The sequence below is a fragment of the Pseudomonas sp. COR18 genome (assembly GCF_048568395.1).
GTDB classification, from domain to species: domain Bacteria; phylum Pseudomonadota; class Gammaproteobacteria; order Pseudomonadales; family Pseudomonadaceae; genus Aquipseudomonas; species Aquipseudomonas fuscovaginae_B.
On the sequence record NZ_CP183808.1, the window covers coordinates 3,064,561 to 3,289,122 of the forward strand.

General features: G+C 63.3%; 203 protein-coding genes, 1 tRNA gene, 6 pseudogenes and 1 riboswitch (2 of these 211 cut by a window edge). Of the genes and pseudogenes, 91 read left to right on the top strand and 119 right to left on the bottom strand.

Features of this window, described 5'->3' with window-relative positions:
• From ACM62G_RS14100 to ahcY, 4 genes are all read right to left on the bottom strand, one after another.
• A protein-coding gene (locus ACM62G_RS14100; RefSeq protein WP_419737349.1) for a DEAD/DEAH box helicase crosses the window boundary here: on the bottom strand, positions 1-427 show its 5' portion. 1,427 nt of this gene lie to the left of the window's left edge; the window shows 427 of its 1,854 coding nt (coding positions 1-427); it begins with the start codon at positions 425-427; the stop codon falls past the left edge of the window.
• A 306-nt stretch (positions 428-733) separates the two neighbouring features.
• Complete coding sequence (locus ACM62G_RS14105; protein WP_419737350.1) at positions 734-1,492, bottom strand: substrate-binding periplasmic protein; 759 nt, start codon at positions 1,490-1,492, stop codon at positions 734-736.
• Positions 1,493-1,624: 132 nt separating this feature from the next.
• Positions 1,625-2,470 (bottom strand): methylenetetrahydrofolate reductase [NAD(P)H], encoded by an 846-nt coding sequence (metF, locus tag ACM62G_RS14110; RefSeq protein WP_054059719.1) that lies wholly within the window; start codon positions 2,468-2,470, stop codon positions 1,625-1,627.
• Positions 2,471-2,625: 155 nt separating this feature from the next.
• Positions 2,626-4,035 carry an adenosylhomocysteinase gene (gene ahcY, locus ACM62G_RS14115; RefSeq protein ID WP_054063520.1) on the bottom strand — a complete coding sequence of 470 codons (1,410 nt, stop codon included), beginning with the start codon at positions 4,033-4,035 and terminating at the stop codon, positions 2,626-2,628.
• Positions 4,036-4,056: 21 nt separating this feature from the next.
• A riboswitch (S-adenosyl-L-homocysteine riboswitch) is annotated at positions 4,057-4,163 on the bottom strand.
• A gap of 196 nt (positions 4,164-4,359) precedes the next feature.
• On the opposite strand from ahcY, the gene ACM62G_RS14120 reads away from it, so the two are divergent.
• The 3 genes from ACM62G_RS14120 (at position 4,360) to ACM62G_RS14130 (ending at position 6,283) form a co-directional block, all read left to right on the top strand.
• On the top strand, positions 4,360-4,767 hold the full coding sequence (locus tag ACM62G_RS14120) for an acyl-CoA thioesterase (RefSeq protein ID WP_054059721.1): 408 nt from the start codon (positions 4,360-4,362) through the stop codon (positions 4,765-4,767).
• Positions 4,768-4,840: 73 nt separating this feature from the next.
• Complete coding sequence (locus ACM62G_RS14125) at positions 4,841-5,695, top strand: formate/nitrite transporter family protein (protein ID WP_054059722.1); 855 nt, start codon at positions 4,841-4,843, stop codon at positions 5,693-5,695.
• A 201-nt stretch (positions 5,696-5,896) separates the two neighbouring features.
• Positions 5,897-6,283, top strand: coding sequence for an MAPEG family protein (locus tag ACM62G_RS14130; RefSeq protein WP_054059723.1), 387 nt, complete (start codon positions 5,897-5,899; stop codon positions 6,281-6,283).
• Positions 6,284-6,416: 133 nt separating this feature from the next.
• On the opposite strand, the gene ACM62G_RS14135 is transcribed toward ACM62G_RS14130, so the two are convergent.
• On the bottom strand, positions 6,417-7,565 hold the full coding sequence (locus ACM62G_RS14135) for a murein transglycosylase A (RefSeq protein ID WP_419737351.1): 1,149 nt from the start codon (positions 7,563-7,565) through the stop codon (positions 6,417-6,419).
• 146 nt (positions 7,566-7,711) lie between these two features.
• Here ACM62G_RS14135 and ACM62G_RS14140 point away from each other — a divergent pair, with 146 nt between their 5' ends.
• Positions 7,712-8,161 (top strand): c-type cytochrome, encoded by a 450-nt coding sequence (locus tag ACM62G_RS14140; RefSeq protein WP_054059919.1) that lies wholly within the window; start codon positions 7,712-7,714, stop codon positions 8,159-8,161.
• A gap of 20 nt (positions 8,162-8,181) precedes the next feature.
• On the opposite strand, the gene ACM62G_RS14145 is transcribed toward ACM62G_RS14140, so the two are convergent.
• The 5 genes from ACM62G_RS14145 to ACM62G_RS14165 all read right to left on the bottom strand — a co-directional run bounded on the left by ACM62G_RS14145 (position 8,182) and on the right by ACM62G_RS14165 (position 13,216).
• Positions 8,182-8,577, bottom strand: coding sequence for a DUF1090 domain-containing protein (locus tag ACM62G_RS14145; RefSeq protein ID WP_054059920.1), 396 nt, complete (start codon positions 8,575-8,577; stop codon positions 8,182-8,184).
• A 97-nt stretch (positions 8,578-8,674) separates the two neighbouring features.
• Positions 8,675-10,348 carry an NAD-dependent DNA ligase LigB gene (gene ligB / locus ACM62G_RS14150; RefSeq protein ID WP_419737352.1) on the bottom strand — a complete coding sequence of 558 codons (1,674 nt, stop codon included), beginning with the start codon at positions 10,346-10,348 and terminating at the stop codon, positions 8,675-8,677.
• Between the two features lie 88 nt (positions 10,349-10,436).
• Positions 10,437-10,820: a DUF1090 family protein gene (locus ACM62G_RS14155; protein WP_273825256.1), complete on the bottom strand. Its 384-nt coding sequence runs from the start codon at positions 10,818-10,820 to the stop codon at positions 10,437-10,439.
• A 190-nt stretch (positions 10,821-11,010) separates the two neighbouring features.
• Positions 11,011-12,201: a methionine adenosyltransferase gene (metK, locus tag ACM62G_RS14160; protein ID WP_273825258.1), complete on the bottom strand. Its 1,191-nt coding sequence runs from the start codon at positions 12,199-12,201 to the stop codon at positions 11,011-11,013.
• A gap of 19 nt (positions 12,202-12,220) precedes the next feature.
• Positions 12,221-13,216: an ArsR/SmtB family transcription factor gene (locus ACM62G_RS14165; protein ID WP_054063516.1), complete on the bottom strand. Its 996-nt coding sequence runs from the start codon at positions 13,214-13,216 to the stop codon at positions 12,221-12,223.
• A 261-nt stretch (positions 13,217-13,477) separates the two neighbouring features.
• On the opposite strand from ACM62G_RS14165, the gene tkt reads away from it, so the two are divergent.
• The 7 genes from tkt (at position 13,478) to ACM62G_RS14200 (ending at position 20,175) form a co-directional block, all read left to right on the top strand.
• Positions 13,478-15,475, top strand: a complete 1,998-nt coding sequence (gene tkt, locus ACM62G_RS14170; RefSeq protein WP_054059925.1) for a transketolase — start codon at positions 13,478-13,480, stop codon at positions 15,473-15,475.
• 232 nt (positions 15,476-15,707) lie between these two features.
• Positions 15,708-16,757 (top strand): erythrose-4-phosphate dehydrogenase, encoded by a 1,050-nt coding sequence (epd, locus tag ACM62G_RS14175; RefSeq protein ID WP_054059926.1) that lies wholly within the window; start codon positions 15,708-15,710, stop codon positions 16,755-16,757.
• A gap of 17 nt (positions 16,758-16,774) precedes the next feature.
• Positions 16,775-17,938 (top strand): phosphoglycerate kinase, encoded by a 1,164-nt coding sequence (locus ACM62G_RS14180; RefSeq protein WP_054059927.1) that lies wholly within the window; start codon positions 16,775-16,777, stop codon positions 17,936-17,938.
• A 14-nt stretch (positions 17,939-17,952) separates the two neighbouring features.
• Positions 17,953-18,195, top strand: coding sequence for a hypothetical protein (locus tag ACM62G_RS14185; RefSeq protein WP_301601771.1), 243 nt, complete (start codon positions 17,953-17,955; stop codon positions 18,193-18,195).
• A 58-nt stretch (positions 18,196-18,253) separates the two neighbouring features.
• Positions 18,254-18,589: an MliC family protein gene (locus ACM62G_RS14190; RefSeq protein WP_054059929.1), complete on the top strand. Its 336-nt coding sequence runs from the start codon at positions 18,254-18,256 to the stop codon at positions 18,587-18,589.
• 89 nt (positions 18,590-18,678) lie between these two features.
• Positions 18,679-19,743 (top strand): class II fructose-bisphosphate aldolase, encoded by a 1,065-nt coding sequence (gene fba / locus ACM62G_RS14195; RefSeq protein WP_017902971.1) that lies wholly within the window; start codon positions 18,679-18,681, stop codon positions 19,741-19,743.
• Between the two features lie 180 nt (positions 19,744-19,923).
• Complete coding sequence (locus ACM62G_RS14200; protein WP_273825263.1) at positions 19,924-20,175, top strand: hypothetical protein; 252 nt, start codon at positions 19,924-19,926, stop codon at positions 20,173-20,175.
• 41 nt (positions 20,176-20,216) lie between these two features.
• On the opposite strand, the gene ACM62G_RS14205 is transcribed toward ACM62G_RS14200, so the two are convergent.
• Positions 20,217-20,888 (bottom strand): polysaccharide lyase family 7 protein, encoded by a 672-nt coding sequence (locus ACM62G_RS14205; RefSeq protein WP_054059940.1) that lies wholly within the window; start codon positions 20,886-20,888, stop codon positions 20,217-20,219.
• A gap of 402 nt (positions 20,889-21,290) precedes the next feature.
• Between ACM62G_RS14205 and ACM62G_RS14210 the strand changes: the two genes are divergently transcribed.
• Genes ACM62G_RS14210 through ACM62G_RS14220 form a run of 3 tightly spaced genes read left to right on the top strand, consistent with a single transcriptional unit; the run spans position 21,291 to position 24,290 of the window.
• Positions 21,291-23,414 (top strand): putative bifunctional diguanylate cyclase/phosphodiesterase, encoded by a 2,124-nt coding sequence (locus ACM62G_RS14210; protein WP_419737353.1) that lies wholly within the window; start codon positions 21,291-21,293, stop codon positions 23,412-23,414.
• A 45-nt stretch (positions 23,415-23,459) separates the two neighbouring features.
• Positions 23,460-23,972, top strand: a complete 513-nt coding sequence (locus ACM62G_RS14215; RefSeq protein WP_419737354.1) for a M48 family metallopeptidase — start codon at positions 23,460-23,462, stop codon at positions 23,970-23,972.
• 21 nt (positions 23,973-23,993) lie between these two features.
• Complete coding sequence (locus tag ACM62G_RS14220; RefSeq protein ID WP_273825269.1) at positions 23,994-24,290, top strand: winged helix-turn-helix domain-containing protein; 297 nt, start codon at positions 23,994-23,996, stop codon at positions 24,288-24,290.
• 6 nt (positions 24,291-24,296) lie between these two features.
• Here the strand turns inward: ACM62G_RS14220 and ACM62G_RS14225 are convergent, their stop codons facing one another.
• Complete coding sequence (locus tag ACM62G_RS14225) at positions 24,297-24,749, bottom strand: GNAT family N-acetyltransferase (RefSeq protein WP_054059933.1); 453 nt, start codon at positions 24,747-24,749, stop codon at positions 24,297-24,299.
• Between the two features lie 250 nt (positions 24,750-24,999).
• On the opposite strand from ACM62G_RS14225, the gene ACM62G_RS14230 reads away from it, so the two are divergent.
• A complete protein-coding gene (locus ACM62G_RS14230) occupies positions 25,000-25,737 on the top strand; it encodes a substrate-binding periplasmic protein (protein WP_273825271.1) in 738 nt (245 codons plus the stop codon).
• A gap of 50 nt (positions 25,738-25,787) precedes the next feature.
• On the opposite strand, the gene yccS is transcribed toward ACM62G_RS14230, so the two are convergent.
• The 10 genes from yccS to betI all read right to left on the bottom strand — a co-directional run bounded on the left by yccS (position 25,788) and on the right by betI (position 40,761).
• A complete protein-coding gene (gene yccS / locus ACM62G_RS14235) occupies positions 25,788-27,980 on the bottom strand; it encodes a YccS family putative transporter (RefSeq protein ID WP_054059935.1) in 2,193 nt (730 codons plus the stop codon).
• A 152-nt stretch (positions 27,981-28,132) separates the two neighbouring features.
• Positions 28,133-29,311 carry an NAD(P)/FAD-dependent oxidoreductase gene (locus ACM62G_RS14240; protein WP_419737355.1) on the bottom strand — a complete coding sequence of 393 codons (1,179 nt, stop codon included), beginning with the start codon at positions 29,309-29,311 and terminating at the stop codon, positions 28,133-28,135.
• Positions 29,312-29,440: 129 nt separating this feature from the next.
• Positions 29,441-30,778: an ATP-dependent RNA helicase DbpA gene (gene dbpA / locus ACM62G_RS14245; protein WP_239688056.1), complete on the bottom strand. Its 1,338-nt coding sequence runs from the start codon at positions 30,776-30,778 to the stop codon at positions 29,441-29,443.
• Positions 30,779-31,054: 276 nt separating this feature from the next.
• Positions 31,055-32,485 (bottom strand): multidrug transporter subunit MdtD, encoded by a 1,431-nt coding sequence (mdtD, locus tag ACM62G_RS14250; RefSeq protein WP_419737356.1) that lies wholly within the window; start codon positions 32,483-32,485, stop codon positions 31,055-31,057.
• 34 nt (positions 32,486-32,519) lie between these two features.
• A complete protein-coding gene (locus ACM62G_RS14255) occupies positions 32,520-33,398 on the bottom strand; it encodes an alpha/beta fold hydrolase (protein WP_419737357.1) in 879 nt (292 codons plus the stop codon).
• A 295-nt stretch (positions 33,399-33,693) separates the two neighbouring features.
• Positions 33,694-35,016 (bottom strand): TldD/PmbA family protein, encoded by a 1,323-nt coding sequence (locus ACM62G_RS14260; protein ID WP_419737522.1) that lies wholly within the window; start codon positions 35,014-35,016, stop codon positions 33,694-33,696.
• Positions 35,017-35,018: 2 nt separating this feature from the next.
• On the bottom strand, positions 35,019-36,461 hold the full coding sequence (locus tag ACM62G_RS14265; RefSeq protein WP_419737358.1) for a TldD/PmbA family protein: 1,443 nt from the start codon (positions 36,459-36,461) through the stop codon (positions 35,019-35,021).
• Positions 36,462-36,706: 245 nt separating this feature from the next.
• On the bottom strand, positions 36,707-38,410 hold the full coding sequence (gene betA / locus ACM62G_RS14270) for a choline dehydrogenase (RefSeq protein ID WP_419737359.1): 1,704 nt from the start codon (positions 38,408-38,410) through the stop codon (positions 36,707-36,709).
• A 180-nt stretch (positions 38,411-38,590) separates the two neighbouring features.
• Complete coding sequence (gene betB, locus ACM62G_RS14275) at positions 38,591-40,060, bottom strand: betaine-aldehyde dehydrogenase (protein WP_054060907.1); 1,470 nt, start codon at positions 40,058-40,060, stop codon at positions 38,591-38,593.
• A gap of 107 nt (positions 40,061-40,167) precedes the next feature.
• Positions 40,168-40,761: a transcriptional regulator BetI gene (betI, locus tag ACM62G_RS14280; RefSeq protein ID WP_054060906.1), complete on the bottom strand. Its 594-nt coding sequence runs from the start codon at positions 40,759-40,761 to the stop codon at positions 40,168-40,170.
• Positions 40,762-41,238: 477 nt separating this feature from the next.
• Here betI and ACM62G_RS14285 point away from each other — a divergent pair, with 477 nt between their 5' ends.
• Positions 41,239-43,191 (top strand): BCCT family transporter, encoded by a 1,953-nt coding sequence (locus tag ACM62G_RS14285; protein WP_239688118.1) that lies wholly within the window; start codon positions 41,239-41,241, stop codon positions 43,189-43,191.
• A gap of 367 nt (positions 43,192-43,558) precedes the next feature.
• On the opposite strand, the gene choV is transcribed toward ACM62G_RS14285, so the two are convergent.
• The 3 genes from choV to ACM62G_RS14300 form a co-directional block, all read right to left on the bottom strand.
• The gene (gene choV, locus ACM62G_RS14290) at positions 43,559-44,737 is read right to left on the bottom strand and encodes a choline ABC transporter ATP-binding protein (protein ID WP_054060904.1); all 1,179 of its coding nucleotides are present in this window, start codon (positions 44,735-44,737) and stop codon (positions 43,559-43,561) included.
• Positions 44,734-45,579 (bottom strand): choline ABC transporter permease subunit, encoded by an 846-nt coding sequence (gene choW / locus ACM62G_RS14295; protein WP_054060909.1) that lies wholly within the window; start codon positions 45,577-45,579, stop codon positions 44,734-44,736. The genes choV and choW overlap by 4 nt, the downstream gene beginning before the upstream one ends.
• 69 nt (positions 45,580-45,648) lie before the next feature.
• Positions 45,649-46,596, bottom strand: coding sequence for a choline ABC transporter substrate-binding protein (locus tag ACM62G_RS14300; RefSeq protein ID WP_054060903.1), 948 nt, complete (start codon positions 46,594-46,596; stop codon positions 45,649-45,651).
• Positions 46,597-47,037: 441 nt separating this feature from the next.
• Here ACM62G_RS14300 and ACM62G_RS14305 point away from each other — a divergent pair, with 441 nt between their 5' ends.
• Entirely contained in the window at positions 47,038-48,414 is a 1,377-nt protein-coding gene (locus ACM62G_RS14305) for an L-serine ammonia-lyase (protein WP_054063508.1), read from the top strand.
• Positions 48,415-48,966: 552 nt separating this feature from the next.
• Positions 48,967-50,070, top strand: a complete 1,104-nt coding sequence (locus tag ACM62G_RS14310) for a GlxA family transcriptional regulator (RefSeq protein WP_017902435.1) — start codon at positions 48,967-48,969, stop codon at positions 50,068-50,070.
• A gap of 216 nt (positions 50,071-50,286) precedes the next feature.
• On the opposite strand, the gene ACM62G_RS14315 is transcribed toward ACM62G_RS14310, so the two are convergent.
• The 6 genes from ACM62G_RS14315 to ACM62G_RS14340 all read right to left on the bottom strand — a co-directional run bounded on the left by ACM62G_RS14315 (position 50,287) and on the right by ACM62G_RS14340 (position 55,675).
• Complete coding sequence (locus tag ACM62G_RS14315; RefSeq protein WP_054060901.1) at positions 50,287-50,550, bottom strand: hypothetical protein; 264 nt, start codon at positions 50,548-50,550, stop codon at positions 50,287-50,289.
• Positions 50,551-50,931: 381 nt separating this feature from the next.
• Positions 50,932-52,095, bottom strand: a complete 1,164-nt coding sequence (locus tag ACM62G_RS14320; protein WP_054063507.1) for a gamma-butyrobetaine dioxygenase — start codon at positions 52,093-52,095, stop codon at positions 50,932-50,934.
• Positions 52,096-52,119: 24 nt separating this feature from the next.
• Complete coding sequence (locus tag ACM62G_RS14325; protein WP_273825286.1) at positions 52,120-52,596, bottom strand: thioesterase family protein; 477 nt, start codon at positions 52,594-52,596, stop codon at positions 52,120-52,122.
• A 96-nt stretch (positions 52,597-52,692) separates the two neighbouring features.
• Positions 52,693-53,658 carry an L-carnitine dehydrogenase gene (locus ACM62G_RS14330; RefSeq protein ID WP_419737360.1) on the bottom strand — a complete coding sequence of 322 codons (966 nt, stop codon included), beginning with the start codon at positions 53,656-53,658 and terminating at the stop codon, positions 52,693-52,695.
• Between the two features lie 112 nt (positions 53,659-53,770).
• Positions 53,771-54,658: a 3-keto-5-aminohexanoate cleavage protein gene (locus ACM62G_RS14335; RefSeq protein ID WP_054058516.1), complete on the bottom strand. Its 888-nt coding sequence runs from the start codon at positions 54,656-54,658 to the stop codon at positions 53,771-53,773.
• A 72-nt stretch (positions 54,659-54,730) separates the two neighbouring features.
• Positions 54,731-55,675, bottom strand: a complete 945-nt coding sequence (locus ACM62G_RS14340) for a choline ABC transporter substrate-binding protein (RefSeq protein WP_054058515.1) — start codon at positions 55,673-55,675, stop codon at positions 54,731-54,733.
• A 194-nt stretch (positions 55,676-55,869) separates the two neighbouring features.
• Here ACM62G_RS14340 and ACM62G_RS14345 point away from each other — a divergent pair, with 194 nt between their 5' ends.
• Positions 55,870-56,814: a GlxA family transcriptional regulator gene (locus tag ACM62G_RS14345; RefSeq protein WP_054058514.1), complete on the top strand. Its 945-nt coding sequence runs from the start codon at positions 55,870-55,872 to the stop codon at positions 56,812-56,814.
• A gap of 39 nt (positions 56,815-56,853) precedes the next feature.
• Here the strand turns inward: ACM62G_RS14345 and ACM62G_RS14350 are convergent, their stop codons facing one another.
• The 3 genes from ACM62G_RS14350 to ACM62G_RS14360 all read right to left on the bottom strand — a co-directional run bounded on the left by ACM62G_RS14350 (position 56,854) and on the right by ACM62G_RS14360 (position 58,647).
• Positions 56,854-57,270, bottom strand: coding sequence for a DUF3010 family protein (locus tag ACM62G_RS14350; protein WP_054058513.1), 417 nt, complete (start codon positions 57,268-57,270; stop codon positions 56,854-56,856).
• Between the two features lie 41 nt (positions 57,271-57,311).
• Positions 57,312-58,088 (bottom strand): DUF4239 domain-containing protein, encoded by a 777-nt coding sequence (locus tag ACM62G_RS14355; RefSeq protein ID WP_419737361.1) that lies wholly within the window; start codon positions 58,086-58,088, stop codon positions 57,312-57,314.
• Between the two features lie 157 nt (positions 58,089-58,245).
• Complete coding sequence (locus ACM62G_RS14360) at positions 58,246-58,647, bottom strand: lysozyme inhibitor LprI family protein (RefSeq protein ID WP_054058071.1); 402 nt, start codon at positions 58,645-58,647, stop codon at positions 58,246-58,248.
• Positions 58,648-58,892: 245 nt separating this feature from the next.
• Here ACM62G_RS14360 and ACM62G_RS14365 point away from each other — a divergent pair, with 245 nt between their 5' ends.
• The 6 genes from ACM62G_RS14365 (at position 58,893) to ACM62G_RS14390 (ending at position 66,775) form a co-directional block, all read left to right on the top strand.
• Positions 58,893-59,870, top strand: a complete 978-nt coding sequence (locus ACM62G_RS14365; RefSeq protein ID WP_017903678.1) for a dipeptidase — start codon at positions 58,893-58,895, stop codon at positions 59,868-59,870.
• Between the two features lie 97 nt (positions 59,871-59,967).
• Positions 59,968-60,498 (top strand): DUF5943 domain-containing protein, encoded by a 531-nt coding sequence (locus tag ACM62G_RS14370; protein ID WP_003228980.1) that lies wholly within the window; start codon positions 59,968-59,970, stop codon positions 60,496-60,498.
• 15 nt (positions 60,499-60,513) lie between these two features.
• Positions 60,514-62,574, top strand: coding sequence for a dimethylglycine demethylation protein DgcA (gene dgcA / locus ACM62G_RS14375; RefSeq protein ID WP_054058072.1), 2,061 nt, complete (start codon positions 60,514-60,516; stop codon positions 62,572-62,574).
• A 251-nt stretch (positions 62,575-62,825) separates the two neighbouring features.
• Entirely contained in the window at positions 62,826-64,769 is a 1,944-nt protein-coding gene (dgcB, locus tag ACM62G_RS14380) for a dimethylglycine demethylation protein DgcB (RefSeq protein ID WP_419737362.1), read from the top strand.
• Positions 64,769-65,989, top strand: a complete 1,221-nt coding sequence (locus tag ACM62G_RS14385; protein WP_273825822.1) for an electron transfer flavoprotein subunit alpha/FixB family protein — start codon at positions 64,769-64,771, stop codon at positions 65,987-65,989. The genes dgcB and ACM62G_RS14385 overlap by 1 nt, the downstream gene beginning before the upstream one ends.
• 15 nt (positions 65,990-66,004) lie before the next feature.
• A complete protein-coding gene (locus ACM62G_RS14390) occupies positions 66,005-66,775 on the top strand; it encodes an electron transfer flavoprotein subunit beta (protein ID WP_416770794.1) in 771 nt (256 codons plus the stop codon).
• Between the two features lie 76 nt (positions 66,776-66,851).
• Here ACM62G_RS14390 and ACM62G_RS14395 read toward each other — a convergent pair whose 3' ends face one another.
• Positions 66,852-67,334, bottom strand: coding sequence for a lytic transglycosylase domain-containing protein (locus ACM62G_RS14395; protein WP_054058090.1), 483 nt, complete (start codon positions 67,332-67,334; stop codon positions 66,852-66,854).
• A 1,066-nt stretch (positions 67,335-68,400) separates the two neighbouring features.
• Between ACM62G_RS14395 and ACM62G_RS14400 the strand changes: the two genes are divergently transcribed.
• The 4 genes from ACM62G_RS14400 (at position 68,401) to ACM62G_RS14415 (ending at position 75,386) form a co-directional block, all read left to right on the top strand.
• Positions 68,401-68,523, top strand: coding sequence for a hypothetical protein (locus tag ACM62G_RS14400; protein WP_419737363.1), 123 nt, complete (start codon positions 68,401-68,403; stop codon positions 68,521-68,523).
• A 131-nt stretch (positions 68,524-68,654) separates the two neighbouring features.
• Entirely contained in the window at positions 68,655-72,107 is a 3,453-nt protein-coding gene (locus ACM62G_RS14405; protein ID WP_419737364.1) for an alpha/beta fold hydrolase, read from the top strand.
• Positions 72,108-72,259: 152 nt separating this feature from the next.
• A complete protein-coding gene (locus ACM62G_RS14410; protein ID WP_054058077.1) occupies positions 72,260-74,131 on the top strand; it encodes a hypothetical protein in 1,872 nt (623 codons plus the stop codon).
• A 10-nt stretch (positions 74,132-74,141) separates the two neighbouring features.
• Positions 74,142-75,386 (top strand): metallophosphoesterase family protein, encoded by a 1,245-nt coding sequence (locus tag ACM62G_RS14415; protein WP_054058078.1) that lies wholly within the window; start codon positions 74,142-74,144, stop codon positions 75,384-75,386.
• A 290-nt stretch (positions 75,387-75,676) separates the two neighbouring features.
• Here the strand turns inward: ACM62G_RS14415 and gbcA are convergent, their stop codons facing one another.
• Positions 75,677-76,972, bottom strand: coding sequence for a glycine-betaine demethylase subunit GbcA (gene gbcA, locus ACM62G_RS14420; RefSeq protein WP_054064613.1), 1,296 nt, complete (start codon positions 76,970-76,972; stop codon positions 75,677-75,679).
• A 310-nt stretch (positions 76,973-77,282) separates the two neighbouring features.
• On the opposite strand from gbcA, the gene gbcB reads away from it, so the two are divergent.
• Entirely contained in the window at positions 77,283-78,383 is a 1,101-nt protein-coding gene (gene gbcB / locus ACM62G_RS14425) for a glycine-betaine demethylase subunit GbcB (protein WP_054058080.1), read from the top strand.
• A gap of 123 nt (positions 78,384-78,506) precedes the next feature.
• Here gbcB and ACM62G_RS14430 read toward each other — a convergent pair whose 3' ends face one another.
• Together ACM62G_RS14430 and ACM62G_RS14435 are read right to left on the bottom strand one after the other, a co-directional pair.
• Positions 78,507-79,379 (bottom strand): methyl-accepting chemotaxis protein, encoded by an 873-nt coding sequence (locus ACM62G_RS14430; protein ID WP_419737523.1) that lies wholly within the window; start codon positions 79,377-79,379, stop codon positions 78,507-78,509.
• 30 nt (positions 79,380-79,409) lie between these two features.
• Positions 79,410-80,132 (bottom strand): annotated as a pseudogene (locus ACM62G_RS14435) (MCP four helix bundle domain-containing protein); the annotation flags it as partial.
• Positions 80,133-80,413: 281 nt separating this feature from the next.
• Between ACM62G_RS14435 and ACM62G_RS14440 the strand changes: the two are divergent.
• Positions 80,414-80,644, top strand: a complete 231-nt coding sequence (locus ACM62G_RS14440) for a hypothetical protein (RefSeq protein WP_054058082.1) — start codon at positions 80,414-80,416, stop codon at positions 80,642-80,644.
• Positions 80,641-80,943: a cell division protein ZapA gene (locus ACM62G_RS14445; protein WP_054058083.1), complete on the top strand. Its 303-nt coding sequence runs from the start codon at positions 80,641-80,643 to the stop codon at positions 80,941-80,943. Before ACM62G_RS14440 ends, ACM62G_RS14445 begins: the two co-directional genes overlap by 4 nt.
• Before the next feature lie 103 nt (positions 80,944-81,046).
• Here the strand turns inward: ACM62G_RS14445 and ACM62G_RS14450 are convergent, their stop codons facing one another.
• Positions 81,047-82,087 (bottom strand): low specificity L-threonine aldolase, encoded by a 1,041-nt coding sequence (locus ACM62G_RS14450; protein ID WP_273825827.1) that lies wholly within the window; start codon positions 82,085-82,087, stop codon positions 81,047-81,049.
• A 446-nt stretch (positions 82,088-82,533) separates the two neighbouring features.
• Between ACM62G_RS14450 and ACM62G_RS14455 the strand changes: the two genes are divergently transcribed.
• From ACM62G_RS14455 to fdhA, 7 genes are all read left to right on the top strand, one after another.
• Positions 82,534-83,787 (top strand): serine hydroxymethyltransferase, encoded by a 1,254-nt coding sequence (locus ACM62G_RS14455; protein ID WP_419737365.1) that lies wholly within the window; start codon positions 82,534-82,536, stop codon positions 83,785-83,787.
• 23 nt (positions 83,788-83,810) lie between these two features.
• Positions 83,811-85,061: a sarcosine oxidase subunit beta gene (locus ACM62G_RS14460; RefSeq protein WP_054058086.1), complete on the top strand. Its 1,251-nt coding sequence runs from the start codon at positions 83,811-83,813 to the stop codon at positions 85,059-85,061.
• A gap of 14 nt (positions 85,062-85,075) precedes the next feature.
• Complete coding sequence (locus ACM62G_RS14465; protein ID WP_054058087.1) at positions 85,076-85,408, top strand: sarcosine oxidase subunit delta; 333 nt, start codon at positions 85,076-85,078, stop codon at positions 85,406-85,408.
• A complete protein-coding gene (locus ACM62G_RS14470; protein ID WP_054064616.1) occupies positions 85,405-88,422 on the top strand; it encodes a sarcosine oxidase subunit alpha in 3,018 nt (1,005 codons plus the stop codon). Before ACM62G_RS14465 ends, ACM62G_RS14470 begins: the two co-directional genes overlap by 4 nt.
• A gap of 63 nt (positions 88,423-88,485) precedes the next feature.
• Positions 88,486-89,118, top strand: coding sequence for a sarcosine oxidase subunit gamma (locus tag ACM62G_RS14475; protein ID WP_054064617.1), 633 nt, complete (start codon positions 88,486-88,488; stop codon positions 89,116-89,118).
• Between the two features lie 246 nt (positions 89,119-89,364).
• The gene (gene purU / locus ACM62G_RS14480) at positions 89,365-90,222 is read left to right on the top strand and encodes a formyltetrahydrofolate deformylase (RefSeq protein ID WP_017903087.1); all 858 of its coding nucleotides are present in this window, start codon (positions 89,365-89,367) and stop codon (positions 90,220-90,222) included.
• Between the two features lie 158 nt (positions 90,223-90,380).
• Entirely contained in the window at positions 90,381-91,580 is a 1,200-nt protein-coding gene (fdhA, locus tag ACM62G_RS14485) for a formaldehyde dehydrogenase, glutathione-independent (protein WP_054064618.1), read from the top strand.
• A 57-nt stretch (positions 91,581-91,637) separates the two neighbouring features.
• Here the strand turns inward: fdhA and ACM62G_RS14490 are convergent, their stop codons facing one another.
• Complete coding sequence (locus ACM62G_RS14490) at positions 91,638-92,057, bottom strand: hypothetical protein (protein ID WP_419737366.1); 420 nt, start codon at positions 92,055-92,057, stop codon at positions 91,638-91,640.
• Positions 92,058-92,382: 325 nt separating this feature from the next.
• Positions 92,383-92,961 carry a hypothetical protein gene (locus ACM62G_RS14495; protein ID WP_419737367.1) on the bottom strand — a complete coding sequence of 193 codons (579 nt, stop codon included), beginning with the start codon at positions 92,959-92,961 and terminating at the stop codon, positions 92,383-92,385.
• 212 nt (positions 92,962-93,173) lie between these two features.
• Between ACM62G_RS14495 and ACM62G_RS14500 the strand changes: the two genes are divergently transcribed.
• From ACM62G_RS14500 to ACM62G_RS14530, 7 genes are all read left to right on the top strand, one after another.
• Positions 93,174-93,419 (top strand): hypothetical protein, encoded by a 246-nt coding sequence (locus ACM62G_RS14500; RefSeq protein ID WP_054064621.1) that lies wholly within the window; start codon positions 93,174-93,176, stop codon positions 93,417-93,419.
• Between the two features lie 171 nt (positions 93,420-93,590).
• Entirely contained in the window at positions 93,591-93,935 is a 345-nt protein-coding gene (locus tag ACM62G_RS14505) for a type II toxin-antitoxin system Phd/YefM family antitoxin (protein WP_273825831.1), read from the top strand.
• Positions 93,935-94,594 (top strand): AAA family ATPase, encoded by a 660-nt coding sequence (locus tag ACM62G_RS14510; RefSeq protein WP_419737368.1) that lies wholly within the window; start codon positions 93,935-93,937, stop codon positions 94,592-94,594. Before ACM62G_RS14505 ends, ACM62G_RS14510 begins: the two co-directional genes overlap by 1 nt.
• A gap of 108 nt (positions 94,595-94,702) precedes the next feature.
• A complete protein-coding gene (locus ACM62G_RS14515) occupies positions 94,703-95,245 on the top strand; it encodes a DUF2780 domain-containing protein (protein ID WP_054058614.1) in 543 nt (180 codons plus the stop codon).
• A 140-nt stretch (positions 95,246-95,385) separates the two neighbouring features.
• Positions 95,386-95,811, top strand: coding sequence for a DUF350 domain-containing protein (locus tag ACM62G_RS14520; protein ID WP_419737524.1), 426 nt, complete (start codon positions 95,386-95,388; stop codon positions 95,809-95,811).
• 11 nt (positions 95,812-95,822) lie between these two features.
• Positions 95,823-96,575: a DUF1190 domain-containing protein gene (locus tag ACM62G_RS14525; protein WP_054064624.1), complete on the top strand. Its 753-nt coding sequence runs from the start codon at positions 95,823-95,825 to the stop codon at positions 96,573-96,575.
• Positions 96,575-97,732, top strand: a complete 1,158-nt coding sequence (locus tag ACM62G_RS14530; RefSeq protein ID WP_419737369.1) for a glutathionylspermidine synthase family protein — start codon at positions 96,575-96,577, stop codon at positions 97,730-97,732. The genes ACM62G_RS14525 and ACM62G_RS14530 overlap by 1 nt, the downstream gene beginning before the upstream one ends.
• Positions 97,733-97,735: 3 nt before the next feature.
• Here ACM62G_RS14530 and ACM62G_RS14535 read toward each other — a convergent pair whose 3' ends face one another.
• The gene (locus tag ACM62G_RS14535; RefSeq protein ID WP_054064626.1) at positions 97,736-98,623 is read right to left on the bottom strand and encodes an acyltransferase; all 888 of its coding nucleotides are present in this window, start codon (positions 98,621-98,623) and stop codon (positions 97,736-97,738) included.
• 195 nt (positions 98,624-98,818) lie between these two features.
• On the opposite strand from ACM62G_RS14535, the gene ACM62G_RS14540 reads away from it, so the two are divergent.
• Positions 98,819-99,319: an ATP-dependent zinc protease gene (locus ACM62G_RS14540; RefSeq protein ID WP_054064627.1), complete on the top strand. Its 501-nt coding sequence runs from the start codon at positions 98,819-98,821 to the stop codon at positions 99,317-99,319.
• Between the two features lie 187 nt (positions 99,320-99,506).
• On the opposite strand, the gene ACM62G_RS14545 is transcribed toward ACM62G_RS14540, so the two are convergent.
• Positions 99,507-100,565 carry an RHS repeat-associated core domain-containing protein gene (locus tag ACM62G_RS14545; RefSeq protein WP_419737370.1) on the bottom strand — a complete coding sequence of 353 codons (1,059 nt, stop codon included), beginning with the start codon at positions 100,563-100,565 and terminating at the stop codon, positions 99,507-99,509.
• 55 nt (positions 100,566-100,620) lie between these two features.
• Positions 100,621-101,715, bottom strand: a complete 1,095-nt coding sequence (locus ACM62G_RS14550) for an RHS repeat-associated core domain-containing protein (protein WP_273825836.1) — start codon at positions 101,713-101,715, stop codon at positions 100,621-100,623.
• Between the two features lie 176 nt (positions 101,716-101,891).
• Between ACM62G_RS14550 and creB the strand changes: the two genes are divergently transcribed.
• The 4 genes from creB to ACM62G_RS14570 all read left to right on the top strand — a co-directional run bounded on the left by creB (position 101,892) and on the right by ACM62G_RS14570 (position 105,581).
• A complete protein-coding gene (gene creB, locus ACM62G_RS14555; protein ID WP_419737371.1) occupies positions 101,892-102,572 on the top strand; it encodes a two-component system response regulator CreB in 681 nt (226 codons plus the stop codon).
• Entirely contained in the window at positions 102,572-103,990 is a 1,419-nt protein-coding gene (gene creC / locus ACM62G_RS14560) for a two-component system sensor histidine kinase CreC (RefSeq protein WP_273825838.1), read from the top strand. The genes creB and creC overlap by 1 nt, the downstream gene beginning before the upstream one ends.
• Before the next feature lie 87 nt (positions 103,991-104,077).
• A complete protein-coding gene (gene creD / locus ACM62G_RS14565) occupies positions 104,078-105,451 on the top strand; it encodes a cell envelope integrity protein CreD (RefSeq protein WP_419737372.1) in 1,374 nt (457 codons plus the stop codon).
• On the top strand, positions 105,444-105,581 hold the full coding sequence (locus ACM62G_RS14570) for a hypothetical protein (RefSeq protein ID WP_273825839.1): 138 nt from the start codon (positions 105,444-105,446) through the stop codon (positions 105,579-105,581). The genes creD and ACM62G_RS14570 overlap by 8 nt, the downstream gene beginning before the upstream one ends.
• A 14-nt stretch (positions 105,582-105,595) precedes the next feature.
• On the opposite strand, the gene ACM62G_RS14575 is transcribed toward ACM62G_RS14570, so the two are convergent.
• The 8 genes from ACM62G_RS14575 to ACM62G_RS14610 form a co-directional block, all read right to left on the bottom strand.
• Positions 105,596-106,888 (bottom strand): MFS transporter, encoded by a 1,293-nt coding sequence (locus ACM62G_RS14575; RefSeq protein ID WP_273825840.1) that lies wholly within the window; start codon positions 106,886-106,888, stop codon positions 105,596-105,598.
• A 332-nt stretch (positions 106,889-107,220) separates the two neighbouring features.
• Positions 107,221-107,400 (bottom strand): hypothetical protein, encoded by a 180-nt coding sequence (locus ACM62G_RS14580; protein WP_054064632.1) that lies wholly within the window; start codon positions 107,398-107,400, stop codon positions 107,221-107,223.
• Positions 107,397-108,521: a PepSY-associated TM helix domain-containing protein gene (locus ACM62G_RS14585; RefSeq protein ID WP_419737373.1), complete on the bottom strand. Its 1,125-nt coding sequence runs from the start codon at positions 108,519-108,521 to the stop codon at positions 107,397-107,399. Before ACM62G_RS14585 ends, ACM62G_RS14580 begins: the two co-directional genes overlap by 4 nt.
• Before the next feature lie 61 nt (positions 108,522-108,582).
• Positions 108,583-111,012, bottom strand: a complete 2,430-nt coding sequence (locus ACM62G_RS14590) for a TonB-dependent siderophore receptor (protein WP_419737374.1) — start codon at positions 111,010-111,012, stop codon at positions 108,583-108,585.
• A gap of 201 nt (positions 111,013-111,213) precedes the next feature.
• Complete coding sequence (locus ACM62G_RS14595; protein WP_273825843.1) at positions 111,214-112,194, bottom strand: FecR domain-containing protein; 981 nt, start codon at positions 112,192-112,194, stop codon at positions 111,214-111,216.
• Entirely contained in the window at positions 112,191-112,709 is a 519-nt protein-coding gene (locus ACM62G_RS14600) for an RNA polymerase sigma factor (protein WP_419737375.1), read from the bottom strand. Before ACM62G_RS14600 ends, ACM62G_RS14595 begins: the two co-directional genes overlap by 4 nt.
• A 209-nt stretch (positions 112,710-112,918) precedes the next feature.
• Positions 112,919-113,626 (bottom strand): PolC-type DNA polymerase III, encoded by a 708-nt coding sequence (locus ACM62G_RS14605; RefSeq protein ID WP_419737376.1) that lies wholly within the window; start codon positions 113,624-113,626, stop codon positions 112,919-112,921.
• Positions 113,623-115,557, bottom strand: coding sequence for a putative nucleotidyltransferase substrate binding domain-containing protein (locus ACM62G_RS14610; protein ID WP_419737377.1), 1,935 nt, complete (start codon positions 115,555-115,557; stop codon positions 113,623-113,625). The genes ACM62G_RS14605 and ACM62G_RS14610 overlap by 4 nt, the downstream gene beginning before the upstream one ends.
• A 317-nt stretch (positions 115,558-115,874) precedes the next feature.
• Between ACM62G_RS14610 and ACM62G_RS14615 the strand changes: the two genes are divergently transcribed.
• On the top strand, positions 115,875-116,318 hold the full coding sequence (locus ACM62G_RS14615) for a response regulator (protein WP_419737378.1): 444 nt from the start codon (positions 115,875-115,877) through the stop codon (positions 116,316-116,318).
• A gap of 113 nt (positions 116,319-116,431) precedes the next feature.
• Here the strand turns inward: ACM62G_RS14615 and ACM62G_RS14620 are convergent.
• Positions 116,432-118,608 (bottom strand): annotated as a pseudogene (locus tag ACM62G_RS14620) (malate synthase G).
• Positions 118,609-119,061: 453 nt separating this feature from the next.
• Between ACM62G_RS14620 and ACM62G_RS14625 the strand changes: the two are divergent.
• Entirely contained in the window at positions 119,062-119,580 is a 519-nt protein-coding gene (locus tag ACM62G_RS14625; protein ID WP_054058343.1) for a glycine cleavage system protein R, read from the top strand.
• Positions 119,581-119,796: 216 nt separating this feature from the next.
• On the opposite strand, the gene rarD is transcribed toward ACM62G_RS14625, so the two are convergent.
• From rarD to ACM62G_RS14650, 5 genes are all read right to left on the bottom strand, one after another.
• Entirely contained in the window at positions 119,797-120,684 is an 888-nt protein-coding gene (gene rarD / locus ACM62G_RS14630) for an EamA family transporter RarD (protein WP_419737379.1), read from the bottom strand.
• A 202-nt stretch (positions 120,685-120,886) separates the two neighbouring features.
• Positions 120,887-121,861 carry a serine/threonine protein kinase gene (locus ACM62G_RS14635; RefSeq protein WP_419737380.1) on the bottom strand — a complete coding sequence of 325 codons (975 nt, stop codon included), beginning with the start codon at positions 121,859-121,861 and terminating at the stop codon, positions 120,887-120,889.
• 170 nt (positions 121,862-122,031) lie between these two features.
• Complete coding sequence (locus ACM62G_RS14640; RefSeq protein WP_419737381.1) at positions 122,032-123,933, bottom strand: PhoX family protein; 1,902 nt, start codon at positions 123,931-123,933, stop codon at positions 122,032-122,034.
• A 147-nt stretch (positions 123,934-124,080) separates the two neighbouring features.
• On the bottom strand, positions 124,081-124,845 hold the full coding sequence (locus tag ACM62G_RS14645; protein ID WP_419737382.1) for a TOBE domain-containing protein: 765 nt from the start codon (positions 124,843-124,845) through the stop codon (positions 124,081-124,083).
• 62 nt (positions 124,846-124,907) lie between these two features.
• Positions 124,908-125,648 (bottom strand): double zinc ribbon domain-containing protein, encoded by a 741-nt coding sequence (locus tag ACM62G_RS14650; RefSeq protein WP_419737383.1) that lies wholly within the window; start codon positions 125,646-125,648, stop codon positions 124,908-124,910.
• An 88-nt stretch (positions 125,649-125,736) separates the two neighbouring features.
• Between ACM62G_RS14650 and bioB the strand changes: the two genes are divergently transcribed.
• From bioB to ACM62G_RS14700, 10 genes and pseudogenes are all read left to right on the top strand, one after another.
• Entirely contained in the window at positions 125,737-126,792 is a 1,056-nt protein-coding gene (gene bioB / locus ACM62G_RS14655) for a biotin synthase BioB (RefSeq protein ID WP_054059332.1), read from the top strand.
• A 183-nt stretch (positions 126,793-126,975) separates the two neighbouring features.
• The gene (gene bioF / locus ACM62G_RS14660; RefSeq protein WP_419737384.1) at positions 126,976-128,166 is read left to right on the top strand and encodes an 8-amino-7-oxononanoate synthase; all 1,191 of its coding nucleotides are present in this window, start codon (positions 126,976-126,978) and stop codon (positions 128,164-128,166) included.
• Positions 128,159-128,890 (top strand): alpha/beta fold hydrolase, encoded by a 732-nt coding sequence (locus ACM62G_RS14665; protein ID WP_273825985.1) that lies wholly within the window; start codon positions 128,159-128,161, stop codon positions 128,888-128,890. The genes bioF and ACM62G_RS14665 overlap by 8 nt, the downstream gene beginning before the upstream one ends.
• A complete protein-coding gene (bioC, locus tag ACM62G_RS14670; protein WP_273825984.1) occupies positions 128,883-129,695 on the top strand; it encodes a malonyl-ACP O-methyltransferase BioC in 813 nt (270 codons plus the stop codon). The genes ACM62G_RS14665 and bioC overlap by 8 nt, the downstream gene beginning before the upstream one ends.
• Positions 129,692-130,371, top strand: a pseudogene (bioD, locus tag ACM62G_RS14675) (dethiobiotin synthase). Before bioC ends, bioD begins: the two are co-directional and overlap by 4 nt.
• Before the next feature lie 127 nt (positions 130,372-130,498).
• Entirely contained in the window at positions 130,499-130,792 is a 294-nt protein-coding gene (locus ACM62G_RS14680) for a hypothetical protein (protein WP_054057051.1), read from the top strand.
• A 334-nt stretch (positions 130,793-131,126) separates the two neighbouring features.
• Positions 131,127-132,932 (top strand): phenylacyl-CoA dehydrogenase, encoded by a 1,806-nt coding sequence (locus ACM62G_RS14685; RefSeq protein ID WP_419737385.1) that lies wholly within the window; start codon positions 131,127-131,129, stop codon positions 132,930-132,932.
• A gap of 245 nt (positions 132,933-133,177) precedes the next feature.
• Positions 133,178-134,473 carry a GGDEF domain-containing protein gene (locus ACM62G_RS14690; protein WP_054057049.1) on the top strand — a complete coding sequence of 432 codons (1,296 nt, stop codon included), beginning with the start codon at positions 133,178-133,180 and terminating at the stop codon, positions 134,471-134,473.
• A gap of 90 nt (positions 134,474-134,563) precedes the next feature.
• A complete protein-coding gene (locus tag ACM62G_RS14695) occupies positions 134,564-136,360 on the top strand; it encodes an acyl-CoA dehydrogenase C-terminal domain-containing protein (RefSeq protein ID WP_419737386.1) in 1,797 nt (598 codons plus the stop codon).
• A gap of 230 nt (positions 136,361-136,590) precedes the next feature.
• Positions 136,591-138,369, top strand: coding sequence for an acyl-CoA dehydrogenase C-terminal domain-containing protein (locus ACM62G_RS14700; RefSeq protein WP_419737387.1), 1,779 nt, complete (start codon positions 136,591-136,593; stop codon positions 138,367-138,369).
• A gap of 227 nt (positions 138,370-138,596) precedes the next feature.
• Here the strand turns inward: ACM62G_RS14700 and ACM62G_RS14705 are convergent, their stop codons facing one another.
• Positions 138,597-139,526 (bottom strand): LysR substrate-binding domain-containing protein, encoded by a 930-nt coding sequence (locus ACM62G_RS14705; RefSeq protein WP_054057046.1) that lies wholly within the window; start codon positions 139,524-139,526, stop codon positions 138,597-138,599.
• Positions 139,527-139,628: 102 nt separating this feature from the next.
• On the opposite strand from ACM62G_RS14705, the gene ACM62G_RS14710 reads away from it, so the two are divergent.
• The 4 genes and pseudogenes from ACM62G_RS14710 (at position 139,629) to ACM62G_RS14725 (ending at position 142,495) form a co-directional block, all read left to right on the top strand.
• Entirely contained in the window at positions 139,629-140,327 is a 699-nt protein-coding gene (locus ACM62G_RS14710) for an MOSC domain-containing protein (protein ID WP_419737388.1), read from the top strand.
• The gene (locus tag ACM62G_RS14715; RefSeq protein ID WP_419737389.1) at positions 140,324-141,607 is read left to right on the top strand and encodes an aspartate aminotransferase family protein; all 1,284 of its coding nucleotides are present in this window, start codon (positions 140,324-140,326) and stop codon (positions 141,605-141,607) included. The genes ACM62G_RS14710 and ACM62G_RS14715 overlap by 4 nt, the downstream gene beginning before the upstream one ends.
• 219 nt (positions 141,608-141,826) lie before the next feature.
• Positions 141,827-142,191, top strand: a pseudogene (locus ACM62G_RS14720) (type II toxin-antitoxin system RelE/ParE family toxin).
• Positions 142,175-142,495, top strand: a complete 321-nt coding sequence (locus ACM62G_RS14725; RefSeq protein WP_054057042.1) for a helix-turn-helix domain-containing protein — start codon at positions 142,175-142,177, stop codon at positions 142,493-142,495. The pseudogene ACM62G_RS14720 and the gene ACM62G_RS14725 overlap by 17 nt, the downstream one beginning before the upstream one ends.
• 29 nt (positions 142,496-142,524) lie before the next feature.
• Here ACM62G_RS14725 and pqqE read toward each other — a convergent pair whose 3' ends face one another.
• From pqqE to ACM62G_RS14775, 10 genes are all read right to left on the bottom strand, one after another.
• Entirely contained in the window at positions 142,525-143,670 is a 1,146-nt protein-coding gene (gene pqqE / locus ACM62G_RS14730; protein ID WP_419737390.1) for a pyrroloquinoline quinone biosynthesis protein PqqE, read from the bottom strand.
• Positions 143,663-143,938: a pyrroloquinoline quinone biosynthesis peptide chaperone PqqD gene (gene pqqD, locus ACM62G_RS14735; protein ID WP_054064648.1), complete on the bottom strand. Its 276-nt coding sequence runs from the start codon at positions 143,936-143,938 to the stop codon at positions 143,663-143,665. Before pqqD ends, pqqE begins: the two co-directional genes overlap by 8 nt.
• Positions 143,935-144,687: a pyrroloquinoline-quinone synthase PqqC gene (pqqC, locus tag ACM62G_RS14740; RefSeq protein ID WP_419737391.1), complete on the bottom strand. Its 753-nt coding sequence runs from the start codon at positions 144,685-144,687 to the stop codon at positions 143,935-143,937. The genes pqqD and pqqC overlap by 4 nt, the downstream gene beginning before the upstream one ends.
• 12 nt (positions 144,688-144,699) lie before the next feature.
• Entirely contained in the window at positions 144,700-145,611 is a 912-nt protein-coding gene (gene pqqB / locus ACM62G_RS14745; protein ID WP_419737392.1) for a pyrroloquinoline quinone biosynthesis protein PqqB, read from the bottom strand.
• 75 nt (positions 145,612-145,686) lie between these two features.
• On the bottom strand, positions 145,687-145,761 hold the full coding sequence (gene pqqA, locus ACM62G_RS14750) for a pyrroloquinoline quinone precursor peptide PqqA (RefSeq protein WP_054057055.1): 75 nt from the start codon (positions 145,759-145,761) through the stop codon (positions 145,687-145,689).
• A 131-nt stretch (positions 145,762-145,892) separates the two neighbouring features.
• Positions 145,893-148,379: a pyrroloquinoline quinone biosynthesis protein PqqF gene (gene pqqF, locus ACM62G_RS14755; RefSeq protein ID WP_419737393.1), complete on the bottom strand. Its 2,487-nt coding sequence runs from the start codon at positions 148,377-148,379 to the stop codon at positions 145,893-145,895.
• Positions 148,380-148,427: 48 nt separating this feature from the next.
• Positions 148,428-149,222 (bottom strand): carbon-nitrogen hydrolase family protein, encoded by a 795-nt coding sequence (locus ACM62G_RS14760; RefSeq protein ID WP_419737394.1) that lies wholly within the window; start codon positions 149,220-149,222, stop codon positions 148,428-148,430.
• A 14-nt stretch (positions 149,223-149,236) separates the two neighbouring features.
• Positions 149,237-150,919 (bottom strand): flavin monoamine oxidase family protein, encoded by a 1,683-nt coding sequence (locus tag ACM62G_RS14765; protein WP_054057035.1) that lies wholly within the window; start codon positions 150,917-150,919, stop codon positions 149,237-149,239.
• Between the two features lie 284 nt (positions 150,920-151,203).
• On the bottom strand, positions 151,204-151,662 hold the full coding sequence (locus tag ACM62G_RS14770) for an Lrp/AsnC family transcriptional regulator (protein ID WP_017906284.1): 459 nt from the start codon (positions 151,660-151,662) through the stop codon (positions 151,204-151,206).
• 31 nt (positions 151,663-151,693) lie between these two features.
• Complete coding sequence (locus ACM62G_RS14775; protein WP_419737395.1) at positions 151,694-152,845, bottom strand: Fic family protein; 1,152 nt, start codon at positions 152,843-152,845, stop codon at positions 151,694-151,696.
• 653 nt (positions 152,846-153,498) lie between these two features.
• Between ACM62G_RS14775 and ACM62G_RS14780 the strand changes: the two genes are divergently transcribed.
• The 3 genes from ACM62G_RS14780 (at position 153,499) to ACM62G_RS14790 (ending at position 156,339) form a co-directional block, all read left to right on the top strand.
• Positions 153,499-153,723, top strand: a complete 225-nt coding sequence (locus tag ACM62G_RS14780; protein ID WP_419737396.1) for a hypothetical protein — start codon at positions 153,499-153,501, stop codon at positions 153,721-153,723.
• A gap of 244 nt (positions 153,724-153,967) precedes the next feature.
• Entirely contained in the window at positions 153,968-155,308 is a 1,341-nt protein-coding gene (locus tag ACM62G_RS14785) for a Fic family protein (protein ID WP_419737397.1), read from the top strand.
• A 323-nt stretch (positions 155,309-155,631) separates the two neighbouring features.
• Positions 155,632-156,339, top strand: a complete 708-nt coding sequence (locus ACM62G_RS14790) for a hypothetical protein (RefSeq protein WP_419737398.1) — start codon at positions 155,632-155,634, stop codon at positions 156,337-156,339.
• 39 nt (positions 156,340-156,378) lie between these two features.
• Here ACM62G_RS14790 and ACM62G_RS14795 read toward each other — a convergent pair whose 3' ends face one another.
• The 24 genes from ACM62G_RS14795 to ACM62G_RS14910 form a co-directional block, all read right to left on the bottom strand.
• Positions 156,379-157,350 carry a hypothetical protein gene (locus ACM62G_RS14795; protein WP_419737399.1) on the bottom strand — a complete coding sequence of 324 codons (972 nt, stop codon included), beginning with the start codon at positions 157,348-157,350 and terminating at the stop codon, positions 156,379-156,381.
• On the bottom strand, positions 157,323-158,027 hold the full coding sequence (locus ACM62G_RS14800; protein ID WP_419737400.1) for a hypothetical protein: 705 nt from the start codon (positions 158,025-158,027) through the stop codon (positions 157,323-157,325). The genes ACM62G_RS14795 and ACM62G_RS14800 overlap by 28 nt, the downstream gene beginning before the upstream one ends.
• Positions 158,024-158,557, bottom strand: a complete 534-nt coding sequence (locus ACM62G_RS14805) for a DNA-binding protein (protein WP_419737401.1) — start codon at positions 158,555-158,557, stop codon at positions 158,024-158,026. Before ACM62G_RS14805 ends, ACM62G_RS14800 begins: the two co-directional genes overlap by 4 nt.
• On the bottom strand, positions 158,554-159,477 hold the full coding sequence (locus tag ACM62G_RS14810) for a hypothetical protein (protein WP_419737402.1): 924 nt from the start codon (positions 159,475-159,477) through the stop codon (positions 158,554-158,556). The genes ACM62G_RS14805 and ACM62G_RS14810 overlap by 4 nt, the downstream gene beginning before the upstream one ends.
• Positions 159,474-160,181: a hypothetical protein gene (locus ACM62G_RS14815; RefSeq protein ID WP_419737403.1), complete on the bottom strand. Its 708-nt coding sequence runs from the start codon at positions 160,179-160,181 to the stop codon at positions 159,474-159,476. Before ACM62G_RS14815 ends, ACM62G_RS14810 begins: the two co-directional genes overlap by 4 nt.
• 8 nt (positions 160,182-160,189) lie before the next feature.
• Positions 160,190-162,133 (bottom strand): phage tail protein, encoded by a 1,944-nt coding sequence (locus ACM62G_RS14820; RefSeq protein ID WP_419737404.1) that lies wholly within the window; start codon positions 162,131-162,133, stop codon positions 160,190-160,192.
• Between the two features lie 9 nt (positions 162,134-162,142).
• The gene (locus tag ACM62G_RS14825) at positions 162,143-162,667 is read right to left on the bottom strand and encodes a phage tail protein (RefSeq protein WP_419737405.1); all 525 of its coding nucleotides are present in this window, start codon (positions 162,665-162,667) and stop codon (positions 162,143-162,145) included.
• On the bottom strand, positions 162,664-163,839 hold the full coding sequence (locus ACM62G_RS14830) for a baseplate J/gp47 family protein (RefSeq protein ID WP_419737406.1): 1,176 nt from the start codon (positions 163,837-163,839) through the stop codon (positions 162,664-162,666). Before ACM62G_RS14830 ends, ACM62G_RS14825 begins: the two co-directional genes overlap by 4 nt.
• The gene (locus ACM62G_RS14835; RefSeq protein WP_419737407.1) at positions 163,836-164,153 is read right to left on the bottom strand and encodes a DUF2590 family protein; all 318 of its coding nucleotides are present in this window, start codon (positions 164,151-164,153) and stop codon (positions 163,836-163,838) included. Before ACM62G_RS14835 ends, ACM62G_RS14830 begins: the two co-directional genes overlap by 4 nt.
• Positions 164,153-166,222, bottom strand: coding sequence for a phage tail tape measure protein (locus tag ACM62G_RS14840; protein ID WP_419737408.1), 2,070 nt, complete (start codon positions 166,220-166,222; stop codon positions 164,153-164,155). Before ACM62G_RS14840 ends, ACM62G_RS14835 begins: the two co-directional genes overlap by 1 nt.
• A 1-nt stretch (position 166,223) precedes the next feature.
• A complete protein-coding gene (locus ACM62G_RS14845) occupies positions 166,224-166,370 on the bottom strand; it encodes a DUF6890 family protein (RefSeq protein WP_419737525.1) in 147 nt (48 codons plus the stop codon).
• A 20-nt stretch (positions 166,371-166,390) separates the two neighbouring features.
• Positions 166,391-166,678, bottom strand: coding sequence for a putative phage tail assembly chaperone (locus ACM62G_RS14850; RefSeq protein WP_419737409.1), 288 nt, complete (start codon positions 166,676-166,678; stop codon positions 166,391-166,393).
• Positions 166,675-167,172, bottom strand: coding sequence for a lysis system i-spanin subunit Rz (locus ACM62G_RS14855; RefSeq protein ID WP_419737410.1), 498 nt, complete (start codon positions 167,170-167,172; stop codon positions 166,675-166,677). The genes ACM62G_RS14850 and ACM62G_RS14855 overlap by 4 nt, the downstream gene beginning before the upstream one ends.
• On the bottom strand, positions 167,169-167,693 hold the full coding sequence (locus ACM62G_RS14860; RefSeq protein WP_419737411.1) for a lysozyme: 525 nt from the start codon (positions 167,691-167,693) through the stop codon (positions 167,169-167,171). Before ACM62G_RS14860 ends, ACM62G_RS14855 begins: the two co-directional genes overlap by 4 nt.
• Positions 167,690-167,986: a hypothetical protein gene (locus tag ACM62G_RS14865; protein ID WP_026007425.1), complete on the bottom strand. Its 297-nt coding sequence runs from the start codon at positions 167,984-167,986 to the stop codon at positions 167,690-167,692. Before ACM62G_RS14865 ends, ACM62G_RS14860 begins: the two co-directional genes overlap by 4 nt.
• The gene (locus ACM62G_RS14870) at positions 167,983-168,189 is read right to left on the bottom strand and encodes a TraR/DksA family transcriptional regulator (RefSeq protein WP_419737412.1); all 207 of its coding nucleotides are present in this window, start codon (positions 168,187-168,189) and stop codon (positions 167,983-167,985) included. Before ACM62G_RS14870 ends, ACM62G_RS14865 begins: the two co-directional genes overlap by 4 nt.
• Entirely contained in the window at positions 168,189-168,638 is a 450-nt protein-coding gene (locus tag ACM62G_RS14875; protein ID WP_019360745.1) for a phage protein, read from the bottom strand. The genes ACM62G_RS14870 and ACM62G_RS14875 overlap by 1 nt, the downstream gene beginning before the upstream one ends.
• 3 nt (positions 168,639-168,641) lie before the next feature.
• On the bottom strand, positions 168,642-169,757 hold the full coding sequence (locus ACM62G_RS14880; protein ID WP_419737413.1) for a DUF2586 domain-containing protein: 1,116 nt from the start codon (positions 169,755-169,757) through the stop codon (positions 168,642-168,644).
• A gap of 16 nt (positions 169,758-169,773) precedes the next feature.
• Positions 169,774-170,451 (bottom strand): phage virion morphogenesis protein, encoded by a 678-nt coding sequence (locus ACM62G_RS14885; protein ID WP_419737414.1) that lies wholly within the window; start codon positions 170,449-170,451, stop codon positions 169,774-169,776.
• Positions 170,444-170,893: a phage tail protein gene (locus ACM62G_RS14890; RefSeq protein WP_419737415.1), complete on the bottom strand. Its 450-nt coding sequence runs from the start codon at positions 170,891-170,893 to the stop codon at positions 170,444-170,446. Before ACM62G_RS14890 ends, ACM62G_RS14885 begins: the two co-directional genes overlap by 8 nt.
• Complete coding sequence (locus ACM62G_RS14895; RefSeq protein ID WP_419737416.1) at positions 170,890-171,351, bottom strand: head completion/stabilization protein; 462 nt, start codon at positions 171,349-171,351, stop codon at positions 170,890-170,892. Before ACM62G_RS14895 ends, ACM62G_RS14890 begins: the two co-directional genes overlap by 4 nt.
• A 98-nt stretch (positions 171,352-171,449) precedes the next feature.
• Entirely contained in the window at positions 171,450-172,169 is a 720-nt protein-coding gene (gene gpM / locus ACM62G_RS14900; RefSeq protein ID WP_419737417.1) for a phage terminase small subunit, read from the bottom strand.
• Positions 172,166-173,188 carry a phage major capsid protein, P2 family gene (locus ACM62G_RS14905; RefSeq protein WP_419737418.1) on the bottom strand — a complete coding sequence of 341 codons (1,023 nt, stop codon included), beginning with the start codon at positions 173,186-173,188 and terminating at the stop codon, positions 172,166-172,168. Before ACM62G_RS14905 ends, gpM begins: the two co-directional genes overlap by 4 nt.
• Complete coding sequence (locus ACM62G_RS14910) at positions 173,188-174,147, bottom strand: GPO family capsid scaffolding protein (RefSeq protein WP_419737419.1); 960 nt, start codon at positions 174,145-174,147, stop codon at positions 173,188-173,190. Before ACM62G_RS14910 ends, ACM62G_RS14905 begins: the two co-directional genes overlap by 1 nt.
• Positions 174,148-174,307: 160 nt before the next feature.
• Between ACM62G_RS14910 and ACM62G_RS14915 the strand changes: the two genes are divergently transcribed.
• The 3 genes from ACM62G_RS14915 (at position 174,308) to ACM62G_RS14925 (ending at position 177,460) form a co-directional block, all read left to right on the top strand.
• A complete protein-coding gene (locus tag ACM62G_RS14915) occupies positions 174,308-176,356 on the top strand; it encodes a terminase large subunit domain-containing protein (RefSeq protein ID WP_419737420.1) in 2,049 nt (682 codons plus the stop codon).
• On the top strand, positions 176,283-177,119 hold the full coding sequence (locus ACM62G_RS14920; RefSeq protein ID WP_419737526.1) for a phage portal protein: 837 nt from the start codon (positions 176,283-176,285) through the stop codon (positions 177,117-177,119). Before ACM62G_RS14915 ends, ACM62G_RS14920 begins: the two co-directional genes overlap by 74 nt.
• Positions 177,120-177,205: 86 nt before the next feature.
• Positions 177,206-177,460 (top strand): ogr/Delta-like zinc finger family protein, encoded by a 255-nt coding sequence (locus ACM62G_RS14925; protein ID WP_419737421.1) that lies wholly within the window; start codon positions 177,206-177,208, stop codon positions 177,458-177,460.
• Here the strand turns inward: ACM62G_RS14925 and ACM62G_RS14930 are convergent.
• The 8 genes from ACM62G_RS14930 to ACM62G_RS14965 all read right to left on the bottom strand — a co-directional run bounded on the left by ACM62G_RS14930 (position 177,430) and on the right by ACM62G_RS14965 (position 182,667).
• The gene (locus ACM62G_RS14930; RefSeq protein WP_419737597.1) at positions 177,430-177,642 is read right to left on the bottom strand and encodes a hypothetical protein; all 213 of its coding nucleotides are present in this window, start codon (positions 177,640-177,642) and stop codon (positions 177,430-177,432) included. The two genes, ACM62G_RS14925 and ACM62G_RS14930, sit on opposite strands and share 31 nt — an antisense overlap.
• A gap of 219 nt (positions 177,643-177,861) precedes the next feature.
• A complete protein-coding gene (locus ACM62G_RS14935; protein WP_419737422.1) occupies positions 177,862-178,113 on the bottom strand; it encodes a hypothetical protein in 252 nt (83 codons plus the stop codon).
• Positions 178,113-178,388, bottom strand: coding sequence for an Arc family DNA-binding protein (locus ACM62G_RS14940; protein WP_419737527.1), 276 nt, complete (start codon positions 178,386-178,388; stop codon positions 178,113-178,115). Before ACM62G_RS14940 ends, ACM62G_RS14935 begins: the two co-directional genes overlap by 1 nt.
• Positions 178,376-178,615, bottom strand: coding sequence for a hypothetical protein (locus tag ACM62G_RS14945; protein WP_419737423.1), 240 nt, complete (start codon positions 178,613-178,615; stop codon positions 178,376-178,378). The genes ACM62G_RS14940 and ACM62G_RS14945 overlap by 13 nt, the downstream gene beginning before the upstream one ends.
• Before the next feature lie 61 nt (positions 178,616-178,676).
• Complete coding sequence (locus ACM62G_RS14950; protein WP_419737424.1) at positions 178,677-178,922, bottom strand: hypothetical protein; 246 nt, start codon at positions 178,920-178,922, stop codon at positions 178,677-178,679.
• Positions 178,919-179,278 carry a DUF7673 family protein gene (locus ACM62G_RS14955; RefSeq protein WP_419737425.1) on the bottom strand — a complete coding sequence of 120 codons (360 nt, stop codon included), beginning with the start codon at positions 179,276-179,278 and terminating at the stop codon, positions 178,919-178,921. The genes ACM62G_RS14950 and ACM62G_RS14955 overlap by 4 nt, the downstream gene beginning before the upstream one ends.
• A gap of 470 nt (positions 179,279-179,748) precedes the next feature.
• A complete protein-coding gene (locus ACM62G_RS14960; protein ID WP_419737426.1) occupies positions 179,749-182,439 on the bottom strand; it encodes a toprim domain-containing protein in 2,691 nt (896 codons plus the stop codon).
• A 9-nt stretch (positions 182,440-182,448) separates the two neighbouring features.
• Positions 182,449-182,667, bottom strand: a complete 219-nt coding sequence (locus ACM62G_RS14965) for a hypothetical protein (RefSeq protein ID WP_419737427.1) — start codon at positions 182,665-182,667, stop codon at positions 182,449-182,451.
• Between the two features lie 93 nt (positions 182,668-182,760).
• On the opposite strand from ACM62G_RS14965, the gene ACM62G_RS14970 reads away from it, so the two are divergent.
• Together ACM62G_RS14970 and ACM62G_RS14975 are read left to right on the top strand one after the other, a co-directional pair.
• Complete coding sequence (locus tag ACM62G_RS14970) at positions 182,761-182,997, top strand: helix-turn-helix domain-containing protein (RefSeq protein WP_419737428.1); 237 nt, start codon at positions 182,761-182,763, stop codon at positions 182,995-182,997.
• A gap of 129 nt (positions 182,998-183,126) precedes the next feature.
• Positions 183,127-184,176 (top strand): phage integrase, encoded by a 1,050-nt coding sequence (locus ACM62G_RS14975; RefSeq protein ID WP_419737528.1) that lies wholly within the window; start codon positions 183,127-183,129, stop codon positions 184,174-184,176.
• On the opposite strand, the gene ACM62G_RS14980 is transcribed toward ACM62G_RS14975, so the two are convergent.
• From ACM62G_RS14980 to rpsU, 5 genes are all read right to left on the bottom strand, one after another.
• A tRNA-Ile gene (locus tag ACM62G_RS14980) sits at positions 184,133-184,209 on the bottom strand. The genes ACM62G_RS14975 and ACM62G_RS14980 overlap by 44 nt on opposite strands.
• A gap of 15 nt (positions 184,210-184,224) precedes the next feature.
• Complete coding sequence (locus ACM62G_RS14985; protein WP_419737429.1) at positions 184,225-187,968, bottom strand: bifunctional diguanylate cyclase/phosphodiesterase; 3,744 nt, start codon at positions 187,966-187,968, stop codon at positions 184,225-184,227.
• 114 nt (positions 187,969-188,082) lie between these two features.
• Entirely contained in the window at positions 188,083-189,933 is a 1,851-nt protein-coding gene (gene rpoD, locus ACM62G_RS14990) for an RNA polymerase sigma factor RpoD (RefSeq protein ID WP_054057032.1), read from the bottom strand.
• Between the two features lie 67 nt (positions 189,934-190,000).
• Entirely contained in the window at positions 190,001-191,989 is a 1,989-nt protein-coding gene (gene dnaG / locus ACM62G_RS14995; protein ID WP_273825972.1) for a DNA primase, read from the bottom strand.
• A gap of 433 nt (positions 191,990-192,422) precedes the next feature.
• Positions 192,423-192,638, bottom strand: a complete 216-nt coding sequence (gene rpsU, locus ACM62G_RS15000; protein WP_002551877.1) for a 30S ribosomal protein S21 — start codon at positions 192,636-192,638, stop codon at positions 192,423-192,425.
• A 195-nt stretch (positions 192,639-192,833) separates the two neighbouring features.
• Here rpsU and tsaD point away from each other — a divergent pair, with 195 nt between their 5' ends.
• On the top strand, positions 192,834-193,859 hold the full coding sequence (gene tsaD / locus ACM62G_RS15005; protein ID WP_054057029.1) for a tRNA (adenosine(37)-N6)-threonylcarbamoyltransferase complex transferase subunit TsaD: 1,026 nt from the start codon (positions 192,834-192,836) through the stop codon (positions 193,857-193,859).
• A gap of 31 nt (positions 193,860-193,890) precedes the next feature.
• On the opposite strand, the gene plsY is transcribed toward tsaD, so the two are convergent.
• Positions 193,891-194,460, bottom strand: a complete 570-nt coding sequence (plsY, locus tag ACM62G_RS15010; protein ID WP_054057028.1) for a glycerol-3-phosphate 1-O-acyltransferase PlsY — start codon at positions 194,458-194,460, stop codon at positions 193,891-193,893.
• Positions 194,461-194,534: 74 nt separating this feature from the next.
• Between plsY and folB the strand changes: the two genes are divergently transcribed.
• Positions 194,535-194,888 (top strand): dihydroneopterin aldolase, encoded by a 354-nt coding sequence (folB, locus tag ACM62G_RS15015; protein WP_054057027.1) that lies wholly within the window; start codon positions 194,535-194,537, stop codon positions 194,886-194,888.
• The gene (gene folK / locus ACM62G_RS15020; RefSeq protein ID WP_054057026.1) at positions 194,879-195,409 is read left to right on the top strand and encodes a 2-amino-4-hydroxy-6-hydroxymethyldihydropteridine diphosphokinase; all 531 of its coding nucleotides are present in this window, start codon (positions 194,879-194,881) and stop codon (positions 195,407-195,409) included. Before folB ends, folK begins: the two co-directional genes overlap by 10 nt.
• A gap of 103 nt (positions 195,410-195,512) precedes the next feature.
• Here the strand turns inward: folK and ACM62G_RS15025 are convergent, their stop codons facing one another.
• The 11 genes and pseudogenes from ACM62G_RS15025 to ACM62G_RS15075 all read right to left on the bottom strand — a co-directional run.
• The gene (locus ACM62G_RS15025) at positions 195,513-196,748 is read right to left on the bottom strand and encodes a multifunctional CCA addition/repair protein (protein ID WP_273825971.1); all 1,236 of its coding nucleotides are present in this window, start codon (positions 196,746-196,748) and stop codon (positions 195,513-195,515) included.
• Between the two features lie 62 nt (positions 196,749-196,810).
• Positions 196,811-198,381 (bottom strand): annotated as a pseudogene (locus tag ACM62G_RS15030) (SpoVR family protein).
• Positions 198,378-199,649 (bottom strand): YeaH/YhbH family protein, encoded by a 1,272-nt coding sequence (locus ACM62G_RS15035; protein WP_017902887.1) that lies wholly within the window; start codon positions 199,647-199,649, stop codon positions 198,378-198,380. Before ACM62G_RS15035 ends, ACM62G_RS15030 begins: the two are co-directional and overlap by 4 nt.
• A gap of 139 nt (positions 199,650-199,788) precedes the next feature.
• The gene (locus tag ACM62G_RS15040; RefSeq protein WP_054057023.1) at positions 199,789-201,711 is read right to left on the bottom strand and encodes a PrkA family serine protein kinase; all 1,923 of its coding nucleotides are present in this window, start codon (positions 201,709-201,711) and stop codon (positions 199,789-199,791) included.
• A gap of 301 nt (positions 201,712-202,012) precedes the next feature.
• On the bottom strand, positions 202,013-202,342 hold the full coding sequence (gene glpE, locus ACM62G_RS15045; protein WP_054057022.1) for a thiosulfate sulfurtransferase GlpE: 330 nt from the start codon (positions 202,340-202,342) through the stop codon (positions 202,013-202,015).
• 35 nt (positions 202,343-202,377) lie between these two features.
• Positions 202,378-203,253, bottom strand: a complete 876-nt coding sequence (locus ACM62G_RS15050) for a symmetrical bis(5'-nucleosyl)-tetraphosphatase (RefSeq protein WP_054057021.1) — start codon at positions 203,251-203,253, stop codon at positions 202,378-202,380.
• The gene (gene apaG, locus ACM62G_RS15055; RefSeq protein ID WP_054057020.1) at positions 203,253-203,633 is read right to left on the bottom strand and encodes a Co2+/Mg2+ efflux protein ApaG; all 381 of its coding nucleotides are present in this window, start codon (positions 203,631-203,633) and stop codon (positions 203,253-203,255) included. The genes ACM62G_RS15050 and apaG overlap by 1 nt, the downstream gene beginning before the upstream one ends.
• 121 nt (positions 203,634-203,754) lie before the next feature.
• Complete coding sequence (gene rsmA / locus ACM62G_RS15060; protein WP_054057019.1) at positions 203,755-204,573, bottom strand: 16S rRNA (adenine(1518)-N(6)/adenine(1519)-N(6))-dimethyltransferase RsmA; 819 nt, start codon at positions 204,571-204,573, stop codon at positions 203,755-203,757.
• Positions 204,570-205,559, bottom strand: coding sequence for a 4-hydroxythreonine-4-phosphate dehydrogenase PdxA (pdxA, locus tag ACM62G_RS15065; RefSeq protein WP_273825968.1), 990 nt, complete (start codon positions 205,557-205,559; stop codon positions 204,570-204,572). The genes rsmA and pdxA overlap by 4 nt, the downstream gene beginning before the upstream one ends.
• Entirely contained in the window at positions 205,556-206,878 is a 1,323-nt protein-coding gene (locus ACM62G_RS15070; protein ID WP_081009941.1) for a peptidylprolyl isomerase, read from the bottom strand. The genes pdxA and ACM62G_RS15070 overlap by 4 nt, the downstream gene beginning before the upstream one ends.
• Positions 206,853-209,408 (bottom strand): annotated as a pseudogene (locus tag ACM62G_RS15075) (LPS-assembly protein LptD); the annotation flags it as partial. The gene ACM62G_RS15070 and the pseudogene ACM62G_RS15075, both read right to left, overlap by 26 nt.
• A gap of 398 nt (positions 209,409-209,806) precedes the next feature.
• Between ACM62G_RS15075 and ACM62G_RS15080 the strand changes: the two are divergent.
• Genes ACM62G_RS15080 through ACM62G_RS15090 form a run of 3 tightly spaced genes read left to right on the top strand, consistent with a single transcriptional unit; the run spans position 209,807 to position 212,272 of the window.
• A complete protein-coding gene (locus tag ACM62G_RS15080; protein WP_419737430.1) occupies positions 209,807-210,832 on the top strand; it encodes an aminoglycoside phosphotransferase family protein in 1,026 nt (341 codons plus the stop codon).
• Entirely contained in the window at positions 210,829-211,503 is a 675-nt protein-coding gene (gene murU, locus ACM62G_RS15085) for an N-acetylmuramate alpha-1-phosphate uridylyltransferase MurU (protein ID WP_054057014.1), read from the top strand. The genes ACM62G_RS15080 and murU overlap by 4 nt, the downstream gene beginning before the upstream one ends.
• Before the next feature lies 1 nt (position 211,504).
• Positions 211,505-212,272 carry a TerB family tellurite resistance protein gene (locus ACM62G_RS15090; protein WP_054064663.1) on the top strand — a complete coding sequence of 256 codons (768 nt, stop codon included), beginning with the start codon at positions 211,505-211,507 and terminating at the stop codon, positions 212,270-212,272.
• Between the two features lie 12 nt (positions 212,273-212,284).
• Here the strand turns inward: ACM62G_RS15090 and ACM62G_RS15095 are convergent, their stop codons facing one another.
• Positions 212,285-213,277, bottom strand: a complete 993-nt coding sequence (locus tag ACM62G_RS15095; RefSeq protein WP_419737431.1) for an alpha/beta hydrolase family protein — start codon at positions 213,275-213,277, stop codon at positions 212,285-212,287.
• Between the two features lie 64 nt (positions 213,278-213,341).
• Here ACM62G_RS15095 and ACM62G_RS15100 point away from each other — a divergent pair, with 64 nt between their 5' ends.
• From ACM62G_RS15100 to ACM62G_RS15145, 10 genes are all read left to right on the top strand, one after another.
• Complete coding sequence (locus tag ACM62G_RS15100; protein WP_273825964.1) at positions 213,342-215,765, top strand: PAS domain-containing sensor histidine kinase; 2,424 nt, start codon at positions 213,342-213,344, stop codon at positions 215,763-215,765.
• Between the two features lie 17 nt (positions 215,766-215,782).
• Complete coding sequence (locus ACM62G_RS15105) at positions 215,783-216,412, top strand: response regulator transcription factor (protein ID WP_054057011.1); 630 nt, start codon at positions 215,783-215,785, stop codon at positions 216,410-216,412.
• A gap of 248 nt (positions 216,413-216,660) precedes the next feature.
• Positions 216,661-217,785 carry an ABC transporter ATP-binding protein gene (locus ACM62G_RS15110; RefSeq protein WP_054057010.1) on the top strand — a complete coding sequence of 375 codons (1,125 nt, stop codon included), beginning with the start codon at positions 216,661-216,663 and terminating at the stop codon, positions 217,783-217,785.
• Positions 217,786-217,856: 71 nt separating this feature from the next.
• On the top strand, positions 217,857-218,900 hold the full coding sequence (locus ACM62G_RS15115; protein ID WP_017902871.1) for an ABC transporter substrate-binding protein: 1,044 nt from the start codon (positions 217,857-217,859) through the stop codon (positions 218,898-218,900).
• A gap of 211 nt (positions 218,901-219,111) precedes the next feature.
• Complete coding sequence (locus tag ACM62G_RS15120) at positions 219,112-220,359, top strand: ABC transporter permease (protein WP_054057008.1); 1,248 nt, start codon at positions 219,112-219,114, stop codon at positions 220,357-220,359.
• A 13-nt stretch (positions 220,360-220,372) separates the two neighbouring features.
• The gene (locus tag ACM62G_RS15125; RefSeq protein WP_054057007.1) at positions 220,373-221,197 is read left to right on the top strand and encodes an ABC transporter permease; all 825 of its coding nucleotides are present in this window, start codon (positions 220,373-220,375) and stop codon (positions 221,195-221,197) included.
• A 169-nt stretch (positions 221,198-221,366) separates the two neighbouring features.
• Positions 221,367-222,041, top strand: a complete 675-nt coding sequence (gene rpe, locus ACM62G_RS15130) for a ribulose-phosphate 3-epimerase (protein ID WP_273825962.1) — start codon at positions 221,367-221,369, stop codon at positions 222,039-222,041.
• Positions 222,038-222,856 carry a phosphoglycolate phosphatase gene (locus ACM62G_RS15135; protein WP_054057005.1) on the top strand — a complete coding sequence of 273 codons (819 nt, stop codon included), beginning with the start codon at positions 222,038-222,040 and terminating at the stop codon, positions 222,854-222,856. Before rpe ends, ACM62G_RS15135 begins: the two co-directional genes overlap by 4 nt.
• A 71-nt stretch (positions 222,857-222,927) precedes the next feature.
• Positions 222,928-224,415 carry an anthranilate synthase component I gene (gene trpE, locus ACM62G_RS15140; protein ID WP_054057004.1) on the top strand — a complete coding sequence of 496 codons (1,488 nt, stop codon included), beginning with the start codon at positions 222,928-222,930 and terminating at the stop codon, positions 224,413-224,415.
• Positions 224,416-224,428: 13 nt separating this feature from the next.
• Positions 224,429-224,562 carry the 5' portion of an aminodeoxychorismate/anthranilate synthase component II gene (locus ACM62G_RS15145; RefSeq protein ID WP_054057003.1) on the top strand. Its footprint extends 460 nt past the window's final position, so the window shows 134 of its 594 coding nt (coding positions 1-134); the start codon lies at positions 224,429-224,431; its stop codon lies off the right edge, out of view.

The window sequence follows — 224,562 nt, forward strand, 5'->3', positions numbered from 1 at the left end:
GGTCCAGCAGGCGCCCCGGGCAAGCGACGAGCACGTCGACGCCACGGGCCATGGCCTGGATCTGCGGGTTCATGCCGACACCGCCGAAAATGCAGGCGCTGACGAATTTCAGGTCGCGGGCATAGAGCTTGAAGCTGTCGTGCACCTGGGCGGCCAGTTCGCGGGTCGGGGTCAGGACCAGTACGCGCGGTTGGCGCGGGCCGTGACGCTGGGATTTGTCCGGGTGACCGTTGGGGAACAACCGCTCCAGAATCGGGAGGGCGAAACCGCCGGTTTTACCAGTACCTGTCTGTGCCGCGACCATCAGGTCGCGACCTTGCAACACGGCGGGAATGGCCCGCTGTTGCACCGGAGTAGGCTCGGTATAGCCGGCGGCCTCGATGGCGCCGACCAAAGCCTCGGAGAGACCGAGGGAAGCAAAGGACATGAGTAATCCTGTTCAGTTAGGGCAAAGCCCGATGGGAATCTTGCCTGGCGCGAATGGCATCTGGGAGCTGAACAAAAGCGGCCGGCAGCGTGTGCGGCGTTTTCCTGTCCGGTCCTGGAGGACGCAATCCCGTCCGGTAATGCTGGATCTTGAGGCTCTACGCACGGCGCGCGCTGGCTCTTTGGCGGCGCAGGTCACTGTGTCTGAATACCTGATGCAAGGTCGAGCGTCCGGGCGTAAGCCTGGCGGGAACGCCGGAGTATAACAGAGCAATCGGCCTGTGCCGCGTTCCTGCTGCTCAACGGTTCACTGCTTTTTCCCGGCGCCGGGCGCGCCGGCATAGCGGGCGTTGAGTTCGGCATAGGCCGGTTCGCGCTTGAACCGCTTGAGTTCGGCGTTGAAGCGCTGCATCAGCAGGTCCATGCCGGCGTTGCGACGCAGGGCCAGGTATTGCCGATTGCGGCTGATCACGCTCGGGTACTGGGCGATCTGCTCCTGCAGGTTCAATTCGTCGAGCACATGCTGACCGACGCGGCGGTCGGTGATCACCAGGTCGATGCGCCCCAGGGCCAGCTTGCCGAAGTTGGACTCATGGCTGGGGGCCGGTTCGTGTCGGAACAGGCGCGATTCGTTGAATTGCGGACTGTACTGATAGCCCGGCGAGACGCCTACGGTCAGCCCGCGCAGATCATCCAGGCTGCTGAACGGATGGGGATGGGCCTTGGCGTAGAAGAGCACGAACTCCACTTCGGAAAGTGCCTCGTCGGGATACAGCAGTTTGTCGTCGCGCTGGCTGCTGTGAAAGATATCCAGGGCGCCGTCGGCCTGGCCCTGTTCGAGCATCGCCAGGCAGCGTTTCCAGGGCAGGAACTGCCACTCCACCTCGATCCCCAGGCGCTGGAAGACAATCGCCGTGGTCTCGTAGTCCAGGCCCTTGGCCTGGCCATTCTCCTCGTAGACATAGGGGGCCCAGGGTTCGGTGACAATGCGCAGTCGCTCGCCCCGGGCCGTCAGGCTCAGGCAAGTCAGGACAATGGCTGTCAGCAGTTGGGCAATGACGGGCATTGCCAGAGAGTACGATGGGCGCGCAGTAAATAGCCAGAGCCGCGTGAGGGCTCTGTCCCGGGCTATTCCCGTTGCAATAAAAAAGGCCCTGGCTTGCGCGAGGACCTTTTGTTCACGGCCTTTGCTGTCGGATCAGCGCGGCAGCTTGAGATTGTTCCATACCGCCAGGCTCGGTTCGGCCAGGTTCAGGGTATAGAAATGCAGACCCGGCGCGCCGCCTTGCAGCAGGCGTTCGCACATCTGGGTGACCACCTGCTCGCCGAAGGCCTGGATGCTCTGGCTGTCATCGCCGTAGGCTTCCAGCTGCTTGCGGACCCAGCGTGGGATTTCCGCACCGCAGGCGTCGGAGAAGCGTGCCAGCTTGCTGTAGTTGGTGATCGGCATGATGCCCGGCACGATCGGGATGTTCACCCCCAGTGCCCGTACGCGGTCGACGAAGTAGAAGTAGCTGTCGGCGTTGAAGAAGTACTGGGTGATCGCACTGTCGGCACCGGCGTTGGCCTTGCGCACGAAATGCTGGATGTCGTCTTCGAAATTGCGCGCCTGCGGGTGCATTTCCGGGTAGGCGGCGACTTCGATGTGGAAATGGCTGCCGGTCTCTTCACGGATGAAGCTGACCAGGTCGTTGGCGTGGCGCAGTTCGCCGCTGGCCATGCCCATGCCGGAGGGCAGGTCGCCGCGCAGGGCGACGATGCGCTTGATGCCGGCGTCCTTGTACTGGGTCAGCAGGCCGCGCAGGTCGTTCTTGCTGTCGCCCACGCAGGACAGGTGCGGAGCGGAAGGAATCTTTACTTCGCTCTCGAGCTGCAGCACGGTGTTGAGTGTGCGGTCGCGGGTCGAGCCGCCGGCACCGTAGGTGCAGGAGAAGAAGTCGGGATTGTGGCTGGCCAGCTGGCGGGCAGTGGCGAGCAGCTTTTCATGCCCAGCATCGGTCTTGGTCGGGAAGAACTCGAAGCTGTAGCGACGATCTTGGGACATGGTAATACCTGTGGAAGCTCAGAATACCAGTGTGGGAGCTGCCTGCCCGCAATGCAGTGGCCTCGATTCTGCAACAGTACCGAGGCGCTGCCATCGCCGGCAAGCCAGCTCCCACAACAGCCTGCTCTCGCCGGGAGAGCAGGCAACCAGGCCGATCAGTAGCGGTAGGCGTGCGGCTTGAACGGACCTTCGACGCTCACGCCGATGTAGTCGGCCTGGGTCTTGGTCAGTTGGGTGACCACGCCGCCGAAGCCGCGGACCATTTCCAGGGCCACTTCCTCGTCGAGTTTCTTCGGCAGTACTTCAACGGTCAGGCGCTCGGCTTTCTGGGCAGGCGACAGGTCGGCGTACTTCTGGCCGAACAGGAAGATCTGCGCCAGTACCTGGTTGGCGAACGAACCGTCCATGATGCGGCTTGGGTGACCGGTGGCATTGCCCAGGTTCACCAGGCGGCCTTCGGCCAGCAGGATCAGGTAGTCGTCGTTCTGCGGGTCGAAATCGCCGTGGCCGGTGCGGTGGATCTTGTGCACCTGCGGCTTCACCTCTTCCCATGCCCAGTTCTTGCGCATGAAGGCGGTGTCGATTTCGTTGTCGAAGTGACCGATGTTGCAGACCACGGCGCGCTTCTTCAGGGCCTTGAGCATGTTCGCATCGCAGACGTTGACGTTACCGGTGGTGGTGACGATCAGGTCGATCTTGCCCAGCAGGGCCTTGTCGATGCTGGCTTCGGTGCCATTGTTGATCCCGTCGATGAACGGCGAAACCACTTCGAAACCGTCCATGCAGGCCTGCATGGCGCAGATCGGGTCGACTTCGGTGACCTTGACGATCATGCCTTCCTGACGCAGGGATTGGGCCGAGCCCTTGCCCACGTCGCCGTAGCCGATCACCAGGGCCTGCTTGCCGGACAGCAGGTGGTCGGTACCGCGCTTGATGGCATCGTTCAGGCTGTGACGGCAGCCGTACTTGTTGTCGTTCTTGCTCTTGGTGACCGAGTCGTTGACGTTGATCGCCGGGATCTTCAGCTCGCCCTTGGCCAGCATGTCCAGCAGGCGGTGGACGCCGGTGGTGGTTTCCTCGGTGACGCCGTGGACCTTGTCCAGGACCTGCGGGTACTTCTTGTGCAGCAGTTCGGTCAGGTCGCCGCCGTCGTCGAGGACCATGTTGGTGTCCCAAGGCGCGCCATCCTTGAGAATGGTCTGCTCCAGGCACCACTCGTATTCCTGCTCGGTTTCACCTTTCCAGGCGAAGACCGGGATGCCGGCAGCGGCGATGGCGGCAGCGGCCTGGTCCTGGGTCGAGAAGATGTTGCAGGACGACCAGCGAACCTCGGCACCCAGGGCAACCAGGGTTTCGATCAGCACGGCGGTCTGGATGGTCATGTGGATGCAGCCCAGGATCTTGGCACCCTTGAGCGGTTGCTCGGCCAGATACTTGCGGCGCAGACCCATCAGGGCAGGCATTTCCGATTCGGCGATGATGATTTCGCGACGGCCCCAGGCAGCCAGGGACAGGTCGGCGACTTTGTAATCGGTAAAATCTGCAGGCGTGTTGACAGCGCTCATAGAGAGCCTCCATTCGTAGTGTGCGAATGGGCGCCGTTGTGCGTTTAGTATCCGGGCGCATCATCACGACCGGAGAACGCCCCATCCGAGCCTGACAGGTCGAGCCTGCTGCAGCGCCCCTCGGACAGGTGGCGGGTAAACGGTATCAGGGGAAGATGACCGTTTTGATCGGCGCTGAGTATAGCGGCCTGTCGAGGACTTCCCAAGGGTTTCTGTCGGTTCGATGAAGAATGCTCATGGCGACCATAGTCGAGTGTTCATAGAGCTTGACCGTACGGTCTGCCATGATAGCTGGCATCAATGGCAAGACGGTCAGGTACGCGCATGAATTTCCACACCCGCAAATGGGTCAAACCCGAAGACCTCAACCCCAACGGCACCCTGTTCGGCGGTAGCCTGTTGCGCTGGATCGACGAAGAGGCGGCGATCTATGCCATCGTCCAGCTGGGCAACCAGCGGGTGGTGACCAAGTACATCTCCGAGATCAACTTCGTCAGTGCCTCGCGCCAGGGGGACATCATCGAACTGGGTATCACGGCCACCGAGTTCGGGCGTACTTCGATCACCCTGACCTGTGAAGTGCGCAACAAGATCACCCGCAAGAGCATCCTGACCGTAGAGAAGATGGTCTTCGTCAACCTGGGCGAAGACGGCCTGCCGGCGCCTCATGGTCGGACCGAGATCAAGTACGTGAAGGACCAGTTCAAGGAGGACGGGATCAGTCCGATCTGATCGCGCCAGTCACTGAACAGCCGCGAACCTGTGGTGTCCCACTTTTCAGGCACACCTTGGGTTCAGGCACTCGATGGATACGCAAAAAGACGGCAAGACCCCGGACCTGTCGCCCGAAGAGCGGCAGGACGTCACACGCAACCAGCCGCCAAGGGCGGCGGTGCTGCATGAAATCATCCGCCTGCAGGGCGACCAGGAACTGGAGCGCAGTGTTGCCGCGCTCGGCTGGTCGGCGCTGGCGGCCGGCCTGACCATGGGCCTGTCGCTGATGGCGATGGGACTGCTCAACTCCCGGTTGCCGGAGGGCGAGGCGTTCAAGGTGATCGCCAGCTTCGGCTACTGCGCGGGCTTTCTCGCGGTGATCCTCGCGCGCCAGCAACTGTTCACCGAAAACACCCTGACGGCGGTGCTGCCGCTGATGAGCCAGCCGACCCTGGGCAACCTCGGTCGCCTGCTGCGCTTATGGGGCGTGGTGCTGGTGGGCAATCTTTGCGGCACGCTGCTGGTGGCCTACGTGATGCTGCATCTGCCGATCTTCGACAACAAGACCGACCTGGCCTTTCTCGAAATCGGTCGCAAGGTCATGGAGCACGAGCCACAACAGATGTTTGCCAAGGGCATCGTGTCCGGCTGGATGATCGCCACCATGGTCTGGATGATCCCGTCCATGGAGAGCGCGAAGATGTGGATCATCATCCTGATCACCTACCTCATGGCGCTGGGCGATTTCACGCATATTGTGGCCGGTTCGGCCGAGGTCTCTTACCTGGTATTCGCCGGGGAACTGTCATGGCGTGAGTTCTGGCTGCACTTCGCCGGCCCTACGCTGGCCGGCAACATCATTGGCGGCAGTTGCATCTTCGCCCTGATCAGTCATGCGCAGATCCGCAGTGAAAGCGGGGCGCCGAGGGATTCGCATGATGCTTGAAAGGTGACCGAGCGGTTCTGGTGAGTACCCAACGCATTCGTATGGCGGCAGGCTTGTCAAAGTGTGAACGTATTTGCCCCGCGGGCCATCAGATGCGCTAGTGTTGTGTGCGCCTTTGCCGACTAGACCGGCTTGCGCGAAACCGGCGTGCCTGCATGCTGGTCGACATGTTCATCCAACTCCAAGAACAAGGACTTTGTCATGACTCCAGCACTCTGGTGTGTATTGATCGCGATCTTCCTGCCCTACTTGTGCACCGGTATCGCCAAGTTCAGTGGTGGCCAGTTCGGGCCGCGGCAGAACCATGACCCGCGGGCGTTCCTGGAAACCCTCGAAGGTTTCGCCAGGCGCGCGCATGCGGCGCAGTTGAACAGTTTCGAGGTGACCCCGGCCTTTGCCGCGGCAGTGATCATCGCGCATCTGGTCGGTCATGCCTCGCTGGTGACGATCAACGTGCTGGCGGTGCTGTTCATCACTAGCCGTCTGCTGTACATCATCTGCTACCTGGCTGACTGGGCAGTACTGCGCTCGGTGGTATGGGCAGTGGGGATGGCCTTGATCGCGAGTTTCTTCTTCGTGTCCATCTGAGGCCTGGCGAAGGCTTCTTCGCGGGCAAGCCCGGCTCCTGCAGTGCGGTGTCGGAAACAGGTTTTCCGACTACGACACCAGCCTGTAGGAGCCGGGCTTGCCCGCGAATAGGCCCCTACGGCCTGCACCGCAATCAGCTACCGATATCCGGCACCTGGGGCAACGCCATGCCCTTGGGCCACAGCATCCAGATATTGCCCTTCTGCTTCATGTCTCCCGCCAGTTGCCCGGCGGCGTCGCCGGTGCCCCAGAACAGGTCGGCGCGGACCTCGCCGGCGATCGCTCCACCGGTGTCCTGCGCAGCCACCGGCCGTACCAGCGGCGTGCCGTCCGGGCGGGTGGTCGACAGCCACAGCAGGCTGCCCAGCGGAATGACCTTGCGATCCACTGCGACGCTGTAGCCGGCGGTCAGCGGTACGTTCAGCGAGCCACGCGGGCCTTCGTTGCTGTCCGGGTTGCGGGCAAAGAACACATAGCTCGGGTTGCTGGCCAGCAGCTCCGGGATGCGCGTCGGATGGGCCTTGGCCCAGGCGCTGATGGTGCCCATGGTCACGTCTTCCTTTTTCAGCTCGCCCTGTTCCACCAGCCAGCGGCCGATGGCCCGGTACGGATGGCCGTTCTGGTCGGCGTAGCCGATCCGCAGTTGCCGGCCGTCATCCAGGCGAATTCGGCCCGAGCCCTGGATCTGCAGAAACTGCAGGTCCATCGGGTCGGTCAGCCAGGCCAGCACCGGAGCCTTGACGCCCTGGGTGGCGATCAGTGCGGCGTCGTCATAGGGTTTGACCACCCGGCCTTCCAGTCGTCCACGCAGGCGCTTGCCCTTGAGTTCCGGATAGAGGCTGTCCAACTGGACGATGATCAGGTCGTCCGGTACTCCATAGACCGGCACCGTGGCCTTGTCCGTGCGGGTCAGGCTGCCGGGGTAGACGGGTTCGTAGTAACCGGTGATCAGCCCGTCGGCACTGTTTTGCGCCGAGCGCAGTCCGTAGACCTCGAGGTTCTGCTGAAGAAAGCTGCGAATGGCCACGGGGTTGGCGGGCACATCGCTCGCGGCGGCACAGGTGGCCGCCCAGGTGGCGTCGTTCTTCAGCCGGGTGCAGGCGCTGCGCCACGAGGCGAAGCCGGCCTGCAGGTCGGCGTCGGAAACGTTCGGCAGGGCTTTCCAGTCGGCCTTGACGTAAGTGGTGACCGGCACGGGTGGCTGGTTGTCCTTGCCATTGCAGCCGGCGAGCAGGGCCAGGGCGAACAGGCTCCAGCCCAGGCGTTTGTAAGTGGTGTTCATGAAGCGGTGTATTCCTTGAGTGATCACCTGTTCAGTCGTTGTTCAGGTAATCCATTCATTGAGTGAGGGTATTGGCGGCCTGGCCTATTGGTGTTTGATCTTCAGGCGAGGATACTGGCCGCCGTCTCCCGTGACCTGATGCCATCATGACTATCAAGAAATTTTTCGTTGTATTGCTGGCCGGCCTGAGCCTCGCCGCCTGTGGCGGTATCGACCCGAACTCGCCGCTGGGCCAGCGCAAGGCCATTTTCAAGCAGATGCTCAAGACCAGCGAAGACCTGGGCGGCATGCTCCGAGGTCGGATCCCTTTCGACGGCCCGGCGTTTGCCGAGGGAGCGATCAAGCTGGATAGCCTGTCCCATGAGCCGTGGAAACATTTCCCGCAGGTCAAGGAAACGGAGCATACCAGCGCCAAGGCCGATGTCTGGCAAAAGCAGGCGCGTTTTCAGGAACTGGCCCGCTCGCTGGAGAGCGCCACCGGCGAGCTGGTGGTGGCGAGCAAGGTCCAGCCCTACCAGGCCAGCCTGCTCAGGCCGGCGGTGGAAAGGGTCGAGGATGCCTGCGATGCCTGCCACAAGGAGTTTCGCGATCACTGAGTGAACGGGGGCGTGCCGGGCTACTTGTCCAGCTCGTCCAGGGCGTCCTGCAGCTCCTTGCGGGACTCGGCGAGTTTGTCCTTGCGCTTGTTGATCTTCTCCGGGTCACCCTTTTTCATCGCCTTGTCGAGGTCGGCCTGACGGCGGCTGACCTCGTGCCGGGCATCGAGCACCTTGTTCTCCCGCTCCTTTTTCAGCGAGGTGTCGGTGCAGTGGGTGGTGACTTCGTCCAGGGCCTTCTCCAGGCCGGCCTGTTGTTCGCTGTTGCCCTGGGCCCTGGCGGCCTCGAGCTGGTTGCTGATGGCCTGGCGCTTGGCCGCGCAACCGGTCAGTTCGGGTTGTTCCTCGGCGGCCAGGAGCGGGGCGGCCATGACCGTGCACAGGGTGAAAAGCACCAGTGAAGAGGGAAGTTTCATGAAAGGCTCCGTGCTGAAAAATACTGAAAAGTGACAATGAACAAATAAAAGCCGACTCGGTTGTATGAGTGTTCCGATTCGGTTTGCAGCTTTTTCCTCAGAACCCATCGACCCCGGCGACACGTAATGATTCAGCCAGGGCCATTACCTGTGGGTCCCGAAAGAAGGCACCCAGGCGCGCGGCCCGTTCGGGGCCGATCCCGGGTTCGGCCTGCCAGGCCCCGACGGTTCGGCTGGCCAGTGCCTGCCAGTTGCCGTCCAGCCTGATACCGGCACCGGCGGGTACGCCCAGGGCCCTCAGCCAGCGCTCGAACGGCCGTTGTCGGGCCAACCGGGCGTTATCGAGCAACTGCCGGCTGCCGACCGGGCCCAGGCCGGCAATGTTAGCAAGCTCGTGGGCATCGAGTGTCAGCCAATCGAGCAGTTGTGCAAGGCGGCCCGCGCGAACCAGCTTTTCCCAGGTTCCGGGGCCCAGTCCTGGCAGCTCCAGCCCCTGCTTGCCGCTCAGCCAGGCCAGTCGGGCGAGAAACTGGCTTTCGCAACCCGGGCCGTAGCGCCAGCAACTCGACTCATGGAAATCGTCCGGGTTGGGGACGTCGAGCGGTTCGCGTTCGACACTGCGCCAGACCACCGCGTCCAGGCGCGGAATGGTCAGGCCGGCGAGGCTGATGGCCACCTGATCGCCGGGACGAATGTCCAGCTCCCGCCAGCGTTGCAGCGAGCCGGTACTGACCCGCCTGATCTGACGGTCATCCAGGCGTACCGGGATCAGCTCGAGCATCGGCGTGATCCGGCCGGTGCGACCGATCTTGAAGCTGACCTGGCGTACATGGGCCAGGGCTTGGCTGTAGGGGTATTTCCAGGCGACGCTCCAGTAGGGTGCCCGGGCCTGCCAGAGGTGCGCGGCGGGCCGCTGACCCTGACGCAGAACCACGCCATCGCTGACGAAGGGCAACGGCTCTCGGAACCAGCGCTCGCGCCAGTGCCGGGCTTCGGCAAATCCCCTGATCGGCCGGCTGTAGGTCGCGCTGTCGGGGAAGCCCTGGGCGCTCAGGCCTTGCAGGCGCTCAGGCTGGGTCGCCGGGCCATCGGGCCAGTCCCAGACGAACAGGCCAATGCCTTCGCCCTCGTCGGGTTGCAAGCGGTGCCGGGCCATCAGGCCGGCGACCTTGCTGCGGGCGTTCAGCCCGCCGTGTTCGGCCTGCACATGGCCGCTCTGGCGCCAGTACAGCTCGCCTTGCAGCACCAGGTCGAGGGGTTGCGGCAATTGGCCAGGAATGGCCGCGATCCGGCGGGCCTGGTCGGTCCAGTTCTGGCCCTTGAGGCCGTCGCCACGGCTGATCACCTGCTGCAAGCGACCTTGCCGGTAGCTGAGGGTCACGGCCACGCCATCGACCTTGGGCTGGATCCACAGGTCCTGGCGGGTGCTGATCCAGTCCCGGGCCGCCTGTTCGTCCGGCAGCTTGTCCAGCCCGGTATGGGCAATCGGATGGGGAGTCGGCCCGCGCGCCTTGAGCAGCGGGTTGTCCGGCGGGTTCCCGCCGGCTGCAAAGCAGTCGCGCCAGCCCTGCAGGGTCTGGCGGGACTGGTCGTAGAGCTCGTCGGCGACCGGCGAAATGCCCTGGCGGTGGTAACGCTCGTCCCACTGGGCGATTTGTTGCTCCAGGGCCTCGATTTCGCGCAGGGCGCGCTCCTGCGGCCACTGCGGGCACGGCGCGGCCTGGGCTGCGAAACAGCAGATGAAAAAGGCGATACCCAGGACGAAGCCCATGCCGCAGCCTCCTTGCTCGACCGAAAGGCAAAGCCTAGGGCATTAAAAAGCCCCGCGGGGGCGGGGCTTTCTTACCGCATATGTCGGCTTACTTGAACAGGCCGCCCAGTGCCTTGATGCCGGCATCGATCGCCTGCGCCTTGGGATCCTGGGGCGCCGCGGTGTTGTTGATGGGCTGCTGGGAGCTGGCCACGCCGCTGCAACTGGCGGTGATATGGTCCACGGCCATTTGCAGGCCGTTGGCCTTGACGGTGTCACCCTTGACCTTGGCGGCATAGATCTGTTTCTGCAGATCCTGCACCTGTTTGGGGTTGCAGCTGCCGGCGTCGGCGGTACTGCCGGTCGTCTGTGTCGTCGAGCCACCGCCCAGCTGTGTCGCCAGGTTGGTGAGTGCGCTCAGGTCGGCGGCCTGGGCTGGAAGGGTGAACAGGCCGAGCAGGATCGCGGCGGGGGCGAAAGCGGAAGTACGCATGGCAAACCTCAATGTTCGATTGCCGACGCATCAGGAAGGTTCTCGAACAGGCGCCGTGCAATATCCAGGGGAGAAACAGGGTCCGAGATGGCGAAATATAGGGAAACAGGTTTGTACAGGGAATGACCGGCTGTCATGAAAAAGCCCTTCATGGCGAACCATGAAGGGCTTTTGTGACGCAACCGACAAATTACAGGCCGGCAGCGGCTCGCAGGGCGTCGATGCGGTCGGTCTTTTCCCAGGTGAAGGTGGTGAAGGTGTCGTCGCCGACGGTCTTCAGCTCCGGGGTACGACCGAAATGGCCATAGGCCGCGGTGTCCTGGTACATCGGGTGCAGCAGGTCGAGCATGGTGGTGATGGCGTACGGGCGCAGGTCGAAGATCTCGCGAACCAGCTTGATGATCTTGTCGTCGCTGATCTTGCCGGTGCCGAAGGTGTTCAGCGAGATCGAGGTCGGCTGGGCTACGCCGATGGCGTAGGAAACCTGGATTTCGCAGCGGTCGGCCAGGCCGGCGGCGACGATGTTCTTGGCCACGTAGCGACCGGCGTAGGCGGCGGAACGGTCAACCTTGGACGGGTCCTTGCCGGAGAAGGCGCCGCCGCCGTGACGGGCCATGCCGCCGTAGCTGTCGACGATGATCTTGCGGCCGGTCAGGCCGCAGTCGCCCACCGGGCCGCCGATAATGAAGTTGCCGGTCGGGTTGATGTGGAACTGGGTGTCCTTGGTCAGCAGGTTAGCCGGGATGACGTGCTTGACGATCAGTTCCATCACGCCTTCGCGCAGGTCGCTGTAGGACACGTCAGGGTTGTGCTGGGTCGACAGGACGATGGCGTCGATACCGACCACCTTGCCGCCTTCGTAGCGGCAGGTCACCTGCGATTTGGCGTCCGGGCGCAGCCATGGCAGCAGGCCGGACTTGCGGGCTTCGGCCTGGCGCTGGACCAGTTGGTGCGAGTAGGCGATCGGGGCGGGCATCAGCTCCGGGGTTTCGTTGCTGGCGTAGCCGAACATCAGGCCCTGGTCGCCGGCGCCCTGGTCTTCCGGCTTGCTGCGGTCAACGCCCTGGGCGATGTCCACCGACTGCTTGCCGATGATGTTCATCACACCGCAGGTGGCGCCATCGAAACCGACGTCGGAACTGTTGTAGCCGATGTCGAGGATCACGTTGCGGACGATGTCTTCCAGATCGACCCAGGCCGAAGTGGTGACTTCGCCAGCGATGATCGCCACGCCGGTTTTCACCAGGGTTTCGCACGCGACGCGGGCAAATTTGTCCTGGGCAATGATGGCGTCCAGCACCGCATCGGAAATCTGGTCGGCAATTTTGTCCGGATGCCCTTCAGACACGGACTCGGAGGTGAAAACGGAATATTCGCTCATATCGATGGTTTTCCTGAGTTTACCGATGTTGAGTGGCGCCAGTCGGTCCCTGAAAGTGGCGAACCTGAATCTGGAAACCATTACGTAAGCCTACATAGAGGCTGTCCCCGGGGACGAGCCCCGCAGCGATGGCCCAACGGGCCAGGTCTTCCTGTTCGAACCCCAGCCAGAGATCACCGCAGGCCTCCCTGGCCCAGCTCTGGTTGTGGCTGCATAACTCGGTTATCAGCAGACTGCCGCCGGGTCGCAGTAACCCGGTCATCTGCTTCAAGGCTTCGGCCGGCGCGGCGAAATGGTGCAGGACCATGTTCAGGACCACACAGTCGGCCTGGATGCTGTTGTTCTGCAATGCATCGGCCAGTTGCAGGCTGACATTAGTCAACGCCTCGCGGTCGCACAGTTGGCGGGCCAATTCGAGCATGGCCGGGCTGTTGTCCAGCGCCGTGACCTGCTGGAAACGCCGCGCCAGCTCGGGCAGGAAGCCACCGTCGCCGGGGCCGATTTCCAGGGCCGTGGCGGTCGGCGCGAAGTTGAGCTTGTCGAGCAGCGCCAGGACGCTTTCGCGGTATTGCGCCAGGCCGGCGATCAGGTCCTGCTGGGCGCGGAACTTTTCCGCGACCTTGGCGAAGAAATCCTGGCTGGCGGCGGCCCGTTGCCTGTGTACCTGGGTAATACGGGCCTGCACCTCGACCGGCAGTTGCAGGGCGTCGACCTCGTCGAGCAGGGCGGCGTGCAGCCGGCCGCCCGGCAATTCGGTGTGGGGCAGGGCGCGACGATAGAAGATCGCGTTGCCTTCCCGGCGGGTCGCTACCAGGTTGGCCTGGGCCAGTACCTTGAGGTGGTGGCTCATGCCCGACTGACCGATGGCGAAGATCTGCGCCAGCTCCAGCACGCCGAACGAGTCGTTGGCCAGCGCCCGCAATACGTTCAGCCGCAACGGATCGCCGCCGGCCTTGCACAGGGCGGACAGCTCGTCGCAGCGATCGTGAAGCAGGGCGGGCGCAGGTAGATTCATAAGGCCAGCAGTCTAGTCAGCGTCGCGATGCCCTGCAAGGGCAATATCAAAAACTTTTGATATTGCAGGATAAATGGCACTTTCCCCTTTTCCCGTGGCTCTACAGACCAAGAGCGGAAAGGATTCATCAGCACGATGCGCAACTATCGGCGGGAAAAACGCGGTGGAACGACTATCTGTCATTGCCCCGAGGGCTCTCCCTGAGGGAAAATGCACCCCTTTTTTCCGTTTCGTTTCAACTCAAAACCCAGGAGATCAGCGATGCCCAGCCGTCGTGAGCGTGCCAACGCCATTCGTGCCCTCAGCATGGATGCCGTGCAAAAAGCCAACAGCGGCCATCCCGGTGCCCCCATGGGTATGGCGGATATTGCCGAAGTACTGTGGCGTGACTACCTGAAACACAACCCGAGCAACCCGTCCTTCGCCGACCGCGACCGTTTCGTCCTGTCCAACGGCCATGGCTCGATGCTGATCTACTCGTTGCTGCACCTGACCGGCTACGACCTGTCGATCGACGACCTGAAGAATTTCCGTCAACTGCACAGCCGTACCCCGGGTCACCCCGAATTCGGTTACACCCCGGGCGTGGAAACCACCACCGGTCCACTCGGCCAGGGCCTGGCGAACGCCGTCGGTTTCGCCCTGGCGGAAAAGGTCCTGGGGGCGCAGTTCAACCGTCCCGGCCACAACATCGTCGACCACCACACCTATGTGTTCCTGGGTGACGGCTGCATGATGGAAGGCATTTCCCATGAAGTCGCGTCCCTGGCCGGCACCCTGGGCCTGGGCAAGCTGATTGCCTTCTACGACGACAACGGCATCTCCATCGATGGCGAAGTCGAAGGCTGGTTCACCGACGACACGCCGAAGCGTTTCGAATCCTACAACTGGCAGGTGATCCGCAATGTCGACGGTCACGATCCGGAAGAGATCAAGACCGCCATCGAGACCGCCCGCAAGAGCGAGCAGCCGACCCTGATCTGCTGCAAGACCACCATCGGTTTCGGTTCGCCGAACAAGCAGGGCAAGGAAGATTGCCACGGTGCCCCGCTGGGTGACGCGGAAATCGCCCTGACCCGCGCCGCGCTGAAGTGGAACCACGGTCCGTTCGAAATCCCGGCCGACATCTACGCCGAATGGGACGCCAAGGAAGCCGGCCGTGCCGTCGAGGCCGAGTGGGACCAGCGTTTCGCCGCCTACTCCGCGGCCTTCCCGACCGAAGCCAACGAGCTGGTGCGTCGCCTGAGCGGCGAACTGCCGGCCGACTTCTCGGAAAAGGCCTCGGCCTACATCGCCGAAGTCGCGGCCAAGGGTGAAACCATCGCCAGCCGCAAGGCCAGCCAGAACGCCCTGAACGCCTTCGGTCCGCTGCTGCCCGAGTTCCTCGGCGGCTCGGCTGACCTGGCCGGCTCCAACCTGACCCTGTGGAAAGGTTGCAAGGGCGTCAGCGCCGAGGATGCCAGCGGCAACTACATGTACTACGGCGTGCGCGAGTTCGGCATGACCGCGATCATGAACGGCGTGGCACTGCACGGCGGCCTGGTGCCTTACGGCGCGACCTTCCTGATGTTCATGGAATACGCCCGCAACGCGGTGCGCATGTCGGCCCTGATGAAGCAGCGCGTGATCCATGTCTACACCCACGACTCCATCGGTCTGGGCGAAGACGGCCCGACCCACCAGCCGATCGAGCAACTGGCGAGCCTGCGCACCACGCCGAACCTCGATACCTGGCGTCCAGCCGACGCGGTGGAATCCGCCGTGGCCTGGAAGCATGCGATCGAGCGCAAGGCCGGTCCTTCGGCGCTGATCTTCTCCCGGCAGAACCTGCAGCACCAGGTGCGTGATGCCGCGCAGATCGACAACATCAGCCGCGGTGGCTACGTGCTCAAGGATTGCGCGGGCGAGCCCGAGCTGATCCTGATCGCCACCGGTTCCGAAGTCGGCCTGGCGGTACAGGCCTTCGACAAGCTGACCGAGCAGGGCCGCAAGGTCCGCGTGGTGTCCATGCCTTGCACCAGCCTGTTCGATGCCCAGGATGCCAGCTACAAGCAGGCGGTCCTGCCGCTGGAAGTCGGTGCACGGATCGCCATCGAGGCGGCGCACGCCGACTACTGGTACAAGTACGTGGGCCTGGAAGGCCGCGTCATCGGCATGACCACCTACGGTGAGTCGGCGCCGGCGGCAGCCCTGTTCGAAGAGTTCGGCTTCACCCTGGAGAATATCCTGGGTCAGGCCGAGGAACTGCTGGAAGACTGAGTCCGGTGACAGGCCGGTTGTCCGGGCCGGCCTCTTCGCGGGCAAGCCCTGCTCCTACAAGGTGTGTGTCGTACGCAACATTTGTGCACGGCACCCTCCTGTAGGAGCAGGGCTTGCCCGCGAAGACGGTAGCCCGTACACCGCCTGCTTCCCTGGCTCACAGACAGTCCCGTTTTCACAGAACCCATGCCCCGGCATGGGTTCTTGATGTTCAAGCTCCGGCGAGATCCCCATGCCTCAACCGCGTCCCTACAGAGTTGCCCTCAACGGCTACGGCCGTATCGGTCGTTGTGTCCTGCGTGCGCTGTTCGAGCGGGGAGACCGGGCCGGGCTGGAAATCGTTGCCCTCAACGATCTGGCCGACATGGCCAGCCTTGAATACCTGACTCGCTTCGACTCCACCCACGGCCGCTTTCCTGGCGAAGTACGGGTCGAGGACGATTGCCTGCACATCAATGGCCGCTGCGTGAAGGTCCTGCGCAGCGCCAACCCCGAAGACATCGACTGGGCCGGCCTGGGCGTCGACCTGGTGCTCGAATGCTCCGGCGCCTACCACACCCGCGAAGACGGCCAGCGCTTCCTGGCGGCCGGTGCGCCACGGGTGCTGTTCTCCCAGCCGATGGCCAGCGAGGCGGCGGTCGACGCAACCATCGTTTATGGGGTCAACCAGGATTGCCTGACCGGCGACGAACTGCTGGTGTCCAACGCTTCCTGCACCACCAACTGCAGCGTGCCGCTGTTGCGCCTGCTGGATCAGGCGATCGGTCTGGAGCATGTGTCGATCACCACCATTCACTCGGCGATGAACGACCAGCCGGTGATCGACGCCTACCACGCCGAGGACCTGCGCCGCACGCGCTCGGCCTTCCAGTCGATCATCCCGGTGTCCACCGGCCTGGCCCGCGGTATCGAACGGCTGCTGCCGGAACTTGCCGGCCGAATCCAGGCCAAAGCGGTACGGGTGCCGACGGTGAACGTGTCCTGCCTCGACATCACGATGCAGACCGTCAGCGACACCGATGCCGTGGAGGTCAACCGGATCCTGCGCGAAGCCGCTACCAGCGGCCCGCTCAAGGGTTTGCTGGCGTATACCGAGTTGCCCCACGCCAGCTGTGATTTCAACCATGACCCCCATTCGGCGATTGTCGATGCGAGTCAGACCCGCGTTTCCGGCCCGAGGCTGGTCAACGTGCTGGCCTGGTTCGACAACGAATGGGGTTTTGCCAACCGAATGATCGACGTTGCAGGGCACTACCTGAACGTTGTCCACCCAAAACCGTAAACCAGAGATTGCGACCCATGACCGTGTTGAAGATGACCGACCTCGATCTGCAAGGTAAGCGCGTACTGATCCGCGAAGACCTCAACGTCCCCGTCAAGGACGGTGTTGTCACCAGCGATGCGCGTATCCTGGCTTCGCTGCCGACCATCAAGCTGGCCCTGGAAAAAGGCGCGGCAGTCATGATCTGCTCGCACCTGGGCCGTCCGACCGAGGGCGAGTTCTCGGCCGAGAACAGCCTCGCGCCCGTGGCCGACTACCTGAGCCGCGCCCTGGGTCGCGAAGTGCCGCTGGTGGCCGACTACCTGGATGGCGTCGAGGTCAAGGCCGGCGACATCGTGCTGTTCGAGAACGTGCGTTTCAACAAGGGTGAGAAGAAAAACGCCGACGAGCTGGCCCGCAAATACGCCGCCCTGTGCGACGTGTTCGTGATGGACGCCTTCGGTACCGCCCACCGCGCCGAGGGTTCGACCCATGGCGTGGCCAAGTTCGCCAAGGTCGCTGCCGCCGGTCCTCTGCTGGCCGCCGAACTGGAAGCGCTGGGCAAGGCCCTGGGCGCTCCGGCCAAGCCGATGGCGGCGATCGTCGCCGGCTCCAAGGTGTCGACCAAGCTCGACGTGCTCAACAGCCTGAGCCAGATCTGCGACCAGCTGATCGTCGGCGGCGGCATCGCCAACACCTTCCTGGCCGCTGCTGGCCACCCGGTGGGCAAGTCGTTGTACGAGCCTGACCTGCTGGACACCGCCCGTGCCATCGCCGCCAAGGTCAGCGTACCGCTGCCCGTGGACGTGGTGGTGGCCAAGGAGTTCGCCGAAAGTGCTGCCGCCACCGTCAAGCTGATCGCCGACGTGGCCGCCGACGACATGATCCTCGACATCGGCCCGCAGACCGCCGCCCGGTTCGCCGAGCTGCTGAAGTCGTCGCAGACCATCCTCTGGAACGGCCCGGTCGGCGTGTTCGAGTTCGATCAGTTCGGCAATGGCACCAAGGTGCTGGCCCAGGCTATCGCCGAAAGCGCCGCATTCTCCATCGCCGGTGGTGGTGACACCCTGGCCGCCATCGACAAGTACGGCGTGGCTGCGGATATCTCCTACATTTCTACCGGTGGTGGTGCTTTCCTCGAGTTCGTCGAAGGCAAGGTACTGCCAGCCGTGGAAGTGCTGGAAAGCCGCGCCAAGGCCTGAGCCGGCACCGACCGTTGAAAGAGCGTGTTCATAGGGCCAAGCCGCTTGCGCTGTGGCTCGCCGTCGCCACGCTGGCCGGATGTGCCGGCCAGGCCGCCGTCGATCCGTCGCGGCCAGCGCCCGATCCGGCCGGCAAGGGCTGCTACCAGGCCGACTGGCAGGCGGAAACCGCGCCGTTGTTGAACAAGCGCCTGGGCCCGGATGGCCTGGAGAAATACGACACCCCGTCGCCGGCTCGGGAACAGGGTTGCCCCTGACGGGTCTGATTTATCACATGCAGTACTGGCGGCCTGGGTCGCCAGTCGAGGAACCGGCATGAAAGGCTTTATCGCCCTCGCTTCACTGGCACTGCTCGGCGGTTGCGCCGCCTTCAACCTGCCGTCGTCGAAACCGGCGGACAACTGGACCCGCTGGGTTTGCGACAGTCAGGCCGAAGTGCTCTGGCGTTACGCCGACAGCAGCCAGCAGGCGGTCGATGTACGCCTCGGTGGCGGCGACCAGGTCTATCGCCTCAAGCCGGAAGTCGGCGCCGTCGACAGCGGCGTGCTGTACAGCGACAACATGTTGGCGTTTCACAAAAAAGGTGAGGAAGGCCTGGTCTACTGGGTTGCCACCAACGATTTGATCGGTCGGGCCTGCAAGGCGCCCTGACCGGTAGTAGCTTGATCTAACTTGAATAGCAGCCGCCGCTACGGCAGGCTTGCACGATTAACGACCCTCGTCCGGGAGAGAGATACACAATGGCACTTATCAGCATGCGCCAGATGCTGGACCACGCAGCCGAATACGGCTACGGCGTTCCGGCTTTCAACGTCAACAACCTTGAGCAGATGCGCGCCATCATGGAAGCCGCTGACAAGACTGACTCCCCGGTGATCGTCCAGGCTTCGGCCGGTGCCCGCAAATACGCCGGCGCGCCGTTCCTGCGCCACCTGATCCTGGCTGCCATCGAAGAGTTCCCGCATATCCCGGTGTGCATGCACCAGGACCACGGCACCAGCCCTGACGTCTGCCAACGCTCGATCCAACTGGGCTTCAGCTCGGTGATGATGGACGGCTCCCTCGGCGAAGACGGCAAGACCCCGACCGACTACGAGTACAACGTCCGCGTGACCCAGCAGACCGTGGCCATGGCCCACGCCTGCGGCGTTTCCGTGGAAGGCGAGCTGGGCTGCCTGGGTTCGCTGGAAACCGGCATGGCCGGTGAAGAAGACGGTATCGGCGCCGAAGGCGTGCTGGATCACAGCCAGATGCTGACCGATCCGGAAGAAGCCGCCGACTTCGTCAAGAAGACCCAGGTCGACGCCCTGGCCATCGCCATCGGCACCAGTCACGGCGCCTACAAGTTCACCAAGCCGCCTACCGGCGACGTGCTGGCGATCGACCGCATCAAGGAAATCCACAAGCGCATCCCCAACACCCACCTGGTGATGCACGGTTCCTCCTCGGTGCCGCAGGAGTGGCTGGCGATCATCAACCAGTACGGTGGCGACATCAAGGAAACCTACGGCGTACCGGTCGAGGAAATCGTCGAGGGCATCAAGCACGGCGTACGCAAGGTCAACATCGACACCGACCTGCGCCTGGCGTCCACCGGTGCGATGCGTCGCCTGATGGCCACCAACCCGAGCGAGTTCGACCCACGCAAGTTCCTCGGTGCCACCGTGGTTGCGATGCGTGACGTGTGCATCGCCCGTTATGAAGCCTTCGGCACCGCCGGCAATGCCTCGAAGATCAAGCCGATCTCCCTGGAAGGCATGTTCCAGCGCTACCTGAAGGGTGAGCTGAACGCCAAGGTCAACTAAGACCCTGTGCGCTGAAGAAACCCGTCGCAAGGCGGGTTTTTTCATGGTCGTCGATCGCTAGACGCGAATGCGCTTGAGGCTATGAGGAAACGATATAGCGGACTGTCAATTATGACAGTGGTGTGCCAGGGCGCCGATACGCCACGCTGATGGTTCATTCAGCCAGTGAGGCCAATGACCATGAGCGAAGAGGAAGAAAGCGATCCAAACCGTCTGAAGTATTTCAAGACCCGTCAGAAGATCACCGTGACCCGGCGTATCCCGGGCGTGCCACCGGCCTGTGAGCGCGGCGAACTGTGCAGTATCGACTGGAGTGCGCGGCTACTCGTCTACTGTGCCGAAAGCGGTCTGTACCGAACCGTGAAGTTCGATGAGATCGAGCAGATCGATCCCATCGCCAGCTACCGCAAGTCGTCCCTGTTTCACCCCTGATCGAGCGGTATCTCTCCAGCCCCGCCCTGTATTCGGGGCCGTCAGCCTTGCTCGTGATCGATATCGAGCTTGTAGAAGGTCACCATCCCGCCCTCGCTGGTATACCCGGTGTTGTCCTGCACATAGACCCCTGCCTTGAAGTACAGCGGCTTGTCGCGCCAACTGCTGCTGACCTGGGTGTACCACGCCGCGTCGGCGGCGCGCACGCTCAGGTAGCCGCCCCGGCTGAGGTGGATCACGTAGGTGAAGCTCTTGTCCAGCGGCACGTCGTCGGCGATCTGGATGACCCGGCTCTCCTTGTCGTCCGGGTGGTTGCGGACCTTCACCACGATGATCCCGGTCTTGCGGCTGTCCTTGTACTGGTACTCGACCTTGAGCATCGGCTGGGTGCTGTTGAAGGCATGGATCTGGCCGATGACGATCTTGCCCGAGGACGGTACCTGGTTCACCGCCAGGGTTGCACGCAGGTAATTGTTGGCCTCGCTGTACAGCCAGTTGCGCAGGCGACCGTCGGGGTAGGTTTCGCGCAGTTCACTGCGCGGGTAGATGGCATTCTCGGTCTTGGAGCCGGTCACCGGTGACCAGAAGAACAGGGTGCCGGTATCGGAATGAAAATACTGGTCCTTGAAGCCTTGTACCAGTTTGGGGGTATCGATGGTTGCCGGCGGGGTGCCGACAGGGACGCTGAGGTTCCAGGTCGTCAGGTCGATCATGATCATCTGTTCCGTGAAAAACATGGGACTCGCGCAGCCGCAGGCCTGCCCGGAAATTTCGGACAAACCGCTTTGGCCCGCGCTTTTGCGCGCTCTTTATAAGGCTTGAAAGATAGTTTGTTAACGCCGAAGCGGCGAACGGTTGACGTCAAATCGCCGACGAAATGCGCGAGCCCCGATTGGCGGCGGCTTGGCCGAACGACCGCTAGTCGGATTGGCAGGGTGCTACCACGAAAGATGGCCTATTGCTTCTATCAACCGTTAGTCGGGAGAGACGGGCCCGGGTTAAATGATGGCGTAGTGATTACTACGCTTTGCGCAAACTCGGACTAGAGTTGTTTCTGTAATTACGTCCGGTTCCGTCTGACATGGGTGGAGTCCCCTGAACTATAGAGATGCAGCATGGATTGCGCTCAACTTAAGGCTGGTGATAGCAGTTCTGTCCTTTTGGTGGTCGACGACTATCCTGAAAACCTGATCAGCATGCGAGCCCTGCTGGAACGGCAGGACTGGCAGGTGGTCACGGCGGCGTCCGGTATCGAAGCGCTGACACTACTGCTCGAACACGAAATCGACCTGGTACTGCTGGATGTGCAGATGCCCGGCATGGACGGCTTCGAAGTCGCCCGACTGATGCGTGGCAGCCAGCGTACCCGGCTGACCCCGATCATTTTCCTGACGGCCAACGAACAGTCCCAGGATGCCGTGATCAAGGGCTATGCCAGCGGCGCGGTGGACTATCTGTTCAAACCGTTCAACCCGGACATCCTCAAGCCCAAGATCCAGGCGTTGCTCGAGCAGCAACGCAATCGGCGCACCTTGCAGCGCCTGACCCGCGATCTGGAGGCGGCCCGGGCCTTCAATGCCTCGGTGCTGGACAACGCTGCGGAGGGCATCCTGGTGGTCAACGACGACGGCAGCATCCGCTTCGCCAACCCGGCGATTTCGCGCCTGCTGGCGGCGCCGCTGGAAATGCTGATCGGCATGCCGTTCCTGCACTTCATGCACACGCCGCACTTTGCCCAATGGCTGACGTCGCCTTTCTACGAAGGTTACTGCAAGGGCGAGACCTATCGCCTGCATGATGCGCTGCTGTGCACCAGCACCGGCGATTCGCTGCCGGTGGCGATGTCCTTTGCGCCATTGCCCAGCGACCAGAAGGCCATGGTGGTGACCGTGCTCGACATGTCGGTGGTGCGCCACCTGCATCAGCAGCTGGAGTTCCAGGCGGTGACCGACCCGCTGACCGGCCTGCTCAACCGTCGGGGCTTCTACCAGACCGCGGAAAACACCCTGCTGCGCAGCGATCCCGGTCACAAGTCGATGGTGCTGATGTACCTGGACCTCGACGGCTTCAAGCGGGTCAACGACTCCCTTGGGCACGATGCCGGCGACCGGGTGCTGCGCTGGGTCTCCGAGCAGTTGAAGGCCTGCCTGAAACCCTTCGATATCCTGGCGCGCATGGGCGGCGACGAGTTCACCGCCCTGCTGGAACTGGAGCGCCCGGAGCAGGCGGCGAAAGTCGCGGAGAAGCTGATCGAGCGCGTGTCGATCCGCCAGCAGATCGATGGCATGGACATGACCCTGGGGGTCAGCATCGGTATCGCCATCTACCCCGATTGCGGTGCCGACCTGGAAGGCCTGTTGCGGGCGGCGGACATTGCCATGTACGAGGCCAAGCGCGCCGGACGCCAGCAGTACCGCTACTACGACCACGAAATGAACGGCCGCGCCCGCTCGCGGCTGATGCTCGAGGAAAGCGTCCGTTCGGCCATCGAGAGTCGTGAGTTCAAGATGGTCTATCAGCCCCAGGTGTCCCTGGACGACGGCCATCTGCGCGGTTTCGAGGCGCTGTTGCGCTGGCATCATCCCAGCGTCGGCGATGTCCCGCCGGGGCTGTTCCTGCCGCTGCTGGAAGAAGTGCGGCTGATCAGTCGCCTGGGCAGCTGGATCTATCGCCAGGCGGCCAGCCAGCGTCATGACTGGAATGGCGTATTCGCCGATGAGCTGGTGCTGAGCGTGAGCCTCAGCGCCACGCAGTTCTGTATGCCGAACCTGATCGACGAGTTGCAGGAAGTGATCGAGCGGTATGACCTGCGCCCCAGCCAGCTGGAGGTCGAAGTCACCGAGTCGGCGCTGATGCAGGATTTCGAGTCTTCACGCAAGCAACTGCGGCGGATCCGCGGGCAGGGTGTGCGTGTGGCCCTGGATGATTTCGGTTCCGGCCACTGCTCGCTGAATCACCTGCGCGATCTCGAACTGGACACCCTCAAGCTGGACCGCCATCTGATCGCCCGGATTCTCGATTCGCCCCGGGATGCCGCCCTGGCGCGCAGCGTGATCGAGTTGTGCCAGCAGTTCGGCCTGCTGGTGATTGCCGAAGGCGTCGAGACCCTGGAACAGGCCCACTGGCTGCGGACCAATGGCTGCCCTTTCGTGCAGGGTTTCCTGGTCGCCCGTCCGCTGATCGCCAGGGATGCCACCGGTTTTGCCACGACCTTCGACTGGAGCGCACTGTCGAGCTGATTTCGCTAAACTGGCTGCCTTTCCCGATGCAGGCGATGGCCTCCCATGACTGTGCTGAAATACCTCCAGGCCTATCCGGCGTCCCTGCAGGAGCAGGTGCGTCAGATGATCGCCCAGGATCGGCTGGGCGCCTACCTGAGCCAGCGTTATCCCGGTCGGCATGCGGTGCAGAGCGACAAGGCGCTGTATGGCTATGTCCTGGACCTGAAACAGGAACACCTGCGCACCGCCCCGGCCATCGACAAGGTGCTGTTCGATAACCGCCTGGACCTGACCCACCGCGCCCTCGGCCTGCACACCGCGATTTCGCGGGTCCAGGGGGGCAAGCTCAAGGCCAAGAAGGAGATCCGCATCGCTTCACTGTTTCGGGAGGCGGCGCCGGAATTTCTCCGTATGATCGTGGTGCATGAACTGGCGCATCTCAAGGAAAGCGAGCACAACAAGGCGTTCTACCAGTTGTGCGAGTATATGCAGCCGGGCTATCACCAACTGGAGTTCGACCTGCGGGTCTACCTGACCTGGCGGGATCTGCAAGGCAAGGCCGCCGTGGCCGACTGATCGATCGACAAGGACTTTCCGATGGACATCAGCAAGACCAAGAGCAGTTTCTATCGCCGCCTGTACGTGGCCTGGCTGATCGACAGCGGAGCGGCCAACAGCGTCCCGGCGCTGACCGAAGTGACCGGCATGCCGCGGCGCACGGCCCAGGACACCATCGTCGCGTTGGCCGACCTGGATATTCATTGCGCATTCGAACAGCAGGAAGGCGCCCGCAATCATGCCGGCAGCTACCGGATTCATGACTGGGGCGCGATCGACAAGCGCTGGATCGAGGGCAACCTGGCGTCGATCAAGCAGGTGCTGGGTTATCCCTGAACCGTCTCAGGCCTTGCGCATGCCGACGTGCGGGATGCCGTCCTCCAGGTAGGTGTTGCCCACGGCGACGAAACCATAGCGGCCATAGTAGTCCTGCAGGTGCGCCTGGGCCGACAGGTAGATCTCCAGCCCCGACCACATCTTCTCGGTCTGCCTCAGGGCTTCTTGCATCAGCTCATGGCCCAGCCCGGTTCCGCGGGCTTCGGGGGCGACGACCACCCGCCCGATCGCCACGTTGCCGCCCTGGGACAGAGGGTCGAGCAGGCGCAGATAGGCCACCAGCCGGTCATCGCGCCAGCCCATCAGGTGATGGGTGTCGTCCCGCAGGTCGCGGCCATCGACTTCCTGATAGGGGCATTTCTGCTCGACCACGAAAACTTCGGTGCGCAGTCGCAGAATGGCGTACAGCTGTTCCTTGCCCAGGTCGCTGTGGTGCTTGCAGATCCAGTCGATGCTCATTTCATTCACTCTGATTCGATATCCGCTGTCGATACTAAGCGGCCTGGCCCATGCCGCCAACCGGGTGAACACTGTTGCGGCCCCGGGCGCGTTGCCCGTTTTCGGCATCTTTGTGTAATCTGCCCGGCAGGGCGTCTGCCCTGATGCTAATGAGCTACTGTTAGGAACAGGGAGCGCTCAATTGCTTTCTTCCGGCCCCTCTGCTTCGCCTCATTCTGCTGGGCCGTCCAGCCCGCTAAGGATCTTTGGCATGTCGCGACTGCATCGAGCTTTTGCCTTGCTTGGATTGTTGTTGCTCGCACAGGGTGCGGTTGCGCAAAAGCTGCGTCTGGTCGCCGATGCCTGGCCGCCATTCACCGATGTGGGCCTGGTCAATGGCGGTCTGGCTACCGATATCGTCAGTACGGCCCTGGCCCGTGCCGGTTATGCCAGTCAATTCGAACAGGTGCCCTGGGCGCGGGCACTCAAGGGCGTCGGCGAAGGTCGTTACGATGTCCTGATCAACGCCTGGTACAGCAAGGACAGGACCCTGCTGGGGCAATTCTCGAGCGAGTACCTGATGAACCGGGTGATGTTCCTCCGGCACAAGGGCTCATCGATCAGCTACGACAACCTGCAGCAGTTGCACGACTACCCGATCGCGGTGGTGCGTGACTATGCCTATTCCAGCGAGTTCGAAGCCGATACCCGCTTACAGAAGGTGCCGGTGCACAACTTCGCCCTGGCCGTACGCATGTTGGCGGCGGAACGGGTGAAGCTGACGCTGGAGGATGAGTATGTGGCGCGTTACTACCTTGGCCAGGAGTCGCCCGAGGTGCGCGATGCGGTGGAGTTCCTGCCCAAGCCACTGACGGAGAATGGGTTGCATATCCTGGTCAGCCTGCAGAATCCGCAGCATGAGCAGATTGTCGCCGGCTTCGACCGTGAGATCGCCGCGATGAAGGCGGATGGAAGTTATCAGCGCCTGCTCGAATTGCACGGCATGTGATTGTCGGATCGAAAGCTTCGCGGGCAAGCCCCGCGAAGCGGTTGGCGGCTTTACACCGGCGCCTGTTCTTCCGCCCCCTTGATCAGGTGCGCCGCCAGCGTGCGCAATGGCCCCAACTGCCGGCAAATCAGCGCCAGCTGGGTCTGGACCAGACGCTGGATTTCGTCGATTTCTTCCGGCATCTGTTCCAGTTCGTTGGCCAGGGCTTCTTCAGCGTCGCTCTGGACTTCGATGGGCGTCTTGTTCGCCAGGCCGATGGCGATCTGCTCGATGCTGTTGGCCAGCGTGGCGCCGGCGCCATTGATCAGGTGTTCGCGGGCCTCCGCCGGCAACGGGTTCTCGCGGTGCGCGCCGAGCCCCGAGAGGTAGCTGAGCAGGGTGTGCGACAGCACCAGGAAGCGGAAGCCGACGTCGGCCTCCTTGCGGAAGTGCCCCGGCTCCATCAGCATGTTCGCCAGCGTGGTCGACAGCGCCGCATCGGCGTTGTGGGCGTTGCGACGGGCCAGGCGGTAGGCCAGGTCATCGCTCTTGCCCTGGCCGTACTGCTGCATCACCTGGCGCAGGTACAGGCTGTTGCAGGTCAGGGTATTGGCCAGCACCTTGTTCAGGCGCCGCCCCTGCCAGTCCGGCAGGAACAGGAACACCGCCAGGCCGGCGATCAGGCTGCCCAGCAGGGTATCGAACAGGCGTGGCAGGAACAGCCCGTAGCCGTCACCCACCTGGTTGAAGCAGAACAGCACCATCAGGGTCATGGCGGCCGTCGCCAGGGTGTAGCGGGTGGTGCGGTTGATGAAGAACACCAGGCCGGCGGCGATGGTGAAGAACGCCTGGATCAGCGGGCTGGGGAACAGGTCGAACAGGGCCCAGGCCGCGGTCAGGCCGAAGGCGGTACCGATGATCCGCTGGCCGAGCTTGCGCCGCGTGGCGCCGTAGTTCGGCTGGCAGACGAACAGGGTGGTGAGAATGATCCAGTAGCCCTGGGACGGGTGCACCAGGTGCACCATGCCGTAGCCGACGCTCAAGGCCAGCGGCAGGCGCAAGGCATGGCGGAACAGCAGCGAGGTCGGCGTCAGTTGGGTACGCAGGCGCGTCAGCACGTCCTTGAAGTTGCGGGGCGAGCGGTCCAGCAGGCTGCTGTCGCTGGCGTCGGCCAGACTGTCGGGATTGCTCGCGGCGCTGAGCAGGCGGTCGAGGGTGCTGAGGTTGGCGGCCAGTGCCCGCAGCGAGCGCAGCAGGCCGCGCCAGGCCGGGTTGCTCTGGATGCGCAGATGCTCCATCGAGGCATGCAGGTCCGCCAGGGCCTCGGCGAAGCTGGCGTCATAGACGAACGGCTGGCGCAACTGGATCGAGGCCGCCAGTTCCCGGCAGGCCTTGCCCTGCTGGCGCAGCAGGCGCTGGCAGCGGAACAGCACGTCGCTGTGGAAAAAGGCTTCGGCCAGGGCGTTGTACGGGTAGTGCGAGGAGCTGGCGCGTTCGTGGATATCCTGGGCGAGGAAATACAGCTTCAGGTAGCGGCTGACCTTCGAGCCCGGCCGGCCGTTGCCGACCCGGTGCAGGATGATTTCCTTGGCGGTGTTCAGCGCCGCGACCACCCGGCCGTTCTGCTGGGCCAGTTCCAGGCGCCGGGCTTCCACGTCCAGCTGGCGGATCGGTTCGAACAGCGACGACTTGAGCTTGAGGTAGTAACCCAGCTCGCGAAACAGCTTGGCCAGGCTCTGCTGTACCGGCTGGTTGGAGAACATCGCCTGCCACAGCACCGAGAGCACGCCGTACCAGGCGGCGCCGGCCACCAGCAGCAGAGGCTCGTGCCAGAGGTTGGTGACTTCACCGCCGCGCTGGTCCACGCCGATCATGGTGTAGACCGAGAGAATCAGGGTGGCCGAAGCGATCGCGCCATAACGTTCACCCAGCGCCCCGAGCATGGTCAGGGCAAAGGCCGCCAGGGCCATGGCCACCACGAATACCCAGGGGTAGGGGAACAGCAGCTCGACCGAGAAGGCCGCCACGCTGAAACAGACCAGGGTCACCGCCAGGGCATTGAGGCGCCCCTGCCAGCTGTCATCGGTCTCGGCCAGGGCGCAGGCGATGACCCCGAGGAACAGTGGGATCAGCAGCTTCATTTCGTTCTGGAACCAGCACAGCGCCATGATGCCGCTCAGCGCGATGAATACCCGAACGCTATAACTGAATTTGTCCAGCGCCCAGAGGCGGCGCAGGGACTGGTTGAACGAGGTCGATGCCATGAAGGTGTGAGAGCCTGCCAAGCGGTTGATCTGTATTAGCTCATAGACGGGTGGCGGTGCAATGGCGCCACATGCAAACAAAGCAAAATCTGTTCCGGTGGGCGGCGCTCCGCTGGCTGGCGATCGGTGTCAGCGCCATCTGCCGCAACGCCTCAGACGAACTGTGCCGCTGCATACCCCGAAGCCCACGCCCACTGGAAGTTGAACCCACCCAGGTGGCCGCTGACGTCCAGTACCTCACCGACGAAATACAGCCCCGGGCTCTTCAGCGATTCCATGGTCTTGGACGACACCTCGCGGGTGTCGACCCCGCCCAGGGTGACCTCGGCCGTACGATAACCCTCGGTTCCCGCCGGAATCACCTGCCAGTCGCCGAGCTTGCCGGCCACCTCGGCCAGCTCGGCCGGGGTGTACTGCTTCATCGGCCTGGACACGAACCAGTGTTCGGCCAGCAGGTTGGCCATTTTCCTGGTGAAGATTTCGCCCAGCAGAGTCTTGAGTTCACTGTTGGGCCGCTCGGCCTGCTGCTGTTGCAGCCACTGCAGGGCATTGTGGTCCGGCAGCAGGTTGATATGCACCGTGTCGCCTGGCTGCCAGAACGAGGACACCTGCAGGATCGCCGGGCCGCTGAGGCCGCGGTGGGTGAACAGGATGTTTTCCCGGAAACCCTGGTCGTTGCAGCTCACCAGGCAATCGACCGAGGTCCCCGACAGTTCCGTGCACAGCGCCTTGAGTTGATCGGTAATGGTGAACGGCACCAGCCCTGCGCGGGTCGGTAACACCTGGTGGCCGAACTGCCGGGCGATCTGGTAGCCGAAACCGGTGGCGCCGAGGGTCGGGATCGACAGCCCGCCGGTGGCGATCACCAGCGACTGGCAGGTGACCGGGCCAAGGGTGGTCTGCAGCAGGTAACCGCTGTCCAGCTTTTCGATGTGTTCGATGGAAGTGTCCAGGTGCAGTTCGACGCCGGCCTGGTCGCATTCGTCCAGCAGCATGCCGAGGATGTCGCTGGACTTGTTGTCGCAGAACAGTTGGCCGAGCTTCTTCTCGTGGTAGGGAACGCCGTGCTTGGCGACCATCGCGATGAAGTCCCACTGGGTGTAGCGGGCCAGCGCCGACTTGCAGAAATGCGGGTTCTGCGAAAGGAAGTTGCCCGGTTCGGTGTACAGGTTGGTGAAGTTGCAGCGCCCGCCACCGGACATCAGGATCTTCTTCCCGGCCTTGTTGGCATGGTCGAGCAGCAGCACCTGGCGCCCACGGGCGGCGGCGGTAAAGGCACACATCAGGCCGGCGGCACCGGCGCCGATGATCACAACTTCAGTAGAGCGCACAGCGCTGTCCTCACTCGGTTTCTGTTGGGGTGGAGCCGGTCCCTGGCCTTAGTGGGCGCGGGCTTGCCCGCGAATGGGCCAGTCAGCCTGGCCGGGGTCGTCGGCCCCCACAGATGGACCTGGCGGCTATCAGAGAATCCGCACGCGCAGCGAACGGCCCTTGATCTTGCCGCTGTTCAGGCGCTGCAGGGCCTGCTTGGCGATACCGCGTTCCACCGCCACATAGGCCTGGAAATCGAAAATCGCGATCTTGCCGACCTGGGCCCCGGGAATCCCGGCGTCGCCGGTCAGGGCGCCGAGGATGTCGCCCGGACGTACCTTGTCCTTGCGCCCGGCGGCGATGCACAGGGTGCTCATGGCCGGCAGCAGCGGGCCGCCGCCCTTGGCCTTGAGACTGTCGAGCTGTTCCCAGAGCAGCGGGGCCTTCTGCAATTCCTCGATCGCCCGCGCCCGATGGGCATCGGCCGGGGCCACCAGGCTCACCGCGATGCCCTTCTCGCCGGCACGGCCGGTGCGGCCGACGCGGTGGATGTGAATCTCCGGGTCACGGGCCAGCTCGACGTTGATCACCATGTCCAGGGCATCGATATCCAGGCCGCGGGCAGCGACGTCGGTGGCCACCAGCACCGAGGTACTGCGGTTGGCGAACATCGCCAGGACCTGGTCTCGGTCGCGCTGCTCCAGGTCGCCGTGCAGGCCGACGGCGCAGATGCCCTTGGCACTGAGCAGGTCGACGGTTTCCTGCACCTGTTGCTTGGTGAAGCAGAACGCTACGCACGATTGCGGACGATAGTGGTGGAGCACCTTCACCACCGCCTCCAGGCGTTCCTGCGGCGCCACTTCGAAGAAGCGCTGCTCGATCTGGCTGTCGGTGTGGAGGGTCTCGACCTTGACCTGCTGCGGGTCGCGCATGAACTTGGCTGCCAACTGCTTGATGCCGGCCGGGTAGGTGGCCGAGAACAGCAGGGTCTGCCGGCGCTCCGGGGTCTGGGCGATGATCGCCTCGATGGCGTCGTGAAAGCCCATGTCGAGCATGCGGTCGGCTTCGTCGAGCACCAGGGTGTTGAGCCCGCGCAGGACCAGCGTGCCCTTGTCCAGGTGCTGCTGGATGCGCCCCGGAGTGCCGACGATGATGTGCGCGCCGTGCTCCAGCGAGGCGATCTGCGGGCCGAAAGGCACGCCGCCGCACAGGGTCAGCACCTTGATGTTGTCTTCGGCACGGGCCAGGCGGCGGATTTCCTTGGCGACCTGGTCGGCCAGCTCGCGGGTCGGGCAGATCACCAGCGCCTGGCAGCCGAAGAACCGCGGGTTGATCGGGTTCAGCAGGCCGATGCCGAAGGCGGCGGTCTTGCCGCTGCCGGTCTTGGCCTGGGCGATCAGGTCCATGCCCTTGAGCATCACCGGCAGGCTCTGTGCCTGGATCGGCGTCATCTGGGCATAACCGAGGGATTCCAGGTTAGCCAGCATGGCGGCGGACAGGGGCAGCGAGTTGAAAGCAGTGGCGATGGTGGTCACGGGACGGGCCTGCAAGAAAAAATGCCGCGTAGTGTATCAGTCTCGCCCCGGCAATCCGTAATTTCTGGACGAAAAGTAGTCAGATATCCTCACCCTTATCTGTGGACCTGCACCATATCGGTGGGATGCAAGTCGTGGGCGTCGGATTCACCCGCGAACAGGTCCTCAAGATCGCCCCCTGGACCGCCCTGGGGAGGTGTGCGCTCCCCTAGGCAGCGAGCTCCTGGCTCAGTGCTCGATATGCTGCTCCTGCACCACCCGCGCCCGGCGTCCGTCCTGGGGCGAGAGTTGCAGGAAGATCGCCGCCGCCAGCATCGCCATGATGCCCACGGTGAGGAAGGTCAGCTGGAAGGCGCCGAGCACCGTTTCCACGCCATCGTTGCCGATCGCCGCGGTAAAACCGCCGAGCAGCGCACCGGCGCAGGCCACGCCGAGGCTCAGCGACAGTTGCGCCACCACCGACAGCAGGCTGTTGCCGCTGCTGGCCGCCTTGTCGTCAAGATCGATCAGGGTCACGGTGTTCATCGCGGTGAACTGCAGCGAGTTGATCGCCCCGGCCACCGCCAGCATGCCCAGCAGCAGTGGATAGGGCGTGTGTTCGGTGACCAGCCCCAGGGCGGCGAGCATGATGCCCAGGGCCAGGGTGTTGCCGGTGAGGACGATGCGATAACCCAGGCGCTCGATCAGCGGACGGGCGATCGACTTGGCGAACATCGCCGCCGCGGCCAGCGGCAGCATGCTCATCCCGGCCTGGGACGGCGAGTAGCCCAGCGCCACCTGCAGCAGCAACGGCACCAGGAACGGCAGGGCGCCGCTGCCCAGGCGGGCGAACAGGTTGCCGAGGATGCCCACGGCGAAGGTCCGGGTCTTGAACAGCGACGGCGCGAACAACGGATTGTCGACATGCCCGGCGCGCAGCCAGTAGGCCGCCAGGCAGGCCAGGCCGGCGAACAGCAGCAACATCACCCGCAGATGCGGCAGTTGCAGTTCGCCCAGGCCTTCCATGGCGATGGTGATCAGCAGCATCGCCGCGCCGAACAGCAGGAAACCGAGGCTGTCGAAACGGGTGCGTTCGCTGCCGCGCAGGTCGGGAATGAACTTCCACACCGCATAGCAGCCGATCAGCCCCACCGGCAGGTTGATCAGGAAGATCCAGTGCCAGGTCAGGAACTGCACCATCCAGCCGCCCATGGTCGGGCCGATCAACGGGCCGAGCAGACCGGGAATGGTGATGAAACCCATGATCCGCACCAGCTCCGAGCGCGGATAGGCGCGCAGCACCACCAGCCGGCCCACCGGCAGCATCAGCGAGCCGCCCAGGCCCTGGATCACCCGGGCGCCGACCAGCATGTTCAGCGAACTCGACAGCGCGCACAGCAGCGAACCGATGCTGAACAGCAGAATGGCGCTGAAGAACACCCGCCGGGTGCCGAAGCGATCGGAAATCCAGCCCGAGGCCGGGATCAGCAACGCCACGGTGAGCATGTAGGCGATCACCACGCCCTGCATTCGCAGCGGGTTCTCCGCCAGGTCGCGGGCCATGGCGGGCAGGGCGGTGTTGAGGATCGTCCCGTCGAGGGACTGCATGAAGAAGGCAATGGCTACCACCCAGGGCAGCCAGCGAGCGGTCGTTGCGTCCAGCGGGGCACGGTCGGGCATGGAACGGCTCTTCGTTGGCAGGCTATGGACCGGATTATGCCTGATCGGTTTGCACTTGAGCGCTGTGCCGAAGCCCTATTTGCTCCTTATTCAACAGGAAACCGAGCAGTGCCCGGTGCACGTTGTCGGCGGCCACCCGTGACTCCAGGTCGAGCAGGTGGCCGGTGTCCTCGGCCACCGAAAAACTGCAATGGGGAATATGCCGCTGGAACTGTCGGGCGCCTTCGGCAGGGGTGTAGATGTCCTTGGCACCGTTGAGAAAGTGCACCGGCGTGCGGATATCGGAGAGCGTCTTCAGGTAGTTGCCGTCACCCAGTTGCAGCACCTGGTCGATATGGAAGCGCGCCTGGCGGTATTCGGTGCTGGCCATGCTGGCGAGGTGCTGGTGGTTGGTGGTCTTGAGGCGAGGCGGGAGGAAGTGGCCGACGGTGTCGTTGAGCAGGTGGCCGATGGCGGACTTGTCGTCGACCTGGATCAGCTCGTGCACTCGCTGCACATAGGCCAGCATCGGCGGGTTGAGGTCGGGGGCCAGGGCCATGATCACCGAGCTCTCGATGGTCGGCGGATTCCTGGCCAGGGCCAGCAGGCTGGAGATCCCGCCCCAGGACGCCGACACCAGGTGGTTGACCGCGAAGCGCTCGATCAGCGCCAGGAGTATCTGCACCTCGTCGTCCTTGGTCACCAGGCCAGGGTCGGGGTTGTGGGCCTGCGAGCGGCCGGCGAAGGGCAGATCGAACAGCAGCACGTTGAAATGTTCGGCCAGGCACTTGCTGGTGCGGGTGAAGGAGGAGGTGGTGGACAGGGCGCCGTTGACCATCAGCACGGTGTTGCGGCACGGGTCATCGCCGATGCGTTCGACGTGGATGTTGAAATGTCTGAACAGGTTGTTGATGACGAAGCTTCCGTGATTCATATCAAACTCCAGCAAAACACTTTCGAGAGAGGAAAGAGGCGTGGCATTGAGTAACGAAATCGGGGGTGAAGCCTGATGGATCCATGATCGGGAGACGAACGAGGTGCTGGCTTTTTAATGCCTTGTCGGATGAAGGGGTATGTATAGCGCGCCCGTGCTGGCGGGACAACAGTCTGAATGGATAGGTGTGCGGGTGTTTCCGCCAGGGATGCCAGGGGGCTTGCGGGGGCATTGTGGGAGCGGGCTTGCCCGCGAAGCTTTTTGCAGCTTGCGGGCACCCCGCTCCCATGGCTTCTTAGAGTGTGAGGGTCAGCTTGCCGATCAGTGCACCGGGCAGCAGGTTGGAAGAGGTCTGCCGCTGTTCGTAGGTGCTGGCCGACAGCAGCAGTTCGCGCTCGGTGGTCAGGGCCAGCAGCTCGCTGCCCAGCAGGCTGTAGACACTGTCATCGAAACGCATGGTGCTGACCGGTGCCTGGATCTCGCCGTTCTCCACCCAGAAGGTGGCGAAGCGGGTCATGCCGGTCATGCGTGCCGCCGACTGGTCCGAATAGTTCAGGTACCACAGGTTGCCGATATACAGGCCGGTGCCCAGCGCCTTGAGAATATCCGCCTGCGCCAGTTGGCCGCCGCGCATCTCCAGCGCGCTGGGGTACTCGCCGCCGCCCGCGCCGTTGGCGGTCAGGCCATACTCGGCGGCGCTGCGCGAACTGACCATGCGCTCGTTGGCCGAACCACTGGCCACCAGCGACAGGTCGCTGCGTGGATAACCTTCGCTGGAGAAGGCCGGGCTCAGCGAGCCGCTGACCTGCTCGTCCAGCCAGACCTGTGGATGGAACGACGCCTCGCCGGCATACAGCTTCTGCAACGGACTGTACTTGCTGGCGATGGCCTGGGCCGAGAAGCCGCCCCAGCAGAGCATGCCCATGATCTCTTCCAGCGCCGCCGGTGCCAGGTAGGCGCGGTACTGGCCGGGAGCGAGGGTGCGTAGCGGTCGGCCGAGGAACGCCAGTTGTTCGCGGGCCTGCTGGAAGCGCCGGGCGAAGCTTTCGCTGTCCCAGCGTTCGCCGGCATAGCTGGCCTTCACCGCCTGGCCGTTGTCGTGGAACAGGCTCCAGTCGAAGTTGAAGCTGTTGGCCTGGTGCCAGCCGAACGCTCCGTCCGAACTGGCGAAGCCACGGCTGATCGGGCCGGCGGCATAGAAACCGACCAGGTCCAGGCCGGCCGCGGCGGTGCTGATCTCTTCCAGTACCTGCGCACTGTCGGGCAACGGCTGCTGCTGCACGCTGCGGCTTTGCCAGGCGGTGTGATTGAGCAGCAGATAGGGATCGGCTGGCAGCAACGGCAGGGTCTCGCGCAATTGCTGCAGGCCGTCGGCGAGACGCTGGCGATCCTGTTGTGCCTCGCCGCAGAGGGTGATCTGCAGGTCCGCGTGGCGCCCCCCGTCGATCAGCTTGAGGCTCAGACTGGCCTGCTGGACCTGGCCGGCCTGGCGCACCCGGCCGTGGTTGAAGCGAATGAACTCGGACGACTCGGCGGCATAGCCGAGGGTGAACTGTTCCGTGGCCCGCAGGTTCGCCTGCAACCCGTCCAGCAGCGCCTGGAAATGAGTGGAGTCCATCATCAGGCATCTCCTCCGAAGACATCGACTTGGCTGAATACACAGGCCGGCGAGGCGTGGCCGACGCGGATCACCTGGTTGGGCTCGCCCTTGCCGCAGTTCGGCGTACCGAGGACCTTGAAGGTGCCGGCATCGCCGACCGCGCTGAGGTTGCGCCAGAACTGGGCGGAAATCCCCCGGTAGTTGGGGTTCTTGACCACTCCCTTGAGTTCACCGTTCTCGATCAACTGGCCCCATTCGCAGCCGAACTGGAATTTGTTGCGGGCATCGTCGATGGACCACGAACGGTTGGTCGACATCAGGATGCCGTGCTCGATACCGCCGACCAGTTGCTCGAACGAGCGGTCGCCCGGCTCGATGTTGAGGTTCGCCATGCGATCGATCGGTGGCCGGTTCCAGCTGCAGGCGCGGCTGTTGGCGACGCCATCGAGGTTGGCGCGGAACTGCGACAGTGCGCCACCCAGCGGCCGCAGCAGCAGGCCTTCGCGGATCAGGAACTGCTTGCGGGCGGCGCTGCCGTCGTCGTCATGGGCATAGCTGGCCAACTGCTCGGGAATCTCCGGGTCGAAGGTCACGTTGAGCAGGCTGGAACCGTATTGCAGGTGGCCGAAGTCGCTGGCCCGGACGAAGCTGGTGCCGGCGTAGTTGCGCTCGTCGCCGAGGATGCGGTCCAGTTCCAGCGGGTGGCCGATGGACTCGTGGATCTGCAGGATCATCTGGTCCGGGGTCAGCAGCAGGTCACGCGAGCCGGATGGCGTGTTGGGGGCCAGCAGCAGTTGCAGGGCCTGGTCGGCGACCCGTGCGCCGGCACCGATCAGCCCCGAACGGCCGAGCACCTCGGCGCCACCCTGCTGGCCGAAGTTCTCGCGGCCGAGGGTGCGGGTCTGGCTGTCCATGCCGTCGAAGGCGGTGACGCTCAGACCCGGAAAGACGAAACGCTGGGCCTGGCGCAGTTCGGCGCCGGCGCTGTTGAGGTAGATCTGCTCGACGTGGTTCACGCCGAGGCTGACTTCCCAGTTCACCAGGCGCTCGTCCCGGGGCACGGCCGCGGACTCGGCGGCGAGCAGGTCGTAGCAGTCGCTCAGCGACGGGAACGCCTGGTCGAGCTGCGGCGAACGGTAGTCGCCACGCTCGCTGGATACGGCCTGCTGGCGCAGGTCGAGCAGGGCACGGGCGCCGATCAGCCGCGCCTGTTCCTCGGCCCGTTGCAGCGCGGCCTGCAGGCCCTGGCGGGAGAGATCGTTGGTGGCGGCATAGGCTTCGACACCATTGACCCGTACGGTCAGCATCGCGCCTTCGTCACGGCTCAGGCTGGGGGGCTCCGGAACGTTCTTGCGCACCGACAGGTATTGGCCGGTCTGGCGCACGTAGCGCAGCGAAAAGAATTCGGCCCCGGTGCGCAAGGCGGCGAAGTGCTGCTTGAGCTGGGGGTGGAAATCGAACATGAGGACACCTCCCTGGAAATGTCGGTGAGGGGCGCTTGGCGCCAGTACCGTCATAGTGCGGCGTCAGGCTCGCGCAATCCAGTCGGAGAAACAAAATGTCGGGGAGAGATCTGATGGCAGAGGGCATGATGGTTCCCTCGCTCTGGCGTGGGAACCCAGCCCGTGACGCTCTGCGTCACAAGAGCGGATGCCGGGCGTCCAGGGAGGCATTCCCACGCAGAGCGTGGGAATGATCAAGGCGCCACTTACTTCGCGGGATGGCTCACTTCACGCAGCGGCTTGCCACGCACCGGTGCCTCGCCCGCGACGTAATAGGGAGCCGTGCTGCGCGGCAGTGGCTGGCGGCCACGGATCTTGTCGGCGATTTTTTCGGCAATCATGATCGTCGGCGCGTTCAGGTTGCCGGTGGTGATGATCGGCATGATCGACGCGTCGACCACCCGCAGGCCCTGCATGCCATGCACGCGGCCCTGGCCGTCGACCACCGCCATTTCGTCGGTGCCCATCTTGCACGAGCAGGACGGGTGGAACGCGGTCTCGGCGTGTTCGCGGATGAACTTGTCGAGTTCCTCGTCGGTCTGCACCTCGATCCCCGGGCTCAGCTCGCGGCCACGGTAGGCGTCCAGTGCCGGCTGCGCCATGATCTCGCGCGTCAGGCGGATGCCGTCGCGGAATTCCTGCCAGTCCTGCTCGGTGGCCATGTAGTTGAACAGGATGCTCGGGTGCTGGCGCGGGTCCTTGGACTTGAGCTGCACGCGGCCACGGCTCGGCGAACGCATCGAGCCCATGTGCGCCTGGAAGCCGTGTTCCTTCACGCCGTTGCTGCCGTTGTAGTTGATGGCGACCGGCAGGAAGTGGTACTGGATGTTCGGCCATTCGAATTCCGGACGAGTGCGAATGAAACCGCCGGCCTCGAACTGGTTGCTGGCGCCGATGCCGGTGCCATTGAACAGCCACTCGGCACCGATGGCCGGCTGGTTCCACCACAGCAGCGAGGGGTACAGCGACACCGGCTGCGTGCAGGCGTACTGCAGGTACAGCTCGAGGTGGTCCTGCAGGTTCTCGCCGACGCCCGGCAGGTCATGCACCACCGGGATGTCCAGGCTTTCCAGCAGCTTGCGCGGGCCGACGCCGGAACGCTGCAGCAGTTGGGGCGAGGCGATCGCGCCGCTGCAGACAATGACTTCCTTGCGCGCACGGGCTTCGACGCGCTCTTCGGCCGAACCCACCAGGTAACGTACACCGATGGCACGCTTGCCTTCGAACAGCACCTTGTCGGTCAGGGCGTGGGTGACGATGGTCAGAGTCGAACGCTTCTTGGCGATATCCAGGTAGCCGCGGGCGGTGCTGGAGCGACGGCCGTTCGGCGTCACGGTACGGTCCATCGGACCGAAGCCTTCCTGCTGGTAGCCGTTGAGGTCTTCGGTGCGCGGGTAGCCGGCCTGAACGCCAGCCTCGACCATGGCGTGGAACAGCGGATTGTTGCCGGCCTTGGGCGTGGTCACCCGCACCGGGCCTTCGCCGCCGTGGTAGTCGTTGGGGCCGATGTCACGGGTTTCCGCCTTGCGGAAGTACGGCAGGCAGTCCAGGTAGCTCCAGTCTTCCAGGCCTGGCAGCTTGGCCCAGCCGTCGTAGTCCATGGCGTTGCCGCGGATGTAGCACATGCCGTTGATCAGCGAGGAACCGCCCAGGCCCTTGCCGCGGCCACATTCCATGCGGCGGCCGTCCATGTACGGCTCCGGGTCGGTCTCGTAGGCCCAGTTGTAGCGCCGGCCCTGCAGCGGGAAGGCCAGGGCGGCGGGCATCTGGGTGCGGAAGTCGAAGCGGTAGTCGGGGCCGCCGGCTTCGAGCAGCAGGACGGTGACGCCTGCGTCTTCGGTCAGGCGGGTAGCCAGGGTGTTACCGGCCGAGCCGGCACCGACGATGATGTAATCGTATTCTTGGGACATGAAATGCACTCCCTCTCTTGAAGTGGGTCGGGGCAGGCCATGGCGAGTGCGTTGCACTCGTTCGCGGGCGAGCCACGCTCCTGCAGGGGGGGGGCGTACACATGACAGGAGTACGCCGCGACCCTGTAGGAGCAGGGCTTGCCCGCGAAAACGGCCTCGCGGGCAATACAGGGCTCGGGGTCAGAACACCGAGACGTAGTCGCCCAGCTCGACCTGTACCGATTTGATGCGAGTGAAGTTGTTCAGCGAGCTGATACCGTTCTCACGGCCGACACCCGACTGCTTGTAGCCGCCGACCGGCATCTTCGCGTCGGACTCGCCCCAGGCGTTGATCCAGCAGATGCCGGCTTCGAGCTGGTGGATCACGCGGTGGGCGCGGTTCAGGTCACGGGTCACCAGGCCGGCGGCCAGGCCGAAGTCGGTGTCGTTGGCGCGACGGATCACTTCTTCCTCGGTCTCGTAGGTGAGGATGCTCATCACCGGGCCGAAGATTTCCTCACGGACGATGGTCATGTCGTCGGTGCAGTCGGTGAACACGGTCGGTGCGACATAGGCGCCGTTGGCGAATTCGCCACCCAGGCGCTCGCCGCCGCACAGCAGGCGGGCACCTTCTTCCTTGCCCTTGGCGATGTAGCCCAGCACGCTTTCCATGTGGGCGAAGCTGACCAGCGGACCGAAGTTGGTGTTCTCGTCTTCCGGGTTGCCGACGCGGATGCGCGCCACGCGCTCGACGATCTTGGCTTCGAAGGCGGCTTTCAGGTGGCTCGGCACGAATACGCGGGTGCCGTTGGTGCAGACCTGGCCGGAACTGTAGAAGTTGGCCATCATCGCGGTGTCGGCGGCGCGATCCAGGTCGGCGTCGTCGAAGATGATCAGTGGCGACTTGCCGCCCAGTTCCATGGTCACGTCCTTGAGCGACGAGCTCGAGGCGCTGGCCATGACCTTCTTGCCGGTGTCGGTGCCGCCGGTGAAGGAGACCTTCTCGATGCGCGGGTGTTCGGTCAGCCAGGTGCCGACTTCACGGCCGCTGCCGGTCAGGACGTTGAACACGCCAGCCGGCAGGCCGGCCTCGGTGTAGATCTCGGCCAGCTTCAGGGTGGTCAGCGAAGTGACTTCGCTCGGCTTGAAGATCATCGCGTTGCCGGCGGCCAGGGCCGGGGCGGATTTCCACAGGGCGATCTGGATCGGGTAGTTCCACGCGCCGATACCGGCGACCACGCCCAGCGGCTCGCGGCGGGTGTAGACGAACGAGGTGGTGCGCAGCGGAATCTGCTCGCCTTCGATCGCCGGCACCAGGCCTGCATAGTATTCGAGCACGTCGGCACCGGTGACGATGTCGACATAGCGGGTTTCGGAGTAGGCCTTGCCGGTGTCGAGGGTTTCCAGCACGGCCAGTTCGTCGTTGCGCTCACGGAGGATTTCCACGGCGCGACGCAGGATGCGCGAACGCTCCATGGCGGTCATGGCGGCCCAGATCTTCTGGCCCTTCTCGGCGCTGACCACGGCGCGTTCGACGTCGTCCTTGGTCGCACGCTGCACTTTGGCGAGAACTTCACCGTTAGCCGGGTTGATGGCATCGAACGTGGCATCGCTGCCCGCGTCGGTGTAGCCGCCGTCAATGTAGAGTTTTTGCAGTTCGAAACGGGCCATAGTGTCCTCGCAAGTGCATGAGTGGTTGACGTTGACCGTCGTGCGCGCCACAAGATCGTGACAACGCCGGGCGACAGCCGTTCAGGGGCCGAGCGGTTCTCTGTGCTCTAGCGCTCCTGCTTCGCCAGTTGCAAATCCATGTATTCGTAAGCGATCCGTTGCGCCTGCGCGGTGTCGAAAGCGTCTCCCGACAACGCGCCGCGCAACCACAAACCGTCGATCAACGCTGCCAGCCCCCTTGCCGCGCTGCGTGCCGTGGCAACCGGCAGGACGCGGCGGAACTGGTAACACAGGTTGGAGTACAGGCGCAGATCGTTGATCCGCTGCAACCTGTGCAACGACGGGTGGTGCATGCTGGCGGCCCAGAAGGCCAGCCAGGTTTTCATTGCAGGGCCATTGACCTGGCTGGCGTCGAAGTTGCCTTCGATGATCACCTGCAGATGCGCCCGCGGGCTGCCATCTGCCAGCGCCTGGCGGCGCGTGGCGACACTCTCGCTCAGGACATTCATCAGGTACTGCATCGTGGCAGCGATCAGGCCGTTCTTGTCCTGAAAGTAATGACTGATGATGCCATTCGAGACACCGGCCAGACGGGCAATCAGCGCAATGCTGGCGTCCCCCATTCCGACCTGATCGACCGCCAGCAGGGTGGCTTCGATCAATTGCTGGCGGCGTATGGGTTGCATACCGACCTTGGGCATCGTGCAGCTCTCCTTAGGCCCTCCGGCAGACGTGTCACGGCTACCGGCATGGGGCCAGTCTATTTTGTTTTGATTGAACGTTCAATCAACAAAGAATAAGATCTGCGACAAATCGTCGCTGCCTACAGGTCTTTCCTACGTGCGGTTGACGGAAAAACGACCTCCGAAAAAACGCCGAACCTGCGGGGCAGACACTCTGCGCAGGCCAGGACGGACATTGCGAACAGGCACGAAAGGCACCCGGCAGCACGGTAACGTCTTGCATAAGGTCCTGGCGCACCGGTTCAGGCGCAATCCACGCAAGTTCGAATTTTTTCGGGGTGTCTTTATATCACCCGCCGGTCGGCTGCCACCAAACCGATTGGCCGGGTGCCGTGTTGCCTTGTGTCTTTCTCTCGCACTGCCTGGAGCATCTGTGCAATGAGTTCTGCCTCTCTTATAAAAACTCCCGCCGAAAAGGTGCGGGTCAACGGTTGGGTGTTCTACACCTCGACCGCGTTGATACTGCTGCTGACCGCCATCCTGATCATCGCCCCGCAAGAGGCCGGCAAAATGCTCGGCGTCGCCCAGGCCTGGCTGTCGCGCAGCTTCGGCTGGTACTACATGCTGGTGATCGCCGCCTACCTGGTGTTCGTCATCGGGCTGGCGTTCTCCTCCTACGGCAAGCTGAAACTGGGCTCCAGACAGGACACCCCGGACTTCAGCTACGGCGCCTGGGCAGGCATGCTGTTCTCCTCGGGGATCGGTATCTCGCTGCTGTACTTCGGTGCTTCCGAGCCGCTGGACCACTTCTTCAACCCGCCCGAGGGCACGCCCGGCAGCAACGAGGTGGCACGCCAGGCGCTGCAACTGACGTTCCTGCACTGGGGCCTGCACGGCTGGGCGATCTATGCCCTGGTCGGCCTGGCGGTGGCGTACTTCGCCTACCGGCACAACCAGCCGCTGGCCCTGCGTTCGGCGCTGTACCCGCTGGCGGGCGAGCGCTGGGTCAAGGGCGCGGCCGGGCACGCGGTGGACGGCTTCGGCATGTTCGTCACCCTGCTGGGGCTGGTGACCAACCTGGGCATCGGCGCGATGCAGGTGTCTTCCGGCCTGGAAAACCTGTTCGGCATGCAGCACAGCAACACCAACCTGCTGATCGTGATCATCGTCATGAGCACCGTGGCGACCATCGCCGCCGTGTCGGGTGTGGAAAACGGCATTCGCCGCCTGTCCAACCTGAACATCGTGCTGTTCAGCGGCCTGCTGATCTTCGTGCTGCTGTTCGGCCCGACCCTGCATCTGCTCAACGGCTTCGTGCAGAACATCGGCGACTACCTCAACGGCGTGGTGCTCAAGACCTTCGACCTCTACGTCTACGAAAACAACGCCGAGAAGTCCGACCGCTGGCTGGGCCTGTGGACCCTGTTCTACTGGGCCTGGTGGATCTCCTGGGCACCCTTCGTCGGCATGTTCATCGCGCGTATTTCCCGTGGTCGTACCGTGCGTGAACTGGTGGCGGGCGTGCTGCTGATCCCGCTGGGCTTCACCCTGGCCTGGCTGTCGATCTTCGGCAATTCGGCGCTGGATCTGGTGATGAACCACGGCGCTGCGGAACTGGGCAAGACCGCCCTGGAACAGCCATCGATGGCGATCTACCAGTTGCTGGACTTCTACCCGGCGGCCAAGGTGGTGATCGGTGTGTCGATCTTCGTCGGTTTCGTGCTGTTCCTGACCCCGGCGGACTCCGGTGCGGTGATGATGGCCAACCTGTCGTGCAAGGGCGGCCAGGTCGACGAGGACGCGCCGCACTGGCTGCGTATCTTCTGGTCGGTGGTGATCACCCTGGTGACCGTCGGTCTGTTGTTCGCCGGCAACTTCGAAGCCATGCAGACCATGGTGGTGCTGGCCGGCCTGCCGTTCTCGGTGGTGCTGGTGTTCTTCATGTTCGGTCTGCACAAGGCGATGCGCCAGGACGTGCAGATCGAGGACGAACAGGCCGAGTTGGCCGCCCGCGGCCGTCGCGGTTTCAGCGAGCGCCTGAGCCAGCTGGACCTGCAGCCGACCCAGGCGATCGTCCAACGCTACATGGACAAGCAGGTTACACCGGCCCTGGAAGAGGCGGCGGCGCAACTGCGTAACCTGGGCCTGACGGTGCAGACGCAACTGGGCAAGTCCAAGAGTCTGATCGGCCTGCGAGTGGAAATGGAGGAGGGCAATCCCTTCGTCTATGAAGTGAGCCTGGACGGCTACCTGGCGGCACCGAGCGAATCGGCCCAGGCCGAGGGCGGTGAGAGCGAAGTGCGGACCCGTTACTACCGCGCCGAGGTGTACCTGCACAACGGCAGCCAGGAATACGACCTGATGGGCTTCACCCAGGAGCAGATCACCCGTGATGTGCTCGATCAGTTCGAAAGCCATCGGCAGCTCCTGGGCCGGGTTTACAGCTGAAGGTTGGTTGGGCGGTACAGTCGTTGCACCGCCCAACACCGCTCATCATCGGCAGATCACGGCCCTCAGGCCTGATGCCAACGCGCCCCACGGCCTGGCGCCCAGCATCTCTGGGCCTGGTGCCAGCCCCCTCCCTGCCTGACACCAGCCCCCTCTGCCTGGTATCACGTACTGTAGGAGCCGGGCTTGCCCGCGAATGGGCCCTTGAGTCCTGCGTTGCCCTGAAGGTCGCTTTCGCGGGCAAGCCCGGCTCCTACAGTACGTGGCAGGTTCTCTTTGGGGGGATTACAGCAGTACGGTGTGGGATCATTTGGGTGCTTCACAAACAGGAACGCCGCGAGAGTCTCGCGGCGTTTCTGCATCTGGCTTAGCCCAGGTTCTTGCCCAGCAACGCGTGATACAGCTCGCTGTCGCCAAGAATCCCCACCACCCTGTTGTTGTCGTGCAGCACCAGCTTGTTGCCGGTCTGGTAACGGATCTGCAGGGCATCGCGCATGCCGATGTTGGAGTCCACCAGGGTCGGGCTGCGACCCAGGGTTTCCACCGCCTGGCCCTGGACCCAGCTCTGCAGGTTCAGGCTGGAGCCGTTCTGGCGGGCGCCCTTGACCGTGTTGCCTTCGGCCAGGTCGATCCACGAGTCGCCGCCCGGATCGATGCACACCGAGCCGTTGACGCGCTTGCAGTTGTCCAGGCTGCGCATGAGGCTTCGGCCGCAGAGTACGTTGAGCGGGTTGGTATGGGCGACGAAGGTGCGCACATAGTCGTCCGCCGGGTTGAGCACGATGTCCTCGGGCTTGCTGTACTGGATGATCCGGCCGTCCTTCATGATCGCGATACGGCTACCGAGCTTCAGCGCTTCGTCGAGGTCGTGGCTGACGAACACGATGGTTTTCGCCAGCTTGTTCTGCAGGGTCAGCAGTTCGTCCTGCAGGCCCTGGCGAATCAGCGGGTCGAGGGCCGAGAACGGTTCGTCCATCAACAGGATATCGGCGTCCATCGCCAGCGCGCGGGCCAGGCCGACCCGCTGCTGCATGCCGCCGGAGAGTTCGTCGGGCTTCTTGTTGCGCCATTGCGCCAGGCCCACCAGTTCGAGCTTCTCGTCCACCAGCTTGCGTCGTTCCTTTTCCGGACGACCCTGCATCTCCAGGCCGAAGCTGATGTTTTCGCGCACCGTCAGCCAGGGCATCAGGGCGAATTTCTGGAACACCATGGCGATGCGCTTGGTGCGCATCATCTTCAGTTCGGCGGGCGTGCAGGAGGCGATATCGATCTGCCGACCTTCATGCTCGACGAACAGTTGGCCGCGGCTGACGGTATTCAGACCGTTGATGCAGCGCAGCAGGCTGGATTTGCCGGAACCGGAGAGGCCCATCAGCACACAGATCTCGCCCTTCTCGATTTCCAGGCTGGCATTCTCGACGCCGACGATCTGACCGGTCTTCTTGAGGATTTCTTCCCGCTTGAGGCCCTTGTCCAGCAACGCGAGCGCCTCGCGCGGGTTCTTGGAGAAGATAACGTCTACCTTGTCGAAGCGAATGATGCTCATGCGTCCCCCTTGACCTGTGCGTCGGGTTGTTTGCAGATACGGTCGAGCATGATTGCCAGCAATACGATCGCCAGGCCGGCTTCGAAGCCCAGGGCGATATCAGCGGTGTTCAGTGCGTTGACCACGGGTTTGCCCAGACCATCGGCACCTACCAGCGCGGCGATCACCACCATCGACAGCGACAGCATGATGCACTGGGTGATGCCGGCGGCGATGCTCGGCATGGCATGGGGCAGTTCAATTCGGGCGAGCAACTGGCGGCGCGAGCAGCCGAAGGCCTTGCCGGCGTCCATCAGTTCCTGCGGTACGTCCTGGATGCCCAGGTAGGTGAGGCGGATCGGCGCGGCGATCGCGAACACCACGGTGGAAATCAGCCCGGGAACCACGCCCAGGCCGAACAGGGTCAGGGTAGGGATCAGGTACACGAAGGTCGGTACCGTCTGCATCAGATCGAGGACCGGACGCATCAAAGTATAGAACACCGGCTTGTGTGCGGCGACGATGCCCAGCGGCACACCGATGACCACGCAGACCAGGGTGGCGAACATCACCTGGGCGAGGGTTTCCATGGTTTCCTGCCAGTACCCCAGGTTGAGGATCAGCAGAAAGGAAGCAACGACGAAGGCGGTCAGGCCCCATTTGCGCTGGATCAGGTGGGCGATCAGCGCGATCAGCGCGATCAGTGCCAGTGGGTTGAACCAGGCCAGCGCGAACGTGACGCCATGGATCATCGTTTCCAGTGTCGAAGCGATCGCATCGAAATAGTTGGCACCGTGTTTGGTCAACCATTCCACGAAGGCGGCGATGTACTGGCCCAGGGGGATTTTCTGTTCAGTCAGCATGGTATCGAACGTCCACATGCAGGGAAATAAATGCCGGTCCGGGCGGGCGACCCCGCCCGGTGTCGGCGGTTATTGCGCGAGCTTGGCTTTCACGGCTTCCAGGCCGGGTTTTCCGTCAATGGTGGTCACGCCAGCCAGCCAGGTATCGAGTACCTGTGGGTTCTTCTGCAGCCAGGCCTTGGCCGCAGCTTCGGGTTTCATCTTGTCGTCGAGGATGTTGCCCATCAGCGAGCTTTCCATGTCGACGGTGAACTCCAGGTTCTTCAGCAACTGGCCGACGTTGCTGCATTCCTGTACGTAGCCCTTGCGGGTGTTGGTCAGGACGGTGGCGGCACCGAAGTCCGGGCCGAAATAGTCGTCGCCGCCAGTCAGGTACTGGATCTTGAAGCGCTTGTTCATCGGATGCGGCGCCCAGCCGAGGAAGACCACGGCGGTGTCGCGCTTCTGCGCGCGATCGACCTGCGAGAGCATGCCGGCCTCGCTGGATTCGACCACCTTGAAGCCGGCGTCCTTCAGGCCGAAGGCGTTCTTGTCGATCATGCTCTGGATCAGGCGGTTGCCGTCGTTGCCCGGCTCGATGCCGTAGATCTTGCCGTCCAGTTCCTTCTTGAACTTGGCGATGTCGGCGAAGTCGTGCAGGCCCTTGTCATACAGGGCCTGGGGCACGGCGAGGGTGTACTTGGCGCCCTTGAGGTTGGTGCGCACGGTGTCGACGGTGCCGGCGTCGCGGTAGGCCTTGATGTCGTTTTCCATGGTCGGCATCCAGTTGCCGAGGAACACGTCCATGTTCTTGCCGTCGGCCAGGGACTTGTAGGTCACCGGCACGGAGATCATGGTGGTCTTGGTCTTGTAGCCGAGGGCTTCGAGCACGACGCTGGTGGTGGCGGTGGTGGCGGTGATGTCGGTCCAACCGACATCCGAGAAGTTCACGGTGCTGCATTGTGCCGGTTCTGCGGCCTGGGCCAGCAGGGGGAGACTCAGCATGGCGGCCAACAACAACGAGGGGGAACCTTTCATCGGGGTAGACTCCTATCAGTTTTTTTCTTGGCAGTGTCCAAAGGGACGATTGCGCTTAATTGTTCTGTTGCGGTTGGAGGCGTCGAGGACAGCTCTACCCCCGGTGCCTTGCAATCGAGTCGGGATTGATCATGTACCAGCCTGAAAATGTCGCCTACGGGGTGCGTCGTATCCAGTACAGGGGGGGTCGCATCCAGTGTCGATGAGGTCGCTTACAGACTTTTCGTCGAATTTTTCCGTCTCCTGGACGCAAAAAAACCGCGAAAAAAGCCTGTCGGCGGCGTCTGGCGTTGATGGACAAGATTGCGTCGGTACGAGACGACGAGCACCGATCCAAAAGGCTGATGATGTTTTCATCCCGGCGGATCGCGACTTCAGCGTAGCAGCCCCGCCACCGGGCGCCTGGCCGCCCGGCTCCCGTATCCAGAGGACTTCGCAGTCATGGCAATCAGTGTGTTTGACCTGTTCAAGATCGGCATCGGGCCTTCCAGTTCCCACACCGTGGGGCCCATGCGGGCGGCGGCGTTGTTCGTGCAGGCATTGCGCGGGCGCGACCTGCTGGAGCAGGTCCGGCGGGTCGAGGTGCAGCTCTATGGTTCGCTGTCGGCCACCGGTATCGGTCACGGCAGCGACACCGCGGTGATCATGGGGCTGATGGGCGAATGGCCGGACGCGATCGATCCGTCGCAGATCGGCTTGCGCATCGCCACCTTGCGTGAAACCGACACGCTGCTGCTCGACAATCGCCTGCCGGTGCCTTTTATCTGGTCGCGGGACATGCGCCTGCTCGACGAGAACCTGCCGTTCCACCCCAACGCCATGACCCTGGTGGTGTTCGGCGAGGATGGCGAGCTGCACCGCGACACCTACTATTCGGTCGGCGGCGGTTTCGTCGTCGACGAGGCGCAGGCCTCCAGCGGCGTGGCGGACATGGACAGCACCGTGCTGCCCTATGACTTCTCCAGTGCGGTGGAACTGCTCGAACTGTGCCGCAAGCACAATCTGCGCGTGGCCGAACTGATGATGGCCAACGAGCGGGTCTGGCGCTCGGAAGACGAGATCCGCAGCGGCCTGATGAAACTCTGGCGGGCGATGCAGGAGTGCGTCGAGCACGGCCTGCAGCACGAGGGCATCCTGCCGGGCGGGCTGAACGTGCGGCGGCGGGCGGCCAAGCTGCACCGCAGCCTGCAGGAGTTGAACAAGCCGAACGTGATCGGCTCGACCCTGAGTGCGATGGAGTGGGTCAACCTGTTCGCCCTGGCCGTCAACGAAGAGAACGCCGCCGGCGGGCGCATGGTCACGGCGCCGACCAACGGCGCGGCGGGGATCATCCCGGCGGTGTTGCACTACTTCATGAAATTCAGCGAGGCGGTGACCGACGCCAATGTCGTCGACTTCTTCCTGGGGGCGGCGGCGGTCGGCATCCTGTGCAAGAAGAATGCTTCGATCTCCGGTGCCGAAGTCGGCTGCCAGGGCGAGGTCGGTTCGGCCTGCGCGATGGCGGCGGCGGGTCTGGCCGAGGTGCTCGGCGCGACCCCGGAGCAATTGTGCAACGCCGCGGAAATCGGCTTGGAGCACAACCTCGGGCTGACGTGCGATCCGGTCGGCGGCCTGGTGCAGGTGCCCTGTATCGAGCGCAACGCGATTGCCGCGGTGAAGGCGATCAACGCCGCGCAGATGGCCCTGCGTGGCGACGGCCAGCATTTCATTTCCCTAGACCGGGTGATCCGCACCATGCGCGATACCGGGGCCGACATGCATGACAAGTACAAGGAGACTTCGCGCGGCGGGTTGGCGGTCAGTGCGGTGGAGTGCTGATCCTTTAGCGCTGTGCCGGTTCGCGGATGAATCCTGCTCCCACAGGTTTGTGGCGTTCATAATGTCTGTGCTCGCCGCCCTCTTGTGGGAGCCGGATTCATCCGCGAAAGCGCCAGTCGACTCTCCAAAGACTGAAACTGTGCACTAATCGCCCACTCCTCACCGCCCGCGCCACCTTTTGGCGCGTCGCAAACAGATAACTGGGCCGTTGCCGCCCGCCTTGTCGGCAACGCTTCTCAGATACCCTCCAGCGTGCTTGCGGTGACACTCGCGCGCAGCGCTCACTTCGCCCGAAACACAAGTGCTACCGATCTGCTCAAATCCCCGGGGCACGCCGTCTACGCCAGTTTCCAAGGCCATAACCCGTACGTGCGGCAAGGGCTCTACAGACAGGCCGCCATGTCGTTTTCAGGAGTTATTGAATACGCATTCAAGTTTCGGCATGGCAATTGCTCTGTCATCACAAAGCGCCTTTTCCCACAGGGAACAAGAGCCATACAACAAGAGCCTCCGCCTGAGGCCATAACCCGCTTTGTGTGAGGAGATATCGCGATGACGTCGTTCAACTCCGGGGCTCAGCCTCAGAACCGTGCGCCTCAGTCCATCGGCTTCCTGCTGCTGGATAATTTCACGCTCATTTCCCTGGCCTCCGCGGTCGAGCCGCTACGCATGGCCAACCAGTTGTCCGGTCGCGAGCTGTATCGCTGGACTACCCTGAGCGTCGACGGTGGGCAGGTCTGGGCCAGCGACGGCTTGCAGATCACGCCTGACGCGGCCATGCACAAAGCCCCGGCGATGGACACCGTGATCGTCTGCGGCGGCATCGGCATCCAGCGCACGGTGACCCGCGAACACGTCTCCTGGCTGCAGGGCCAGGCGCGCCAGTCACGCCGCCTGGGTGCGGTGTGCACCGGCAGCTGGGCGCTGGCCTGTGCCGGCCTGCTCGACGGCTTCGATTGCAGCGTGCACTGGGAATGTCTGGCGGCGATGCAGGAGGCCTTCCCGCGGGTGGCCATGAGCACCCGTCTGTTCACCCTCGACCGCAATCGCTTCACCAGCTCCGGTGGCACCGCGCCACTGGACATGATGCTGCACCTGATCAGCCGTGATCACGGTCGCGAACTGTCGGCGGCGATCTCCGAGATGTTCGTCTACGAGCGCATCCGCAACGAGCAGGACCACCAGCGCGTGCCACTCAAGCACATGCTCGGCACCAACCAGCCGAAGCTGCAGGAAATCGTCGCGCTGATGGAAGCCAACCTGGAGGAGCCGATCGACCTCGACGAGCTGGCGGTCTACGTCTCCGTGTCGCGTCGACAACTGGAGCGGCTGTTCCAGAAATACCTGCACTGCTCACCGTCGCGCTACTACCTCAAGCTGCGGCTGATCCGTGCGCGGCAGTTGCTCAAGCAGACGCCGATGTCGATCATCGAGGTGGCTTCGGTCTGCGGCTTCGTTTCCACGCCGCACTTCTCCAAGTGCTACCGCGAGTACTTCGGCATTCCGCCACGCGATGAGCGCGTCGGCTCCAACACCGCCCAGCAGGTGGCGATGATGCCGATCCCGCAGGCCATGGTCCTGGCGCCGCTGTCCGGGCCGATGTCGGCCCTGAGCCAGGCGCGCAACGAGTCGACCTTCGCCAGTGTGCGTCTCTAGTTGCCTGTGTGGCTAATTCGCACACTCAACTCCAGGGCCAGGGGTTTGAGTATTCGAATTAACCGTACAGGCCACTAGGCGCGTGATAAGGGACGCTTGCTGAAAGACACCACGCCCCCGGTTTTCCCGAAACCGGGGGCGTTGTCGTCTGGGGCCGCCGTTCCTGCCTGCGCCCACCGATGGTGGGCGGCCATTGCTCTGGGCAATGGCTGGGGATCAGGCGCGTTTTTGCTGCTGGTATTCGGCCAGCGCCGGCAGCAACTGCTTGTCGATGGCCTGGCGCACGGCCGGCAGGATCGTCGCGCTGCTGGTGTACATTTCCTTGACCATCTTGCGCAGCGCGTAGGCGCGGGCATCGTCCAGGCCGCGTACCGCATGTTCGCATGCCTGCTCGGCGGTGGCGCCGGTGGGTACTTGCAGGCCGAGGGACTTGAGCTGGCCCAACAGGTCTTCCTGGTCAATCAGATCTGCGTACATCATGGCGCTTTTCCTATTCAGGTCGGGTCGTGTCTCGATTCTGGTAGCCCACCGGTGTGTCGGCAAGAACAGATTGTCGCGATGTCAGAGATGCCTATGAACATGTCGTTTTCGGCAAAGTCGGGGCCCGGGTGAAGGCGCAAACTGATTTCCAGCAAGGCCAGTCGACGGTTTGGTCACCTTCTCGACGCCACTGCTGAAGACACTCTCTCACCCCGATCCTGTCACGGCTTGATCGGGGTTTTTTTTGCCTGTCCTGTCATTACGCCGCGTTATCGTTCTTCGCGGGCAAGCCCAGCTCCTACAAGGCCTGTGTCGTACATGAATGCTGTGCACGACACCGCCCCGTAGGAGCCGGGCTTGCCCGCGAATGCGCCAGGCCGGTCAGCGCTGCAGCACCAGGATGCGCGACAGCAGTTCATCACGGTCGATGTAGCAGCCCTGGAAATGCCGCGCCCCGCTGGCCGGGTCGAAGGCATGGCGTGCGTGCAGCGTGCGGCGGTTGTCGAAGCACCACAGCTCGCCCGGGTTGAGCCGGCGCTGTACCTGGAAGCGTGCTTCGCGGGTCATGGCGATAAAGCGCCGATAGGCCCGGTACAACACCGGCATTTGCGCCATCGGCGCATCGAACGGCCCGCGCAGGAAGTTCGCCATGCGCACCTCGCTGACCTGGCCGAGACCGTCCAGCGCGATCACCGGTGCCAGGCAGCGATAGTCGCTGTGACGGTCCTTGTTGCGAAACTCCACGGGTATCTCGCTCAGTGCCTGGAACGCCGCCGGATCTTCGCGGCGCAACGCTTCGGCAATGGCGAAACCGTCGACGAAGAGGCTCTCGCCGCCCTTGGCCTCGTTGACCAGGCAATGCAGGAACTGCAGCCCCGGTTGCAGCTCGCGGGTCGGCAGGTCGGTGTGCAGCGGCAGGTTGAAGGCGGTGTAGGCGTTGCTGTCGGCATCGGCCTTGGACTGCACGTTGAACAGCACGCCGAAGTTGGTCTGGCGGATGAACGCGATCAGTTTCGCCACCTCCGCCAGCGAGCCGGGTTCGGTGGGCACGCCACGGACCTGGGTCAGGCCGATGTCGCGCAGCGCCAGCAGCCATTGCAGCAGTGCCTGCGGGTCGGCCTTGAGCTCGGCGTAGTCGAATACCGGCAGTTCCAGGCTGCTGTCCCACAGGCGGCTTTTCGGCTTGCCGGCCTGGCGCTCGGCACGTGAGGCGTCATCGTAGGCGTGGGCCCGCAGCCAGCCCGGATCGAAGCGGCTGGCATGGCCGTCCTGCCAGTCGATACACAGGCAGCCGGTGTCGTCGATGCGCGCTGCGGCGGGGGCCAGATCCTCAGGCACGTCGACGATCTCCAGCACCTGCTCGCGGGTCACCGTGTACACGCACTGCGGGCACGGGCAGTTGTCCCGCAGCCATGGGTGATGGAAGGGGCTGACCCGGCCATCGGCCCAGCTCACCCGGACCTGGTCCGCCAGCGTTTGCACGGCGGTCAGGGCACTGATCAGCGGATAACGACGGTAGTCGGCAAAAGCGGCGGCGGTGTTCACGGCGAGCTCCTTTTCGTTGTGTGGTTATCTCTTGCCTGGCAGTGCGATCACCCGGCCGATGTACTCGGGCAGTGGCAGCTCGCTCTGTTCGTCGAGCAGGGCTTGCAGGCGTTCCAGCACGGCTTCGCTGAACGGCGCCGAGCGCGGGCCGGCGAGGTCGACGTGGAGCAGCATCTGCTCGTTGCCGGCCAGCTCCTTGTCGCCGCCCACCAGGTGCAGGCTGTGGTAGAGGTGCAGGCGCTTGGCGTCGTGGGCGATGATCCGGGTGTGCACCTCGACCTGGGCGCCGAGTTTCACCTCGTGCAGGTAGTTCAGGTGCAGTTCCAGGGTGAACAGCGAACTGCCAGTGGCTTCGCGGTTGTCGCTGTCCAGGCCCAGGCGGTCCATCAGGGCATCGGTGGCGTAGCTGAAGATCAGCAGGTAGAAGGCGTCACGCAGGTGGCCGTTGTAGTCGACCCAGTCGGGAATGACGGTGGTGGTATAGGTGGTGAGGTGGGGCATGTGCAGGCTCCCGAATGTGAATGGATCGCAGTGGGTGTCGTCAGGGCGGGCGCTTTCGCGGGCTCGCCCGCGAAAGCGCCCCCGGCCCCGCTGAACTTACTCGCTGAAGCTCATGCCATGTTTGGCCTTGGTGCTCTTTACCGCATCCAGCACCGCCAGCAGGCAGTCATCGCGATAGCGCTCCAGCGCCGAAATGCTGTGGCGGCCCAACTGCTCGCTGGTGCCCTCGACCACGTCGTCGATCAGCTTGTCGGTCAGTTCCGGCGCCGGCAGGTAGGTCCACGGCAGTTGCAGGGCAGGGCCGAACTGGGCCATGAAGTGGCGCATGCCGGCATCGCCACCGGCCAGGGTGTAGGTCAGGAAGGTGCCCATGAACGACCAGCGCAGCCCGGCGCCGAAGCGGATCGCGTCGTCGATTTCGCCGGTGCTGGCAACGCCGTCGTTGACCAGGTGCAGCGCCTCGCGCCACAGCGCTTCGAGCAGGCGGTCGGCGATGAACCCTGGGACTTCCTTGCGCACGTGCAGCGGGCGCATGCCGAGGGATTCATAGACCTTGATCGCCGCCTGCACGGCTTGCGGCACGGTCTGCCTGCCGCCGACCACTTCCACCAGCGGCAGCAGGTACACCGGGTTGAACGGGTGGCCGACCACGCAGCGTTCCGGGTGGGTGGCGCCTTCGTAGAACTCGCTGGGCAGCAGACCCGAGGTGCTGGAGCCGATCAGCGCGTTGGGCTTGGCCGCGGCGCTGATCTTGGCGTGCAGCTCGAGTTTCAATTCCAGGCGTTCCGGGGCGCTTTCCTGGATGAAGTCGGCGTCTTTCACGCATTCCTCGATGGTGGCGACGAAGCGCAGGCGGTCCTGGGAGGCACCGGGCGCCAGGCCCTGCTTCTCCAGGGCGCCCCAGGCGTTGGCGATGCGCTTGCGCAGGGCCGCCTCGGCGCCGGGTGCCGGGTCCCAGGCGATCACGTCGAGGCCGTGGGCGAGGGCGCGGGCGACCCAGCCGCTGCCGATGACGCCGCTGCCGAGGGCAGCGAAGGTTTTGATCTCAGTGATAAAGCTCATGACGAATTCCTGCGCAATTGGAGGTATGGCAATAAGGTTCCTTGTAGGAGTGGCCGGCCGACGCTCCTACAGGTTTTGCGGTGTTCTGTCGGAACAGGCGTGTATCAGCGGCTCAGCCGCGCTTGGCCAACCCCATCTTCGCCCGGCCCTCGGCCGGGGTCAGGACGCGGGCGCCCAGGCGGCTGAGGATTTCCGTGGCCCGCTCGACCAGTTGGCCGTTGGTCGCCAGCACGCCCTTGTCCAGCCAGAGGTTGTCTTCCAGGCCGACCCGCACGTTGCCGCCCAGCAGCACTGCCTGCGCGGCCATCGGCATCTGCATGCGGCCGATGCCGAAGCCGGCCCAGACCACGTCCGGCGGCAGGTTGTCGACCATGGCCTTCATGGTGGTGGTGTCGGCCGGTGCGCCCCATGGGATGCCCAGGCACAGCTGGAACAGCGGGTTGTCCAGCAGGCCTTCCTTCATCATCTGCTTGGCGAACCACAGGTGGCCGGTATCGAAGATCTCCAGCTCGGCCTTCACCCCCAGTTCCTGGATACGCTTGGCGCCGGCGCGCAGTTGCGCCGGGGTGGAGACGTAGATGGTGTCGCCGTCGCCGAAGTTGAGGGTGCCGCAGTCCAGGGTGCAGATTTCCGGCAGCAGGGCCTCGACATGCGCCAGGCGGGTCAGCGGACCGACCAGGTCGGTATTCGGGCCGAACGCCATGGGGTTCTCGCCGGCGCCGATTTCCAGGTCGCCGCCCATGCCGGCGGTGAGGTTGACGATGATGTCGACGTCCGCCTCACGGATGCGCTCCATCACTTCGCGGTACAGCGCCACGTCGCGGCTGAACTTGCCGGTTTCGGGGTTGCGGACGTGGCAGTGCACCACCGTGGCGCCGGCCTTGGCCGCCTCGACGGCCGCCGCGGCGATCTGCTTGGGCGTGACCGGCACGTGTGGGCTCTTGGCGGTGGTGTCGCCAGCACCGGTGAGAGCGCAGGTGATGATGACGTCGTGGTTCATGGTGCGGGTTCCTTACAGGCGTGGTGGTTCACACCGCAGCCGACAGGGCTGCGGGGGATGATGGGTATCGGGTTACTGGCTGGTCAGCTGCAGGTTCCCGGCGGCCGGGCGGCCATCGAAAGTGGTCACCCCCTGCAGCCAGCGGGCCTGGTCCTGCGGGTGGTCCTTGAGCCACTGGCGGGCCGATTCGAGCGCGTCCTTGTGGTCGAGCAGCGGTTGCATCATCCGGCTCTCGTCCTCGGCGCTGAAGGTCAGGTTGGTCAGCAGGCGGTTGATGTTCGGGCACTGCTCGGCGTAGGTCGGCGAGGTCACGGTCCACACCGTCGCCATGCCTTCGTTCGGGCCCAGGGCATCCTCGCTGCCGGTGAGGTAGGTCATCTGCACGTTGACGTTCATCGGGTGCGGCGCCCAGCCGAAGAACACCACGGCCTCCTTGCGCCGCACGGCGCGGTCGACGGCGGCGAGCATGCCGGCCTCGCTGGACTCCACCAACTGGAACTTGCCGAGGCCGAACTGGTTCTTGGCGATCATCGCCTTGATCTGGGTATTGGCGCCCGAACCCGGCTCGATGCCGTAGATCTTGCCGCCCAGCTCCTTCTCGAATTTGGCGATGTCGGCGAAGGTCTTCAGGCCCTTGTCGGCCAGGTAGGTGGGCACCGCCAGGGTCGCGCGGGCGTCCTTGAGGCTCGGTTCGGCCAGCACCTTGACCTGCCTGGCGTCGACGAACGGGGTGATGGTCTGGGTCATCAGCGGGTTCCAGTAGCCGAGGAACAGGTCCAGGCGCTGGTCGCGGATGCCGGCGAAGATGATCTGCTGGGAGGCGCTGGTCTGCTTGACCTGGTAGCCGAGGCCTTCGAGCAGCACCTGGCTCATGGCGCTGGTGGCGATCACGTCGGTCCAGTTGACCACGCCGAGGCGGACGTTCTGACAGGAGGCCTGGTCGGCGGCCATCACGCTGGCGTTCAGGAGCGCGGCGCCGGTGAGTGCGAGTGCACAGCGGCTGATCAGTCGTTTCATGCGGGTATCCTCGGCAGGTCGTTATTGTCGGTTCCGGCGTCTGATGCGCCGGTGATGCTCAAGTTACGCAGCCTGGGTGATCTGAAAACGCCCTACGGCGACCGACTCTTGCACTGCGGCGACCAGCGCTATTGCTCCTGCCTGCGAACTGGCGTATCACAGCGACAACGCTACCCGTCTTGCGAGTGCGCTCCATGTCCCAGGATCTCTATTTCTTGTTGATGCCAGGTTTTTCGGCGATGGGCTTCATCTCGGCGATCGAACCGCTGCGCGTGGCCAATCGCTTTCGCGGCGAGCTGTATCGCTGGCACGTGCTGAGCGCGGATGGCGGCGCGGTGCTGGCGAGCAACGGCATGTCGGTCAACGCCGACGCGGCATTGGAACCCCTGAAGAAAGGTGCGACCCTGCTGGTGGTCGCCGGCTTCGAGCCGCTGAAATTCGTCACCCCGGCCCTGGAGCACTGGTTGCGCCGCCTGGACGGCGAGGGTGTCACCCTCGGCGGCATCGACACCGGAAGCGTGGTGCTGGCCGAGGCCGGCCTGCTTGAGGGCCATCGGGTGACGTTGCACTGGGAGGCACTGGAGGCGTTCAAGGAGTCCTATCCACAGTTGGAAGTGACCCAGGAACTGTTCGAGATCGACCGTCGGCGGATCACCTGTGCCGGCGGTACGGCGTCGATCGACATGATGCTCGACCTGATCGGCCAGGCCCATGGCCCGGAACTGGCGATCCAGGTGTCGGAGCAGTTCGTGCTCGGGCGCATTCGCCCGCGCAAGGACCACCAGCGCATGCAGATCGCCACGCGTTACGGCATCAGCAACAAGAAGCTGGTGCAGGTGGTCGGCGAGATGGAGCAGCACATGGAACCGCCCCTGAGCACGCTGGAGCTGGCGCAGTCGATCAAGGTGACACGACGCCAGCTGGAGCGGCTGTTCCGCCTCCACCTCAAGGACACCCCGAGCAACTTCTACCTGGGCCTGCGCCTGGAAAAGGCCCGGCAGTTGTTGCGCCAGACCGACATGAGCGTGCTGGAGGTGAGCATTGCCAGTGGCTTCGAGTCGCCGTCGTACTTCACCCGCAGCTACCGGGCCCGGTTTGCCCAGTGCCCGCGCGAGGACCGGCGGGCGCTCAAGGTCTAGCGGCGTGCTGTGGAGCCGGCGGTGCGCCGGTGCCCGGCGCTACTTCTTCAGCAGCGCCGCACAGGCCGCCTTGTAGGCTTCGTGCTGGTACTTGTTCAGCGTGCCCGGCAGATCGAAACCGTGCTTCTTGTGCTGGGCATTGAGGGTCTGCGGCGACAGCAGCGTCACTTCGCAGTGGTCCAGCAGTTGCACGATGCCCTCGATCTTGAAGGTGGTCGGCCCGCCGGCGAACTCGCCTTTCTTACTGCGTTTCCTGATGGCGATGCGAGTGATGCCATTGGCCTCGACGAACGCCCGCAACTGGCTGGCGAAGGCCCTGACGTTGGCAGCTTCGTCATCATCGTCCAGGGCGATCTTCCTGACGCGGGTTGCAACATGTTCGGGGCTCGTACCCTGCAGGGTGGCGAGGGCGAAGATGGCTTCGCTGCCCTTGATTTCGATACCGCAGATAGTCATTTGAATCCTTAGTAGCCCGTTTGGGGCCTTCCAGGGGGAGGTCAATGCATGCTTCTACGCAAATCCAGCATGATCTTGTCGAAGTAGTCGACCCGGATGATACCCAACCGCGGGAACTCGAAGTCGAGAATCACGTAGAGCACGCAGACCATCACCAGCGCATAACCGAAGATGTGCAACCAGTTGTGCCGGGCGCTGCCGGCCATGCCGTAGCCGATGAACAGGGCGCTGACCTGGGTCAGCGCGATCAGCATCAGGTAGATGATCAGTGGCGGGTGGGTTTCCAGGGCCACGCTGCGGGTGGTGGTGATGTCGATCATCGCGTTGAGCGCCTGCAACAGGCTGACGCCCAGGGTCGGCGTCGGCATCTGTTGCAGGCCGGCGATCGCCTGCTTCCAGATCTCCTGTTGCAAGGCACTGGCCCGGGCATTCTCGCGGCTGGCCAGGTCGATATCGGTGAGGTCGCGATAGTAGGCGATGCGCGCATCCACATAGTCGCGAAAGGCCTGGCGCAGGGCCGGTTGGCTGGCCGGCGGCAGCAGGTCCAGGCGCAGCCAGGCGGTGCCCATGGCGTTGGTTTCCTCGACGATCAGCGTGCGCCGGGTGTCCATGCGCGTGGCCGCGCCGGAGAAGGTGAAGGCGATCAGCAATGCCAGCAGGCCGAACACCGCGCCCTCGATGGCACCGATGCCGGTGCGCGCGCCGTCGGGGTCGGCGGCCAGGTGTCGGGCGCCGACCCGCCGGCCGACCTCGATGAACAGCACGATGGCAACGAAAATGAGCAGGGCATACAGCGGAATGGCTGAGAGTGAGCGCATACGAAAATCCTCTGATTATCGTGGTCGACTCGCCTGTACAGCCGGTTCAGGGCTTGAGTGGTTGCCTATCAGTTAAGTTTCGTCGTGGGGCTTGTCAAGGCGCCGGCCGCAAACGGCCAGCCCGGGCCGGGCACCGACCTGTCGATGCCCATGCGCGTCATTCCTGCAGCAGCGATTCGAGAAACTCCGAGCGTTCGTCGCTCTTGCTCGCCAGGCAGTCGTTCAGGTCGATGTTGTACTGCTTGCTGCCGACCTTGGCCGGCAGCGGCGCAATGGCGCAGTCGGCGTCGCGCGACTGGGTCCAGAGCTGCTGGGCCTTTTGCAGCCTGGCGGTGATGTCGGTCTGCTCGGCCTTCTTGCTGGCGTATTGCGACGTCACCCGATCCAGCAGCGCCTGGAAGTTGTCCTTGAGCAACTGATCGGCGGTGTTCTTGTTGTAGGTGGCGCATTCCAGGGTCTGCTGGTCGTCCGCAACCGCATCGCACGGCGAGTTGTCGGTGTCTTCAGCCGCATGCACACCCACGCTGACAAGGGCCAAGGCCAGGAAAATCGATTTCATTACGGCGTCCTGAAGCTGATGGGAGAACGGTAAACGGCAATTCTGTCTCATGCCGAATGCAAAGAATAGTCGTACAACGATAAGTGCTGGAGCCTACTGTCTTGACGCCCTTTGTCGCGGATTGACGCTTTCGGCAATTCCCCTGTCGTTTTTGCACCCGGCTCCGACAGGCCCTGGGCATATGCTGGGTCCAAAGCGCCGGCAGACGATTCGGCGCATGAATTGCCAATAAAGGGGACAGCCTGATGAGCCCAGCCGAGTTACACGCCGACAGCATCGTTATCGACGGGCTGATCATTGCCAAATGGAACCGCGAACTGTTCGAGGACATGCGCAAGGGCGGGCTGACCGCCGCCAACTGCACCGTGTCGGTCTGGGAGGGCTTCCAGGCTACCGTCAACAGCATCGCCGCCAGCCAGAAGCTGATCCGCGAGAACAGCGACCTGGTGATGCCGGTACGGACCACCGCCGACATCCGCAAGGCCAAGGAACTGGGCAAGACCGGCATCCTCTTCGGCTTCCAGAACGCCCATGCGTTCGAAGACCAGATCGGCTACGTGGAGATCTTCAAGCAACTGGGCGTGGGCATCGTGCAGATGTGCTACAACACCCAGAACCTGGTCGGCACCGGCTGCTACGAGCGTGACGGCGGCCTGTCGGGCTTCGGTCGCGAGATCGTCGCCGAGATGAACCGTGTCGGCATCATGTGTGACCTGTCCCACGTCGGTTCCAAGACCAGCGAGGAAGTCATCCTCGAATCGAAGAAGCCGGTGACCTACTCCCACTGCCTGCCTTCGGGCCTGAAAGAGCACCCGCGCAACAAGTCCGATGCGGAACTGAAGTTCATCGCCGACCACGGCGGCTTCGTCGGTGTGACCATGTTCGCGCCGTTCCTGGCCAAGGGCATCGACTCGACCATCGACGACTACGCCGAAGCGATCGAGTACGTGATGAACATCGTCGGCGAAGACGCCATCGGCATCGGTACCGACTTCACCCAGGGCCATGGCCAGGACTTCTTCGAATACCTGACCCACGACAAGGGCTACGCCCGCCGCCTGACCAGCTTCGGCAAGATCATCAACCCGCTGGGCATCCGTACCGTGGGCGAGTTCCCCAACCTCACCGAGACCCTGCTCAAGCGCGGTCACAGCGAGCGCGTGGTGCGCAAGATCATGGGCGAGAACTGGGTCAACGTCCTCAAGGAGGTCTGGGGCGAATAACCCCCGACGACGTCCTTTTTTTGCTGATTTCCCCTGCGCGCCGGTCGCGCAGGGCGTACGCGGCCAGCCGCAAACAATGAATTCTGGAGTGTTTCCCATGGCTAAAATCGCCCCGCAACTGCCCATTGAAGTCGACAGCGAGACCGGTGTCTGGACCTCTGACGCATTGCCGATGCTCTACGTGCCACGCCATTTCTTCGTCAACAACCACATGGGTATCGAAGAAGTGCTGGGCGCCGAAGCCTATGCCGAAATTCTCTACAAGGCCGGCTACAAGTCCGCCTGGCACTGGTGCGAAAAGGAAGCCGAATGCCACGGCCTGGAAGGCGTCGCGGTATTCGAACACTACATGAAGCGCCTGTCGCAGCGCGGCTGGGGCCTGTTCAAGATCCAGGACATCGACCTCGACAAGGGCACCGCCAGCGTCAAGCTCGAGCACTCGGCGTTCGTCTACGTCTACGGCAAGGTCGGGCGCAAGGTCGACTACATGTTCACCGGCTGGTTCGCCGGCGCCATGGACCAGATCCTGGCCGCCCGTGGCAGCAAGATCCGCACCGTGGCCGAGCAGGTCTATGGCGGTTCCGAAGAGGGCCACGATGATGGCCTGTTCACCGTCAAGCCGCTGTAAGTCGAGGATCGCATCATGGCTTTCGAAGCAATGTTCCAGCCGATCCAGATCGGCAAGCTGACCATCCGCAACCGCGTGCTCAGTACCGCCCACGCCGAGGTGTATGCCACCGACGGCGGGATGACCACCGACCGCTATGTGAAGTACTACGAGGAAAAGGCCAAGGGCGGCATCGGCCTGGCGATCTGCGGCGGATCGTCGGTGGTCGCCATCGACAGCCCGCAGCAGTGGTGGAGCTCGGTGAACCTGTCCACCGACCGCATCATCCCGCACTTCCAGAACCTGGCCGACGCCATGCACAAGCATGGCGCCAAGATCATGATCCAGATTACCCACATGGGTCGTCGCTCGCGTTGGGACGGCTACCACTGGCCGACCCTGATGTCGCCCTCGGGCGTACGGGAGCCGGTGCACCGCGCCACCTGCAAGACCATCGAGCCGGAAGAGATCTGGCGGGTGATCGGCAACTATGCGCAGGCGGCCCGCCGTGCGAAGGAAGGCGGCCTGGACGGCGTCGAACTGTCCGCCGTGCACCAGCACATGATCGACCAGTTCTGGAGCCCGCGGGTCAACAAGCGGACCGACGAATGGGGCGGCAGCTTCGAGGGCCGGATGAAGTTCGGCCTGGAAGTGCTCAAGGCCGTGCGCAAGGAAGTCGGTGACGATTTCTGCGTCGGCATGCGTATCTGCGGTGACGAGTTCCACCCGGACGGCCTGTCCCACGAGGACATGAAGCAGATCGCCAAGTACTACGACGACACCGGCATGCTCGATTTCATCGGCGTGGTCGGCTCGGGTTGCGACACCCACAACACCCTGGCCAACGTCATCCCGAACATGAGCTTCCCGCCGGAGCCGTTCCTGCACCTGGCTGCCGGTATCAAGGAAGTGGTCAAGGTTCCGGTGCTGCACGCGCAGAACATCAAGGACCCGAACCAGGCCACCCGTATCCTCGAAGGCGGCTACGTGGACATGGTCGGCATGACCCGCGCGCACATCGCCGACCCGCACCTGATCGCCAAGATCAAGATGGGCCAGGTCGACCAGATCAAGCAGTGCGTCGGTGCCAACTATTGCATCGACCGCCAGTACCAGGGCCTGGATGTCCTGTGCATCCAGAACGCCGCCACCTCCCGTGAATACATGGGCGTGCCGCACATCATCGAGAAATCCACCGGGCCCAAGCGCAAGGTGGTGATCGTCGGTGCCGGCCCGGCCGGCATGGAAGCCGCCCGCGTGGCGGCCGAACGGGGCCACGACGTGACCCTGTTCGAGAAGAAGGACAGCATCGGTGGCCAGATCACCACGGCGGCCAAGGCGCCGCAGCGTGACCAGATCGCCGGTATCACCCGCTGGTTCCAGCTGGAACTGGCCCGGCTGAAGGTCGACCTGCGCCTGGGTACCGCCGCCGACATCGCGACCATCCTCGACCTGCGTCCGGACATCGTCGTGCTGGCCGTCGGCGGGCATCCGAACCTGGAGCAGAACGAACACTGGGGTGCCGCCGAAGGGCTGGTGGTCAGCAGTTGGGACGTGCTCGACGGCAAGGTCGCGCCGGGCAAGAACGTGCTGGTCTACGACACCATCTGCGAATTCACCGGCATGTCGGTGGCCGACTTCCTCGCCGACAAGGGCAGCCAGGTCGAGATCGTCACCGATGACATCAAGCCGGGCGTGGCGATCGGCGGTACGTCGTTCCCGACCTACTACCGCAGCATGTACCCCAAGGAAGTGATCATGACCGGCGACATGATGCTGGAAAAGGTCTACCGCGAGGGCGACAAGCTGGTGGCGGTGCTGGAGAACGAATACACCGGTGCCAAGGAGGAACGGGTGGTCGACCAGGTGGTGGTGGAGAACGGCGTCCGTCCGGACGAAGCGCTCTACTACGGGCTCAAGGACGGTTCGCGCAACAAGGGCCAGATCGACGTCGAGGCGCTCTTCGCGATCCAGCCGCAGCCTTGCCTGAGCCAGTCCGGCGACGGCTACCTGCTGTTCCGTATCGGCGACTGCGTGGCCCAGCGCAACACGCATGCGGCGATCTATGACGCGCTGCGTCTGTGCAAGGATTTTTGACGGCATCACACCATCACCTGTGGTGCGGGGCGGGCTTGATACCGAAAACGCCGCGTAACCTGTAGGAGCAGGGCTTGCCCGCGAATGCGTCCTTGAGGTCGCCAAAAGCTTCGCGGGCAAGCCCTGCTCCTACAGGGATGGTGTTCGGTCCTGACTGAATGGCACCGGGCCCTCCTCGCCACCAGTAGGTGCATGGCTTCACTGGCATGCAATTAACCCTTGCAAGGCCTTAGGTCTTTGGGAGCTTCACCATGTTGAACACCCTTCTTCCCATCCTGTTGTTCGCCGCCCTGGGCCTCGCCGTCCTCGGCGCGCTGCGGCGGGTCGCCATGTGGCGCCGCGGCCGACCGTCGAAGGTCGATCTGATCGGCGGCCTGTTCGCCATGCCCAAGCGCTACATGGTCGATCTGCACCATGTGGTAGCGCGGGACAAATACATCGCCAATACCCACGTCGCCACCGCCGGTGGCGCGGTGGCGTCGATCGTCCTGGCGCTGCTGGTGCACGGTTTCGGCCTGCACAACCGCATTCTCGGCTACGCCTTGCTGCTGATGTCGGCGGTGATGTTCGTCGGGGCGATCTTCGTCTACCGGCGCCGGCGCAACCCGCCGTCGCGGCTGTCGAAAGGCACGTGGATGCGCCTGCCGAAAAGCCTGCTGGCGTTTTCGGGCTCGTTCTTCCTGGTCACCCTGCCGGTGGCCGGCATCCTGCCGGAAGACTTCGGCGGCTGGGTGCTGGCGCTGATCCTCGGTGTCGGTGTGCTGTGGGGCGTGTCGGAGCTGTTCTTCGGCATGACCTGGGGCGGGCCGATGAAGCACGCTTTCGCCGGTGCCCTGCACCTGGCCTGGCACCGCCGCGCCGAACGCTTCGGCGGCGGCCGCTCCACCGGCCTCAAGCCGCTGGACCTGAATGATCCACAGGCGCCCCTGGGTGTGGAAAAGCCCAAGGACTTCACCTGGAACCAACTGCTGGGCTTCGATGCCTGCGTGCAGTGCGGTAAATGTGAGGCCGCCTGCCCGGCGTTCGCCGCCGGCCAGCCGCTGAACCCGAAAAAACTGATTCAGGACATGGTGGTCGGCCTCGCCGGCGGCACCGATGCCCAGTTCGCCGGCAGCCCGTATCCGGGCAAGCCGATCGGTGAACATGCGGGCAACCCGCACCAGCCGATCGTCAACGGCCTGGTGGATGCCGAGACCCTGTGGTCCTGCACCACCTGCCGTGCCTGTGTCGAGGAGTGCCCGATGATGATCGAGCACGTCGATGCCATCGTCGACATGCGCCGGCACCTGACCCTGGAAAAGGGCGCGACGCCGAACAAGGGCGCCGAGGTCCTGGAAAACCTGATCGCCACCGACAACCCTGGCGGTTTCGCCCCCGGCGGTCGCCTGAATTGGGCGGCCGACCTGAACCTCGCCGTGCTCGGCGAGAAGAAGAGCACCGACGTGCTGTTCTGGGTCGGCGACGGTGCCTTCGACATGCGCAACCAGCGCACCCTGCGTGCCTTCGTCAAGGTGCTGAAGGCGGCCAAGGTCGACTTCGCGGTCCTCGGCCTGGAAGAGCGCGACAGCGGCGACGTGGCCCGTCGCCTGGGCGACGAGGCGACCTTCCAGCTGCTCGCCAAGCGCAATATCCAGACCCTGGCCCAGTACAGCTTCAAGCGCATCGTCACCTGCGACCCGCACAGCTTCCACGTGCTGAAGAACGAGTACGGTGCCTTTGGCGGCAACTACCTGGTGCAGCACCACAGCACCTACATGGCCGAGCTGATCGGGGCCGGTGCCCTGAACATCGGCCAGCACAAGGGCAACAGCGTGACCTATCACGACCCGTGCTATCTGGGCCGCTACAACGGCGAATACGAGGCGCCGCGTGAGGTGCTGCGGGCCCTCGGGATCGAGGTCAGGGAGATGCAGCGTTCCGGTTTCCGTTCCCGCTGCTGCGGCGGCGGTGGCGGTGCGCCGATCACCGACATTCCGGGCAAGCAGCGGATTCCCGACATGCGCATGGAAGATATCCGCGAGACTGGCGCCGAGCTGGTGGCCGTGGGGTGCCCACAATGCACGGCGATGCTCGAAGGGGTGGTCGAACCGCGCCCGATGATCAAGGACCTGGCCGAGCTGGTGGCCGATGCCCTGCTCGAAGAGGCACAGCCGAGCAAGCCGGCGCCCAAGCGTGAACCTGCGGAGGTGCACTGATGAGCGATATTATCCGTCGCGACCCGCGCGCCGAGCGCATCGCCCGCAACCGCCTGCATCCGCTGCATGCGGCGATGCAGCCGGTGCAACACAGCTGGATGGGCCCCAACGGGGTCATCCGCAAGAACCCCCATGGCGTCGGTTTCATCGGCCCCAACGGCATCAAGCGCATCGACCGCAGTGGCGCCCAGCAGGGCGGCACCACCAAGCGTTCGGCCAGCGTCGAGGTGCAACTGCCGCTGCACCAGGTGGCCCAGCCGGCGTTCCACATCTGCGTGGTGCCGGACATGGTCGGCGGCCGCCTGAGCAGCCACGACCGCGACCTGCTCGGCCTGGCCCATCAGTTGGCCGGCAAGGACGGCGCGGTGTTGGCCGTGGTCTTCGGCGAACACAAGGAAAGCACCTTCGCGACCGCCGGTGTCGATCGCCTGCTGGTGCTCGAGGGTGACGAGTTCAACGGTTATTCACCGGAGCAACGGGTCCAGGGCCTGCGGGCTGTGGATAACCAGTTCGATCCTCGCCACTGGCTGCTGCCGGACAGCCGCAGCGGTGGTGGCGAACTGGGCCGGCGTTTCGCCGCCAGTCTGGGCGAACGCCCGGCCACACGGGTCTGGCAGGTCAAGGACGGCGAGTGCATCGGCCGCGCCGGTGCCGGCCTGCAGGACCTGGCACGACCGCTGGCCCGGGTGATCCTGGCCGCGGCCGAGTGTGCCGAACCGGTCAGCGAAACCCGTCACGAAGCCTTGCCCGTGGAGTTGTCCACAGGCATCGCCCGCAGCCTGTCGCGCATCGAGGATCTCGGCGCAGTGGCCGTGGACCCGGCGGCGATTCCCATGGCCGAGGCCGAGTTCATTTTCTCCGGCGGCAACGGCGTCCAGGACTGGCCGCTGTTCCACGAGACGGCGGCGGCGCTGGGCGCCACCGAAGGCGCTTCGCGGGTGGCGGTGGACGATGGTTTCATGACCCGCGATCGGCAGGTCGGGGCCAGTGGTACCTGGGTGACCGCGCGGGTCTATGTCGCCGTGGGCATTTCCGGGGCGATCCAGCACCTGCAGGGTATCGGTGCCTGCGACAAGGTGGTGGCGATCAACCTCGATCCGGGCTGCGACATGATCAAGCGCGCCGACCTGTCGGTGATCGGCGACAGCAACGAGATCTGCCGCGCGCTGATCGCCGCGGTGACGGCATATCGCAATGGCGCCAAGCGCGATGCGGCCTAAGGTGGGGGTAAGTTCATGAACACGAATGTCATCAGCCTGGTATCGATTGGCGCCCACCCGACCTCCGGCCGCGCCCGTCGCGCCGAGCAGGATGCCCGGGCGGTGGAGTTGGGCCTGCAACTGGCTGGGGATAACTTGCAGGTGGTGCATGCCGGCGATGTCGCCGAGCCGGCCCTGCGTGCCTACCTGGGCATGGGCCTGTCGGAGATGCGGGTGCTCGAGCAGCCGGCCGGCGCCGATGCGCTGCCGGTACTGACCGATTACTTGCGCGACGTCGGTGCCCAGCTGGTGCTCACCGGCAGCCAGGCGGAAACCGGCGAGGGCTCGGGGATGTTGCCGTTCCTGCTGGCGGAAAACCTCGGTTGGCCGCTGGTAGTGGGTTTGGCCGAGGTCGAGTCGATCACGGCTGGCGTGGCCCAGGTACTGCAGGCCTTGCCCCGCGGTCAGCGGCGGCGGCTGAAGGTGCGTTTGCCGTTTCTCGCCACGGTGGATAACGCCGCGCCCAAGCCACGGCAGAGCGCCTATGGCCCGGCGCAGCGCGGGGTGCTGCAGGCCGAGGAAGTGGAGGTGCTGGAGGACGAGTTGTTCACCAGTGCCCAGCTGCAGCCGGCCAAGCCACGGCCCAAGCGGTTGAAGGTGATCAAGGCGAAGAGCGGTGCCGACCGGATGAAGGCGGCCACGGCCAAGGCCAGTGGCGGCGGCGGGCAGGTGCTCAAGGGCGTCAGTGCCGAAGCGGGAGCCGAGGCGATCCTCAAGTTGCTGATCGAGGAAGGCGTAGTGCGCTGACCGCACTCGAGGTTGGCCGCCTGCAGCCGCAGGTGGCGCAACTGGCCATGGCTGAGGACCCGCGCATCGGACTGTCTCATGGCCGGGTTCCGCTGCGCAGGGCGCCGGCCCGACGCCGCTCCAGCAGCTTGGCGTAGTACGCCCACACCTGTTGCGCATACCGTTCGCGGCGGGCATCGCGTTCGCTGGCGGTGCCGGCGTTGTAGGCGCCCACCGCCTGCCAGCCGTAGCCCAGTCGCTGGACGAAGCGGGCGAGAATCCAGGCTCCGGCCATCACGCTGGTACAGGGCTCTTCCTGCAGGTTGCGCTCGGCGATGCCGAAGGCGGCGAGGGCCGGCAGGTGGCGGCTGTTGATCTGCATCAGGCCGATGTCCCGGCTGCCATCACGGTTGTCGTGGCGCGCCCGGGGATTTAGCCCCGACTCGACCTGGGCGATGGCGTAGAGCAGCAGCGGATCGATGCGATAGCGCTCACCGGCGTCCTGGAAGCAGTTGGCCAGGCCACTGCTCACGTTGAACAGGGCCGCCAGGGCCAGCAGAGCGGCGAGTGGCGGGTGCATGCTCAGGCCCTGCGCACGGGTTCGGACGCCATACACGACGTCCCCACCGGCCCTGCGATCGCGGCCCAGCGCAGAGGTCACCGTCGCCAGGGTTGCCAGCAGCTCGATCAGGGTCAAACCGGCGCCGGGCAGGCGACAGGGCGCTACGGAAAATAGCGCAAGCGGCCACATGGGGATCGCACCATGCCGGATATCCTCGAGTCAATGCATCAGGCCAAGACACCTTTACTGCAAGAACAAGGCGCGCTGTGCCAAGGAGTGTAGCTCAAGGTCCGGTAGCGCCATTCAGACCTCCTTGCAGGAATATTTGCGCAAGTGTCCACAGAGGCTGTTGGCCGATCTGTGGATAACGTGTTCGCGCATCGCTGCAGCCAGCTGAAATCAACGTCTGCAGCCGGTCGTACGAAAAATTACCAGCATAACCAGCGGTTTTCCTTGGCTTTTTCATGTGGATAAGGGGCGCTGGGCATTGGCGTGAACCTTGGTTTTTTCAACAAAGTCTGTTGGCGCTTTTGTGGATAAGTTGTTCGCTATCTGATGTATCCCTTGTTTTACAAGGCGTTCAAGGATTTGTTCAAAAAATGATCGATATGGCGATTTTCTTCGGCCCAGGCCGCTGGACGCTTTGTTTTTCGTGGTTTTCAGCGGTTTTCCACAATCGCTTGACGCTCTTCGAGAGTTGCGCACAAAGTCTGTTGGCCTTTCTGTGGATAAGATGTTTGCGATCGGCTACAGCCACCGGAATATGAGGCTTACAGGGGTTTGGTCAAAAAACGATCAATGCTCCGTGAAGTCGCCCTTTCCGGATAAGTCACGGATTTCATTCACATTCACCCGCGAGCGGGGCGATGGAAATCGGCAGTTTCCCACATTTGCTGTGGGTCGCTCTGTGGATAAGTTGTTCGCCAAGCGCCGCAGGCCCCGGTTTTCATAGCATTCAACGCTATAGATCAAATTTCATACAGTTCTAAGGGGGTTCGTTGACACCCCTCCGGTGAAAGTCTTCACTAATGGCACAAGGACACAGCCTTACTCGTATCCATTCCAGGTTCAGGGAGAACGCTCGATGGGTCGCCAATCTCACTCCCGCCCGTCGCCGCTCTCCGCCAGCAGCGCCGCGGCCCGCACCAGCGCCCTGATTCCCCGACGTATCCATCGCCACGCGATCAATCAGCGCGCGCGCCTATAGCGTCGCCCCGGCCTGCCGTCATCAGCCGTTCACACGCCGAGCCCGTGTGCGCGTTTGTTCGTTGCATCACCGTCTGTCCCGGTTGCGACCACCGCAGAGTGGCCCGGCCAGGACCCTGAGAGGAAACGACCATGACCCGGATTTCCACACCCATCAGTGCCATCAAGGAGCGTTACGACGTCATTGTGATCGGCTCCGGCTACGGCGGCGGCATCGCCGCGTCGCGCCTGTCCCGCGCCGGCCAGCGCGTGTGCCTGCTTGAGCGGGGGCGGGAAATCCGCCCGGGCGAGTACCCCAACACCATGATCGCGGCGACCGAGGAATTGCAGGTGCATGACCCGGACGGGCATATCGGTTCGCGCACCGGCCTCTACGACCTGCACGTCAACGCTCAGCAGAACGTGGTGGTCGGTTGTGGCCTGGGCGGCACGTCGCTGATCAACGCCAACGTGTCCCTGGAACCGGAGCCGGGGGTCTTCGAGGATCCGCGCTGGCCCCAGGCGGTGCGCGAGCACCGCGACACGCTGCTCGCCAAAGGCTATGAACTGGCGCGCGAGATGCTCAAGCCCAACCCCTATCCGGCCTCCGCCCCGTCCCTGGACAAGCTGGAAGCCAATCGCAAGTCGGCGGACTACCTGCAGGAGAAAACGCATTTCTATACGCCGCCGATCAACGTGACCTTCGACCCGTTGCCCGGCAACCTCAACCACGTCGGTGTCGAGCAACTGCCGTGCAACCACTGTGGCGACTGCGTCTCGGGCTGTAACAACAAGGCCAAGAACACCACCCTGATGAACTACCTGCCGGACGCCTGGAACCATGGCGCGGAGATTTTCTGCCAGGCCGAGGTACGTCATCTGGAGCGCGACGGCGATGGCTGGATCGTGCACTTCCAGTACCTGGACAGCGGTCGCGAGAAATTCTCTGCACCGACCCTGTTCGTCAAGGCCGATATCGTCGTGCTGTCCGCCGGCACCCTGGGCTCCACGGAGATCCTGCTGCGTTCGCGCAACAAGGGCCTGTCGTTGTCCAACCAGCTCGGCGAGAACATGAGCGGCAACGGCGACATCCTCGGGTTCGGCCACAACTGCGGGCAGACCATCAACGGCATCGGCTTCGGCAGCCATTCGGCCAAGGACCTGCAGCCGGTCGGCCCCTGCATCACCTCGATCATCGACATGCGCAACGAGGGCGACTGGCGCAGCCACATGGTGATCGAGGAAGGCTCGATCCCGGGGGCGCTGGGGCGGCCGATGGTGCCGGCGATGGCCGGTTTCGCCGAACTGATCGGCGAGGCGACCGAGAAGGGTGTCAGCGCCGAACTGCACTACAAGGCCCGCGAGGCCGAGAGTTTCCTGCGTGGCCCGTACCATGGCGCGCTGCACAACATGCAGACCTACCTGATCATGAGCCATGACGACGGCAAGGGGCGCATGGTGCTCGATGACAAGGACCAGTTGCGCATCGACTGGCCGGGTGTCGGCGAGCAGGAGAACTTCAAGCTGGGCAACGAACGCCTGCACCAGTCGACCAAGGCCCTGGGCGGGGTCTGGGTGCCGAACCCGATCTGGACCAAGCTGCTGCGGCACAGCATCGTCTCGGTGCACCCGCTGGGCGGTTGCGTGATGGGCGAGGATGCCGGGCAGGGGGTGGTCAACCACAAGGGCCAGGTGTTCAGCGGCGTCAGTGGCAGCGAGGTGTACCCGGGGTTGTACGTGGCCGACGGCGCGGTGATCCCGACCTCCCTGGCGGTCAATCCGCTGTTGACCATTTCCGCGGTCAGCGAACGCAACATGAGCCTGCTGGCGGCCGACCGCGGCTGGGTCATCGACTACAGCCTGCCCTCGGCTCCGCGCAAGCCGGTGGCGCCTTCGACCCTCGGCGTGCACTTCACCGAGACCATGAAGGGCTACTTCTCCAGGGATTTCACCCAGCCCCAGGGCACCGACCTGAAGGTCTACGAGGCGGCGGCGAAACGCGGCGAGGCGCAGAACTCGCCCATCGAGTTCACCCTGACCATCACCGCGAACGACCTCGACCGGATGATCAGGGAGCCCCAGCACGCCGCCACCCTGGTCGGTACCCTCGATGCCCCGGCGCTGTCACCGTACCCGCTGACCGCCAGCAACGGTGTATTCAACCTGTTCGAGCAATATGAGCAGCAGGTCGGCGTACGGCACATGAACTACGACATGAAGCTGACCGCCGAGGACGGCCGCGACTACTACTTCAGTGCCTTCAAGACCGTCCCCGAGGACCATGGCCTGCTCAATATCTGGCCGGACACCAGCACCCTCTATGTCACCCTCTACCAAGGCCCGGACAAGACCGGCGCGGTGATCGGTTCCGGGGTCATGCACATCAAGCCGGCTGACTTCGCCAAGCAGATGACCACCATGAAGGTGCTCAACGCGCGTAACGAGCGCGAACGCATCGAGGCCCTGGCGCGCTTCGGCAAGTTCTTCGCCGGGATTCTCTGGGAAAGCTACGGCGGGGTCTTCGCCGGCGATATCTACTTCAACCCGGATGCGCCACCGCGGCACAAGCGGCCGCTGGATGCGCCGGTGCCCACGGTGCATTTCTTCGAGACCGAGGATCGGGTGCAACTGCGCCTGACCCGCTACCAGGCCGGCAGCAAGGGCCCGGTGATGCTGGTGCACGGCCTCGGCGTGGGTTCGAACATCTTCTCCACCGACACCATCCAGACCAACCTGCTGGAGTACCTGTGCAAGCACGACTATGACGTCTGGCTGCTGGACTTTCGCGTCAGCATCCTGCTGCCGGCGAGCAAGCAGGAATGCAACGGCGACCAGATCGCCCAGTACGACTTCAAGGCCGCCATCGCGCAGATCCGCCAGGCCACCGGCGCGGCGGACGTGCAGTGCGTGGTGCACTGCTACGGCGCCACGACGTTCTTCATGGCGCTGCTGGCGGGGCTGGAACATGTACGTTCGGTGGTCTGCTCGCAGATCGCCGCCGACACGGTGGTGGCCACGGCCACCGGGATCAAGGCCGGCCTGCATCTGCCGGGGGTACTGGATACGGTGGGCATCAAGTCGCTGACCGCCTATGCCGACAGCAAGGAAAGCTGGTTCAACAAGCTCTACGACAAGGCCCTCAACGTCTATGCGAGGATCGAGGCCCAGGGCTACTGCACCAACCCGGTCTGTCACCGGATCACCTTCATGTATGCCTCGCTGTACCGGCACGACACCCTCAACGAGACCCTGCACGACAACCTGCATGAGCTGTTCGGCGAGTCGAACATCGAGACCTTCGAACACCTGGCGCTGATCTGTCGCAAGGGCCACCTGGTGGACTTCAAGGGCCACGACGTCTACATGCCGCATTTCGACCGCCTGGATCTGCCGATCTGCTTCATCAGCGGTGCGGACAACCAGTGCTACCTGCCGCAAAGCACCGAGAAGACCTACGAGCGGCTGGTGCAGATGCATGGTCCGGAGCTGTACAGCCGGCATGTGGTGCCCGGTTACGGCCATATCGACTGCATCTTCGGCAAGAACGCGGTGGTCGATGTGTATCCGCTGATCCTGGCGCACCTGGAGAAGACCGCGCTGGGATGATGAGCCCGTTCTGAATATGCCATCGAACCTGTAGGAGCAGGGCTTGCCCGCGAAATGGCCCTTGAGATCGTTAAAAGCTTCGCGGGCAAGCCCGGCTCCTACAGGGGGGCAGCGGTGGCCCGATAGGCATGGATTTGCAGATAGAGGGTGACATGGATAACTACATCCGCTGGTATCAACGCTTCATCTGGCTCGGCATCGTGATGAACATGGTGTTCGCACTGCCGGCCCTTTTCGCTCCGGCGCTGCTGACCTCGGTGGTCGGCCTGCCACCGGTGCTGTCGGACCCCTGGCTGGAAAACGCCGGCATGCTGCTGGTGGGCATCAGCCTGTTCTACATGCCTTCGGGTTTCAACGCCCGGCGCTTTCCGATCAACTCCTGGCTCTGCGTACTGAGCCGGCTGATCGCCGTGGCGTTCTGGATCTACCTGATCCAGACCAGCACCACGCCGTCGGTGTTCGTGCCGATGCTTTATGGCGACCTGAGCATGTTCCTGCTGCTGGGCATCACCCTTTACCTGGGCAGCCCGCCGGCAACCCGGCCCTGGGCCCTGCTGGTCGATGGCTGGCATGCCTGGTGCCACGGCTGGGCGGTGCGCTGGCAACGCCACAGCTTCCGGGTCGGCCTGCTGGTCACCCTGCTGGTGCTGGGCTTCATTGGCTACCAGACCTGGTACAACATGCTGCGGGTGGTGCCCGAGGAGAAGTTCGCCGCCGACGAGGACCATTTCAAGTACGCCGCTATTGGCCTGGGGATCGAGGCACGGATTCCCTACTACCTGTTCTCCGTGCTGCCACAGATGTGCCCGGAGAAAATGCCCAGGCCGGGTGGGGGTTGGGAGTCGTTCGGCTTTCTCTACGAGAACGGCCGCGACCTGCCGATCGGCATGGCCAAGCGGCAGATCGGCTACCCGACCGTGGAGCCCAACTGCGCCCTGTGCCACACCGGTTCCTATCGCGCCGCGGCCGACGACGTCGCCCGGCCACTGGCCACGGCACCGGCCAATACCCTGCAACTGCAGGCCTTCCAGTGGTTCGCCTACGACTGCGCCAGCGATCCGAAATTCACCGCCGACGCGGTGATGGCGGCGATCAACGCCAAGTTCCAGTTGGGCTTCTTCGAGAAGCTGTACAACCGCTATCTGATCATCCCGATGGCCAAGAGCGCGCTGCTCAAGCAGAAGCAGGGCTATGCCTGGCAGAAACTGCGGCCGGCCCAGGGGCCTGGGCGTACCGACACGTTCAACCCGACCAAGATGGTGGTGTTCGGCTTCCCGGACGACTCGACCATCGGCACCGTCGACCTGCCGCAGATCTGGAACCAGAAACCGCGCGAGTCGCTGTACCTGCATTGGGACGGTAATAACAACAATATCCACGAGCGCAACTACGCGGCGGCCATGGCCGTGGGCGCGACGCCGCAGTCGGTGCTGCCGGAGAGTTTCAACCGGGTCACCAACTGGCTGCTCGGCACCCGGCCGCCGGCCTGGCCGTTCGCCCTGGATCAGGCGCGGGTCGCCCAGGGCAAGCCGCTGTGGGCCAGCAACTGTGCCGGTTGCCATGAGTTCGGCAAGGCCGACACCGGCCAGGTCACCGTTCCCATCGACACCCTGGGCACCGACCCGCATCGCCTGAACTCCTTCACTACCGGCCTGGTGCAGGCGTTCCACGGCTTCAAGAAGCCGCCGTTCGACTTCGGCGCCTACCGCAAGACCCAGAGCTACAGCAACACCCCCACCGATGGCATCTGGATGCGTGCGCCGTACCTGCACAACGGCTCGGTACCGAGCCTGTGGGACCTGCTGCAGACCCCGGACAAGCGTCCGGTGACCTTCAGCACCGGCTCGGATGTGTACGACCCGGTCAAGGTCGGCTTCGTCACCAGCGGGCCGCAGGTACAGGCACCGACCTACTTCAAGTACGACACCCGCCTGGAAGGCAACCACAACGGTGGTCACCTGTATGGCACCCAACTGACCGACGCCGAGAAATGGGCGCTGATCGAATTCATGAAAACCTTGTAGGGAGAGCGCCATGAACCTGCACCATCTGGAACATGAGCTGGCGAAGATCCAGATCCGGCTCAGCGGTTTGAAGGCCCGGCTGGAGTTGTCGTGGAAGAAACTGATCAGCGATATCGAGCCGGAGGAATTCCAGGCGATCCAGCAACTGCTGCAACGCGGGCATGACCAGGCCCATTACGTGCTGGCGCACGGCGACCTGCCGAGCGACGAGCCGGCGGTACCCTGGGAACTGGCCCATGGCCTGTCGATCTTGCACCTGGGCCATGCCCAGGCGCTGCCGACCTCGGAGGCGGAGTTGCCGACCCGGGTACTCAAGGACGGCACGCTGCTCGGTTGTCGCAAGTGGGAACTGCTGGACCTGCTGTGGAGCGAGGCGCTGATCAAGTGGATCGAGAACCTGCGCCATCACGCCACGTTCGCCACCACGCCGATGGTGATGATGATCGACAACGAGGTCAGCCTGGCGATTGCCGGCGACTGGGGCACGGGGCCGTTCGACAGCCATGCGCCGGCGGTCAGCGTGGCCAACCAGATGAGTCGGGTCCAGGCCGATTTCACCATTCACCTGGGCGACGTCTACTACGCCGGTACCGGCTCCGAGGAGGATGTCGACATGGCCGGCTGGCCGATGGGCAAGCACGGCGCCTTCACGCTCAACTCCAACCACGAAATGTACAGCGGTGCCCACGGCTATTTCGCCGAGCTCAATGCGCGCTTCCCGGTGCAGCAGGGCACCAGCTATTTCGCCCTGTACAACGATGACTGGCTGATCGTCGGGCTGGATTCGGCCTATGCCTCCAAGCCGCTGAACCTGTACATGGACGGCACCCTGAACCCGCAGCAGATCGACTGGATGAAGACCTTGCCCAAGCGCGACCGGTTGCTGGTGCTCAGTCACCACCAGGGCTTCGATATCACCGGGCACAACCCGAACGGCCTGTACAAACAGGTTTGCGATGCCCTGGGGCGGGTGCCGGACTACTGGTATTGGGGCCACCTGCACAACGGCATCGTCTATGCCGAATTGAACGGGTTGAAGGCGCGTTGCGCCGGGCACGGGGCCATCCCCTATGGCGTGACCAGCGAGCTGGATGGCAACAAGCGGGTGTTGTTCTCCGAGACGCGCAATGCCGGTGACCCGGATTATCCGGAGCGGGTGCTCAATGGGTTTGCGCGGGTGCGGCTGAGTGGCGCGAACATCATCGAGGAGTTCATCGGCGAGGATGGTTCGGTGCGCTGGACGTCGAACGGGTAGGGTTTGGCAGGAGCGGGGGTTATTGATCGTTCCCACGCTCTGCGTGGGAGCGCCGCCCGTGACGCTCTGCGTCACAAGAGCGGACGCCGAGCGTCGAGAGAGGCATTCCCACGCAGAGCGTGGGAACAATCATCACTAGGGCCAGCAAGTCCTGTGGTGTTGTCGTGGGCGGGGTAGGCCGGTCTGGCGCTTTCGCGGGCAAGCCCGGCTCCTACAGTCTGGTGTCGTACACCAATGAGGTGAACGATGGGGTACTGTAGGAGCCGGGCTTGCCCGCGAAGCTTTTGCCCTTAGCCGTTAACCGGCACGCCCTTGAGGTATGGTGCAGGCTCTGCCCCCAGGTTGCTCAGCATGCGCTCGCTGTACCAGTCGATGAAGTTGACCACGCCGAACTCGTAGGTCTTCGAGTACGGGCCGGGCTGGTAGGCCACGGAGTTGATGCCGCGCTGGTTTTCCTCGGCCAGGCGACGGTCCTGGTCGTTGGTGGCATCCCAGACCTGACGCATGCGCGCCACGTCATAGTCGACACCCTCGACCGCGTCCTTGTGCACCAGCCACTTGGTGGTGACCATGGTTTCCTGGGCGCTGATCGGCCACACGGTGAACACGATGATGTGGTCGCCCATGCAGTGGTTCCACGAGTGCGGCAGGTGCAGGATGCGCATCGAGCCCAGGTCCGGGTTCTTGATCCGGCCCATCAGTTTCTTGCAGCCCTGCTGGCCGTCCATGGTCATCGATACGGTGCCCTTGAGCAGCGGCATGCGCACGATACGGTTGCGCAGGCCGAAGCTGGCGTGGGCATAGGGGATCTTCTCGGCTTCCCAGGCGGCGGCGGAGGCGGCCACGTGGTCCTTGAACGCCTGGTCGGCACGCGGGTCGGTGACGTCGTCCCATTCCAGCAGGGTTTTCAGCAGTTCCGGGTGGGAGCCGTTGCAGTGGTAGCACTCACGGTTGTTTTCGATCACCAGCTTCCAGTTGGCCTTTTCCATCAAGGTGGTCTGCACCGCCACCTTGGTGTTCTCCATGTCGTAGGGTTCCATGTAGTGGCTCAGGGTGCTGAGGAACTCGTCGATCGGTGGCGGGTTCTCGGCCAGGCTGATGAAGATATAGCCGCCGGCGGTTTTCACGTTGACCGGCTTGAGGCCGTACTGCTTCATGTCGAAGTCGGCACCCATCTCGGTGCCGGCGAACAGCAGGCGGCCATCGAGTTCGTAGGTCCACTGGTGGTAGGGGCAGACCAGCTTGGCGACCTTGCCCTTTTCGCCGGTGCACAGGCGCGAGCCGCGGTGCCGGCAGACGTTGTGGAAGGCGTGGACCACGCCGTCGGCGCCGCGGATGACGATGATCGGGTTCTTGCCGATCTGCAGCGTCAGGTAGTTGCCCTTGGTCGGGATCTCGCTGGTCATGCCGGCGATCAGCCATTCCTTGTGGAAGATCTCCTGCATGTCGATTTCGAACAGGCGGTCATCCGAATAGAACGGTTGTGGCAGGGAGAAGGTCCGCTCACGTTCCTGCAGCATCTGTGCGGTGGCCTTGCGTGCGGGCTCCAGTGGGTCGCCCAGGCTCAGGGTGGTGGTGTTGTCCATCGTTCAGGTCCTCATGGCCATGCGGTGTGGCCGACGAATATTGGCTAAGTGGTCGATGCAGCAGGTTCGGACCACACGGTTGCGACGCAAGACAGAAATACAGCGGATCATTTGCGACGGAGTGTGGGGCTGGCAGCGACCAGGACCTTATCCATGGGCGACACGGCCGAATCCGTTCCCGACGCGCAAGCACCCGTCGTTAGGGGCTGGTCGCGATAAGCATGCCAATGTCGCGAATAGGTAAACGGGGCGCTTGGGCCTTGCGCAGAATCGCCACCATAAGAGCTGACAGTCAGCGGTGGAGAACAACATGTCGAACAACTTCCTGAATCCGGTAACGACCCAGACCTGGGCCAATGGTCGGCATATCGTGCGCTGTGTGAAGGTCATCCAGGAAACCTGGGATGTGCGCACCTTCTGCTTCATGGCCGATCAGCCGATCATGTTCTTTTTCAAGCCGGGGCAGTTCGTCACCCTGGAGCTGGAAATCGAAGGACAGCAGATCATGCGCTCCTACACCATTTCCAGCTCGCCGTCGGTGCCCTACAGCTTCTCGGTGACCATCAAGCGGGTGCCGGGCGGCAAGGTGTCCAACTGGTTGCACGACACCCTGCACGAGGGCCAGGAACTGGCGGTGCACGGTCCGGTGGGCCTGTTCAACGCCATCGACTTCCCCAGCCCCAAGGTGCTGTACCTCAGCGGTGGCGTCGGCATCACGCCGGTGATGTCCATGGCCCGCTGGTTCTACGATACCAACGGCAACGTCGACATGGTGTTCATCCATAGCGCCCGGTCGCCCAAGGACATCATCTATCACCGCGAGCTGGAACACATGGCGTCGCGGATCGACAACTTCAGCCTGCACCTGATCTGTGAAAAACACGGCCTGGGCGAGCCGTGGGCTGGCTATCGCGGCTACCTGAACCACAAGATGCTGGAACTGATGGCGCCGGACTTCCTCGAGCGCGAAGTGTTCTGCTGCGGCCCGACACCGTACATGAACGCGGTGAAGCGTCTGCTGGAGGCGGCGGGCTTCGACATGAGCCGCTACCACGAGGAATCCTTTGGCGCGACGCCGCCGGAAGCCCGGGCCGATGCGGTGGAGCAGGCCGAACAGGCCGCCGACGCACCTCCGGTGGATGCGGCCGACCTGCACCAGGTGGAGTTCACCGCCACCGGCAAGAGCATTCGCGTGGCACCGGGCGAAACCGTGCACGCGGCGGCGGCCAAGCTGGGCCTGATGATTCCCAAGGCCTGCGGCATGGGCATCTGCGGGACCTGCAAGGTGCTCAAGCTGGGCGGCGAGGTGGACATGGAGCACAACGGCGGGATCACCGACGAGGACGTGGCCGAGGGCTACATCCTGTCGTGCTGCAGCGTGCCGAAGGGCGATGTGCGGATCGAGTACTGATTGAGGGCGGTGTGAGTCTCTTCGCGGGCAAGCCACGCTCCTACAGGGTTGCGTCGTTCATTGCATTTTTGAACGACTCGATCCTGTAGGAGCGTGGCTTGCCCGCGAAGGGCGCGCCGCGGTTTACAGGCTGAACCGCGCCACCAACCCGTTGAGATCCACCGCCAGGCGCGCCAGCTCGTTGCTCGCCGCGCTGGTCTGGCCGGCACCGGTGGCCGACTGTACCGACAGGTCGCGGATGTTCACCAGGTTGTGATCCACCTCGCGGGCCACCTGGGCCTGCTCCTCGGCCGCGCTGGCGATCACCAGGTTGCGTTCGTTGATCTCGACGATCGCGCTGTTGATGGTGTCCAGCGCCAGGCCTGCGCCCTTGGCAATGTTCAGGGTCGATTCGGCGCGCTCGGTGCTGTTGCGCATCGAGTCCACCGCCTGTTCGGTACCGCCCTGGATGCTGCCGATCATCCGTTCGATCTCGCTGGTCGACTGCTGGGTGCGGTGGGCCAGTGCGCGTACTTCATCGGCGACCACGGCAAAACCACGCCCGGCTTCCCCGGCCCGGGCCGCCTCGATCGCCGCATTCAGCGCGAGCAGGTTGGTCTGGTCGGCCAGGCCGCGGATCACGTCCAGCACCTTGCCGATATCCCGGGACTCGTCGGCGAGGTTGCCGATCAGCGTCGCGGTGCTCTGCACGTCGCTGCTCATGCGTTCGATGGCGCTGACGGTTTCCTGTACCAGGTCGCGACCGTCGCCGGCCGAGGCGGTGGCGTTTTTCGAGGCTTCGGAAGTGCTCACGGCATTGCGCGCGACTTCTTCCACCGCGCTGGTCATCTCGTTGACCGCGGTGGCCGCCTGTTCGATTTCATTGTTCTGCTGCTGCAGCCCGCGGGCGCTTTCCTCGGTGACGCTGTTCAGCTCCTCGGCGGCGGAGGCCAGCTGGGTCGCCGAGCCGGAGATGCGCTGCAGGGTGTCGCGCAGTTTCTGCTGCATCTTGAGCATGGCCTGCAGCAGGCGGCCGGCCTCGTCGGTGCCGTCGACCACGATCGGATGGGTCAGGTCGCCCTCGGCGATATGCTCGGCGGCGTTCAGGGCCTGGGCGATCGGCTGGGTGATGCTGCGGGTCAGCAGCCAGGCGAACAGGCAGGTCAGGGTGGTGGCGAGCAGCAGCAGGATCACCACCAGGTTGAAGGCCGCGTCGTATTGTTCGCGCGCCTGCTGGTTGTTGTCGTTGGTCTGCTGGTTGAGGATCTCCAGCAGGCGGTTGAGTACGGCGTTGATCTGCTCGGAGTTGGTGAGCAATTCGCTGTTGAGCAGGGCGGTCAGCTCGGCCATCTGATTGTTGCGCGACAGGTTCTTCATGCGCTCTTCGATCTGCCGGTACTGCCCGAGCAGTTGCCCGTACTGCTCGTAGGCCGCCCGCTCTTCGGGGCTGACGATCAGTTTTTCGTAAACCGCACGGGCACTGTCGATCTGCTGGTTGCGCTGGGCGAACAGTTCCAGGGTCTTGGCCTGGATATCCGGCTCGCGATTGGTCAGCAGGCGATAGGAGAGCACCCGCAGGCGCAGGGTCAGTTGGGTGAACTCGTCCAGGGTCTTGATACTGGGCACGCTGTTGCTGGTGAGTTGCTCGGCGGCTGCACGGATCTTGCTCATCTGGATCAGCGAACACACGCCCAGAATCAGCATGAGTGTGCCAATGATGGCAAAACCGAGGAACGCTCTCGGAGCGATGTTCATTGTGCGTAGGGACATGATGTTTCCTGAGAGAAGCGCGTTCCGTGCGGCCTTTTGGATGAAGCTCTACCTGACTTATCGGTCCTACGACTAAAGTCTAAAGGGCGCTGCGCGGATTTGTCGCAGTCGCGGCTTTGCGACGGAAGGTTCGGAACATGTTTCGCCAATCGCAGTCCCTATGGGGCGAAGAGAAGTCCCGTGCCAGTAAAATCAAGGCTTTGCGAGCGTTTTTCCCTGGCAAACCGGGGGGCTTTTCTTTATCGTACGCGCCCTTTGAAACTGCCCGAGAGATCAAGAAAATGCTGGAGACTTCCCTCAACCAACTGGAGCAACTGGTCAGCGAACTGGTGCAGCAGAAGCAGGAGCTGTTGGCCGCCAATGCTCAACTCAATACCGAACTGGCCCGGGCCAAGGATGAAAACGAAAGCCTGCAGTTGAGCCTGATGGAGCAGGAAGAGAAACAGGGCGCTACCGCCGCCCGTATCCAGGCGCTGGTCGAGCGTGTCAGCGCAGGTCCCGTGAGCGCATGAGAGCCAGCAACGACGGCGTGACCGTCATCTCGATCCTCGGCGAGGACTACTCGATCAAGGCCCCCGCGGGGCATGAGCAGACGCTGCTGGAGGCGACCCAGATGCTCAAGACCGCCCTGGTCGATACCAAGAAGAAGTTTCCCACGTTGATCGGTGAGCAACTGCTGGTGCTCACCGCGCTGAATCTGTGCTCCCAGCGAATCGAGGAACAGCGTGAACACCGTGAGGTGCTCGATCGTTGCCAGGAGCAGGTCAGTGCCACGGTGGACGTGATTTCCAGGACGATCGGGCAGAACTGAGTCACTGTGTGGCTCGCTGCGCAGCGGCGGGTCGCGCGCGGCAGCGTCCGTTGCGCTATTGGCGCTCCCGTCTTGCACGGGAGCGCCACGTTCAAGCGGTTGTTCAGGCGGACATGACCTCGCGGATATCCGCCGCCAGCTCCCTTACCCGCGCTTCCTCGGTGTCCCACGAGCACATGAAGCGCGCGCCGCCCTTGCCGATGAAGGTGTAGAAGCGCCAGCCCCGGGCGGTCAGTGCGACGATCGCCGGTTCCGACAGTTGCAGGAACACGCCGTTGGCCTCCACCGGGAACATCAGTTCCACGCCGGGAATGTCCTTGACCAGGCTGCTCAGCAATTGCGCGCAATGGTTGGCGTGGCGGGCGTGCTTGAGCCAGGCGTCGTTTTCCAGCAGGCCGACCCAGGGCGCGGAGAGGAAGCGCATCTTCGACGCCAGTTGCCCGGCCTGCTTGCAGCGGTAGTCGAAGTCCTCCGCCAGGTCGTGGTTGAAGAACAGGATCGCCTCACCCACGGCCATGCCGTTTTTCGTCCCGCCGAAGCACAGCACGTCGACGCCAGCCTTCCAGGTCAGCTCGGCCGGCGTGCAGCCGAGGAAGGCGCAGGCGTTGGAGAAGCGTGCGCCGTCCATGTGCAGGTGCAGGCCCAGTTCCTTGCAGGTGGCGCTGATGGCGCGGACTTCGTCCGGGGTGTAGACGCTGCCGACCTCGGTGGCCTGGGTCAGGGTCACCACCCGGGGTTTGGGGTAGTGGATGTCCTGGCGCTTGAGGGCGATTTCGCGGATGGAATCGGGGGTCAGCTTGCCGCTTTCGGTGCGCGCGATGAGCAGCTTGGAACCGTTGGAGAAGAACTCCGGTGCGCCGCATTCGTCGGTCTCGACGTGGGCGGTCTCCGAGCAGATCACGCTATGGTAACTCTGGCACAGCGACGACAGGGCGAGGGAGTTGGCGGCGGTGCCGTTGAAGGCGAAGAACACCTCGCAGTCGGTGTCGAACAACTTGCGGAAACCGTCGGCGGCACGCTGGGTCCACTCGTCGTCGCCATAGGCGCGCTGGTGGCCATGGTTGGCCTGTTCCATGGCGGTCCAGGCTTCGGGGCAGATACCGGAATAGTTGTCGCTGGCGAATTGTTGGCTCTTGTCGGTCATGGCCCGGTCCTTATGGTCGTTTACGACCTGCACTGTAACCAGAATCGACGTCAGCGCACAGGCACAGTTTCCGTAGGAAAAAACCATTCAATCAAAAGCCTGGAGCGGCCATTGTGGAAGCCGCCCTGTCCCTGTGGAAGTCGGATTTATCCGCGAAGCGTTTAGCGATCTCCAGGACCGGTTCGCGGATAAATCCGGCCCCTGCGGGGGTTGAGGTTTCCCACAGGGGTATAGGTTCCTGCAGGGACCGAGTGGCACCCGTGGTTTGCGGGGGGCCGGCCCTCCTTTATTCGATCGCGCCACGACCATGTCGTAAACGCACCCTTGCAAGGCGTGCGTAGGCATTTGACGCGTCTGCGCCGGTCATACCATCGCTATCAAAGGGCACCACCGAATAGCTGTGCCCCACCAAAAAGAAATGGCGCACTGCCGCTGGGAGAGACGCGATGTTCAGCAAGCAAGACCAGATCCAGGGTTACGATGACGCACTGTTGGCCGCCATGAATGCCGAAGAGCAGCGCCAGGAAGATCACATCGAACTGATCGCGTCGGAAAACTACACCAGCAAGCGTGTGATGCAGGCCCAGGGCAGTGGCCTCACCAACAAGTACGCCGAAGGCTACCCGGGCAAGCGCTACTACGGTGGCTGCGAGCACGTGGACAAGGTCGAGGCCCTGGCCATCGAACGCGCCAAGCAGTTGTTCGGTGCCGACTACGCCAACGTCCAGCCGCACTCCGGCTCCTCCGCCAACAGTGCCGTGTACCTGGCGCTGCTGCAGGCCGGCGATACCATCCTGGGCATGAGCCTGGCCCACGGCGGTCACCTGACCCATGGCGCCAAGGTGTCGTCCTCGGGCAAGCTCTACAACGCCGTTCAGTACGGAATCGACACCAATACCGGCCTGATCGACTACGATGAAGTCGAGCGCCTGGCGGTCGAGCACAAGCCGAAGATGATCGTCGCCGGTTTCTCCGCCTACTCGAAAACCCTCGACTTCCCACGTTTCCGCGCCATTGCCGACAAGGTCGGTGCGCTGCTGTTCGTCGACATGGCCCACGTCGCCGGCCTGGTCGCCGCCGGCCTGTACCCCAACCCGATCCCCTTCGCCGACGTGGTCACCACCACCACCCACAAGACCCTGCGTGGTCCGCGTGGCGGCCTGATCCTGGCCAAGGCCAACGAAGAGATCGAGAAAAAACTCAACGCCGCGGTATTCCCTGGCGCCCAGGGCGGCCCGCTGATGCACGTGATCGCCGCCAAGGCCGTGTGCTTCAAGGAAGCGCTGGAGCCTGGCTTCAAGGCCTACCAGCAGCAGGTGATCGACAACGCCCAGGCCATGGCCGGCGTGTTTGTAAAACGTGGCTACGATGTAGTGTCCGGCGGCACCGATAACCACCTGTTCCTGGTCAGCCTGATTCGCCAGGGCCTGACCGGCAAGGACGCCGATGCCGCCCTGGGCCGTGCCCACATCACCGTGAACAAGAACGCCGTGCCGAACGACCCGCAGTCGCCGTTCGTCACCTCCGGCCTGCGTATCGGCACCCCGGCGGTCACCACCCGTGGTTTCAAGGTGGCCCAGTGCGTCGAGCTGGCTGGCTGGATCTGCGACATCCTCGACAACCTCGGCGATGCCGACGTCGAGGCGAATGTCGCCAAGCACGTGGCGGCCCTGTGCGCGGACTTCCCGGTTTATCGCTGAGAGCGGTTTTGGAGTAAATGACTATGCAACGCTATTCGGGCTTCGGCCTCTTCAAGCATTCTCTCAGCCACCATGAGAACTGGCAGCGCATGTGGCGCACGCCAACCCCGAAAAAGGTCTACGACGTGGTCATCGTCGGCGGTGGCGGCCACGGCCTGGCCACGGCCTACTACCTGGCCAAGGAACACGGCATCACCAACGTCGCGGTGGTCGAGAAAGGTTGGCTGGGCGGCGGCAACACCGCCCGCAACACCACCATCGTGCGTTCCAACTACCTGTGGGACGAGTCGGCGCACCTGTACGAACACGCGATGAAACTGTGGGAAGGCCTGTCCCAGGACCTGAACTACAACGTGATGTTCTCCCAGCGTGGCGTCTACAACCTCTGCCACACCCTGCAGGACATCCGTGACTCCGAGCGTCGGGTCAGCGCCAACCGCCTCAACGGCGTCGATGGCGAGCTGCTCAACGCCCAGCAGGTGGCGGACGAGATTCCGTACCTGGACTGCTCGAAGAACACCCGCTACCCGATCATGGGCGCCACGGTCCAGCGTCGCGGCGGCGTGGCCCGTCACGATGCCGTGGCCTGGGGCTTCGCCCGCGGTGCCGACGCCCTGGGCGTCGACCTGATCCAGCAGACCGAAGTGATCGGCTTCCGCAAGGAAAACGGCGTGTGCATCGGCGTGGAAACCAACAAGGGCTTCATCGGCGCCAAGCGCGTCGGCGTGGTCACCGCCGGTAACTCCGGGCACATGGCGAAACTGGCCGGCTTCCGCCTGCCGCTCGAGTCCCATCCGCTGCAGGCGCTGGTGTCCGAGCCGATCAAGCCGATCATCGACAGCGTGATCATGTCCAACGCCGTGCACGGCTACATCAGCCAGTCCGACAAGGGCGACCTGGTGATCGGTGCCGGTATCGACGGCTACAACGGCTACGGCCAGCGTGGTTCGTACCCGGTGATCGAGCACACCATCCAGGCCATCGTCGAGATGTTCCCGATCCTGTCGCGGGTGCGCATGAACCGCCAGTGGGGCGGCATCGTCGACACCACCCCGGACGCCTGCCCGATCATCTCGAAGACGCCGGTACCGAACATGTTCTTCAACTGCGGCTGGGGCACCGGTGGCTTCAAGGCCACCCCGGGTTCGGGCAACGTCTTCGCCGCGAGCCTGGCCAAGGGTGAAATGCACCCGCTGGCCGCACCTTTCTCCATCGACCGTTTCCACAACGGTGCGTTGATCGACGAACACGGCGCTGCAGCGGTCGCCCACTAACAGGAGAAACTCCCATGTTGCATATCTTCTGTCCTCATTGCGGCGAACTGCGCTCCGAAGAGGAATTCCACGCTTCCGGTCAGGCGCACATCCCGCGTCCGCTGGACCCCAACAACTGCACCGACGAGCAGTGGGGCGACTACATGTTCTTCCGCGACAACCCGCGCGGCCTGCACCACGAACTCTGGGACCACGTCGCCGGTTGCCGCCAGTATTTCAACGTGACCCGTGACACGGTCACCTACGAAATCCTGGAAACCTACAAGATCGGCGAGAAGCCCCAATTCACCGCTGCCAAGGCGGAAAGTTCGAAAGCGCCCGGCGTGGCTGTGGGAGAAAAGGTATGAGCCAGGTCAATCGCCTGTCCAACGGTGGTCGTATCGACCGCAACAAAGTCTTGAGCTTCACCTTCAATGGCGAGACCTACAAGGGCTATGAAGGTGACACCCTGGCCGCCGCGCTGCTGGCCAACGGCGTCGACATCGTCGGCCGCAGCTTCAAGTACTCCCGGCCGCGGGGCATCTTCGCCGCCGGTGCCGAAGAGCCGAACGCGGTGCTGCAGATCGGCGCCACCGAGGCCACCCAGATCCCCAACGTGCGGGCCACGCAGCAGGCGCTGTACCAGGGCCTGGTCGCCACCAGCACCAACGGCTGGCCGAGCGTCAACAACGACGTGATGGGCATTCTTGGCAAGGTCGGCGGCAAGCTGATGCCGCCAGGTTTCTACTACAAAACCTTCATGTACCCGCAGTCGTTCTGGATGACCTACGAGAAGTACATCCGCAAGGCGGCCGGCCTGGGCCGTTCGCCGACCGAGAACGACCCTGACACCTACGACAACATGAACCAGCACTGCGACGTGCTGATCGTCGGTGCCGGGCCTGCGGGCCTGGCCGCCGCGCTGGCCGCTGCCCGCAGCGGTGCGCGGGTGATCCTCGCCGACGAACAGGAAGAGTTCGGCGGCAGCCTGCTCGACTCCCGCGAAAGCCTCGATGGCAAGCCGGCGGCCGAGTGGGTCGCCAGCGTCATCGCCGAGCTGAAGGCGCTGCCGGACGTATTGCTGCTGCCACGGGCGACCGTCAACGGCTATCACGACCACAACTTCCTGACCATCCACGAACGCCTCACCGACCATCTCGGTGACCGCGCGCCGATCGGCCAGGTTCGCCAGCGTATCCACCGGGTCCGTGCCAAGCGCGTGGTCCTGGCCACCGGCGCTCACGAGCGTCCGCTGGTCTACGGCAACAACGACGTGCCGGGCAACATGCTCGCCGGCGCCGTTTCGGTGTACGTCCGCCGCTACGGTGTGGCACCGGGCAAGAAACTGGTGCTGAGCACCAACAACGACCACGCCTACCGCGTCGCGCTGGACTGGCTCGATGCCAGCCTGCAGGTGGTGGCGATCGCCGACGCCCGCAGCAACCCACGTGGTGCGCTGGTGGAAGAGGCGCGTGCCAAGGGCATTCGCATCCTGACCGGCAGCGCCGTGATCGAGGCCCGTGGCAGCAAGCGCGTCACCGCGGCTCGCGTCGCCGCGATCGACGTGCGTGCCCACAAGGTGACCAGCCCCGGCGAATGGCTGGACTGCGACCTGATCGCCAGCTCCGGCGGCTACAGCCCGGTGGTGCACCTGGCTTCGCACCTGGGCGGCAAGCCGGTCTGGCGCGAAGACATCCTCGGCTTCGTCGCCGGTGAAGCACCGCAGAAACGCGTGTGCGTCGGTGGCCTGAACGGCGTCTACAGCCTGGCCGATACCCTCGCCGACGGTTTCGAAGGTGGCGTGCGCGCCGCCAGTGAAGCCGGCTTCAAGGCGGTCGAAGGCGTACTGCCCAAAGCCCTGTCCCGTCAGGAAGAACCGACTCTGGCGCTGTTCCAGGTGCCTCATGAAAAAGGCACCGCACGGGCACCGAAGCAGTTCGTCGACCTGCAGAACGACGTCACCGCCGCCGCCATCGAGCTGGCGACCCGCGAGGGCTTCGAGTCGGTCGAACACGTCAAGCGCTACACCGCGCTGGGCTTCGGTACCGACCAGGGCAAGCTGGGCAACGTCAACGGCCTGGCGATCGCCGCCCGTTCGCTGAACGTGACCATCCCGCAGATGGGCACCACCATGTTCCGCCCGAACTACACGCCGATCACCTTCGGTGCGGTGGCCGGTCGTCACTGCGGGCATATCTTCGAGCCGGTGCGCTACACCGCCTTGCACGCCTGGCACGTGAAACAGGGCGCCAAGTTCGAGGACGTCGGCCAGTGGAAGCGTCCCTGGTACTTCCCGCGCGCCGGCGAAGACATGCACGCCGCGATCAAGCGTGAGTGCAAGGCCGTGCGCGACAGCGTCGGCCTGCTCGACGCCTCGACCCTGGGCAAGATCGACATCCAGGGCCCGGATGCCCGTGAGTTCCTCAACCGCGTGTACACCAACGCCTGGACCAAGCTCGACGTGGGCAAGGCCCGTTATGGCCTGATGTGCAAGGAAGACGGCATGGTCTTCGACGACGGCGTGACCGCCTGCCTGGCCGACAACCACTTCCTGATGACCACCACCACCGGCGGCGCGGCGCGCGTCCTGCAGTGGCTGGAGCTGTACCACCAGACCGAATGGCCGGACATGAAGGTGTACTTCACCTCCGTGACCGACCACTGGGCGACCCTGACCCTGTCCGGCCCCAACAGCCGCAAGCTGCTCAGCGAAGTCACCGACATCGACCTGGACAAGGATGCGTTCCCGTTCATGACCTGGAAGGAAGGCCTGGTCGGTGGCGTACCGGCGCGGGTATTCCGGATTTCGTTTACCGGTGAGCTGTCCTACGAGGTCAACATCCAGGCCGACTACGCCATGGGCGTGCTGGAGCAGATCGTCGAGGCGGGCAAGCAGTACAACCTGACCCCGTACGGCACCGAAACCATGCACGTGCTGCGCGCCGAGAAGGGCTTCATCATCGTCGGCCAGGACACCGACGCCTCTATGACCCCGGACGACCTCAACATGGGCTGGTGCGTCGGCCGTACCAAGCCGTTCTCCTGGATCGGCTGGCGCGGGATGAACCGCGAGGACTGCGTGCGTGAAGACCGCAAGCAACTGGTCGGCCTCAAGCCGATCGATCCGACCCAGTGGCTGCCGGAAGGTGCGCAACTGGTGTTCGATCCGAAGCAGTCGATCCCGATGAAGATGGTCGGTCACGTGACCTCCAGCTATGCCCACAACTCCCTTGGCTATTCGTTCGCCATGGCGGTGGTGAAGGGCGGTCTCAAGCGCATGGGTGAGCGGGTGTTCGCACCGCTGGCAGATGGCACCGTGATCGAGGCGGAGATCGTGTCGTCGGTGTTCTTCGATCCGAAGGGCGATCGCCAGAACATCTAAGTCGATGGTTCCCACGTTCCGCGTGGGAACCATCAGAGACAGAATTCAATACAGGTGTTTCACATGAGCACAGCCAACGTTTACCAGCAACGCCCGACTTCCGGGGCCAAGGCCGAGTCGTCGTTGCACCATGCCGATCTCGCCAGCCTGGTGGGCAAGGGCCGCAAGAACGCCGGCGTGACCGTGCGGGAAAAGAAACTGCTCGGCCACCTGACCCTCCGTGGCGACGGCCATGACCCGGCGTTCGCCGCCGGCGTGAAGAAGGCCCTGGGGCTGGACCTGCCCGTGGCCCTGACCGTCGTCGCCAAGGGCGAGACCAGCCTGCAATGGCTCGGCCCGGACGAGTGGCTGCTGGTGGTTCCCACCGGTGAGGAATACGCCACCGAGAAGGCCCTGCGCGAGGCGCTGGGCGACCTGCATATCGCCATCGTCAACGTCAGTGGCGGCCAGCAACTGCTGGAGCTGAGCGGCCCGAACGTGCGCCAGGTGCTGATGAAGTCCACCAGCTACGACGTGCACCCGAACAACTTCCCGGTAGGCAAGGCCGTCGGCACGGTGTTCGCCAAGTCGCAGCTGATCATCCGCCATACCGCCGAAGACACCTGGGAACTGGTGATCCGTCGCAGCTTCTCGGACTACTGGTGGCTGTGGCTGCAGGATGCGGCGGCCGAGTATGGCCTGAACGTCCAGGCCTGATCCTGCTCGCGATGGCATCACCGCGGTGTACCTGGTGCACCGCGTTGCCTGGATCCCTGTAGGAGCGTGGCTTATCGGGGCGCCGAACCGCCGCGAATGCGTCCTCAAGGGCGCTAAAAGCTTCGCGGGCAAGCCTCGCTCCTACAGGATTTGGTGTGTACACAAGGGCGAGGATTGCCCGCAGGCCGATCATGATACGGCTGATCGATCACCTGGCGCTTGCCCCACAAAAACAGGAGTCACCCAATGAGCCGCGCCCCCGATACATGGATTCTGACTGCCGACTGCCCCAGCGTGCTCGGCACGGTGGATGCGGTGACCCGCTTCCTGTTCGAGCAGGGCTGTTACGTGACCGAACACCATTCGTTCGATGACCGCCTCTCGGGGCGTTTCTTCATCCGGGTGGAGTTCCGCCAGTCCGAAGGTTTCGACGAGCAGGCGTTCCGCGCCGGCCTGGCGGAGCGTGGCAAGGCCTTCGGCATGACCTTCGAACTGACTGCGCCGAACTACCGGCCGAAAGTGGTGATCATGGTCTCCAAGGCCGATCACTGCCTCAATGACCTGCTCTACCGCCAGCGCATCGGCCAACTGTCGATGGACGTGGTCGCGGTGGTGTCCAACCATCCCGACCTCAAGCCCCTGGCCGACTGGCACCAGATTCCCTACTACCATTTCCCCCTCGACCCCAACGACAAACCGGCCCAGGAGCGGCAGGTGTGGCAGGTGATCGAGGAGTCCGGCGCCGAGCTGGTGATTCTCGCCCGCTACATGCAGGTGCTGTCGCCGGAGCTGTGCCGCAAGCTCGATGGTCGCGCCATCAACATCCACCACTCGTTGCTGCCCGGCTTCAAGGGTGCCAAGCCCTATCACCAGGCCTACAACAAGGGCGTCAAGCTGGTGGGGGCGACCGCGCACTACATCAACAACGACCTGGACGAAGGCCCGATCATCGCCCAGGGCGTGGAGGTGGTGGATCACAGCCACTATCCCGAGGATCTGATCGCCAAGGGCCGGGATATCGAGGGCCTGACCCTGGCGCGGGCGGTGGGCTATCACATCGAGCGGCGGGTGTTCCTCAATGCCAACCGGACGGTGGTCCTCTGAGTTCCCAGGGCGCTTTCGAGCGCCCGCTCGCGGATTCATCCGCGAAAGCGATCCAAATAACAACGCAGTAGAAAAAGACACACGCACAACCCCGAGCAATCAACGCTTTGCCGCGTGGCAACGCGTCAGCTACATAAAAACAACAGCGAGGTGAAAGCATGTCTGGCAATCGTGGAGTGGTATACCTTGGCGCTGGCAAGGTAGAAGTACAGAAGATCGACTATCCGAAAATGCAGGACCCCCGTGGCAAGAAGATCGAGCACGGCGTGATCCTGCGTGTGGTGTCCACCAACATCTGCGGCTCCGACCAGCACATGGTCCGCGGCCGTACCACCGCCCAGGTCGGCCTGGTGCTGGGCCACGAGATCACCGGTGAAGTGGTCGAGAAGGGCAGCGACGTCGAGAACCTGAAGATCGGCGACCTGGTCTCCGTGCCGTTCAACGTCGCCTGCGGTCGCTGCCGTTCCTGCAAGGAAATGCACACCGGCGTCTGCCTGACCGTCAACCCGGCGCGTGCCGGCGGTGCCTACGGCTACGTCGACATGGGCGACTGGACCGGCGGCCAGGCCGAGTACGTGCTGGTGCCATACGCCGATTTCAACCTGTTGAAACTGCCGGATCGCGACAAGGCCATGGAGAAGATCCGTGACCTGACCTGCCTGTCCGATATCCTGCCAACCGGTTTCCACGGCGCTGTCACCGCGGGCGTCGGCCCGGGCAGCACCGTGTATGTCGCCGGTGCCGGCCCGGTCGGCCTGGCGGCTGCCGCCTCGGCGCGCCTGCTGGGGGCTGCCGTGGTCATCGTCGGTGACCTGAACCCGGCCCGCCTGGCACACGCCAAGGCCCAGGGCTTCGAGATCGCCGACCTGTCCCTGGACACTCCGCTGCACGAGCAGATCGCCGCGCTGCTGGGCGAGCCGGAAGTGGACTGCGCCGTCGACGCGGTGGGCTTCGAAGCCCGTGGCCACGGCCATGAAGGGGCCAAGCACGAGGCGCCGGCCACCGTGCTCAACTCGCTGATGCAGGTCACCCGCGTGGCCGGCAAGATCGGTATCCCCGGCCTGTACGTGACCGAAGACCCGGGTGCGGTGGACGCCGCCGCCAAGATCGGTGCGCTGAGCATCCGCTTCGGCCTGGGTTGGGCCAAGTCCCACAGCTTCCACACCGGCCAGACCCCGGTGATGAAGTACAACCGCCAACTGATGCAGGCGATCATGTGGGACCGCATCAACATCGCCGAAGTGGTGGGTGTGCAGGTGATCAGCCTGGACGACGCGCCGAAGGGTTATGGCGAGTTCGATGCGGGCGTGCCGAAGAAATTCGTGATCGATCCGCACAAGCTGTTCAGTGCGGCGTAAGGTGCAATCACGATAGAAAAAGGGCGACCCCGGTCGCCCTTTTTTGTGTTTCGCCGTTCACTGCGTGGTGATCAGCGCGCTGTATGAGAATCCACAACGGCTGGTTTCCCCGCTTTTGCAGAAGCCATCCTTCCAGTCGGTGTCCTGGGAGGGTTTCCAGTCCTGGACGGCCTTGAGCATCAGGCGGATTCCCGCGTCACCGTCCCCTTCGTAGTCACAGATCACCGCCTGGGTGCTGGCCTTGTAGCTGGCGCTGACGAACACGACCTTGTACTCAATCCCGGTTTCCGGGTTTTCACCGGTCCATTGACTGCCCCCCGGGCCCTTGGCGTCGTAGGTGTAGCCTTCGCTGCCCGGGTGCTGGTTGATGTCGCCTGCCCGTGGGCAGGTTGCGGTCAGCACCGGGGTTTCGGCCCAGGCCTGGCCTGCCAGTGCCAGGGTGAGTACTGCCAGACTGGTTGCAAGTCGGTTTTGCATGAGTCGGTACTCCCTTCCGTTGTCTTGGGCCTTCATGTTGAGTGGCCGGGGAGGGGAGCGGCTACTGTCAGAAATGACAGTTCTCAAGGTCGTTTCGAAATAACCGGGAAGGTGGATCGACGGCGGGGCTATTAGCGGGCGTCAGGCTGGGTGAATGGCGTGTCAGGGGTGTTGGGCCATTCGCGGGCAAGCCCGGCTCCTACAGGGAGCGGGCGTTCGCACAGCACCGGCACACCGACAAACCGTAGGAGCCGGGCTTGCCCGCGAAAGGGCCAGTGGTCTCACCCGTCATCTTCCGGAGGTGACCGCAGACTCAAGCTTCCCTTCAGCGTTGGACTGACTTCACCGCACTCACCCGCTGACAGAACTCCGGATAGAAACCCCATCCACTTGGATCGCGGCAATAGTCGCTGGCCTGGGCCAGCGCCTCGGTGCCGAACTTCAGTTCCCGGGGCATGCTGGCGAAGTTGATGTAGCCGCCCTGTTGGGTCTTGATCGCGTCGAAGCCGTCCATCTGGTAGACCAGCTCGACGTCATCGGCGGCGACGATCCGCGCCTTGATCGTCACCTGGGCATACTGCTTGCCACCCGGCGCATTGTTCACCGCCGCCAGGCCCTGGCCGACCGTGCGCAGCAGGCGCGGAACCCAGGCTTCTTCGCTGTCGGCGACCTTCTCGGGCTGATAGCGGATAGTCAGCGTCTGCTGCTCGTGGCTGACGTCGGTCAGTGCGGGGTCGATGCGCCTGATGCGGTGTTCGAGGGTCAGCCAGGCGGTCTGCTCGTCGCCGAGGTTGTCGGGCAGTTCGGGGTTGAGCGGGCCGCGCTGACACTCGTGCACGCCGAAAGCGATGGCCAGGCCGGCCAGGATGATTGCCAGGGCGGTTCCGCCGATTTTCACGTCCATACGCGCACACTCCCTCAGGGACTCCCATTTTACGCCAAGTGCCCAGCCGCCCGCACAGGCCGCGATCATCGATTCCCAGTCCCTGCCCGCGGTTTTCCATCGGGGCCGGTCGTGTTTTCCGCTGCCGGCTGTCGCCGCCGGGCAATGGTCGCCACGTCGCTCGCCTCCCAACATGAGCCCCCCATTACATCACTCGATAACGAGGTGCCTTCATGGCCAAAAAGGAAATCCGACTCTCCCTGGAAGACATCGACAACAATGGCAGCCCGGAGGTGCTGGTAGAGTTCTACGAAGGTAATGAGCTCGTCTTTGCTTCGGCCGTTTCCTCGTCTGGCGAGGACAAGACCTACGACACCGTCAACGTCCGGGTGGACATGGATGAAGATGGCGACCTGGATGCCGACGACGAGCGTCATCTGCTCTCCCTGTGCCAGGCTTTCGCCGGATTCGCCCGCTAACCCTTCGGATGGCCGCCTGCCTTCGCCACGTCGCGGGTAGGCGGCTTGCCTCTGGCCCTCACGCCCCTGGCGGGAAGGGTCAGGGCTTTTACAGGTCAATAGGGCAAAAATGGCCAAAATGGCCGGCGGTTGTTATAGTGCAGGGGACTTCCCTGTCTGCGAGCACACGTCATGATTGCCCTGCCTGACCTCCTCGATCTGCCGCGCCAGAATGCCTCCCAGGTGAAGAACAAGTGGGCCGATGTGGTCCGCCTGGTCCATCAGTCCGGCAGTGTCGCGGTCACCAACCATTCCACCGTGGAAATGGTCCTGCTGGACGCCGAGACCTACCAGCAACTGACCGCCCAGGTGCAGGCCTACCAGGATCGCGAACAGTCGGCCCTGGATGAGTTGACCCGGCGTTTCGACGCGCGTCTGCAGAGCCTGCAGGAACCCCGGGCGGCCCAGGGTGTGCGCTCGCTGCTGGCGTCCAGGGGCAAGCTGGGCAAGCGGCCTGAAGCCGGCTCCACGTTCTGATGAGTGCGCCGCCGGCGAGCGAGCGCCCGTTCATTTTCGTGCTGGCCGGGGTCAACGGCGCTGGCAAGAGTTCGGTGGGGGGTGCGCTGCTCGCCGAGAACGGCCTGGACTGGTTCAACCCCGACAGCTTTGCCCGCGAACTGACCGCCAGCCTCGGCATCGACCCGCAGCGGGCCAACGGCCTGGCCTGGGAGCATGGTCGCCAGCAGCTGGAAAACGCCCTGCGCGAAGGGCGCAACCACGCTTTCGAAACCACCCTGGGCGGCAACACCATCGCCTTGATGCTCGCCCAGGCGGCGCGGACCCACGATGTGGTGATGCTGTTCTGCGGCCTGTCCTCGCCGGAACAGCACCTGAGCCGGGTGCGCCTGCGGGTGGCGCGTGGCGGTCACGATATTCCACAAGCGAAGATCCGCGAGCGCTGGGTCAAGTCACGGCTCAACCTGGTCGCCCTCATGCCGTATCTGGCACACCTGCAGGTGTTCGACAACAGCACCGACGTCGAGCCGGGCGAGGAGATTCCCGATCCGTTGCTGGTGCTGGAAATGGCCGACGGCCATCTGCTCAGCCCTGATCCGCAGGACGCCCAGGCCCTGCAAGCCACGCCCGAGTGGGCGCGGCCACTGGTCCAGGCGGCGATCGAACGGCTGCCCGGCTGACGAAAAGGTCACCCCCGCCAGGCGGAACAAGCCCGGCTTTTTCCACTCCAATGGCCAGCGCCGACCGCTGGCCAGCGGCGGCCTTCGATGACTTGTGAGGTAGCTGCAATGAAAATTCCACGCGGTGTCGTACTGGCTTCGCTCCTGACCTTCGCCGCTACGCCGGTGTTCGCGGCGTTCAGCCTGAATGACGCGGCCAATGCGTTGTCGGCTTTGCAGGGTGGTCAGAACGGCAATGCCACGGCGCCGGAGGGTGGCCTGCTCAGCGCCCTGGGATCGCAACTGAACGTCACCCCGGAACAGGCCATCGGCGGCGCCGCCGCCATGCTCGGCCTGGCGAAGAACCAGCTCAGCGGCAACGACTATTCGCAGTTGAGCCAGAGCGTACCGGGCCTCGACCAGTTGTCCGGCGCGGGTGCCCTGGCCGGGCTCGGCGGCCTGCTCGGCCAGTCGGTCGGCGACTCGGCGGTGGGCAACGCCTTGGGGAATGTGAAGAACACCCACGACCTGAACAACGCCTTCGACGCCCTGGGCATGGACAGCGGCATGGTCGGCCAGTTTGCGCCGATCCTCCTCAGCTACCTGGGCGAACAGGGTGTCGGCGGCTCGCTGTTGCAGAGCCTCGGCGGTATCTGGGGCGCGGGTGGCTGAACCCCGCTACGGTTGACGACGCACCGGACTCCGCGAGGAACCGGTGCGTTTTTGTTTGTGCGGCCACGACGCGGGTTCAGTTATCGCGTGCGGTGTGCTATTTGTCGCCGCCTGTTCATGGAGAGAGTGGCACAAGCATGTTGGTCGATGCGGTGAAGATGTCGTTGCACCTGGATGCGGTGATGGGATTCGTCCTGTACCTGCTGGTGGCACTGCTGGTTTTCGGGCTGTATGCCTGCCTCTATACCCGGATGACGCCGCACAGGGAGTGGACGCTGATCCGCGAGTGCAATATTGCCGCCGCGATCGCGCTGGGCGGCGCGTTGATCGGTTTCGCGATTCCGGCGGCCAGTGCCATCGCCCATTCGGTATCGCTGGTGGATTTCCTGATCTGGGCGCTGATCGCCCTGGTCGCCCAGTTGCTGGCGTTCGGTCTGGTCAGTCTGTCGATTCGTGGCCTGTCGGTACGGATCGCCAGGGGTGAGTCGGCGGCGGCGATTCTCTCGGCGGCGATTTCCATCAGTGTCGGTCTGCTCAATGCGGCCTGCATGACCCCTCCGGTCTGAGGGGGCTGGCGATGAAACGTAGTCAACGTGTTGGCCTGGTCCTGCTGGGCAGCGTGCCCTTCGTGCTGGTGGCCTGTGACGGTGAACAGGTGCGTACGCGGGACGTCATCAAAACCACGTCGTACACCAGCGAGCCGGCTTGTGTCGCGGCCGGCGTGGCGGCCGATGTCTGTGCCGACGCGGCGGCCGAGGCTCGGGAACAGCATCTGGAAATCGTTCCGGAATATGCCAGCCAGGATGCCTGCGCCAGTGATTTCGCCCGCAGCGATTGCGTGGCTGACCTGGGCAACAGCCGTTTCCACCCGCTGATGTCCGGCTTCAACCTGACCACCGTGCAGGCGGTGCCGGCACCTCTTGAGCAGGAGCAGGAACAGGAGGCCCAGGCTGCCGTCCAGAGCGCCCCGCCTGTTTCATCCTCGGGCGGCGGCAGCTATGGCGGTTCGTTCGGCGGTTCCGGTTACTCCAGCCATTCCAACGATTGGGGCAGCCGCTTCTGGCGCTGGATCGGCCTGGGCAGCGACCCCTATGCGCCGCGCTACTTCAGCGAGCCGCTGTACAACGAGCGCGACGGCCGTGGCGGTTATCAGGCCAGCAGCCTCAACCAGCAGGCCCGGGCCGGCAAGACCTTCGCCCAGTCGACCAACGCGCGCTTTCGCCTGAACAGCCCGGGGCAGTTCACCCCGGCCTCCTACCGTGGCTCGGCACCGCGGATGGTCAGCCGTGGCGGTTTCGGCTCGTCCCACGGCAGCAGCAGGGGCGGCTGATGAAACGCATCTCCAGCGTACCCCGCCCGGACTGGCAGGCCACCGCCGAACGGCTGGGCTTCCACTTCCACACCTTCGATGGCGAACCCTATTGGGACGAGTCGGCGTACTACCAGTTCAGCCTGCGCCAGATCGAGGACGACCTCGAAGAGCCGACCCGCCAGTTGCATGAGCTGTGCATGGACCTGGTCGAGCGGGTGGTGGACAGCGAGCACCTGCTCGACCGCCTGGCGATTCCCGAGGACTATCGCGACCTGATCCGCCATTCCTGGCGCCAGGGCCACCCGCACCTCTACGGGCGGATGGACCTGTGCTACGACGGCCGCGGCCCGGCCAAGCTGCTGGAGACCAACTACGACACGCCGACTTCGTTGTACGAGGCGAGTTTCTTCCAGTACGTCTGGCTCGAGGAGCAGATGCGCCGCGGGCAACTGCCGGCCCGTGCCGACCAGTTCAACAGCATCGAGGACAAGCTGCTGCAGGCCTTCGTCGAGATCGGCTTCCCGTCGCCATTGCACTTCGCCTCGGTCCGCGACTCGCTGGAGGATCGCGGCACGGTCGAGTACCTGAGCGACATCGCCCGCCAGGCCGGGCTGACGACGCAACTGCTCGACATCGAGGCGATCGGCCTGGATCGGGCCGGGCGTTTCGTCGATGAGCAGGACCTGCCGATCAGCACCCTGTTCAAGCTCTATCCGTGGGAAAACCTGTTCAGCGAAGCCTTCGGCCCGGCCATCGCCCACAGCCAGACGCTGTTCGTCGAGCCGCCGTGGAAGGCGATCCTGTCGAACAAGGGCGCCCTGGCGCTGCTCTGGGAAATGCATGAGGGCCACCCGAACCTGCTGCCGACCTTCATCGACCCGCGGCCGAACGGCCGCCCGGAACGAGGCTGGGTGCGCAAGCCGTTCTTTTCGCGGGAGGGCGCCAATGTCGAGATTCACTCGCCGACCGGCGAACGGGTCAGCGAGCCGGGCCCCTATGACCAGGGGCCGTTCGTGCTGCAGCAGTTCCAGCCGCTGCCTTCATTTGCCGGCAGCCACACGGTGCTCGGCAGCTGGATGATCGGTGATCAGCCGGCCGGCATCGGCATTCGCGAGGACAACTCGCTGATCACCAAGGACACCAGCCGCTTCCTGCCGCACATCATCCTCGACTGAGGTTCAGTCGCGCTCGCTGCGCAGGGCGGCGATGCGCTGGTCCTTCTCGCTCCAGAGCTGGTTGACCCAGTCCTGGACCCGCTTGCGCAGCACCGGGTCGTTCTCGTAGTCGCCCTGCCACAGGCTCGGGTCCATGGCGCGGGTGTGGAAGTCGATGATCACCTTGGGCACGTTGCCGCTGATCAGGTCCCAGAAACCGGGGATCTTCTCCTGTGGATAAACCACCGTGACATCGAGCACCGCGTCCAGCTGTTCGCCCATCGCGGCGAGGACGAAGGCCACGCCGCCGGCCTTGGGCTTGAGCAGATGCTGGAACGGCGAGGCCTGCTGCTGGCGCTTGGCCTCGCTGAAGCGGGTGCCTTCGAGGTAGTTGACCACGGTCACCGGCTGGCGCTTGAACAGCTCGCAGGCGGCCTTGGTGATTTCCAGGTCCTGGCCCTTGAGTTCCGGGTGCCTGTCGAGGAAGGCCTTGGAGTAGCGCTTCATGAACGGGTAGTCCAGCGCCCACCAGGCCAGGCCCAGGAATGGCACCCAGATCAGTTCCTTCTTGAGGAAGAACTTGAAGAACGGCGTGCGCCGGTTGAGCGACTGGATCAGCGCCGGAATGTCGACCCACGACTGGTGGTTGCACACCACCAGGTACGAAGTGTCGCGGCGCAGGCCATCGGCACCGCGAATGTCCCAGCGGGTGGGGATGCACAGGGAGAAGATCAGCTTGTCGATCTCGGCCCAGGTCTCGGCGATCCACATCACTGCCCAACTGGCGTAGTCGCGCAAACGGCCGGGCAGCACCAGCTTGAGCAGGGCGAACACCATCAGCGGGCCGAACAGCACCAGGGTGTTGAGCAGGAGCAGCAGCGTAACGAGGCTGCCGGTGAGCAGGCGGCGCATAAGGGAACTCTTTCAAGGGCGTGAGGGCGCGCCATCATAAAGCGGGGGCGGACAGACGCCAAATCCGCTGATCGACGAATGTTTCACGCACGATGTGCCAGGATGGCTGTCATTTAGCCGATTGTTCATGAACCAATGACGACGGTGCGGTCTAAACTGCTCGCCTCTGCGCGTCCACACAAAGGTACAGCCCAAGTGAAATCCGTTCTTGCCCTGTTGTCCCTCCTGGCCCTGCCGGTCATGGCCGCCGAGCCGACCCTCTACGGGCGCTACGAATACATCCGTCTGCCGGAGATCGGCCAGACCTTCAAGGCCAAGATGGACACCGGCGCGCTCACCGCGTCGCTGTCGGCCAAGGACATCGAGCTGTTCAAGCGTGACGGTGAGGACTGGGTGCGCTTCCGCCTCGGCACCGCTGACGCCGACAACAAGGTCTACGAGCACAAGGTCTCGCGCATCAGCAAGATCAAGACCCGTGCCGAGGAAGACGAGGACGGTGAAGCCGCCGACCCGAGCAAGCGCCCGGTGGTCGACCTGGAAATGTGCCTGGGCAACGTCAGGCGCACGGTGGAGGTCAACCTGACCAACCGCAGCAGCTTCAACTACCCGCTGTTGATCGGCGCCAAGGCCCTGCGCGAGTTCGGCGCGGCGGTGAATCCGGCGCGGCGGTATACGGCGGACAAGCCGGATTGTTGAGCCTGGTTCGAGTCAGCCAGCCGATCCAGCGGGTCGTAGTGATAGCGACACAGGAGGGTTTCGCGAGCAGAGGTCGGCATGGCGTAGTCTCCGTTCAGGGGCGAAATACTCTGCCGAGTGTTGGCTGTTTTCAGGCTCTTGCCTACTAGCAGAACCATCAGGTTCGTGGTGCAGTGAGTACGCAGATCTATAGATACGCCAGCACGACATCTTTTCGGCGATGCATCTGGCCGTGCCGAATAATTTCCAGTTTTCTGCTGACTCGCTGAAAGAGTTCTTGATCGTAGTCAGGATCGGTCGGACGGAGCGGGGTTGTGTCTGTTGCTTCTCTATAGGTGGGCGGCGCTATCTGAGTGCTGGATCGTGTCCTGCCGTGGTCGTAGTTTGAATGGGATTGATTGGGCCTGGTCGAGGAAGATGCCTGATTCCTTTGGGAAAATTGACTGTCGAGCATAGGCGCTGATTGTCCTGATGGGTGGGAACGCCGCTGTTCTGCGCTTATGCTGTAAATCGCGAAACGTTCAGAGTCGATGGGAACGGTCAAAGTATCGGGACCGGTTTGACGTGCTCCCAGAGGCCGGTCCAGGTTCACTGGCACGGGCGTGAATGCTTCTGCTGTCCCAACTGGTTGTGAAACTTGAGCTGTACCCGGCCGAGTCGTAAGGTGAGATCTTGAACGCCGTAGTCTTGATAGAAACTCGACGAATCCTGGAACATGCCCGGTCGGATCCTGCCTGTTGACCGGATCTCCCAAGCAGTACGCATAGGCATTCAACCCACCTTCCCCAAACGGACTCAAGTTGTCCGGACTGTTGAAACGCATCAACACCGGGTTGAATGCCCGGTAGCCATTGCCCAGCAGATAGTGCCCGGTCAGCGGATCTGGCCGTTCGCCGTTAAATCCGAGCAAGCTGAGCAATCCATTCTGCGGTGTGCGCTGCCCGTAGGCGGAATAGGCGCTGGGCTGCCGCTGCTGGGGGCTGAGGCAATGCAGGACCGAACCCTGGGTATCGGTGGCGAGCAGATGGCTTTCGCTGGCGTTTGCGTCCTGCCGGTGTTGTGCCAGCAGATGGTCGTCGTACTGGAACACACTGGTGCGAACCGTGCCCTGGATCTCGCTGGCCAGGCGGCTCTTGCAGTAGAAGCGCTGGACGCTGGCCTGGTCAACCGGTGAGCAGTCGGCCAGCCGGTCCAGTGGGTCGTAGTGATAGCGGCACAGAAGCGTGTTTCGGGGGATGGTTGACATCGGTCAGGCTCCTCCCAATGTTCAGCAGAGTGCGTCAATTTTCATTTTATGGCCATTATTCTAGTATTTGGGGATCTTGCGAATTAAATCCATCGAAGTATTTTTTATTAAAAGTTTTGAAACCTGGCAACTCGAGTTTTGGTGGAGACGGGGCTCGGAGTAAGTTAACGTTGGCGTGCAAGGCGACGTACCTGGAAAGTAATATATTCGCGCGATAAGCGTTTCCTGTGCTGCGCCTCTTTTTGCCGCTGGTTGAGAACCTTCCGTAGTAATCTTTTGTGGTTTGAAAGTGCTGTGCGTCAAGTCTTCCATCAGGGAGGTGGATGGCTTTTTGAATGCTTGGGTATTGGTCGAACCCATGTATTTCCTGTAAGGATTTGAATGCTGTCTTAAGGTCATCATTGCTGATGATTTCTGTGGTTGGCTCAAAATTAATTCGGTCTGTGAAAAATTTCTTGTTGCTGTCAATTGCTTGTGACTCCTTGAATACTTGTAGGCTTCTCTCGCTCCTGCGTGCTTTATATGCGGCTCTAAGGGCTGCCTCTTGATCACTTGTTTTTGGTGCTAAGGGGGGCTTCTTCCGAGGCTTGGGCGCCTTATAGGATGGGGGCGAACCCACATGCCCGCCAGGATCCACCAGATTCACTGGGTCTCCCTGGCAATAGGCATAGCTATTGAGCCCTCCCTCCCCGAATGGACTCAAACTGTCCGGACTGTTGAAACGCATCAACACCGGGTTGAATGCCCGGTAGCCATTGCCCAGCAGATAGTGCCCGGTCAGCGGATCTGGCCGTTCGCCGTTAAATCCGAGCAAGCTGAGCAATCCATTCTGCGGTGTGCGCTGTCCGTAGGCGGAATAGGCGCTGGGTTGCCGCTGCTGGGGGCTGAGGCAATGCAGGACCGAACCCTGGGTATCGGTGGCGAGCAGATGGCTTTCGCTGGCGTTTGCGTCCTGCCGGTGTTGTGCCAGCAGATGGTCGTCGTACTGGAACACACCGGTGCGAACCGTGCCCTGGATCTCGCTGGCCAGGCGGCTCTTGCAGTAGAAGCGCTGGACGCTGGCCTGGTCGACCGGTGAGCAGTCGGCCAGCCGATCCAGTGGGTCGTAGTGATAGCGGCACAGGAGGGTTTCGCGAGCAGAGGTCGGCATGGTGTGGACTCCGTCCAAGGGCGAAAATACTCTGTCGAGTGTTGGCTGTTTCCGGGCTCTTGCCTACTAGCAGAACTATCAGGCTCGCGCCCCTGCTCACAAAGCCAGCCCCTGCCGATTGACGGCGCGACACGCCTGCGGCACCGTTGCGCGATCACTCCCAGCGCTCGGACGCCATGCCCCATATCCTTATTGTCGAAGACGAAGCGGCGATTGCCGATACCCTGGTCTATGCCCTGCAGGGCGAGGGGTTCACCACCACCTGGCTGAACCTCGGCGCCGCCGCAGTGGAGTACCAGCGCACCACGCCGGCCGACCTGCTGATTCTCGATATCGGCCTGCCGGACATCAGCGGCTTCGAAGTCTGCAAGCAACTGCGGCGCTTCACCGAAGTGCCGGTGATCTTCCTCAGCGCCCGTGACGGCGAGATCGACCGGGTGGTGGGCCTGGAGATCGGCGCCGACGACTACGTGGTCAAGCCCTTCAGCCCGCGGGAAGTGGCAGCGCGGGTGCGGGCGATACTCAAGCGTGTGGTGCCCCAGGCGCCGGCGGCGGTGGTCGACGAGCGTTTCGTGGTCGATCACGAACGGGTGCAGATCAGTTACCGCGGCCAGGTCCTGAGCCTGACCCGCCATGAATTCCGCCTGCTCGCCTGCCTGCTGGAACAGCCCGAGCGGGTGTTCAGTCGCGAGCAACTGCTCGATGCCGTCGGGGTCGCGGCGGATGCCGGCTACGAGCGCAGCATCGACAGTCACATCAAGAGCCTGCGGGCCAAGCTGCGGCTGGTGGCCAGCGCGGCCGAACCGATCCAGACCCACCGCGGCCTGGGCTACAGCTACAGCCCGAGTCACAGCTGATGCCGCTGGGGCTGCGGATCTTCCTCGTCTACTTCCTGTTCGTCGGCCTGACCGGCTATTTCGTGCTGAGCACGGTGATGAAGGAAATCCGCCCCGGGGTGCGCCAGTCCACCGAGGAGACCCTGGTGGACACCGCCAACCTGCTGGCGGAAATCCTCCATGACGACGTCAAGTCCGGCACCCTCGGCCAGAGCCGCCTGCCCGAGGTGCTCAAGGCCTACGGCCAGCGCAAGCCGGCGGCGAACATCTGGGGCCTGCCGAAGAACCAGGTCAACCACCGCATCTATGTGACCGATGCCAAGGGCATCGTCCTGCTCGACTCTGCCGGGTTGGCCCTCGGCCAGGATTATTCGCGCTGGAACGACGTGTACCTGACCCTGCGTGGCGAGTACGGTGCGCGCTCGACCCGCTCCGATCCCGACGACCCGACTTCGTCGGTGATGCATGTCGGCGCGCCAATCACCGATCATGGGCAGATCATCGGCGTGGTCACTGTGGCCAAGCCCAATAGCTCGCTGCAGCCCTATGTCGATCGCACCGAGCATCGGCTGATTCTGTGGGGCGCCGGGTTGATCGCCCTGGGCCTGCTGTTCGGTGCACTGCTGTCCTGGTGGCTGAGCGCGGCCCTGCGCCGCCTGACCGCCTATGCCCAGGCGGTCAGCGAAGGCCGACGTGCCGAGCTGCCGCATTATCGCGGCGGAGAAATGGAGCAGTTGGCCAATGCCGTGGAACACATGCGCACACAACTGGAAGGCAAGGCCTACGTCGAGCGCTATGTGCATACCCTGACCCACGAACTGAAAAGCCCGCTGGCGGCGATCCGTGGGGCTGCGGAGCTTTTGCACGGCGAGATGCCGGACGCCCAGCGCGAGCGTTTCGTCGGCAATATCGAGAACGAAAGTGCGCGGATGCAGCAGTTGATCGAACGGCTGCTGAACCTGGCGCTGGTGGAGCAGCGCCAGGTGTTGGAAGAGCAGGTCGAGGTGCCGCTGGCGGCATTGGTCGACGACGTGCTGCAGGCCCAGGCCGCCCGTATCGAGCGGGCCGGCTTGCAGATCGAACGCCGGATCGCTGCGCACGTCAGCGTGTTCGGCGAGCGTTTCCTGCTGCGCCAGGCCATCGGCAACCTGCTGGAGAACGCCCTGGACTTCACCCCGGCTGGCGGGACGATCCGCTTCGCCGCTGAGCGCGAGGGACAGCTGTTGCGGTTCAGCCTGTTCAACCAGGCCGAGGCGATTCCCGACTACGCCCTGCCACGCCTGAGCGAACGTTTCTACTCGCTGCCGCGCCCGCAGAGCGGCCGCAAGAGCACCGGGCTGGGGCTGAACTTCGTCGAGGAAGTGGTGAAGCTGCACGGTGGCGAACTGCGGATCGGTAATGTCGAGGGTGGGGTCGAGGTGACGTTGCGCCTGCCCTGAATCTCCACACAGTCTCCACATGGGCTCCATCAACGCCCCATAAGGAGGCTCCAGACTCTCTCCCATTCCAATCAGGGAGAGAGACCCATGAACCGCAGTCTGGCAATAAAATTCGGGGCGATTGCCCTGCTGATGCTGTTGTTGCTGATCCCGTTGATGATGATCGACGGCTTGATCAGCGAGCGGCAGTACCTGCGTGACGGTGTCCTGGAAGATATCGCCCGCAGTTCCAGCAACAGCCAGTTGATCAGCGGTCCGGTGCTGGTGGTGCCCTATCGCCAGACGGTGCGCGAGTGGAAGACCGACGCCAAGGGCAAGCGTACCCAGGAGAGCAAGGAAGTCAGCGGGCGGCTGTACCTGCTGCCGGAGCGTTTCGCCCTCGATGGCAAGGTCCAGACCGAGCGCCGTGCGCGCGGGATCTATGAGGCGCGGCTGTTTCACGCCAATAACCATATCAGCGGCACCTTCGTCGTGCCGCCACAGTTGGGCATCGACGAGGGTTTCGCCGATTACCGCTTCGACGAGCCCTATCTCGCGGTCGGTATCAGCGATATCCGGGGTATCGAGAACGCCCTGACGCTGCAGTTGGGCGACCGGCAACTGGAGTTCATGCCGGGAACCCAGGTGAGCTGGCTGGGCGATGGTGTGCATGTGAACCTGCCGCGGGTCGACGGTCGGCTGCAGCAGCGCCTGGACTTCGAGTTCGACCTGGCGCTGCAGGGCACCGGCCAGTTGCAGGTGATTCCGGTGGGCAAGACCAGCAACGTGCACCTGGCCGCCGACTGGCCGCACCCGAGCTTCATCGGCAACTACCTGCCGACCCAGCGTGAAGTGGGCGAACAGGGCTTCACGGCCAACTGGCAGACCTCGTTCTTCTCCACCAACCTGCATGAAACGATGGGCAATTGTGTGGACACCAACGATTGCGAGGCTTTCAAGTCCCGCAGTTTCGGGGTGAGCCTGATCGATCCGGTGGATCAGTACCTGAAGTCCGATCGGGCGATCAAATATGCATTGCTGTTTATCGCCCTGACGTTCGCCGGTTTCTTCCTGTTCGAAGTGCTCAAGCGTTTGGCGGTGCACCCGATCCAGTACGCCCTGGTGGGCGTGGCGCTGGCACTGTTCTACCTGCTGTTGCTGTCGTTGTCGGAGCACCTGGGGTTCGGCCTGGCGTATCTGGTGTCGGCGGGGGCCTGTGTCGGTCTGATCGGTTTCTATGCCTGCCACGTGTTGCGCAGCCTGGGGCATGGGCTGGGTTTTGCGCTGGCGCTGGCCGCGCTCTACGGCCTGCTGTACGGATTGTTGAGCGCCGAGGACTATGCATTGCTGATGGGCTCGCTGCTGCTGTTCGGCCTGCTCGGCGTGTTCATGGTGCTGACCCGCAAGCTGGACTGGTACGGGGTTGGTTTGGCGAAGGGGGGCGATGACCTGCCGGTCGCCGGCGAGGTGGCCCATGAGTAGGTCACTGGGGTTGCGCGAGGACCAGCAGTGGGGGATGGAGCTGGCACGGCTTATCCGCGAAGGCGCCCTTGAAATGGCCAAGAGCTTCGCGGCGGTTCGGCGCCCCGAACCGCCGCGAACAGGCCCTTGAGCCTCACATGAGGGCTACGCCGTGGCGGGAGTGCCGCTCAGCGTCGGTTCATTCGGCGCCGGCTTGAGCGGCCGGGCCACGTTCCACACCAGCAGCGCGGCGACGATGTCGAAGATCGCCAGCACCACGAACAGTGGGCTGTAGCCGACCTTGGTGACCATGATGCCCAGCAGCATGGTGAACAGGGCCGCGCCGAAGTAGCCGAACATGCCGCCGACCCCGGTGGCGGTGGCCACTTCGTTCTTGCCGAAGGAGTCGGAGGTGATCGCGTACAACGCGCCCGACAGGGTCTGATGGGCAAAGCCGCCGACACAGAGCAGGGCGATGGCGGTGTAGGGGCTCTCCACCAGGCCGATGCAGGCCGGGCCGATCATGCAGCTGCAGCCGAGGAACATCACCATCTTGCGCGAGGTGAACAGGCTGACCTTCAGGTGCTTGTGGAAGAACGGGCTCAGGTAGCCGCCGAGGATACAGCCGAGGTCGGCAGCGAGGAACGGCAACCAGGCGAACATCGCGATTTCCTTGATGTTCATGTGCCGTTCGGTCATCAGGTACAGCGGAATCCAGGCGTTGAAGGTCTGCCAGGCCGGTTCGGAGAGAAAACGCGCGCTGGCGATGGCGAAGAAGTTGCGGCTGATGACGACTTTCTTCCAACTGCCCTTTTTCGGGGTGGCGTCCTTGAAGTGCTCTTCCTGGCCACTGAGGATGTAGTCGCGCTCGGTGTCGCTCAGGCGCTTCTGGTCCCGCGGGTGCTTGTACAGCCACAGCCAGGTCAGGCTCCAGACGATGCCCAGGGCGCCAACGATGATGAACGCCAGTTGCCAGCCGCTTTGCAGGATCGCCCAGACCACCAGCGGCGGTGCCAGCAGTGCACCGAAGGACGAGCCGATGTTGAACCAGCCGATGGCGACGGAGCGCTCCTTGGCCGGGAACCACTCGGTGGTGGTCTTGACCGCCGCCGGCAGGCCGGCGGCCTCGGTAACGCCGAGCAGGCCGCGCACGAACGCCAGGCCCTGCCAGCCGCTGGCCAGGGCCGCCGCCGCGCAGGCCAGGGACCAGGCGATAGCGAAAATCGCGAAGCCCAGCTTGGTACCGATGGCGTCGACGATGTAGCCGGCGATCGGCTGCATCAGCGCATAGCCGATCTGCCAGGCGACGACGATATGCGAGTACTGCTCGGTGGAAACGCTCATCTCGCTCATCAGCGTCGGTGCGGCCACCGACAGCGTGTTGCGAGCCAGGTAGTTGACCATCAGGCCACAGGTGACCAGGCCGATCATCCACCAGCGGATGCCTTTGATTTTCATCACTTCACCCTTGTTGTTTTTGGAGTCGAGGGAGTGCGCAGCGCCCCGCGTTCGAACGGCAAGCCGGTTCACGAGGGGCATCAGGAGGGCGGCGAATGGGCCGGGTGTGCAAGGCGCAGGGGCCTGCCGAGGAAGCAATGAGTCCGATCATTTGCGTTGACACTCTTTGAATTATTTTTATTGGAGCGAATTTGTTTCGTTGTATGTCGTCGTATGACTTGTGCCTTTATAAGGAGTGTCGAGAGTGGATGTCAATTGGGATTTCAATAAAAAAGCGCCTCTTGGGGTTTTTGACCCGTGGGCGCTTCTGATGTTGTCGTATGACTCGGCGGTCAGCGGCGTCGCAGCAGAGCCTGGATGCCGATGAGGGTTGGCACGCCCAGGCCCAGCCAGCTCAGCGTGTCCCACAGGCCGTCGCCGAGCAGGGCGGTGAACAGGCCGGCGGCCGTGAGCACGGCGATCAGCAGCGGGATGGCGAAGACCTTCCAGAAACTCGACACTCGCGGTTTCATCGGCTGGTCTCCGTCGTCACGGTGGCCCTGGCGTGGCGGCGGACCCACCACAGGTACAGGCCGCTGCCGAGCACGATGATGGTCAGCACGTCGAGCAGGGCCCAGAGGATCTTCATCGGCAGGCCGCCGTAGTCGCCGAAGTGCAGCGGCTGCGACATGCCCATCGCGTCCATGTACCAGGGCCTTTCGGCCACTGCGGTGACCTGCAGGTTGCTGGCGTCGATCAGCACTGGCGTCAGCAGGTGCGAGGTCAGGTGGCTGGCGCCCTTCATGAACACCGCGTAGTGGTGTTCGCTGGAGAAGCGTGTGCCGGGGAAGGCGATGAAGTCCGGTTGCATGCCGGGCGCGGTCTGTTCGGCGATCTTCAGCAGCTCGCTGGCCGGTGCGCGGAGGGTCAGTGGCGGGGCGTTGCGGTAGGGCTCGACCATGGCGGCGAGGCTTTCGTTGCGCCAGGCATCGATGATCAGGTCGGCGCAGGCGCTGATCACACCGGTGATGCCGACCACCAGGCACCAGGTCAGCGTGACGATGCCGATCAGGTTGTGCAGGTCGAGCCAGCGCAGGCGCGTGGACTTGTCCAGGCGCACGCTGGCGAACTTCAGGCGGCGCATGAACGGCAGGTACAGCACCGTGCCGGAGATCAGTGCCAGTACGAACAGCACGCCCATGAACGCCAGCAGCAGCTTGCCGGGCAGGCCGGCGAACATGTCGACGTGCAGGCGCAGCAGGAACAGCGTCAGCCCGCCGTTCGCCGCCGGTGTTTCCAGCGCCTCGCCGGTGCGGGCGTCGAGCAGGAAGGAATGGGACGAGTTGGGTTCGGTGCCGGCGGTGGCGGCCATGATCGCGATCACCCCGTTCGGGTCATCGTCGTCCCAGGCCAGGTACTGCATGGCTTCGCCAGGGCGATGGGCCTGGGCGGCCTGGACCAGTTGCTCCAGGTTCAGCCGTGGAGTGTCGGCGGGCATCTGCCGCAGCTCGGGTTCGTTGCCCAGCAGATGATCGATTTCATGGTGGAAGACCAGCGGCAGCCCGGTCAGTGCCAGCATCAGCAGGAACAGGGTGCAGATCAGGCTGGTCCAGGTGTGGATGAAGGACCAGCGGCGGATGGTTTGGCTTTTCATGGCTTTCCCAAATGCGAAAGGGTCACGGTTGCCCGTGACCCTTGTTTCAACGCCTGGCGGTTTACCACTTGTAATTCACGCTGGCGACCACACTGCGCTGGTCGCCGTAGTAGCAGTAGTAGCTGTCGCAGGTGGACAGGTATTCCTTGTCGAACAGGTTGGTGGCCTTGACCGCCACGGTGGCGCCCTTGAGGGCGTTGTCCACGCGGCCCAGGTCGTAATGGACCGAGGCGTCGAACACCGTGTAGGCGTCGGCCTTGCCCAGCCAGGTGTTGGCCTGGTCGCCATAGGTGTTGCCGGTGTAGCGGGCGCCGGCGCCAATGCCGAAGCCGTCGAGCAGGCCGCTGTGCCAGGTGTAGTCGGTCCACAGCGAGGCCTGCTGCTCGGGCATCCGTTGCAGGCGGTTGCCCTTGTAGAGGCCTTTCTGTACTTCGGACTTGGACAGGGTGTAGCTGGCGATCAGCTTGAGGTTCTCGGTCACGTCGGAGGTCGCTTCCAGTTCCAGACCCTTGACCTTCACTTCGCCGGTCTGGCTGGTGACCGAGACATTCCCGACCATGTCGGTGACCTGGACGTTTTTCTGGGTCAGGTCGTAGACCGCGGCGGTGAGCAGGGTGTTGCTGCCTGGCGGCTGGTATTTCACGCCCAGTTCCCATTGCCTGCCTTCGGTCGGCTTGAAGGTTTCGGTGGGCGAAGCGCTGGCGTTGCTGGCCGGTTGGAACGACTCGGCGTACGACAGGTAGGGCACCACGCCCGAGTCGAACACGTAGCTGATTGCCGCGTTGCCGGTGAACGCCTTGTCACGCTGGGTGTTGGTGACGTCGTTCTTGTTGAAGTAGGTGGTGCCGCTGTGGACCCAGTCCTCACGACCGCCGAGGGTCAGGCGCCATTGGTCCAGGGCCATCTGGTCCTGGATGTACAGGCCGGTCTGGTTGGTTTTCTGGTTGTAGTCGTAGTAGGCGGTGGAACGTGCCGGACGGGTGATCGCCAACCCGTAGGTCGGGTTGTTCACGTTGATACCGGGCGCGCTGCCGAAGATCGAGGTGTAGGTGGTATCGCTGCGCTGGTGGTCCAGGCCGAGCAGCAGGGTGTGGGCGATGTCGCCGGTGTTGAAATTGCCCTGCAGGTTGTTGTCGACGGCGATCTGGCCGATGTTCTCGTCGGTGCTGGTGGTGGTGCGCGAAGACAGGTTGCCCTGGTCATCCACCAGCCCATAGGGATAGGAAGTGGGTGTGATGGCCTGGAAGTGCAGCTCGGACTTGGTATAACGCAGGTTCTGGCGGAACTGCCAGGTGTCGTTGAAGCGGTGCTCGAAGGCGTAGCCCAGCGAGTAGTACGTGCGGTCGTAGTATTCCCAGTTCGGGTCGCCGAGGTTCTTGTCGCGGGAGATGTTGCCAAATGGCATCTTGATCTTGGTGCCCTGGATCGGCCGGAACTGGCTGGTCATCCCGGTATCGTCGCGGGTGAACTGCGACAGCAGGGTCAGCCGGGTGTCGGGATCGATGTTCCAGGTCAGGCTGGGGGCGATGTTGTAGCGCTTGTCGTCGATCTTTTCGATCTGGGTACCGCCGTCGCGCACCACGCCGCTGAGGTTATAGAGGAACTGGCCGTCGTCATCGATCTTGCCGGTGCTGGCGAAGTTGATCTGGCGATGGTTATCGGTGCCGTACTGCACTTCGATTTCATGGCTGGCTTCGGCGCTGGGGCGACGGCTGACCATGTCGATCAGGCCGCCTGGCGGGGTCTGGCCGTAGACCGAGGAGGCCGGGCCGCGCAGCAGGGCGACGCGATCGAGGTTCCAGGTTTCCATCTTCGGGTTGGCATACACGCCCTTGGGCAGGGGCAGACCATCGAGGAACTGGGTCGGTTCGAAACCGCGCACCAGCAGCCAGTCGGCGCGGCTGTCGCTGCCGAAGCTGCTGGCGACGATGCCCGGCATGTAGCGTACGGCGTCGTCGAGGTTCTGCACGTTGCGCTGTTTCATCTGCTCGCGGGTCGCCACGGAGATCGAGCGTGGCGCCTCGACCAGCGCGGTGTCGGTCTTGGTGCCGGCTGCGGTGCGGGTGGCCACGTAGCCTTCGACCGGGCCCCAGGCGCTTTCTCCAGTGCCCTGGCCGGTGATATTGGTTTCCGGCAGGGCCAGCGCGCCAGTGGTGACAGGGACCAGGGTATAGGTCCCGGCACCGCTCTGCACCAGTTGCAGGCCGGTGCCGTTCAATGCGGCATGCAGGGCGCCGAGTGTGTCGAACTGGCCCTGGACCGGTGCCGAGGTCTTGCCGGCGGCCAGGGCCGGGTCAAGGCTCAACACCACGCCCGCCTGGCTGGCGATCTGGCTCAGCACGGCGCCCAATGGGCCGGCCGGCAGGTTGTAGGCGCGCACGCTGGAGGCCTGTTCGGCGGCGATCAGCATCGGGCTGAGCAGCGGCGTGCCGAGAGCGATGGCGGCGGCCAGGAGACTGGGGCGGAGCAGGGTATCGAGCGTGCGGGACATGGGCGGATTCCTGAATGGAAATGTTTCTCACTGCCTATGGGCCGGACGAGATTCGAAAAGTGATAGGGCTGATTGAAAATAATTTAGATTCACGTCGGCACTCAGGATGAACACTGTCCTCCCGTGGGGACAGGTGCGGGGCATTCCGTGGCCGGTGAGGGGGATGATCGTTCCCGGATGGGAACGATCAGGTGTCTGCATTCAGGGCTTGGTATCGGCCTTGGCCTGCACCGTCACCCACCACTGCGTGTGTCGCTCGATCTGCACCGGCAGGGTCGGCAGCAGCGCGGTCAGCGCCAGGTCGGTGTCGTGCAGCGGGAAGCTGCCGGTGATCCGCAGGTCGGCGACTTTCGGGTCGACGCCGAGGTGGCCGCGGCGGTAGCGGCCCAGTTCGTCGAGCATGTCCGCCAGGCGCACGTTGTCCACCACCAGCATGCCGCGGGTCCAGGCGTCGGCGCCGGGGGCCAGGGTTTGCAGCGGGCCCAGGCGGTCGTGCTGCATCAGCACCTGCTGGCCTTCACGGAGGATCTGCTCGTCAGGCTGCGACTCGGGACGGGCGGCCACTGCCGATTGCAGGACGCTCAGGCGCGTGCCCCGGTCTTCGCGCTTGACCAGGAAGCGCGTGCCCAGAGCGCGCATGCGCCCGTCGCCGGTCTCGACGATAAACGGACGGGCATCGCCATGGCCGGTCTCGATGAGGATTTCGCCGTCACGCAACACGACCCGGCGGGTCTTCTCGTCGAAACGCACATCCAGCGCACTGTGGGTGTTGAGCTGGATGACAGTGCCATCGGCCAGGTGCAGGGTACGCTGCTCGCCGGTGGCGGTGCGCTGGTCGGCCAGCCAGTAGTCGATCGGCAGGAAGCGGTTGCCCAGCAGCAGGGCCAGGCCGCAGGCCAGCGCCACGCTTGCCAGGCCGCTGCCGAGCTTGCGCATCCGCCGGTGCGCACCGTCACGGGATTTCAGCAGGGCGCTGCGGGCCGGCGCGCTGGTGCCGCTGAAACGCTGGTCGAGCATGCCCAACTGGCTCCAGGCCCGGGCGTGTTCCTCGTCGGCCGCGTGCCATTTCTCGAACTCGGCCTGTTCCACGGCACTGTGGCCGCTGCCCTCCAGGCACAGTTGCCAGGCAATGGCGGCATCGAGGACGCGGGCCGATACCGGTTTGTGACTGAACGGGTTCATGTCGGCTCGCCATACAGTGCGATGTAGCACTGACGAATGCCCTGGGCCAGGTACTGGCGTACGCGGGGCACCGAGACGCCGAGTTTTTCTGCAATTTCGGCGTGGCCCAGGCCGTCGAGGCGGTTGTAGAGGAAGGCTGCGCGGGCCTTGCTCGACAGCTTGCCGAGCATCTGGTCGATGGCCTTGAGGTCCTCGAGGATCGACTGCTGTTCTTCCAGGGACGGCTGTTCGTGCTCCGGCAGCAGCATCAGTTCGTTGAGGTAGGCCTGTTCCAGGGCCGCCCGGCGGAAATGGTCGAACAGCAGGCCCTTGGCAATCGCCACCAGGAACGCCTTGGGTTCGCGGGGAGCCCTGAGTTCGTCCCGTCCGAGCAGGCGCACGAAAGTGTCCTGGCTCAGGTCCTCGGCGCGTTGCGGGCAGGCAATGTTGCGCCGCAGCCATGCCAGCAGCCAGCTGCGATGGTCGCGATACAAGGCGCCAACAAGCTCATGGTGCGGGCTTCGGACTGACGACACGGGATTACCGACAGGAAGTTTAAATTAACGAGAATTATTCGCGATTGTGTCAGGGTGCCGGGAAAGGTGCAATGGCTGCTGGTCGGATTGCCATCATGCGGGTGTGGTCGTCAGAGCCGGCCTCTTCGCCGATGGAGCCGGCTCCCACAGTGCCACCGTCGCTCGCAGGATTAATGCACGGCGTGAGAAGAAGAATACGCCGCGTCGCGTCAGAAGGACGGTACCTGCTGCCGTCGCTTCCACTGGCCCAGCCGCTGTTGCAGGGCCAGCGGACTGTCCAGTTGCTGCCGCCGTGCCCGGCTGAACAGGATCAGCGCCAGCTCGGCGGTGGCCAGGGCATCGGCGCTGGCGTGGTGGCGCTCCTCGACCTGCAACTGGAAGTGGCCGATCCAGTCGTCCAGCCCGGCCTCCCGAAAATGCGCCTGGGGGCACAGCAGCGGGGCCAGGTCGGCGATATCGAGAAACGGGTGCTGCAGGCGATAGCCCAGGCTTTCCTTCAGTGCGCGGCAAAGCATGTGCTGGTCGAAGGGGGCATGGAACGCCAGCAGCGGACTGTCACCCACGAACGCCATGAAATCCAGCAGTGCCTCGACCGGGTCGCTGCCGGCCGCCAGTGCGCTGGGTCCCAAGCCGTGGATCAGCACACTGGGGCTGACGGTCCGCTCGGTGCGTTGCAAGGTCCGTTCGAACGACTGGCCCAGGTCGATGGCGCCATCCTCGATCGCCACCGCGCCAATCGAGATTACCTGGTCGCGGTTCAGGTTGAGCCCGGTGGTTTCCAGGTCGACCACGACCCAGCGTTGTTCACGCAGCGAGCATTCGCCCAGCGGTGCCGCTGCCGAGAGCCGTTGCAGGCGCTCCTGTTGCCCGGCATCGAGCTGTGGCGCGTTGGCCCTGAACCAGGAGAACAGGCTCATAGCTGATACCGCAGGGTCAGGCTGGCTTGCAGGCGCTGGGCCTGGCGCAGCGATTCGCGCAGGATGCGCCGGTCCAGGTGATTGAGGCTCTCCGGATCGACCCGGTTGGAGTAGGGCAGGTTGCTGCGGGTCTGCAATTGATGCTGCTGCATGCGTGTCTGCTGGATGAAGTGATAGGCCTCTTCATAGGCGGCACCGTCGAGCGGGTCGATCACTTCGCGGGCCACCAGCTGTTGCAGGCGTTCCAGGGTATTGTTGGCCTCGATGCCGTTGGCCAGCGCCAGCAGGCGGGCGCCGTCGACGAAAGGCGTCAGGCCCTGGATCTTCAGGTCGAGGGTGGCCTTGTCGTTGCCCTTGCGGCTGAGCACGAACTCGCGGAAACGCCCCACCGGTGGGCGGTTGCGCAAGGCGTTCTCGGCCATCATGCGCTGGAACAGGCGATTGTCGGCGACCTGGGCCAGAATGCCCTGGCGCAGTTGCTGGCAGGCCTGCTCTGCGCCCCAGACCACCCGCAGGTCGAAGTAGATGCTCGAACCCAGCAGGTTTTCCGGGGTGGCCTCGCGAATGAAGGCGGCGAAGCGCCGGGCCCATTCGGCGCGGGAAAGGCACAGCTCGGGGTTGCCGGCCATGATGTTGCCCTTGCACAGGCTGAAGCCGCACAGCGCCAGGCTCTGGTTGATCTGCTGGGCCAGCGGCAGCAGCTTGCCGCGGATCTCGGCGGCATGCGCGGCGTCGCGGGCCTCGAAGAGGATGCCGTTGTCCTGGTCGGTGTGCAGGGTCTGTTCGCGGCGGCCCTCGCTGCCGAAGCACAGCCAACTGAACGGTACGCCCGGGTCGCCGCGCTCGGCCAGGGTCAGTTCGATCACCCGGCACACCGTGTGGTCGTTGAGCAGGGTGATGATGTGGGTGATCTGGGTCGAGGAGGCGCCGTGGGCGAGCATGCGTTCGACCAGTTGGCCGATCTCGCCGCGTATCGCCACCAGGTTTTCCACCCGGGCGGCCGTGCGGATGGTACGGGCCAGGTGCACCAGGTCGACCCGTTGCAGGGAAAACAGGTCGCGCTCGGACACCACGCCGCACAGCCGCTGGTCCTTCACCAGGCAGACATGGGCGATATGCCGCTGGGTCATGGCGATCGCCGCGTCGAAGGCGCTGTGCTCCGGGCTCAGGGCGAAGGGGGCCTGGGTCATGTGCCGCTCGATGACCTGGTTGAAGTCGCTGACGCCATCGGCGACCACCTGGCGCAGGTCGCGCAGGGTGAAGATACCCAGCGGAGTCTTGTTCTCATCGACCACCACGATGCTGCCGACCTGCTGCTCGTGCATCAGGCTGACCGCTTCGCGCAATGGCGTGAGCGGGCCGCAGGTGACCGGATGGCGCATGGCCAACTCGCCCAGCCGGCTATTGAGCGAGTACTGGGTGCCGAGGGTTTCCACGGCCTTCTGCTGCACCTGCTGGTTGACCTGGTCGAGCAGGCTGCTGACGCAGCGCAGGGCGAAGTTGCGGAAACAGTCGGAGAGCGAGAACAGCTTGATGAACGCCGGCTTGTTCAGTTGCAGGCAGAAGGTGTCTTCGCCCGCCAGGTGCTCGGTGCGGGTCGCGCGTTCGCCCAGCAGCGCGGCGAGGGGGAAGCATTCGCCGGTTGCGATTTCGAAGACGGTCTGGGTGCCACCCTTGGCCGTGTGCGGGCGTTCGCCGACGATGCGCCCCTGCTTGACGATATAGAAGTGCTCCACCGGGCCGTCGGCGGGTTTGATGATGCTCTCGCCCTGGCTGTAGAAGCGCAGCTGGCACTGCTCGACCAGGTAGGCCAGGTGGGCGTGTTCCATCTGGTTGAAGGGGGGGAAACGTTGCAGGAACTGCATGGTGCCGTGGATGTTTTGCAACACCGCGGTCTTCCCTGCCTGGGTGAAGGCATCCGCTTTGCTCATAACCGCTATCGCTGTTGTCCGTTGTTGTTATCGGTTTCTGTCGCGAGCTGTCGCTGTGTTCACCCATGGTCGGACGCTTGTTGGCGGGTGCCCATTGGACGTAAGTCTAGGGTCCGAAGGAAATATTCCTGATCTCCGCAGGGCCAGCACCAGGGTGGCCCCGTCAGTTTGGGAAATAACCTACAGTTAACTCGTCACGTTCTTGATGCTGAACCTCTTGGAAAACTTTCCGACGAAGTGCACATTGAGCAGCCGTAGAGCGATGTCTGAGCACAGTGCCAGGGTATTTGGATGGCCAAGGGAAGCCAGAGAAGCGTATGACCGACCACGATATTTTGAGCGATGACGAGCGTGAGGCGTTACTTGAGGTGATGCATGCTCCCCAGTTGCCAGCGCAACGTGTGCTGATCGTCGATGACGACCAGGACGCCCGCGAGCTGTTGTCGGAGATTTTTGCCATCAATGGGATCAATTGCCTGACCGCCGCCAGTGGCAGCGCGGCGTTCGACTTGCTGCAGGGCAACCGTTCCATCGGCCTGATGATCACCGACCTGCGCATGGCCGATGATGGCCTGGACCTGATCCGCAAGGTGCGCAGCTCGGAGCGCGCGGCGCTGCCGATCATCATCGTGTCCGGCAATGCCCAGGTGCGCGATGCCATCGATGCCATGCACCTGAGCGTGGTGGATTTCCTGCTCAAGCCGATCAATGCCGACCATCTGCTGAAGCTGGCCCGGCGCGAGCTGGGCATGGTGGCCTGATCGGCACTGGGGCCGCCCGCGAATGGGCCGGTGACCGGGGTAGGCTGGCGAGCCCGGAAATGAAAAAGCCCTGACCGTTCCGGCCAGGGCTTTTTCGTTGCGCTAGCGCGTGATTACAGGCCGTTGCGGGCCTTGAACTCGCGGCGGCGGCGGTGCAGCACCGGCTCGGTGTAGCCGTTCGGTTGCTTGGTCCCTTCGATCACCAGCTCGACTGCCGCCTGGAAGGCGATGTTGCTGTCGAAGTCCGGTGCCAGCGGACGGTACAGTGCGTCGCCGGCGTTCTGCCGGTCAACCACCGGTGCCATGCGCTTGAGGCTTTCCAGCACCTGGGCTTCGCTGACGATGCCGTGGCGTAGCCAGTTGGCGATGTGCTGGCTGGAGATGCGCAGGGTTGCGCGGTCTTCCATCAGCCCGACGTCGTTGATGTCCGGCACTTTCGAGCAGCCGACGCCCTGGTCGATCCAGCGCACCACGTAGCCGAGGATGCCCTGGGCGTTGTTGTCCAGCTCGTTGCGGATCTCCTCGGCCGACCAGTGGGTGTCGCTCGCCAGCGGGATGCTCAGGATGTCGTCCACCGACGCGCGCGCGCGTTTGGCCAGTTCGGCCTGGCGGGCGAACACGTCGACCTTGTGGTAGTGCAGCGCATGCAGCGCGGCCGCGGTCGGCGACGGAACCCAGGCGGTGTTGGCACCGGCCAGTGGGTGGGCGATCTTCTGTTCGAGCATCGCCGCCATCAGGTCGGGCATGGCCCACATGCCCTTGCCGATCTGCGCGCGGCCTTGCAGACCGGTGCTCAGGCCGATGTCGACGTTCCAGTTCTCGTAGGCGCCGATCCACTTCTCGGCCTTCATGGCAGCCTTGCGCACCATCGCGCCGGCTTCCATGGAGGTGTGGATTTCGTCGCCGGTACGGTCGAGGAAGCCGGTGTTGATGAACACCACGCGCTCGCTGGCGGCCTTGATGCAGGCCTTGAGGTTGACCGTGGTGCGGCGCTCCTCGTCCATGATGCCGACCTTGAGGGTGTTGCGCGGCAGATTCAGCACTTCCTCGATGCGCCCGAACAGCTCGTTGGTGAACGCCACTTCCTCGGGGCCGTGCATTTTCGGCTTGACGATGTAGATCGAGCCGGTGCGGCTGTTGCGGCGCACGGTGTTGCCGTTGAGGTTGTGGATCGCCGCGAGGCTGGTGACCAGGCCGTCGAGGATGCCTTCGGGCACTTCGTTGCCCTGGCTGTCGAGGATCGCGTCGATGGTCATCAGGTGACCGACGTTGCGCACGAACAGCAGCGAGCGGCCGTGCAGGCTCAGTTCGCTGCCGTCGACCGCGGTGTAGCGGCGATCGGCGTTCATGGTACGGGTGAAGGTGGTGCCGCCCTTGGCGACTTCTTCCGCCAGGTCGCCCTTCATCAGGCCGAGCCAGTTGCGGTAGATCACCACCTTGTCATCGGCATCGACGGCGGCAACCGAGTCTTCGCAGTCCATGATGGTGGTCAGCGCGGCCTCCATCAGCACGTCCTTCACGCCGGCGGCGTCGGTCTGGCCGATGGGGCTGGTGGCGTCGATCTGGATTTCGAAGTGCAGGCCGTTGTTCTTCAGCAGGATTGCGCTCGGCTTCTCGGCAGCGCCCTGGAAGCCGATCAACTGGGCATCGTTGCGCAGGCCGCTGTTGCTGCCGCCCTTGAGGGCGACCACCAGCTTGCCGGCGACGATGCTGTAGCCGGTGGCATCGACATGGGAACCTGCGGCCAGGGGGCGGCTTCATCGAGGAAGGCGCGGGCGAAGGCGATGACCTTGTCGCCGCGGACCTTGTTGTAGCCCTTGCCCTTTTCCGCGCCACCGGCTTCGCTGATGGCGTCGGTGCCGTAGAGGGCGTCATACAGCGAACCCCAGCGGGCGTTCGAGGCGTTGAGGGCGAAACGGGCGTTCATCACCGGGACGACCAGCTGCGGGCCGGCGGTACGGGCGATCTCGTCGTCGACATTCTGGGTGGTGGCCTGGAAATCCGCCGCTTCTGGCAGCAGGTAGCCAATGTCTTGCAGGAAGGCTTTGTAAGCCACGGCGTCGTGGGCCTGGCCGGCTCTCGACTGGTGCCAGGCGTCGATGCGGGCCTGGAAATCATCGCGTTTGGCGAGTAGGGCTTTGTTCTTCGGTGCCAGGTCGTGGATGACCTTGTCGGCACCGGCCCAGAACTGGTCCGCAGTCAGACCGGTGCCGGGAATGGCTTCGTTGTTCACGAAGTCGAACAGGACTCTGGCGACCCGAAGGCCACCGACTTGAACGTGTTCAGTCATTGCTTGCCTCACTCTGCTCAGCTATTCAGCTCTTCTATTTAAAGCCTTGCGTGCTTCTCTAAACACAGTACCAGAACATGCCCTCGCGGACGGCTGGGCTGGCCCCGCCAACCTTGGCCGGTGGGGCTTTCCGTGATTTCACAGGCACTCGGGCGAACATCCATCCAAGGTTATGTAGTGCGCGCTGGGGCATACTACATGATGCATTGCGGTTGTGAAAATCAGACTAAATACGTCGTTCTGCGACCAATCGGTTCTGTCTGGTCACGCAGCAGGTCTAGATGTTCTCAAGAAATGCATGGGTTGTTCCATAAAAATCTGAAAATGGTACACAATTTGTTGTCTGCGATTGGATATGCACGGTGGAGCGCTTCCTGAATGTGAAAGCGCCAGCCCGGTCATCGCCTGGCTCATTGCCTATACTGGATCGATGAACCGCCAGAGGGCTGCCCCGTGGACCATCTCGTACTGACTGTATTCGCCCCGGACAAGGCCGGCCAGGTCGAACGGATCGCCCAATGCATCGCCGCCCACGGCGGCAACTGGCTGGAAAGCCGCCTGTCGCGACTGGCCGGGCAGTTCGCCGGGATCCTGCGCATCGGCGTGCCGGCCGAAGCCCACGATGAACTGATCGAAGCCCTGCAGGCACTCTCCAGCCAGGGTATCCGCGTGCTGATCGCCGAAAGCGGCATCGAGCAGTCCTGCACCTGGAAACCCATCGCCATGGAACTGGTGGGCAACGACCGCCCCGGCATCGTCCGTGATATCACCCGCCTGCTCAGCGAGCAGGGCGTCAATCTCGAACGGTTGGTGACCGATGTCCGCCCGGCGCCGATGAGCAGTGAGCCGCTGTTTCACGCCGAAGCGATTCTGGCGGTGCCGTTGACCCTGTCCCTGGAGGGCCTGCAGGCGAGCCTGGAAGCCCTGGCCGACGACCTGATGGTGGAGCTGGTACTGCGCAGTGAAGGCTGAACCGGTTTATCCAAGTTAACCGGGGACGGGCCTGTGGATAAGCTGGGGAGACACGGCGCCCGGCCAGGTGGGCCGTGGCTTACCGAGAGTTGAGCAAAAAACGAGCAGTTTCAAGGGCTTGTGCACAAACGACGTGGACCGGCTTGTGGATAACCTTGGGATGGAAGCCTGCAGCCCTTGCGGATCGGGGCTTGCAGGCGTCTGTACGTTTTCTGATCAGCCGCGTTTGCGCAGGCTGAGCCAGATATCCACGCTGTAGACCACCAGGCCCGCCCAGATGAACATGAAGGCGGTCAGGGTGCTGGATGACAGGTGCTCGTCGAACAGCAGCACGGCCTCCATCAATACCAGCGTTGGCGCCAGGTATTGCAGGAAGCCCAGGGTGGTGTAGGGCAGGTGGCGGGCGGCGGCGTTGAAGCTGACCAGCGGCACCAGCGTGACCGGGCCGGCGGCCACCAGCCACCAGGACTGGGGGCTGCTCCAGAACTCCAGATGGACACTGCTCGCTTGCGGATGCAACAGCAGCCAGCCCACGGCCAGCGGCACCAGCATCCAGGTTTCCACCACCAGGCCGGGTAGCGCCTGGACCGGTGCCTGCTTGCGGATCAGGCCGTAGAAGCCGAAGGTCAGCGCCAGTGCCAGCGAGACCCAGGGCAGGCTGCCGACCTGCCACACCTGCTGGGCCACGCCGATGGCCGCCAGGCCCACTGCGATCCACTGCAGGCGGCGCAGGCGCTCACCCAGCAGCAACATTCCCAGCAGCACGTTGACCAGCGGGTTGATGTAGTAGCCGAGGCTGGCTTCGAGCATGCGCCCGTTGTTCACCGACCAGACGTAGGTCAGCCAGTTGGCCGCGATCAGCGTGCCGCTCAGCGCCAGGATCGCCAGGCGGCGCGGATTCTCGCGCAGTTCGCGCCACCAGCCCGGATGTTTCCAGGCGGCCAGCAGCAGGCTGCCGAACAGGGCCGACCAGAGCACGCGGTGGATGATGATCTCCACCGCAGGCACGGCGGCGATGATCTTGAAGTAGATCGGGAACAGGCCCCAGATGATGTAGGCGGTGAGGCCGAGGATGTACCCGCGGCGCGGGTTGGCGGCTTGCATGCAAAGTCCTTGCTTGGGCTGCTGACAGAGGAGCGATTGTAAGGAGATTTATGGCGTTGTGGTGCTGGCACCACGGATCCGTTGTGGGAGCGGGCTGGCTCGCGATTGCGTCGTGGCATTGAGCGATGGTGCCGGCTGATGCGCCGCTTTCGCGAGCAGGCCCGCTGCCACACGGGTCGCGGGTTGCTTGTCGGTATGTCGATCAGAAGAGCTTCAGCGGTTCTTCATTCAACGCCGCCAATTGCTCGCGCAACGCCAGGACCTGGTCGCCCCAGTAGCGTTCGCTGCCGAACCACGGAAAGCTGCGTGGAAACGCCGGGTCGTCCCAGCGCCGTGCCAGCCAGGCGCTGTAGTGCATCAGGCGCAGGGCACGCAGCGGTTCGATCAGCGCCAGTTCGCGGGGATCGAAGTCGTGGAACTCGCTGTAGCCCTCGACCAGTTCCGACAGTTGGCCGAGACATTCCTGGCGGTCGCCGGCGAGCATCATCCACAGGTCCTGGACCGCCGGGCCCATGCGGCAGTCGTCGAGGTCGACGATGTGGAACACCTCGTCGCGACACATCATGTTGCCGGGGTGGCAGTCGCCATGCAGGCGGATGTTGCGGTGCGGGGTTTCGCGGCAGAGCTGTTCCACCCGTTTGAGCAGGTCACGGGCCACCGACTCGTAGGCCGGCAACAGGCTGCCGGGGATGAAGCCGCCTTCGAGCAGGGTGGTCAGCGCGTCATGACCGAAGTTCTGCACGCCGAGGGCTTCGCGGTGCTCGAACGGGCGGGTGGCGCCGACCGCGTGCAGGCGGCCCAGCAGTTGGCCGAGGCGGTAGAGCTGGTCGAGATTGCCCGGCTCCGGGGCCCGCCCGCCGCGCCGTGGGAACAGGGCGAAGCGGAAGCCCTGGTGTTCGAACAGGCTTTCGCCGTTGTGTTGCAGCGGCGCGACCACCGGCACTTCGCAGTCGGCCAGTTCGAAGGTGAAACGGTGTTCCTCGAGGATCGCGGCGTCGGTCCAGCGCTGTGGACGATAGAACTTGGCGATCAGCGGTTCGCTGTCTTCGATGCCGACCTGATAGACGCGGTTTTCATAGCTGTTGAGCGCCAGTACCCGGGCATCGCTGAGAAAGCTGAGGCTTTCCACGGCGTCGAGTACCAGGTCGGGGGTGAGGGTATCAAACGGATGGGACATGTTGGCTCCTGCGCGCAGCAGGTTGCCGCGTCCGGCCAGGCATCTTAGCGCACTGGGGAGCGCAATGGTGTGGGCGGTCAGGGCATCTTCGCGGGCAAGCCCGCTTCCACAGGTGCAACTGCGCTTGACGCCGTCGCTGTGGGAGCGCGCTTGCCCGCGAAAGCCGGGTGTCAGGCGCCGATGATCCCGCCATCCTCCCGCCGAATCGCCATCACCGACGACCGTGGCTTGCCATTGGGCAGGTGCTCGGGAAAGGTCGAGCCGCCGTTCTCGCCCGGATGCTGGATGCCGACGAACAGGGTCTTCTGGTCTGGCGCGAAGCTGATGCCGGTCACCTCGCAGCCGACCGGGCCGACCATGAAACGGCGGATCTCGCCACTCGCCGGGTCGGCACAGAGCATCTGGTTGTTGCCCATGCCGGCGAAGTCACCGGCGTTGCTGTAGTCGCCATCGGTGAGGATCCACAACCGCCCGGCCTTGTCGAAGCCCAGGCCATCGGGGCTGTTGAACATGTTCTGCGGGGTGATGTTCGACGAGCCACCCTTGGGCGTCCCGGCATGCACGCCGGGGTTGCCGGCGACCACGAACAGGTCCCATTCGAAGGTTGGGGCGCCGTGATCGTTGCCGGCGGCGTGCCAGCGCAGGATCTGGCCGTAGACGTTCTTCTCCCGCGGGTTCGGCCCACCCACCGGCTGGCCGTCCTCGCCGCGCCTGGCGTTGTTGGTCAGGGTGCAATACACCTGGCCATCGATGGGACTGACGACGATCCACTCCGGGCGGTCCATGCGGGTGGCCTTGACCACGCTGGCGGCGAGGCGGGCATGGATCAGCACCTCGGCCTGGCTGGCAAAGCCGCTGTCGGCATCGATGCCGTTCCTGCCGAAGCTCAGTTCGACCCACTCACCCTTGCCCCTGGGCCGATCCGGGTTGCCGTCGCCGTTGTCGAAGCGCGCCACGTACAGGGTGCCGTGGTCGAGCAGGTCGCGGTTGGCCTTGGGGTTCTTGTGGTTGATGCGGTCGCGGCTGATGAACTTGTAGATGAACTCGCCGCGCTCATCGTCGCCCATGTAGACCACCGCACGACCGTCGCGGGTTTCGGCGAGAGCGGCGTTCTCGTGCTTGAAGCGGCCGAGGGCGGTGCGCTTGACCGGCGTGGACTGCGGATCGAACGGGTCGATCTCCACCACCCAGCCATGACGGTTCAACTCGTTGGGGTTCAGGGCCAGGTCGAAGCGCGGGTCGTGGACGTGCCAGCCGATCTCCTTGCTCGCGGCCACCACACCGTAGCGTTTCTGCGCGGCATCGAACTTCTGCTCGGCATTGCTGCTGCCGAAGCAGTCGGTGAAGTTTTCCTCGCAGGTCAGGTAGGTGCCCCACGGCGTCTTGCCGTTGGCGCAGTTCTGGAAGGTGCCGAGCACCTTGCGCCCCTGCTTGTCGGCGCGGGTCTGCAGCCAGGGATGACCGGCCGCCGGGCCGCCGATGCGGATCGGCGTGTTGCCGTGGATGCGCCGGTTGTAGGGCGAGCCCTGGACGAAGTGCCACTGGTCGTCCTTGCGCTGAATCTCGATCACCGACACGCCTTCGCTGGCCTGGGCCTTGTGCACGTCTTCCAGCGACTGCGGCTGGCCACCGTGAGCGTAGAGGTGGCGGTAGTTGGTGTATTCGTTGTTGATCGCCATCAGCGCGCGATGGTCGTCGCCGGGGAAGGGGAACAGGCTCATGCCGTCGTTGTTGTCGCCGAACTGGACTTCCTGGGCCTTGGCGGTGCCGTTGCCGCTCGGGTCGAAGGCCGGACCGTTCTTCTCCAGTGGCTGGCCCCAACTGATCAGTACCGAACTGGTGTAGCCGGGCGGCAGGCTCAGTTGGTCGCCGGTGGCGGCGGCAATGCTGTCGAAACCCAGCAGCTTGCCGGTGGCGGCGCTGACGCTGGCAGCCATCACGCTGCGGGTCAGCAGGTTGCCGCCGAGGAACAGTGCCGCGCCGCACAGGGCACCGGCACTGATGAAGCCACGGCGGCTGAGGCCGACCATCTGCTCGAGGTCGGTGGATTGGTTGTCTTCTAATAGGCTCATCGTCAGGCTCCCTGCGGTTAGGCAGTCACCTTAATCAGCGCGGATGACGGATTTGTTGCAGGAAAAAGTCGGAATGTTTCGCCCACCCACCGCCGGCTGCAGAATGCCGTCCGTACCTTGTAGGAGCATGGCTTGCCCGCGAAAGCGTCAAAGTGGCGTACCCAGCAACACGAAGGCGGGCGCAAACTGCGCCCGCACCGCGCTCCCGCCGGTCAAACCCAGGGCCGCGAGCTTTTGCGCGGTGGTCAGGGCGCACAGCGTCTGTCCGTTAGGCAAGGTGATTCTGACCTCGGCAGAACCGTTTTCGTCTTCCAGAATGTCCTCGACGATACCGTCCAGACAATTGTTTCCAGGTGTTGCCGAGGCCTGCGGGGCGAGCAGTTCCAGCCAGCCGGCCTTGATCAGGGCGACCACCTGGGTGCCGGTTTCCAGTTCCAGCCGCAGGGTGCTGTCGTGGGTGATCTGCGCCTGCAGGGTCAGGCCCGCGGCCAGTTCCAGTCGTACCAGGTCGTTGCGTCCATGGCTGTCGATGCCGACCACGGTGCCGTGCAACTGGTTGCGGGCGCTGGTGCGCAACATCAGGCGTCCGAGCAGGTCGAGGTCGCTGGCGTCCTCGGCGGCTTCCAGCACCTGCGCCTGGATCGTCTGCAGGCGTTGATAGAGACGCAACACCCGCTCGCCCTCAGTCGACAGTTTCGCCCCGCCGCCGCCCTTGCCGCCGACACTGCGTTCCACCAACGGCTTGTGCGCCAGGTTGTTCAGCTCGTCGATGGCATCCCAGGCGGCCTTGTAGCTCAGGCCCGCGCTTTTCGCCGCGCGGGTGATCGAGCCCTGCTCGGCGATGTGTTGCAACAGGGCGATGCGCTGTGGGCGACGGGCGATGTATTGGGTCAGCAGGACGGGCAGGGACATGGGCGGTGGTGGCAGTGTTTTCAAGGAGGTGCCTTCGAAAGTGCCCGCTGGCGTGGCGGGCGTCAAGCCGGTGCTCCCGGCTTGGGCGTGCGGGCCAGGCAGTAGACATCGACCCGTCGGGCGCCGGCCCGCAGCAGCAGGCGCGCCAGGCTTTCGGCGGTGGCGCCGGTGGTCAGCACGTCGTCGACCAGCGCCAGGTGCAGGCCTGCGACCGAAACGCCGGGGGCCAGGGCGAAGGCGTTCAGCAGGTTGCGCCGGCGCGCCCTGGCGTCCAGTTCCTGCTGGGCGACGGTGTCCTGAATACGCAGTAAACGGTGCTCATCTGTCGGAATCTCCAGGCTTCTGCCAAGCCAGTTCATCAACATCGCGGCCTGGTTGTAGCCGCGCTGGCGTTGCCGTTTCACGGCCATGGGCACCGGCAGCAGCAGGTCCGGTCGCGGCAGGCCGTGGTCGAAGCGTTCGCGCAGGGCCAGGGCCAGTAGTTCGGCCAGCAGGCGTCCCAGCGGCCACTGGCTCTGGTGCTTGAAGCGGGTGATCAGGCTGTCGACCGGGAACTGGTAGGTCCAGGGGGCGATGACCTGCTCGAAGCTGGGCGGCTGTTTCAGGCAATGGCCGCAGGTCAGGCCGGCCATCGGCAAGGGCAGGGCGCAGGTCTGGCAGTATTCCAGCAGCCAGGGCAGTTCGCTTTCGCAGGGGCTGCACAATGGATGGAGGTTGTCGCTGGGCTCGTCGCAGAGCAGACAGTTCTGGTTGTTTTTTAGCCAGATGTAAACCTGTCGTTTGTGATGTGGTTGACAGTCCATGTCGCTTCCTTAAATATGCCGGCATCCGTGTCGTGGTCGTGGCTGTCGCCCCGGCCGCTTGCCCAGCATAAAACAAGGAACTCCAGCGATGAGTGCCAGCACTACCGCCACTTTGCGTCACGATTGGTCCCTGGCCGAGGTCAAGGCACTGTTCGAGCAGCCGTTCAACGACCTGCTGTTCCAGGCCCAGACCGTGCACCGCGCGCACTTCGACGCCAACCGCGTGCAAGTGTCGACCCTGCTGTCGATCAAGACCGGCGCCTGCCCGGAAGACTGCAAGTACTGCCCGCAGTCCGGTCATTACAACACCGGGCTGGAAAAGGAAAAGCTGCTGGAAGTGCAGAAGGTCCTGGAGGAGGCTGCCCGGGCCAAGGCCATCGGTTCGACCCGCTTCTGCATGGGCGCGGCGTGGAAGCACCCGTCGGCCAAGGACATGCCGTACGTGCTGGAGATGGTCAAGGGCGTGAAGGCCATGGGCCTGGAAACCTGCATGACGCTGGGGCGGCTGGATCAGGAGCAGACCGCCGCGCTGGCCGAAGCCGGCCTGGACTACTACAACCACAACCTCGACACCTCGCCGGAGTTCTACGGCAGCATCATCACCACCCGCACCTACAGCGAGCGTCTGCAGACCCTGGCCTACGTGCGCGATGCCGGGATGAAGATCTGTTCCGGCGGCATCCTCGGCATGGGCGAGTCCCTCGACGACCGGGCCGGCCTGCTGATCCAGCTGGCCAACCTGCCGGAGCACCCGGAGTCGGTGCCGATCAACATGCTGGTGAAGGTCGCCGGTACGCCACTGGAGAATGCCGAGGATGTCGATCCGTTCGACTTCATCCGCATGCTGGCGGTGGCGCGGATTCTCATGCCCAAGTCCCACGTGCGCCTGTCGGCGGGCCGCGAGGCGATGAACGAACAGATGCAGGCCCTGGCGTTCTTCGCCGGCGCCAACTCGATCTTCTATGGCGAGAAGCTGCTGACCACCGCCAACCCGCAGGCCGACAAGGACATGCGCCTGTTCGCCCGACTGGGTATCCAGCCCGAAGCCCGCGAGGAACATGCCGACGAAGTGCACCAGGCGGCTATCGAGCAGGCGCTGGTGGAGCAGAAGAGCAGCGAGCAGTTCTACAACGCCGCAGTCTGATCCACACCGCTTTTCCAACGGAACACCGCCCGGCCCTTGGCTGCGCCGATCTCTGTAGGAGCCGGGCTTGCCCGCGAATGCGTCCTCTCGATCGCTAAAAGCTTCGCGGGCAAGCCCGGCTCCTACAGGGGCGGCGCAGCCGGGACCAGGCGGTGTTCTTCAGATTGCATCTGCGAGGCGCCCATGTCCTTCGATCTGTCCGCACGCCTGGCCGCCCGTCGTGCGCAAAACCTCTATCGCCAGCGTCCGCTGCTCGAAAGCCCGCAGGGCCCGGAAGTGGTGGTCGATGGCCAGCCCCTGTTGGCTTTCTGCAATAACGATTACCTGGGCCTGGCCAATCACCCGCAAGTCATCGAGGCCTGGCAGGCCGGTGCCGCGCGCTGGGGCGTGGGCGGCGGTGCGTCGCATCTGGTGATCGGCCACAGCGGCCCGCACCATGCCATGGAGGAGGCTCTGGCCGAGTTCACCGGGCGGCCCCGGGTGCTGCTGTTCAGTACCGGCTACATGGCCAACCTCGGCGCGGTCACGGCGCTGGTCGGGCAGGGCGATACGGTGCTGGAAGATCGTCTCAATCACGCATCATTGCTGGATGCCGGGCTGCTCTCGGGTGCACGGTTCAATCGCTACCTGCACAACGATCCGGCCAGCCTCGCCAAGCGCCTGGAAAAAGCCACCGGCAATACGCTGGTGGTCACCGACGGGGTGTTCAGCATGGATGGCGATATCGCCGACCTGCCGGCCCTGGCCCGTGAAACCCGTGCCCGCGGCGCCTGGCTGATGGTCGACGACGCCCACGGTTTCGGCCCTCTGGGCGCCCAGGGCGGCGGTATCGTCGAGCACTTCGGCCTGAGCCAGGAAGACGTACCGGTGCTGGTCGGCACCCTGGGCAAGGCATTCGGCACGGCGGGTGCGTTCGTCGCCGGCAGCGAAGAACTGATCGAAAGCCTGGTGCAGTTCGCCCGGCCCTACATTTACACCACCAGCCAGCCGCCGGCGCTGGCCTGCGCCACGCTGAAAAGCCTGGAACTGCTGCGCAGCGAACATTGGCGTCGGCAGCATCTGGACGCGCTGATCCGCCAGTTCCGCGAGGGGGCGCAGCAGATCGGCCTGGAGTTGATGGACAGTTTCACGCCGATCCAGCCGATCCTGATCGGTGATGCCGGCCGGGCGCTGCGCTTCTCGCAACTGCTGCGCGAACGCGGGCTGATGGTTACGGCGATTCGGCCGCCGACCGTACCGGCCGGCAGTGCGCGCCTGCGGGTCACGCTGACCGCCGCCCACAGCGAGGCGCAGGTGCGGCTATTGTTAGAAGCATTGGCAGAGTGTTCCAGATTGCTGGGGCCCCATGAGCCGTTGGAGCCACCTCATGCGTGATCGTCTGATTCTGTTGCCCGGCTGGGGCCTTGGCATTTCGCCGCTGGAACCCTTGGCGGCGGCCTTGCGCGGTCTGGACGAGCACCTGCGGGTGGAGATCGAGCCGCTGCCGGCGCTTGCCGGCGGCGAACTGACGGAGTGGATCGAGGTGCTCGATGCCAGCCTGCCGGAGAACACCTGGCTGGGCGGCTGGTCGCTCGGCGGCATGCTGGCTGCGGAACTGGCGGCCCGCCGTGGCGATCGTTGCTGCGGCCTGCTGACGCTGGCGAGCAATCCGCGTTTCGTGGCCGGTGACGGCTGGTCCGGCGCCATGGCCGGGGACACCTTCGAGCAGTTCCTGGGCGGCTGTCGCGCGCAGCCCCAGGCCACCCTCAAGCGCTTCAGCCTGCTGTGCGCCCAGGGCTCGTCGGACCCGCGCGGGCAATCGCGGGTGCTCCTGGGCGGGGCACCGCACAGCAGCCCCGAGGTTCTGCTCAGTGGGCTTGAAGTGTTGGCACAGCTGGACACCCGCGAGGCCCTGCAAACCTATGGCGGCCCGCAGTTGCACCTGTTTGCCGGGCTCGACGGCCTGGTGCCGGCCGAGGCGGCGGGCGAGTTGCTGGCGTTGTTGCCGGATGTCGAAGTCGGCCTGATCGAACAGGCCGGCCATGCGTTTCTTCTGGAAGACCCCCATGGAGTGGCCGGGGCTATCCAGGCCTTTTTGCACGAGTGCGCCGATGACTGATCTTTCTCGTCCGCCGTTGCCGGGCGGCCTGCCCGACAAGCGCCAGGTCGCCGCCTCGTTTTCCCGTGCGGCCGCCAGTTACGACAGCGTGGCCCAGTTGCAGCGCGATGTCGGTGACGAGTTGTTGCGGCGCCTGCCGGAGCAGTTCAGCCCTTCGCGCTGGCTCGATGTCGGCTGCGGTACCGGCTACTTCACCCGGGCCCTGGGCGGCCGTTTTGGTGAAGAGCAGGGCCTGGCCCTGGATATCGCCGAGGGCATGCTCGAACACGCCCGGCCCCTGGGCGGCGCGCGACATTTCATCGCCGGTGATGCCGAGCGGCTGCCGCTGCAGGCGCAGTGTTGCGACCTGGTGTTCTCCAGCCTGGCCGTACAGTGGTGTGCCGACTTTGCCGCCGTGCTCGACGAGGCGCGGCGAGTGTTGCGCCCGGGCGGCGTGATGGCGTTCGCCAGTCTGTGTGTCGGCACCCTGCATGAGCTGCGTGAGAGCTGGCGGGCCGTGGATGGTCTGGTTCACGTCAATCGCTTTCGCGAGTTCGCCGAGTACCAGCGCCTGTGCGCGGCCAGCGGCTTGCGCGTGGTGAGCCTGGAAAGCCGGCCGCAGGTGCTGTTCTACCCGGACGTGCGCAGCCTGACCCACGAGCTCAAGGCGCTCGGTGCGCACAACCTCAACCCCGGACGGCCGGGCGGGCTGACCGGACGCGCGCGGGTGCTCGGCCTGATCGACGCCTATGAACAATTTCGCCAGGCGCAGGGGCTGCCGGCGACTTACCAGGTGGTCTACGCCGTGTTGGAGAAGCCGCTATGAGCGCAGCCTATTTCATTGCCGGGACCGATACCGATGTCGGCAAGACCACCATCGCCGCCGGCCTGCTGCATGCGGCCCGGGCGGCCGGCCTGAGCACCGCGGCGGGCAAGCCGGTGGCGTCCGGTTGCGAGGTGACCCCCTGGGCCTGCGTAACGCCGATGCCCTGGCGTTGCTGGCCGAGTGCTCGTTGCCGTTGTCCTACGCGCAGGTCAACCCGGTGGCGCTCGAGCCGGCCATCGCCCCGCACCTGGCGGCGCGCGAAGCCGGCGTGGCGCTGACGGTGCAATCACTGCTGGAGCCGATGCGCGAGATTCTCGCGCTGCAGGCCGATTTCACCCTGATCGAAGGGGCCGGCGGTTGGCGGGTACCCCTGGCCGACCAGGCCAATCTGTCGGACTTGGCCTGTGGCCTGGGGTTGCCGGTGATCCTGGTGGTGGGCGTACGCCTGGGGTGCATCAGTCACGCCCTGCTGACCGCCGAAGCGATTGCCCGCGATGGCCTGCAGTTGGCCGGTTGGGTGGCCAACATCATCGATCCGAAGACCTCTCGTCTGGAAGAAAACCTCGCGACGCTGGCCGAGCGCCTGCCGGCGCCGTGCCTGGGACGCGTGCCGCGCCTCAAGGCAGCGACCGCACAGGCCGTGGCAGAGCACTTGCAGCTGGATCTGCTGGACTGATGCCCGATACCAGGCGCTAGCTTTTGCCTATTGCCAGGCATTGTGCCATTAGTGTTTTTGACGGGCGTTTTTGCCCGGGTTCTGCTTCAATGCAGCCTGTAATGGTTTCGTACAGTCGAGTTCGCCCATGGAAATCTCAGGTAGCACCGCTTTTTATGCCGGTCTGAGCACTATTCAGTCCGGGCAGAACCGTGTCGACCAGGCCGCCGGCCAGATCGCCAACACCACTGTCGAGCGTTCGCTGAAGAGCCAGTCCTCCGACTCCCAGGTCGAACGGCTGCTGTCGCTGGACCGTAGCCAGCAGGACCTGTCGAACAGTCTGGTCGACCTGTCCCAGGGCAAGCTCCAGGTCGAACTGGGGACCAAGGTCGAGAAGGCCGCGGACAAGGCCCTCGGCACGCTGATCGACACCTACGCCTGATCGCTCCGGCGTAATCCCCATCCGGGCGCGACAGCGCCCGTTTTGTCATGCGCATACCCCTTGTTTTGCCTCGATACCCGGCGTCAGTGGCGCTTGGCGTTCGATGCGTCCGCTCGCCAGATCATCCTCTCGACTATTCTTTCCCTGTTGCCAGCCGCTGCCTGCGGGGCTGCCGGCGATTTCCCGCGCCTATTGTCGGCCTGTATGACCAATGGCTCATGAACGACGCTTGACAAGGCTTTGGCGCAAACGTATGTTTCAAACAACTGTTTGACCGGCGTGGCAAATCGACGCGGTCGCTTATTCCAGGTTTCATCAGCAGAGGTTTATCGCTATGCCTGACTACAAGGCCCCCTTGCGTGATATTCGCTTCGTTCGTGACGAACTGCTTGGCTACGAAGCGCACTATCAGAGCCTGCCGGCTTGCCAGGACGCTACTCCGGATATGGTCAACGCCATCCTCGAGGAAGGCGCCAAGTTCTGCGAACAGGTCCTGGCTCCGCTGAACCGTGTTGGTGATACCGAAGGCTGCACCTGGAGCGAATCGGGCGTGAAGACCCCGAGCGGCTTCAAGGAAGCCTACAAGCAGTTCGTCGAAGGTGGCTGGCCGAGCCTGGCTCACGACGTCGAGCACGGCGGCCAGGGTCTGCCGGAGTCTCTGGGCCTGGCGATCAGCGAGATGGTCGGTGAGGCCAACTGGTCGTGGGGCATGTACCCGGGCCTGTCCCATGGTGCGATGAACACCATTTCCGAACACGGTACCCCTGAACAGCAGGAGGCCTACCTGACCAAGCTGGTGTCCGGCGAGTGGACCGGCACCATGTGCCTGACCGAACCGCACTGCGGCACCGACCTGGGCATGCTGCGCACCAAGGCCGAGCCCCAGGCCGACGGTTCCTACAAGGTCAGCGGGACCAAGATCTTCATCTCGGCCGGTGAGCACGACATGGCGGACAACATCGTCCATATCGTCCTGGCCCGCCTGCCGGACGCACCGGCCGGCACCAAGGGCATTTCGCTGTTCATCGTGCCCAAGTTCCTGCCCAACGCCGACGGTTCGGTCGGCCAGCGCAACGCCGTGTCCTGCGGTTCCATCGAACACAAGATGGGCATCCACGGCAACGCCACCTGCGTGATGAACTTCGACGGCGCCACCGGCTTCCTGATCGGCCCGCCGAACAAGGGCCTGAACTGCATGTTCACCTTCATGAACACCGCTCGCCTGGGTACCGCGCTGCAAGGCCTGGCTCACGCCGAAATCGGTTTCCAGGGTGGCCTGAAGTACGCACGCGAACGCCTGCAGATGCGCTCTCTGACCGGTCCGAAAGCGCCGGACAAGGCCGCTGACCCGATCATCGTGCACCCTGACGTGCGTCGCATGCTGCTGACCACGAAGGCCTTCGCCGAGGGTAACCGGGCGATGGTGTACTTCACCGCCAAGCAGGTGGATATCGTCAAGTACAGCCAGGACGAGGAAGAGAAGAAGAAAGCCGACGCGCTACTGGCGTTCATGACGCCGATCGCCAAGGCGTTCATGACCGAAGTCGGGTTCGAAGCCGCCAACCATGGCCTGCAGATCTACGGTGGCCACGGCTTCATCGCCGAGTGGGGCATGGAGCAGAACGTTCGCGACAGCCGTATCTCTATGCTGTACGAAGGCACCACCGGCATCCAGGCCCTCGACCTGCTGGGTCGCAAGGTGCTGATGACCCAGGGCGAGGCCCTCAAGGGTTTCACCAAGATCGTCCATAAGTTCTGCCAGGCCAACGAAGGCAACGAGGCGGTCAGCGAGTTCGTTGCGCCACTGGCCGCGTTGAACAAGGAGTGGGGCGAGCTGACCATGAAAGTGGGCATGGCCGCGATGAAGGACCGCGAGGAAGTCGGTGCCGCTTCGGTGGATTACCTGATGTACTCCGGCTACGCCTGCCTGGCCTACTTCTGGGCCGACATGGCCCGCCTGGCCGCGGAGAAACTGGCCGCGGGTACCAGCGACGAGGCGTTCTACACCGCCAAGTTGCAGACCGCGCGCTTCTACTTCCAGCGCATCCTGCCGCGCACCCGTACCCACGTGGCCACCATGCTGTCGGGCGCCAACAACCTGATGGACATGCAGGAAGAGCACTTCAGCCTGGGCTACTGAGCCCTGCCGGAGTGACCTCGAAAAGCCGCTTCTCCTTCGGGGGAAGCGGCTTTTTTGTGGGCGCTTTTCGGCATTGCCGATTTATTGGCGTCAATAGCGAAAATTCCTGACTAAAACGCTAAGAAGAAGCCGAGACCTGCCGTTAAAGAGAGAGGATTCGTGATCTCTGTCACATTCTTTGTGCTTTACTCGCGCAAATAAAGGCACAATGCCATCTATTGAATCTGCCGGTCGGAGCTTTACCCTTGCCGCGTTCTCCTGCTGTACATGCCAGTCATTTTCTACCCTCCGTCATGTTGTTGCTTGCGGGGCTCGCGGCGGCCTACGTCAAGGATCTCAACGTCTTCTTCACTTCGCTGTTCAACGTTCTGCCGACCCTGGTGCTGTTGCTCGGCGGTTCCTATTGCGCGGTCTATCGGCGCCAGCGCGAACTGTTCCTGATGATCACGGTGTACATCGCCTACTTCCTGCTTTCCACCCAGGCCGATTACTACCGCGACCATGGCAGGGTCCGACAGGATGCCGCAGTGGTTTTCCACCTGGTCTGCCTGCTGTTGCCACTGCTGTTCGGCGTGTTCGCCGCCTGGCAGGAGCGCACGCACCTGTTCCAGGACATGATCGCGCGGTTTGCCGTGCTGCTGGCGGTGGGCAGCGTGGCCCTGGGCCTGGAGCAGAGTTACCCGGAAGCCCTGCTCGGCTGGCTGGCGGAAATCCGCTGGCCCGCATTGCATGGGGCGTGGATGAGCCTGATCCAGTTGTCCTACCCGGTGTTCCTCGCGGCGTTCCTGCTGCTGACCGTGCAGTACTGGCGCAACCCGCGGCCGCTGCATGCGGCCCAACTGATCGGCCTGCTGGGCCTGTTCTGGATGCTGCCGATGACCTTCATCCTGCCGTTCACCCTGAACATCATGTGCAGCCAGGTGATGCTGATGATCGCCGCGGCGGTGGCCCACGAGGCCTATCAGATGGCGTTCCGCGATGAACTGACCGGGCTGCCCGGCCGTCGCGCGCTCAACGAGCGGATGCAGCGCCTGGGGCGCAACTACGTGTTGGCGATGACCGACGTCGACCACTTCAAGAAATTCAACGACACCCATGGCCACGACGTCGGTGACCAGGTCTTGCGGCTGGTCGCGAGCAAGCTGGCGAAGGTCAGCGGCGGCGGCCGGGCCTACCGCTACGGTGGCGAGGAATTCGCGGTGGTGTTCGCCGGCAAGAGCCTTGAAGAATGCCTGCCGCACCTGGAGGTGATCCGTGAGGTGATCGCCAACTACAGCATTCAACTGCGCAACCCGGACAGCCGCCCGCAGGACGACCAGCAAGGCCGCCAGCGCCGTTCGGGCGGTGGTGCGTCGAGTGTGTCGGTGACGATCAGTATCGGCGTCGCCGAGCGCCAGCTGGATCAGCGCACCCCGGACGAAGTGCTCAAGTCCGCCGACCAGGCGCTCTATGCCGCCAAGGGGGCCGGGCGCAACTGCGTCATGGCCGCCGGGCAGACCGCCAAGCGCGGCGCGGTGCGGACCAAGGAAGCCGTGGGCTGAGTGATGGTGGAGCATTCAGCGGCTGGACTGTGATTGCCCGGGGGCGGGCGCCGACAGTAGGTTGAATCATCTGCTGCCGGAGAAACGACCATGCCTGACTACAAAGCCCCGCTACGCGACATGCGCTTTCTGCTCGACCATGTTTTCGATTTCCACGCCCATTACGAACGCCTCGGCGCCAGCGATGCCAGCCCGGACATGGTCGGGGCGATCCTGGAGGAAGGTGCGAAATTCTGTGAACAGGTGCTGGCACCGCTGAACCGCTCCGGCGATGAAGAGGGCTGCCATTTCGACAATGGCGTGGTGACCACGCCCAAGGGTTTCAAGCAGGCCTTTGCCCAGTACGTCGAGGCCGGCTGGCATGGCCTGGCGGCCGATCCGCAGTATGGCGGGCAGGGCCTGCCGCAGTCGCTGGGGCTGGTGATCAGCGAAATGATTGGTTCCAGCAACACTTCCTGGGGCATGTACCCGGGGCTGACCCACGGCGCCATGTCGGCGATTCATGCCCACGGTACCGAGCAACAGAAACAGACCTACCTGAGCAGGCTGACCGCCGGCGAATGGACCGGCACCATGTGCCTGACCGAAGCCCACTGCGGCACCGACCTGGGGCTGATCAAGACCCGCGCCGTGCCCCAGGCCGATGGCAGCTATGCGGTGTCCGGGAGCAAGATCTTCATTTCCGCCGGCGAGCACGACATGAGCCGCAACATCGTGCACCTGGTGCTGGCCAAGTTGCCGGACGCGCCGGCCGGTACCAAGGGTATCTCGCTGTTCATCGTGCCCAAGTTCCTGCCCGATGCGGCCGGCGAGGCGGGCGAGCGCAACGGGGTGAGCTGCGGCTCCATCGAGCACAAGATGGGCATCAAGGCCTCGGCCACCTGCGTGCTGAACTTCGATGCTGCCAGGGGCTTTCTGATCGGTGAGGCGAACAAGGGCCTCAACTGCATGTTCACCATGATGAACCATGCCCGCCTCGGTACCGGCATGCAGGGCCTGTGCCTGGGCGAAACCAGCTTCCAGGGCGCGGTCCGCTACGCCAGCGAGCGTTTGCAGATGCGTTCGCTGACCGGCCCCAAGGCGCCGGACAAGGCCGCCGACCCGATCATCGTGCACCCGGACGTACGGCGCATGCTGCTGACCATGAAGGCGTTCAACGAAGGTAACCGGGCACTGACCTATTTCACCGCACAGTGGCTGGATATCGCCCATCGCGCCGCCCAGCCCGAGCAGCGCCAGGAGGCCGAGGACCTGCTGGCATTCCTGACCCCGATCTGCAAGGCGTTCATGACCGAGACCGGGCTGGAGGTGACCAACCACGGCATGCAGGTGTTCGGCGGTCACGGCTTCATCCGTGAGTGGGGCATGGAACAACTGGTGCGCGATTGCCGCATCGCGCCGATCTACGAAGGCACCAATGGCATCCAGGCCCTGGACCTGCTGGGGCGCAAGGTGCTCGGCAGCCAGGGCAAGCTGCTGCGCGGCTTTACCCGGATCGTGCACAAGTTCTGCGAGGCCAATGCCGGGCACGGGCAGCTTGGCGCTCATGTGACGCGGCTCGATCAGTTGAACCGGGAGTGGGGCGAGCTGACGCTGCTGGTCGGCAAGGCGGCCATGCAGAATCCGGATGAGGTCGGCGCGGCGGCGGTGGATTACCTGATGTACAGCGGTTACATCGTCCTGGCCTACCTGTGGCTGCGCATGGCGCTGGTGGCCCAGGCGCAGTTGGAAGAGGGCAGTGGCGACGCGGATTATTGCCGGGGCAAGCTGGCGACGTGCGAGTTCTACTTCAAGCGATTGCTGCCGCGCACCGCCGCTCATCGGGCGGCGGTGGAAGCGGGGAGCGAGAGCCTGATGCGGTTGCCGGCGGATCTGTTTGCCCTGTAATCGATGGATGAGGCTTGAAGGACCTTCGCGGGCAAGTCGGGTCGCCGCACCGCCTTGCCCGCGAAGAGGTCAGAACATTCACTCCAAAACTCCTGCATAGCGTTGTGACTAAAAATAACCAAAACGTCACGTGATGACCCTATGTGTCTGAAAAGTTGTTAAGGTACACTCAAGCCTTCGGAAATCGGCCCCGCGCGGGCCCTATCGTTCTAGATCTTGCGAGGTTTGCCATGGCTGACTACAAAGCGCCCCTGCGCGATATGCGCTTCGTCCTCAATGAAGTCTTCGAGGTCGGCAATCTCTGGGCCCAACTGCCTGCCCTGGCCGAGACCGTCGATGAGGAAACCGTCGAGGCGATTCTCGAGGAAGCCGGCAAGGTCACCGCCAAGAGCATCGCGCCCCTGAGCCGTGGCGGCGACGAGGAAGGCTGCCGCTGGGACAATGGCGTGGTCCGTACGCCCAGCGGTTTCCCACAGGCCTATCAGACCTACGCCGAAGGCGGCTGGGTCGGTGTCGGCGGTGATCCGCAGTTTGGCGGCATGGGCATGCCCAAGGCCGTTTCGGCGCAGGTCGAGGAAATGATCAACTCGTCCAGCCTCGCCTTCGGCCTGTACCCGATGCTGACCTCCGGCGCCTGCGTGTCGATCAACACCCATGCCAGCGAAGAGCTCAAGGCCACCTACCTGCCGAACATGTACGCCGGTCTATGGGCCGGTTCCATGTGCCTGACCGAACCCCACGCCGGCACCGACCTGGGGATCATCCGCACCAAGGCCGAGCCGCAGGCGGACGGCTCGTACAAGATCAGCGGGACCAAGATCTTCATCACCGGTGGCGAGCATGACCTGACCGAAAACATCATCCACCTGGTACTGGCCAAGCTGCCCGACGCGCCGGCCGGTCCGAAAGGCATCTCGCTGTTCCTGGTGCCGAAGTTCCTGGTCAACGCCGATGGCAGCCTGGGCGCGCGCAACCCGGCGACCTGCGGTTCGATCGAACACAAGATGGGGATCCAGGCTTCGGCGACCTGCGTGATGAACTTCGACGAGGCCACCGGTTACCTTGTGGGCGAGCCGAACAAGGGCTTGGCGGCGATGTTCACCATGATGAACTACGAGCGCCTGGGTGTCGGCATCCAGGGCCTGGCTTCCGGCGAGCGCTCCTACCAGAACGCGATCGAATACGCCCGCGACCGCCTGCAGAGCCGTTCGCCGACCGGGCCGAAGGCCAAGGACAAGGCGGCCGACCCGATCATCGTGCATCCGGACGTGCGCCGCATGCTGTTGACCATGAAGGCGGCGAACGAGGGCGGCCGTGCCTTCTCCACCTACGTGGCGATGCAATTGGACACTGCCAAGTTCAGCGAGGACGCGGCGGCCCGCAAGCGTGCCGATGAACTGGTGGCCTTGCTGACGCCGGTGGCCAAGGCATTCCTGACCGACCTGGGGCTGGAGGTCACGGTGCACGGCCAGCAGGTTTTCGGTGGTCATGGTTACGTGCGCGAGTGGGGCCAGGAGCAACTGGTGCGTGACGTGCGCATCACCCAGATCTACGAGGGCACCAACGGCATCCAGGCGCTGGACCTGGTAGGCCGCAAGATCGTCGGCAGCGGCGGTGCCTACTACCGCCTGTTCGCCGAGGAAGTGCGGCACTTCATCGATACCGCGAGCGCCAATCTGGCCGAGTTCACCAAGCCCCTGGCGGCGGCGCTGGACAACCTCGACGAGCTGACCGACTGGGTGCTCGACCGTTCCGGAACCAACCCGAACGAGATCGGTGCGGCATCGGTCGAATACCTGCACACCTTCGGCTATACCGCCTATGCCTACATGTGGGCCCTGATGGCCCGGGCCGCCCTGGGCAAGGACAGGGAAGGTGCGTTCTACGCGAGCAAGCTGGGCACCGCGCGGTTCTATTTCGCCCGCCTGCTGCCGCGCATCCACTCGCTGACGGCGTCGGTGAAGGCGGGTAGCGAATCGCTGTTCCTGCTCGATGCCGAGCAGTTCTGAGGCGGGGTTGGCATGTAAGCCTTTGCTTACATAACGCGCTGCTGTTTGCCCATATCGCCATATTGGATCCAGCGGTAATCTACTTATGAAGGACGTCGAGCAGGAAGCTCAAAGCAAAACACGGACACGTAGGATTCCGCCAGGATGGTGGAGCGAAATGGATGTCAGGGAAACAGTCTGCAAAGCCCCGCTTCGGCGGGGTTTTCTTTTGTCCGCGAAAAAGTTTTTCAGCCCAGGCCTTCAAGCCCCGTCGCACCGTGCAGGTGCTTGACCGGGCTGTTCATCACGTCCTCCAGCAGCACCCGCAGCAGCTCCAGCGAAGCCTGCTGGCGTTGCATGTCGCGACACACCAGGCCGACCCGCAGCGAGACCCGCGGTTCGGTCAGCGGTTTCCACAGCAGATCATGGTCATCGTGTTCGTCCCGTGAGCGACCCGGCAGTACGGTGGCCAGGCGGGTATGCGGCAGGCTGTCGAGAATCCCCGCCATGTTGTTCAATTCGGCCTGGACCTGCGGGCGTCGCCCCAGGTTGGCCAGTTGCGCCTGCCAGATCTGCCGGATCTGGAATTCTTCGCCGAGCAGCAGCATCGGCAGCTCCGCGGCCTGGCCGACCGAGACCTTCTTGAATTCACGCAGCGGGTGCTCGGCGGGGATCACCAGTTGCAGCTCGTCTTCGTACAGCGGCAGGCCGTGCAAGCCCGGCTGGCGGGGTGGCAGATAACTGATGCCGATATCCAGCGAGCCGTTGAGCAGGCGCCGTTCGATCTCCATGCCGGTCAATTCGTAGATCTGCACCACCAGGTGCGGATGTGCCTTGCGCACCCGTTCGAGCAACTGCGGCACCAGGCTGGTGTGCACGGTCTGCAGCACGCCGATGGCGAGGGTGCGCAACGCCTGCCCCTGGAAGTTGCGCAGGGCTTCGCGGGCCCGTTGCAGGCCATCGAGCAGCGGCAGGGCATGGTTGTACAGGGTGTGGGCGGCCAGGGTTGGCAGCAGGCGCTTGCTGCTGCGTTCGAACAGGCTGACGTCGAGGTGGTGTTCCAGGTGGCGTATCTGTTGCGACAGGGCCGGCTGGGAGATCGACAGCCGTTCGGCGGCGCGGCCGACATGGCCTTCTTCATACACCGCGACGAAATAACGCAGTTGCTTGAAATCCATAAGCAGTACTTATCGAAAATGCTCGAAAAACGAAATGGCCGTGAACGCCTCGCAAGCCTAGTCTAACCGCAATTAAAAGGGCTTACAGGGCCAGAGCGTGCGATGAATACCGTTTGCGTTGATGGTGTTTACATAGGCAAGGCAAAAAATCTCGGACAGGGTCTGATCAGCGATACGGATAAACACCGGGTTGCCAGTCGGCTCTGGTTATGGCCACAGGGCCTGGGCAGTGACGAGCAGGGCGATCCGCGTTTCCACAGCGGACCGGAGCGGGCGCTGCATCATTACCCCGCCGAGCACTATGACTACTGGCGCAAACGGCATCCGCAACTCGACTGGTCGGCACCGGCCTTTGGCGAAAATCTCTCGACCCGTGGTCTGACCGAAGAGCAGGTCTGCCTGGGCGACCTGTTCCGCTGGGGCGGTGCGCTGCTGCAGGTCAGCCAGCCACGTTCGCCATGCTATCGCCTGAGCCATCGCTGGGGCTTGTCCGAGCTGCCGCAGCAGGCCCAGGACACGGGGCGCTGCGGCTGGTTCTATCGGGTGCTCAAGCCCGGTTTCGTCAGCGCCGACCAGCCCTTCGAATTGCTGCAGCGCAGTTATCCCGGCCTCAGCGTGGCCTGGGCCCTGCACGCGTTCTACGCCGAACCGCTGGAGCATGCCGGCCTGAAGAAACTGGTGGACTGCCCGGCGCTGTCCTCGCGCTGGCGCGACATCGCCATTCGTCGCCTGCGCAGCGGCCGGGTCGAGGAATGGTCGGCCCGGCTGCTCGGGCTGCCGCTGGAAGGGCTGCGCGCATGAATCTGTTCAAGCTGCGCCGGCCGCAACCGAGCCTCGATGACCTGACCGCCGACTTCCAGCCCCGCGCCCGCCACGAGCACGCGGCCAGCGAGTACCTGATGCCCGCCGCCGAGCGCCCCAGCCCGGTGTTCGTCCGTGGCCAGGGCTCCTGGCTGTGGGACAGCGAGGAACGGGCCTATCTGGATTTCAGCCAGGGCGGTGGCAGCAACAGCCTCGGTCATAGCCCCGGTGTGCTGGCCCATGCCCTGGCGGACCAGGCCCATGGCCTGATCAATGTCGGCGCGGGTTTTCATAACCCGGTCCAATCGCAACTGGCGGACCGCCTGTGTCGTGCCACCGACAGCGACCAGGTGTATTTTCTCAACAGTGGTTCGGAAGCCTGCGAGGCGGCGATCAAATTGGCGCGCAAGTGGGGCCAGCTGCATCGTGGCGGCGCCTACCGGATCATCAGCGCAAGCAACGCCTGCCATGGGCGCAGTTTCGGTGCCATGTCGGCGTCCGGCCAGGATTGCTTCGGCAACCGCTTCGAGCCGCAATTGCCCGGCTTCAGCCAGGTGCCGTTCAACGATCTGGAGGCCTTGCATGCCGCGGTGGATGCCAAGACCGTGGCCATCATGCTCGAACCGATCCAGCGTGCGGCGGGCGTTACCCCGGCGACCCGGGAATACCTCCAGGGCGTCGAGCGGTTGTGCCGGGCGCTGGGCATCCTGCTGATCTTCGACGAGGTGCAGACCGGTGTCGGCCGCTGCGGCAGCCTGCTGGCCGAGCAACAGTACGCGGTGCGTGCCGACATCATCGCCCTCGGCAAGGGCCTGGGTGGTGGCGCGCCGTTGTCGGCGCTGCTGGCGCGGGGCACGGCCTGCTGTTTCGAGCCCGGCGAAATCGGTGGCAGCCACCACGGTAACGCCTTGATGAGTGCGGCCGGCCTGGCGGTGCTCGATACGCTGCTCAAGCATGGCTTCCTCGACGAGGTGGCTGAGCGCGGGCACTACCTGCAACAGGGCCTGGATCGGCTGGTACGGCGTTATGAGCACGGCCAACTGCGCGGCGCCGGGCTGCTCTGGGGCCTGACCCTGAGCGACGCCTCGGCGGATGCGGTGGTCAAGGCCGCGTTGCAGGAAGGCCTGCTGCTCGATGCGCCGACCGCCGACAGTCTGCGCTTTACCCCGGCCCTGACCGTCAGCCAGAGCACCATCGACGAAATGCTGCTGCGCCTGGCCCGGGCCTTCTCCCGAGTCCGTACCGCCCAGGTGCAATGCCGCAGGGGAATCGCTGTCTGACCTGGCGCGTCGTTTTTTCCCAAATCTGATTCCGAACCGTCTTGCGGTATAACGCGTCGCCCTGTGCCTGACTCTTTTGGCACGGGGTGTTTTTTTGTGGGCGGTATTTCGGCTCGGATTGAGGTGCGGGGCGAGCGTTGTTGCCATCGGGCGGAAAGAACCTCAATGGATTTGAATTTATATACCACCTGGTGGTACGTTTTATGGAGAAGGATTTCCATGCGATACAGGGTTTTCAAGACCAGGGGATTCGCCGCCAGCGCCAGGAAGGCACGGATCGACGACGCCGAACTGGTGTTGGCAATGGGGCGGTGATCAGGGGGCAGGCCGACAATCTGGGGGGTGGCGTGTGGAAAAAGCGCCTGAACGAAAACCGTCATCGTTCCATCGTCCTGGCCCGGGGCGGCTGTTATTGGGTCTTCCAGTTCCTGTTCGCCAAGAGTGACCAGGGCAATATCAGCCAGCAGGAGCTCAAGGCTTTCAGGGTGCTGGCGAAGGCCTATGAGAACCTGAGCAGCCGCCAGATTGGGCAGTTGCTGGAGATGAGAGAGTTTGTGGAGATAGCTTATGAGCAAGCGGTATAAATCCGAGGCGTTGGAATCGGTCCATGAATCGGCCAGCGCCCTGCATGCAATCGGTGCGATCGGCAAGGCGACCATGCGCGAGTTCGACGCCTCGTGCCTGGCGCCGGTACCGGACGAGATCGCCCCCGAGCAGATCAAGTCGCTGCGCGAGCGCAACCAGGTCAGCCAGCCGGTGTTCGCCCGTTACCTGAACACCAGCGTATCGACCGTCAAGCAATGGGAGGCCGGCGACAAGCAGCCCAGCGGCATGGCACTCAAGCTGCTGAGCATCGTGCAGAAGCATGGCTTGCAGATACTCGCCTGAATGACGTGACGTGGCACTCGGCGCTGGGCTCAGCCCTTGGCGATCAGGCGCGAGTTGCGCTCGTTGCGAAACACCAGCTGTTCGATGGTCGGCCCCTCCAGGCTGGCTTCTTCGCGGGCCTGCAGGATCACATCATGGTGGTGGGACTTGGCGCAGACCGGGTCGGCGTTGCTGGCGTCGCCGGTGAGCATGAAGGCCTGGCAACGGCAACCGCCGAAGTCCTTTTCCTTCTCGTCACAGGAACGGCACGGTTCGGGCATCCACTCGTAACCGCGAAAGCGGTTGAAACCGAACGAGTCGTACCAGATATGTTGCAGGCTGTGGTCGCGCACATTGGGGAACTGTACCGGCAACTGCCGGGCGCCATGGCAGGGTAACGCGGTGCCATCCGGAGTGACGGTGAGGAACAGGCTGCCCCAGCCGTTCATGCAGGCTTTCGGGCGCTCCTCGTAGTAGTCCGGTGTAACGAAGATCAGCTTGCACGGGTTGCCCTCGGCCTGCAGCCGGGCGCGGTACTCATTGGTGATGCGTTCGGCGCGCTGCAGTTGCTCGCGGGTAGGCAGCAGGCCCTGGCGATTGAGCTGCGCCCAGCCATAGAACTGGCAGGTGGCGAGCTCGACGAAGTCCGCCTCCAGGGCCAGGCACAGCTCGATGATGCGGTCGATGCGGTCGATGTTGTGCCGATGGGTGACGAAGTTCAGCACCATCGGATAACCGTGGGCCTTCACCGCCCGGGCCATTTCCAGTTTCTGCGCGAAGGCCTTCTTCGAGCCGGCCAGCAGGTTGTTCACCTGTTCGTCGCTGGCCTGGAAGCTGATCTGGATATGGTCGAGGCCGGCCTGCCTGAAGTCGCTGATCTTCTGTTCGGTCAGGCCGATGCCGGAGGTGATCAGGTTGGTGTAGAAGCCCAGCCGGCGAGCCTCGGCGATCAGTTCGACAAGGTCCTGGCGCACCAGCGGTTCACCGCCGGAAAAGCCCAACTGGGCGGCACCCATTTCCCGAGCCTCGCGCAGGACCTTGAACCATTGTTCGGTGCTCAGTTCCTGGCCCTGCCCGGCGAAGTCCAGCGGATTCGAGCAGTATGGGCACTGCAGCGGGCAGCGGTAGGTCAGCTCGGCCAGTAGCCACAGCGGCAGGCCGACCTGCGGCGTGGGTGGCAGGCCGGGGTCAGGCAAGTTCGATCCAGTGCTCTGCACGGGCGACCTCCATGAACTGCTCGATATCCTCGCCGAGCTCGGCTACGTCGGGGAACTGTTTCTGCAGCTCGGCGATGATCGCCGCGACATCGCGCTGGCCATCGATCAGGCCACCGATCAGTGCGGCACTCTCGTTGAGCTTGATCATCCCTTCCGGGTACAGCAGTACGTGGCCCTTCTGCGCCGGTTCGTACTGGAAACGGTAGCCGGGGCGCCATTTCGGGGTCAGGCCGCGATCGAAACTCATAGGGGGATTCCTCGGTGCCAGACCCGCTGGTCGGTCACGCTGTGGTAGGGCGGGCGATTCAGTTCATAGGCCATGCTCATGGCATCGAGCATGCTCCAGAGAATATCCAGTTTGAACTGGAGAATCTCCAGCATACGCTGCTGGCCTTCGTACGTGGTGTAGTGCAGCAGGGTGATCTCCAGCCCGTGCTCGACATCGCGCCGGGCCTGGCCGAGGCGGGTGCGGAAGTATTCGTAGCCGGCGGGATCGATCCAGGGGTAGTGCTGTGGCCAGCTGTCGAGCCGCGACTGGTGGATCTGCGGCGCGAACAGTTCGGTCAGCGAGCTGCTGGCGGCTTCCTGCCAACTGGCCCGGCGGGCGAAGTTGACGTAGGCGTCCACGGCGAACCGCACGCCGGGCAGCACCAGTTCCTGGGAGCGCAACTGATCGGGGTCCAGGCCGACCGCCTGGCCCAGGCGCAGCCAGGCTTCGATGCCGCCATCCTCGCCGGGTGCCCCGTCGTGGTCGAGCAGGCGCTGGATCCACTCGCGGCGGATTTCCCGGTCCGGGCAATTGGCGAGGATCGCCGCATCCTTGAGGGGAATGTTGACCTGGTAATAGAACCGGTTGGCGACCCAGCCCTGGATCTGTTCGCGGGTTGCGCGACCTTCATACATCGCCACGTGGTAGGGGTGATGGATGTGGTAGTAGGCGCCCTTGGCACGCAGCGCCTGCTCGAACTCGGCGCGGGACAGCGGGGTTTGGCTCATTCGGTGGTGCTCCTACAGCTCGATGCTCATGCCGTCGTATGCGACTTCGACATTGCGTCGCTGCAGTTCGGCACGTTGCGGCGAGTCTTCGTCGAGGATGGGGTTGGTGTTGTTGATGTGGATAAGGACCTTGCGCTGTGCCGGTAGTTGCTCCAGCACCTCGAGCATGCCGCCGGGGCCGCTTTGCGCCAGGTGGCCCATTTCCCGGCCGGTGCGGGTACCGACGCCGCGACGCTGCATTTCATCGTCGTCCCACAGGGTGCCGTCCACCAGCAGGCAGTCGCTTTCGGCCATGATCCGCAGCAACGGCTCGTCGACCTTGCCCAGGCCCGGGGCATAGAACAGCTTGCCGCCGGTGCCCAGGTCCTCGACGATCAGGCCGATGTTGTCGCCCGGATGCGGGTCGAAGCGGTGCGGCGAGTAGGGCGGGGCGGCGCTGCGCAGCGGCAGTGGGGTGAAGCGCAGGTTGGGGCAGGCGGCGATGGTGAAGCGGCCTTCGAGCTCGATGCGCTGCCAGTCGAGGCCACCATTCCAATGGGTGAGCATCTTGAACAGTGGGAAGCCGGTGCTCAGGTCCTCCTTGACCATGTCGGTGCACCAGACCTGGTGCGGGCAACCCTCGCGCAGGCTGAGCAGGCCGGTGGTGTGGTCGATCTGGCTGTCCATCAGGATGATCGCGCTGATGCCGGTATCGCGTAGGGCCCGGCCCGGCTGCATGGGGGCGAAGCTCTGGAGCTGGGCGCGGATGTCCGGCGAGGCATTGCACAGGATCCAGTTCACGCCGTCATCGGAAAGGGCGATGGAGGATTGGGTGCGTGCCGTGGCCCGCAGGCTGCCGGCGCGGAACCCCGCGCAGTTGGCGCAGTTGCAGTTCCATTGGGGAAAGCCGCCGCCGGCGGCGGAGCCGAGAATCTGGACGTACATGAACCTGTCACTCACTCAGGGACTGAAAACGAAAACGCCCCGGCGAACCGAGGCGTTGCACTGCAGGTCGACCGATCAACGGTTGGCGAAGTACATGGTGACTTCGAAGCCGATGCGCAGGTCGGTGTAGGCGGGTTTGGTCCAGGCCATGAATGACTCCTTCGGTTGGGTGGATGGGTGTCTATACATATAGTCCACCTCCGGCGGGAGATGTTCAAATGCTTAGCAAGCTAATGTTACTGAATCTTACCGGCTAAGTAGACCGTTTTCTTGGAGAAAGCTCATTGCAGCTCGAGTAATGATCCCGTTGGGGGCTGCCAGGCCGACTCCGGTTCGGCGCCGTTGGCCAGGCACAGCCAGCCTCCTGCTGCCTGGGCGAGTTGTCTGGCGGCCGCTTGCAGGGGCGTGCGTTCCAGGCCGCGAATGGCGGTGGCCAGTTGTGCCAGGTAATCCGACGAGTGGTCGGCCAGATGCCCCTGCCAGAGCAGTTCGGCGGCCTGGGCCAAGGGCAGGTCCGCCAGGTTGAACTGTGCGGCCAGAGCCTCGCGCTGGGCATGCCAGGTGCTGTCGTCCAGGCTGGCGATCCGTTCGGGCAGGCTCGCCAGGAAGCTTTCGAAGTGCCCCAGCAACGCCGCGAGCGATGCGCCGGGAGATTGTACGCCGAGCAGCAGACCGCTGCGGCCATGGATCTGGCGGACGCTGCTGAACACCGCATAGCCCAGTTGCAACTCGACCCGCAGGCGCTGGTAGAAGGGGGCCTGGATCAGTTGGCCGAGTGCCCGCCAGCAGGCCTCGTCGACGATGCTGGCGCTGGCGGCCGGGCAGAACAGCAGCAGAGCCTGCTCGCCGGTGTCGCAGGGCACGCTTTGCCAACGCCTCTGACCGTGTACCACGGGCAGGCGGGGCGGTTGTCGTGTCGGGCTGCCAGGCGTGCGGTTCAACGCGTTGTTGAGGGCCGGTTGTGTGGCGGCTGGAAAACCCAGGGCCAGACCTTGCCATTTGGCCTCGGCCCAGAGCTTGCCCAGTTGCTCGGTATCCCAGGCCGCTGAGGGTTCATCGGCAGGCTGCGTCTGTTCGGACAACTGGCGGAGCAGTTCGCGAATGGGGATCAGTGGCTTGGGCTGTTCGGTGGGCGCTTGCCAGAATCCATCGGCCGGACTCGTCAGGCAGCGCAGGGCCTGTTCGAGAATCGCCGGGATCGGTTCACGCCAGCCGATGAGCTGGAGTTGCCAGGCACCGGCCTGAACCGTGAAGGACAGTTCCACACCGGCCTGCCGCGCCTGGGCTCGCAGGTTGTGCAGGCTGTGGCTCAGTCGCGCATGCAGGACAGAGGTGCCGTGCGGGTTGTCCAGTTGCCAGCGCACATAGACGGCGGCTTCACCGCTGTCATCCGCCGGCAGCTCGATATGGGTGATGGCGGATGAGTCGCGGCGTTTGTGCAGGCGGTCCTGGGCAAAAGTGCGCAGGCCGCGGTGGGCACTGGTCTGCCCACGGATCAGCCCAGGGTGCTCGGCAGGTGCGGTGGAGCGCAGGAACGGGTTGGCCGGTGGCAGCCGCCAGGACGCCGCCTGGTTATCCACAGGCGCGGCGTGGGTCCGGTGCAGCAGGGCCTTGAGGGCCGACAGGGCGGCCTCCGAGAGTTCTGCCGGGGTATCGGCGGCATCCCGGCGCGCTTGTTCCAGGGCGGTGCCGCTACGGATCCTGCGGTTCTGCAGCAGTCGGTATTCCCGGCGCAGCCCTGGCCAGTCGGCGTGGCTGGCGAAGAAGGCCAGCCAGTCCTCGAGCAGTGTCTGGATCGCGGCGCCTTGGCCGACGCCTTGGGGCGTCAGTGCGAATTCGAGTCGCACCAGCGCTTGTCCGGCGAACTGATAGAGTACGGTGGCGGTCAGCGAATTTATCCACAGGCGCTCGCGCAACGCGGCCGAGAATCCGCCGGGCTGGCTGTCGTTGAGCCAGGTGCAGAGGAAATCCACCGCCTGCCGGGCTCCATCGGGCAGATCGTCCCAGGCCAGCAGCAGGTCGAGCTGCTGAGCATCAGCCTGTTGATAACCTTGCCTGCCGTGAGCGAACAAGGCCGGTGGCGACTTCTGTTCGACCGCCTGGCCCGGACGCAGGTCGGCAGTCAGGGTCTGTGCCAGTGACCTCAACTCGTCCAGCGGCTGTGGGCCGACCAGGCTCAGGGCCATCTGCCCGGTCTGGTAGAAGCCCTGGTAAAAATCCCGTAGCGCCTGTTGGAAGGCCGGCGCCTCGACTTGCAGGCTGGCGCGATTGCCGGCATGTACGCTGCGCAACGGGTGGTGTTCGGCCAACCCGGCGTAAAGCCGGAACTGCCGTTGCGCCACGGCATCCCGCGACCAGGCGATGAATTCCGCCTCCAGCACCTCGCGTTCGCGCAATTGTTCGTCGGGGTCCAGACGGGCCCGGCCGAGCATGTCGCACAGGCGTTCGAGGCCGCCGGCAAAGGCTTGGGGTGGTAGTTCGAAGAAGAATTCGGTACTGCGTTCGGCGGTACGGGCATTCACCTGGCCACCGTGGCGTTGGACGTAGGCCATCAGCCCGTCGGTGGTGGCAAAGCGCTCGGTTCCGAGAAACAGCAGGTGTTCCAGGAAGTGTGCCAGCCCTGGCCAGGCCGCGGGCGCATCATGACTGCCTGCCGCTACCCGCAAGGCCGCCGCGCAACGCTTCAGTTGTGGCGCATGGCGCAGCGAGACCCGCAGGCCGTTGGCCAGGGTCAGGTATTCGGGGGCGTGGGCGATGGGCGCAGGCATGGGCACTTCCGTTTCAGAGAAGTGCCCATGCTAGCGGATAACGTCGGGTCAGTCCCGGCTGAGCTGGCTGTAGAGCGCGGGGCGCCGGTCCAGCAGATAGCGGTTGCTGGCCCGGGATAGCTGCATCGCTGCCCGATCCAGCGTGCCGATGATCAGTGCCTCGTCCAGGCCGGCATGGGCGATACGGCTACCGTCCGGCGCGGCGATGCTGCTCTGGCCGCAGTACTGGATGTCCTCCTCGTGGCCGCAATAGTTGGCGTAGGCCACGTAGCACTGGTTCTCGAAGGCGCGGGCGCGGATGGTCACGTCGGCGACGAAGTCGAACGGCACCATGTTGGCGGTGGGCACCAGGATCAATTCGGCGCCGGCGAGGGCCAGGCGCCGGGTGTTTTCCGGGAATTCCACGTCGTAGCAGATCAGCAGGCCGACTTTCCAGCCATTGAGTTCGACCACCGGGAACTCGTCCGGCCCGGCACTGAACATCGCGTGATCGAGGTCGCCGAACAGGTGGGTCTTGCGATAGTTGCACAGGCTGTTGCCCCGGGCATCGATCAACTGCACGGCGTTGTAGAGGTTGCCGTCCTCGGCACGCTCCGGATAGCCGTAGGCGATGGCGATGTTCGCCGCCCGGGCCAGCGCGGCGATGTGTTGCGCCGCCGCGCCGTCGCGCGCTTGCGCCAGTGCCGCGACCGCCTCGGCGCCGATGTTGTAGCCGGTCAGGAACATCTCCGGCAACACCAGGACATCGGCGCCATGGGCTTCGGTCACCAGTTGCTGCAGTCGCTGCAGGTTGCCCGCCACGTCCAGTGGCAGGGGCGGGCATTGGTAAAGCGCTACGCGCATGGGTTCGACTCCGTTCAGTCGGCCAGGGCGATCGGACCGATCTCGGCGAACACATCGCCCGGGCCCGGGTTCTCGGCATGGGTGCGGCCACCGAAGTGGTTCATGATGCCCCACACGGCGTTGAGCGAGGTCTGTACCGCGCCCTCGACCCAGGCCGGCGTCCACGACACGTCGTCACCGGCGATGAAGATGCCGCGTTGTTCGGCGGGCATGTCGGCCTGCATGAAGTGCGCGTACATCCGCTGGTTGTAGCGGTAATGGCCGGGCAGCGCACCCTTGAAGGCGCCGAGGAAATGCGGGTCGGCCTCCCAGGACACGGTGATCGGGTCGCCGATGATGCGTGCGGCGATGTCCACTTTCGGGTAGATCTTCTTGAGGGCGTCCAGGGCCAGCTTGACCCGCTTGTCGATGGGCTGCGGCAGCATCTTCAGCGCGTCGCTCATCCACGAGTAGGACAGGCAGATCACCCCCGGCTTGTCGTCGCCGTTGTCGAACAGGTAGGTGCCGCGGGTCAGGCGGTCGGTGAGGGTCATGCTCATCAGGTCGCGGCCGGTTTCCGGGTCCTTGTCCTTCCAGAACGGCCGGTCGACCATGACGAAGGTCTTCGACGACTGCATGTAGCGCGTGCGGTCCAGGGCCATCCACATCTTCTGCGAGAACAGCGATTCCTCACACTCGATCTGGGTGGTCAGCAGCCAGCTCTGGCAGGTGGTGAGCACGGCGGCGTAATGGCGGGTGTCGCCCCAGTTGTCGGTCACCGCGAAGCGGCCATCGGCGGCACGGGCAATGCGTTTCACCCCGGTGCGTGGCGCGCCGTGGTGCAGGGAGCTCAAGCTGGTGCCGGCCGGCCAGTGCGCGCAGCGCTCCGGAACATGGCGCCAGATGCCCAGCGGCACCTGCTCGACGCCGCCGACCACCAGGTGCTGGTGGTCATCGCAGTTGGTCATGACCACGCGGAAGATTTCCAGCATCGAGTTGGGGAAGTCCGAGTCCCAGCCGCCGGTGCCGAAACCGACCTGGCCGAACACCTCGCGGTGGTGGAAAGACAGCTTGGCGAAGGCTTTCGAGGTGGCGACGAAGTCATAGAACGTGCGGTCGTCCCACAGGGGCACCAGGGTGTTCCACAGCTCCTTCAGGCGTGGCACATCGCGGTCGCGGATGGCCTGCTGGATATCGCCGAAGCGCGCACCGTCCTCCAGGGCATCGGCCCAGGCGTCGGCGACTTCCTGGAACAGCGCCGGCAGGTCGGCGAGTTTTTCCGCGTAGTGGGTCTGCCCTTCGAGGTCGATCACCGTGCTGCCGGAGGCCGGGGTCAGCGGGTTGGGGAAGGGTTTGGTTTCCAGGCCGAGCTTGTCGACATAGTGATAGAACGCGGTGGACGATACCGGGAAACGCATGCCGCCCAACTCGGCGATGATGCCCTTGGCGCCTTCGAACTCCTGGGAGCGCAGGCGGCCGCCCATCTTCGAGGCTTCGTACACCACCGGCTTGAGGCCGAGCTTCATCAGTTCATAGGCGGCCACCAGGCCGGCGATACCGGCACCGACGATGGCCACTTCGGCGCCATGGTTCTCCACCGGAATCGTACCCAGCCCGGCCGGATGCTCGATCCAGTCATCGAAGGCGAAAGGAAAGTCCGGGCCGAAAATGGTGACCGGTTTTTTACCGTCGGCTGGGTGGCGATTCTTCTTGTTCATGGCGGACCTTGCTGGCGACTCCTGCCGGAAACGTTACCCGGTAGAAGTGTAGTTAGGAAAAGACTGGCGCCATTGTAGGGAGCGGGGAGTACGTAAATAAGACGCAGAGTGTCGTCGTTTTGTTGATAGGTGATGCTTTATGACGAAGGTGGTGGGCATTTTGCAGCAATGCGTTGATCTTTTCGCGGGCAAGCCCGCTCCTACGGGTTTGGCGGCGTACTCAAGGCTTTGGTCCTTTGTGGGAAGGGGCTTGCCCGCGAAAGCGCTCTTGTGGAAACGCCTGGTCAGACCGGCTGTCCCCGATCCACCTTGCTGCTGAGGATGATCGAAGTCGTGGTTTTCTCCACACCCTCGACGCTGCCGATCTGGTCGAGCAACTGGTCCAGTTGCTCTGGCGAATCACTGCGCAGCCAGGCCACGTAGTCGAACTCCCCACTCACCGCACAGAGTTGCTGGATCTGCGCCATGGCACTGAGCCTGCGCACCACATCCTTGCCGGAACGCGGCTGTACCGTGATCCCGACATAGGCCTGCAGCCCGCCATCCACTACCCGCTGACCGAGACGCACACCATAACCGGTGATCACCTTGGCCTTCTCCAGGCGCGCCAGCCTCGAGGTCACGGTTGTGCGGGCGATGCCCAATTGCCGGGCGAGCATGGCCACGCTTTCGCGCGCGTTGATCTGCAAGGCGGCGATCAGTTGGCGATCGATTTCGTCGAGGGGGATGCGGCTGTCAGGCAAGGTGCTACTCCGTCGGAGAGGTGTGCTCACATTATTGATCCACTTGATCCACCCAATGCAGGCCGGGGATCTGATAGCGGGTACTGCGGCCACCGCCCGGAAGGCGGATCAGGCAGCCTTTTTCCAGCAAGTCGGCCAGATGCCGAGTCGCCGTGGCCTTACTGACCTTGGCGACCGCCTGATATTGCGCAGCGCTGATTCCGTGCACGAACCCTTTCTCGCCGCCATCGAGCAAGCGATTCAGCACCTTCAACTGTTCGGTCGAGAGCTGATACTGACGATGCTGTTGCCAATACCTGGCCTTGATCAGTACCCGATCGATCCGCTGCTGGGCGTGTTCCAGACTACGCAGCAAGGTTTGTAGAAACCACTGCAACCAGGCGGTGATATCCAGCAAGCCTTTCTGGCTGCTTTCAAGTATCTGGTAATAACCCTTGCGATCTTCGAGGATGCTGGCGGACATCGCATAAAAACGGATAGCTTGCTGCTCAGCCTGCGCCAGGGCCAGGTCGGTGAGGCTACGGGTCAAGCGACCGTTGCCATCATCGAACGGATGCAGTGTTACAAACCAGAAGTGGGCGATGGCGGCACGCAGGAGTGGATGCAGTGTGTTATCCGTTTGGCTGGTATTGAACCAGTGGATAAAGGTTGCCAACTCCTGATCGAGTCCGCTACGGGGGGGCGCCTCGAAGTGCACGACTGGCCGATCAAGGCGTCCGGAGACAACCTGCATGGGCTCGTCACCTCGCAACTTTCCCACACTGATACGTGCTGCCAGAGGGCCTTCGTCAACAGGAAAAAGCAAGGTATGCCAATGCAGCAGGCGCTCCAGGCTCAATGGCTGTGTGTGATGCTGGGTCGCATCCAGAAGCAACTCGGCCAGACCTTCGCTGCGCGGGCTGACCTGATGATCAGCAGCCAACCCCAGGCGCCTTGCCAGCGAGGAGCGCACCGAGCCGACATTCAATTGCTCACCTTCGATGGCCGAGGAGGTGATGATGTTTTGCAGCAGGGCATCCAGTTCGTTCTGTGCGTTGCTGTCTGCGTCGATAGCGCGAGCCATGCCGAGCAGGCGTCCTTGGGCCTCACTGCATCTCAGCAGGCAGGGAGCCAGAGTGTCGGCCTGCCAAGTGAAGTTGGGCCAGTCTGGCTGCTGCCAGATCCAGTAGGGAAGGTCGGTCATTGGCGCCTCGGCAAACGCGTGAGCCGAATAAGAGGGCTATTCGGCTCATTTCGTGAGCCGATTGTGCGAGGTATTCGGCTCAGCGTCCAGTTCTGCAAGAGGGCCTGTCTCTACTGAACTACCAGCACAGACGGACTGGTCATGGCCGTTTCGAGATAGGGATATTAGCCGACAACATAAAGGCCAGAAACGCAAAAGCCGCGCAACGCGCGGCTTTGAAGGTGGTGGGCCCACACGGACTCGAACCGTGGACCAAAGGATTATGAGCCCGTAAAAATACCCCGTCCCTGTTGGGTAAATCGATCAATACGCTGATTTTATTGGATATTTACGGGCATTGGGGACGGGTTTTGAATTTCGATGTGGACACATTGTGGTCACATTTGGCCCGGTAAGGCTGCACAGATCTTCACTTCCTTTCACTCTGTGCAATCACTGCCCCCAGTGCGGGGCCCAGGCCGGGCCTGCCCTGGGCGGTGATTGACCTATCAGGCAAGTTTGCAAAAAAAAATCACGCAAGGTGCGTCGGCGGGAGGGGGATAAGTGTTTTTTTCAGACGTTTTTTTTTGCGGATGGCGATTTTTCGTACACATCCCCTGCAAATCCGGCGATATGCTGTCCGCGTCGTCAATCTCAGGGAGTAAGGAAGAGCTATGGTGAAGGAAGATATAGTCAATGCATTGATCAAGGTGTTGCACGATGTAGGGGAGTATGAGGCTGTACGAATTGCTGCAGCAGATGGTCTGGGCTATTCGGGCTTTAGCGTCAGCGCCCGGACGGCTCTGCTAAGGACTGCTGAAGATAAAGGCGAGTCTCAACAGATACGAGCCTCAGCTATCCGCGCCCTTGGCCATACGGTGCACACGACCAAGCCCTGACAACAGGAATGGAAAAGAAGAACCGCCCAACGGGCGGTTTTTTGCTGGCTTCGGAAACAACGTTCGAGCATGCGAACGAAGCCGGATCGATTTGATGCAATCCGATCTGCCAGTTGAAGTGGCCCTACTGCTCGATGAGGCTTGGCTGGGGGAGCTACCGTCGTGTCGCTTGACGGACGTCACCTTTGACGTGCACCCGCCCATGGTTTAGCCTCGACTCAATATTTGAAAAATTGAGCTGAAAATGTCACATATCAAGAAACCCAAGCCTTATGCACAGATCTTCAGTGAGCAGGGGGCTGCTTTTATTAGCCTTCTCTCAAAATTTTCGGCTGTTGATTCGAAAGGTAGATATTTGCATTGGCACGATTTTCGCCATCGGGTACCGAAAGGAATTGATGCTGAAGCAGCATGGGGAGCAGTTAAACTATCGAGAAGCTTGATTCTCAAACCAATCGATCTGACAGCGGAAACCGGCGAGTCGTTCAAATATTGTTTGCCTGATTATGCTCAAACCGTGATACATGCTATTGAGCATATTAATTCAAAGCTTGGCTTAGGAGTTTCAAATACTTCAACAAACAATGAGAGCAACGTGTTTCTGGTTGAGTCATTGATGATGGAGGAGGCTATCTCTAGCGCTCAACTTGAAGGTGCCGCGACCACAAGAAAGGTTGCGAAAGAGATGTTGGAAAAGGAAAGGGAGCCCATAAACGATGACGAACGGATGATTTTCAATAACTTCATGCTCATGAAGTTAGCAAAGCACAGCAAGGATATGGGGCTGTCCATTGAGTTGATAAGGCGTTTTCATACAGAGGCAACTCGAAACATTCAGGAAGATTATGCCTGCCCAGGTGAGGTTAGAAGGGAAAATGATATTTATGTGAAAGGTCGCGATGATGAGGTTGCACATCAGCCACCTGATGCCGCTCTTCTCCTGGATAGGCTTGAAAGGCTTTGTGAATTCGCTAACGAGAACCACGACGGCCATGATGGTAGGACGTTTATCCATCCGGCAGTAAAAGCAATAATTCTCCATTTTATGATTGGGTATGAGCATCCCTTTAATGATGGAAACGGAAGGACTGCTAGGTGCATATTCTATTGGTACATGCTAAAAAGTGGTTATTGGGCGTTTGAGTACATATCCATAAGCGCCCTTTTAAAGCAGGCGCCAGTTCAATATGGTGAGTCGTATCTTTTTACCGAGACCGATGATTTTGATTTAACGTATTTCATATGCTATCAACTGAAAATCATAGAAAGAGCCATGGATGACTTCCTTGGCTATATAGAAAAAAAGAGAAAGGAGTTCTATGATGTAATGGAGCTTCTTGTGGAATCCGGATTTAATAAGGATCTCAATTTTAGACAGGTCCATCTTCTCAAGAAGGTGCTTCGCAGCCCCGGCAGGTTGTTCATAGCCAAGGAGGTCAAAAATGACTTTGATGTTTCGGAAGGAACTGCGCGAGCTGATCTTGAGAAATTAGTTAAATTGAAGTTGTTGGCTAAAACCAAGGAAGGGAAAACACATTGTTATGTTGCACGTGGTGACGCTGTAAATCAGATCCGTAAGAAGTGATCTTGCCATTGCCCGATATTCGCCGCTCCTAGAGCAAAGCCGCCCGATTGGGCGGCTTTTTGATGGTCGCTTAGATCGCAATTGATTTAAGCCTGCCGCTCATCCCCTGAGTTGCTAGCGACGGATGCGGTTGCGCCCAGTCATGATGGTGTCGCTTCGCATAGATGTGAGAGACCTAGGCCTGCCTAAAGTATACAAAGAATATTTATGCATGTAACGCTTACACATAAAATTTCTATAGATTACATCTGCGCCCATTGCGCGATTCAGATTTTATCCGTCAGAATAGTTGCGCACACCTATTGCGCTAATGGTAGCCAAATATGAACTTAGAAAAGATCTGGAAGAGAGAACTTCGAAAAAGACAAGCTAACGAATTCCGAAGGGATCGAACCATTTTGAACTGGCCCATACATGCTCAACGAGTGGTTGACGTATTTCAGGCTTTTGAGCAGCAAGCTCGTAAGGATGGTGTTCACATGAGGGTCGTGGAGCCAGAGTTTTCTCCTAAGCCAGAGGAAGTCGGTACCTTCATCACTGGGGCCAGCTCAGTACACCTTGGCTTCGGGATCGAGTATACGGGCGAAGGGATTTTGGATCGTGACGTTGAGGGATACGCGCAGCACGCTTTAGAAATTGAAACAGGATCAGAATTGGTAGTTCACTTCTCATCCGCTTCTGGACTGATACAGGTTTTTTTTCGACATCCGAAAACAGATCGAAACAAAAAATCAAAAGAGCCAATTCTTTACAAGTACACTTACAACACCGATACACTGACGCACGATTGGATCGCCTCTCTAATTCCACCGTTCCTGGCGTTTAACAGATGCAGTAGTGTGTTGCAAAGGCCCGGCCTCATTGACGTATGGCGGATGCGGTGGTGGCAGTTTTATGACATCAGAAATCGACGCGGATATTTAAAGAAATTTAAACATATATTCACCGCCTGGGAGCTTCTTGTCATTGGAGCGGTAATCAGTGCCATTGTTGGCTTTCCACTTGCAGCAGTCATTAAATGGCTATCGTAAAAATCAACCAACTAATGTGCATTTCGAAAAGAGGCCAAGTCAAAGTGTGATTGGTCTGAGCTTACTACTCATGCCCCGGGCTGCTGTAGCGGCAGACGAGAAGGCTGCGGCGTTCCCAGGCACCGGCGTTGGGCCGTGCGTGTGGCTGGCCAGCTGCGTGTTCATCTGCTCCACCAGGTCGAGCAGGTCGCAGAGCACCTGCAGCACGTTGACCCCTTCCGACCCGAGCCAGGTCCTGGGCGCCTGCAGGCGCTGACTGATCGCTGCAACGCTCTTGCGCGTGCCCTGGATCTTCTCCTGCATGTCACCGCCGATCGTCGCGTTGTGCTTCTGGCAGACGACCAGGTTCAGATCCCGGCCAGTGGCCTGGTGCAGATCGTCGACGGCGGCCAGGCTCGCGGACCCACCCGACAGCAGCTTCATGGCGCCCAGCGCCTCAATCTTCTTGATCCCGCCGACCGATTCGGTCGAGTGGTCGTCGACCGTCCTGGTGTGGCTCTGGAACTGCTCGCGGTTGGTCAGCGACTCGACCTCGCGGTCGATCGCCTTGTCCTTGATCTTGCCGTCCGTCTGGCGCAGCCAGTTGCCGTCAGCGTCGACACGCTGCTGGCTGCCCTCGCTGTGCTGCCACACCAGGTCGCCTTTCGGCACCTGAGGCAGTGCCAGGCCGTGCGGCAGGATCTGCGTGATGAACGGCTTGTGCGGAAGCCCGTACGCGAACGACACGACCACCATCGTGCCCTCGTCGGGGAAGCCATACATGCCGCGTTCAGCGCCGCCCATCGGCGCCGGCAGCGGCAGGCTGGTCAGTGTTGGCAGATCGGGATCGGGCTCGCCGTCCGGTAGTAGTACCTGGACGTCGACGCCGTAGCGCGGGCGGAAGTCGTCGCACAGCCCGGGCGCCGCCGGCGCATCCGGTACCGCGACCACGCGCCCGAAGCGTGGCAGGTGGTAACCCCCGGTCAGTTCGGGGAATTGGCGCTCTACAGCGCGGCGGATTGCGTCTTCCATTTCAGTGCCATCTGAGTTCCGGAGAGCGTGACGTGGGTCACCCGCTCGCCCTGGTTGATCAATGCACCAGGTCGCAGCCCGGGAAGGGCGGCAATCATGGCGCTCTGGTTGCCCTGGTAGCCGTCGAACAGCTCGGTGGGCAGTTGCAGCGCGGGGCGCACGCCAAAGTAGCTGTCGGCCCAGCTCCCCACGAAGACATCGCCGTCGCCCTGCTGCTGCCACATGAAGTCGGGGATGTTGAACACCTGGGCCAAGCTCTCCATGGCCTGGAAGCCAGCGGCCAGGCTGTAGAAGAACGGCGCCCGGGTTGTCGCGTAGGGTTGGTCCGGCACGCGAAAACGCAGGCCGGTCTGCGAGCTGATGTGTTCCAGGACGCCGCGCAAGTCGACATGCCGCAGGTTCATCGGCAGGGCCTTGGCCAGGATGCCGGTCAGCTCACGGCAGAACAGGACCTGCTGCTTCGCATTGGCTGCGGTGCTTCGCTCGACGTAGCCGATGAAGTGCCGCTGCAGCGTGCGGTCGTTGTAGCCGAGGTCGAACGTGACCAGCCCCTTCAACGGCGCGCCGGCGGCGACGGTGAAGGTCGCCCGACCCGGATTGCGCAGCTCCAGCCGAATGTCGGCCTTCACCAGGTCGTACTGGGTGCCCTTGATGGCGATGATCTGGTGCAGCTTCATTTCGGCCCCCCGATCCAGTCGTCAATTTTCTTCAGCGTGGCCTCGAAGCCGGTCAGCCCCTGCTGGCCTTCGCTCTCCCCGGAACCGTCGACCGACGAGCCGGTCCCAGACTGAGCACTGACGGCGCCCTTGTCGGCGCGCTTCTCCACTTTCTCCGGGTTGGACTTCTTCTCGGTCAGGCCGAACTGGACTTTCCAGCAGGCCAGGAAGTCGTCTTCCCGGGCGCTGACCCCATCGGCGAAAGTGACTTGCCGCATGCCGAAGGCCGCCGCCGTGTCGTTGACCACCCGGTAGGTCTTGAGCTGGCCACCACCCTCCGTCGCCTCGGCCAGGCGCATGAGGGTACGCAGCCAGTCGCTGTTCACGAAAGGAATCGTCAGGGTGACGGTCAGCACCTTCGGCTTGAACCCCTTGTGGGCCTTCTCCGTGTTGCTGGTCTGGCCCGACATGTCCTCGGCCTCGATCCGCAGGTTTGCGGTGACCTTCAGGGTCTTGCCCTGGATTGCCTCGCCGTCCAGGAGCAGTGTCATAGGCCCACCATTTCGCGGACGAAGCTCAAGCCCTTCTCAGACCCAACCAGGAGCAGGCCGGCGCTCATGACCCACTCATGACCTGGTGCTTCACCCTCCAGGATCTTGCGGCGCAGTTCTGCCGAGCTGCCCGGGCCGACCAGGCGCGCCTGGACCATACTGTCAGCCTGGCCGCCGGCGAGCAGTTGCTGGAGGTCGGCCAGCTTCTGGTCGCGCTGCCGCTGTTGGTCGACCTTGCGCTGTGCCAGGGCGGCCAGGTCGGCCATGGGTGAGCTGTCCGCCGCGTAACCCTCCAGGACCGATATCTGACCGGCGATCGATTGCTGGGCAGTCTTCAGCACCGTGCAGCGCTCCAGGGGCAGCGTCTCCCAACGCGGCAGTGCGCCGGCCTGGGGGATCTTCCACTTTTCAGTCTCCAACTGGGCCAGGTGCTCGGCGCGGCGCTGTGTGCGCACCAGCTCGGGGACCGGCATCAAGGCATTGAAGCCGGCCAGGCCGGCGGCGAGCTGGTCGAAGCGGGTGGCCAGGAACAGTATGCAGAGTGCGTGCAGGTTGCCCTGGGGGCTGCCAGCGTCGGTCGAGTCGGTCAGCTTGTCCGCCAGCTCCTGCAGGAGGTTCGGCGCTGACAGGAAGCGCTGATAGCCGCGCCCCTGGCCGATCCCGCTTTGGAACGGTGTCACCACCAGGCAGGCCGGTGCCTCGCCCAGTTGGTCGGCCAGGGCCTGGCGCCCGGCCTCGATCGCGTCCTGGGCGGAGGCTCCGACCGGCCCGGGGCTTGTGGTGGCCAGTCCCTGCAGGCCGGCCAGCCGCTGACCGGTGCTGGCCAGCTCGCTGCCGGCCAGGGCCTTGGATGCGTCGAGCTGGTCCATCCAGCGGGTGGCCTCGGTCGGCCAGCGCATTGCCACGGGCGCCCAGGTCATGCCGGCACCGCCCATTTGATGGCGCGCAGCGCCTTCACTTTCTTGTCCTGGAGCGCTGCCGCCGCGTCGCGCTTGAGCTGATCAGCCTGGCGCAGGGCGGCCTGTTTGAACTGCACCAGGTCCTTGTTCACCTGCAGCAGTTGGTCGCGGGTGTGCTCTTGGTACTGCCGCACGCCATCGGCGCCGGCGCTGGGATAGGCGCCATCCAGGCCGCTGAAAACAAGGCTGGTCAGGTTCACCTGGTCCTCCAGGGAACCACCGTAACGGTGGGGCTCGCCCAGGGCGTTGGAGCTGTAGCCGGCCTCGATGTACTGCGCACAGCCTGCGCTGATCTCGGCCAGCTTGTCCTGGTAGAGCCTGGCCAGGATCGCGGCGGTGTCGTCGACCCACTCGCCGTTCTTCCAGATCTGCCCCGGGCTGGGTTGTTTCACGGTGTAGCCCGCTGGGATCGGATCGAGGCCGGTAAGTGTTTTCGGCTCCCCGCTGGCGATGCTGTAGACGATCAGCCCCTGGAAGAAGTCCACCAGTTGCCAGGCCTGGCCATTCCAGTACGCCGCCTTCTGATCCGGTACCGCCGGCGGCGCGACTTCAACGCAACCGCCCGGCACAAGCCATACGTCCGGTTCCAGGGGGCTGGGGTCCGCCACGACGGTGCCGACGTACAGGCCCTGGGCGTTGGTCTGATAAACGATTTTGCTTTGCATGGTGGGCCTCAGTACTTGATGCAGGCCAGCAACGCGACGTTGCGTGGACGGGTTTCACTGCCGCCGGACGCGTCCACAACGATGTTGTGCGCGTGCGCCGCTGCCGCCTGAATGTTGATGGTGTGGTTATGCGCGCCGGCGGGGTTTGTCACATGCAAGGCCCCGCCGCCGTTCGCTGTGGTGACGTAGCCGCCGGGGGTGTTGTTCGACCCGGCGGACTTGGTGAAGGTGTGGGTGTGCTCGCCTGCAACATCGCTGCTCGCGTCGTGGGTGTGTTCGCCCGCTGCGCTGCTGCTCGCGGTGTGGGTGTGCGATGCGTTCTGGAATCCCTGGCTACTGCCGAGGGCACGCCCCGCGTCCACGTCCCGCCCATCGGACCAGCCACGAATGAATTCGCCTCGCAGATCCGGCAGGGTGAAGGTGCTCACGCCGTCGCCAGCGCCGAACTGGGTGCCGATCACTGCGAACAGCGCCGCGTATGTGGTGCGCGATACCGTTGCACCGTTGGCTTTCAGGAAGCCCGCCGGTGCTGTAGTGGTTGGGAAGGACATCACGGCGCCGGCGGGCACGATGGTCGCGGGATTCAGGTTGGCCTGGTTGTAGAACTCGACGAACCCCTGCCATTGCCCGCCGACTTGCGCTCTGGTCAACAGCCGAGTGCTCTGGTGGGAGTGCCAGACCTGCTTACAGTTTCCATCACTGCGCCAAAGGAGGTCGATGAACCACCAGCTCGCGTCGGGGGCGTTCTGCAGGTCGGAACCCATGTAGAGGCCGCTTTTCACGATTTTGGTCGGGTCCTGGCCCGAAATGTCCACCGCCGGGCCACCCAGGCCAAAAGCTCCAACCTTCATGACGTTGCCAGCATCTGTGCCAGCATTGAGTTTGGCTGCCGTTCCGAGGCTTAGTGCCAGTTCAGCCAGTTTTTGGGCCGCAATTTGCACCGCCGAGTTGACTGCAATCGAAGTTGCCAGGATGTTCGGTTCTTGCACATGTGGGCTGTCGCTGATGGCGTTCGGCAGGTTGCCCAGCCCAACATCCTCTTTCGTAGTGCCACGGGCCCGCAGTTTCGGATAGTCGCCGTTCCGGGCCGCAAACAGGCTCACCAGGGCGCCATCGATCGGCTCCACTGGCCGGGCGTCGACCAGTGTGCCGTCGCTGCCGACCGTTGCGACCTTGACGCAGTAGTGACGGGCGCCGGCACTGTCGGTGTAGTCCTGCTTATCTGCGCCGGCGGTGAAGCTCCAGCGGGCAACGACATCACTCAGGTGGCGCTGCAACGACACGTCGATCCAGATCCCGGCTCCGGCGGCCACGTCCAGTTGCACCTCTTCCAGGAGATTAACCCGGATACCCTCGACGTAGGCTGTACCTGGTGCAATCTTGACCTTTGTACCGGTGCCGGTGCGGCTGGCGATCAGCGACGAGCCGAAGAAGCAGGCCCGACCGAAGGTCACCCGGGATGTCTCGCGCTCGCGTTCGTCGATGCCGGCCAGGCGGACGGTGAAGTCGTGCTGCCAGGTGCTGGCATCGATCGACACGCCGGTCAGCGCCTTGGCCCCGTCGAATACCAGGAGAAAGTTCCGGGTGACGTTGTTGCCGATCTGCGCCGGCAAGATGTTCTTGCGCTTCTGCTGCAGCGGTACGTAGGCCACCGACAACAGCACGTTCTCGGCTGTCTCCAGGCCGATATAGTTCCAGTCGAAGTCGCCGACATCGCTGCCGAGCATGACGCTGTACACGACCTGGTTCGTGTTCACGTAGCCGGCGCGGGTGACATTGAACGTCCCCACGATCTGGCTGGCCGGTGGCTTGCCGGCAGTCCGATCGACAGCGGCGGTCGGATCGAGCCCGGGCACGTTGGCCAGGATGAAGCGGGAAACAATCAGGGGTTGCTGTAAGCCGGCTTTCTGAGCGATCAGGTTTTCCCCGGCAATGGTGATGGTGGCCCCCATGGGGATCTCCTACAGAGAGGCGACCAGGGTGGCCTGGTCGTCATTGAAGTCAGCGATAGCGACCTGGACGGTCACCGCAGTCATGTTTTCGAAGTCGTACCGCCTGCAGGTGCGCCCGTACTGCTGCACCAGGACGCGCAGCAGATCGGCGTTGATCGACAGTTGGCTGTCGGATAGGCGCAGCAGCACCACATCCCAGTCCCGTCCCTGCTGCCGTTCCTCGATCTCGATGTAGCCGACGCCGAGGCGCTGCAGGATGCGCTGCATGCCGGCAGTGCTGCCGGCGTCGACCGCGTTGACGAAGGCGTACTTGACCCGCAGGCGGAACAGGGCTTCGGGTTCGCCGTTGAAGCGCGTCACGTCACGCTGCCAGGCCCACAGCTCCAGGATGTTCAGATGGCAGGTGTCGGGGTCGAGCTGGGAGTACGGCCACATGAGCCAGCCGCTGACGGTTTCCCACCAGCGTTGTGCAGCCGTGCGCAGCTTCGAAAGCTCGGTGCCGCCGAGCCAGAACGGCAGTTTGAGGTTGATCATTGCGGCACCACTGCGAAGGTTTTCAGGCGGGGGATGCTCATGCCGCTAATGATGTCGCCGACCGGGACAACCCTCATGGAGTCGATATCGGGGAACTCCTGGTGCAGTTCCTCCATCAGCCGGCTCATGCTGAACCGGGACTGGGGGTAGGTCAGCGTCGGCTTGTAGTCCTTGGAGGTGCTTTCCCGGAACGCGGCCCGCACGAACAGCTCAATCTCGGCTTTCAGCTCTTTCAGGCGCGCCGCGCTGGTGTTGGCCTTCGGCCACAGGTACACGGAAAAGCCGACGTCCGTGGTCGGCATGACCATGGCCACCAGGTCATCGCCGTGGCCATGGTTCCCATCGTCACGAATGTGCGCGTTGATCTGCTCCAGGTACGAGTCCGCCGGCACGCCGGCTTCGAACAGCACGTAGGCATTGGCACTGCCTGGCCCGCGCGGTGCGCCGTGCTCGAAGTAGATCCCGTCAGGGCGAACGCCCGGGAATGCCGCGATCATGGCGCGATACACCGCGTCCGTGTGCCACTGGTTGACCGCGCTGAACTGGTTACGCACGCGCAGGCGCAGTTCGTCGTCAGCCTCCGGATCTGCACCTGGTGAGGTCAGCCAGTCCTCGGTGTTGACCACCTGGACGATCCCGGGCACAGGTTCCGACAGGATCGCGTAGTAACCGGGCGCCAGGTTGTAGCCGCTGCCGACCTGGCGCGCTTCGACTTTGACGGACACCTGCAGGCGCCCGTCCGGGAACACGCCGTCTTCAATGGTCACCAGTTGGTACACGTTGCCATTGATGGTGGTCGAGTTCACGACCACGCCGGCGGCCATGCGCAGCTCGCCGGCGGAGTTCTCCCGGGTGAACAGCAGCACGCCCTGGGCCTTGGTGGCACCCTTGCGGGTGACGTTCACGGCCCAGGCCAGCGAGTCGAGCCAGGCGCCGCCGGCGGTTTTCACAAAGAAGTTCGGCAGCACCGTGTCACTGATGAAGCCGATCAGCCACAGCACCGGCTTGGTCACCAGGGCGGTGACTACCCGCCAGAACGGCGAATAGTTGCTGGTGTTGCTCAGCTTGCTGCCCTGGGCGGCCACTTCGGCCTCCCAGGCCTTGCGCAGGGCCGCATCAGTGGTCGGCACGCCGGCGTCGCTCAGGGCCTGGCGAAAGTCTACGTCGCTCACAGGTACACCTCGATATCTCCGAATTTCAGGGTTTTGGCGGTAACCAGGTACACGCCCGGGCGGTCCTGGGTGATTCGGGCCGTACCCGGAACAAGCCGTTCGTCATCCTCGACCAGCAGCTCCATCTGCAGGATGCAGTCGGCCTGGCGCAGCTTGCTGCGCTCGGCCACCAGGGTGACCAGGAGCCCGCTCTCCCTGATCATGTGGCCGATGTCCTGGGCGATGCTGGCCCGGTCCTCGATCAGCAGTGGCTGGCGGGACGGGTCCAACACCAGGTCGTTGTTCTCAATCAGCAGATCGATGTATTCGCCCATCAGCCCACCGCCATTCCGATCATGTTTTCCAGCTCCAAGGGGTTCATGGCTTGGCTGGTGTGGATCTCCACGGTGTCCACCTGGATACGGCGGTCCTGGCTCTGCGTGGTGTTCTGGATGCGGCTCAGCAGCCCGCCCGGGGGCACGCTCGCGGGGCTTGCGGGGGAAACGCTCGGGGCGGCCTGGGCCAGGCTGGCGCGGCTACGCTCGGTCTGCTCGATCGGCACCATGGCCGGGATCGAGGGCTGGACCTGCATCAGCGCCTTGGCGCCTGGCAGCGGCAGCAGCGGGTCGGCGATCGGGGTGATGCCGATCGGCGCGGAGATCTGCGGGATCTCCGGTTGTGCCGGCAACTCGCCGAAGCGGGTTTCGATGTTCACGCCCGGTATCTTGTTCAGCATCTCGATCAGGCTGTTGATGGCCTTGTTAAAGATCGCGACGATGCCGTCCCACGCGGCTTTCGCCAGGCCCGACCAGCCGCCCATCGAGTCGAACCAGGCGCCCAGCTTCTCCAGCTGTGCCATGACCCACTTGAACGCGGCGGTGTCCATGAGCGCGGCTTTCAGGTCGTCCCAGTAGTAAATGACCAGGCCGACGATCGCGACCAGGGCGACAATGCCGGCGATCACCAGGCCGATCGGGTTGGCGTACATGGCCGCGTTCACCAGCCAGATCGCGCCCTGCCACAGCAGCATCCCGGCGCGGGCGACAGCCATCCAGGTGTACATGAGCACCAGACCGGCAATGAACGCGGTCACCATGACGGCGTGGTAGAGGAACATCGCGATGCTTCGCCAGCCGGTCCAGGTCAGGGCGACCCAGATCAGGCGCAGGCTCATCAGCGACGTTTTACTGAGCCCGACCACCAGGGTCAGCGCGCTCATGGCTGCAGCACAGGCAAGCATCGTCAGGCTGGCGATGCCGATCACGCGGGTGATGTTCGGGAACAGCTTCGTCCAGCGCACCAGGACCTTGCCCATTTCGACCAGGCGAGTCATGACCGGCTGCAGGACTGGGATCAGTACCTGGCCGAACGAGATCCGCAACGCGGTCACCGCCGCGCTGAACTGCTGCCACGGGTCGACCATGGCCTGGGCCATCTTCTCGGCCTGTTCCAGGCCCCGGACCTTGCCGAGCTTGTCGATACCGTCCCTCAGCCGATCGGTGTCTCCGGCCAGGGCGCCGATCACCTGGGCGCCCTCGTTGCTGAAGGCTTCCTGGATCTTTGCGTTTGCCGCCGCTCCCTTGAGATCGCCGAACTTGCCCTGCAGCTTGGCCAGGATGTCGAGCATCGGTAGGACCTTGCCGTTCGTGTCGGTGAACTTCATGCCGAGCTTGGTCGACGCGTTCTCGATGTTCTCGAAAAACGCCTTGTACTTGCCGCCGGCATCGCCGCTTTCCATGGTCGACGACAGGCTGCCGAGTACCGCCATCTGCTCGGCCAGGTCAATGCCGGACGCCGTGGCGATCGCCCCGGCCTCCTTGAACCCGTCTTTCATCTGTTCGCCGCTGGTGCGGAACAGCTGGACCGCCAGGGCGGTCTGCCCGGCCAGCTTCTCGACCCATTGGCTTTTGCCCATGGCGTCAGCGGCCTGTTTCTGCAGGTTGTAGAGGGTGCCCACGTAGTCGCCCATGGTCGACTTGTCGGACTTGGTGGCCTTGGCCAGGACCGCGCTGCTGTTCGTGAAGGCGGCCAACTGGGTGCCGGCCAGGCCCTTGACCGCGCCCTGGATCGAGTACGCCGAGGAAATGAATTCCTCGGCGCTCGCACCGTAGGCGATCGAGAATTCCAGCGCCTTGTTGTTGAGGCTGTCCAGGGCGTCCTCGGCCACGCCCAGGGAGCGCACATCGCCCAGTGCCCGGTTCACATCCAGCGCCGGTGACAAAGATCCTTCCATGGCGGTGACGGCGCCGTACAGGCCCGCGAACCCCGTACCGATCTGGCGGATATTGGCTTCGCCCTTCTCGGCCAAGTCGTTGAAGCCCCTGGTCACCTTGGCCAGCGGCGCACTCACCTTGTCCGTGAGGTTCAGAATGAAGTCCAGGCGACTGGATGCGTTGGTGCTCATGTCAGCTTCCGTTGAATGCTCGTGCTATGCCGTTGGCGATCGCGATCTCCATTCGCCGCCAATGCTCGTCCTCCAGCCACTTGGCCGTTCCCATCGTCTCGGCGGTGGGCTCGGCACCAGGTAGCCAGCGGTCGACCAGGGTCAGCAGCTGACCCAGGCCGTCCTCACTCAGGCGCTCAGCGTGGCCGAGCGCTTTTTTACGGTGATCTCAACGGTGGGGGCGTAGTCCTCAATCAGCGCGCCGGCGATGGAAAGGACGGTCATCGGGTTGGCCAGCAGCGGTTTCAGCAGTTCCTTGTGAGCGGGCACCACGGCGTTGACCAGCAGGTTGTTGGCCGGGGCGACCTTGTTCGAAGGCGTCAGGGCATTGATGTATTTGGTCATCAGGGCCGGATCGATCACGAAGTCCAGGGCCTGGTCGCCGATTTCCAGGGTCAGCTCGGTGCGTTCGGTCATGGTGTTGTTTCTCCAGTAGTGGGTTGGGTGATGCAAAAGGTGCGTACGTAGTCCTGCAGGCCGAGGATCATTTGCCTGCTGACAGCGAGCTGGTCGCGGAGGGTGAAATAAGCCTGTCGAGCGTCTGCAGTGAGTTCGGGGGAGCCTGCATCAGCCACGCCGCCGGCGCCGGTGTCGGCACGCTCACCGGTGGCGGAGCAGGTGGCGTTAACGCGCAGCCACTGATTGCGGCGATCGACAGCAAGCTGCAGATCCTGGTTGGTCTTGAGCGCATTACTCAGCTCCTGGGTGTGTTTGAGATCGATCGCCGCCGCCTGGGCCAGGCGCTCGCCGGCGAGCCGCGCCGCCTCGCGCAGGCCTGCGACTTCGTACTGGGCCACGTCGCGCTCCGATCGAGCGCTATCGCGCTGCTGCAGCACCTGGTCGAACGAGAACCAGGCGCCGCCGGCGGCGATCAGCACGACCAGGAGCAAAGGGAGTGGGGAAAAGGTCATCGGGCGCACAGCTCCGCTTCAGCCACACGCCGGCGGTGGAGCCCGGGCACGAACACCTTGTTGCCCTTAGCGTCGGTGACGTAGGCCCACACCGGGCGCCCGTCCGGCGACCAGGCCAGCGCCCGGCAACCCTCGGCGATCCTGCCGGCGTTGATCAGCGCGACCGCACGACTGGCGCACGTCGACGACGTGCCGACGTTGTGGCCGTGACTGCTCAGCGCGTCGAACGTGTCCTGGGTGATGTTCGGGTTGGTCAGGCAATCGGCCAGGGCCAACTGGCCTTTCTCGACCACCAGATGCTCCACCTCGGCGCAGCGCGCCGGCGACCAGTAGTCACCGACCACGACCGGATACGGGCTGCTGTGACGGGTGATGCCCTTGCACACGGTCGGCAGGCCTCCGGCCAGCTTGTCCGGGTAGACGGTGTTCTGGCCGTTGCCTTCCCAGGTGCCCAGGAACAGCACCAGGCCGGAGCTGCAGAGCGTGATTGCGCCGGCGGCGATCCTTCCGCGCAGGCTCATGGGAACAGCATCCGGAACAGGGTCGGACCGAGCGCCTGGGCGACCACGCCCAGGACCGTCAGGGCGGCCAGCATGCGGGTTACCTTGGTGCCGATGTCCGACACGGTGGCCGTCAGCTCCCGCTGCCCTTCGTTGAGCGCCGTCAACTGGGTGGCCATGTGTTCAAACTCGCCTTCCAGGCGGGTGACACGGCCAGGCACGGACTCATGGTGGGTCACCAGGTCAGCCAGGCGCTGCTCCAGGAGGGCCACGCGGATCTCCATCTTCGGTTTCTGCTGCAGGCGAGTGGTCATCGGGCACGCTCGAAAAGGGATTGGCACGGGACGCAGCGCGTCATACCGCCCAGGGCGCGGCGCGCCTCGGGGATCTCGTCGTCGCAATCGGTGCAATGGGTCAGGCTTGGCCCGCTCGGGCGGGTGCTGGCCAGGGCGGCGGCAATGGCCTGGTCACGCTGCCGCTGCTCCAGGGCCTGTGCGCGATCGAACGGGCAAACCATCAGCTCAGGCCCTCGATCTCGCTCGACGCCAGGTAGGGCACGCCGTTGATGTGGATAAAGTCCGGGCTCGACACGTCGAAATGCACCTTGTGCTTGTGCTTCTCGCCGCCCTTGGCGTCGATGTTCAGAAGGCTGGACACCTTGACCTTGCAGCCGAAGGCCTCGACGCGCAGCTCATCGGTCGGGGTCTTGGCGTAGAACAGCGCGTCGAACGGCTCCAACTCGCGGAAGCTGCCCGCCTTGCCGGCAGCCTCGATCAGCAGGTTGAAGTTGGTGGTGTCCAGCTCCATCTCGCCGGCGGCCGCGACGTCGCCGGCGACCCAGCCGTCAGGAACGCCCCGCGTCAGCGCGACGGCGCTGTTGTCGGTGATGTCGAGGGTTGCGGTTTCGACGTGGACTTTCAGGTCACCCACGTTGATATCGAAGTTCATGCCGCCGATCTTGGCCATGGGTTACTCCTGATTGTCCTGGGAAAGGTCCAGCGCGATGTTCGCGGTGATGTCTTTGGGGCAGTTGTGCGGGCGGATCTTCAGGAACACCTGGACCTGAGTGCGGCTGTTCCAGGAGATCACCAGGTCGCCGTCCTTCGGCGACTGGATCTCGCCCGGGAACACCTCGCCGGCAAACTTGATGGCCTTGGCCATGGCCCGAAGGGGCGCCATCAGGGCGCTGGTGTTGGCTGCCATGCTCGCGGCGCTGCTGTTGAGGCGCCGATCGCCGATCCGGCGGATCAGCAGCGGGCGGACCTGGCGCGCGGCCTTGTCGACCAGGCGCAGGTACTCCAGGACCTGGTAGTCGCTCGCGGGGGTGTCGAGCATGTTGGCGTCGCCCCAATACACGCCCTCGTAATCGGCATAGGTCTGCGACACGGAGAAGCGCGCCTTGTCCAGCTCGCTGCGGATCGCGGACGGCAGGGGGATGCCTTCCTTGTCCGCCGGCACTGCGCCGAGGCCGAGCACGGCGCCGCTGGCCACGCGCATCGGGCTGTCGGCAATGCTCCAGGCCGCGTTGGCCAGGCGTCCGGCAAGTACGCCCAGGTCGTTGCCATGCAACTGGGGCACGACCAGGACACGGGGCGCAGCGACGTCGGCGGTGATGGCCTTCTGTGCGACCAGGTATTCATCCCAGGTCGCGGTCGGCAGGATGCCGGCGGACGCGGCCATGACGAATACCCGGCGGCCATACTTGGCGCTCAGCTGCTCGGCGGCGGTGTGCATGGCGACCAGTTCGGCACCGGTGGCTACTGGCCGGGTGATAACGACACCCTCGACCGAGTAGCCCTGTTGCTGGGAATACTCCAGGGCGGTGGCCCAATCGCCTTCGGCGCCGATCGGCGCGGCCACGCAGGCCCAGCGATCGCCGCCGTTGGCCCGGGCTGCGGTGACCTGGGTTTTCAGGTCGCTGTCTGCAGCGCCCAGGGCGTTGGCCATGTCAGTGTCGGTGTTGAGGGGCAGCAGCTTGCCGGCGTTCTTGCCGGCGGGGCCGATGAAAAGGAAATAGCGCTCGATCTCGGTCACTGCGCCTTGGCCCAGGTTGAGATTGTTCACGCTGACTTTGCCGAGAGCCATAAGCGGTCGTGCTCCGTTAACGGGGTGAGTTGAGGATTTGCAGCAGCACCTGGTTGACCAGGAGGCTGGTTTCCTGGGCGTTCGCCCCCAGGAACTGGCGTTTCGGGAGCTTGATCTCCCAGCTGTCGGCGCCGGTGGTCTCGCCGCGTTCCTCGTCCAGGATCCGAATCAGCAGGCCGGCCTGCATGAAGCTGACGTGTTCAAGTATCCAGGCCACAGACGGGCGGGTGAGGCTCTTTTTGCCCGCCATCCGCACGCGAAAGCCCAGGCGGCGCAGGCGCTTGGCTTGCTTATGAGTGGATGCGTCCCCGGCGGAAACGCGGTTCCAGCGGCGCATCTGCTGGGCTGTACGGCGCTCCGAGGTGCCGTTGTGCTGCTGCGCGGCGACCCAACTGGTGAGGCCGTTGCGCCAGCCGAGGACGGCCTGGTCCTCGGTCAGACTGGTGACCATCATCAGCTTGCCCAGGCCGGCCTCCATCTTCCGCTTGCCGGCCTCCGTGTTCTTGCGCGGGGCGAAGGGCGACCCATCCAGGTTCTGTTGGCTACGGATACGCTGGCGGCTCATGGTCCGTACACGCTTGGAGACGTTGTTGAGCAGTCGCCGGCGTAACTGCGGCTTGAGCTGCAGCAGCGCCAGTTGCTCGCGCACGCCGAGCAGGCCCCGCGCATCGATGTCGAAAACGCGGCTAGCCATGGCTGACATCGCCGTGTTCAGCAACCCACAGATCGAACGGCACGAACGACCAGGTGCGACCGAAGGCCAGCACCTCGCCGGCGGGATCTTCAGCCAGGTACTGTGGTTCGACGAATTCCAGGACCAGCTCGACGTCGAACAGGTCGTTGGCCAGGTCCAGCGGCTCGACCGAGAACTCAGGCGCGGCCAGGTCGAATCGGTGCCGATCGGGGTCGTTGGTTTCCAGCCAGCTGCCGACCAGCGCCATCAGGCGTCCAGGGTGGTCGTTGAAGCGCTCCAGGCTGATCACCGCCCGATAGCGCATGTTGCCCATCTGCAGGCCTTGTTCGGTGTCGGCCCAGGTCAACTGCAGGCCGACCTGCTCGGTCCAGGAGTCGAGCTGCTCCTGGGGGACCAGTTGGCGGTCGACCAGGTACGCAGTCAGTGCCTTGAGCCTGATCATGCGAGGGCCACCGTGATGCGGCCGCGGCCCTGCAGGGCGCGGATGGCGGACTGGCTGAATGCCAGGAAGGTTTCGGCCCGCTCCGGGGCTTCCTTGCCGGTGTTCTCGGCTACCTCGCGGCGGGAGACGGTGGCAAAGTCGGTCAGGGCGGTGGACTTCGCCCGGCAGTACACGGCGCGCTTGTACAGCTCGACCTTGAATTTGCGCTCGGGTAGCAGCAACGGATCGGCGGTCGCTACGGACTGCATGCCCAAGCCCTGCCAACGGCCCTGCAGGACACGCAGGTCCTCGTTCACTTCGGCCATGGCAATGGTCAGTTGAGTGACCAGCGTTTCGCCCAGGTACTCGCCGGGCAGGCGGTAAGCCTTCTGGTACTCAGCCAGGGAGAGATCCGGCCAAAAGCCGTTGTTCTCGATGGTCTGGTCCACCACGGTGGAGGTTCTGCCTGAAAAGCTCATCGCTGATCACTCGAAAAGGGCGGGAAGCACCGTTTCAACGGGGTAGGCCAATGAATTGGCTATCTCGTTTCACGGGTTCCCGCTGGGGGGGTAGTCGGTTATTGGGTGCCGGCGGCTTCCTGCTTGCGCAGGACCTTGCGGCAGTTATCGATTCGGACGTCCACACCAACCTTGGAATAGAGCTGTTGCGCTCGTTCCAGGTGCTTCAGTGCGGTCGCCCATTCCTTGTTTTCCTGGGCACGAATGCCAATCAGCTTGTGGAACTTCGCGGGGATCTGCTCCGGCAGGTCCCATTCGCCATCAACGCGCGGCAGCAGGTCAGATAGATACGGCTCCGGGCTACGGTTGGCCTTGTATTCGTCATAAGCCCATGCGCAGACCGAATCGGCGACAAAGGTCTGGATGTCGCGGCGCTTGAAGCGCTCCGGCATCACCTGCCCCTGGGCTATGGCGATGTCGGCCAGCTCCAGGGCATCGACGAACTGCGCGGTGTCGAACAGCCAGACCATGACCTGGACCAGGACGCGGTTCGGAAAGACCAGACCGGACTCGATGTAACGCTGGATGTACTCCTGGTACTTGGGCAGCAGCTCACTACGCTTGAGGTCCTGGCGGGTGGCCATGCCCTGAATCGAGCTCAGGCGGGCCAGGTCCTCGTCCAGTGCGGCTTCCATCAAGGCCAGGTGCTTGCGTGCATTCGCCGGGCTGCCCAGTGCCTCGCCTGGCGAGTACGGCAGCGCAGCAGCGGCGACCGCGCTGGCCACCGCCGACACGCCCTGGGCGAGTACGCGGCGCTTGTGCTCCAGGGCCAGGCTCACTTGACCGTCTCCACGGAATCGGATTCCAGGTAGGCGAACTTGCCCAGTTGCTCGATCACATAGCCTTCGTTGCGACCGTTGTAGTCCTCGACGCGGGAACGCTTCGGGTTCTCCAGGAGATGGCGGCGCCAACTGGTGCCCTGGAAATAGATCGAGAGGTTCTTCCAACTGGTGACCAGGATGCCTTTCGCCGGGAAGAACGGGATCAGGAAGGACTGCAGACCGCCATAGGTAGCGATAACCTGCTGGTCCTCGATCCGCTCTTTTTCCGTGGGGGTCTGGCCCTGGGCGGCATACAGCTTGCCCTTGTCGTAGGCCAGCAGGTCGGAGCCGACAATGGCGATCAGGTCGCCCTCATCACGGAAAACCGGGTCGATCATCTGCTTGACGTCATGCACCGCGGCATCGAGGTTGGCGTAGTCGCCGCCCTTGCCTAGCATGATTTTCTCAGCCGGTGCGGCGGTCCTCAGGACTTGCTCCGGAATCTGCTCGCGGGCGATCTGCAGCCAGCCTTTGTTCACGTCCTGAAGCATCGGGTACTGGTCGCGATCCGTCTGGGTTGCGACAGACTTGCCGTGGAAGCCGACCATGATGCGGTCGAGCGCGATCCGGTGCTGGACTGCGGCCAGGTAGCGCTCGGCAAAGTCGGGGAACTGCGACCAGGCGTCGATCGTCGCGAATTTCAGGGCGACATCGGTTTCAGTGCTGAACAGCTCGTACTCGTTGTTCTTGAGATCGAGCAGGGAGCGCGGCTCGCGGTCATTCTTGTCTGTGTCAGTACGACCGGTGGCTGGACCGTTCAGGCCCATCAGTACCTTCTCGCCCTTCAGATCGCGGACAGGTACGACGTTGATCCGCTGCAGGAAGTCGGAACGCTCGGTGATCTGTTCGTTCAGCTCCTGGGCATGGGCTGGCTCGACCGCGAAGGTACGAGCCGCGTCACCGACGTTATAAGCCTCGGCCAGCTCGCGCTGGAGCAGCAGGTACTGTTCTTCAGCGTGTTGAGAGAGGGAAGCCATTAGCGCAGACCCTTGCGTTTTTGGCCTTGGGCGCCGGTGGTGCGCTGCACCTGGCGGCGATTGGCCGGGGTGTTGAACATCTTGGTCATGGACTCTTGCAACTCGTCGATACGAGCGCTTAGTTCCTTGACACCTTTGTCGCCTTTACCGCCCTTGCCGTTGCGACTGTAGTCGCGGTCCTCGTTGGCCTGGTCAACCACGTCCTGTACGGCGGAGCCAACGGCGTCGACCTGCTCCTGGTTGTCTGCCGGGTCGACATCTTCCACGACCGGCTCCAGGACGGCCTGGAGGCCGGCCAGCAGGATTACGAATTGATCACACAGCGCCTGCAGCGCCTTGGCTGTTGCTTCATCCATCGGTTTCTTCTCTCGGGGTGAGGGGGTGTCAGGGGTGCCGCTGATTTCGGCGAAGCTTTTGAACAAGCCGGTCAGTGCGGAAAACAGGCGGCGCATTTCGCCTTTTGGCTGACCGCCCTCGCGCAGGGAGCCCAGGGCAACGGCGTTGCAGTAATAGGAGGTCCGGGCATAGCGATGGCCTCTGCGGGCGCCCCGGGAGAAATACAGCTCCTGAGTGCCCAGGCTTGCCGGCGAGTCGGTGACGGCCAGGCCAGTCAGGTAGAACCGTCCCGACTTGGCAAAGTCGGGGGTGATCTCGACGCTGGTGAATAGCTTTTCGCCTTCGTCGTTCAGTTGCAGCAGCTTGTTGTTGGGCTTGAGCTGCGCCTCCAGGGCCACCTGGCCAGGCTCCAGTTCCGGGTCGTCCTCTACGAGACGCACGGCAAAGACGGTGCCGTGGGAGCCTGGCCAGCGTTCGTGTTCGCTCCAGATCACCGCCGTGTACACGGACAGCTTGTAGGTCTCGGCGCAGTCGCGTAGCTCCTGGACGGTAATCTCCCGGTTGTCTGCAGTCGGGCCGCTGACAGCTACGCGCTTCCAGTAGGAGACAAGGGATCTGGGCATCAGTGAAACGCTCGGTAGTGGTCGATGAGCGCCACGATAGGGAGCCGATCGGCCCCTGCAAAACGGTTTGCTTGAGCGGAATTCCTATTTTCACGATCTAGGAAAATCGCTCACTTTTAGCCCGCGTTTATGGGGATTTCGCCGCATAGACTGCGGCCCCATGAACTACTCAATCGAAGTCAAGGAAGCCGCAAAGCGCCTCTACCTTCGCCGCGCCTCGGTCAAAGAGATCCAGGCTCAGCTGAAGCTGCCAAACGTCCGGATCATCTACTACTGGATCAGGCAGGGATCGTGGGATGAGATGCTGACGGATGAAGAACCGGTGACGGCTGTCAGCCGGCGGATCACGCTCATCCTGGAGAAACAGGAGACGCTGACAAAGGGCGACCTGGACGAGTTGGAGCGCCTGACATCCATCAGGGAAAAGCTGATCAAACAGTCTGCCCGGCCTGCAGCACCGGCGGCGAATGACACGCCGGCCAGGGACAACGAGCGCCCACGCAGGGAGCGCCAGGACCAGGGAAGCCGTGGCGGCAAGAAGCGGGAAAAGGAGCTGAAGAACGATATCAGCAAGCTGACCGAGTTGGATTTCCTGGAGAAATTCACCTCCAGGATGTTCGGCTACCAGCTGGAACTGTTCCAGGCCAAACAGAACCCGCTGACCGCACGTATCCGTAACGTCCTCAAGTCACGTCAGATCGGCCTGACCTACTACTTTGCTGCCGAAGCCTTCATGGATGCGGTGCTGACTGGGGACAACCAAATGTTCCTGTCGGCCAGCCGCGCGCAGGCCGAGATCTTCCGTAGCTACATCGTCACCTTCGCGGCGGAATGGTTCGACATCCAGTTGACCGGCAACCCCATCAAGCTCTCCAAGGACGGCAAGCCCTGGGCCGAGCTGCGTTTCCTGTCGACCAACAGCAGCACCGCCCAGGGGCACCACGGGCACGTCTACATCGACGAATACTTCTGGATTCGCGATTTCCTAAAGCTCGACGGCCTGGCCGGGGCGATGGCCTCCCATGCCAAGTGGCGCAAGACGTACTTCTCAACGCCGAGCGCCGTGACGCACCAGGCGTATCCGTTCTGGACTGGCGAAGAGTTCAAGAACAGCAAGCGGGGCAAGAAGCTGGCGAGGGACTGGCCGAGCGACCAACAGATCCACGCCGGGGCGCTCTGTCCGGACGGCCAATGGCGCAAGGTCATTACCGTGCTCGATGCCGAGGCCGGGGGCTGCAACCTGTTCGATATCGATCGGCTGCGGCTGGAGAACGACGAAGACCGCTTCGATCAGCTGTACATGTGCAAATTCATCGACAGCACACAGAGCGCGTTCGGGCTCAAGGACCTGGAGCGCTGCTACTCCGACCTCAGCTTGTGGGACGACTATCAGCCAGAGGCCGATCGACCGTTCGGCGATGCTCCGGTGTGGCTCGGTTACGACCCAAGCCGCACCAGGGACGATGCTACGTGCGTCGTGGTGGCACCGCCCGCCGAGCCCGGGGGCAAGTTCCGGATCTTGGAGAAACACAGCTGGCGGGGGCAGTCGTTCACATACCAGGCGGCCCAGGTCAAAAAGCTTACAGAGCGGTTCAACGTGCAGCACATCGGCATCGACACGACGGGCGTCGGGATCGGTGTTTACGACCTGGTGCACGACTTCTACCCACGGGCCAGGCAGATCCACTACAGCCTGGAGACGAAAACGACACTGGTCCTCAAGGCCCAGGACGTCATCCAGGCTGCCCGGATCGAGTGGGACGCCGGGTGGACCGACATCGCCCAGGCCTTCCTCACCATCAAGCGCGGCACCACCGGTGGCGGCCAGATCACGTTCAGCGCCTCCAGGACCGAGGCCACGGGGCACGCGGACATCGCGTGGGCCGTCATGCATGCCCTGCACAACGAACCTTTGAACACCAACAGGCGGCGCAGTAGCCGCTACCTCCTGAGTGGAACCCATGCCAAGAGCGAACAGAAAGCAACGACACAACCGGCAGCCCGAGCGACAGCAAACACGGGTGTTCACATTCGGGGAGCCGGAACAGGTCCTGACCAGCAATATCGGCGAGTACTTGGGCGTGTTCGCCAGCGACGACGGGCGGCTGTACAAGCCACCGGTATCCCGCGCCGGCCTGGCCAAGCTGCTGCGTGCCAATGCGCACCACGGCGCCATTCCGAAGTTCAAGCGCAACTTGCTGTTGCGTGAGTTCATTCCGTCTGCAGGCTGCAGCATCCACACAATGGGTTGTGCCGCCCTGGACTACATGGTGTTTGGAGAGGCTTATTTCCTGGTGCACTTCAACTTTGCAGACCAGGGCCTGGAGTTGGAGCACCTGCCGGCGATCAACATGCGGGTAAAAGTTGGCGGTGGATTCGTCATGTTGCTGCCCAATGGCCAAGAAGAAGAGTTCGACCAGGACGAGATTATTCAGGTCAAAGACTATGATGTGGAACAGAACATCTATGGTGTTCCTGACTACCTGGGCGGCCTGCAGGCATTGCTGTTGAATGAGGCAGCTACCTTGTTCCGTCGTCGGTATTACAGCAACGGCGCGCATGCTGGTTACATCTTTTATACCAATGATCCGAATTTGTCCGAGAAGGACGAAGACGAGCTTAGAGCGCAGATCAGTGCGAGTAAGGGCGTTGGTAACTTTCGCTCGATGTTTGTGAATATTCCAGGCGGCCAAGAGAACGCTATCAAGATCATCCCGGTCGGTGACTTTCAAGCCCGGGATGAGCTGGAGAAAGTTAAGAACATTACACGGAATGACATTATTGCAGCGTGGCGGATGAATCCGGCGCTAGCGGGGATTATTCCCGAGAATACCGGCGGCTTTGGTGACATCGAAAAGATCGATCGGGTGTACACGAACAACGAGATTCGACCCATCTGCCAGTTGTTCAGTCAGGTCAACGAAGTGTTGCGCGAAGATAGGCGCATCAGCTGGAAAAAGAACGAGAAATAGCAACAGTCTGACTAAAATTAATAGGTTCAGTGGGCACTGCTTTATGGCAAAATAGTACCCAATCAGGAACCTAAGGGAGGGGGTGTATGCGAGTCTACTGCAAGGAGTGTAATGGGAAGGGCAGGATATCTTCTAGGAACGATATTTCTATGGAGTTTTCGTCTCTCTACTGCACCTGTTTAGACTGTGGCCATCGTTGGGTGGCCCATCTAACTTTTTCGCATACCCTAACCCCTTCAGAGCAGATGCTTGATCGTCTTGTTTTTGATCAGCTCCGAAAATTACCCAAGTCTCGACAGAAGGAGATCTTTCAACAGCTTGGCGCTATAGATGCGCGGTAGCTGTTGAAAGTTCTCTCTATGTTTTCGAAGTCCTTCATCAGGCCCGTAGAGAACTGTATTAAACCAACGCGCCCGCGCTCGGATAGTTCGGTGGTAGGAAGTTCAGTTAAAAGGGCAAGCAGGTTTCCGTGGTTCTCCAGGTCATCGGCAAGTTTGTTAAGGCAGAGGGTTGGTTGTGACATGCGTAACTCCGTTTTTCATAATGGCACATAGCCAATATATTGTCGTCGAACGGTCTGCGCGTCAAGAAAATAAAGCGGTTGAAATTGCAGTGCAAATTATGCAATTAGTTTCTTGATGTGATGGTCTGATCTGGTGTGAGTTTGGGTATGTGTGTGGTAATAAGAAATGGGCGCTTATGCGCCCATTCTGTAATCAATGTGTATTGAGTTAATACTATTTCAATACTCTTTGAGTTTGTGTTTTAGGGAGTTGATTCTCACTACCCCAAATTTTCGCTCTCCAGTTTCTCCCTCAAGTGCAACCACGAACATGTCAGCGGGTAGCGGGATCAGCACCAGACCGTCGCCTGGATCATGGTAGAGGTGTTGGGTCGCTTGCGTCAGATTGAAGTCATTTCCAAGGCCCAACTGACGGCGTGCTTCTTCCGTCTCGATCTTGGTCACTTCAATTAGGTTTCCGTCAATAAGCATCACGCCGCTCCCTTCAAGTTCAGTTGAGCTTCCAGTTCCTCAACTCGCGAAGTTAGAATTCGTGTGAGCCTCCGCAGCTCTGTGGAGTCCAGGTCGCCAGTTATAGAACCCTTGAGCCGACTGATAATTTCTGAGTTCATGCTTCGGCCATTACTTGCTGCAACTTCGGCAATAAGATCGCGCAGCCCATCAGGCAAGCGAACTACGAACTTGTCAGCAGTGCGGGAGTCAGTCTTCTTGTGGGTCATGGTTATTCTCTCCTTCAAAGGGATGATGTGTGTGGAGCGGTGGCCAGCAACTGGCGAACCAGAGCAACGTCCTGGACGGACAGATCGCCGCGACAACAGGCTGCGTCGGTGACCTTCTCCAGTCGTGAATAGGCCTCTGGGGTCTTCATGACCAGGAAGCCGATCAGGGCTCCCCCCACGATCGCTGTGGCCTGCAGGCGGCTCGGTGTTGTGGTAGCCTTCGAACCGCTGCCGCTTGGGGTTGGTACTCGCATGTTCTTCTCCTTGTTTCGGTGGTTGGTGCCAGGGAGCTGCAACTCCTTGGCACCGTCTCTATCAGCCCCGGTTAACGGCCTTGGCCGTGTACACCGGGCGCGTCACGCACTGAACTTCAAATACTCCCAGCTCCACGCCATCGACCTGCTTCAGGTGCACTTCGCAGGTCCCGGGCGGACTCTGGTGGTATCGCCAGAAGTCACTGGCCACCAGTTCAGCCAGATCCTCGGCCTTGGCGTACAGCAGGTACGTTGCTGGCATCAGCATCGCGCCGGCCTGGCCGTCCACGGTGTAGAACACATTCATTCCAGTGTCTCCGGTGCCCATTGCTCGATCAGGCGCTGCCAGATCGCGCTGCCGCCTTGGATGCGTTCGTGCACCTCCAAGTCGGGGGTGAAGTCCATCATCAGGACCTTCAGGCAGTCTTCGAACAGGTCGATGTCCAGGCTGCGCAGGGTGCTGAGTTCAAAGGGGAAGTCCTCGCCGTTGTAGATCCCCAGCAGGAAGCGCCCCAGGACGCGGCTCTGGCCGTGGTCGCGCAAGGCGATCGGGACCAACCGATTGAGTGCCTGAGTTCCAGCAACACGGATAGCCGGTAGCTGCTGCTGGTGGGCTTGGACTTTGGCCAGTGCGGTGGCCATGGTTCTTGCTCCGTTGCTCATTGGTGCTTCTCCTTGTGGTGCCTGGCGGCACATATGGGCGGATTTCCACCCGGTTGTTGAATGTGTTGCGTGTACCCCCCGAGCATCTGGAATAACTGGAAGGAACCCATGTAGGTAGGTCTGTAACCCTTGTGTTTGTTGGTCTGCAGCTTCTGGGGCTCCTTCCAGCTGGGGTGGAAGGTGGTGGAAGGCCAAATCGCCACCATTCGGCTGCAGGCCGCGCAGTGCCTGGGCTACAGCCGTTTCACGGAGAAACCTCCAAAGTGGAAGGTTGGTGGAAGATGGTGGAAGGAAATTCCTTCCGCTGCCTTCCACTGGTACGCCGATTGCTGGATGGCTGTAACTGCCTGTATTCATTGACCTATTCCTATTCCTTCCAGATATTCCAGATGATTTAGGGGACTACTCAGAAAACGCAGATCCCTCCAGCCAGGTGCCGCTCCCGATCGCTCACCCCTGCGTTGGCGGGCTTATCCGTTCTTCTTGAAGATCCAGCAGTTCAACGATCGCTGCTCGATTCGGGAGTGGCACTTGCGTGTTTCCAGGAAGGTGTGGGTCTTGCTCGTTTTCAGCGCTTTCTGCAGAAGGATGGTCGGCAGCGCTTCAAGACCTGCAGCACGACTGGCGGTCTGGAAATGCTGGATGTTGATCGCGATCAGGCCTTTGTCCGAGCTGTGGTTGAGGGTCTCCCGGGTTTCCTGGCGTGGGCCGGAACCGTCGTCGATCGTCACCACCTGTTCGTTGAGGTAGTGATAGGCCTGCCAGAACAGAGCAGCGGTCTTGCTCTCGGCAGAGAGCGTCTGCTGTCGATCGAGCGCGCGTGCTTCCAGGTGCTTGGCCAGGCTCTCGATATCTCGGTCAGACCATTCCGGGAACAGTGACTGGGTGGCCATGGCTGCAGCCAGGATCTGTGCATGCACCTGGACGATACGGGCATGGCTGACGCCGCCGACGGCCAGGAACCGGCGTTCGCACTCGCGGTACACATCGAAGTAGCGCTGTAGCCAGGCGCTTTCCTGGCTCAACACTGCTGCCAGGTAGCCGGACAGTTGTTCGACGGACATAGCCTTGAGGCGATCAGCAACCTCCTTCAGCTCTGCCGTGTGGTGGTCGCATGTCATGTGGAAGTACCCAATGCGAGTCAGGATCGCTTCCGATCCCTCCACCATGGTGTTCTGTGAAATGCAGATCGACCCGCGAAAGATCAGCGCGTCAGTGTCGCTATTGCCCGTTTTCACACCGGTAACACGCAGCTTGGCATTGATGTCGAACAGGGACTTAATCTCGTCCCAGTTGTACTGGATGATCACCGTTCGCCCCATGGCGTCTGTGGTTTCCTTATCGGATTCCATCAGGACTACCGGCAAGTTGCTTACTGCAGAGAGCGAGCGCAGCAGGCCGATTGCTGATGCTCCAGATCCGCTGGGTTTGATCCCTTCTTCATTCTTTCGGCCAACCAAACGCCACAGAAAGCGAATCAGTGTCGACTTGCCCGCGCCGGCGGCGCCGGTCAGTTCCAGGAATGCCCATCCTTGTTGTACGGCGCGGATCTGCTCTGCGAACAGGGAGCCCGTCCACCACGCCAGGCTGGCCAGGCCGTTGAGGCCAAACACGGACTTGAAGTCATTGAACCAGGACGGATCGAATGATTGGCCGCGGTGCATTGGGTAGCTGCGGGCAGAGGTCTTCAGACCTTGCCCCTTGATGTCGAGGAAGCCGTGGTCGTTCACTTGCATGGCCTTGCCTTTGTAGAAGCCAAAGCCGGGGTAGCAGTAGGCACCGGTCACCTCGTCGTACCCGACAAAGGGCAGTGTGCGAACTACGTTGGGGTCACGCAGCCATTCGCTCTTGAGCATTCCCAGGACTTTCTCCCCGCCTTCGAACATGCCGCCGGGTGTCCTCTCCAAGAGGGCCTTGGCGAAGCCTCGGGGTTCAGTGATAGCGCTCGGTGGCAGCGGCTCCCTGCAGTTCAAGCGGCGATTCGGAAAGTCGAACTTGAAGAAGTAACGCTGCTCCCCACTGATCGCATCGCGCTCCAGGTACTCGAAACGGGGCACGCAGTTGGCCACCTGGCTGATGGTTGTGTGCTTCGTGAATTCGGTGCGGTATCCGGTGGGTTCTTCCCCTGCTTTACGTGGCATGTCATCCAGGTCCTTCTGCAGCTCGGACGTGTTCACCCGGGCCGAAAAAAGGCATTGGCCAAACTCCACCAGGAAGAAGGGGCGCGGGCGGCGGGTATACAGCAAGTAGGCTTTATGGATGGCCGAACGGGCGCAAAACAGCTGGCCCTGGTACAGCGCGTCCTGGATGAACACGTCATCCAGTTGGCCATCGCGGTAGACGTCATCCCAATCGCGGCTGCCGGAGAGTGCCACCTGGCAGCTTTCCTTCATCGTCGTCAACCGATCCCGGTACTTCGGGATCACGTCATGGCCGGCGCGATCGTCATCGAGGGCAATAACCCAACGGACGCCTTTACCCTGTTCGGCCTCGATGATCTGCCAGGGGAAGTTGTTGCAGCTGATCGCGGCGATCGCCTTGTAGCCGGCGAGCCAGAGTGCAATCGCGTGGAAGATCCCTTCGACAACGAACACCAGGTCGTCTTTCTGGTAGGTCTGGCCCTTGGGCTCCCAGCCGTGGCCCTTGTATTTCATGCCTTTGCGGATGCCGGCCTTGTCACCGTCGTTTGCGGCCACGGCAGTTGCATCAATGATTCGTTCCCAATAGCCGTCACACAGCGGGAAGCGCACGGTTGCCGCGTAGGAGCCATCAGCCATCTGTCGACGGGCCTGGTCGTACCAGCCGGCGATTCGTCTGATTTCGAACCCACGGGTGCGCTGCAGATATGCATCGGCTGTCGCGTTGGGGTTCTCCACGGTCGGCGGGAAGCGGTCACTCAGGTTTTCGAACAGGTAGCGATACCGCTCCCGAGTCTTTTCCTCATAGCCACACTGGTTGAGGCGGTTGCACTTGATCTGGAACGGTTTGAGCTTGCTGACGTAGATCGTCCGCTCACCGCAACCAGGACAAATCCCTTTGTTGAAATACTCCTGAGACTCGTCCTTGGATTGGAACCCCAGTTCCTTGTCGTGCTGCAGCTCGGGAACCACGTCATCTAGATAGATGCGGTCGTACTGCTCCGGGGTGAATCGTGCGTTCATGCGAGCCCCTTACCGCTTTCCGGCTGCCCGAACGCGCTCTGCTTGTTCGGCTGCTTCCATGGCCAGGTGTACCAAGTTGATGAGGACTGCTGACTTAGAACCCTCGGCCTTTGGACGGATGATGTAGCGGCCCGTCTCGATCTCGCGGCGAATTGCCGAATCTGACTGTCCGGAGCGCTTGGCGTACTCGCCTACCGTGACGTAGGGCGTGTCGATAGTGATCTGCATTCTGTTAACCTCTCGCGAATATTGGGGATCAAAGTTCCATATCTGGAACCATGATGGTTCCAAGTTTGGAACCTGTCAAGAGAGGAGAAGCACATGGATATGCCGGCGAAGATGAAAGCGATCCGTTCTAAGGAAGGGCTGACACAGGGGGAGTTCTGCCAGTTGCTGGGTTTCAGCCTGAGCACCTGGAAGAAATACGAGGCGGGAATTACTGAGATGGCCTTGGCCCCGTTCCTGGCAGTAGCAAACCATGCTCGGTTCACGAAGTACGCGCTCTGGCTCACAACTGGCGAGACGTCGGCGGCGTGTGGCCAGATCAGCCCGGTGTGAACCATGGCTATCACGAAGCTGCCGTCAGGTGTCTGGCTGGTCGACTGCAGGCCAGAGGGGAGAGACGGTCCCCGTTTCCGCAGGCGCGTGAAGTCGAAGAACGAAGCCATGCACCTGGAGCGCCGGGTTATGGGGGATGGATCTCGCGGAGAGTTTGAAGCGCCGGCCAAACGGGATGATCGAACCTTGGTCGATTTGGTTCGGCTATGGCACAAGCTCCATGGCCAGAATCTGAAAACTGGCGATGAGCGACTGGCCTTGCTGGTTGCTATGTCCGAGCGGATGGGAAACCCGAAGGCACAGGCCTTCACTTCATCCCACTTTGCCGTCTATCGGGCGGAGCGGGCGGAGGGAAAACACACCAGGTCAACACCAGGTCGCGGTTTCAGTAAAGCCGAAGGGCAGAGTAAGCCGATCAGTGCAAATATGCTGAATCATGAACTGGCTTACCTAAGGGCAGTGTTCAACGAGCTGGCCAGGCTGGGGGAATGGGTAGGTGAAAACCCGCTGGCCATGGTTCGCAAGCTGAAGTTTGATGAAGCGGAGATGGCCTATCTGGAGGTCGACGACATTCGTCCGCTCTTGGAGGCTCTGGCCGCCGAAGGTTCTGACGCCGGTCTGATCGCAGAGGTTTGTCTGGCCACTGGTGCCCGCTGGGGCGAAGCAGAAGGTCTTCAGCCGCGACAGGTTCGCAATGGGCTAATCCACTACCTTCGAACGAAATCCAGCAAGAGTCGGACTGTCCCTATCTCTAGTGATTTGGAAAGGCGCCTGCAGGCAGCTCTACCATTCCGGCCTGGGTACAACATCTTCAGGAAGGTGGTAGAGAACCTTGCACTGGATCTCCCTGATGGTCAGCTGACGCATGTGCTGCGACACACGTTCGCCAGTCATTACATGCGCAACGGCGGTGACATCCTCACGCTGCAGCGGGTACTCGGCCATGCGTCCCTGGCTATGACCCAGAGGTACGCCCATTTCAGCCCTGGGCACCTGGCTGATGTGGTCAATCTCAACCCCCTCGCGATTCGGCGTGGACACATTGTGGACACTTTTCATGGTTTTGAAGGGCACGCGGGCACATGCTCCCCAACCCCCAGAAACGGCAAAGCCGCGTATTACGCGGCTTTGGAGTTGGTGGGCCCACACGGACTCGAACCGTGGACCAAAGGATTATGAGTCCTCTGCTCTAACCGACTGAGCTATAGGCCCTCAGTTGGCCGCGAATTATAACGACGGTTTCTCTCCTGTGCCATCCGAAAACTCCGAAAGCGTCATGTGAAGAAAGGTCGCGGCAAATTCGTCGGCGGACAGCGGTAGGCTGACGATGTAGCCCTGGATCTGTTCGCACCCTTCGGCCGTGAGGAATGCCTGCTGCGCCAGGTTTTCCACGCCCTCGGCGATGATCGTGAACTGCATGCTGCGGCCCAGGGCGATGATGGCACGGACGATCGCGGCGTCGTGGGGGTCGTCCGGCAGGCCGCGGACGAATGACTGGTCGATCTTGAGGATGTCCAGCGGCAGGCGCTTGAGGTAGCTCAGCGAGGAGTAGCCGGTGCCGAAGTCGTCGATGGCCAGTTGCACGCCCAGGCGCTTGAGCTGGTGCAGGACATCCAGGGCCTCTTCGGTCTGGCTCATGATGAAGTTTTCGGTGATTTCCAGTTGCAGGCAGCCGGGGCGCAGATGGTGGCTCTTGAGCAGTTGTTCGATGCGTGCCAGCAGGTTCGGCTGGCGCAATTGTGCGCCGGCGAGGTTGACCGACAGTGGGCCGAATTCGCCGTAGCGCAAGGTCCAGCGTTGCATCTGGCGGCAGGCGCGTTCCAGGACCCAGTCACCGATCTGCAGAATCATGCCGTTGTCTTCCGCCAGCGGAATGAAGTGCTCCGGAGGCACGTCGCCGTAGGTCGGGTTGTGCCAGCGGATCAGCGCTTCGGCACCGACCAGTGCACCATCGTCGAGGCTGATCTTGGGCTGGTAGTAGAGCACCAGTTCCTGGCGTTCGATGGCGCGGCGCAACTCGTGTTCCAGCGCGACCCGTTCGCTGGCCTGGGCGGTGAGGTCGCGGGTGTAGCTTTCGACCCGGTTGCGGCCCTTGGCCTTGGAGCGGTACATCGCCGCGTCGGCGTTCTTGATCAGGGTGGCGACATCGGTGCCGTCGCCGGGATAGAGGCTGGTGCCGATACTGGCGCTGATGAAGAACTCGTGTTCGCCGGCCTGGAACGGCGCGCTGAAGCAGTCCAGCAGCTTGTTGGCCAGGTGCTCGGCGTCGCTGGGCTGGTGCAGGCCGGGCAGCAGGATGATGAACTCGTCACCACCCAGGCGGGCCACGGTGTCGATATCCCGCAGTTGCTCCTTCAGGCGCTGGGCGATGCCCTTGAGCAGCAGGTCGCCGACCGGGTGGCCGAGGCTGTCGTTGATATGCTTGAAACGATCCAGGTCGAGGAACAGCACCGCGCCCTGGCCGCCATTTTCCTGCTGGCTGTTCAGCGCCGCCTGCAAGCGGCTTTCGAACAGGGTGCGGTTGGGCAGGCCGGTCAGCGGGTCGTGGTGGGCCTGGTAGTCGAGCCGCGCCTGGGCGTGCTTGAGGCTGGAGATGTCGGCGAACACGGCGACGAAGTGGGTGATGACCTGGTCGCGGTTGCGCACGGCGCTGATGGTCAGCCAGCTGGGATAGAGTTCGCCATTCTTGCGCCGGTTGTAGATCTCGCCCTGCCAGTGGCCGTCGGCGCTCAACTGGTGCCACATGGCGGCGTAGAAGGCGCTGTCGTGCTGGCCCGAGGCGAGCAGGCGCGGGGTGTTGCCCAGGGCCTCGGTTTCGCTGTAGCCGGTGATTTCGCTGAAGGCGCGATTGACCGCGCTGATGTGCTGCCGGGTGTCGGTGATCAGGACGCCTTCGGCGGTGCTTTCGAAGACCGTGGCGGCCTGTTGCAGCTTCTCCTGCATCAGGTGGCGTTCGGTGATGTCCCGGGCGATGGTCAGCATGCAGTCTTCGCCGCCGATCGGCAGGGGGCGGCTGGAGACTTCGCAGAGGCGGATCTGCCCGTCGCTGCGGCGGATATGGCAATTGAAGTCGCGGACGAAGCCATCGCGTTGCAGCAGTTCGAGCATGTGCTTGCGCTCGTTGAGGTTGACCCACAGACCCAGATCCATGGCCGAGTGGTCCAGCGAGCTGGCGCTGTTGTAGCCGGTGAGGCGGGTGAAGCCTTCGTTTATTTCCAGCAGCATGCCGTCGCGCTGGCGGCTCAGCAGCATGCCGTCCGGAGAGGCGTGGAAGGCCTTGGCGAATTTTTCCTCGGAGGTCTGCAGTTGCTCCCGGGTTTCCTTGAGCTGGCTGATGTCGCGCACCACGACCACCAGCGCGGGGGTGGTGTCGAGTTCGAAAACCTCGGCGGAAATCAGCCCGGTGAACAGCTGGCCGTTGCTGCGGCGAAAGGGCATTTCCAGGTTGCGGAGGCTGCCACCCTGCAGGCGCTGGAGGAGGCCGGGACCGACCCCCTCGATGCCCCAGATGTTGAGTTCGGTGGCGCTCCGCCCCAGGACCTGCGCGGCGCGCAGGCCAATCTGTTCCTCGAAGGCTTCGTTGACCTCCAGCAGGCAGCCGTCCGATAGCCGGGCGATCACCAGAATGTCGGGGCACTGCTGGAATACCGAGGCGAATTTCTGCTCCGACAGGCGCAGCGCCTCCTCGGTGTGCTTGGTTTCGCTGATGTCGATCATCAAGCCACGGATGACCAGATCATCACCCTCTCCGATCAGGCTGACGATGTCGCGCACCCACAGGGTCCGGCCGTCGGCGGTGATCACCCGATAATCGAGGCTGTGGTCGAGGCCGGCCAGGACCTGGTGATCGAAGAAGGCGTGGGCGCGGGTGAGGTCGGCAGGGTGGGTGATGCTGCGCCAGAAGCCCGGTACCAGCCAGTGGGCCAGCGGGTAGCCGAGCAGGGCTTCGGCGTGCGGCGAGACATAGGTATAGGTGTAATCCTCCATCCGTGCTTCCCAGGCAATCGCCGACAGGCTCTCCACCAGGCCGCGGTAGTGGTACTCGCTGCTGCGCAGTTCCTGTTCGAGGGCCACCCGCCGGGAGATCTCCGAGCTCAGGCGCCGGTTGACGCGGATCACCACGGCGAGCACGGTGACCAGCAGTAGGACGCCCGGCAAGCCGTAGCTGAGGATATCGACCCAGTACGAGGGGCCGCTCATGACGTTGCCGACCCAGTGTTTCTGGATGGCGTCGACTTCGGCGGGGCTCATGTCGGCCATGACCTTGTCGAGAATGCCCACCAGGATCTTCTGCTCCTGCGGCACACCCATGGCCAGTTGGTAGCGGTAGGGCGTTTCGCCGCTGACATACAGGCCGTCGAGCTTGAGTTGGCGCAGGCTCCAGACGGTGGAGGCGAGATCGCCGACCACGGCATCGACCTCGTCGGTGGCCAGGGCCTGGAGGGTCGAGCTGACGTTCGGCAGGGCGACCAGGTTCAGGTCCGGATGATGGGTGCGCAACAGCTCGTGGGGGGCGTAGCTTTCGACCACGGCGATCTTCAGTCCATACAGTTCCTGCAGGTTGCGCGGCTTGGCACCGCCCTCATGGGCGAGGATGACGATCGGAAAGTCCAGGTACGGGCGGGTGAAGGCCAGGTAGGCCCGACGTTCCGGCGTGGACATCACGCCGGGCAGCAGGTCGAGCTTGCCATCGCGTGCCTGTTGCAGCACCGCTGCCCAACTCATCGGCTCGGCGGGTGTGAGCCTGATGCCCAGGCGTTTTTCCACCAGTGCCATGTAGTCGGCGGACAGTCCCTGGTGGCGTCCGTCTTCATCGCGAAACTCAAATGGCGGCCAGGCGCTATCGATGCCCAGGCGAAGCTCCGGATGGGCCGCGAGCCAGCTACGTTCCTCATCGGTGAGACTCAACGCGCCAGCCGTTGCGGTCCAGGCGAGCAGCGACAGCAGTAGCAGGGCTGGCAGTCTGGGCATAACGGTCTCGTTATGGCACGGGGATTGTTTCGAGTGTAGACGGGCTGTGGGGGAGGAGAGGCTTTTGTACCCTGCTGAAAAGCAAAACCCCCGGCGGGCCGGGGGTTTTGTCCATCACTCGTCGAGGAAGGAGCGCAGATGCTCGCTTCGCGTCGGGTGACGCAGCTTGCGCAGCGCCTTGGCTTCGATCTGACGAATCCGCTCGCGGGTCACGTCGAACTGCTTACCGACTTCCTCGAGGGTGTGGTCGGTATTCATGTCGATGCCGAAACGCATCCGCAATACCTTGGCTTCACGGGCGGTAAGGCCGGACAGCACTTCGCGGGTGGCTTCCTTGAGGCTTTCAACGGTGGCGACATCGATTGGCGACTGCATGGTCGAGTCTTCGATGAAGTCACCCAGATGAGAGTCTTCATCATCACCGATCGGGGTTTCCATGGAGATCGGTTCCTTGGCGATCTTCAATACCTTGCGGATCTTGTCCTCAGGCATTTCCATGCGTTCGCCCAGCTCTTCCGGCGTCGGCTCGCGACCCATTTCCTGCAGCATCTGCCGGGAAATACGGTTGAGCTTGTTGATCGTCTCGATCATGTGCACCGGAATACGGATGGTGCGGGCCTGGTCGGCGATCGAACGAGTGATCGCCTGACGGATCCACCAGGTGGCATAGGTCGAGAACTTGTAGCCACGACGGTATTCGAACTTGTCCACCGCCTTCATCAGGCCGATGTTGCCTTCCTGGATCAGGTCGAGGAATTGCAGGCCGCGGTTGGTGTACTTCTTGGCGATGGAGATCACCAGACGCAGGTTGGCTTCAACCATCTCTTTCTTCGCGCGGCGGGCCTTGGCCTCACCGATCGACATGCGACGGTTGATTTCCTTGATCTCGGCGATCGTCAGGCCGGTTTCGGCCTCGAGTGCGGTCAGCTTCTGCTGGCAACGGATGATGTCCGGCTGCAGGCGGCCGATGGCTTCGGCGTACTTGGCCTTGCCCTTGGCCAGGGCATCGCTCCAGCTCTCGTCGATTTCGTTGCCAGGGAACTGGCGCAGGAAATCGGCGCGCGGCATGCGGGCATCACGCACGCACAGCTGCATGATGGCGCGTTCCTGCTGACGCAGGCGATCCAGGGCGCTGCGAACGCGCTCGACCAGGATCTCGAACTGCTTGGGCACCAGCTTGATCGGCATGAACAGGTCGGCCAGGATCAACAGTTCGGCGATGGCCGCCTTGTTGTGGCGGCCGTGCTTCTTCAGCGCCTTGCGGGTGATTTCCATCTGCTCGGCGACGGCGCCGAAACGCTGTGCCGCAACGACCGGGTCCGGACCGCTTTCGGCCTCTTCCTCGTCGTCACCGCTTTCGGATTCTTCGTCTTCGTCGTCGTCGCCGTCGTCCTTGCCGGACTTGGCATCGACCGGTGGCGGAACTTCGGCGGCAGGCGGCGCGGTGCCGTCGTCCGGGTCGATGTAGCCGCTGAGAACGTCGGACAGGCGGCCACCTTCGCTGGTGACGCGATTGTACTCGTCGAGGATGTATTCAACCGTGCCAGGGAAGTGCGCGATGGCACTCATGACTTCACGGATGCCCTCTTCGATACGCTTGGCGATTTCGATTTCGCCTTCACGTGTGAGCAGCTCCACCGTGCCCATTTCGCGCATGTACATGCGCACCGGGTCGGTAGTGCGACCGATGTCGGTTTCCACAGCCGCGAGCGCCGCAGCTGCTTCTTCGGCAGCGGCTTCGTCGGTATCGGCTTCGGCCAACAAAAGGGCATCCGCATCCGGAGCACTCTCGAATACGTTGATCCCCATGTCGTTGATCATGCGGATGATGTCTTCCACCTGTTCCGGATCTGAAATATCCTCCGGCAGGTGGTCGTTGACCTCCGCGTAAGTCAGGTAACCCTGCTCACGACCACGGCTGATCAACTCTTTGAGGCGAGACTGCTGTTGCGCTTTTCCGGACATAACACCCTATCCACTGAAGGTCTTGGCGGGCAAAAAACAAGCCGAGGATTATACCTGAGCTATGACCTCACGCGCCAGTTGAGGTCGGGTTTGATGCAGGAACATCGCGTTTGAGCAATTCGAGCAGCAGGGATTTCTCCTCGGCGCTCAACTCGCTCTGTCGCGATTTCCTGAGAAGTTGTTCCAGCTTTCGCTCGCGCTGGCGGGCTGACAAGCTAGTTATGGTGTCGAAAAACTGTTGTTCAAGGTTTTCTCCGTCGATCAGCCACTCCTTTTCCGCCAGACGGGTCAGCAATCGGCCCTGTTCGGTGCCGTGCCAGCGCGAAAGCATCTGAATGGAGCTTAGCTGAGGATTCTTCTGCAAGGCCTCGAGCAGGGCCACCAGCAACTGGGTCGTGCTGTTGTCTTCATCGGCGAAGTGACCGGCGGTCTCGACCTTGCCGGCCAGTTGCGGGTAGTGAATGAGCGTGCGCACCGCGGCCTGGATCGGCGGCTCCACCGGCGCCGGGACCCTGGGTGGGTGTGGCTGGTCGCGATCGCCGCCACGCTTGCCGTTCTTGTCCCAGGGTTTCTTTTCCCACTTCTTGCCGCCGCCAGCGGATTTCTTCGGCGTCCACTCCTGCTGCTGGGGCACGTAGGCCTCCTGCGGCTGGTGGTAATCCGAATAGTCCGGGTGGTCCGAGTAGTCCGGAGTGAAGCCGTAGTCGATGCCCGGGTCGTAGGCACCCGGCATCTGTGCTGGCGCGCTTTGCGCCAGTTGGCTGACCGTTTCGCTGCTCAGGCCGGTGATTTCCGTCAGCCGCTGGCGCATCAGGATGCGCAGGTTGGCGCCTGGCACCTTGTCGATCAGCGGGGCGGCGAGGGTGGCCATGTGGGCCTTGCCCTCCAGCGAGCGCGGGTCTGCCTCTTCCGTCAATTGCTGGAAGAAGTAGTCGGCCAGGGGTTGCGCATGCTGGTTGATCCGGGCACGGAAGGCGTCGGTGCCTTCGGCGCGGATCAGGGTATCCGGGTCTTCGCCTTCCGGCAGGAACAGAAAGCGCGCGCGCCGGCCGTCCTGCAGGCTGCTCAGGGTGGCCTCGAGCGCGCGCCAGGCGGCATTGCGGCCGGCCTGGTCGCCGTCGAAGCAGAACAGCACGCTGGGCACCACCCGGAACAGGCGTTTCATGTGCTCTTCGCTGGTCGCGGTGCCCAGGGTGGCCACGGCGTTGCGCAGGCCCTGCTGGGCCAGGGCGATGACGTCCATGTAGCCCTCGACGACGATGATCTCGTCGAGGTTGCGGTTGTTCTTGCGCGCTTCGTACAGGCCGTAGAGTTCCTGGCCCTTGTGGAACACCGGGGTTTCCGGTGAGTTCAGGTACTTGGGCTTGTCGTCGCCGAGCACCCGGCCGCCGAAGGCGATGATGCGGCCGCGGGTGTCGCGGATAGGGAACATCACGCGGTCGCGGAAGCGGTCGTAGCGCTTGCCGGTTTCGGCGTTCTCGATCAGCAGGCCGGCGTCGATCATGGCCTTCTGCTGCAGCGTGTCGCTGGACAGGTGCTTGAACAGGTTGTCCCAGCCCGGCGGGGCGAAACCCAGGCCGAAGTCGCGGGCAATTTCGCCGGTCAGGCCGCGGCCCTTGAGGTAATCGACGGCAGCCTTGCGCGCCGGATGGCTCTTGAGCGCCTGGCGGTAGAATTCGGCGGCCGCGGTCAGCAGCGGATAGAGCGGCGAGTCGGTCGGCTGGCGTGGCTTGCGCCCGCGGCCGTTGTCCCTTTCCTCGCGGGGGACTTCCATGCCGGCAGCTTTCGCCAGCTCCTCGACAGCCTGGGGGAAGTCCAGGTTGTCGTGGTCCATGATGAAGCCGAGGGCATTGCCCCCTGCGCCGCAGCCGAAGCAATAGTAGAACTGCTTGTCCGGGCTGACGCTGAAGGACGGGGTCTTTTCCTTGTGGAAAGGACAGCAGGCGGTGTAGTTCTTGCCGGCCTTTTTCAGTTGCACGCGCGAGCTGACCACATCGACGATGTCGGTACGGTTCAGAAGGTCGTCAATGAAGCTCTGGGGTATCAGCCCGGCCATGGCGTTCTCGTTGTCACTGCGCTGCTGGGAGATCCCGAAAGGGCCTGTCGACGTGAGGCATGCAGGCCTGTTGGCTGCGCGACCGTTCGTCGTCTGCTCAAGCATCGTCGGGAAATGTATCTGTCGAAACCGGCTGACCTTGAATCGGGCGGCCTGTCGAATTTCGATTTGTACAATGTCGCTGTCGGGCCCGCTGGAGGTCAAGGTGACCACGGATTTGCCGCAAGCTGGAAAGGGTGTGCTCGCCGGTAGCCTTGTTAGGCTCGTCAGTAAAGACGTGCACCGCTGGCTATAAGCCAGTTCTGACGTGGTGAAGCGGGTTCGTCTGGGCCGCATCGGCGGCTTTGACGGTGAAGCTCAAGCGATATCCGCAAATGCCATTAGCCCGGCTGAGGGCCGGGCTTGGCAGAAGCTTGCAGCGAACGTCTGTGTATTAGTACAGACGAACGGCGCGGCGCTGTTCGCGCTGAACTTTCTTGGCGTGACGCTTGACAGCAGCAGCTGCCTTGCGCTTACGCTCGGAAGTTGGCTTCTCGTAAAATTCGCGGCTACGAACTTCAGCCAGAACACCGGCTTTTTCGCAGGAGCGCTTGAAACGACGCAGAGCTACGTCGAAGGGTTCGTTCTCTTTAACTTTGACGGCTGGCATCCAGAGCTACCTTCATTCATTACCGGGGTCGACGTCCTCAGGCAAAAGCGCACTGGAGATCATCGGTTTTTAAGGGTTGCGGATGTTAACCCCTCGGGACGCGGAATGCAAAGCCTCTGATCGAAAACCGCTGGTCGGAGCTGGGGGGGACGACTATCATGCGCGCCTTCGAATTCAGCCTCAGGGCGCAAACCCATGCTAGTACTGGGATTAGAAACCTCCTGCGACGAGACCGGCGTCGCGCTGTACGACAGTGAGCGCGGCCTCCTGGCCGACGCGCTGTTCAGCCAGATCGACCTGCACCGGGCCTATGGTGGCGTGGTGCCGGAACTGGCTTCCCGCGATCACGTCAAGCGCATGCTGCCGCTGATCCGCCAGGTGCTGGCCGAGGCCGACTGTGCACCGACCGAGATCGATGCGATCGCCTATACCGCCGGCCCAGGGTTGGTCGGCGCCTTGCTGGTCGGCGCCTCGTGCGCCCAGGCCCTGGCTTTCGCCTGGGATATCCCGGCGTTGGGCGTGCACCATATGGAAGGTCATCTGCTGGCGCCCATGCTCGAGGAGCAGCCACCGGAGTTTCCTTTCGTCGCCCTGCTGGTCTCCGGCGGGCACACGCAGTTGGTGCAGGTCGAGGGTATCGGTCAGTACAGCGTGCTGGGCGAAAGCCTGGACGATGCCGCCGGCGAAGCCTTCGACAAGACCGCCAAGCTGATCGGCCTGAATTATCCGGGCGGCCCGGAAATCGCCCGGCTGGCTGAACAGGGTGTGCCCGGGCGCTTCGTGTTCCCGCGGCCGATGTGCGACCGTCCGGGCCTGGAGTTCAGCTTCAGCGGCCTGAAGACCTTTGCCCTCAATACCTGGCAGCAGTGCGTCAGCGCTGGAGACGACGGTGAGCAAACCCGTTGCGACATCTCGCTGGCCTTCCAGCAGGCAGTGGTGGAGACTCTGACCTTCAAGTGCAAGCGGGCGTTGAAGCAGACCGGCATGAAGCGTCTGGTGATCGCCGGTGGCGTCAGTGCCAACAAGGCCTTGCGCGAGTCCCTGGAAAAAATGCTCGGCGACCTGAAGGGCGAGGTGTTCTATGCACGCCCGAGGTTCTGCACCGATAACGGCGCGATGATTGCCTTTGCCGGCTGCCAGCGCCTGCAGGCCGGGCAGCATGAAAGCCTGGCGATCAGCGTACAGGCGCGTTGGCCGATGGAGCAGTTGCCGCCACTTTGAGGCGCTGTGGCTCGGCTTTCACGGGCAATATCTAGAAATGCCGTTCGCGGCCTGCGAAAAGGTCGCGTAGATTGCCACGGTGGCGCCATACGATCAGCCCGGTCAGTACGCTCATCGGCAACAGCGCCGCCGGCTCCTGCCAGGCCAGCAGCGGCAGGGTCAGCGGTGTGGCGATCAAGGCGGCCAGCGAGCTGGTGCGGGTGAGGTAGAAGGTCAGGATCCAGGTGGCGATGGCCAGCAGGGCCGCTGGAGGGTAGAGCCCCAGCAGCATGCCGGCCGCTGTCGCCACCCCCTTGCCGCCGCGAAAGCGGAAATAGAGGGGAAACAGGTGGCCAAGAACGGCGCAGACGCCGATCCAGGCCTGTTGTTGCAGCGTCATGCCGGCAAGCCCGGCGATCAGTACCGGCAGCAGGCCTTTGAGCAGGTCGCCGAGTAGCGTCAGGATCGCCAGTTTCTTGCCGGCCAGGCGCAGCATGTTGGTGGCGCCGGCATTGCCCGAGCCACTCATTCGCGGATCGGGCGTGCCGGTCAGGCGGCTGAGCAAAATGGCGAAGGACAGAGAGCCGAGCAGGTAGGCGAGGATCGCCAGTAACCAAAACATGCTAACTATTCCGGGCGAGGACGCCCTGATTCTAACGGCGCATTGCGCCCTTGTCGTGCTGCGGAGAAGAGTGCTTGGACAGAGTGTTTATCGAGGGCCTGGAAGTCGACACGGTGATCGGGGCCTACGACTGGGAGCGCGGCATCAGGCAATGCCTGCGTCTTGACCTCAGTTTCGCCTGGGACAACCGCCCGGCCGCGGCAGGGGATGACCTGACCCTGGCGCTCGACTACGCCAGCGTGTCGACGCGGATCCAGGCTTTTGCCGAGCAGTCGCAGTTCCAGTTGGTGGAAACCTTTGCCGAGCGCCTGGCCGAAGTGCTCATGAGCGAGTTCCAGATTCCCTGGCTGCACCTCAAGTTGACCAAGCCGGGGGCGGTTGCGGCCGCCAGGGGCGTGGGCGTGGAGATCGAGCGCGGATGTCGCTAACTCAGGTTTATCTCGGGCTCGGCAGCAACATCGAGCGCGAAACCCATTTGTGCGCCGGTCTGGATGCCCTTGCCGGGTTTCTGCAGGATATCCGCTGCTCGGCGGTGTTCGAGAGCCAGCCGGTAGGGATCAGGAGCGGACCGTTCTTCAACCTGGTGGTGTCGGCCCTGACCGATCTGCCGTTGATGGAGCTGGATCGTCGACTGAAGTTCATCGAGGCCGACAACGGCCGTTATGCGCCGGATCGCAAAGGCTTGCCGCTGGATATCGATGTCCTGCTGTATGGTGAGCAGGTAGGGAATTTCGACGGGCTGATCCTGCCGCGTGCCGAAATCCTGAAAAATGCATTCGTATTGTGGCCATTGTCGCTGATTGCGCCGCAAAAGCTGCATCCCGAAGCCGGGAAGAGTTTTGCGACGTTGTGGCGCGAGGCGCGGATCGATCAGGTGCTGGCTCCCGTTGCGTTCGAATGGCGCGGCGAGCAACTGACACCCGCCGCGTTGCTGGCGGCATCGGCCTGAGCCCAAGCCTCATCAGCCTGTGGGAGCTGGCTTGCCAGTGCGGCGTCCTTGATATAGCGCAGAGCTTTGCGGGCAAGCCCGCTCCCACATCGGACCGTGCTCTTCAAGGGGCGGTCGTGTTTTTCTCCTTGTAGGCCTTGAGGGCGGTCAGGCGTTCGCGGCGCAGCGCCTCGCCCAGTGCCGGTCCCTTGTAGCCCTTTTCGATCAGCGGCTGAACCGCGACGGCCTTGGCCGCCTGCGCCGCGCCGCGCAGGTAGGCGGCCTGCGGATAATCCCGCTGTTCCAGCCCCTGGCGCCCGCGGGCATCCATCTCACAGGCGGCGATGAATTCCTCGAAACGTTGCGGCCGACGATAGACATCGAAACTCTGCAGTAGCTCCAGCAGGGTCGAGGCTTTCAGTTCGAGAGCACGATGGCCGTGGGTGTGATACTCACCGACCAGCAGGGCCAGTTCCTGGCAATCGCGGGGCACCTTGTAGCGCTCGTTGACGGCCTTGATCAGAGCAAGCCCCCTGGCTTCGTGGGCAATGTGCCTCGGCCATTCCTCCTCGGGGGTGAGACCCTTGCCCAGGTCATGCAGCAGGCAGGCCCAGCGTACGGTCAGGGGTTGCTGGTGGCGGGCGGCCTGTTCCAGCACGCTCAGGGTGTGCCGACCCGTATCGATCTCCGGATGGTGGGCGGCTGGCTGCGGGACACCAAAGAGGGCATCTATCTCGGGAAACAGCACTGCCAGGGCGCCACATTCGCGCAGTACCTGAATGAATACCTGAGGCTGTTCCTCCATCAGGGCCCTGGAGATTTCCTTCCAGCTGCGCTCCGGTGTCAGCACCTCCAGTTCGCCCGACTCCGCCAACTGACGCATCAGTGCGAGCGTCTGTGGCGCCACCGTGAACCCGAGGCCGGCATAACGGGCGGCGAAGCGGGCAACGCGCAATACACGCAGGGGATCTTCGGCGAATGCCGGGGAAACGTGCCGCAATACGCGATTTTCGAGATCCTGCTGGCCGTGGTAGGGGTCGGTCAGGTTGCCGTGGTCGTCTTCGGCCATGGCGTTGATCGTCAGGTCGCGACGGATCAGGTCCTCTTCGAGGGTGACCTCGGGACTGGCATGGAAGGTGAAACCGCCGTAGCCGCGCCCGCTCTTGCGCTCGGTGCGGGCCAGGGCGTATTCCTCGCCGCTTTTGGGGTGGAGAAACACCGGGAAGTCCGCTCCGACCGGGCGAAAGCCCCTGGCGAGCATCTCTTCACTGGTGGCACCGACCACGACCCAGTCGATATCGGTGACCGCGCGGCCCAGCAGGCGATCACGTACCGCACCGCCGACTTTATAGATCTGCATGAAAAACCTCCGTTGGCCGGACAGGATAACCTGTGTTGTCCGCCAACGGAGGTGTCTGCAACTCAGAGGTGAATCACGGCCAGGTCGAGTCGACCGTACTCGCTTTCGCCGTGTTCGCCTTTGGGGGGACGTGATGGGTCTTCATGATCTGGTCGCCCTGCAGGGTTTCCAGATGGATGTCGAAGCCCCACAGGCGATGCAGATGCTTGAGTACCTCCTCGGTCGAGTCGCCCAGGGGTTTGCGGTTGTGTTGCTGGTGGCGCAGGGTGAGCGAACGGTCGCCGCGGCGATCGATGCTCCAGATCTGCACGTTGGGCTCGCGGTTGCCCAGGTTGTACTGGGCGGCCAGGGTTTCGCGGATGGTCCTGTAGCCGCTTTCGTCGTGGATGGCCGGTACCAGCAGGTCGTCGCGTTGATCGTCGTCGAGAATGCTGAACAGCTTCAGGTCGCGGATCACCTTGGGCGACAGGTACTGCAGGATGAAACTCTCGTCCTTGAAGCTGCTCATGGCGAACTTGATGCTCGACAACCAGTCGCTGCCCGCCAGCTCGGGGAACCAGCGGCGGTCTTCTTCGGTGGGTTCCTCGCACATCCGGCGGATGTCGCGGTACATCGCGAAGCCCAGGGCATAAGGGTTGATCCCGCTGTAGTAGGGACTGTCGAAGCCGGGCTGGAACACCACGCTGGTATGGGAGGCGAGGAATTCCATCATGAAGCCGTCGGTGACCAGGCCTTCGTCGTAGAGATCGTTCATCAGGGTGTAGTGCCAGAACGTCGCCCAGCCTTCGTTCATCACCTGGGTCTGGCGCTGCGGATAGAAGTACTGGGCGATCTTGCGCACGATCCGCACGATTTCCCGCTGCCAGGGTTCCAGCAGCGGCGCGTGTTTCTCGATGAAATAGAGAATGTTCTCCTGGGGTTCGGAGGGGAAGCGGGCGTTGTCCTTCTCGCTGAGCTTGTCCGCGCCCTTGGGAATGGTTCGCCACAGGTCGTTGATCTGTTTCTGCAGGTGTTCTTCACGCTCCTTCTGCCGACGCCGTTCCTCCTCCGCGGAGATCGGGTAGGGGCGCTTGTAGCGGTCGACGCCGTAGTTCATCAGGGCGTGGCAGGAGTCGAGCAGGTCCTCGACGGCGTCGATACCGTGGCGTTCCTCGCACTGGGTGATGTACTGCTTGGCGAAAACCAGATAGTCGATGATCGAGCTGGCATCGGTCCAGGTACGGAACAGGTAGTTGCCCTTGAAGAAGCTGTTGTGGCCGTAGCAGGCGTGCGCGACCACCAGTGCCTGCATGCAGATGGTGTTTTCCTCCATCAGGTAGGCGATGCAGGGGTCGGAATTGATCACGATCTCGTAGGCCAGGCCCATCTGGCCGCGGCTGTAGGACTTCTCGGTGCTGAGGAAGTGCTTGCCGTAGGACCAGTGGTGATAGCCCAGGGGCATCCCCACCGAGGCATAGGCATCCATCATCTGCTCGGCGGTGATCACCTCGATCTGGTTGGGGTAGGTGTCCAGGGCGTAGCGCTCGGCGATACGGCTGATTTCGCGGTCGTAGGCCTGGATCAGTTCGAAGGTCCATTCCGAGCCGGTGGAAATGGGTTGGCGCTTGGGCTGTTTCTGCTCTCTGGAGGTCATGTCACTAACCTGCGCTGGAAGAGTTCACGGAAGACCGGATAGATATCGGCGGCCGATACCAGCTGCTGCTGGGCAAACGTATCGCTGAACGCTTCGCTGATGCGTTCGTACTCGTACCACAGGGCCTGGTGTTCGCGCGGGGTGATCTCTACATAAGTGTAGTACTGCACGAACGGCATGATCTGGTTGATCAGGATGTCGCGGCAGATCGGCGAATCATCGTTCCAGTTGTCGCCGTCGGAGGCCTGGGCGGCATAGATGTTCCATTCGTTGGTTGGATAGCGTTCGGCCATGATCTCCTGCATCAGCTTCAGGGCGCTGGAGACGATGGTGCCGCCGGTTTCCCGCGAGTAGAAGAACTCCTCCTCGTCGACCTCCCGGGCGCTGGTGTGATGGCGGATGAACACCACTTCGATCTTGTCGTAGTTACGCTTGAGGAACAGGTACAGCAGGATGAAGAAGCGCTTGGCGATATCCTTGGTCGCCTGGGTCATCGAGCCGGACACGTCCATCAGGCAGAACATCACGGCCTTGGAGCTGGGGTTGGGTTGCTTGACCAGCAGGTTGTACTTGAGGTCGAACGTATCGAGGAACGGCACACGGTGAATACGCGCGCTGAGTCGTTCGATTTCCGCCTCGATTTCCTGGATATCGCCGAAGTTGTCCGGTTCTTCGCGTTTCAGTCGCTCCAGTTCGGCCTTGGCCTCCTTGAGTTTCGCCCGGCTGCTGCCGGACAGGGCGATGCGTCGGGCATGGGCCGAGCGCAGGGTGCGGATGATGTTGATGCGCGAGGGGTTGCCCTCGTTGCTGATCCCGGCGCGGACGGTCTTGTAGGTGTCGGTGCCGGTGAGGTTGCGCTTGACCAGGTTCGGCAGTTCCAGGTCCTCGAACATGAATTCGAGGAATTCCTCCTGAGTGATCTGGAAGACGAACTCATCCATCCCTTCGCCGGAGTTGCCGGCCTTGCCGGGACCGCGTCCGCCGCCGCCGCCCTGTGGCCTGGGAATGTGTTCGCCGGTGGTGAATTCCTTGTTGCCGGGATGGACCACGGTCTGCTTGCCGCCGCGCCCATGGTGAAGCACCGGTTCGTCGATGTCGCGACCGGGAATGCTGATCTGTTCGCCGTGTTCCATGTCGGTGATGGAACGGCGGCTCACGGCCTCCTCGACCGCTTTCTTGATGTGATCACGGTAACGCCGCAGGAAGCGCTGGCGGTTCACCGTGCTCTTGTTCTTGCCATTGAGGCGTCGGTCGATCACATAGCTCATGGTGGAGCCCTCCGGGCAGCTTCAAGTTACAGGCTTCCAGCACCGGGCTGGAAACTCGGGGACAAGCGGTTGGCTGCGCGGACCGCGGACACGCCGGGGGACGTGTCGACGACCTGCAGCCTGGCGCTTGCAGCTGCCGTTACTGCGACTTGCGAACCCGCAGGTACCACTCGGAGAGCAGGCGTACCTGTTTGTCGGTGTAGCCGCGTTCGACCATGCGTGTGACGAAGTCGTTGTGTTTCTGTTGATCCTCCTTGCTGGCCTTGGCGTTGAAGCTGATGACCGGCAGCAGATCCTCGGTGTTGGAGAACATTTTCTTCTCGATCACCACCCGCAGCTTCTCGTAGCTGAGCCAGGTCGGATTCTTGCCGTTGTTGTTGGCCCGGGCGCGCAGTACGAAGTTGACGATTTCGTTGCGGAAATCCTTCGGATTGCTGATGCCGGCCGGTTTCTCGATCTTTTCCAGTTCCTCGTTGAGGGCGACGCGGTTGAGGATCTCGCCGGTTTCCGGATCGCGGTACTCCTGGTCCTGGATCCAGAAGTCGGCGTACAGCACGTAGCGATCGAAAATGTTCTGGCCGTATTCGCTGTAGGATTCCAGGTAGGCAGTCTGGATTTCCTTGCCGATGAACTCGATGTAGCGCGGCGCCAGGTATTCCTTGAGGTAGCGCAGGTAGCGTTCGCGGGTTTCGGCCTGGAACTGTTCCTGTTCGATCTGCTGTTCGAGCACATACAGCAGGTGTACCGGGTTGGCGGCGATCTCATGGGGGTCGAAGTTGAAGACCTTGGACAGGATCTTGAACGCGAAGCGGGTCGACAGGCCGTTCATGCCTTCATCGACGCCAGCCGCGTCGCGGTATTCCTGGATCGACTTGGCCTTGGGATCGGTGTCCTTGAGGTTTTCCCCGTCGTAGACGCGCATTTTCGAGTAGATGTTCGAGTTTTCCGGCTCCTTGAGGCGCGAGAGCACGGTGAACTGGGCGAGCATCCGCAGGGTGTCGGGCGCGCAGTGCGCCTTGGACAGCGAACTGTTGTGCAGCAGCTTGTCGTAGATCTTCACTTCGTCGCTGACCCGCAGGCAGTACGGGACCTTGACGATGTAGATCCGGTCGATGAACGCCTCGTTGTTCTTGTTGTTGCGGAAGGTGTGCCATTCCGATTCGTTGGAGTGGGCCAGCAGTACGCCGGTGAAGGGAATCGCCCCCAGGCCTTCGGTGCTGTTGTAGTTGCCTTCCTGGGTGGCGGTCAGCAATGGGTGCAGCACCTTGATCGGTGCCTTGAACATCTCGACGAACTCCATCAGGCCCTGGTTGGCCCGGCACAGGGCGCCTGAGTAGCTGTAGGCGTCGGCGTCGTTCTGCGGGAATTCCTCCAGCTTGCGGATATCGACCTTGCCCACCAGCGCGGAAATGTCCTGGTTGTTCTCGTCACCGGGCTCGGTCTTGGCCACGGCGATCTGGTTGAGGATCGAAGGGTAGAGCTTGACCACGCGGAACTGGCTGATGTCGCCGCCGAACTCGGCCAGGCGCTTGGTCGCCCAGGGCGACATGATGGTGTTCAGGTAGCGCCGCGGAATGCCGAAGTCTTCCTCGAGGATCGCGCCGTCCTCCGTGGCGTTGAACAGGCCCAGTGGCGACTCGAACACCGGCGAGCCCTTGATGGCGTAGAAGGGCACCTTCTCGATCAGTTGTTTCAGCTTTTCCGCCAGTGAGGATTTCCCACCCCCCACCGGACCGAGCAGATAGAGGATCTGTTTCTTCTCTTCCAGGCCCTGGGCGGCGTGGCGGAAATACGAAACGATCTGGTCGATGCATTCCTCCATCCCATGGAAGTCTTCAAAGGCCGGATAGCGACGGATCACCTTGTTGGAGAAGATGCGCGACAACCGTGAGTTGGTGGACGTATCCAGCAGTTCGGGTTCGCCGATTGCCAGTAGCATCCTCTCGGCTGCCGAGGCGTAGGCGCTGCGATCCTTTTTGCACAGCTCAAGATACTCCTGCAGCGTGAGTTCTTCCTGCCGTGTGGATTCGAAGCGTTGTTGGAAATGGCTGAATATGCTCATGACGTCACCTCGCTCGATACTTGGAGCCGGTGCCGGATCAGTCAGTCAAGTGCTGGCATGCAACGGTGAAGCCGTTGCCGTTTACCCCCCAGAACACCTTCAAGGCGGCGGTGGCCTTGAAAATTACTACCGATGACCCGTACGCCGGTGTACCGGCTCTCCCCTGATTTGGATGGCCTCGCGCTTAAGGATAGTTCGGAATCGGGGAGGTCAAGGCGGGATGCGCAATTAGTTGCGCTTTACCGTTCGTCAGGAAATGCTCTAGCCCGCGGTTCGTGCGGGCTTGAGCGGAAGAAAAAAATTATTCGGAAATATCTTGAGCGATTTCCGAAGGATAGGTCGTACGCCACAGTTCGAAGCCGCCATCCAGGCTGTAGACCTCGGAGAAACCCTGGCCCGCCAGGTAGGCTGCCGCACTCTGGCTGGAATTGCCGTGGTAGCAGCACACCACCAGCGGCTTATCCAGATCGGCGTTGGTGATGAAGTCGTGCAGTGAGTGATTGTCCAGGTGTTTCGCGCCCGCGATGTGCTGCAGGGCGAATGCCTGCGGATCGCGGATGTCGACGACCACGGCACCTTGCTCGCGCAGGGCCTGGGCTTGTTCGGGGGGGATGCGTTTGAATTCGCTCATGGTTGGCTCCGGTCGGGGGCTTGTAGGTCGTAAAGTCAGCGATAGAGCCAGGCGCGGAATCGCTCGGCCAGGGTCGGCGGTGGTGCGACGCCGCCCTGGCTGTCGCACTTGCAGCTCAGGCGCTCGCCGGTGTCGACGTTCATCAGGGTCATGGCACTGCCCCAGACACAACCGGTGTCGAGGGCGAAGATGTCCGGCACGTCGCATTGGCCTTCGAGTGCGGCCCAATGACCGAAGATGATCTTCAGCCCCTGGGTCCTGCGCTCCCTGAAGCTGAACCAGGGCGCGTAGCCGGCCGGCGCGGTGTCGGCGCCTTCCTTGCCCTTGAGGTCGAGTTTGCCTTCGGCGGTGCAGAAGCGCATGCGGGTGAAATAGTTGGTGATCACCCGCAGGCGGGTGATGCCTTCCAGGTCGCCGTCCCACTTGTTCGGTTCGTTGCCGTACATGCCAGCCAGGAAGGGCCTGAACTGCTGGTCGTCACGCAGGGCCGCTTCGACTTCTGCGGCGAGTTTGAGCGCCTTTTTCAGCGACCACTGTGGCGGAATACCGGCATGGACCAGTGCCACGTTGCGTTCCGGGTCATGATGCAGCAGCTTCTGCTGGCGCAACCAGCCGAGCAGTTCCGGTGCATCCGGGGCTTCGAGTACTTCGCGCAGGGTGTCGCTTTTCTTCAGGCGTTCAACGTTCTGCGCGGCAGCCAGCAGGTGCAGGTCATGATTACCGAGCACGCAGACCAGCGAGTCGCGCATGCGATAGAGGTAGCGCAGGGTCTCCAGGGACTGCGGGCCGCGGTTGACCAGGTCGCCGACCAGCCACAGGCGATCGCAGGCAGGGTCGAAGCGCACCCGTTCGAGCAGGCACTTGAGCGGTTCCAGGCAGCCTTGCAGGTCGCCGACGGCGTACACCGCCATCAGTGCAGGGCTCCGGGTACGGCAAGACGGAACGGCGCGATGATGGCGTCGAAGTGCTGACCATCCTCGGCCAGCATCTGGTAGCTGCCGTGCATGTTGCCGACCTGGGTGGTCATGACCGTGCCACTGCTGTAGGTGTGGCTTTCTCCGACTTCGATCAGCGGCTGCTGGCCGACCACGCCGGCCCCGCGAACCTCCTCCACGTGGCCGTCACCGTCGGTGATCACCCAGTGTCGGGACAGCAGGCGCGCAGGCAACTGCCCGTTGTTCTGCACGGTAATGGTGTAGGCAAAGGCGAAGCGGTTCTGTTCGGGCTGGGATTGTTCAGCGAGGAACCGGGTGACGACGCTGACGTCGACCTGATAGCGAGGATCGGACATGCAAGAGGCCTTGGAAGCAAAAGCGAAAGATGCGACTGATGGCACTCAGTCTAGGCCAAGTGCCGGGTAGTAGGCCAGATATGCTGTCTGGCGCCGTACCCGGTCACGGTGGGGTGTACTGTCAGTCGGTGACTGGCGACTTGTCGGACTGTTCGCTGAGCTTGTCGGCCAGGCGGACGAAGGCGGCCAGGTCCAGTTGCTCCGGGCGCAGGCTGCCATCGACGCCGGCGGCCTCGATGTCGGCGCTGCTGAGCAGGGCCTTGAGCGTGTTGCGCAGGGTCTTGCGGCGCTGGTTGAAGGCTTCGCGAACGATGCGTTCCAGCAGGCGGTGATCCTTGGCCGGGTGCGGTAGCACCTGGTGAGGTACCAGGCGGACGATCGCCGAGTCGACCTTGGGTGGCGGATTGAAAGCGCCAGGGCCGACGTTGAACAGGTGTTCGACGCGGCAATGATACTGGACCATGATCGACAGGCGACCCCAGTCGCCACCACCGGGGCCGGCGGCCAGACGCTCGACGACTTCCTTCTGCAGCATGAAGTGCATGTCGCGGATCAGGCTGGCATTGTCCAGCAGGTGGAAAATCAGTGGTGTCGAGATGTTGTAGGGCAGGTTGCCGACGACTCGCAGGCTGTTGGGGGCGGCGTTCAGCGTGGTGAAGTCGAACTTCAGTGCATCGCCCTGATGCAGTTGGAAGTTCGGCTTGCCGGCGAACTGCTGGTTGAGGATCGGGACCAGGTCCTTGTCCAGTTCAACCACGTCCAGTTGTGCGCCGCTGCTCAGCAGGCCTTCGGTCAGGGCGCCCTGGCCCGGGCCGATTTCCAGCATGCGGTCTTCGGCCTTGGCTCGGATGGCCCGCAGGATGCGATCGATCACGCCGGCATCATGCAGGAAGTTCTGGCCGAAGCGCTTGCGCGCCCGGTGTTGGTATTGCTCGCTCATAAACGGGTCTCGGCCATCTGGTAGGCGGTTTCCAGGGCGACTTGCAGGCTGCCGGTGTCGATTTTGCCGCTGCCGGCCAGGTCCAGGGCAGTGCCGTGGTCGACCGAGGTGCGGATGATCGGCAAGCCGAGGGTCACGTTGACTGCCGCGCCGAAACCTTTGTATTTCAGCACGGGCAGGCCCTGATCATGGTACATCGCCAGCACCGCGTCGCAGTGCTCCAGATATTTGGGGGTAAACAGAGTGTCGGCGGGCAGCGGGCCGCGCAAGTCCATGCCCTCACTGCGCAGACGCTCCAGGGTCGGTTCGATGACGTCGATCTCTTCGTGGCCCAGGTGACCACCTTCACCGGCATGGGGGTTGAGCCCGCATACCAGGATTCGTGGCTGGGCGATGCCGAACTTTTCCTTGAGATCGGTGTGCAGGATGCGCGTGACGCGCTCCAGGCGCTCGTCGGTAATCGCGTCGGCCACCTGGCGCAGCGGCAGGTGCGTGGTGACCAGCGCCACGCGCAGTCCGCGGGTGGCGAGCATCATCACCACCTGGCGGGTATGGGTCAGGTCGGCGAGGAACTCCGTGTGCCCGGAAAAGGCGATCCCGGAGTCGTTGATCACGCCCTTGTGCACCGGAGCGGTGATCATGCCGGCGAAATCGCCGTTGAGGCAGCCTTCGCCGGCGCGAGTCAGGGTTTCCAGGACGAAGGCCGCGTTGGCCTGGTCCAGTTGCCCGGGCACGACCGGGGCGGCCAGTGGCGTATCCCAGACGTAGAGGCTGCCAGCGGGGGCCGGCTGCTCTGGCCAGTGGTCCGGCCCTACCGCCAGCAGGTCGACGGCCACCGCCAGTTGCGTGGCCCGCTCGGCGAGCAGGTCACGACTGGTAATGGCAATCAGGGGGTAGGGCTGGGGCTGCGAGGCCAGCAGCAGGCAAAGGTCTGGACCGATGCCTGCCGGCTCGCCGGGGGTCAGCGCAAAACGCCTGGGTTTCACTTGGCTGCCTGGTCTGCGCCAGGGAGCTTGATTTCAACGTAGGCCTCGTCGCGGATCTGGCGCAGCCAGGTCTGCAGTTCTTCGTCGTACTTGCGGTTACGCAGTACGGTCATGGCCTGTTGCTCGCGAGCCTGATTGGTGCTGTCGGTGGCGCGACGGCCGAGGACTTCCAGCACGTGCCAGCCGTATTGGGTCTTGAACGGCTTGGACAGCACGCCTTGCGGGGTCTTGGCCATCACTTCCTGGAACTCGGGAACCAGTACCTTCGGGTCGATCCAGTTCAGGTCGCCACCGTTGAGAGCCGAACCCGGGTCTTCCGAAAAGCTCTTGGCCAGGGTGGCGAAGTCTTCACCATTCTGGATGCGCTCGTAGAGTTTCTGGGCCAGTGCCTGGGTCTCGGCTTCGCTGCGGATGGCGTTCGGCTTGATCAGGATGTGACGAACATGCACTTCGTCGCGCATCTGGGTCTCGCCACCACGCTTGTCCAGCACCTTGAGGATGATGAAACCACCGGGTGCACGGGCTGGCTCGGTGATCCCGCCTACCGGCAGGTTGCTCAACATCTGGTCGAACGGTGGTGGCAGTTGTGCCGGCTTGCGCCAGCCCATGTCGCCGCCTTCAAGGGCGTTGTCGCTGCCGGACTTGGCAATCGCCAACTGGGCGAAGTCGGCACCCTGCTTCAGCTGCCGGTAGATGTCCTGGGCCTGGGCCGCCGCGGCCTGGATGGCTTGCGAACTGGCGCTGTCCGGGGTGGCGATCAGGATGTTGGCCAGGTGCAGTTCTTCAGAAAGCTGCATCTTGCCCAGGTCCGAGGCGAGGAAGTTCTTCACTTCCTGTTCGGACACCTGCACCCGCTCGGCAACCCGGCGCTGGCGCACGCGGCTGATGATCATTTCACGGCGAACCTGGTCGCGGGCGTCCTCGTAGGAGAGGCCGTCGTGGGCCAGGGCGGCCTTGAACTGGTCGATCGACATGTTGTTGCGCTGGGCGATGCTGCCGATGGCCTGGTTCAGTTCCTCATCGGAAATGCGAATGCCGGAGCGTTCGCCGATCTGCAGCTGCAGGTTCTCGACGATCAGGCGGTCGAGGACCTGCTGGTCCAGGACGCTGGTCGGTGGTACGCCGCCGCCACGCTTGGCAATGCTCTGCTGGACTTCGTGGACGCGCTGGTCCAGTTGGCTCTGCATGATCACGTCGTTGTCGACGATCGCCACGACGTTGTCCAGGGGTTGTACCGCGGCGTGAACCGCGGCACTCAGGGCCAGTGCGCCCAGCATCAGCGGGCGCAGACAATCAGAAAGCTTGATCTTCACGTTCACGATAACCTTGGATGCCTTTGTCGAGGAAGGTTTCTACTTTCTGGCCGAGAACGCCGCCCAGACCCTTCAGGACAATTTGGAGGAAGATGCCGTGGTCGCCTTTCTCGTTCTGTGGGGCTTCCTGACTGAATTCGTCATACTTGACCCAGTAACGGTTGATCAGGCGCAGTTTCCAGCAGCAGTTGTCATACTCGAAACCACCAAAGGCTTCCAGCGTGCGGTTGCGGTTGTAGTCGTACTGCCAGCGGCTGATGACGTTCCACTGCGGCACCATCGGCCAGATGACCGAGAAATCGTGCTGCTGGATCTTGTAGTAGTCCTTCACGTAGCCAGGCGTGCCTGGAGTGCCGTAGTCACCACCGAACTGCCACTGACCGGTGTTCTGGTTGTAGATAACCTGGTCGTTGCGATAGCGATAGCCGGCGTTGAAGACCTTGTTCGGGTTGTCTTCAGGCTGGTAGTGGAACATCGCACTGCCCGAGCGTGGGCTGTGGCTGTCCGGGTCCCAGTTGTAGTCGGCGGTCGCGCGCCAGTCGCGGTTGAAACGGTAGGCGTATTCCAGGGCGTAGGGCGAAACGTTGGCCTTGGCGTCGGCGCGGGTACGGTAGTCGACACCCGGCAACTGCACGGTGCGGTCCTTGAAGTACAGGGCCTGGCCGACGCTGATGCGCTGGCGCTCGAAGCCGTTGTCCTCGATCCAGCGGCTGGTCACGCCCAGGGACAGCTTGTTCTCGTCGCCGACACGGTCCGAACCGGAGAAACGGTTCTCGCGGAACAGCGAGGCGTAGTTGAAGCTGTACTCACCCGTATCGAAAACCGGAATGTCCTTCTGGTCCTTCTCTGGAACGTAGAGATAGAACAGGCGTGGTTCCAGGGTCTGGCGATAGTTGGTGCCGAACATGCTGGTATTGCGGTCGAAGTACAGGCCGCTGTCGATGCTGGCGATAGGCACGCCACGGCTTTGCGAGCTGCTGTAGCTCTCACCCAAGGCAGAAGCGTTGCCACGGTTGGTGAGCAGATCCTCTCTGCCCTGGGCGCCAAGGTCCAGATCGTACTTGGTGTACTGGTACTTGAGCGATGGCTTTACGTAGCCATAGGTCCAGTTAAGTGGCAGGCTGACACCTGGCTTGAGATTCAGGCGGTCACCGTTGGCGCGGGCCAGACCGGCGACGTTGGTGTCCAGGCGTGGTGTGCCCACGGTACCGTCCGCGTTGAACGGCCCGCCATCCTTGTCAAGAAAGTTGCCGGTCTCCAGGCTACGCTCAAAACGCACCGCTTCAGTCTCGTAGGTGAAATCGAGACCTTCGGGATGGTAAGGCAGTTCACCGTTGAAGGTGATCTGCGGCAGGCGGTTGTAAGGCGTGATGTTGGACACGCTGGCCATCTGGTACGCCTGCAGGTTCAGCCTGGCGGTGTAGCTGTCGCCGCGGTAGCTGACAGCAGCCTGCTGGTTGACGTAGACACCGGCATCCTTGACGCCGATCTGGTCGCTGGTCAGGTCCTGGAAGTAGTAGGGGTCGCTGATCTTGGTGTAGTCGACTTCGGTCAGGACACGCGAGTCCAGGCCGCCCTTGTGCTGCCAGTTGAGCATGTAGCGGGTTTTTTCGGAGTCGGTCTGCTTCGAGCGATCATTGCTGTCGTCGTTCAGGTACGCGCCGCCGAACTGGCCTTCGCTGGACTTGGTCAGGTAGCGGAATTCGCCTTCCATCAGCAAGCCGCGCTTGGTCATGTAGCGTGGGTACAACGTGGCATCGTAGTTCGGTGCCAGGTTGAAGTAGTACGGTGTGACCAGGGTGAAGCCGTTGTCGCTATCCGAACTGAAGCTCGGCGGCAGGAAGCCGGACTGGCGACGGTTGTCGATCGGGAAGTAGATATACGGTGTGTACAGGACCGGAATGTCCTTGACCCGCAGTGTCACGTTGGTCGCGGTACCGAAGCCGGTCGCCGGGTTCAGGGTGATGTTGTTGCCCTTGAGTTGCCAGGCGTTGCTGCTCGGTTCGCAGGTGGTGTACGTACCGTCCTTGAGACGGATGATCGCGTTCTCGGCCCGCTTGGCGTAGAGCGCGCTGCCCCGCACGCGCGACTTGTGCAGCACGTATTCGGCGTTGTCGACCTTGGCTTCGCCGGTGTCCAGCTGGACGTCCGCGTGATCGCCGACCATCAGGGCGCCGTTGTCGCGAACACGCACGTTGCCGCTCAGCTCGCCACGGTTTTCCGCCTGGTACAGGTTCGCCTCGTCGGCCTCGACCTGCATGCTGCCCTGGCGCATGACCACGTCACCGGCCAGGCTGGCGACCTGTTGCTCCTGCTCGTAACGCGAAGCCTTGGCACCGATGAAGGTCGGCGCATCACTTTTATTCGTCTTGTCATTCATGCCAGGACGAATCGGTTCGATATAGGCACCAGAGCAGTATGGTCCGGTCTCGGCCAACTGGGCCGGCGTCAGCTTCTCGCGGGGAACCCAGTCGAGGTGGCTGTAGTCGGCGCTGCGGGATTTCAGACCACGGCCCTTGGCTTCGGTGACCAGCTTGGTCGCCGGCGCGCTGTCGCTGCCGGAGCTGCTGTCCGCGGTGGCCTGGGAGTTGCCGCCGACCGAGCCGGCGTCGTGCACGGGACGCGGTGGCAACTGGGCGGTGGTCGCTTTCGGCGCACAACTCCAGGCGCCCGAAGCCGAGGCCGAGCAGTCATACTGTTCAGCAGCAACAACGAACGAAGTGGCCAGAGGTTGCAGGGCCAGCAAACCGCCGGTGACCAGCAACGGAAACTTTCTACGAAACGCGGGGGATTTCAATGCCATCTTATTAGTCCGGGCTTCCTGCGTGCCATCTGCCCGCGGTAAGGGCCGCACGCCTATCGATGGTCTGAAAAAGATGCTGGATAATAAAGCATGACCCGCTTGACGGCTAGCGCCGTCGGAGACCCTTAGTAATGCCCGACCAAGATCTACGCTTGCAACACCTGAAAGTTTGGCTGGATGAGCAACTGGCATCCCTGTTCCTGGCCAGGGGCTGGGGTGCCGTACCGGACGCCACATTAACCGCAGCCAGCAGTGACGCGAGTTTCCGCCGGTATTTCCGCTGGCAGGGCGAGGGCCGCAGCTTCATCGTGATGGATGCTCCGCCGCCGCGCGAGAACTGCAAACCCTTCGTGGATATTGCCCATTTGCTGGCGAAATCCGGCATCAACGTGCCGGAAATTTATGCTCAGGATCTGGAAAACGGCTTTCTGCTGCTCAACGACCTGGGCAACCGGACCTATCTGGATGTGATCGACGACGAGAACGCCGATGCCCTGTTCGCCGATGCCATCGATGCCTTGCTGGCTTTCCAGCAACTGCCGCTGGAGGCCGACCTGCCGAGCTATGACGTCGCCCTGCTGCGGCGCGAGCTGGAGCTGTTCCCCGAATGGTATGTGGGGCGCGAGTTGGGCGCCGTCTTCAGCCCACGGCAACTGGAGCTGTGGCAGCGGGTCAGTACGTTGTTGATCGACAGTGCCCTGGCACAGCCGAAGGTGCTGGTGCACCGCGACTACATGCCGCGCAATCTGATGGCGAGCGAGCCCAACCCGGGGGTGCTGGACTTTCAGGATGCGGTCTACGGTCCGGTGACCTACGACATTACCTGCCTGTTCAAGGATGCGTTTCTCAGTTGGCCCGAGGCCCGGGTCGTCGATTGGCTGCATGGTTACTGGGAGCGGGCTCGTCGGCAGGGCATTGCGGTCCAGGCGGATTTCGAGGCGTTCCACCGGGCCAGCGACCTGATGGGGGTGCAGCGCCACCTGAAGGTGATCGGTATTTTTGCCCGTATCTGCCATCGCGATGGCAAGCCGCGCTACCTGGCGGACGTGCCGCGCTTCTTCGCCTATATCGAAGCGGTGCTGGCACGCCGGCCGGAGTTGGCCGAGCTGGGTGAACTGCTTGACAGCCTGCGCCTGCCGTCCGGTGCCGCGCTATGAGGGCGATGATCCTGGCGGCGGGGAAGGGCGAGCGCATGCGCCCGCTGACCCTGCATACACCCAAGCCGCTGATCCGGGCCAACGGCGTGCCGCTGATCGACTATCACCTGCGGGCCCTGGCGGCGGCCGGCTTCAGGGAGATCGTCATCAATCATGCCTGGCTCGGCCAGCAGATCGAGGATTACCTCGGCGACGGTTCGCGTCATGGCCTGAGCATCGCCTATTCGCCCGAAGGCGAGCCGCTGGAGACCGGTGGCGGGATCTTCCGGGCGCTGCCGTTGCTGGGCGACGAGCCCTTCCTGGTGGTCAATGGCGATATCTGGACCGATTATGATTTTTCGGCATTGCGCCGTCCGCTGGATGGCCTGGCTCACCTGGTGATGGTCGACAACCCGCCGCATCATCCGTCCGGGGGCGACTTTGCGCTGCTTGACGGTCGGCTGTTCGATGATCGTCCGGATCTGCCCAGGCTGACCTTCAGCGGCATCTCGGTGCTGCATCCGCGACTGTTTGCCGGTTGCCATGCCGGGGCGTTCAAGCTGGCCCCACTGTTGCGCGAGGCCATGGCCCGAGGGCAGGTGAGCGGCGAGCACCTTCAGGGACAGTGGGTGGATGTCGGCACCGTGGAGCGCCTGGCCCAAGTCGAGCAACTGCTGCAAGAGAGGCACTGATATGTTGTGGCCAGGGACTCTGATTGGAGCCGGGGCGGGCTTTGCCATCGCCAGCATTCCGGGGGCCATGTTGGGCGGGTTGTTGGGGCAGGCGCTGGATCGGCGCCTGCAGTTGCACAGTTGGGCACACCTGCGCGAACGCCTGGGCGGCAAACCGGCACTGCGCAACGACGAACTGCTGTTCGTCCTGCTCGGGCGCCTGGCCAAGAGCGATGGACGGGTGGTCGACGGGCACATCCAGCAGGCGCGTCAGGAAATGCGCCAATTGGACATGGGCGAACCGGCGCAGCGGCGGGCGATTGCCGCGTTCAACCGGGGCAAGTCGGGAGAGGATCGCCTGCGTGGCTACCTGCGTCACCTCAAGGCCCAGCCCCACGCCGCCGAGGGTGTGCTGCGGGCCTGCTGGCGAATGGTCTGGGCCGACGGTCGGGCCGGGCGTGAGGAGCGCGAGCTGATTCTGCTCTGGGGCAAGTGGCTGGGCTGGACGACGCAGCAGGTCCAGGCCCTGGCCAGTGACTACGAGCCCAGCCGCAAGCCGCTGATGAGCAGCGCCGGCAGCTATCAGGATGCCTTGCGGGTACTCGGGGTGACCGCGACCAGCGAGCCGGCACAGATCAAGCGGGCTTATCGGCGCCTGCTCAGTCGTCACCACCCGGACAAGGTGGCCGGGATGGGCGCGACCCCGGCCCAGGTGCAGGAAGCCACCGAGAAAACCCGGGAGTTGCATCAGGCCTATGCGCTGATCCGCGAGCGCCGGGACTTCCGCTGAGGTGCAGGCGGGTTACTGGCTGTCCTGATCCTGCGGGTTCAGGTAGCCACGAACCCGCCGGACCAACTGTTGCTGGCCCGGGTTGCCCGGTATCGCCTTCAGTCCCACCTGGGTGTAGCTGGAAGTCTTCTGGCGTTTGCTGGCTTGCAGGCGCAGCAGGGCGGCTTTGCGATCCAGCGCCTTGTCCTGATAGAAGAAGTCGGCGGTCGCCACTTTCAGGCCGGGCGCCAGTTGCGCCAGGTCTGCCTTGGCGCTGGCCGGCGTCTGCGCGGCCACCAGCACCAGCTTCTGCACTTGTGGCGAGGCTTTCTCGATCAGATAGCGGGTTGCCCAGTAGGCGCCGGTGCCATGCCCCAGCAACACGATGCTGCGGGCATTCTGCTGTTGAGCGTAGGCAATGGCGGCATCGAAACGGGCAAAGATCCGCTCGGCATCGCCCTTGAGCGGGTCCTCGGCGGTGGCGGCGGGGGCCTGGTCGGGGATGTCGGCTTCGGCGCTGGCCGCCTGTTCGATCGGCTTGCTGGTGGTACTGGCGTCCTTGCTGTTGCTCGCTGCCGGCTCCGCCGGTTTTGGCGCTTCGACCACCCGTGGCAGGGAGGCGTCGCTTTGCAGGTCCGGGAGTGTCAGACTCAGGCTGCTCCACTGGGCGTCCGGCAATTGGTTGCGCAAGGGCGCGACGGCTTGAGGCCAGTCAGCGGTTTCACCGGCCCCGGGGATTATGATCACCGCACCGCTGGGCGTCGGGGTGTTGGCCGGTTTCCACAGGGCCAGGAAGGTGTCACCGGCCGCCTGCAGCTGTTGTTGCTCCTGTAGCGGCAGTTGCCGCTCCAGGGCGGTGGCGTCTTCCTGGCTGCGTTCGGGCAAGGACTGGCGTTCAACCGGTTTCTCGGCGGGCGTGTCTTTCGCCGGTGCGGGTGCCGGATCTGCCGCCAGGACCGGCGCGGCAAGCGGTAGGATCATCGACAGGCACAGCGCAGGCAGTGCCGAGCGGTAGACAGGGGGCATCGGATTTTCCAGGCCAGAGGTAATCCTGGCAGCCTAATGGGTTGGTCAGTATTTGTCAGTGTGGATGAGTCGAATCATGCGTTTTTGCTGTCTTTGGGTTATCGGCTGGCTGTGTCTTCCCTTGATCGCCTGGGCTGCGCCGGCCCCTGCGGGCAATGGCCTGCCCTTGTCCGCCGAGCAGCGCCGCTGGCTCGACGAGCATCGTGAACTGCGGGTCGGGCTGGTACTGCAGGCGCCTTACGCGCAGTACGACCGACGTCTGCAGCGCCTGTCGGGGGCCAATGTCGAGTTGATGCAGTGGCTGGCCAAGGCGATGAATGTCGAGCTGACCTGGCGTAACTTTCCCGACCAGGCCCAGTTGGAAAAGGCTCTGGAGGAGGGCGAGGTCGATCTCGCCCCGGGCCTGACCCAGACGCCGGCCGGCCTGCGCCTCTGGCTGTTCTCCGATCCGTACATGCGGGTGCCGCAGTTGGTCGTTGGCGAGCGCAACGGCGCCGGGGCCGTGGAGCTGGAAAAGCTCGACAGCCAGACCCGGGTCGCCGTGCGCATGCCCAGTGCGATTGCCGATTACCTGCGCGGTACCTACAGCAATCTCAACCTGCAGGGCGTTCCGGCGGAGCGCCAGGCCCTGCAACTGCTGTTGAGCCAGCAGGCCCGTTATGCCGTGGTCGATGAGGCGCAACTCAGTCGCCTGTCCGGCGAGGAAGAGTTCGCCGGGCTGGCGGTGGTCGGCGATATCGGTCTGCCGCAACTGTTGCGGGTGGCCAGCCGACGTGACTGGCCGGAACTGGCGGGCATCGTCGAGAAGGCGTTGCATGCGATACCGGCTCGGGACCTCGATCAACTCCACCTGCGCTGGTTGCAACCCAAGTACCCGCGCCTGTCGGCATCGCCGGGCTTCTGGCAGAACCTTTGCCTGCTGTTGGCGGTGATGTTCATGGCGGGCCTGGCGATCGTGTTCTGGTTGCGCCGCCAGCAACGCAGCCTCGAGCAGGCCCTGCTCGCCGCCCGCGAGGACCTGGCCCGACGCGAGGCCAGCGAGGAGGCCTTGCGCCTGACCCAGTTTTCCATCGACCAGAGCACCGTGGGCATTCTCTGGGTCAACTGGGACAGCCACGTGCGTTATGCCAACCGGGCGGCCGAGGAGATGCTCGGCTACCCCCCGGGCGCGTTGTTCGATCGGCCGCTGATCGACTTTGAGCCGAACCTGCACATGGACCGCTGGCTGAACCTGTGGAAGCGCGCCCGGGCCAGCGACGAGGCGCCACAAAGCTTCGAGACCCAATGCCTGCGGGCCGACGGCAGCATCCTGCCGGCCGACGTGTCCCTCAGCTTCCTGCGCTTTCGCGATGGCGAATACCTGGTGGTCTATCTCAACGATGTCACCGAGCGCCGCCGTGCCCTGGCCGCGCTGCAGGAGAGCGAGGCCCGGCTCAAGGGGATCGCGGCCAACGTTCCGGGCCTGGTATTTCGCCTGGAGCGGGTGCCGCAGACCGGCGAGCTGTACTTCCCGTATATCAGCGAGGGCAGCGAGAGCCTGGTGGGCCATGCGCCCGCCACCCTGCGTCGGCAGGAGGTCGGCCTGCGCAGCGTGGTCCATCCGGACGACCGCGCCGACTATCATCGTGTCCAGGACCTGGCGATCGATTCCGGCAGCGACTGGTCCTGGCAGGGCCGGATCATGACCCGCGAAGGCCGGCAGCGCTGGGCCGAGATCAAGGCCATCACCCGCCGTCTGGCGGATGGCACGATGGTCTGGGACGGTATCGTCTGGGACATCAGTGAAAGCAAGCGGATCGAGTTGGAACTGGCCAGTTCGCGCGAGCAACTGCGCGAGCTGTCGGCGCACCTGGAGAGTGTCCGGGAGGAAGAGAAGGCCCGTATCGCCCGGGAGGTTCACGATGAGCTGGGGCAGATGCTGACGGTGCTCAAGCTGGAAACCTCCATGTGCGAGTTGGCCTATGCCGAGCTGGACCCCGGGTTGAACGAGCGCCTGAACAGCATGAAGAAGCTGATCGCGCAATTGTTCCAACTGGTGCGCGATGTCGCGACCGCCTTGCGCCCGCCGATTCTCGATGCCGGCATCGCCTCGGCGATCGAATGGCAGGCGCGGCGTTTCGAGGCGCGGACGCAGATCCCGTGCCTGGTGCAGGTTCCGGAAAACCTGCCGGCGCTCAGCGATGCCAAGGCCACCGGGCTGTTCCGGATTCTCCAGGAGGCGCTGACCAATGTCATGCGCCATGCCCAGGCGCATACTGTGGAACTGACGCTGGCGATCGACGGGCGGGACCTGTGCCTGAGCATCAGCGATGACGGTGTCGGGTTTGTCGCCCCGAGTGGCCGGCCGACTTCGTTCGGCGTGGTCGGCATGCGCGAGCGCGTACTGATGCTGGGCGGCAGCCTGTCGCTGGAAAGCGCTGTCGGCGAAGGCACGACCCTGAGCGTTCGTGTACCGTTGGACCCGCCGCAGGCCATGCAAGCCCTTTGACCGAGCAGGAGTAAGACGTGATCCGCGTACTGGTAGCCGAAGACCACACCATCGTCCGCGAGGGCATCAAGCAGTTGATCGGCCTGGCCAAGGACCTGCAGGTGGCGGGGGAGGCGAGCAATGGCGAGCAACTGATGGAAGCCTTGCGGCATACGCCCTGCGAGGTGGTACTGCTGGATATCTCGATGCCCGGGGTCAACGGCCTGGAGGCCATTCCGCGGATTCGCGCGCTGAGCGATCCGCCGGCGATCCTGGTGCTGTCGATGCATGACGAGGCGCAGATGGCCGCCCGGGCGCTGAAGATCGGCGCCGCCGGCTATGCCACCAAGGACAGCGATCCGTCGCTGTTGCTGACCGCCATTCGCAAGGTGGCGGCGGGCGGGCGCTACATCGACCCCGAGCTGGCCGACCGGATGGTCTTCGAGGTCGGCCTGACCGATTCCCGGCCACTGCACGCGTTGCTGTCGGAGCGGGAATTTTCGGTATTCGAACGCCTGGCCCAGGGCGCCAACGTGAATGACATCGCCCAGCAACTGGCGTTGAGCAGCAAGACCATCAGTACCCATAAGGCCAGGCTGATGCAGAAACTCAACGTCACCTCCCTGGCTGAACTGGTGAAATACGCCATGGAGCACAAGTTGCTCTGACGCTTGCGCCGATGGAAAAAAGAGTGGGCGTATCCATTTGCGACAATTGTCGGCCGGGGCTGGATGATGTCATAAGGCCTGCCGTGGCGATCCGTTTGTCGGCTTATCCAATAGCGCCATCCCTGTAGGGCAATCCCTACAACAACTCTTCCAGACTGCTGAGGACAATCTCTCCCGGCCCCCGATTTGCGCTGTGTGCAGCCTTCACTAGGCTTAGACCACGGCAGTCAAAACAAAAAGGTGTGGGTATGAGCGAGGTTGATTCAAGCGCTGGGGCCAAGGACATCCTGGTCAGCTTTCGTGGCGTGCAGAAGAGCTACGATGGGGAAAACCTGATCGTCAAGGACCTCAACCTGGACATTCGCAAGGGCGAATTCCTTACCTTGCTCGGGCCCTCCGGTTCCGGCAAGACCACCAGCCTGATGATGCTGGCCGGGTTCGAAACCCCGACCGCCGGCGAGATCCAACTGGCCGGGCGCTCCATCAACAACGTGCCGCCGCACAAGCGCGATATCGGCATGGTGTTCCAGAACTATGCGCTGTTCCCGCACATGACCGTGGCCGAGAACCTGGCGTTCCCGCTGACCGTGCGCGGCCTGAGCAAGACCGACATCAGCGAGCGGGTCAAGCGTGTGCTGGGCATGGTTCAGCTCGACAAGTTCGCCCAGCGTTACCCGGCGCAGTTGTCCGGCGGCCAGCAGCAGCGGGTGGCGTTGGCCCGGGCACTGGTGTTCGAGCCGCAACTGGTGCTGATGGACGAGCCGCTCGGCGCGCTGGACAAGCAACTGCGCGAACACATGCAGATGGAAATCAAGCACCTGCACCAGCGTCTCGGCGTGACCGTGGTCTACGTGACCCACGACCAGGGCGAAGCCCTGACCATGTCCGATCGGGTGGCGGTGTTCCATCAGGGCGAGATCCAGCAGATCGCGCCACCGCGCACGCTTTATGAAGAGCCGCGCAACACTTTCGTCGCCAACTTCATCGGCGAGAACAACCGCCTCAGCGGGCGCCTGCACAGCCACAACGGCGATCGCTGCGTGGTCGAGCTGGGGCGCGGCGAGAAGGTCGAGGCCCTGGCGGTGAATGTCGGCAAGGCCGGCGAGCCGGTGACCCTGTCGATCCGCCCCGAGCGCATCAGCCTCAACGGTTCCAGCGAATCCTGCGTCAACCGCTTCTCCGGGCGTGTGGCCGAATTCATCTATCTGGGCGACCACGTTCGCGTGCGTCTGGAAGTCTGCGGCAAAACCGACTTCTTCGTGAAACAGCCCATCGCCGAGCTCGACCCGGCGCTGGCGGTCGGTGATGTCGTACCCCTTGGCTGGCAGGTCGAGCACGTTCGCGCGCTGGACCCGGTGCTCGACGCCAGCTGAAGCGCTGTACCCCAAGAGGCGAATCCATCGCCCCGTGCTTCACCAACCTGCACTCGTGGAGAGAAGAATAAATGCTCAAATCCCTGAAATTCAGTGCCCTCGCAGTAGGGCTGATGTGCGCGGCAAATGCCATGGCGGCGACCGACCTGACCGTGGTGTCCTTTGGTGGCGCGAACAAGGCGGCCCAGGTCAAGGCGTTCTATGCCCCTTGGGAGGCTCAGGCGGGCAACGGCAAGATCGTCGCCGGCGAGTACAACGGCGAGATGGCCAAGGTCAAGGCCATGGTCGACACCAAGAGCGTGTCCTGGGACCTGGTCGAAGTCGAGTCGCCGGAACTGTCCCGCGGCTGTGACGAAGACATGTTCGAGCAACTGGACCCGGCGCTGTTCGGCAAGACCGAAGACTACGTCAAGGGTGCCATCCAGCCATGCGGCGTAGGCTTCTTCGTCTGGTCGACCGTACTGGCCTACAACGCCGACAAGCTCGCTTCCGCGCCAACCAGCTGGGCCGATTTCTGGGACACCAAGAAATTCCCGGGCAAGCGCGGCCTGCGCAAGGGTGCCAAGTACACCCTGGAATTCGCCCTGATGGCTGACGGCGTTGCACCGAAAGACGTCTACAAGGTGCTGGCCGGCAAGGATGGCCAGGATCGCGCCTTCAAGAAGCTCGATGAACTCAAGCCCTACATCCAGTGGTGGGAAGCCGGTGCCCAGCCACCGCAGTACCTCGCTTCGGGCGACGTGGTGATGAGCTCGGCCTACAACGGCCGGATCGCCGCGGTGCAGAAGGAAAGCAACCTGAAGGTGGTGTGGAACGGCGGTATCTACGACTTCGATGCCTGGGCCATTCCGAAGGGCCTGGACAAGGCACGTGCCGACGTGGCGAAGAAGTTCATCGCCTTCTCGGTGATGCCGCAGCAGCAGAAGACCTACTCGGAGAACATCGCCTACGGCCCGGCCAACACCCAGGCGGTACCGTTGCTGGCCAAGGACATCCTCAAGGATATGCCGACCACGCCGGAAAACATCGCCAACCAGGTGCAGATCGACGTCAGCTTCTGGGCTGACAACGGCGAGCAACTGGAGCAGCGCTTCAACGCCTGGGCGGCCAAGTAATACACCACAGCCCTTTGTGGGAGCCGGCTTGCTGGCGGCGGCGTCCGTTCAAGCGCCGCCAATGCTGCTGGCCTTGACCTGTAGGAGCGTGGCTTGCCCGCGAAGCTTTTAGCGGCCTCAAGGGCCTATTCGCGGGCAAGCCGCGCTCCTACAGACGCCACATCGGGTGTCGGTATGCGTCAGTAACAATAAAAATTTTCCGGAGTTCGTCATGGCCATCACCGTTCCTCTGAACGAGGGGACCAGTCCCACCCTGAAGCAGCGCCTGGCACGCGCCGAGCGGGTCAACCGCTGGAAGGCCCAGGCCTTGATCGCGCCGCTGGTGCTGTTCCTGCTGCTGGTGTTCCTGGTGCCTATCGTCGCGCTGCTCTACAAGAGCGTCGGCAACCCCGAGGTGATCAGCGCCCTGCCGCGTACCGTGGCAGCCGTGTCGGCCTGGGATGGCAAGGGCCTGCCTGGAGAGGCAGCCTACAAGGCCCTTGGCGAAGAGCTGGGTGAGGCCCGCAAGAATCAGAACCTGGGCGACTTGTCCAAGCGCCTGAACATGGAGCTGGCCGGCTACCGCAGCCTGCTGACCAAGACTGCCCGCTCCCTGCCGTTCAAGACTGAACCGGCCTCCTACAAGGAAGCCCTGGAAGCCCTCGATGAACGTTGGGGCGATCCGGCTTACTGGCAGGCGATCCGGCGCAATACCAGTAGTGTCACCCCCTATTACCTGCTGGCGGCCGTCGATCATCGCATCGACGACCTCGGCGAACTGGCCCCGGCCACCCCTGACCAGGCCATCTATCTCGATATCTTTGCCCGCACGTTCTGGATGGGCCTGGTGATCACCGCGGTCTGTCTGGTCCTGGCCTATCCGCTGGCCTACCTGCTGGCGAACCTGCCGGCACGCAAGAGCAACCTGCTGATGATTCTCGTGCTGCTGCCGTTCTGGACCTCGATCCTGGTGCGGGTGGCGGCGTGGATCGTGCTGCTGCAGTCGGGCGGCCTGATCAACAGCGCACTGATGGCCATGGGGGTGATCGACAAGCCGCTGGAACTGGTGTTCAACCGTACCGGGGTCTACATCTCCATGGTGCACATCCTGCTGCCGTTCATGATTCTGCCGATCTACAGCGTAATGAAAGGTATCTCGCCGACCTACATGCGGGCGGCGATCTCCCTGGGCTGCCACCCGTTCGCCAGCTTCTGGCGGGTGTACTTCCCGCAGACCTATGCCGGTGTCGGCGCCGGTTGCCTGCTGGTGTTCATCCTGGCGATCGGCTACTACATCACCCCCGCGCTGCTGGGCAGCCCGAACGATCAGATGGTCAGCTATTTCGTCGCCTTCTACACCAACACCAGCATCAACTGGGGCATGGCGACGGCGTTGGGCGGCCTGCTGCTGCTGGCGACCGTGCTGCTGTACCTGATCTACAGCCGGCTGGTGGGCGCCAGCCGCCTGAGCCTGGGTTAAGGAGAGAATCGAAATGCTCAGTCCATACATGTCGCCCGTCGAGCGGGTCTGGTTCTATAGCTTGCGCATCCTGTGCGGGTTGATCCTGTTGTTCCTGGTCCTGCCGGTACTGGTGATCGTTCCGCTGTCGTTCAATGCCGGCAGTTTCCTGGTGTATCCGCTGCAAGGTTTCTCGCTGCACTGGTACCAGGACTTCTTCGCCTCCGCCGAGTGGATGCGCGCCCTGAAGAACAGCATCATCGTCGCCCCGGCGGCGACGGTGCTGGCGATGGTCTTCGGTACCCTGGCGGCCATCGGCCTGACCCGTGGCAACTTCCCCGGCAAGCCGCTGGTGATGGCCCTGGTGATTTCGCCGATGGTGGTGCCGGTGGTGATCATCGGCGTCGCCAGCTACCTGTTCTTTGCGCCACTGGGGCTGGGCAACAGCTTTTCCTCGCTGATCGTGGTGCATGCGGTGCTGGGTGTGCCGTTCGTGATCATCACCGTCTCGGCGACCCTGCAGGGCTTCAACCACAATCTGGTACGTGCTGCGGCCAGCCTGGGGGCATCGCCGCTGACGACGTTCCGCCGGGTGACCCTGCCGCTGATTGCACCGGGGGTGATTTCCGGGGCGCTGTTCGCCTTTGCCACCTCCTTCGACGAGGTGGTGGTGACGCTGTTCCTCGCCGGCCCCGAACAGGCGACGCTACCACGGCAGATGTTCAGCGGTATCCGCGAAAACCTCAGCCCGACCATCGCCGCCGCCGCGACCTTGCTGATCGCCTTCTCGGTGATCCTGCTGCTGACCCTGGAATGGCTGCGCGGGCGCAGCGAGAAGCTACGTACCACCCAGGCCTGAGCCTTGCCGGGCGGGGCATCCACCCCCGTGGATGCGCCCCTGGGGTGCGACTAAAGTCGTAGGAAAAGAGCCTGCTGCATGTGCGGCCAATTATCGCGGTCACGGTGCGTTTGGCGAAACATGAGGTATACAATGCGCGCCACCGTGATTCCGCTCAAAAAGGTGCGTCATGCAGCCCTTCGCAATTGCTCCGTCGATTCTTTCCGCCGACTTCGCCCGTCTGGGTGAGGAAGTGGACAACGTTCTCGCCGCCGGCGCCGACATCGTGCACTTCGATGTCATGGACAACCACTACGTCCCCAACCTGACCATCGGCCCGATGGTCTGCGCGGCGCTGCGCAAGTACGGCATTACCGCGCCGATCGACGCGCACCTGATGGTCAGCCCGGTGGATCGCATCATCGGCGACTTCATCGAGGCCGGTGCGACCTATATCACCTTCCATCCCGAAGCCACCCTGCATGTCGACCGCTCCCTGCAACTGATCCGCGATGGTGGTTGCAAGGCTGGCCTGGTGTTCAACCCGGCCACGCCGCTGGATGTGCTCAAGTACGTGATGGACAAGGTCGACATGGTCCTGCTGATGAGCGTCAACCCGGGCTTCGGTGGGCAGAAGTTCATTCCCGGGACCCTCGACAAGCTGCGCGAGGCACGGGCGCTGATCGATGCCTGCGGCCGTGATATCCGCCTGGAGATCGACGGTGGGGTGAACGTGAACAACATCCGCGAAATCGCCGAGGCCGGAGCTGACACCTTCGTCGCCGGCTCGGCGATCTTCAACGCTCCGGATTACCGCGACGTCATCCAGAAGATGCGCGCCGAGCTGGCGCTGGCCCGATCATGAGTGCCTTCGAGCAGCTCTTTGCGGGTGGGCTGCCCAAGCTGGTGATGTTCGATCTGGATGGTACGCTGATCGATTCGGTACCGGACCTGGCGGCCGCCGTCGACAAGATGCTGCTCGCCCTGGGCCGGCCCGCTGCCGGCCTGGAAGCGGTGCGCGAATGGGTCGGCAACGGCGCCCCGGTGCTGGTGCGTCGGGCCCTGGCCGGTGGCCTCGATCACTCGGCGGTGAGCGAAAGCGACGCCGAGCAGGGCCTGGAGCTGTTCATGGCGGCCTATGATGGCGGCCATGACCGGACCACGGTCTACCCCGGCGTCCGGGAAACCCTGCGCTGGATGCAGAAGCAGGGTGTGGAAATGGCCCTGATCACCAACAAGCCCGAACGTTTCGTCGCGCCCCTGCTCGACGAGATGCAGTTGGGGCGCTTCTTCCGCTGGATCATTGGCGGCGACACCCTGCCACAGCGCAAGCCCGATCCGGCGGCGCTCTTCCATGTCATGAAAATGGCCGGCATCCCGGCATCGCAGAGCCTGTTCGTCGGCGATTCGCGCAGCGATGTGCAGGCCGCCAGGGCCGCCGGAGTCGCCTGCGTGGCCCTCAGCTATGGCTACAACCATGGCCGGCCGATCGCCGAAGAGCAGCCGGCGCTGGTCATCGATGATCTGCGCGCACTGATTCCCGGTTGCCTGGAGGGCGGCGCTGAGCTAATGTCGGCGGACTGTAATCAATCCCCTCCTGGAAACGCCATCGTGGTGGTCACTCGCAAACTCTGGATGAAAGTCATCAAGGCCTTGGCCCGTTGGCGTTGGCGCGCCTGACATTTATCTGGCCGCTCCGTGCGGCGCGTTTGCATACCTGACCGTTTGAACCTCAAGCCACGAGGCACATGATGACCCGCGAAGAATTCCTGCGTTTGGCCGCTGCCGGCTACAACCGCATCCCGCTTGCCTGCGAAACCCTGGCCGACTTCGATACGCCGTTGTCGATCTACCTGAAACTGGCCGACCAGCCCAACTCCTACCTGCTCGAATCGGTGCAGGGCGGCGAGAAGTGGGGCCGCTACTCGATCATCGGCCTGCCATGCCGCACCGTGCTGCGGGTGCATGATCACCAGATCCGCGTGACCCACGACGGCGTCGAGATCGAAGCCTGCGAGGCCGATGATCCGCTGGCCTTCGTCGAGGCGTTCAAGGCGCGCTACAACGTTCCGACCATCCCTGGACTGCCGCGTTTCAACGGCGGCCTGGTGGGCTACTTCGGCTATGACTGCGTACGCTACGTGGAGAAGCGCCTGGGCCAGTGCCCGAACCCCGATCCATTGGGTGTGCCGGACATCCTGCTGATGGTCTCCGATGCGGTGGTGGTGTTCGACAACCTGGCTGGCAAGATGCACGCCATCGTCCTCGCCGACCCGGCGCAGGACAACGCCTACGAGCAGGGCCAGGCGCGCCTGCAGCAGTTGCTCGAGCAACTGCGCCAGCCGATCACGCCGCGGCGCGGGCTGGCACTCGATCGTCCACCGGCGGCCGATCCGCTGTTCCGCTCCAGTTTTACCCAGGGCGACTACGAGCGTGCGGTCGATACCATCAAGGAATACATCCTGGCCGGCGACTGCATGCAGGTGGTGCCGTCGCAGCGCATGTCGATCGACTTCAAGGCTGCGCCCATCGACCTGTACCGGGCGCTGCGCTGCTTCAACCCGACGCCGTACATGTACTTCTTCAACTTCGGCGATTTCCATGTGGTCGGCAGTTCGCCGGAAGTGCTGGTGCGGGTCGAGGACAACCTGATCACCGTGCGGCCGATCGCCGGCACCCGCCCGCGCGGTGCCACCGAGGACGCCGACCGGGCACTGGAAGACGACCTGCTGTCGGATGAAAAGGAGATCGCCGAGCACCTGATGCTGATCGACCTGGGGCGCAACGATACCGGCCGGGTTTCCGAGATCGGTTCGGTGAAACTCACCGAGAAGATGGTGATCGAGCGTTACTCCAACGTGATGCACATCGTTTCCAACGTCACCGGCCAGCTCAAGAGCGGCCTGACGTCCATGGACGCGCTGCGGGCGATCCTGCCGGCAGGGACCTTGTCCGGCGCACCGAAGATCCGCGCCATGGAAATCATCGACGAACTGGAGCCGGTCAAGCGCGGCGTGTATGGCGGCGCGGTCGGCTACTACGCCTGGAACGGCAACATGGACACCGCGATTGCCATTCGTACCGCGGTGATCAAGGACGGCGAACTGCATGTGCAGGCCGGTGGCGGCATCGTCGCCGACTCGGTGCCGGCGCTGGAATGGGAAGAAACGCTGAACAAGCGTCGCGCGATGTTCCGCGCGGTCGCCCTTGCTGAACAAACCCCCGCGTCCGACGCCTGAGGAACCCTTTGTCATGTTGCTGATGATCGATAACTACGACTCGTTTACCTACAACGTCGTGCAATACCTCGGTGAGCTGGGCGCGGACGTCAAGGTCGTACGTAACGACGAACTGACCGTGGCTGAAATCGAAGCCCTCAAGCCCGA

Excerpts from the sequence above, each read along its gene's own strand:
- ACM62G_RS14105 (WP_419737350.1), bottom strand. The coding sequence starts at position 1,492 with ATGCCCGTCATTGCCCAACTGCTGACAGCCATTGTCCTGACTTGCCTG.
- metF (WP_054059719.1), bottom strand. The coding sequence starts at position 2,470 with ATGTCCCAAGATCGTCGCTACAGCTTCGAGTTCTTCCCGACCAAGACC.
- ahcY (WP_054063520.1), bottom strand. The coding sequence starts at position 4,035 with ATGAGCGCTGTCAACACGCCTGCAGATTTTACCGATTACAAAGTCGCC.
- ACM62G_RS14120 (WP_054059721.1), top strand. The coding sequence starts at position 4,360 with ATGAATTTCCACACCCGCAAATGGGTCAAACCCGAAGACCTCAACCCC.
- ACM62G_RS14125 (WP_054059722.1), top strand. The coding sequence starts at position 4,841 with ATGGATACGCAAAAAGACGGCAAGACCCCGGACCTGTCGCCCGAAGAG.
- ACM62G_RS14130 (WP_054059723.1), top strand. The coding sequence starts at position 5,897 with ATGACTCCAGCACTCTGGTGTGTATTGATCGCGATCTTCCTGCCCTAC.
- ACM62G_RS14135 (WP_419737351.1), bottom strand. The coding sequence starts at position 7,565 with ATGAACACCACTTACAAACGCCTGGGCTGGAGCCTGTTCGCCCTGGCC.
- ACM62G_RS14140 (WP_054059919.1), top strand. The coding sequence starts at position 7,712 with ATGACTATCAAGAAATTTTTCGTTGTATTGCTGGCCGGCCTGAGCCTC.
- ACM62G_RS14145 (WP_054059920.1), bottom strand. The coding sequence starts at position 8,577 with ATGAAACTTCCCTCTTCACTGGTGCTTTTCACCCTGTGCACGGTCATG.
- ligB (WP_419737352.1), bottom strand. The coding sequence starts at position 10,348 with ATGGGCTTCGTCCTGGGTATCGCCTTTTTCATCTGCTGTTTCGCAGCC.
- ACM62G_RS14155 (WP_273825256.1), bottom strand. The coding sequence starts at position 10,820 with ATGCGTACTTCCGCTTTCGCCCCCGCCGCGATCCTGCTCGGCCTGTTC.
- metK (WP_273825258.1), bottom strand. The coding sequence starts at position 12,201 with ATGAGCGAATATTCCGTTTTCACCTCCGAGTCCGTGTCTGAAGGGCAT.
- ACM62G_RS14165 (WP_054063516.1), bottom strand. The coding sequence starts at position 13,216 with ATGAATCTACCTGCGCCCGCCCTGCTTCACGATCGCTGCGACGAGCTG.
- tkt (WP_054059925.1), top strand. The coding sequence starts at position 13,478 with ATGCCCAGCCGTCGTGAGCGTGCCAACGCCATTCGTGCCCTCAGCATG.
- epd (WP_054059926.1), top strand. The coding sequence starts at position 15,708 with ATGCCTCAACCGCGTCCCTACAGAGTTGCCCTCAACGGCTACGGCCGT.
- ACM62G_RS14180 (WP_054059927.1), top strand. The coding sequence starts at position 16,775 with ATGACCGTGTTGAAGATGACCGACCTCGATCTGCAAGGTAAGCGCGTA.
- ACM62G_RS14190 (WP_054059929.1), top strand. The coding sequence starts at position 18,254 with ATGAAAGGCTTTATCGCCCTCGCTTCACTGGCACTGCTCGGCGGTTGC.
- fba (WP_017902971.1), top strand. The coding sequence starts at position 18,679 with ATGGCACTTATCAGCATGCGCCAGATGCTGGACCACGCAGCCGAATAC.
- ACM62G_RS14200 (WP_273825263.1), top strand. The coding sequence starts at position 19,924 with ATGAGCGAAGAGGAAGAAAGCGATCCAAACCGTCTGAAGTATTTCAAG.
- ACM62G_RS14205 (WP_054059940.1), bottom strand. The coding sequence starts at position 20,888 with ATGATCGACCTGACGACCTGGAACCTCAGCGTCCCTGTCGGCACCCCG.
- ACM62G_RS14210 (WP_419737353.1), top strand. The coding sequence starts at position 21,291 with ATGGATTGCGCTCAACTTAAGGCTGGTGATAGCAGTTCTGTCCTTTTG.
- ACM62G_RS14215 (WP_419737354.1), top strand. The coding sequence starts at position 23,460 with ATGACTGTGCTGAAATACCTCCAGGCCTATCCGGCGTCCCTGCAGGAG.
- ACM62G_RS14220 (WP_273825269.1), top strand. The coding sequence starts at position 23,994 with ATGGACATCAGCAAGACCAAGAGCAGTTTCTATCGCCGCCTGTACGTG.
- ACM62G_RS14225 (WP_054059933.1), bottom strand. The coding sequence starts at position 24,749 with ATGAGCATCGACTGGATCTGCAAGCACCACAGCGACCTGGGCAAGGAA.
- ACM62G_RS14230 (WP_273825271.1), top strand. The coding sequence starts at position 25,000 with ATGTCGCGACTGCATCGAGCTTTTGCCTTGCTTGGATTGTTGTTGCTC.
- yccS (WP_054059935.1), bottom strand. The coding sequence starts at position 27,980 with ATGGCATCGACCTCGTTCAACCAGTCCCTGCGCCGCCTCTGGGCGCTG.
- dbpA (WP_239688056.1), bottom strand. The coding sequence starts at position 30,778 with ATGCTGGCTAACCTGGAATCCCTCGGTTATGCCCAGATGACGCCGATC.
- mdtD (WP_419737356.1), bottom strand. The coding sequence starts at position 32,485 with ATGCCCGACCGTGCCCCGCTGGACGCAACGACCGCTCGCTGGCTGCCC.
- ACM62G_RS14255 (WP_419737357.1), bottom strand. The coding sequence starts at position 33,398 with ATGAATCACGGAAGCTTCGTCATCAACAACCTGTTCAGACATTTCAAC.
- ACM62G_RS14260 (WP_419737522.1), bottom strand. The coding sequence starts at position 35,016 with ATGGACTCCACTCATTTCCAGGCGCTGCTGGACGGGTTGCAGGCGAAC.
- ACM62G_RS14265 (WP_419737358.1), bottom strand. The coding sequence starts at position 36,461 with ATGTTCGATTTCCACCCCCAGCTCAAGCAGCACTTCGCCGCCTTGCGC.
- betA (WP_419737359.1), bottom strand. The coding sequence starts at position 38,410 with ATGTCCCAAGAATACGATTACATCATCGTCGGTGCCGGCTCGGCCGGT.
- betB (WP_054060907.1), bottom strand. The coding sequence starts at position 40,060 with ATGGCCCGTTTCGAACTGCAAAAACTCTACATTGACGGCGGCTACACC.
- betI (WP_054060906.1), bottom strand. The coding sequence starts at position 40,761 with ATGCCCAAGGTCGGTATGCAACCCATACGCCGCCAGCAATTGATCGAA.
- choV (WP_054060904.1), bottom strand. The coding sequence starts at position 44,737 with ATGAGCATCATTCGCTTCGACAAGGTAGACGTTATCTTCTCCAAGAAC.
- choW (WP_054060909.1), bottom strand. The coding sequence starts at position 45,579 with ATGCTGACTGAACAGAAAATCCCCCTGGGCCAGTACATCGCCGCCTTC.
- ACM62G_RS14300 (WP_054060903.1), bottom strand. The coding sequence starts at position 46,596 with ATGAAAGGTTCCCCCTCGTTGTTGTTGGCCGCCATGCTGAGTCTCCCC.
- ACM62G_RS14305 (WP_054063508.1), top strand. The coding sequence starts at position 47,038 with ATGGCAATCAGTGTGTTTGACCTGTTCAAGATCGGCATCGGGCCTTCC.
- ACM62G_RS14310 (WP_017902435.1), top strand. The coding sequence starts at position 48,967 with ATGACGTCGTTCAACTCCGGGGCTCAGCCTCAGAACCGTGCGCCTCAG.
- ACM62G_RS14315 (WP_054060901.1), bottom strand. The coding sequence starts at position 50,550 with ATGATGTACGCAGATCTGATTGACCAGGAAGACCTGTTGGGCCAGCTC.
- ACM62G_RS14325 (WP_273825286.1), bottom strand. The coding sequence starts at position 52,596 with ATGCCCCACCTCACCACCTATACCACCACCGTCATTCCCGACTGGGTC.
- ACM62G_RS14330 (WP_419737360.1), bottom strand. The coding sequence starts at position 53,658 with ATGAGCTTTATCACTGAGATCAAAACCTTCGCTGCCCTCGGCAGCGGC.
- ACM62G_RS14335 (WP_054058516.1), bottom strand. The coding sequence starts at position 54,658 with ATGAACCACGACGTCATCATCACCTGCGCTCTCACCGGTGCTGGCGAC.
- ACM62G_RS14340 (WP_054058515.1), bottom strand. The coding sequence starts at position 55,675 with ATGAAACGACTGATCAGCCGCTGTGCACTCGCACTCACCGGCGCCGCG.
- ACM62G_RS14345 (WP_054058514.1), top strand. The coding sequence starts at position 55,870 with ATGTCCCAGGATCTCTATTTCTTGTTGATGCCAGGTTTTTCGGCGATG.
- ACM62G_RS14350 (WP_054058513.1), bottom strand. The coding sequence starts at position 57,270 with ATGACTATCTGCGGTATCGAAATCAAGGGCAGCGAAGCCATCTTCGCC.
- ACM62G_RS14355 (WP_419737361.1), bottom strand. The coding sequence starts at position 58,088 with ATGCGCTCACTCTCAGCCATTCCGCTGTATGCCCTGCTCATTTTCGTT.
- ACM62G_RS14360 (WP_054058071.1), bottom strand. The coding sequence starts at position 58,647 with ATGAAATCGATTTTCCTGGCCTTGGCCCTTGTCAGCGTGGGTGTGCAT.
- ACM62G_RS14365 (WP_017903678.1), top strand. The coding sequence starts at position 58,893 with ATGAGCCCAGCCGAGTTACACGCCGACAGCATCGTTATCGACGGGCTG.
- ACM62G_RS14370 (WP_003228980.1), top strand. The coding sequence starts at position 59,968 with ATGGCTAAAATCGCCCCGCAACTGCCCATTGAAGTCGACAGCGAGACC.
- dgcA (WP_054058072.1), top strand. The coding sequence starts at position 60,514 with ATGGCTTTCGAAGCAATGTTCCAGCCGATCCAGATCGGCAAGCTGACC.
- dgcB (WP_419737362.1), top strand. The coding sequence starts at position 62,826 with ATGTTGAACACCCTTCTTCCCATCCTGTTGTTCGCCGCCCTGGGCCTC.
- ACM62G_RS14385 (WP_273825822.1), top strand. The coding sequence starts at position 64,769 with ATGAGCGATATTATCCGTCGCGACCCGCGCGCCGAGCGCATCGCCCGC.
- ACM62G_RS14390 (WP_416770794.1), top strand. The coding sequence starts at position 66,005 with ATGAACACGAATGTCATCAGCCTGGTATCGATTGGCGCCCACCCGACC.
- ACM62G_RS14395 (WP_054058090.1), bottom strand. The coding sequence starts at position 67,334 with ATGCACCCGCCACTCGCCGCTCTGCTGGCCCTGGCGGCCCTGTTCAAC.
- ACM62G_RS14400 (WP_419737363.1), top strand. The coding sequence starts at position 68,401 with ATGGGTCGCCAATCTCACTCCCGCCCGTCGCCGCTCTCCGCCAGCAGC.
- ACM62G_RS14405 (WP_419737364.1), top strand. The coding sequence starts at position 68,655 with ATGACCCGGATTTCCACACCCATCAGTGCCATCAAGGAGCGTTACGAC.
- ACM62G_RS14410 (WP_054058077.1), top strand. The coding sequence starts at position 72,260 with ATGGATAACTACATCCGCTGGTATCAACGCTTCATCTGGCTCGGCATC.
- ACM62G_RS14415 (WP_054058078.1), top strand. The coding sequence starts at position 74,142 with ATGAACCTGCACCATCTGGAACATGAGCTGGCGAAGATCCAGATCCGG.
- gbcA (WP_054064613.1), bottom strand. The coding sequence starts at position 76,972 with ATGGACAACACCACCACCCTGAGCCTGGGCGACCCACTGGAGCCCGCA.
- gbcB (WP_054058080.1), top strand. The coding sequence starts at position 77,283 with ATGTCGAACAACTTCCTGAATCCGGTAACGACCCAGACCTGGGCCAAT.
- ACM62G_RS14430 (WP_419737523.1), bottom strand. The coding sequence starts at position 79,379 with ATGCTCAAGATGCAGCAGAAACTGCGCGACACCCTGCAGCGCATCTCC.
- ACM62G_RS14440 (WP_054058082.1), top strand. The coding sequence starts at position 80,414 with ATGCTGGAGACTTCCCTCAACCAACTGGAGCAACTGGTCAGCGAACTG.
- ACM62G_RS14445 (WP_054058083.1), top strand. The coding sequence starts at position 80,641 with ATGAGAGCCAGCAACGACGGCGTGACCGTCATCTCGATCCTCGGCGAG.
- ACM62G_RS14450 (WP_273825827.1), bottom strand. The coding sequence starts at position 82,087 with ATGACCGACAAGAGCCAACAATTCGCCAGCGACAACTATTCCGGTATC.
- ACM62G_RS14455 (WP_419737365.1), top strand. The coding sequence starts at position 82,534 with ATGTTCAGCAAGCAAGACCAGATCCAGGGTTACGATGACGCACTGTTG.
- ACM62G_RS14460 (WP_054058086.1), top strand. The coding sequence starts at position 83,811 with ATGCAACGCTATTCGGGCTTCGGCCTCTTCAAGCATTCTCTCAGCCAC.
- ACM62G_RS14465 (WP_054058087.1), top strand. The coding sequence starts at position 85,076 with ATGTTGCATATCTTCTGTCCTCATTGCGGCGAACTGCGCTCCGAAGAG.
- ACM62G_RS14470 (WP_054064616.1), top strand. The coding sequence starts at position 85,405 with ATGAGCCAGGTCAATCGCCTGTCCAACGGTGGTCGTATCGACCGCAAC.
- ACM62G_RS14475 (WP_054064617.1), top strand. The coding sequence starts at position 88,486 with ATGAGCACAGCCAACGTTTACCAGCAACGCCCGACTTCCGGGGCCAAG.
- purU (WP_017903087.1), top strand. The coding sequence starts at position 89,365 with ATGAGCCGCGCCCCCGATACATGGATTCTGACTGCCGACTGCCCCAGC.
- fdhA (WP_054064618.1), top strand. The coding sequence starts at position 90,381 with ATGTCTGGCAATCGTGGAGTGGTATACCTTGGCGCTGGCAAGGTAGAA.
- ACM62G_RS14490 (WP_419737366.1), bottom strand. The coding sequence starts at position 92,057 with ATGCAAAACCGACTTGCAACCAGTCTGGCAGTACTCACCCTGGCACTG.
- ACM62G_RS14495 (WP_419737367.1), bottom strand. The coding sequence starts at position 92,961 with ATGGACGTGAAAATCGGCGGAACCGCCCTGGCAATCATCCTGGCCGGC.
- ACM62G_RS14500 (WP_054064621.1), top strand. The coding sequence starts at position 93,174 with ATGGCCAAAAAGGAAATCCGACTCTCCCTGGAAGACATCGACAACAAT.
- ACM62G_RS14505 (WP_273825831.1), top strand. The coding sequence starts at position 93,591 with ATGATTGCCCTGCCTGACCTCCTCGATCTGCCGCGCCAGAATGCCTCC.
- ACM62G_RS14510 (WP_419737368.1), top strand. The coding sequence starts at position 93,935 with ATGAGTGCGCCGCCGGCGAGCGAGCGCCCGTTCATTTTCGTGCTGGCC.
- ACM62G_RS14515 (WP_054058614.1), top strand. The coding sequence starts at position 94,703 with ATGAAAATTCCACGCGGTGTCGTACTGGCTTCGCTCCTGACCTTCGCC.
- ACM62G_RS14525 (WP_054064624.1), top strand. The coding sequence starts at position 95,823 with ATGAAACGTAGTCAACGTGTTGGCCTGGTCCTGCTGGGCAGCGTGCCC.
- ACM62G_RS14530 (WP_419737369.1), top strand. The coding sequence starts at position 96,575 with ATGAAACGCATCTCCAGCGTACCCCGCCCGGACTGGCAGGCCACCGCC.
- ACM62G_RS14535 (WP_054064626.1), bottom strand. The coding sequence starts at position 98,623 with ATGCGCCGCCTGCTCACCGGCAGCCTCGTTACGCTGCTGCTCCTGCTC.
- ACM62G_RS14545 (WP_419737370.1), bottom strand. The coding sequence starts at position 100,565 with ATGTCAACCATCCCCCGAAACACGCTTCTGTGCCGCTATCACTACGAC.
- ACM62G_RS14550 (WP_273825836.1), bottom strand. The coding sequence starts at position 101,715 with ATGCCGACCTCTGCTCGCGAAACCCTCCTGTGCCGCTATCACTACGAC.
- creB (WP_419737371.1), top strand. The coding sequence starts at position 101,892 with ATGCCCCATATCCTTATTGTCGAAGACGAAGCGGCGATTGCCGATACC.
- creC (WP_273825838.1), top strand. The coding sequence starts at position 102,572 with ATGCCGCTGGGGCTGCGGATCTTCCTCGTCTACTTCCTGTTCGTCGGC.
- creD (WP_419737372.1), top strand. The coding sequence starts at position 104,078 with ATGAACCGCAGTCTGGCAATAAAATTCGGGGCGATTGCCCTGCTGATG.
- ACM62G_RS14570 (WP_273825839.1), top strand. The coding sequence starts at position 105,444 with ATGAGTAGGTCACTGGGGTTGCGCGAGGACCAGCAGTGGGGGATGGAG.
- ACM62G_RS14575 (WP_273825840.1), bottom strand. The coding sequence starts at position 106,888 with ATGAAAATCAAAGGCATCCGCTGGTGGATGATCGGCCTGGTCACCTGT.
- ACM62G_RS14580 (WP_054064632.1), bottom strand. The coding sequence starts at position 107,400 with ATGAAACCGCGAGTGTCGAGTTTCTGGAAGGTCTTCGCCATCCCGCTG.
- ACM62G_RS14585 (WP_419737373.1), bottom strand. The coding sequence starts at position 108,521 with ATGAAAAGCCAAACCATCCGCCGCTGGTCCTTCATCCACACCTGGACC.
- ACM62G_RS14590 (WP_419737374.1), bottom strand. The coding sequence starts at position 111,012 with ATGTCCCGCACGCTCGATACCCTGCTCCGCCCCAGTCTCCTGGCCGCC.
- ACM62G_RS14595 (WP_273825843.1), bottom strand. The coding sequence starts at position 112,194 with ATGAACCCGTTCAGTCACAAACCGGTATCGGCCCGCGTCCTCGATGCC.
- ACM62G_RS14605 (WP_419737376.1), bottom strand. The coding sequence starts at position 113,626 with ATGAGCCTGTTCTCCTGGTTCAGGGCCAACGCGCCACAGCTCGATGCC.
- ACM62G_RS14610 (WP_419737377.1), bottom strand. The coding sequence starts at position 115,557 with ATGAGCAAAGCGGATGCCTTCACCCAGGCAGGGAAGACCGCGGTGTTG.
- ACM62G_RS14615 (WP_419737378.1), top strand. The coding sequence starts at position 115,875 with ATGACCGACCACGATATTTTGAGCGATGACGAGCGTGAGGCGTTACTT.
- rarD (WP_419737379.1), bottom strand. The coding sequence starts at position 120,684 with ATGCAAGCCGCCAACCCGCGCCGCGGGTACATCCTCGGCCTCACCGCC.
- ACM62G_RS14635 (WP_419737380.1), bottom strand. The coding sequence starts at position 121,861 with ATGTCCCATCCGTTTGATACCCTCACCCCCGACCTGGTACTCGACGCC.
- ACM62G_RS14640 (WP_419737381.1), bottom strand. The coding sequence starts at position 123,933 with ATGAGCCTATTAGAAGACAACCAATCCACCGACCTCGAGCAGATGGTC.
- ACM62G_RS14645 (WP_419737382.1), bottom strand. The coding sequence starts at position 124,845 with ATGTCCCTGCCCGTCCTGCTGACCCAATACATCGCCCGTCGCCCACAG.
- ACM62G_RS14650 (WP_419737383.1), bottom strand. The coding sequence starts at position 125,648 with ATGGACTGTCAACCACATCACAAACGACAGGTTTACATCTGGCTAAAA.
- bioB (WP_054059332.1), top strand. The coding sequence starts at position 125,737 with ATGAGTGCCAGCACTACCGCCACTTTGCGTCACGATTGGTCCCTGGCC.
- bioF (WP_419737384.1), top strand. The coding sequence starts at position 126,976 with ATGTCCTTCGATCTGTCCGCACGCCTGGCCGCCCGTCGTGCGCAAAAC.
- ACM62G_RS14665 (WP_273825985.1), top strand. The coding sequence starts at position 128,159 with ATGCGTGATCGTCTGATTCTGTTGCCCGGCTGGGGCCTTGGCATTTCG.
- bioC (WP_273825984.1), top strand. The coding sequence starts at position 128,883 with ATGACTGATCTTTCTCGTCCGCCGTTGCCGGGCGGCCTGCCCGACAAG.
- ACM62G_RS14680 (WP_054057051.1), top strand. The coding sequence starts at position 130,499 with ATGGAAATCTCAGGTAGCACCGCTTTTTATGCCGGTCTGAGCACTATT.
- ACM62G_RS14685 (WP_419737385.1), top strand. The coding sequence starts at position 131,127 with ATGCCTGACTACAAGGCCCCCTTGCGTGATATTCGCTTCGTTCGTGAC.
- ACM62G_RS14695 (WP_419737386.1), top strand. The coding sequence starts at position 134,564 with ATGCCTGACTACAAAGCCCCGCTACGCGACATGCGCTTTCTGCTCGAC.
- ACM62G_RS14700 (WP_419737387.1), top strand. The coding sequence starts at position 136,591 with ATGGCTGACTACAAAGCGCCCCTGCGCGATATGCGCTTCGTCCTCAAT.
- ACM62G_RS14705 (WP_054057046.1), bottom strand. The coding sequence starts at position 139,526 with ATGGATTTCAAGCAACTGCGTTATTTCGTCGCGGTGTATGAAGAAGGC.
- ACM62G_RS14710 (WP_419737388.1), top strand. The coding sequence starts at position 139,629 with ATGAATACCGTTTGCGTTGATGGTGTTTACATAGGCAAGGCAAAAAAT.
- ACM62G_RS14715 (WP_419737389.1), top strand. The coding sequence starts at position 140,324 with ATGAATCTGTTCAAGCTGCGCCGGCCGCAACCGAGCCTCGATGACCTG.
- ACM62G_RS14725 (WP_054057042.1), top strand. The coding sequence starts at position 142,175 with ATGAGCAAGCGGTATAAATCCGAGGCGTTGGAATCGGTCCATGAATCG.
- pqqD (WP_054064648.1), bottom strand. The coding sequence starts at position 143,938 with ATGAGTTTCGATCGCGGCCTGACCCCGAAATGGCGCCCCGGCTACCGT.
- pqqC (WP_419737391.1), bottom strand. The coding sequence starts at position 144,687 with ATGAGCCAAACCCCGCTGTCCCGCGCCGAGTTCGAGCAGGCGCTGCGT.
- pqqB (WP_419737392.1), bottom strand. The coding sequence starts at position 145,611 with ATGTACGTCCAGATTCTCGGCTCCGCCGCCGGCGGCGGCTTTCCCCAA.
- pqqF (WP_419737393.1), bottom strand. The coding sequence starts at position 148,379 with ATGCCTGCGCCCATCGCCCACGCCCCCGAATACCTGACCCTGGCCAAC.
- ACM62G_RS14760 (WP_419737394.1), bottom strand. The coding sequence starts at position 149,222 with ATGCGCGTAGCGCTTTACCAATGCCCGCCCCTGCCACTGGACGTGGCG.
- ACM62G_RS14765 (WP_054057035.1), bottom strand. The coding sequence starts at position 150,919 with ATGAACAAGAAGAATCGCCACCCAGCCGACGGTAAAAAACCGGTCACC.
- ACM62G_RS14775 (WP_419737395.1), bottom strand. The coding sequence starts at position 152,845 with ATGACCGACCTTCCCTACTGGATCTGGCAGCAGCCAGACTGGCCCAAC.
- ACM62G_RS14780 (WP_419737396.1), top strand. The coding sequence starts at position 153,499 with ATGGTGAAGGAAGATATAGTCAATGCATTGATCAAGGTGTTGCACGAT.
- ACM62G_RS14785 (WP_419737397.1), top strand. The coding sequence starts at position 153,968 with ATGTCACATATCAAGAAACCCAAGCCTTATGCACAGATCTTCAGTGAG.
- ACM62G_RS14790 (WP_419737398.1), top strand. The coding sequence starts at position 155,632 with ATGAACTTAGAAAAGATCTGGAAGAGAGAACTTCGAAAAAGACAAGCT.
- ACM62G_RS14795 (WP_419737399.1), bottom strand. The coding sequence starts at position 157,350 with ATGGAAGACGCAATCCGCCGCGCTGTAGAGCGCCAATTCCCCGAACTG.
- ACM62G_RS14800 (WP_419737400.1), bottom strand. The coding sequence starts at position 158,027 with ATGAAGCTGCACCAGATCATCGCCATCAAGGGCACCCAGTACGACCTG.
- ACM62G_RS14805 (WP_419737401.1), bottom strand. The coding sequence starts at position 158,557 with ATGACACTGCTCCTGGACGGCGAGGCAATCCAGGGCAAGACCCTGAAG.
- ACM62G_RS14810 (WP_419737402.1), bottom strand. The coding sequence starts at position 159,477 with ATGACCTGGGCGCCCGTGGCAATGCGCTGGCCGACCGAGGCCACCCGC.
- ACM62G_RS14815 (WP_419737403.1), bottom strand. The coding sequence starts at position 160,181 with ATGCAAAGCAAAATCGTTTATCAGACCAACGCCCAGGGCCTGTACGTC.
- ACM62G_RS14820 (WP_419737404.1), bottom strand. The coding sequence starts at position 162,133 with ATGGGGGCCACCATCACCATTGCCGGGGAAAACCTGATCGCTCAGAAA.
- ACM62G_RS14825 (WP_419737405.1), bottom strand. The coding sequence starts at position 162,667 with ATGATCAACCTCAAACTGCCGTTCTGGCTCGGCGGCACCGAGCTTTCG.
- ACM62G_RS14835 (WP_419737407.1), bottom strand. The coding sequence starts at position 164,153 with ATGGGCGAATACATCGATCTGCTGATTGAGAACAACGACCTGGTGTTG.
- ACM62G_RS14840 (WP_419737408.1), bottom strand. The coding sequence starts at position 166,222 with ATGAGCACCAACGCATCCAGTCGCCTGGACTTCATTCTGAACCTCACG.
- ACM62G_RS14850 (WP_419737409.1), bottom strand. The coding sequence starts at position 166,678 with ATGACCGAACGCACCGAGCTGACCCTGGAAATCGGCGACCAGGCCCTG.
- ACM62G_RS14855 (WP_419737410.1), bottom strand. The coding sequence starts at position 167,172 with ATGACCTTTTCCCCACTCCCTTTGCTCCTGGTCGTGCTGATCGCCGCC.
- ACM62G_RS14860 (WP_419737411.1), bottom strand. The coding sequence starts at position 167,693 with ATGAGCCTGCGCGGAAGGATCGCCGCCGGCGCAATCACGCTCTGCAGC.
- ACM62G_RS14865 (WP_026007425.1), bottom strand. The coding sequence starts at position 167,986 with ATGACCACTCGCCTGCAGCAGAAACCGAAGATGGAGATCCGCGTGGCC.
- ACM62G_RS14870 (WP_419737412.1), bottom strand. The coding sequence starts at position 168,189 with ATGGTTTGCCCGTTCGATCGCGCACAGGCCCTGGAGCAGCGGCAGCGT.
- ACM62G_RS14875 (WP_019360745.1), bottom strand. The coding sequence starts at position 168,638 with ATGGCCAAGATCGGCGGCATGAACTTCGATATCAACGTGGGTGACCTG.
- ACM62G_RS14880 (WP_419737413.1), bottom strand. The coding sequence starts at position 169,757 with ATGGCTCTCGGCAAAGTCAGCGTGAACAATCTCAACCTGGGCCAAGGC.
- ACM62G_RS14885 (WP_419737414.1), bottom strand. The coding sequence starts at position 170,451 with ATGGCTAGCCGCGTTTTCGACATCGATGCGCGGGGCCTGCTCGGCGTG.
- ACM62G_RS14890 (WP_419737415.1), bottom strand. The coding sequence starts at position 170,893 with ATGATCAGGCTCAAGGCACTGACTGCGTACCTGGTCGACCGCCAACTG.
- ACM62G_RS14895 (WP_419737416.1), bottom strand. The coding sequence starts at position 171,351 with ATGAGCTTTTCAGGCAGAACCTCCACCGTGGTGGACCAGACCATCGAG.
- ACM62G_RS14905 (WP_419737418.1), bottom strand. The coding sequence starts at position 173,188 with ATGGCTTCCCTCTCTCAACACGCTGAAGAACAGTACCTGCTGCTCCAG.
- ACM62G_RS14910 (WP_419737419.1), bottom strand. The coding sequence starts at position 174,147 with ATGCCCAGATCCCTTGTCTCCTACTGGAAGCGCGTAGCTGTCAGCGGC.
- ACM62G_RS14915 (WP_419737420.1), top strand. The coding sequence starts at position 174,308 with ATGAACTACTCAATCGAAGTCAAGGAAGCCGCAAAGCGCCTCTACCTT.
- ACM62G_RS14925 (WP_419737421.1), top strand. The coding sequence starts at position 177,206 with ATGCGAGTCTACTGCAAGGAGTGTAATGGGAAGGGCAGGATATCTTCT.
- ACM62G_RS14930 (WP_419737597.1), bottom strand. The coding sequence starts at position 177,642 with ATGTCACAACCAACCCTCTGCCTTAACAAACTTGCCGATGACCTGGAG.
- ACM62G_RS14935 (WP_419737422.1), bottom strand. The coding sequence starts at position 178,113 with ATGCTTATTGACGGAAACCTAATTGAAGTGACCAAGATCGAGACGGAA.
- ACM62G_RS14945 (WP_419737423.1), bottom strand. The coding sequence starts at position 178,615 with ATGCGAGTACCAACCCCAAGCGGCAGCGGTTCGAAGGCTACCACAACA.
- ACM62G_RS14950 (WP_419737424.1), bottom strand. The coding sequence starts at position 178,922 with ATGAATGTGTTCTACACCGTGGACGGCCAGGCCGGCGCGATGCTGATG.
- ACM62G_RS14955 (WP_419737425.1), bottom strand. The coding sequence starts at position 179,278 with ATGAGCAACGGAGCAAGAACCATGGCCACCGCACTGGCCAAAGTCCAA.
- ACM62G_RS14960 (WP_419737426.1), bottom strand. The coding sequence starts at position 182,439 with ATGAACGCACGATTCACCCCGGAGCAGTACGACCGCATCTATCTAGAT.
- ACM62G_RS14965 (WP_419737427.1), bottom strand. The coding sequence starts at position 182,667 with ATGCAGATCACTATCGACACGCCCTACGTCACGGTAGGCGAGTACGCC.
- ACM62G_RS14970 (WP_419737428.1), top strand. The coding sequence starts at position 182,761 with ATGGATATGCCGGCGAAGATGAAAGCGATCCGTTCTAAGGAAGGGCTG.
- ACM62G_RS14975 (WP_419737528.1), top strand. The coding sequence starts at position 183,127 with ATGGGGGATGGATCTCGCGGAGAGTTTGAAGCGCCGGCCAAACGGGAT.
- ACM62G_RS14985 (WP_419737429.1), bottom strand. The coding sequence starts at position 187,968 with ATGCCCAGACTGCCAGCCCTGCTACTGCTGTCGCTGCTCGCCTGGACC.
- rpoD (WP_054057032.1), bottom strand. The coding sequence starts at position 189,933 with ATGTCCGGAAAAGCGCAACAGCAGTCTCGCCTCAAAGAGTTGATCAGC.
- dnaG (WP_273825972.1), bottom strand. The coding sequence starts at position 191,989 with ATGGCCGGGCTGATACCCCAGAGCTTCATTGACGACCTTCTGAACCGT.
- rpsU (WP_002551877.1), bottom strand. The coding sequence starts at position 192,638 with ATGCCAGCCGTCAAAGTTAAAGAGAACGAACCCTTCGACGTAGCTCTG.
- tsaD (WP_054057029.1), top strand. The coding sequence starts at position 192,834 with ATGCTAGTACTGGGATTAGAAACCTCCTGCGACGAGACCGGCGTCGCG.
- plsY (WP_054057028.1), bottom strand. The coding sequence starts at position 194,460 with ATGTTTTGGTTACTGGCGATCCTCGCCTACCTGCTCGGCTCTCTGTCC.
- folK (WP_054057026.1), top strand. The coding sequence starts at position 194,879 with ATGTCGCTAACTCAGGTTTATCTCGGGCTCGGCAGCAACATCGAGCGC.
- ACM62G_RS15025 (WP_273825971.1), bottom strand. The coding sequence starts at position 196,748 with ATGCAGATCTATAAAGTCGGCGGTGCGGTACGTGATCGCCTGCTGGGC.
- ACM62G_RS15035 (WP_017902887.1), bottom strand. The coding sequence starts at position 199,649 with ATGAGCTATGTGATCGACCGACGCCTCAATGGCAAGAACAAGAGCACG.
- ACM62G_RS15040 (WP_054057023.1), bottom strand. The coding sequence starts at position 201,711 with ATGAGCATATTCAGCCATTTCCAACAACGCTTCGAATCCACACGGCAG.
- glpE (WP_054057022.1), bottom strand. The coding sequence starts at position 202,342 with ATGAGCGAATTCAAACGCATCCCCCCCGAACAAGCCCAGGCCCTGCGC.
- ACM62G_RS15050 (WP_054057021.1), bottom strand. The coding sequence starts at position 203,253 with ATGGCGGTGTACGCCGTCGGCGACCTGCAAGGCTGCCTGGAACCGCTC.
- apaG (WP_054057020.1), bottom strand. The coding sequence starts at position 203,633 with ATGTCCGATCCTCGCTATCAGGTCGACGTCAGCGTCGTCACCCGGTTC.
- rsmA (WP_054057019.1), bottom strand. The coding sequence starts at position 204,573 with ATGAGCGAGCAATACCAACACCGGGCGCGCAAGCGCTTCGGCCAGAAC.
- ACM62G_RS15080 (WP_419737430.1), top strand. The coding sequence starts at position 209,807 with ATGCCCGACCAAGATCTACGCTTGCAACACCTGAAAGTTTGGCTGGAT.
- murU (WP_054057014.1), top strand. The coding sequence starts at position 210,829 with ATGAGGGCGATGATCCTGGCGGCGGGGAAGGGCGAGCGCATGCGCCCG.
- ACM62G_RS15090 (WP_054064663.1), top strand. The coding sequence starts at position 211,505 with ATGTTGTGGCCAGGGACTCTGATTGGAGCCGGGGCGGGCTTTGCCATC.
- ACM62G_RS15095 (WP_419737431.1), bottom strand. The coding sequence starts at position 213,277 with ATGCCCCCTGTCTACCGCTCGGCACTGCCTGCGCTGTGCCTGTCGATG.
- ACM62G_RS15100 (WP_273825964.1), top strand. The coding sequence starts at position 213,342 with ATGAGTCGAATCATGCGTTTTTGCTGTCTTTGGGTTATCGGCTGGCTG.
- ACM62G_RS15110 (WP_054057010.1), top strand. The coding sequence starts at position 216,661 with ATGAGCGAGGTTGATTCAAGCGCTGGGGCCAAGGACATCCTGGTCAGC.
- ACM62G_RS15115 (WP_017902871.1), top strand. The coding sequence starts at position 217,857 with ATGCTCAAATCCCTGAAATTCAGTGCCCTCGCAGTAGGGCTGATGTGC.
- ACM62G_RS15120 (WP_054057008.1), top strand. The coding sequence starts at position 219,112 with ATGGCCATCACCGTTCCTCTGAACGAGGGGACCAGTCCCACCCTGAAG.
- ACM62G_RS15125 (WP_054057007.1), top strand. The coding sequence starts at position 220,373 with ATGCTCAGTCCATACATGTCGCCCGTCGAGCGGGTCTGGTTCTATAGC.
- rpe (WP_273825962.1), top strand. The coding sequence starts at position 221,367 with ATGCAGCCCTTCGCAATTGCTCCGTCGATTCTTTCCGCCGACTTCGCC.
- ACM62G_RS15135 (WP_054057005.1), top strand. The coding sequence starts at position 222,038 with ATGAGTGCCTTCGAGCAGCTCTTTGCGGGTGGGCTGCCCAAGCTGGTG.
- trpE (WP_054057004.1), top strand. The coding sequence starts at position 222,928 with ATGACCCGCGAAGAATTCCTGCGTTTGGCCGCTGCCGGCTACAACCGC.